This is a genomic window from Ensifer adhaerens, from assembly GCF_028993555.1.
GTDB lineage: Bacteria > Pseudomonadota > Alphaproteobacteria > Rhizobiales > Rhizobiaceae > Ensifer > Ensifer adhaerens_I.
On record NZ_CP118610.1, the window covers coordinates 732,026 to 955,803 of the forward strand.

At 62.1% G+C, this 223,778-nt stretch carries 211 protein-coding genes and 1 tRNA gene (1 of these 212 cut by a window edge); 114 read left to right on the plus strand and 98 right to left on the minus strand.

What is annotated here, in order from left to right; translation table 11 throughout:
* The 6 genes from PWG15_RS03480 to mucR form a co-directional block, all read left to right on the plus strand.
* Nucleotides 1-125 carry the 3' end of a Na+/H+ antiporter subunit C gene (locus tag PWG15_RS03480; RefSeq protein ID WP_275023115.1) on the plus strand. The gene continues 253 nt to the left of window position 1, outside the view, so the window shows 125 of its 378 coding nt (coding positions 254-378); its start codon lies off the left edge, out of view; the stop codon is at nt 123-125.
* Between the two features lie 7 nt (nt 126-132).
* Nucleotides 133-1,695 (plus strand): Na+/H+ antiporter subunit D, encoded by a 1,563-nt coding sequence (locus tag PWG15_RS03485; RefSeq protein ID WP_275023116.1) that lies wholly within the window; start codon nt 133-135, stop codon nt 1,693-1,695.
* Complete coding sequence (locus tag PWG15_RS03490) at nt 1,692-2,168, plus strand: Na+/H+ antiporter subunit E (RefSeq protein ID WP_275023117.1); 477 nt, start codon at nt 1,692-1,694, stop codon at nt 2,166-2,168. The genes PWG15_RS03485 and PWG15_RS03490 overlap by 4 nt, the downstream gene beginning before the upstream one ends.
* Nucleotides 2,165-2,548 (plus strand): cation:proton antiporter, encoded by a 384-nt coding sequence (locus PWG15_RS03495; RefSeq protein WP_275023118.1) that lies wholly within the window; start codon nt 2,165-2,167, stop codon nt 2,546-2,548. The genes PWG15_RS03490 and PWG15_RS03495 overlap by 4 nt, the downstream gene beginning before the upstream one ends.
* 14 nt (nt 2,549-2,562) lie before the next feature.
* Nucleotides 2,563-2,904, plus strand: coding sequence for a monovalent cation/H(+) antiporter subunit G (mnhG, locus tag PWG15_RS03500; RefSeq protein WP_275024346.1), 342 nt, complete (start codon nt 2,563-2,565; stop codon nt 2,902-2,904).
* Between the two features lie 403 nt (nt 2,905-3,307).
* Nucleotides 3,308-3,739: an exopolysaccharide biosynthesis transcriptional regulator MucR gene (mucR, locus tag PWG15_RS03505; RefSeq protein WP_275023119.1), complete on the plus strand. Its 432-nt coding sequence runs from the start codon at nt 3,308-3,310 to the stop codon at nt 3,737-3,739.
* Nucleotides 3,740-3,849: 110 nt separating this feature from the next.
* Here mucR and PWG15_RS03510 read toward each other — a convergent pair whose 3' ends face one another.
* Nucleotides 3,850-4,653, minus strand: a complete 804-nt coding sequence (locus PWG15_RS03510) for an isocitrate lyase/PEP mutase family protein (protein WP_275023120.1) — start codon at nt 4,651-4,653, stop codon at nt 3,850-3,852.
* 93 nt (nt 4,654-4,746) lie between these two features.
* Between PWG15_RS03510 and PWG15_RS03515 the strand changes: the two genes are divergently transcribed.
* Nucleotides 4,747-5,679: a LysR family transcriptional regulator gene (locus PWG15_RS03515; RefSeq protein ID WP_275023121.1), complete on the plus strand. Its 933-nt coding sequence runs from the start codon at nt 4,747-4,749 to the stop codon at nt 5,677-5,679.
* Between the two features lie 234 nt (nt 5,680-5,913).
* On the opposite strand, the gene PWG15_RS03520 is transcribed toward PWG15_RS03515, so the two are convergent.
* The 3 genes from PWG15_RS03520 to PWG15_RS03530 all read right to left on the minus strand — a co-directional run bounded on the left by PWG15_RS03520 (nt 5,914) and on the right by PWG15_RS03530 (nt 7,885).
* Entirely contained in the window at nt 5,914-6,336 is a 423-nt protein-coding gene (locus tag PWG15_RS03520; protein ID WP_275023122.1) for a SufE family protein, read from the minus strand.
* Between the two features lie 185 nt (nt 6,337-6,521).
* Complete coding sequence (locus PWG15_RS03525; protein WP_275023123.1) at nt 6,522-7,211, minus strand: peptidylprolyl isomerase; 690 nt, start codon at nt 7,209-7,211, stop codon at nt 6,522-6,524.
* Between the two features lie 209 nt (nt 7,212-7,420).
* Entirely contained in the window at nt 7,421-7,885 is a 465-nt protein-coding gene (locus PWG15_RS03530; protein WP_275023124.1) for a DUF5330 domain-containing protein, read from the minus strand.
* Between the two features lie 642 nt (nt 7,886-8,527).
* Here PWG15_RS03530 and PWG15_RS03535 point away from each other — a divergent pair.
* The 4 genes from PWG15_RS03535 (at nt 8,528) to PWG15_RS03550 (ending at nt 12,249) form a co-directional block, all read left to right on the plus strand.
* Nucleotides 8,528-10,096: a sensor histidine kinase gene (locus PWG15_RS03535; protein ID WP_275024347.1), complete on the plus strand. Its 1,569-nt coding sequence runs from the start codon at nt 8,528-8,530 to the stop codon at nt 10,094-10,096.
* A complete protein-coding gene (locus tag PWG15_RS03540) occupies nt 10,068-11,033 on the plus strand; it encodes a peptidoglycan-binding domain-containing protein (protein ID WP_275023125.1) in 966 nt (321 codons plus the stop codon). The genes PWG15_RS03535 and PWG15_RS03540 overlap by 29 nt, the downstream gene beginning before the upstream one ends.
* A 65-nt stretch (nt 11,034-11,098) precedes the next feature.
* Complete coding sequence (locus PWG15_RS03545; protein ID WP_275023126.1) at nt 11,099-11,458, plus strand: DUF1491 family protein; 360 nt, start codon at nt 11,099-11,101, stop codon at nt 11,456-11,458.
* A 65-nt stretch (nt 11,459-11,523) separates the two neighbouring features.
* Nucleotides 11,524-12,249, plus strand: coding sequence for a MerR family transcriptional regulator (locus PWG15_RS03550; RefSeq protein ID WP_275023127.1), 726 nt, complete (start codon nt 11,524-11,526; stop codon nt 12,247-12,249).
* Between the two features lie 305 nt (nt 12,250-12,554).
* Here the strand turns inward: PWG15_RS03550 and PWG15_RS03555 are convergent, their stop codons facing one another.
* The gene (locus PWG15_RS03555) at nt 12,555-13,631 is read right to left on the minus strand and encodes a DUF2336 domain-containing protein (RefSeq protein WP_275023128.1); all 1,077 of its coding nucleotides are present in this window, start codon (nt 13,629-13,631) and stop codon (nt 12,555-12,557) included.
* A gap of 297 nt (nt 13,632-13,928) precedes the next feature.
* On the opposite strand from PWG15_RS03555, the gene PWG15_RS03560 reads away from it, so the two are divergent.
* The 3 genes from PWG15_RS03560 to PWG15_RS03570 all read left to right on the plus strand — a co-directional run bounded on the left by PWG15_RS03560 (nt 13,929) and on the right by PWG15_RS03570 (nt 15,515).
* Nucleotides 13,929-14,600, plus strand: coding sequence for an SH3 domain-containing protein (locus PWG15_RS03560; RefSeq protein ID WP_275023129.1), 672 nt, complete (start codon nt 13,929-13,931; stop codon nt 14,598-14,600).
* A 152-nt stretch (nt 14,601-14,752) separates the two neighbouring features.
* Nucleotides 14,753-15,034 (plus strand): hypothetical protein, encoded by a 282-nt coding sequence (locus PWG15_RS03565; protein WP_275023130.1) that lies wholly within the window; start codon nt 14,753-14,755, stop codon nt 15,032-15,034.
* Nucleotides 15,035-15,344: 310 nt separating this feature from the next.
* Complete coding sequence (locus tag PWG15_RS03570) at nt 15,345-15,515, plus strand: hypothetical protein (protein ID WP_275023131.1); 171 nt, start codon at nt 15,345-15,347, stop codon at nt 15,513-15,515.
* A 139-nt stretch (nt 15,516-15,654) separates the two neighbouring features.
* Here the strand turns inward: PWG15_RS03570 and PWG15_RS03575 are convergent, their stop codons facing one another.
* The 3 genes from PWG15_RS03575 to PWG15_RS03585 all read right to left on the minus strand — a co-directional run bounded on the left by PWG15_RS03575 (nt 15,655) and on the right by PWG15_RS03585 (nt 19,129).
* The gene (locus PWG15_RS03575) at nt 15,655-16,200 is read right to left on the minus strand and encodes a DUF1254 domain-containing protein (protein ID WP_275023132.1); all 546 of its coding nucleotides are present in this window, start codon (nt 16,198-16,200) and stop codon (nt 15,655-15,657) included.
* Entirely contained in the window at nt 16,193-16,780 is a 588-nt protein-coding gene (locus PWG15_RS03580; protein ID WP_275023134.1) for a DUF1214 domain-containing protein, read from the minus strand. The genes PWG15_RS03575 and PWG15_RS03580 overlap by 8 nt, the downstream gene beginning before the upstream one ends.
* Before the next feature lie 147 nt (nt 16,781-16,927).
* Nucleotides 16,928-19,129, minus strand: a complete 2,202-nt coding sequence (locus tag PWG15_RS03585) for a transglycosylase domain-containing protein (protein WP_275023135.1) — start codon at nt 19,127-19,129, stop codon at nt 16,928-16,930.
* 162 nt (nt 19,130-19,291) lie between these two features.
* Between PWG15_RS03585 and PWG15_RS03590 the strand changes: the two genes are divergently transcribed.
* Nucleotides 19,292-19,759, plus strand: coding sequence for a YcgN family cysteine cluster protein (locus PWG15_RS03590; protein WP_057251076.1), 468 nt, complete (start codon nt 19,292-19,294; stop codon nt 19,757-19,759).
* A gap of 88 nt (nt 19,760-19,847) precedes the next feature.
* Here PWG15_RS03590 and PWG15_RS03595 read toward each other — a convergent pair whose 3' ends face one another.
* On the minus strand, nt 19,848-20,186 hold the full coding sequence (locus PWG15_RS03595; protein ID WP_275023137.1) for an MmcQ/YjbR family DNA-binding protein: 339 nt from the start codon (nt 20,184-20,186) through the stop codon (nt 19,848-19,850).
* Nucleotides 20,187-20,414: 228 nt separating this feature from the next.
* Nucleotides 20,415-20,555, minus strand: a complete 141-nt coding sequence (locus tag PWG15_RS03600) for a hypothetical protein (RefSeq protein ID WP_173515957.1) — start codon at nt 20,553-20,555, stop codon at nt 20,415-20,417.
* An 849-nt stretch (nt 20,556-21,404) separates the two neighbouring features.
* Between PWG15_RS03600 and feuN the strand changes: the two genes are divergently transcribed.
* From feuN to PWG15_RS03660, 12 genes are all read left to right on the plus strand, one after another.
* Entirely contained in the window at nt 21,405-21,659 is a 255-nt protein-coding gene (gene feuN, locus PWG15_RS03605; RefSeq protein WP_057250394.1) for a two-component system FeuPQ modulator FeuN, read from the plus strand.
* A gap of 141 nt (nt 21,660-21,800) precedes the next feature.
* On the plus strand, nt 21,801-22,472 hold the full coding sequence (gene feuP, locus PWG15_RS03610; RefSeq protein WP_034789361.1) for a two-component system response regulator FeuP: 672 nt from the start codon (nt 21,801-21,803) through the stop codon (nt 22,470-22,472).
* Nucleotides 22,462-23,847, plus strand: a complete 1,386-nt coding sequence (locus PWG15_RS03615) for an ATP-binding protein (protein ID WP_275023139.1) — start codon at nt 22,462-22,464, stop codon at nt 23,845-23,847. The genes feuP and PWG15_RS03615 overlap by 11 nt, the downstream gene beginning before the upstream one ends.
* A 217-nt stretch (nt 23,848-24,064) precedes the next feature.
* Nucleotides 24,065-24,508: an RT0821/Lpp0805 family surface protein gene (locus tag PWG15_RS03620; protein WP_425536736.1), complete on the plus strand. Its 444-nt coding sequence runs from the start codon at nt 24,065-24,067 to the stop codon at nt 24,506-24,508.
* A gap of 129 nt (nt 24,509-24,637) precedes the next feature.
* Nucleotides 24,638-25,780, plus strand: a complete 1,143-nt coding sequence (ccmI, locus tag PWG15_RS03625) for a c-type cytochrome biogenesis protein CcmI (protein ID WP_275023141.1) — start codon at nt 24,638-24,640, stop codon at nt 25,778-25,780.
* Nucleotides 25,777-26,229, plus strand: a complete 453-nt coding sequence (ccmE, locus tag PWG15_RS03630) for a cytochrome c maturation protein CcmE (RefSeq protein ID WP_058320296.1) — start codon at nt 25,777-25,779, stop codon at nt 26,227-26,229. The genes ccmI and ccmE overlap by 4 nt, the downstream gene beginning before the upstream one ends.
* Entirely contained in the window at nt 26,226-28,214 is a 1,989-nt protein-coding gene (locus PWG15_RS03635; RefSeq protein WP_275023142.1) for a heme lyase CcmF/NrfE family subunit, read from the plus strand. The genes ccmE and PWG15_RS03635 overlap by 4 nt, the downstream gene beginning before the upstream one ends.
* Nucleotides 28,211-28,666, plus strand: a complete 456-nt coding sequence (locus tag PWG15_RS03640) for a cytochrome c-type biogenesis protein (RefSeq protein ID WP_275023143.1) — start codon at nt 28,211-28,213, stop codon at nt 28,664-28,666. Before PWG15_RS03635 ends, PWG15_RS03640 begins: the two co-directional genes overlap by 4 nt.
* A gap of 310 nt (nt 28,667-28,976) precedes the next feature.
* Complete coding sequence (locus tag PWG15_RS03645) at nt 28,977-30,536, plus strand: Do family serine endopeptidase (RefSeq protein WP_275023145.1); 1,560 nt, start codon at nt 28,977-28,979, stop codon at nt 30,534-30,536.
* Nucleotides 30,537-30,727: 191 nt separating this feature from the next.
* A complete protein-coding gene (locus PWG15_RS03650) occupies nt 30,728-31,426 on the plus strand; it encodes a response regulator transcription factor (RefSeq protein ID WP_275023147.1) in 699 nt (232 codons plus the stop codon).
* Nucleotides 31,423-32,829: a sensor histidine kinase gene (locus tag PWG15_RS03655; RefSeq protein WP_275023148.1), complete on the plus strand. Its 1,407-nt coding sequence runs from the start codon at nt 31,423-31,425 to the stop codon at nt 32,827-32,829. Before PWG15_RS03650 ends, PWG15_RS03655 begins: the two co-directional genes overlap by 4 nt.
* 82 nt (nt 32,830-32,911) lie before the next feature.
* A complete protein-coding gene (locus tag PWG15_RS03660) occupies nt 32,912-35,866 on the plus strand; it encodes a bifunctional [glutamine synthetase] adenylyltransferase/[glutamine synthetase]-adenylyl-L-tyrosine phosphorylase (protein WP_275023149.1) in 2,955 nt (984 codons plus the stop codon).
* Nucleotides 35,867-35,885: 19 nt separating this feature from the next.
* On the opposite strand, the gene PWG15_RS03665 is transcribed toward PWG15_RS03660, so the two are convergent.
* On the minus strand, nt 35,886-38,216 hold the full coding sequence (locus PWG15_RS03665) for a PAS domain-containing sensor histidine kinase (RefSeq protein WP_275023150.1): 2,331 nt from the start codon (nt 38,214-38,216) through the stop codon (nt 35,886-35,888).
* A 183-nt stretch (nt 38,217-38,399) separates the two neighbouring features.
* Entirely contained in the window at nt 38,400-41,048 is a 2,649-nt protein-coding gene (pepN, locus tag PWG15_RS03670; RefSeq protein WP_275023151.1) for an aminopeptidase N, read from the minus strand.
* A 428-nt stretch (nt 41,049-41,476) separates the two neighbouring features.
* On the opposite strand from pepN, the gene PWG15_RS03675 reads away from it, so the two are divergent.
* The gene (locus PWG15_RS03675) at nt 41,477-42,415 is read left to right on the plus strand and encodes a DMT family transporter (protein ID WP_275023152.1); all 939 of its coding nucleotides are present in this window, start codon (nt 41,477-41,479) and stop codon (nt 42,413-42,415) included.
* Between the two features lie 40 nt (nt 42,416-42,455).
* Here the strand turns inward: PWG15_RS03675 and PWG15_RS03680 are convergent, their stop codons facing one another.
* Nucleotides 42,456-43,745 (minus strand): MFS transporter, encoded by a 1,290-nt coding sequence (locus tag PWG15_RS03680; RefSeq protein ID WP_275023153.1) that lies wholly within the window; start codon nt 43,743-43,745, stop codon nt 42,456-42,458.
* 198 nt (nt 43,746-43,943) lie between these two features.
* Nucleotides 43,944-44,099: a hypothetical protein gene (locus PWG15_RS03685; protein WP_275023155.1), complete on the minus strand. Its 156-nt coding sequence runs from the start codon at nt 44,097-44,099 to the stop codon at nt 43,944-43,946.
* On the opposite strand from PWG15_RS03685, the gene PWG15_RS03690 reads away from it, so the two are divergent.
* Nucleotides 44,098-44,481 (plus strand): hypothetical protein, encoded by a 384-nt coding sequence (locus PWG15_RS03690; RefSeq protein WP_275024490.1) that lies wholly within the window; start codon nt 44,098-44,100, stop codon nt 44,479-44,481. The genes PWG15_RS03685 and PWG15_RS03690 overlap by 2 nt on opposite strands.
* Before the next feature lie 51 nt (nt 44,482-44,532).
* Here PWG15_RS03690 and PWG15_RS03695 read toward each other — a convergent pair whose 3' ends face one another.
* Together PWG15_RS03695 and PWG15_RS03700 are read right to left on the minus strand one after the other, a co-directional pair.
* Nucleotides 44,533-45,420, minus strand: coding sequence for a uracil-DNA glycosylase (locus tag PWG15_RS03695; protein ID WP_275023157.1), 888 nt, complete (start codon nt 45,418-45,420; stop codon nt 44,533-44,535).
* Between the two features lie 108 nt (nt 45,421-45,528).
* Nucleotides 45,529-46,827, minus strand: a complete 1,299-nt coding sequence (locus tag PWG15_RS03700) for an Hsp70 family protein (protein WP_275023158.1) — start codon at nt 46,825-46,827, stop codon at nt 45,529-45,531.
* 459 nt (nt 46,828-47,286) lie between these two features.
* Here PWG15_RS03700 and PWG15_RS03705 point away from each other — a divergent pair, with 459 nt between their 5' ends.
* The gene (locus PWG15_RS03705) at nt 47,287-48,948 is read left to right on the plus strand and encodes an electron transfer flavoprotein-ubiquinone oxidoreductase (protein ID WP_275023159.1); all 1,662 of its coding nucleotides are present in this window, start codon (nt 47,287-47,289) and stop codon (nt 48,946-48,948) included.
* A 96-nt stretch (nt 48,949-49,044) separates the two neighbouring features.
* On the opposite strand, the gene PWG15_RS03710 is transcribed toward PWG15_RS03705, so the two are convergent.
* Nucleotides 49,045-49,935: an alpha/beta fold hydrolase gene (locus tag PWG15_RS03710; RefSeq protein ID WP_275023161.1), complete on the minus strand. Its 891-nt coding sequence runs from the start codon at nt 49,933-49,935 to the stop codon at nt 49,045-49,047.
* Between the two features lie 97 nt (nt 49,936-50,032).
* On the opposite strand from PWG15_RS03710, the gene PWG15_RS03715 reads away from it, so the two are divergent.
* The 3 genes from PWG15_RS03715 (at nt 50,033) to PWG15_RS03725 (ending at nt 52,832) form a co-directional block, all read left to right on the plus strand.
* Complete coding sequence (locus PWG15_RS03715; protein WP_275023162.1) at nt 50,033-50,605, plus strand: CGNR zinc finger domain-containing protein; 573 nt, start codon at nt 50,033-50,035, stop codon at nt 50,603-50,605.
* Nucleotides 50,606-50,835: 230 nt separating this feature from the next.
* Complete coding sequence (locus PWG15_RS03720; RefSeq protein ID WP_275023163.1) at nt 50,836-51,834, plus strand: ABC transporter substrate-binding protein; 999 nt, start codon at nt 50,836-50,838, stop codon at nt 51,832-51,834.
* 110 nt (nt 51,835-51,944) lie between these two features.
* Nucleotides 51,945-52,832: an ABC transporter permease gene (locus tag PWG15_RS03725; protein ID WP_275023165.1), complete on the plus strand. Its 888-nt coding sequence runs from the start codon at nt 51,945-51,947 to the stop codon at nt 52,830-52,832.
* 74 nt (nt 52,833-52,906) lie between these two features.
* Here PWG15_RS03725 and PWG15_RS03730 read toward each other — a convergent pair whose 3' ends face one another.
* Nucleotides 52,907-53,815 (minus strand): DMT family transporter, encoded by a 909-nt coding sequence (locus PWG15_RS03730; protein ID WP_275023167.1) that lies wholly within the window; start codon nt 53,813-53,815, stop codon nt 52,907-52,909.
* A gap of 152 nt (nt 53,816-53,967) precedes the next feature.
* Here PWG15_RS03730 and PWG15_RS03735 point away from each other — a divergent pair, with 152 nt between their 5' ends.
* Both PWG15_RS03735 and PWG15_RS03740 read left to right on the plus strand, forming a co-directional pair.
* Nucleotides 53,968-54,441 carry an Lrp/AsnC family transcriptional regulator gene (locus tag PWG15_RS03735; protein WP_065372470.1) on the plus strand — a complete coding sequence of 158 codons (474 nt, stop codon included), beginning with the start codon at nt 53,968-53,970 and terminating at the stop codon, nt 54,439-54,441.
* A gap of 146 nt (nt 54,442-54,587) precedes the next feature.
* Nucleotides 54,588-55,511, plus strand: coding sequence for a diacylglycerol/lipid kinase family protein (locus tag PWG15_RS03740; RefSeq protein ID WP_275023169.1), 924 nt, complete (start codon nt 54,588-54,590; stop codon nt 55,509-55,511).
* On the opposite strand, the gene PWG15_RS03745 is transcribed toward PWG15_RS03740, so the two are convergent.
* On the minus strand, nt 55,448-56,977 hold the full coding sequence (locus tag PWG15_RS03745) for an ArnT family glycosyltransferase (protein ID WP_275023170.1): 1,530 nt from the start codon (nt 56,975-56,977) through the stop codon (nt 55,448-55,450). The genes PWG15_RS03740 and PWG15_RS03745 overlap by 64 nt on opposite strands.
* The gene (locus PWG15_RS03750; RefSeq protein WP_275023172.1) at nt 56,970-57,947 is read right to left on the minus strand and encodes a glycosyltransferase family 2 protein; all 978 of its coding nucleotides are present in this window, start codon (nt 57,945-57,947) and stop codon (nt 56,970-56,972) included. The genes PWG15_RS03745 and PWG15_RS03750 overlap by 8 nt, the downstream gene beginning before the upstream one ends.
* Before the next feature lie 133 nt (nt 57,948-58,080).
* Between PWG15_RS03750 and PWG15_RS03755 the strand changes: the two genes are divergently transcribed.
* Nucleotides 58,081-59,034, plus strand: a complete 954-nt coding sequence (locus PWG15_RS03755; RefSeq protein ID WP_275023173.1) for a lysylphosphatidylglycerol synthase domain-containing protein — start codon at nt 58,081-58,083, stop codon at nt 59,032-59,034.
* Nucleotides 59,035-59,091: 57 nt separating this feature from the next.
* On the opposite strand, the gene PWG15_RS03760 is transcribed toward PWG15_RS03755, so the two are convergent.
* From PWG15_RS03760 to PWG15_RS03780, 5 genes are all read right to left on the minus strand, one after another.
* Nucleotides 59,092-60,594: an AMP nucleosidase gene (locus tag PWG15_RS03760; protein WP_275023175.1), complete on the minus strand. Its 1,503-nt coding sequence runs from the start codon at nt 60,592-60,594 to the stop codon at nt 59,092-59,094.
* A gap of 85 nt (nt 60,595-60,679) precedes the next feature.
* Nucleotides 60,680-61,000: a YnfA family protein gene (locus tag PWG15_RS03765; protein WP_275023176.1), complete on the minus strand. Its 321-nt coding sequence runs from the start codon at nt 60,998-61,000 to the stop codon at nt 60,680-60,682.
* A gap of 231 nt (nt 61,001-61,231) precedes the next feature.
* Nucleotides 61,232-61,408: a hypothetical protein gene (locus tag PWG15_RS03770; RefSeq protein ID WP_275023177.1), complete on the minus strand. Its 177-nt coding sequence runs from the start codon at nt 61,406-61,408 to the stop codon at nt 61,232-61,234.
* 79 nt (nt 61,409-61,487) lie between these two features.
* Nucleotides 61,488-61,661, minus strand: coding sequence for a hypothetical protein (locus PWG15_RS03775; RefSeq protein WP_093232134.1), 174 nt, complete (start codon nt 61,659-61,661; stop codon nt 61,488-61,490).
* A 319-nt stretch (nt 61,662-61,980) separates the two neighbouring features.
* Nucleotides 61,981-62,322, minus strand: coding sequence for a DUF2147 domain-containing protein (locus PWG15_RS03780; RefSeq protein ID WP_275023179.1), 342 nt, complete (start codon nt 62,320-62,322; stop codon nt 61,981-61,983).
* Nucleotides 62,323-62,917: 595 nt separating this feature from the next.
* Between PWG15_RS03780 and PWG15_RS03785 the strand changes: the two genes are divergently transcribed.
* Nucleotides 62,918-63,184 carry a sel1 repeat family protein gene (locus PWG15_RS03785; RefSeq protein ID WP_057252835.1) on the plus strand — a complete coding sequence of 89 codons (267 nt, stop codon included), beginning with the start codon at nt 62,918-62,920 and terminating at the stop codon, nt 63,182-63,184.
* A gap of 47 nt (nt 63,185-63,231) precedes the next feature.
* Here PWG15_RS03785 and PWG15_RS03790 read toward each other — a convergent pair whose 3' ends face one another.
* From PWG15_RS03790 to PWG15_RS03800, 3 genes are all read right to left on the minus strand, one after another.
* Nucleotides 63,232-64,347 carry a pyridoxal phosphate-dependent aminotransferase gene (locus tag PWG15_RS03790; RefSeq protein WP_275023182.1) on the minus strand — a complete coding sequence of 372 codons (1,116 nt, stop codon included), beginning with the start codon at nt 64,345-64,347 and terminating at the stop codon, nt 63,232-63,234.
* A gap of 121 nt (nt 64,348-64,468) precedes the next feature.
* Nucleotides 64,469-64,846, minus strand: a complete 378-nt coding sequence (locus PWG15_RS03795; protein ID WP_104665882.1) for a PilZ domain-containing protein — start codon at nt 64,844-64,846, stop codon at nt 64,469-64,471.
* Nucleotides 64,847-65,043: 197 nt separating this feature from the next.
* Nucleotides 65,044-65,400 carry a hypothetical protein gene (locus tag PWG15_RS03800; protein WP_275023184.1) on the minus strand — a complete coding sequence of 119 codons (357 nt, stop codon included), beginning with the start codon at nt 65,398-65,400 and terminating at the stop codon, nt 65,044-65,046.
* A gap of 376 nt (nt 65,401-65,776) precedes the next feature.
* On the opposite strand from PWG15_RS03800, the gene PWG15_RS03805 reads away from it, so the two are divergent.
* The 3 genes from PWG15_RS03805 (at nt 65,777) to PWG15_RS03815 (ending at nt 70,101) form a co-directional block, all read left to right on the plus strand.
* The gene (locus PWG15_RS03805) at nt 65,777-67,927 is read left to right on the plus strand and encodes a caspase family protein (protein ID WP_275023185.1); all 2,151 of its coding nucleotides are present in this window, start codon (nt 65,777-65,779) and stop codon (nt 67,925-67,927) included.
* A gap of 233 nt (nt 67,928-68,160) precedes the next feature.
* Nucleotides 68,161-68,250: transfer RNA gene (locus PWG15_RS03810), tRNA-Ser, on the plus strand.
* 789 nt (nt 68,251-69,039) lie between these two features.
* Nucleotides 69,040-70,101 (plus strand): porin, encoded by a 1,062-nt coding sequence (locus PWG15_RS03815; RefSeq protein WP_275023188.1) that lies wholly within the window; start codon nt 69,040-69,042, stop codon nt 70,099-70,101.
* Between the two features lie 171 nt (nt 70,102-70,272).
* On the opposite strand, the gene PWG15_RS03820 is transcribed toward PWG15_RS03815, so the two are convergent.
* The 3 genes from PWG15_RS03820 to PWG15_RS03830 form a co-directional block, all read right to left on the minus strand.
* Complete coding sequence (locus tag PWG15_RS03820) at nt 70,273-71,166, minus strand: alpha/beta fold hydrolase (protein WP_275023190.1); 894 nt, start codon at nt 71,164-71,166, stop codon at nt 70,273-70,275.
* 170 nt (nt 71,167-71,336) lie between these two features.
* A complete protein-coding gene (locus PWG15_RS03825; protein WP_275023192.1) occupies nt 71,337-71,846 on the minus strand; it encodes a BA14K family protein in 510 nt (169 codons plus the stop codon).
* Nucleotides 71,847-71,961: 115 nt separating this feature from the next.
* Entirely contained in the window at nt 71,962-74,028 is a 2,067-nt protein-coding gene (locus PWG15_RS03830; RefSeq protein ID WP_275023193.1) for a lytic transglycosylase domain-containing protein, read from the minus strand.
* 291 nt (nt 74,029-74,319) lie between these two features.
* Between PWG15_RS03830 and dapA the strand changes: the two genes are divergently transcribed.
* Complete coding sequence (gene dapA / locus PWG15_RS03835) at nt 74,320-75,204, plus strand: 4-hydroxy-tetrahydrodipicolinate synthase (RefSeq protein ID WP_275023194.1); 885 nt, start codon at nt 74,320-74,322, stop codon at nt 75,202-75,204.
* Complete coding sequence (gene smpB / locus PWG15_RS03840; protein ID WP_057252818.1) at nt 75,204-75,683, plus strand: SsrA-binding protein SmpB; 480 nt, start codon at nt 75,204-75,206, stop codon at nt 75,681-75,683. The genes dapA and smpB overlap by 1 nt, the downstream gene beginning before the upstream one ends.
* A 157-nt stretch (nt 75,684-75,840) precedes the next feature.
* Here smpB and PWG15_RS03845 read toward each other — a convergent pair whose 3' ends face one another.
* Nucleotides 75,841-76,422, minus strand: coding sequence for a LabA-like NYN domain-containing protein (locus tag PWG15_RS03845; RefSeq protein WP_275023195.1), 582 nt, complete (start codon nt 76,420-76,422; stop codon nt 75,841-75,843).
* Nucleotides 76,423-76,891: 469 nt separating this feature from the next.
* Between PWG15_RS03845 and rpoZ the strand changes: the two genes are divergently transcribed.
* The 8 genes from rpoZ (at nt 76,892) to era (ending at nt 83,809) form a co-directional block, all read left to right on the plus strand.
* Nucleotides 76,892-77,299: a DNA-directed RNA polymerase subunit omega gene (gene rpoZ, locus PWG15_RS03850; RefSeq protein ID WP_057252814.1), complete on the plus strand. Its 408-nt coding sequence runs from the start codon at nt 76,892-76,894 to the stop codon at nt 77,297-77,299.
* A 213-nt stretch (nt 77,300-77,512) separates the two neighbouring features.
* A complete protein-coding gene (locus PWG15_RS03855) occupies nt 77,513-79,738 on the plus strand; it encodes a RelA/SpoT family protein (RefSeq protein ID WP_275023196.1) in 2,226 nt (741 codons plus the stop codon).
* 202 nt (nt 79,739-79,940) lie between these two features.
* Nucleotides 79,941-80,090 (plus strand): DUF3563 family protein, encoded by a 150-nt coding sequence (locus tag PWG15_RS03860; protein ID WP_065377015.1) that lies wholly within the window; start codon nt 79,941-79,943, stop codon nt 80,088-80,090.
* 189 nt (nt 80,091-80,279) lie between these two features.
* Entirely contained in the window at nt 80,280-80,834 is a 555-nt protein-coding gene (locus tag PWG15_RS03865) for a DUF2062 domain-containing protein (protein WP_275023197.1), read from the plus strand.
* Nucleotides 80,831-81,250, plus strand: coding sequence for a holo-ACP synthase (gene acpS / locus PWG15_RS03870; RefSeq protein ID WP_275023198.1), 420 nt, complete (start codon nt 80,831-80,833; stop codon nt 81,248-81,250). The genes PWG15_RS03865 and acpS overlap by 4 nt, the downstream gene beginning before the upstream one ends.
* Nucleotides 81,251-81,411: 161 nt before the next feature.
* On the plus strand, nt 81,412-82,155 hold the full coding sequence (gene lepB, locus PWG15_RS03875; protein WP_275023199.1) for a signal peptidase I: 744 nt from the start codon (nt 81,412-81,414) through the stop codon (nt 82,153-82,155).
* A complete protein-coding gene (gene rnc, locus PWG15_RS03880; RefSeq protein WP_275023200.1) occupies nt 82,155-82,871 on the plus strand; it encodes a ribonuclease III in 717 nt (238 codons plus the stop codon). The genes lepB and rnc overlap by 1 nt, the downstream gene beginning before the upstream one ends.
* Before the next feature lie 8 nt (nt 82,872-82,879).
* Nucleotides 82,880-83,809: a GTPase Era gene (gene era / locus PWG15_RS03885; RefSeq protein WP_057252807.1), complete on the plus strand. Its 930-nt coding sequence runs from the start codon at nt 82,880-82,882 to the stop codon at nt 83,807-83,809.
* A gap of 352 nt (nt 83,810-84,161) precedes the next feature.
* Here the strand turns inward: era and PWG15_RS03890 are convergent, their stop codons facing one another.
* Nucleotides 84,162-85,151 (minus strand): glycerophosphodiester phosphodiesterase family protein, encoded by a 990-nt coding sequence (locus PWG15_RS03890; protein ID WP_275023201.1) that lies wholly within the window; start codon nt 85,149-85,151, stop codon nt 84,162-84,164.
* A gap of 174 nt (nt 85,152-85,325) precedes the next feature.
* Between PWG15_RS03890 and PWG15_RS03895 the strand changes: the two genes are divergently transcribed.
* The 4 genes from PWG15_RS03895 to PWG15_RS03910 all read left to right on the plus strand — a co-directional run bounded on the left by PWG15_RS03895 (nt 85,326) and on the right by PWG15_RS03910 (nt 91,145).
* Complete coding sequence (locus tag PWG15_RS03895; protein WP_275023202.1) at nt 85,326-86,324, plus strand: glutathione S-transferase family protein; 999 nt, start codon at nt 85,326-85,328, stop codon at nt 86,322-86,324.
* Between the two features lie 335 nt (nt 86,325-86,659).
* On the plus strand, nt 86,660-87,967 hold the full coding sequence (locus tag PWG15_RS03900) for a cyclopropane fatty acid synthase (protein WP_275023203.1): 1,308 nt from the start codon (nt 86,660-86,662) through the stop codon (nt 87,965-87,967).
* 216 nt (nt 87,968-88,183) lie between these two features.
* Nucleotides 88,184-90,490 carry a Tex family protein gene (locus PWG15_RS03905; RefSeq protein WP_275023204.1) on the plus strand — a complete coding sequence of 769 codons (2,307 nt, stop codon included), beginning with the start codon at nt 88,184-88,186 and terminating at the stop codon, nt 90,488-90,490.
* Nucleotides 90,491-90,827: 337 nt separating this feature from the next.
* On the plus strand, nt 90,828-91,145 hold the full coding sequence (locus PWG15_RS03910; protein WP_275023205.1) for a hypothetical protein: 318 nt from the start codon (nt 90,828-90,830) through the stop codon (nt 91,143-91,145).
* Nucleotides 91,146-91,190: 45 nt separating this feature from the next.
* Here the strand turns inward: PWG15_RS03910 and rkpK are convergent, their stop codons facing one another.
* The 3 genes from rkpK to PWG15_RS03925 all read right to left on the minus strand — a co-directional run bounded on the left by rkpK (nt 91,191) and on the right by PWG15_RS03925 (nt 94,020).
* Nucleotides 91,191-92,504: a UDP-glucose 6-dehydrogenase gene (rkpK, locus tag PWG15_RS03915; protein ID WP_275023206.1), complete on the minus strand. Its 1,314-nt coding sequence runs from the start codon at nt 92,502-92,504 to the stop codon at nt 91,191-91,193.
* Nucleotides 92,505-92,573: 69 nt separating this feature from the next.
* Complete coding sequence (locus PWG15_RS03920) at nt 92,574-93,617, minus strand: NAD-dependent epimerase (RefSeq protein WP_275023207.1); 1,044 nt, start codon at nt 93,615-93,617, stop codon at nt 92,574-92,576.
* A 70-nt stretch (nt 93,618-93,687) separates the two neighbouring features.
* On the minus strand, nt 93,688-94,020 hold the full coding sequence (locus PWG15_RS03925; RefSeq protein WP_275023208.1) for an ArsR/SmtB family transcription factor: 333 nt from the start codon (nt 94,018-94,020) through the stop codon (nt 93,688-93,690).
* A gap of 50 nt (nt 94,021-94,070) precedes the next feature.
* Between PWG15_RS03925 and PWG15_RS03930 the strand changes: the two genes are divergently transcribed.
* A complete protein-coding gene (locus PWG15_RS03930) occupies nt 94,071-94,553 on the plus strand; it encodes an SRPBCC domain-containing protein (protein ID WP_275023209.1) in 483 nt (160 codons plus the stop codon).
* A 107-nt stretch (nt 94,554-94,660) separates the two neighbouring features.
* Complete coding sequence (locus PWG15_RS03935) at nt 94,661-95,020, plus strand: hypothetical protein (RefSeq protein WP_275023210.1); 360 nt, start codon at nt 94,661-94,663, stop codon at nt 95,018-95,020.
* Between the two features lie 26 nt (nt 95,021-95,046).
* On the opposite strand, the gene PWG15_RS03940 is transcribed toward PWG15_RS03935, so the two are convergent.
* Nucleotides 95,047-95,790 carry a L,D-transpeptidase gene (locus PWG15_RS03940; RefSeq protein ID WP_275023211.1) on the minus strand — a complete coding sequence of 248 codons (744 nt, stop codon included), beginning with the start codon at nt 95,788-95,790 and terminating at the stop codon, nt 95,047-95,049.
* Nucleotides 95,791-96,005: 215 nt separating this feature from the next.
* Between PWG15_RS03940 and recO the strand changes: the two genes are divergently transcribed.
* Together recO and PWG15_RS03950 are read left to right on the plus strand one after the other, a co-directional pair.
* Nucleotides 96,006-96,752: a DNA repair protein RecO gene (gene recO, locus PWG15_RS03945; RefSeq protein ID WP_275023212.1), complete on the plus strand. Its 747-nt coding sequence runs from the start codon at nt 96,006-96,008 to the stop codon at nt 96,750-96,752.
* Nucleotides 96,753-96,768: 16 nt separating this feature from the next.
* Nucleotides 96,769-97,278 carry a PaaI family thioesterase gene (locus tag PWG15_RS03950; protein ID WP_275023213.1) on the plus strand — a complete coding sequence of 170 codons (510 nt, stop codon included), beginning with the start codon at nt 96,769-96,771 and terminating at the stop codon, nt 97,276-97,278.
* A 175-nt stretch (nt 97,279-97,453) separates the two neighbouring features.
* Here the strand turns inward: PWG15_RS03950 and PWG15_RS03955 are convergent, their stop codons facing one another.
* On the minus strand, nt 97,454-99,466 hold the full coding sequence (locus PWG15_RS03955) for a PhoX family protein (RefSeq protein ID WP_275023214.1): 2,013 nt from the start codon (nt 99,464-99,466) through the stop codon (nt 97,454-97,456).
* A gap of 299 nt (nt 99,467-99,765) precedes the next feature.
* On the opposite strand from PWG15_RS03955, the gene PWG15_RS03960 reads away from it, so the two are divergent.
* The 3 genes from PWG15_RS03960 (at nt 99,766) to PWG15_RS03970 (ending at nt 104,300) form a co-directional block, all read left to right on the plus strand.
* On the plus strand, nt 99,766-102,609 hold the full coding sequence (locus PWG15_RS03960; protein WP_275023215.1) for a DUF2339 domain-containing protein: 2,844 nt from the start codon (nt 99,766-99,768) through the stop codon (nt 102,607-102,609).
* A 6-nt stretch (nt 102,610-102,615) separates the two neighbouring features.
* Complete coding sequence (locus PWG15_RS03965) at nt 102,616-103,272, plus strand: HD domain-containing protein (protein WP_275023216.1); 657 nt, start codon at nt 102,616-102,618, stop codon at nt 103,270-103,272.
* A 176-nt stretch (nt 103,273-103,448) separates the two neighbouring features.
* Complete coding sequence (locus tag PWG15_RS03970) at nt 103,449-104,300, plus strand: MOSC domain-containing protein (protein WP_275024348.1); 852 nt, start codon at nt 103,449-103,451, stop codon at nt 104,298-104,300.
* Between the two features lie 10 nt (nt 104,301-104,310).
* Here the strand turns inward: PWG15_RS03970 and PWG15_RS03975 are convergent, their stop codons facing one another.
* Nucleotides 104,311-105,243 carry a phytanoyl-CoA dioxygenase family protein gene (locus tag PWG15_RS03975; protein WP_275023217.1) on the minus strand — a complete coding sequence of 311 codons (933 nt, stop codon included), beginning with the start codon at nt 105,241-105,243 and terminating at the stop codon, nt 104,311-104,313.
* 126 nt (nt 105,244-105,369) lie between these two features.
* Between PWG15_RS03975 and PWG15_RS03980 the strand changes: the two genes are divergently transcribed.
* The 5 genes from PWG15_RS03980 (at nt 105,370) to nadC (ending at nt 111,505) form a co-directional block, all read left to right on the plus strand.
* Nucleotides 105,370-106,236 carry a helix-turn-helix domain-containing protein gene (locus tag PWG15_RS03980; RefSeq protein ID WP_275023218.1) on the plus strand — a complete coding sequence of 289 codons (867 nt, stop codon included), beginning with the start codon at nt 105,370-105,372 and terminating at the stop codon, nt 106,234-106,236.
* A gap of 109 nt (nt 106,237-106,345) precedes the next feature.
* Nucleotides 106,346-107,584 (plus strand): MFS transporter, encoded by a 1,239-nt coding sequence (locus PWG15_RS03985; RefSeq protein WP_275023219.1) that lies wholly within the window; start codon nt 106,346-106,348, stop codon nt 107,582-107,584.
* A gap of 171 nt (nt 107,585-107,755) precedes the next feature.
* On the plus strand, nt 107,756-108,835 hold the full coding sequence (gene nadA, locus PWG15_RS03990) for a quinolinate synthase NadA (RefSeq protein WP_275023220.1): 1,080 nt from the start codon (nt 107,756-107,758) through the stop codon (nt 108,833-108,835).
* Nucleotides 108,836-108,946: 111 nt separating this feature from the next.
* Nucleotides 108,947-110,545: an L-aspartate oxidase gene (locus PWG15_RS03995; protein ID WP_275023221.1), complete on the plus strand. Its 1,599-nt coding sequence runs from the start codon at nt 108,947-108,949 to the stop codon at nt 110,543-110,545.
* A 51-nt stretch (nt 110,546-110,596) separates the two neighbouring features.
* Nucleotides 110,597-111,505, plus strand: coding sequence for a carboxylating nicotinate-nucleotide diphosphorylase (gene nadC, locus PWG15_RS04000; RefSeq protein ID WP_275023222.1), 909 nt, complete (start codon nt 110,597-110,599; stop codon nt 111,503-111,505).
* A 20-nt stretch (nt 111,506-111,525) separates the two neighbouring features.
* On the opposite strand, the gene PWG15_RS04005 is transcribed toward nadC, so the two are convergent.
* The 9 genes from PWG15_RS04005 to PWG15_RS04045 form a co-directional block, all read right to left on the minus strand.
* A complete protein-coding gene (locus PWG15_RS04005; protein ID WP_275023223.1) occupies nt 111,526-111,771 on the minus strand; it encodes a hypothetical protein in 246 nt (81 codons plus the stop codon).
* 149 nt (nt 111,772-111,920) lie between these two features.
* Nucleotides 111,921-112,889 carry an NUDIX hydrolase gene (locus PWG15_RS04010; RefSeq protein ID WP_275024349.1) on the minus strand — a complete coding sequence of 323 codons (969 nt, stop codon included), beginning with the start codon at nt 112,887-112,889 and terminating at the stop codon, nt 111,921-111,923.
* 1 nt (nt 112,890) lies between these two features.
* A complete protein-coding gene (locus PWG15_RS04015; RefSeq protein ID WP_275023224.1) occupies nt 112,891-113,430 on the minus strand; it encodes a tyrosine phosphatase family protein in 540 nt (179 codons plus the stop codon).
* 1 nt (nt 113,431) lies between these two features.
* Nucleotides 113,432-114,040 (minus strand): YfbR-like 5'-deoxynucleotidase, encoded by a 609-nt coding sequence (locus tag PWG15_RS04020; RefSeq protein WP_275023225.1) that lies wholly within the window; start codon nt 114,038-114,040, stop codon nt 113,432-113,434.
* Entirely contained in the window at nt 114,037-114,885 is an 849-nt protein-coding gene (locus PWG15_RS04025; RefSeq protein ID WP_275023226.1) for a CAF17-like 4Fe-4S cluster assembly/insertion protein YgfZ, read from the minus strand. The genes PWG15_RS04020 and PWG15_RS04025 overlap by 4 nt, the downstream gene beginning before the upstream one ends.
* A 205-nt stretch (nt 114,886-115,090) precedes the next feature.
* On the minus strand, nt 115,091-115,882 hold the full coding sequence (locus PWG15_RS04030) for a hypothetical protein (RefSeq protein WP_275023227.1): 792 nt from the start codon (nt 115,880-115,882) through the stop codon (nt 115,091-115,093).
* Between the two features lie 15 nt (nt 115,883-115,897).
* Nucleotides 115,898-116,167, minus strand: a complete 270-nt coding sequence (locus PWG15_RS04035) for a hypothetical protein (protein WP_093232155.1) — start codon at nt 116,165-116,167, stop codon at nt 115,898-115,900.
* Between the two features lie 158 nt (nt 116,168-116,325).
* A complete protein-coding gene (locus PWG15_RS04040; RefSeq protein ID WP_275023228.1) occupies nt 116,326-116,778 on the minus strand; it encodes a TIGR02301 family protein in 453 nt (150 codons plus the stop codon).
* On the minus strand, nt 116,775-117,236 hold the full coding sequence (locus PWG15_RS04045) for an NUDIX hydrolase (protein ID WP_275023229.1): 462 nt from the start codon (nt 117,234-117,236) through the stop codon (nt 116,775-116,777). The genes PWG15_RS04040 and PWG15_RS04045 overlap by 4 nt, the downstream gene beginning before the upstream one ends.
* Nucleotides 117,237-117,296: 60 nt before the next feature.
* Between PWG15_RS04045 and PWG15_RS04050 the strand changes: the two genes are divergently transcribed.
* Nucleotides 117,297-118,076, plus strand: coding sequence for an SOS response-associated peptidase (locus PWG15_RS04050; protein ID WP_275024350.1), 780 nt, complete (start codon nt 117,297-117,299; stop codon nt 118,074-118,076).
* Between the two features lie 16 nt (nt 118,077-118,092).
* On the opposite strand, the gene PWG15_RS04055 is transcribed toward PWG15_RS04050, so the two are convergent.
* Nucleotides 118,093-118,236: a hypothetical protein gene (locus PWG15_RS04055; protein WP_275023230.1), complete on the minus strand. Its 144-nt coding sequence runs from the start codon at nt 118,234-118,236 to the stop codon at nt 118,093-118,095.
* 415 nt (nt 118,237-118,651) lie between these two features.
* Between PWG15_RS04055 and cysS the strand changes: the two genes are divergently transcribed.
* From cysS to rarD, 7 genes are all read left to right on the plus strand, one after another.
* Nucleotides 118,652-120,043 carry a cysteine--tRNA ligase gene (gene cysS / locus PWG15_RS04060; protein WP_275023231.1) on the plus strand — a complete coding sequence of 464 codons (1,392 nt, stop codon included), beginning with the start codon at nt 118,652-118,654 and terminating at the stop codon, nt 120,041-120,043.
* Nucleotides 120,044-120,159: 116 nt separating this feature from the next.
* Nucleotides 120,160-120,648: a GFA family protein gene (locus PWG15_RS04065; protein WP_275023232.1), complete on the plus strand. Its 489-nt coding sequence runs from the start codon at nt 120,160-120,162 to the stop codon at nt 120,646-120,648.
* Complete coding sequence (locus PWG15_RS04070) at nt 120,648-121,124, plus strand: GFA family protein (protein WP_275023233.1); 477 nt, start codon at nt 120,648-120,650, stop codon at nt 121,122-121,124. The genes PWG15_RS04065 and PWG15_RS04070 overlap by 1 nt, the downstream gene beginning before the upstream one ends.
* On the plus strand, nt 121,097-121,618 hold the full coding sequence (locus PWG15_RS04075; protein ID WP_275023234.1) for a GFA family protein: 522 nt from the start codon (nt 121,097-121,099) through the stop codon (nt 121,616-121,618). Before PWG15_RS04070 ends, PWG15_RS04075 begins: the two co-directional genes overlap by 28 nt.
* Before the next feature lie 2 nt (nt 121,619-121,620).
* Nucleotides 121,621-122,583, plus strand: a complete 963-nt coding sequence (gene pip / locus PWG15_RS04080; protein WP_275023235.1) for a prolyl aminopeptidase — start codon at nt 121,621-121,623, stop codon at nt 122,581-122,583.
* Between the two features lie 33 nt (nt 122,584-122,616).
* Nucleotides 122,617-124,233, plus strand: coding sequence for a citramalate synthase (cimA, locus tag PWG15_RS04085; protein ID WP_275023236.1), 1,617 nt, complete (start codon nt 122,617-122,619; stop codon nt 124,231-124,233).
* A gap of 213 nt (nt 124,234-124,446) precedes the next feature.
* Complete coding sequence (gene rarD / locus PWG15_RS04090) at nt 124,447-125,385, plus strand: EamA family transporter RarD (protein WP_275023237.1); 939 nt, start codon at nt 124,447-124,449, stop codon at nt 125,383-125,385.
* Between the two features lie 75 nt (nt 125,386-125,460).
* Here the strand turns inward: rarD and PWG15_RS04095 are convergent, their stop codons facing one another.
* Entirely contained in the window at nt 125,461-126,078 is a 618-nt protein-coding gene (locus PWG15_RS04095) for an LOG family protein (protein WP_275023238.1), read from the minus strand.
* A gap of 244 nt (nt 126,079-126,322) precedes the next feature.
* On the opposite strand from PWG15_RS04095, the gene PWG15_RS04100 reads away from it, so the two are divergent.
* The 4 genes from PWG15_RS04100 to pssA all read left to right on the plus strand — a co-directional run bounded on the left by PWG15_RS04100 (nt 126,323) and on the right by pssA (nt 131,915).
* Nucleotides 126,323-128,134, plus strand: a complete 1,812-nt coding sequence (locus PWG15_RS04100) for a LysM peptidoglycan-binding domain-containing protein (protein ID WP_275023239.1) — start codon at nt 126,323-126,325, stop codon at nt 128,132-128,134.
* Between the two features lie 195 nt (nt 128,135-128,329).
* On the plus strand, nt 128,330-130,216 hold the full coding sequence (locus PWG15_RS04105; RefSeq protein WP_275023240.1) for an ABCB family ABC transporter ATP-binding protein/permease: 1,887 nt from the start codon (nt 128,330-128,332) through the stop codon (nt 130,214-130,216).
* A gap of 115 nt (nt 130,217-130,331) precedes the next feature.
* Nucleotides 130,332-131,030 (plus strand): phosphatidylserine decarboxylase, encoded by a 699-nt coding sequence (locus PWG15_RS04110; protein ID WP_275023241.1) that lies wholly within the window; start codon nt 130,332-130,334, stop codon nt 131,028-131,030.
* Nucleotides 131,031-131,039: 9 nt separating this feature from the next.
* Nucleotides 131,040-131,915, plus strand: a complete 876-nt coding sequence (pssA, locus tag PWG15_RS04115; protein WP_275023242.1) for a CDP-diacylglycerol--serine O-phosphatidyltransferase — start codon at nt 131,040-131,042, stop codon at nt 131,913-131,915.
* An 80-nt stretch (nt 131,916-131,995) separates the two neighbouring features.
* Here the strand turns inward: pssA and PWG15_RS04120 are convergent, their stop codons facing one another.
* The 5 genes from PWG15_RS04120 to alr form a co-directional block, all read right to left on the minus strand.
* Nucleotides 131,996-132,736, minus strand: a complete 741-nt coding sequence (locus PWG15_RS04120) for an SDR family NAD(P)-dependent oxidoreductase (RefSeq protein ID WP_275023243.1) — start codon at nt 132,734-132,736, stop codon at nt 131,996-131,998.
* 12 nt (nt 132,737-132,748) lie between these two features.
* A complete protein-coding gene (gene purF, locus PWG15_RS04125) occupies nt 132,749-134,239 on the minus strand; it encodes an amidophosphoribosyltransferase (RefSeq protein ID WP_275023244.1) in 1,491 nt (496 codons plus the stop codon).
* 145 nt (nt 134,240-134,384) lie between these two features.
* Nucleotides 134,385-135,008, minus strand: coding sequence for a CvpA family protein (locus tag PWG15_RS04130; protein WP_275023245.1), 624 nt, complete (start codon nt 135,006-135,008; stop codon nt 134,385-134,387).
* Between the two features lie 228 nt (nt 135,009-135,236).
* Nucleotides 135,237-136,640, minus strand: coding sequence for a DNA repair protein RadA (gene radA / locus PWG15_RS04135; protein WP_275023246.1), 1,404 nt, complete (start codon nt 136,638-136,640; stop codon nt 135,237-135,239).
* A gap of 148 nt (nt 136,641-136,788) precedes the next feature.
* Complete coding sequence (alr, locus tag PWG15_RS04140) at nt 136,789-137,928, minus strand: alanine racemase (RefSeq protein WP_275023247.1); 1,140 nt, start codon at nt 137,926-137,928, stop codon at nt 136,789-136,791.
* Nucleotides 137,929-138,080: 152 nt separating this feature from the next.
* Between alr and PWG15_RS04145 the strand changes: the two genes are divergently transcribed.
* The 3 genes from PWG15_RS04145 to PWG15_RS04155 all read left to right on the plus strand — a co-directional run bounded on the left by PWG15_RS04145 (nt 138,081) and on the right by PWG15_RS04155 (nt 140,021).
* Nucleotides 138,081-138,938 (plus strand): AraC family transcriptional regulator, encoded by an 858-nt coding sequence (locus tag PWG15_RS04145; protein ID WP_275024351.1) that lies wholly within the window; start codon nt 138,081-138,083, stop codon nt 138,936-138,938.
* Nucleotides 138,939-139,059: 121 nt separating this feature from the next.
* Nucleotides 139,060-139,713 (plus strand): AzlC family ABC transporter permease, encoded by a 654-nt coding sequence (locus PWG15_RS04150; protein WP_275024352.1) that lies wholly within the window; start codon nt 139,060-139,062, stop codon nt 139,711-139,713.
* A complete protein-coding gene (locus tag PWG15_RS04155; protein WP_275023248.1) occupies nt 139,710-140,021 on the plus strand; it encodes a branched-chain amino acid transport AzlD family protein in 312 nt (103 codons plus the stop codon). Before PWG15_RS04150 ends, PWG15_RS04155 begins: the two co-directional genes overlap by 4 nt.
* A gap of 108 nt (nt 140,022-140,129) precedes the next feature.
* On the opposite strand, the gene PWG15_RS04160 is transcribed toward PWG15_RS04155, so the two are convergent.
* The gene (locus PWG15_RS04160; RefSeq protein ID WP_275023249.1) at nt 140,130-141,632 is read right to left on the minus strand and encodes a replicative DNA helicase; all 1,503 of its coding nucleotides are present in this window, start codon (nt 141,630-141,632) and stop codon (nt 140,130-140,132) included.
* A 326-nt stretch (nt 141,633-141,958) separates the two neighbouring features.
* Here PWG15_RS04160 and PWG15_RS04165 point away from each other — a divergent pair, with 326 nt between their 5' ends.
* The 3 genes from PWG15_RS04165 to PWG15_RS04175 all read left to right on the plus strand — a co-directional run bounded on the left by PWG15_RS04165 (nt 141,959) and on the right by PWG15_RS04175 (nt 145,227).
* A complete protein-coding gene (locus PWG15_RS04165; protein WP_275023250.1) occupies nt 141,959-142,402 on the plus strand; it encodes a MarR family winged helix-turn-helix transcriptional regulator in 444 nt (147 codons plus the stop codon).
* Between the two features lie 164 nt (nt 142,403-142,566).
* Nucleotides 142,567-144,123, plus strand: a complete 1,557-nt coding sequence (locus PWG15_RS04170) for an MFS transporter (RefSeq protein WP_275024353.1) — start codon at nt 142,567-142,569, stop codon at nt 144,121-144,123.
* A gap of 18 nt (nt 144,124-144,141) precedes the next feature.
* Nucleotides 144,142-145,227, plus strand: a complete 1,086-nt coding sequence (locus PWG15_RS04175) for an HlyD family secretion protein (RefSeq protein WP_275023251.1) — start codon at nt 144,142-144,144, stop codon at nt 145,225-145,227.
* 101 nt (nt 145,228-145,328) lie between these two features.
* Here PWG15_RS04175 and rplI read toward each other — a convergent pair whose 3' ends face one another.
* The 6 genes from rplI to PWG15_RS04205 all read right to left on the minus strand — a co-directional run bounded on the left by rplI (nt 145,329) and on the right by PWG15_RS04205 (nt 149,654).
* Nucleotides 145,329-145,904: a 50S ribosomal protein L9 gene (gene rplI, locus PWG15_RS04180; RefSeq protein ID WP_275023252.1), complete on the minus strand. Its 576-nt coding sequence runs from the start codon at nt 145,902-145,904 to the stop codon at nt 145,329-145,331.
* A gap of 32 nt (nt 145,905-145,936) precedes the next feature.
* The gene (locus tag PWG15_RS04185; RefSeq protein ID WP_275023253.1) at nt 145,937-146,890 is read right to left on the minus strand and encodes a DUF2232 domain-containing protein; all 954 of its coding nucleotides are present in this window, start codon (nt 146,888-146,890) and stop codon (nt 145,937-145,939) included.
* Nucleotides 146,891-147,082: 192 nt separating this feature from the next.
* Nucleotides 147,083-147,331 carry a 30S ribosomal protein S18 gene (gene rpsR, locus PWG15_RS04190; RefSeq protein WP_025426448.1) on the minus strand — a complete coding sequence of 83 codons (249 nt, stop codon included), beginning with the start codon at nt 147,329-147,331 and terminating at the stop codon, nt 147,083-147,085.
* Nucleotides 147,332-147,357: 26 nt separating this feature from the next.
* On the minus strand, nt 147,358-147,804 hold the full coding sequence (rpsF, locus tag PWG15_RS04195; RefSeq protein ID WP_057252714.1) for a 30S ribosomal protein S6: 447 nt from the start codon (nt 147,802-147,804) through the stop codon (nt 147,358-147,360).
* A 274-nt stretch (nt 147,805-148,078) separates the two neighbouring features.
* Nucleotides 148,079-148,591, minus strand: coding sequence for a ClbS/DfsB family four-helix bundle protein (locus tag PWG15_RS04200; protein WP_275023254.1), 513 nt, complete (start codon nt 148,589-148,591; stop codon nt 148,079-148,081).
* Between the two features lie 19 nt (nt 148,592-148,610).
* Entirely contained in the window at nt 148,611-149,654 is a 1,044-nt protein-coding gene (locus PWG15_RS04205) for an aldo/keto reductase (protein ID WP_275023255.1), read from the minus strand.
* 357 nt (nt 149,655-150,011) lie between these two features.
* Between PWG15_RS04205 and fabD the strand changes: the two genes are divergently transcribed.
* The 7 genes from fabD to gmk all read left to right on the plus strand — a co-directional run bounded on the left by fabD (nt 150,012) and on the right by gmk (nt 157,195).
* Entirely contained in the window at nt 150,012-150,956 is a 945-nt protein-coding gene (gene fabD / locus PWG15_RS04210; RefSeq protein WP_275023256.1) for an ACP S-malonyltransferase, read from the plus strand.
* Nucleotides 150,957-150,995: 39 nt separating this feature from the next.
* Entirely contained in the window at nt 150,996-151,733 is a 738-nt protein-coding gene (gene fabG, locus PWG15_RS04215) for a 3-oxoacyl-[acyl-carrier-protein] reductase (protein WP_275023257.1), read from the plus strand.
* 332 nt (nt 151,734-152,065) lie between these two features.
* Nucleotides 152,066-152,302, plus strand: a complete 237-nt coding sequence (locus tag PWG15_RS04220) for an acyl carrier protein (protein ID WP_003531676.1) — start codon at nt 152,066-152,068, stop codon at nt 152,300-152,302.
* A 217-nt stretch (nt 152,303-152,519) separates the two neighbouring features.
* On the plus strand, nt 152,520-153,785 hold the full coding sequence (fabF, locus tag PWG15_RS04225; RefSeq protein WP_275023258.1) for a beta-ketoacyl-ACP synthase II: 1,266 nt from the start codon (nt 152,520-152,522) through the stop codon (nt 153,783-153,785).
* Between the two features lie 554 nt (nt 153,786-154,339).
* Nucleotides 154,340-155,545, plus strand: a complete 1,206-nt coding sequence (gene mltG / locus PWG15_RS04230; protein ID WP_275023259.1) for an endolytic transglycosylase MltG — start codon at nt 154,340-154,342, stop codon at nt 155,543-155,545.
* A gap of 99 nt (nt 155,546-155,644) precedes the next feature.
* Entirely contained in the window at nt 155,645-156,532 is an 888-nt protein-coding gene (locus tag PWG15_RS04235) for a YicC/YloC family endoribonuclease (RefSeq protein WP_275023260.1), read from the plus strand.
* Nucleotides 156,533-156,535: 3 nt separating this feature from the next.
* Nucleotides 156,536-157,195 carry a guanylate kinase gene (gene gmk, locus PWG15_RS04240; RefSeq protein ID WP_275023261.1) on the plus strand — a complete coding sequence of 220 codons (660 nt, stop codon included), beginning with the start codon at nt 156,536-156,538 and terminating at the stop codon, nt 157,193-157,195.
* A 90-nt stretch (nt 157,196-157,285) separates the two neighbouring features.
* Here the strand turns inward: gmk and rsmA are convergent, their stop codons facing one another.
* From rsmA to lptF, 6 genes are all read right to left on the minus strand, one after another.
* Nucleotides 157,286-158,113, minus strand: coding sequence for a 16S rRNA (adenine(1518)-N(6)/adenine(1519)-N(6))-dimethyltransferase RsmA (gene rsmA / locus PWG15_RS04245; protein ID WP_275023262.1), 828 nt, complete (start codon nt 158,111-158,113; stop codon nt 157,286-157,288).
* Complete coding sequence (pdxA, locus tag PWG15_RS04250) at nt 158,113-159,141, minus strand: 4-hydroxythreonine-4-phosphate dehydrogenase PdxA (RefSeq protein ID WP_275023263.1); 1,029 nt, start codon at nt 159,139-159,141, stop codon at nt 158,113-158,115. Before pdxA ends, rsmA begins: the two co-directional genes overlap by 1 nt.
* A gap of 13 nt (nt 159,142-159,154) precedes the next feature.
* Nucleotides 159,155-160,093, minus strand: a complete 939-nt coding sequence (locus PWG15_RS04255; protein WP_275023264.1) for a SurA N-terminal domain-containing protein — start codon at nt 160,091-160,093, stop codon at nt 159,155-159,157.
* A 187-nt stretch (nt 160,094-160,280) separates the two neighbouring features.
* Complete coding sequence (locus PWG15_RS04260; protein WP_275023265.1) at nt 160,281-162,632, minus strand: LPS-assembly protein LptD; 2,352 nt, start codon at nt 162,630-162,632, stop codon at nt 160,281-160,283.
* Nucleotides 162,632-163,711, minus strand: coding sequence for an LPS export ABC transporter permease LptG (gene lptG, locus PWG15_RS04265; protein ID WP_275023266.1), 1,080 nt, complete (start codon nt 163,709-163,711; stop codon nt 162,632-162,634). Before lptG ends, PWG15_RS04260 begins: the two co-directional genes overlap by 1 nt.
* Nucleotides 163,708-164,877: an LPS export ABC transporter permease LptF gene (gene lptF, locus PWG15_RS04270; RefSeq protein ID WP_275023267.1), complete on the minus strand. Its 1,170-nt coding sequence runs from the start codon at nt 164,875-164,877 to the stop codon at nt 163,708-163,710. The genes lptG and lptF overlap by 4 nt, the downstream gene beginning before the upstream one ends.
* A 414-nt stretch (nt 164,878-165,291) precedes the next feature.
* Here lptF and PWG15_RS04275 point away from each other — a divergent pair, with 414 nt between their 5' ends.
* Both PWG15_RS04275 and PWG15_RS04280 read left to right on the plus strand, forming a co-directional pair.
* Nucleotides 165,292-166,785: a leucyl aminopeptidase gene (locus PWG15_RS04275; RefSeq protein WP_275023268.1), complete on the plus strand. Its 1,494-nt coding sequence runs from the start codon at nt 165,292-165,294 to the stop codon at nt 166,783-166,785.
* 41 nt (nt 166,786-166,826) lie between these two features.
* The gene (locus PWG15_RS04280) at nt 166,827-167,276 is read left to right on the plus strand and encodes a DNA polymerase III subunit chi (protein WP_275023269.1); all 450 of its coding nucleotides are present in this window, start codon (nt 166,827-166,829) and stop codon (nt 167,274-167,276) included.
* A 74-nt stretch (nt 167,277-167,350) separates the two neighbouring features.
* Here the strand turns inward: PWG15_RS04280 and PWG15_RS04285 are convergent, their stop codons facing one another.
* Nucleotides 167,351-168,277: a Gfo/Idh/MocA family protein gene (locus PWG15_RS04285; protein ID WP_275023270.1), complete on the minus strand. Its 927-nt coding sequence runs from the start codon at nt 168,275-168,277 to the stop codon at nt 167,351-167,353.
* 227 nt (nt 168,278-168,504) lie between these two features.
* Here PWG15_RS04285 and PWG15_RS04290 point away from each other — a divergent pair, with 227 nt between their 5' ends.
* A complete protein-coding gene (locus tag PWG15_RS04290; protein WP_275023271.1) occupies nt 168,505-169,347 on the plus strand; it encodes a GNAT family N-acetyltransferase in 843 nt (280 codons plus the stop codon).
* Nucleotides 169,348-169,365: 18 nt separating this feature from the next.
* Here PWG15_RS04290 and PWG15_RS04295 read toward each other — a convergent pair whose 3' ends face one another.
* Complete coding sequence (locus tag PWG15_RS04295; RefSeq protein ID WP_275024354.1) at nt 169,366-171,255, minus strand: ABC-F family ATP-binding cassette domain-containing protein; 1,890 nt, start codon at nt 171,253-171,255, stop codon at nt 169,366-169,368.
* 312 nt (nt 171,256-171,567) lie between these two features.
* On the opposite strand from PWG15_RS04295, the gene PWG15_RS04300 reads away from it, so the two are divergent.
* The 3 genes from PWG15_RS04300 to PWG15_RS04310 all read left to right on the plus strand — a co-directional run bounded on the left by PWG15_RS04300 (nt 171,568) and on the right by PWG15_RS04310 (nt 172,825).
* On the plus strand, nt 171,568-171,855 hold the full coding sequence (locus PWG15_RS04300; RefSeq protein ID WP_275023272.1) for a hypothetical protein: 288 nt from the start codon (nt 171,568-171,570) through the stop codon (nt 171,853-171,855).
* A 149-nt stretch (nt 171,856-172,004) separates the two neighbouring features.
* The gene (locus tag PWG15_RS04305) at nt 172,005-172,283 is read left to right on the plus strand and encodes a hypothetical protein (protein ID WP_275023273.1); all 279 of its coding nucleotides are present in this window, start codon (nt 172,005-172,007) and stop codon (nt 172,281-172,283) included.
* Nucleotides 172,284-172,372: 89 nt separating this feature from the next.
* Nucleotides 172,373-172,825, plus strand: a complete 453-nt coding sequence (locus PWG15_RS04310; protein WP_275023274.1) for a MarR family winged helix-turn-helix transcriptional regulator — start codon at nt 172,373-172,375, stop codon at nt 172,823-172,825.
* Nucleotides 172,826-172,835: 10 nt separating this feature from the next.
* Here the strand turns inward: PWG15_RS04310 and PWG15_RS04315 are convergent, their stop codons facing one another.
* The gene (locus PWG15_RS04315) at nt 172,836-173,831 is read right to left on the minus strand and encodes a GGDEF domain-containing protein (protein ID WP_275023275.1); all 996 of its coding nucleotides are present in this window, start codon (nt 173,829-173,831) and stop codon (nt 172,836-172,838) included.
* A 358-nt stretch (nt 173,832-174,189) separates the two neighbouring features.
* On the opposite strand from PWG15_RS04315, the gene PWG15_RS04320 reads away from it, so the two are divergent.
* Nucleotides 174,190-176,793 carry an AMP-binding protein gene (locus PWG15_RS04320; RefSeq protein ID WP_275023276.1) on the plus strand — a complete coding sequence of 868 codons (2,604 nt, stop codon included), beginning with the start codon at nt 174,190-174,192 and terminating at the stop codon, nt 176,791-176,793.
* Here the strand turns inward: PWG15_RS04320 and PWG15_RS04325 are convergent.
* Both PWG15_RS04325 and PWG15_RS04330 read right to left on the minus strand, forming a co-directional pair.
* Nucleotides 176,779-177,288, minus strand: coding sequence for a DinB family protein (locus PWG15_RS04325; RefSeq protein ID WP_275023277.1), 510 nt, complete (start codon nt 177,286-177,288; stop codon nt 176,779-176,781). The genes PWG15_RS04320 and PWG15_RS04325 overlap by 15 nt on opposite strands.
* Nucleotides 177,289-177,554: 266 nt before the next feature.
* Nucleotides 177,555-178,622 carry an IS110 family RNA-guided transposase gene (locus tag PWG15_RS04330; protein WP_275023278.1) on the minus strand — a complete coding sequence of 356 codons (1,068 nt, stop codon included), beginning with the start codon at nt 178,620-178,622 and terminating at the stop codon, nt 177,555-177,557.
* Between the two features lie 262 nt (nt 178,623-178,884).
* Here PWG15_RS04330 and PWG15_RS04335 point away from each other — a divergent pair, with 262 nt between their 5' ends.
* Nucleotides 178,885-179,574, plus strand: a complete 690-nt coding sequence (locus PWG15_RS04335; RefSeq protein ID WP_275023279.1) for a glutathione S-transferase family protein — start codon at nt 178,885-178,887, stop codon at nt 179,572-179,574.
* A gap of 102 nt (nt 179,575-179,676) precedes the next feature.
* Nucleotides 179,677-180,099, plus strand: coding sequence for a nucleoside-diphosphate kinase (ndk, locus tag PWG15_RS04340; protein WP_034803877.1), 423 nt, complete (start codon nt 179,677-179,679; stop codon nt 180,097-180,099).
* 91 nt (nt 180,100-180,190) lie between these two features.
* On the opposite strand, the gene PWG15_RS04345 is transcribed toward ndk, so the two are convergent.
* Together PWG15_RS04345 and PWG15_RS04350 are read right to left on the minus strand one after the other, a co-directional pair.
* On the minus strand, nt 180,191-180,700 hold the full coding sequence (locus PWG15_RS04345; RefSeq protein ID WP_275023280.1) for a hypothetical protein: 510 nt from the start codon (nt 180,698-180,700) through the stop codon (nt 180,191-180,193).
* Complete coding sequence (locus PWG15_RS04350; RefSeq protein WP_275023281.1) at nt 180,697-181,257, minus strand: CGNR zinc finger domain-containing protein; 561 nt, start codon at nt 181,255-181,257, stop codon at nt 180,697-180,699. The genes PWG15_RS04345 and PWG15_RS04350 overlap by 4 nt, the downstream gene beginning before the upstream one ends.
* A gap of 67 nt (nt 181,258-181,324) precedes the next feature.
* On the opposite strand from PWG15_RS04350, the gene PWG15_RS04355 reads away from it, so the two are divergent.
* Entirely contained in the window at nt 181,325-182,221 is an 897-nt protein-coding gene (locus PWG15_RS04355) for a branched-chain amino acid ABC transporter permease (RefSeq protein WP_275023282.1), read from the plus strand.
* 39 nt (nt 182,222-182,260) lie between these two features.
* Here the strand turns inward: PWG15_RS04355 and PWG15_RS04360 are convergent, their stop codons facing one another.
* The 5 genes from PWG15_RS04360 to PWG15_RS04380 all read right to left on the minus strand — a co-directional run bounded on the left by PWG15_RS04360 (nt 182,261) and on the right by PWG15_RS04380 (nt 186,485).
* On the minus strand, nt 182,261-182,728 hold the full coding sequence (locus tag PWG15_RS04360; RefSeq protein WP_275023283.1) for a molybdenum cofactor biosynthesis protein MoaE: 468 nt from the start codon (nt 182,726-182,728) through the stop codon (nt 182,261-182,263).
* Nucleotides 182,729-182,732: 4 nt separating this feature from the next.
* Nucleotides 182,733-182,993: a molybdopterin converting factor subunit 1 gene (gene moaD, locus PWG15_RS04365; protein WP_275023284.1), complete on the minus strand. Its 261-nt coding sequence runs from the start codon at nt 182,991-182,993 to the stop codon at nt 182,733-182,735.
* Nucleotides 182,990-183,577, minus strand: a complete 588-nt coding sequence (pgsA, locus tag PWG15_RS04370) for a CDP-diacylglycerol--glycerol-3-phosphate 3-phosphatidyltransferase (RefSeq protein ID WP_275023285.1) — start codon at nt 183,575-183,577, stop codon at nt 182,990-182,992. Before pgsA ends, moaD begins: the two co-directional genes overlap by 4 nt.
* 128 nt (nt 183,578-183,705) lie before the next feature.
* Nucleotides 183,706-185,724: an excinuclease ABC subunit UvrC gene (gene uvrC, locus PWG15_RS04375; RefSeq protein WP_275023286.1), complete on the minus strand. Its 2,019-nt coding sequence runs from the start codon at nt 185,722-185,724 to the stop codon at nt 183,706-183,708.
* Nucleotides 185,721-186,485 carry an SDR family oxidoreductase gene (locus PWG15_RS04380; protein WP_275023287.1) on the minus strand — a complete coding sequence of 255 codons (765 nt, stop codon included), beginning with the start codon at nt 186,483-186,485 and terminating at the stop codon, nt 185,721-185,723. Before PWG15_RS04380 ends, uvrC begins: the two co-directional genes overlap by 4 nt.
* Before the next feature lie 367 nt (nt 186,486-186,852).
* Here PWG15_RS04380 and PWG15_RS04385 point away from each other — a divergent pair, with 367 nt between their 5' ends.
* The gene (locus PWG15_RS04385; protein ID WP_275023288.1) at nt 186,853-187,491 is read left to right on the plus strand and encodes an outer membrane protein; all 639 of its coding nucleotides are present in this window, start codon (nt 186,853-186,855) and stop codon (nt 187,489-187,491) included.
* Nucleotides 187,492-187,551: 60 nt separating this feature from the next.
* On the opposite strand, the gene PWG15_RS04390 is transcribed toward PWG15_RS04385, so the two are convergent.
* The 4 genes from PWG15_RS04390 to PWG15_RS04405 form a co-directional block, all read right to left on the minus strand.
* Nucleotides 187,552-188,142: a glutathione S-transferase gene (locus PWG15_RS04390; RefSeq protein WP_275023289.1), complete on the minus strand. Its 591-nt coding sequence runs from the start codon at nt 188,140-188,142 to the stop codon at nt 187,552-187,554.
* An 81-nt stretch (nt 188,143-188,223) separates the two neighbouring features.
* Nucleotides 188,224-188,922, minus strand: coding sequence for a ribonuclease T2 family protein (locus tag PWG15_RS04395; RefSeq protein WP_275023290.1), 699 nt, complete (start codon nt 188,920-188,922; stop codon nt 188,224-188,226).
* Nucleotides 188,923-188,942: 20 nt separating this feature from the next.
* Entirely contained in the window at nt 188,943-189,386 is a 444-nt protein-coding gene (locus PWG15_RS04400; RefSeq protein WP_275023291.1) for a hypothetical protein, read from the minus strand.
* 51 nt (nt 189,387-189,437) lie between these two features.
* Nucleotides 189,438-190,307, minus strand: a complete 870-nt coding sequence (locus PWG15_RS04405) for a 23S rRNA (adenine(2030)-N(6))-methyltransferase RlmJ (RefSeq protein ID WP_275023292.1) — start codon at nt 190,305-190,307, stop codon at nt 189,438-189,440.
* A gap of 69 nt (nt 190,308-190,376) precedes the next feature.
* Between PWG15_RS04405 and PWG15_RS04410 the strand changes: the two genes are divergently transcribed.
* From PWG15_RS04410 to PWG15_RS04430, 5 genes are all read left to right on the plus strand, one after another.
* On the plus strand, nt 190,377-192,512 hold the full coding sequence (locus PWG15_RS04410; protein ID WP_275023293.1) for a molybdopterin-containing oxidoreductase family protein: 2,136 nt from the start codon (nt 190,377-190,379) through the stop codon (nt 192,510-192,512).
* 32 nt (nt 192,513-192,544) lie between these two features.
* Nucleotides 192,545-193,438 (plus strand): cation diffusion facilitator family transporter, encoded by an 894-nt coding sequence (locus tag PWG15_RS04415; RefSeq protein WP_275023294.1) that lies wholly within the window; start codon nt 192,545-192,547, stop codon nt 193,436-193,438.
* Between the two features lie 144 nt (nt 193,439-193,582).
* Complete coding sequence (locus PWG15_RS04420) at nt 193,583-194,179, plus strand: NUDIX domain-containing protein (RefSeq protein ID WP_275023295.1); 597 nt, start codon at nt 193,583-193,585, stop codon at nt 194,177-194,179.
* Nucleotides 194,180-194,282: 103 nt separating this feature from the next.
* Nucleotides 194,283-196,892, plus strand: a complete 2,610-nt coding sequence (gene mprF / locus PWG15_RS04425; RefSeq protein WP_275023296.1) for a bifunctional lysylphosphatidylglycerol flippase/synthetase MprF — start codon at nt 194,283-194,285, stop codon at nt 196,890-196,892.
* Nucleotides 196,889-198,274, plus strand: a complete 1,386-nt coding sequence (locus PWG15_RS04430) for a virulence factor family protein (RefSeq protein WP_275023297.1) — start codon at nt 196,889-196,891, stop codon at nt 198,272-198,274. The genes mprF and PWG15_RS04430 overlap by 4 nt, the downstream gene beginning before the upstream one ends.
* Nucleotides 198,275-198,283: 9 nt before the next feature.
* Here the strand turns inward: PWG15_RS04430 and purN are convergent, their stop codons facing one another.
* Nucleotides 198,284-198,952 (minus strand): phosphoribosylglycinamide formyltransferase, encoded by a 669-nt coding sequence (purN, locus tag PWG15_RS04435; protein WP_275023298.1) that lies wholly within the window; start codon nt 198,950-198,952, stop codon nt 198,284-198,286.
* Nucleotides 198,949-200,019: a phosphoribosylformylglycinamidine cyclo-ligase gene (gene purM, locus PWG15_RS04440; RefSeq protein WP_275023299.1), complete on the minus strand. Its 1,071-nt coding sequence runs from the start codon at nt 200,017-200,019 to the stop codon at nt 198,949-198,951. The genes purN and purM overlap by 4 nt, the downstream gene beginning before the upstream one ends.
* Before the next feature lie 371 nt (nt 200,020-200,390).
* Between purM and PWG15_RS04445 the strand changes: the two genes are divergently transcribed.
* The 4 genes from PWG15_RS04445 to ppx all read left to right on the plus strand — a co-directional run bounded on the left by PWG15_RS04445 (nt 200,391) and on the right by ppx (nt 206,014).
* On the plus strand, nt 200,391-201,512 hold the full coding sequence (locus PWG15_RS04445; RefSeq protein ID WP_275023300.1) for an AI-2E family transporter: 1,122 nt from the start codon (nt 200,391-200,393) through the stop codon (nt 201,510-201,512).
* A 26-nt stretch (nt 201,513-201,538) separates the two neighbouring features.
* A complete protein-coding gene (hdaA, locus tag PWG15_RS04450; RefSeq protein WP_275023301.1) occupies nt 201,539-202,228 on the plus strand; it encodes a DnaA regulatory inactivator HdaA in 690 nt (229 codons plus the stop codon).
* Nucleotides 202,229-202,292: 64 nt separating this feature from the next.
* Nucleotides 202,293-204,479: an RNA degradosome polyphosphate kinase gene (locus PWG15_RS04455; RefSeq protein WP_275023302.1), complete on the plus strand. Its 2,187-nt coding sequence runs from the start codon at nt 202,293-202,295 to the stop codon at nt 204,477-204,479.
* A gap of 11 nt (nt 204,480-204,490) precedes the next feature.
* Nucleotides 204,491-206,014: an exopolyphosphatase gene (gene ppx, locus PWG15_RS04460; protein ID WP_275023303.1), complete on the plus strand. Its 1,524-nt coding sequence runs from the start codon at nt 204,491-204,493 to the stop codon at nt 206,012-206,014.
* 58 nt (nt 206,015-206,072) lie between these two features.
* Here ppx and PWG15_RS04465 read toward each other — a convergent pair whose 3' ends face one another.
* Together PWG15_RS04465 and PWG15_RS04470 are read right to left on the minus strand one after the other, a co-directional pair.
* Complete coding sequence (locus PWG15_RS04465) at nt 206,073-207,431, minus strand: esterase-like activity of phytase family protein (RefSeq protein ID WP_275023304.1); 1,359 nt, start codon at nt 207,429-207,431, stop codon at nt 206,073-206,075.
* Nucleotides 207,432-207,536: 105 nt separating this feature from the next.
* Nucleotides 207,537-208,433, minus strand: a complete 897-nt coding sequence (locus PWG15_RS04470) for an AraC family transcriptional regulator (protein ID WP_275023305.1) — start codon at nt 208,431-208,433, stop codon at nt 207,537-207,539.
* Here PWG15_RS04470 and PWG15_RS04475 point away from each other — a divergent pair.
* Entirely contained in the window at nt 208,432-208,839 is a 408-nt protein-coding gene (locus PWG15_RS04475; protein WP_275023306.1) for a PTH2-like family protein, read from the plus strand. The two genes, PWG15_RS04470 and PWG15_RS04475, sit on opposite strands and share 2 nt — an antisense overlap.
* A 4-nt stretch (nt 208,840-208,843) precedes the next feature.
* Here PWG15_RS04475 and PWG15_RS04480 read toward each other — a convergent pair whose 3' ends face one another.
* The 5 genes from PWG15_RS04480 to PWG15_RS04500 all read right to left on the minus strand — a co-directional run bounded on the left by PWG15_RS04480 (nt 208,844) and on the right by PWG15_RS04500 (nt 214,787).
* Nucleotides 208,844-209,566: a class I SAM-dependent methyltransferase gene (locus PWG15_RS04480; protein ID WP_275023307.1), complete on the minus strand. Its 723-nt coding sequence runs from the start codon at nt 209,564-209,566 to the stop codon at nt 208,844-208,846.
* An 18-nt stretch (nt 209,567-209,584) separates the two neighbouring features.
* Entirely contained in the window at nt 209,585-210,634 is a 1,050-nt protein-coding gene (locus PWG15_RS04485) for an adenylate/guanylate cyclase domain-containing protein (RefSeq protein WP_275023308.1), read from the minus strand.
* A 186-nt stretch (nt 210,635-210,820) separates the two neighbouring features.
* Complete coding sequence (gene rnd / locus PWG15_RS04490; RefSeq protein ID WP_275023309.1) at nt 210,821-211,972, minus strand: ribonuclease D; 1,152 nt, start codon at nt 211,970-211,972, stop codon at nt 210,821-210,823.
* Nucleotides 211,973-212,049: 77 nt separating this feature from the next.
* Nucleotides 212,050-213,450 carry a multicopper oxidase family protein gene (locus PWG15_RS04495; protein ID WP_275023310.1) on the minus strand — a complete coding sequence of 467 codons (1,401 nt, stop codon included), beginning with the start codon at nt 213,448-213,450 and terminating at the stop codon, nt 212,050-212,052.
* 95 nt (nt 213,451-213,545) lie between these two features.
* Complete coding sequence (locus tag PWG15_RS04500; RefSeq protein WP_275023311.1) at nt 213,546-214,787, minus strand: MFS transporter; 1,242 nt, start codon at nt 214,785-214,787, stop codon at nt 213,546-213,548.
* A 323-nt stretch (nt 214,788-215,110) separates the two neighbouring features.
* Between PWG15_RS04500 and aspS the strand changes: the two genes are divergently transcribed.
* Nucleotides 215,111-216,898 carry an aspartate--tRNA ligase gene (aspS, locus tag PWG15_RS04505; protein WP_275023312.1) on the plus strand — a complete coding sequence of 596 codons (1,788 nt, stop codon included), beginning with the start codon at nt 215,111-215,113 and terminating at the stop codon, nt 216,896-216,898.
* 78 nt (nt 216,899-216,976) lie between these two features.
* Here the strand turns inward: aspS and PWG15_RS04510 are convergent, their stop codons facing one another.
* Entirely contained in the window at nt 216,977-218,179 is a 1,203-nt protein-coding gene (locus tag PWG15_RS04510) for a serine hydrolase domain-containing protein (protein WP_275023313.1), read from the minus strand.
* A gap of 66 nt (nt 218,180-218,245) precedes the next feature.
* On the opposite strand from PWG15_RS04510, the gene PWG15_RS04515 reads away from it, so the two are divergent.
* The gene (locus PWG15_RS04515; RefSeq protein WP_275023314.1) at nt 218,246-218,896 is read left to right on the plus strand and encodes a TetR/AcrR family transcriptional regulator; all 651 of its coding nucleotides are present in this window, start codon (nt 218,246-218,248) and stop codon (nt 218,894-218,896) included.
* A gap of 16 nt (nt 218,897-218,912) precedes the next feature.
* Here PWG15_RS04515 and groL read toward each other — a convergent pair whose 3' ends face one another.
* The 4 genes from groL to PWG15_RS04535 form a co-directional block, all read right to left on the minus strand.
* On the minus strand, nt 218,913-220,538 hold the full coding sequence (groL, locus tag PWG15_RS04520) for a chaperonin GroEL (RefSeq protein ID WP_275023315.1): 1,626 nt from the start codon (nt 220,536-220,538) through the stop codon (nt 218,913-218,915).
* Between the two features lie 112 nt (nt 220,539-220,650).
* Nucleotides 220,651-220,884 (minus strand): hypothetical protein, encoded by a 234-nt coding sequence (locus PWG15_RS04525; RefSeq protein ID WP_275023316.1) that lies wholly within the window; start codon nt 220,882-220,884, stop codon nt 220,651-220,653.
* Between the two features lie 134 nt (nt 220,885-221,018).
* Nucleotides 221,019-222,026 (minus strand): lysophospholipid acyltransferase family protein, encoded by a 1,008-nt coding sequence (locus tag PWG15_RS04530; protein WP_275023317.1) that lies wholly within the window; start codon nt 222,024-222,026, stop codon nt 221,019-221,021.
* Complete coding sequence (locus PWG15_RS04535; RefSeq protein ID WP_275023318.1) at nt 222,013-223,446, minus strand: cytochrome P450; 1,434 nt, start codon at nt 223,444-223,446, stop codon at nt 222,013-222,015. Before PWG15_RS04535 ends, PWG15_RS04530 begins: the two co-directional genes overlap by 14 nt.
* Nucleotides 223,447-223,778 lie beyond the last annotated feature (332 nt).

Sequence of the window (223,778 nt, forward strand, 5' to 3'; positions counted from 1 at the left end):
TCTCCTTCTTCGCTTTCCTGCTGGTTCTGGCCTGGCGCGCCTACGAGGAGCTGCAAACCGACAATACCGACGAGATGCGCGTCGCCGAGCCGAAAGACGAGCCGGCTCCGCCGCTTGGATACTGACCGACCCATGGCCGCTTCAACTTCTTCCCCCGCAGATCTTTCCGCCGCCCTCGTTCTCGAGCCGGTCGCCTCTGCCGATTGGCTGGTGATCCTGCCGGTTGCCTGGTGCCTGGCGATCGGCGCGCTGCTGGTCATGCTGCGTCGAAAGATCGACTGGCACCCTTACATCGCGGTCCTCGGCCTTACCGGCCTCGTTATCATCGACGTTCTGCTGCTTCGCCACGTGCTTGCAAGCGGCCCGGTAACGATGGTCATGGGGCGCTGGCTGCCGCCCTTCGGCATTGCCTTCACCGTCGACCTGACCGGTGCGCTCTTTGCGCTGACGGCCTCGGTGGTGGCGCTGGCTGGCGGGGTCTATTCGCTCTCCGATATCAACGACAGTGGCAGGCGCTACGGCTTCTATCCGTTCCTGATGCTGCTGATGGCCGGCGTTTCAGGCGCATTTCTGACAGGCGACATCTTCAACCTCTACGTCTGGTTCGAGGTGCTGCTGATCTCGTCCTTCGGCCTGATTGTGCTCGGCTCCGAGCGCGAGCAGATCGACGGCGCGGTGAAATACGGCTTCCTCAATCTGGTCGCGACCACGCTGTTCCTGATCACAACAGGCTATCTCTATGCGAGCTTCGGCACGCTCAACATGGCCGATATCGCCCGCAAGGCAGAGGGCCTCGGCGGAACGGCGCCGCTGATGACGCTGACGGCGCTCTTCGTGCTGGCCTTCGGCATGAAGGCCGCGGCCTTCCCGGTCAATTTCTGGCTGCCGGCCTCCTATCATACGCCGCGTGTGGTGGTCTCGGCGCTTTTCGCCGGCCTGCTCACCAAGGTCGGGATCTACGCGCTGATCCGCGTCACTGTCATGCTGCTGCCTGTCCAGCGCGAGGAACTGAGCTTCCTCATTGCTCTTGCCGGCGCACTCACCATGCTCGTCGGTGCCTTCGGGGCGCTGGCGCAATCGGATTTCCGCCGCATGCTCGGCTATCTCGTGGTCTCCGGCATCGGCTCGATCCTCGCCGGTGTTGCCGTCGGCGGGCCGGGTGGCATTGGCGGTGCGATTTTCTACGCGCTGCATTCGATGCTCGTGATGACCGCGCTTTACTTCGCGTCGGGCGTTGCGGCCAAGCTCGGCGGCAGCTTTTCGCTTTCGTCGCTGGCGGGCCTTTATCGCCGCCACGCCGGATTTGCCGCGCTGACGCTCATGCTCGCCTTCGCCGTTTCCGGTCTGCCGCCATTCTCCGGCTTCTGGCCAAAGGTCATGCTGGTCAAGGCGGCGCTCGACATCGGCGCCTGGTGGCTGGCCGCAGCGCTGCTTCTCACCGGTTTCCTGACGACCATTGTCACCGGGCGTTTCTTCCTGCTGGCCTATTGGCGTGATGCGACGGCCGGGGACGGCGCGACGGCGTCCGCGACGATCTCGCCGGCGGCGCTGCTGCCGCTCACCGTCCTGGTCTTCCTGGTCCTGGCGATCGGTCTCTACCCGGAGTCGCTGCTTGCGACCATTCAAAGTGCTGCTGCCGGGCTTTCCGAGCCCTCGGCCTATTTGAACTCGGTGTTCCCGGGAGGTGCCCCGTGACCAAGTTCTTCACCATCAACCTGGTGTTCACGGCAATCTGGGGCGCGATCAGTGCCAGTTTTTCGCCGGCCAATCTGATCCTCGGCTTCGTCGTCGGAGCGCTGTCGCTATGGCTGATCCGACGCGAACTCCAGCCTGTCACCTATCCGGTGCGTCCGCTCAAGCTCTTCCTTCTTACGGCCTTGTTTTTCAAGGAGTTGGCTATTTCGGCCACCAAGGTCGCGCTCATGGTCATCCAGCCGAAGATGAAGCTGAAGCCCGGCATCTTTGCCTATCCCCTGACGGTCAAGAGCGATTTCGAGATCGCGTTGCTCGCCAATCTCATCACGCTGACGCCTGGGACCCTGTCGGTCGACGTATCCGACGACCGCCGCACGCTCTATGTCCATGCGCTCGATTGCGCCGATCCGGGCGGCCTCAGGCGCGATATCGCCAATGGCTTTGAACGGCGGATAAAGGAGGCTTTCGAATGAGCCTGCCAGACCAGATCGAAGCGCTCGCTACGGGCTTCGCACTTATCGCGCTGTCAGTCGCCCTGCTGATTACTGTCTGGCGCATCATCCGCGGCCCGACATTGCCGGACCGCGTACTCGGCCTCGACATGCTGGTGGCGATCGCCATCGGCCTGATTGCCGTCGTCGCGATCCGCACCGGTTTCAATCTCTACATCGATATTGCCATCGCCCTTGGCCTGGTCGGCTTTCTCGCGACCGTTGCCTTTGCTCGCTTCATTCTGGCCCGCGGGCTTTCGCCGGAGACAGCCAGCGTTGAGCGGAGCCCGCCTGAAGCAAAGCACGCGTCTGCACCAAGATCCAATGCGGTACGTCGCAAGCACAAGGGAGCGCGCCGTTGACCCCCGCCCTTGAGATGGTCGTTGCCGTGTTGGTTGCCGCTCTTTTGATCGTCGGCGCGATCTTTTCGCTGCTTGCGGCAGTTGGCATCTTGCGTTTTCCCGATCTCTATACGCGTATGCATGCGGCGTCCAAGGCCGGCACCATAGGTTCTGGCCTGTTGCTGCTGGCGGCGGGCGTTCATTCTGTCGACGCGGCAATACTGATTCGGGCGCTTGCGGGTTTCTTCTTCTTCGTTCTGACTGCACCAATCTCGGCTCATCTCTTGGCAAAAGCCGCACATCAGGCCGGATACAAACTTACCAAGCTGTCAGTCGTAGATCAGCTTCCGCAAAAGGAAGAGCGACGTCATCGCTGATCGACAACATTTCTGAAACTGTATTTCAGAACTTTGCGATGCAGTGTGGCCATTTTAGCAATTTGGAGATAAAGTTGCTAAGTGTCGTCAAATTTATGTTTGGACATTTCACGCATCGATGTTAATCGAGTAATTGTAAAGTGTCGTCGTGGAAAATACTTTGATCTGAAATTCCAGCTTGAGTTGTGAATGTTGGTTGTTGCTTTGAGAGTTCGGTCGTCCCGGTGACTCGGCAGCAGGTTTCGTAATCAAAATTCCTACTCTTGATATCGTGGCCGGCGTTTGTCCTTGCCGCGTTTGATGGTCCATCCCAAGGCAGCGAAGGCTTCCTGGCGGCTCTTGCAAGCGTTCCTCCCCCCGAGACGCCGTTTCGGGTTGTGCTGAAGTCCGATAGGAGAAAGAAATGACTGAAACAGTGCTTGGCGCGAGCCACGAACTTCTGGTTGAACTGACGGCGGAAATTGTTGCCGCTTACGTCAGCAATCACGTGGTTCCCGTCGCCGAGCTTCCCACGCTGATCGCAGATGTGCACTCGGCGCTCAACAACACCGCGGCGCCGGCACCGGTCGTCATTCCCATTGAAAAGCCGAAGCCGGCCGTGTCGGTTCGCAAGTCCGTCCAGGACGATCAGATCACCTGCCTCGAATGCGGCGGCACCTTCAAGTCGCTGAAGCGCCACCTGATGACCCACCACAACCTGTCGCCGGAAGAATATCGCGAGAAGTGGGACCTGCCGACCGACTACCCGATGGTCGCGCCCGCCTATGCAGAAGCACGCTCGCGCCTCGCCAAGGAAATGGGCCTCGGCCAGCGCCGCAAGCGCCGCGGCAAGTAAGCTCAACGCCCCGCTGAAGATGTGGGCAGCCAGTGGCGGCTGCTCGGTTGCGGGGAGAGGAATCCAATCACAAAGGCCGGGTCTCAGCGCCCGGCCTTTGTGTTGGCGGTTCAAAAATATGCGTTGACCTCCGGATAGGGCGCCGCTCTGTCATAGAGCGGCTCGGACCGCCCGTCGGCGAGGAAACCCGCCACCAATGTCGACGTCTGCGCCCATAGCGTCTGGGGGATCCATGACCCGACGCTGATCCGAGATACACCAAGTGCGGAGAGTTCGCCTGCGGGAGGCAATCCGGGCCAGGCAATGACGTTCAACAGCAGCTCAGTGCCCTTCGCAATCTCCCGAATCTCGGTCCGGTCGGTCACACCGAGTACGAACAGGCCGTCGGCTCCCGCATCCCGGTACTGTCTGGCGCGGGCAAGTACCTCCTCGACACGGTCATGAGCGGGCGCGACCGCTCGGGTGTAAAGGTCGGTGCGCGCGTTGATGTAGATCCCGATACCGAGCCGCTCCGCCGTCTCTCGGGCCTGCTCGATCTTGCGGCAGAGCAGGTCCGGCGTGCCGATCCCGTCCTGGATGTTGAATCCAATCGCGCCGGCCTGGATGAATCGGGCAGTGGTCAGAGCCATCTCCTTCGATTCGTCGATGTAGCCCGCTTCAATGTCGACGCTGAGTGGTACATTGATGACGCGGACGATCGCCGCAACGGTTGCAAGATGCCGATCCAGGGGGAGGACGTCGCCGTCGCGGTAGCCATGTGACCACGCGACACCGGCACTGGTCGTCGCGATGGCACGGGCACCGTGGCTCTCGATCAAGAGCGCGCTGCCTGCATCCCACGCGTTCGGTAGTCGCAGCGGTTCCGATTGGCGATGAAGAGCGTGGAATATTGCGGCGTTATCGTTGCAGTTCAAGGGGACCTCCTTTGGAAGAAGGCCACTCTTCGCAATTGCTACGCCTGAGGATAATAGTTAGTTTTTTCAGGCATTCATTCCGGAGGGGAAGTAATGGAAGGGCCGCCGTTGCATCTGGTGCAGGCCTTTGTCGCCGTGGTCAGGCACCACAGCTTCGCAAAGGCGGCACTCGATCTCAACATGACGCCGTCCTCCGTCAGTCGGCTCATCAAAACGCTGGAACGGCAGATCGGTGTTTTGTTGATCAATCGTACGACGAGAGCAATGTCCCTGACGGATGCGGGGCAGCGCTATTTCAGCGACTGCGCAGCGGCCTTGCAGCAACTTCACCATGCGCATCAAAGGGCTCGCAATGAGCAGGATCTGCCAACCGGCACACTCAAGCTCAGCGTATCCGTCTCCTTCGGGCGCGCTCACGTCGTACCGCACCTGTCGGCGTTCATGGCTGCTTACCCGCAACTGCAACTCGACCTCCTGATGACCGACCGATATGTCGATCTCGTCGCCGAGGGAGTGGCCGTCGCAATTCGTATCGGCAATCTCCAGGACTCGACGTTGATCGCGCGCAAGCTCCTTCGCAACCGTCGAATTCTCGTGGCCTCGCCAGCCTATCTCGCCATTCACGGTGACCCGACGGAGGTCGACGAGCTCAAACGGCATGAATGCGTCGTGTCGACAGCGAACCACGACGGTGAGGTTTGGCGGTTGTTCGGCCCGACCGGCGAACGGTCCTTTCGGCCGCACGGGAGGATGCGCGCGGACAACGGAGATGCCGTCCATCAGTTGGCCATTGATGGTCAAGGGATCGCCTTCCATTCTGAAGTGACGATGGCGCCATCGATACGCGCCGGCAAACTCGTTCAAATACTGCCCCGTTGGACCGGAAGAGAAACGGGCGTCTATTGTATCTGCCCATCCCGCCCCATGGGGCCGTCGGCCAAGGCATTGATTGATTTTCTCACGGGCCGTTGGAAGGACGCCGCGGTATCGGGCATGGTCGACCAACTGGCGGAAGACGGTGTCTAGCGCCTGTGTGGGGCGCTGGCAGGGCACGGCGTCGGTTTGCGCCGTGTCGCGCTCGAGCCCGCATGGGTTCCAAAGGCAGCTTTCGTTCGATGCCTGGACTTCGGCCAAAATAGACGCCGGGTGCGCCGCGAGGAACCCTTAGCTCTGGCACATCAGCATCCCAAAGCCCGGCCTTGGCGGCTAAACGCCTGCGAGGTTGGCGCTTTTGGGGGCAATGTTCCGGAGTGCCTTGTATCAGGCGGCCAGCCGCAGCTCCGCTTCGTTCTTGATACGGCGGATCATCGAACGCAGGCCGTTGGCGCGCTGCGTCGACAGGTGCTCGATAAGGCCGATCTTGCCGAAGGTATCGATGGCATCGATCTTGGCGATCTGCGAGGCAAGTTTGCCGGAGTAGATCGCAAGCACGATCGCGACCAGGCCGCGCACGATATGCGCATCCGACTCACCTTCGAAGGTCAGGACGGGGTCCTCCGGATTGCCGCCCGTCTGGGTGACGAGCCAGACCTGGCTGGCGCAGCCCTGAACCTTGTTTTCCTGCGTCCGCTTGGCTTCCGGCATCTCCGGCAACGCCTTGCCGAGTTCGATCACGTAACGATAGCGATCCTCCCACTCGTCGAGGAAGGCGAAATCGTCGATGATCTGGTCAAGCGTCGTCATGGTCCGGGTCCAGTATTCAGGGGATTATACGCCCGCCGGCCCTTGCCGCGAACGAGCTTTGTCCCTGTCCATGCCCCTTTGCCATCAGGCATGCGGGCTTTCAGCCCTCATATAGGGGATGGCAAGCCCATTGAGAACCGTCAAATGCGGTTCTCCTGGAGGTCGGCAGCATTTCGGTGGCTCGGTCAGATCGAAACGCTTGACGGGAAGGTGAAGGCATTCCCGGCGCTCGTGTCGATCCCACCGAGCTTGCCCACGGCCGCCGACAAAGCATGGCCGGCCGCACGTGCATCATCGGCGTCAGGGGCAGATCCCTCGCTGCGTAATTCCTGCTCTGCCTTTCGCAATAGCTGCTTTATCTGCTCGGCAACCGATTTGAGTTCGGCAGCCACTTTCGTGCTGGCGCCGGACTCAGCGTCGTCGTCGCTGAATTCACGATAGGCGCGCTCCGCGAAGTTTGCCGGTTCAAGGGAAGCGGCTGCATCGTTTCCGGCGACGGCACCTTCCGTTTGCGCACTGCCGGCATCTGCCAGGGCGGCCACGGCCGCAGCGGAGACAACACCGCTTGCCGCTGCACTACCGTCCGCGCCGGCTAACTGCTGGGCGGCGGTGCCGAGTTGCTGAGCGAGTTGCTTGGCGAGCCTTGCGAGCGTTTCCGGATCCGACGCGAAGAACCGGAGCATGCGAAGCTGCTCCTTGATGTCGTCAAGCTTCTTCTTCGCCGCAGCGGCGCGGTTGCCAGCGTCTTCGTCAGTGCCAAGGAGCAATGCGGCTGATGCCGGGCTCTTGCCTTCGACGGGTTCGCTGGCGGGTGACGCGCCGGGTGTCGTCGGTCGCGTCACGCCCGCATTCGAAAAAAGCCCGTAGATCTGCATTGGGGTGCCTCCGCTTGCCGTGCGGCGGACCTAAGCAGCCACGGCTTGTGTGTGGCTGGCTCTCAATCGATCAGCAGTTGCGCAAAAAAGAAAACGCCGCGAGGGGATGGGATCCACGCGGCGGCCACGACAGGGCGGCAAGTCAGGCAGTTAAGTTGCGAATGGGGTGGATGGTCGACCCGTCGGTCTCGACCGAGCGCTCGGCTTGGTTACTGGATGATCGCGGCCTTGGGATCGAGGCGCTTTTCCGGAACGGGCGTGCGCTTGAAGACAGGCTCTGCATCGATGGTGCTGACCTCGGTGGCCGGGGCTGCCAGATCGGCCGCCGGCTTGACCGTGCCGGTCATTACCGGTGTGACCGTGCCGGTCATCACCTTGGCATCGGGCTGATCGGTTTCGGCAAACTGGGTATCCAGGAACTCATAGGCGATACGAGCGCCTTCGCGAGCCCGGTGGCCGAGGGCGACGAAGGTCTCCGCGCCCTTCTCGCAAATGTCAGGCTTCTGGATGCAGATGGCGCTGATGTATTGGAAAGCCTCATTGGCGGCGGCGAAGGTGTCACCAAGCTCGACCTTGGGAGCGTGTTCAAGCTTCTGCGAGCTCGACGGATCGAGGAATGGCAGCAGCACCAGCACCAGCGAAAACCAGAATGTCGCCTTGATGAGAAACCACATGTTCTGCCCATCCTTCGTTCAGCTGCCTGAGCTCACCAGTCTTCTAGCCGGCTTTTGTGCCTTCGGCATCCCGCAGCGTCGTCGTATCCCCTGATACCCGTTCACGCTGCCGTCGTTTCCTTAGGGAACCTGCCGCTTTCAATGCAGCGTCCGGCCCTTCGTTGACACCGACACTAGGGTGGGAATCACAAGACGGCTTTTCAAAATCGACCGGCATTTGCTTCAAATTTTAATGAAATGCCGTCGTCGCGTGCTTTGCCGCGCATTTGTGTCGCATTTTAGCTTTCGCCGTTAAGGTTCGTGGCAGGGCCCTGTGTGCGAAGCCCGGAAGCGTCGGCGGTGGCGTGCCGGCAGGCGCGCCACAATCGTTAACGCCGTCCAGAAAATGCACAGAAATCCGTTGCTTACGCCCCGTTAACCACAAGAAATGAAGGTCGCTCGATTTGCTCCAAATCGGGATTTTTCGGCGGTTTCGCACCGTTCCGGCACGGGCGCGTTTATTCTTTCATTAAGCCGGGGATGCGAGATTCCGACATGTCACGAGGCGGTCTGAATCGCGGTTTTCAATTAGGGAAAATCGGGTGCGCCAGCCTCGCAAGAACAACAAATTTAGCAGGGTAAAGCGTGAGCGTATTGCGTAACATGGCTGGCAGATGGGCGTCCCGCGTGGACGAGATCGCGGCCCTGTGGCTGCCCCGTCGTGAGGCTTCTTCGCTCGCCGGACGCCGCGATACGAAACGGCTGCGTACTGTTGCTGCCATGTCTTTGACAACGCTGCCGGTGGCGCCGCTCGCCCTGTCGCTCGCCATGCCGGTGTCCTCGGCCCTGCCGCTCGGCACGGCGCTTTGGGCTTCCGCTTCGCTATTGGCGGCAGCCGTTGCGATCGCGCGCGGACGAGCGCCGGAAGCTGCGGCGTCGATTCCGGCCGATCCCGTTCTCCCGGACCTCTCGGCAGCCTATGATCTGTTTGCAGGCCTCGTCACCGTGCATGACCTGCGCGGCAATGTTCTTTCCGTGCATGGGCGCGATGCGGCCGAGCACCTGACGCTGATGCGCGATCCGGCGGGCCGCGGTTTCATCGAGCAGATTCATGTCTCCGACCGTATTACGTTCCTGAGCGCGATCGACATCCTTCGCCAGGGCGGCGACCGGGCGACGGTCGATATCCGCATCGAACGGCGGACCTTGCCGATCGAAGGCGAACAGTTCGTATACATGTCCTGCGAACTGGCGCCGCTGCGTGATCGTGACGGCAACTTGACGGCAATCCTTGCGCAGTCGCGCGATGTCTCTCAGGAAGCAGGCCTGCGCGCCGAGGCGGCGGCCCGGACGGCCGAAGCCGAGTCCGCGAACGACGCCAAGACCCGTTTCCTCGCCGCCGTCAGCCACGAGTTGCGCACGCCACTCAATGCCATCCTCGGTTTTTCCGACGTGCTGGCCGGCGAGTATTTCGGCAAGCTCGAGAACGATCGCCAGCGCGAATATGTGGGGCTCATCCACAAGTCGGGCGAACATCTGCTCTCCGTCGTCAACACCATGCTCGACATGAGCAAGATCGAGGCGGGCCGTTACGAGCTCATGCCCGAGCCTTTCCGCGTCGCCGAGGCGGTTGCCGCCTGCGAAGCGATGCTGTCGCACCAGGCCGCGGAAAAGGGCGTCAAGCTCGTCAGCCGCGTCACCCGCGGTATAGGCGAAGTCAATGCCGACCAGCGCGCGTTCCAGCAGGTTCTCATCAATCTGGTCGGAAACGCCGTGAAGTTCACCGATCACGGCGGTGTCGTGACGATCGACGCCGAAGTGGATGGTGCGATGCTGAAGCTTTCGGTCAGCGACACCGGCATCGGTATCGCCGCCGACAAGCTGGAGCTTCTCGGTCAACCTTTTGTCCAGATCCAGAACGACTATACCCGCCGCTACGAAGGCACGGGTCTCGGCCTTTCGCTGGTCAAGGGCCTCGTTGCGCTTCATGGTGGCGACCTCACGATTCGCAGCCGCGAGGGCGAGGGGACTGTCATCGTCGTGACGATACCGCGCGACGGTTCTGGCATTGCCATTGCCGAGCAGGAGGAGCAGCGTTCGCCGGTGACGGTGGAATTCCCGCCGCGCCTGCGCGACGGAGAAACGAGGCCGGCCGCCGAAGGAGGGCGGTCCGAGGACGTTGGTTTGAACGAGGAACGGGGATATGGCGCCGCGCAAGCGAAAACAGCCTGAACGGAAAAAGGCCGCGCAGCGTGCGCCTGGCTTGGCCGTGCGCGGGCTGGCACTTGCCGGACAGGGTGTTGGACTTGCCGGCCGCCTGATGGCGCGCCATCCCCTGGTCTCCGGCGGCTCCGCTGCCTTCGTGGTCGTGTTCTCCTTCGTTGCGGCTAACGCCATGTGGTACCAGCACGGGGTGCACCCGTCGCCGCTCATGCGCACCCGTGTGCCGCTCGTCAGCGCCGAAACGGCGCAGCGGATCGCCATCGCCAAGGGCGAAGAGATCGAGCAGCGCAATGTGACCACCTTCGTCATCGAGCGCGAAGGCGAGGCCAAGGCGGACAATGTCGAGGATGTGATCGCCGCGGCTTCCGCGGATCTTCCCACGGAAAAGCCGTCGCCTGAGCGCGTGGCAAGCGTGCCCGGTAACGCGACCTCGAAGCTCGTTGCCGACATCCAGAAGGAACTGAACCGCGTCGGCCTTTATGACGGCGCGCCGGACGGGCGTAGCGGCCCGAGGACGGCGGCTGCCATCTTGCGCTTCGAAGCACAGGCTGGTCGCGCCGAAACAGGCTCGGCCAGCACCGAGTTGCTGCAGGCGCTTCGGGCAGCACCAGGCGATAAGGCCGCTCAGGTCATGCCGGCGGGAAGGCCGCTTGCCGAGGCAAAGGGCAGCGGTGTGGAGATCGATCCGGTCGCTGCGGCCATTCGTTCCTCCGAGAAGGACAACAATTTCATTCCGCCTGCCGAAATCCCGGTTTCGAGCGACCTGGTGCTGAACATCCAGAAGGGGCTGAGCAACCTCGCCTACGCGGATGTCGCAATCGACGGCGTCGCCGGAGAGCAGACGCGGGCGGCGATCCGCCATTTCGAGAAACACTACCGCCTGCCGCAGACCGGCGAGCCGAATCCCCAGGTCTTGAAAAAGCTCAAGGAAATCGGCGCGCTCTGATCGCTGGCGGGGTTTGAGGGCGTCGCCGATTTGCCTGCGCCGTCCAGCGCGTGTATCAGCCTTCCATGCGTCTCAAGTCTCATATCTTCGTGTCGTCCCTCTTGCGCCGCGCGTTTTCGCTCGGCGGCTATGCGGCCGTGTTGCGCAAGGGAGCGGAGGACGCCGGTGCGATTTTCATCCGCCAGCGGACGCGGCTCGGTACCGAGACGCTCTTTGCCCCGGCGCCGCAGAATTTCTTCTCCGACGAAGTCGATCTCGGCCGCAAGTTCGAAGTGAGACTGCGCGACAGCGACGCCGAACGGGTTGATGCGGCGCTTGCAAGCGAGATCCGGTTCGACCCGGATTGCTGGATCGTGGAGATCGAGCTGGACGACCATGCCGATCTGTTCGAGGTGGTCCCGGAGGATAGCGCAAGCCGGCCCTGACACCGTCTTGCCGATCACGTGGACCCGCTTGACTCTCCACTTGGTGGGGGCCGTAGGACGCGCTCATGGACGATCAAATCTACTCGATAGGCGAACTCTCGCAGATGGGCGGAATCCCGGTCAGGAGGCTTCGGTTTTATTCGGACAAGGGACTGTTGCCTTCCGCACGGACGGAGAGCGGCTACCGGATGTATTCCGGGGCGGATCTTGCCCGGCTGGATCTCGTTCTTGCTCTGCGTGAAGCGGGCGTGAGCCTCGCGGAGATCCGAAAGATCCTGACCAACGGGGCATCGTTTGGCGATGTCCTGGCGTTGAGACTTCGAACGCTCGAAACCGAAATCCGGTCAAAGCGCCGGATCGCCGCAGCCTTGCGAATGGCTTTGAAACTCCGTGAACCATCCCCAGCGGACCTCAGGAGGTTATGGACCGTGACCAGGCTTTCAAAGACGGAATTTCGGAACGCACTCGAACGCTTCTATGACGACGTTGCCGGTGGCGCACCGGTGGATGTGAAGTGGAAGAAGAAAATGATGGATGCCGGCACGCCGGATCTTCCTGACGATCCGACCCCGGATCAGATCGACGCGTGGGTTGAGCTGATGGATATGTTGTCCGACAAGACCTATGCGGCCGAAATGCGCGCCCACATGTCCACCTATGGACAGAAGAATTCGATCCCGCCGCCTATGCCGAGGCAGCTGATGCGACCTTCGCACGGGTGCGGGCTGCGATCGAAGATGGCTTGGGGGCCCAGTCGGCCGTGGGTCGGGAGATCGCCACCGACTGGTTGACGCGCTCGGCAAAGGCGATGAGCGGGCTCCGGACAAGGAATTCCTGGATTGGCAACTCGAGCAGTATCGCAGACACCACGCCCGTTCTGCCCGGTACCAGGAACTGATGGCCGTTCTGCAGCGGAAGGGCCGCAGACACCGACCGGCCGCGAGTGGAGTTGGATCATCGACGCGATGAAACAGCTCTTCTAGAACACCGGCGGGGAACCGGCGGATCCGTCTGCAGGTCAGCTGTTGCCCCGGCATGCACTCGACACCGGAGCATGCAGCGCCAAGGCGACGCGCATGATGTCAGATTTCTGCGTCTAGCCGCGTCGCCGCCCGAAAAGCCGCTGTGGCGGCACGTTACCGGCGGCCGCTGCAATCCTGCGAGGGCTGATTTGGCGCGCATCATTGGCCGGATTTTCGGCGAAGTAGGCTTCGTGCCTCGCCGTTGGAGTGGCTTCTTCGGCCTCCGCCTCGAACCAGCCATCCAGTTGTTCGCGGCAGGCGGTACGGTTCATGGCGCCGATCAATGCTTGCGCATGGCTCGTCTCGCCGAAGGGCTCGCGCAGATGCGGATACAAGGCTTGAAGTACGAAACCGGCATCGGTCGCAGGGACATCGAGCGCAACGAGGCTCGTCGCGAGCCGCTGCCCGGAAATGTCGAGCAGGATGCGTTCGACTTGGGTGTCCCTGGTGCCAAGCGCCTGGCCGAGGACGCGCGAAAACAGGATGATCTCGCCGCTGCGGGCAAAGCGCACAAGCAGCGCGGCATGCACGTCATTGATTGCCTCGGAAGAGGCGGTGGGCGCCGGAGGGTGTGACCCCGCTCGTGCCAGAGTCTTGATCTCGTGCCTGAGCGCTTCTTCGCGGGCAGTCCGCAAGGACGCGGCTTCCGGCTCCGGATGTGGCTGTTCCGCCTCCGCGTGCTTCGCTCCGCTGCTACTGCGCGCGGCGAGCCCGGGTGGATTATGGTGCTCGACCAGGGCGTCGACGACAAGGGGGGAGAGGTTGGGGCGCCGCGCGATCGCTGCGGCATGCTCCGATCCGCGCTCGCGGATGACGGCGATGAGGGTGCGGTCGCCAATGGCTTTCGAGCGCGTCAGAAAGATCGCAGCAATCGAAATCGGCATGCCGCCGATCAGCGCGGCGACCGGCTCCGGGATCTGCGGGCACTGGGAAAGGGCGGCTGCCGCCTGACGGCGGGCTTCGTTGCTGGAGCCGAGGAAGAGCGGCTCGAACAGTTCGGCAAACTGCTTCATGTCGGATTTGCGGGGGATGCGCAGGCTTTCGAAACCGGTAACCGTCGCCATCAGGACAACGTCCTTCAAGCGGCCAGTCTGTGGCCTTTCCAACTCACGAAAGCGATCCGTCACGGTAATTCCCTGCACGCAAAACATGATCGCCTTTTCCGGTGATCCGGAAAGGCACACGTCGCAAAAATTAGAAGAAAAGCGTTAGCGCACTGTTAACTATGGATGTTGGAGCTTTATTCAGGCTTGCGGCACATGCGTGGCGTGCGACGGCGTCGACGGATTGCTCCGCTGGCCCCGCATTTCTCGGGGACATCCGCGGTATCAGCCATAAAAAATCCACATGCGGTCACGAGTTATCGCGGCGACGGTCAAGGGCTCCGGACGCCCGCCGACGTTTGGAGGTCAAGTGAAGAGGGGCCTCTCCATGGGAGATATGGAACTGTGAAGAAATTTATCCTGCGCGCAGCGGCGGTCTGCGCGCTCCTCGCGGCCCCGGTTGTCGCCGAGGCTGCCGAAGGCTTTGCCACTGCCAATGTCAACATGCGCTCCGGTCCGAGCACCCGCTATCCGGCGGTATCGATGATCCCGGTCGGCGAATCGGTGGAAATCCACGGATGCCTTGCGGATCTGCCGTGGTGCGACGTCTCGTTCTACGGTGGGCGTGGCTGGGTTGCCGGGCGTTACGTCCAGGCCGACTATCGCCGCAATCGCGTTTACGTCGAGCCCCGCTACTATCGCCCGCTCGGAATTCCAACGGTCGTCTTCCAGTTCGACAACTACTGGGACCGCAACTACCGTGGCCGCGACTTCTACCGTGAGCGCGATCGCTGGCGCCGGGGACCGGATTGGGTCGACGACCGACGGGACCGTCGCGACTGGGAGGGCGATCGTCGCCGCGATCAGCGCGATTGGGAAACCGGCCAGCGTGAAGAGGAGTGGCGCCGCCGGGAAGGCGAATGGAACCGCGAGCGGACGGTGCGTGAAGAGCGCAGCGAGTGGGAACGTCGCAGTGACGGCGTACGCGTTCGCCAGAGCGATGACGGCATCTACGAAGGTGCGCGCCCGGCGCCGTTTGTTCGGTGCCAGTTCGACGATCCAGACTGCGAAAACTAATGTGGAGCGCCTGAGACGGCGTCCTTGCGGCGGATTGGAAGACGGGCGGCTCTGGTCGCCCGTTTGCTTTTGGTGCTCACGTTTTCTGCGGCATCTGGCGGAACCAAACGCCATGCAGGGCGTTGAGACGGCGCAGACAAGGGAGCGTTGTAATGGTGGAAAAGAAACTGGAGGCTGTGCAGAAAGTCAGCGAAAACGTTTCGCAGGCGCAAGCGCGGGCTGAGGTTGATGTACAAATCGCCGAACTGCGAGCGGAAATCGCCCGACTGACCGAAGCCGTCACAGCCATTGGCAGTGGGACGAGGGCAGTCGTGCAGGGCGAGGCTGAGTTGATGGTGGAACGTGTTCGCGAGCGCGTGCGCGAGGAACCGCTATCGACGCTTGTGGCGGTGGCCGGGGTGTCGTTCCTGTTTGGCCTGATATCGCGACGCTAAGGCCAATGCCGCTCCGGGGTTGTTACCTTGGATACATCTCAAGGGCTCGGCTGGCGAGATAATGAATCAAGGTTGGTGTCGCAGCTTGTATTAGCATTCTGTTAACCAGCCTATGGCTCAATCGGGGCGAGCCCGCTATCATCGGGCTGCGTCGTGTGAACCAGAAGAGCAACATCCGGGCGACCGGAAGAAGGAGCAAACGAGAAAAGCGCGCCTGTCCAGGCAAGGCCTGGAAAAATGCGCTGGCCCGAGAGGGCAGGGTGAAATCTGTACGGTAGTTCATCCGTCTCAAGACTTTGTGGAGACGAGCATGGCAGACGTGATCAGAATTCAGGACCGAAAGGTTCGTGTGCCGCCGCGTAGACCCGCGGCCATATCGGGCGGGGCCAAAGTGCTTCTGTTCACCGGAATCCGTTACGAACGCCTCGACCGCGACCCGCAGCCGACGGCACCGGACGGACGGCGGATCAAGAAGCAGTAACGTTCGATTTCCCGCATTAGCGACCGGTTGCGACCGGGCGCGCGTCCTTGGCCGGAAACATCAGGCCCCTTCACCACAATTCTTGCACAATACGTAGCATTTGCGTGTGCACTTCGCCGCGACCGTGCGATCATAGCATCTAGCGTCGAAATGGCTCGCAGCTTGATTCCGCAAGGAAATTGCGGACCTGCTCCTCGAAACTGTCGACCGGCGCCATCGCCCTCAAAACGGCGTAGCCGTCCTGTTCCTTCATCTCCACCATGATCGATTGTGCCAGCGCCTCCGGCGGCGACTTGCGCAATTCTACCAGCTGGATCGGCGTCGCGACGACAAGATCGAGCTTGCCGTTGACCGACGTGTGATCGTTCATGCTGAAGACTTCGTTCGAATTGCTGTCGAAGACCGCGAGAGACCAGAACGGCACGTTGCCGCTGGCGAGAAAGCGCGCCGGCCCGTCCGAGATCGAGAAGCTGCAAACGGCCGTCCTGAGATAGGGGTCGTCATTGGCAAGGCCGGTCTGTCCCGGCGTGCTCGTCAGTGCAAAGAAACTGTCCATCTCGAGCAGCCCAAGCACGCGGGTATAAGCGTCGCGGCCGGTAAACTGCGGTAGCGACAGAATGATGATGATGTGCAGCAGGGCGGCGCCGACAAGGCCGAGGACCGTGACGAAGAGAACCTTACGCATCGCCGCATCCGGTCTTGGTGATGACGGGCATGGCGAGGTCGATCAAGCCTGAGGAACCTGCAGTGGGCGTGTCGAGCAGCGTCAGAACCAGCCGGAAGGTGCCCGCATGGCGTACGGCCAGCCAATTGTCCGGCTGGGCGTTCGGCGACACGTGGACGGTGAAGTTGCTGTTTCCGCTGCGCAGCACCGTCCAGGAATTGAGGGCCGAGGGCAGATCGGATCCCGGGCGCAACGGCAGACCGTCGGCATTCGCCGCATAAAGCGTCCAGAAGCGGGCCTGTGGCGTCAGTCCCGTGACGTCATAGGAGCAGGTCGCCTGGAGCTTCTGGCCCTTGTCGTCCGTCTGAGCGCTGAACATCAATCCTTCGGCGCCACCGTAGAGAAGCTCGCCAGCGCGGGCCCGGTGCGCCTTGGCATAGGGGTCGGCATTGATCGTCTGTGCTTCTGGAAAAGCGACCCACGGGCCGATCGCGATCGAGCCGAAACCGACGGTCGCCTTCAGCGCCCATACGGCCGAGGCAATGCCGCCGCCGAAGGCGATGGCAAGAGCGAGGGCGACGAGGAAGGGGATTCGAAACAAGGGCGGCTCTATCGGAAATCGTTCTGCGACGGGGCAACATGCGGTTGCCCCCATATCTCGCCGAAATTGGCGCCTCGCGCAACGGCGACTGACGGCGCGCGCACAGCCTCACGATGAGATGGCTGCCGCAGGTCTGGCCGGGAGATATTAGTTGCTGGCGGCATTGGGATCCGTCTGTCCGGAACGCTTTTCTTCGGCGGCGCCAAGCGCAGCGAGCCTGCCGCCGGCCTTTTCTGGCGCCTTCAGTGCCGGTGCCTTCTCAAAGGTCTCGCCGATCGCACGCAGCAGGCGGGTGACCTCCGCCGACAACGAGCGCGGGCGGACGAGTGGCGGCAGGGCGTTCTCGTCCGGTTTCGCGGTCGCGACCTCAGGCTGCTTCGCCGGCGCCGCCGGGGCAGTGATGCCGGGGATAGCGCGGTGCTCGATGCCTTGCTCGGCATAGTCCATCAACCGCTTGAAGGTCATCGCCGGCAACGAGCCGCCGGTCATGTTGTTGGTGGACGTGTAGTCGTCGTTGCCGAACCAGACGGCGGTCGTATAGTCGCCAGTAAAGCCGACGAACCAGGCGTCGCGATAGGCCTGGGTCGTGCCGGTCTTGCCGCCGACGACGATGCCGTTGTCGAGGGCGGCCTTACGCGCTGTACCGATGATCGGGATCTGCGTCAGCATCGAATTCATCGACGTACTTGCGGTTTCCGAAAGCACGCGCCGCGCAGGCGGTTCGTCTCGCCCGAAGTCGTAGAGGATGTCGCCGTCGTAGTTGAGGATCTGGCTGATGCCATGCCGGCGCGACTGCACGCCGCCGGCCGGAAACACCGCATAGGCGGTCGCCTGATCGAGCACTGTCACTTCCGATGTGCCGAGCGGCATGGTCTTGTCGGTGCGGATTGGGGTCTCTATGCCCATCGCCTTGGCGGTCTGGGCGATGAGGTCAGTGCCGAGCTTGTCCTTGGCGAGCCGTACGGGGATGGTGTTGATCGACTTGGCGATCGCCGTCAGGATGGTGATGCGCCCGGCATAGCTGCGGCCGTAGTTCTGTGGTGACCAGCCGCGCCAGGTGATCGGCGCGTCGACGACCACCGTTTCCGGCGTCATGCCCTTCTCCATCGCCGCAGCGTAGGTATAGACCTTGAAGGACGAGCCCGGCTGCCGCAGGGCGCGGGTCGCGCGATTGAACTGGCTCTCGCCATAGTCGCGGCCGCCGACCATGGCCCGCACCGCGCCGCCATTCTCGAGCATGACGAGCGCGCCCTGCTTCACGCGGAAGCTTTCGCCATATTGGCGCAGGCTCGATTCCACCGAGTCCTCGGCGGCGTTCTGCAGGCCCATGTCAATTGTGGTGCGTACGATCAGCGAATGCTGCGCGAAGGGGCGGGCGATGCGCTGGACTTCGTCAAAGGCCCAGTCGAGGAAGAAGTCGGGCGCCTTCACCTGGGCGCGGTCGATAACGGTGGCGGGGTTGAGGCGTGCGGCGATCACCTGGCCCTCGGTCATCAGCCCGCCCTGGACGAGGTTGGTGAGAACCTCGTTGGCGCGACCGCGCGCGGCCGGCAGGTTGACATGTGGTGCGTAGCGGGCCGGCGCCTTGAAGAGGCCGGCGAGCATCGCCGATTCCGCCAGGCTCACATCGGTGATCGACTTGCCAAAGTAGAATTGCGCGGCCGCGGCCGCCCCGAAGGTGCCGCCGCCCATATAGGCGCGGTCGAGGTAGAGCCGGAGGATTTCCTTCTTCGACAGGTTGGATTCCAGCCAGATCGCCAGGAAGGCTTCCTTGATCTTGCGTTCGATCGTGCGTTCGTTCGACAGGAAGAGGTTCTTGGCAAGCTGTTGGGTCAGTGTCGAACCGCCCTGGACGACGCCGCCGGCGCGGGCGTTCTCGGTCATCGCACGGGCAAGGCCGAGGAAATCGATACCCCAATGGTCGAAGAAGCGTCGGTCTTCGGTCGCCAGTACCGCCTTGATCAGATGGTCGGGCAGTTCGTCGATCGGCACGGAATCTTCGTGAATGATGCCGCGGTGGCCGATTTCATTGCCGTAGCGGTCGAGGAAGGTGACGGCGAAGTCGCTCTGGGCGCGCCAGTTGCCCTTCGTTTCCTCGAAGGCTGGGAGCGCCAGCGCCAACATCAGCACCGAGCCCACAGTGCCCCAGGTCATGCCTTCGCCGAGCACCTCGAAGACGACCTTTTTCCAACCCGTGACGCGGAAGCGGCGGAAGAAGATGGTGGTATCTTCCCACCATTGCGCCAGTTTGAAGCCCGCGCTCCAGACCGTGGAATCGATCCAGGAGTCGATCCTGAGAAAGATGTGCCGTTTTTTCGGCCGGTTATCGTCTTTCCTCGGTTCCCGCACGTCTCAACGTCCTGAAGGCTTCGTGGCATCATGCCGGCGCCGGCAATATTTGCACGGCGTCAAATTCCAATCTACTTGCATATCGCGCCGCCGGCCTTAAAAAACCGGCAATTTTCTGCGAGATTTCTGTATCGCGGGCTATTTGACGAAAGTGTGATGACGATGGGCGAAATGCCTTTCTGGAAGGCGAAGAGCCTTGAGGACATGACCAATACGGAGTGGGAAAGCCTCTGCGACGGTTGCGGCCTCTGTTGTTTGAACAAGCTGGAAGATTGGGATACCGGCGAGATCGCCTGGACCTCGATCCGTTGCACCTTGCTTGATGGTGAGAGCTGTCGTTGCAAGGACTATGAAAACCGGCAGGCGACGGTGCCCGACTGCATCCAGTTGACGCCCAAGGCCGTGCGCGAGATCACCTGGCTGCCGCCGACCTGCGGCTACCGCCTCGTTGCCGAGGGGCGCGATCTCTATTGGTGGCACCCGCTGGTTTCAGGCGACCCGGACACGGTTCATGCCGCCGGCATTTCGGTGCGCGGTCGCACCGTCGCCGAGGATGGCATCGATATCGAAGACTATGAAGACTATCTCGTTACCTGGCCGCTGGAAGTGGGACAGGAAAGCGTGGATTGAGAAGGGATTGGCCGGCGTTTCGCAATCGTCTTGCGGGCGGAGCGGTTCGCGCTCCTGTGAGCCGGCAATCTGCTTTTCTTGATCCAGCCTAGTGGCCGCCACCGTTCTTCTTGACGAGGTTTTTCGGCGCGACATTGCGCCAGGCGGTCTCCATCGACTGGCGCACGAGGCCCTCGTCCGCTTCGACGAAATAGAATGAGGTCCAGCCACGATCACCCCAGCCGCCGGGCACGGCGGCGCAGACCCCGGGCTCCATTTCCAGGAGCATGCGCTGCTGGTCAGGCGTGAATTTGAAGACCGCGCGACCGGCTTCCGGCAAGGTCATGAAAATGCGCTTGCCAACCCGGAAGTCCCGTGTTCCGAAATGCGCGTTCTCTTCCGTTCCCGGCAAGCTTAGCGCGAGTTTTTCGATCTCTTCGGTTAGCATTCGGAAAGAGTAACATGGTTTTTCCGAATGGCCAAAAGGCTGAAAATCGCCACAAAAATCGCAGGGCTAAGACAATTGCCGCAGCGCATATCAGGTCGGGCGATAACGAAGCATGCGGTGTTACAGGACGTGCTTCACCCTGATCCGAAGGTTCAACCCCGAGTTGCGTCTACTCTATGTTGGGAAGAAGGTCATGGCGCGCGAAATTCGACACGCCGATGACGGGCATTACTCAGCCGGCTGGATCGGCTTGGGGGTGCTTTCGCCGGCAGCACGCATGGCACGCCATTCGTTTTCGAAACGGTCGAGCAGCGATTGCGGTACTTTGGACTGCTGAGATGCGGGCTGGTTGTTCGCTAGCGTCTGCATCCGATCCTCCCGGGCCTATGACGGTTTCATGACGTTTGATGCGGCGGACAATTTCATATCGTAAAGACTTTGTAAATCAGTAGCTTAAATCATTTAAACGATTGAAAAATATTTAAATCGATTAATTTTTCGTTGATCCACAGCCGTCTGTCAATTCGCAGATGTGGCAGTGCAGATGCGACTAAATTGGCTGTTCTTTTGAAGTATTTTCGCGAGCGTCGTTTCCTCTGCGCGAACACCAATCTTCACGTATTCAGGCACGAATAGGATGTGCCGAAAGTCGGCACGCTTGCGTCATGGGTGGCGAAAACCATCGCTACGAAATCGAAGGGTGTCAGGGGCTTAGTCAGGCTGCCGGAATCAAGATGCGATCAACGTGACTCAACTTCGCAGGGTGTTGACTCAATTTCCGAACGATCGCTGCCAAGGGATTCAAAGGAATCGGGAATCGCTAGCTGCTTGATGTTTAGTCTCCGCGATCGGGCTATCGCCGATGCCTTGGCCACCGCGACGCGCGAGCCAGTGATGATTTCTGAAGTCTAGCGAAACATGCTTAACAAAAGGCTGATTTTCGCATTGCCTCGACGAAGGACGGTGAGCTTCAAGCTCCATTCTCTCAGCGGCCAGACAGAAGAATCGGTCGCATGAAGCGGTTATCGCTTGTTGGGCCGGGCCCCGGGAAGGGTTCCGTCAAGAACGGAATCGCTGCAATCTAGGGTCGGAATTCCGGTGAGGTCGATGGGTATTCCAGTGGGTGCCAGACGGCTCGGAAGGCCGACATTCATTTGCCATTCAGCCTCGTTCGGTTATTGCTTCTGCCATGATGCTTCCCAAGTCGAAAGTGCGTTCATGTCTTCACCAGTGATCATAGCCGCGCTTGCTGCAGGCCTCGCGGGCTTCAGCCCGCCTGCGATCAACGTGCCGTCGGATAATGTCGTCCGTGTGGCTGGCGATTGCAGCGCGGCCGCTGCACAGGTGGTCGCCGACACCGGCGGCGAGTTGCTGTCGGCACAACCGACGTCCGATGGCCAGTGTGTGATCACGGTGCTTGTTCCCGGTAATGGCGGGCGACCGAAAAAGGTGACCGTCAAGGTGCCGATGTAAGCGACCCTGCGGTACCGTGCGTCTTGTCCGACGCGAAAAGGTCGCTGCAGCGCTTTGAATGCCTGCATGTTTCTGTCCTTAAATCGGCTAGGATCTAACGAAACAAGCAGCGGGGATGGCCGCGAGAGGAAGTAGAGACGAATGCGCATTCTGATTGTCGAGGACGACGCCAACCTGAACCGGCAGCTCGCCGAAGTGCTGAAGGAGGCCGGCTACGTCGTCGATCAGGCCTATGACGGCGAGGAGGGCCATTATCTCGGCGACGCCGAGCCCTACGATGCCGTGATCCTCGACATTGGCCTGCCGGAAATGGACGGCATCACGGTCCTGGAGAAGTGGCGCGGCGATGGCAAGACTATGCCGGTGCTGATCCTGACGGCGCGCGATCGCTGGAGCGACAAGGTCGCGGGCATCGACGCCGGCGCCGACGACTATGTCGCCAAGCCCTTCCATGTCGAAGAGGTTCTCGCCCGCATCCGCGCCCTGATCCGCCGTGCCGCCGGCCATGCGAGCTCGGAGATCGTCTGCGGCCCGGTGCGCCTCGATACCAAGGGCTCCAAGGCAACCGTCGATGGCGTGGCCCTCAAGCTGACGTCGCACGAGTTCCGGCTGCTCTCCTATCTCATGCACCACATGGGGCAGGTCGTTTCGCGCACGGAGCTGGTCGAGCATATGTACGATCAGGATTTCGATCGCGATTCCAATACGATCGAAGTGTTCATCGGCCGGCTGCGCAAGAAGATCGGCAACGACCTGATCGAAACGGTGCGCGGTCTCGGATACCGAATGCAAGCGCCGGGCAATGGCAATTAGATCGCTCACAGCCCGCGTCCTGGCGGTTTCAACCGTCTGGGCCGTCGTCGCCCTGGTCGTGATCGGCGTGGTCATTTCCGAGCTCTATCGCCAGGGTTCCGAGCGCGGTTTCAAGGACCTTTTGCGCGCGCAGCTTTTCAACGTCGTCAATTCGATTTCCGTCAATGAGAAAACGGTGCTTTCAGGTAGCCCGCAGCTCGGTGACCTCCGCTTTTCACAGCCGCAGACCGGCTGGTACTGGATCGTCGATCCGATCGGCGAATTCGATACACCGCCCCTGATCTCGACGTCGCTCGGCAACGGCAAGCTACCGATCGCCAGCGTCGATGAGGTTCCGTTCGACACCGGCTACGTCCGCTTCTACACCACCAAGGATCCGTTCGGAAACGAGGTCGAGGTTTCAGAGACCGAGGTCGTGTTGGACATCCAGGGCCACACCGCACGCTTTCGCGTGGCCGGCAACCGCGACGTGCTCGAGGCCGACATCAATCGCTTCACCCGCAATCTTACTATCGCGCTCTCCATCTTCGGTCTCGGCGGCCTCGGCGTGAACGCCCTGACCATTCTCTTCGGCCTGCGTCCGCTCGATCAGGTCCGCCGCTCGCTGGAGAAAATCCGGACCGGCGAAAGCGAGAGGCTCGATGGAGCCTTCCCGCGCGAAATCCAGCCGCTGGCCAACGAAGTCAACGCCCTGATCGACAGCAATCGCCGCATCGTCGAGCGTGCCCGCATGCAGGTCGGCAACCTCGCGCATTCGCTGAAGACGCCGATCGCCGTGCTCCTCAACGAGGCCCGCGTGCTCGATGCGTCGCATGGCGAGCTGGTGCGCAGCCAGGTCGACGCGATGCAGACCCAGGTTCAATCCTATCTCAGCCGCGCGCGGATTGCGGCGCAACGGGAATCCGTGCTGGCGAGGACCGAGGCACAGCCGGCGCTTGAGCGTCTGGTTCGGGTGATGCGCAAGCTCAACCCGGAAAAGCAGGTCCATCTGTCGATCAATCCGCCGGCATTGGTGCTGGCGATGGAGTTGCAGGATGTCGAGGAAACCGTTGGCAACCTGCTTGAAAACGCCGCCCGCCACGCCCGTGGCGAAGTATGGTTGAATGTGCGGCCAGCGCCGATCGAACTGCATGCGAAGGAGCCTGGACGGCAGTGGATCGTGCTCGACATCGATGACGACGGTCCGGGGCTCAATCCCGACCAGATTGCGCTGGCGATGAAGCGTGGCAAGCGGCTTGACGAAAGCAAGCCTGGAACCGGGCTCGGGCTTTCGATCGTCAGCGAGATCGTCCGGGAGTACCAAGGCACCATCACGCTGTCGCGGCGGGACGAAGGGGGCTTGCGTGCGCAGCTCCTCCTGCCGGCCGCGGCCTAGAGCAAGATGAGGAAGCGCGTGCACGGTTTCGTGATCTAGGTGTCACACCCGTGCTCGAAAATGTCGCATCGGCAGGGCACGCCGTTGCCTCGGTAGGCGGGGAATGCCAAAAGAAAATCAAGGACAAGTCGTCGTTTGACCCGAATGTATGGGGTTCTTGGGTGCGGCTTCGGATAGGGATGGTTGAGTGTCGCGGATCATGAGGAACCAGGCAGAAATGGCACGGACTTTTGTCGTTGGCGGTAGGATCGTGGTGATCGCGTCGGCCGTGGCTCTTGCTGGTTGCGGCACGACCGCGGGCGGCAAGGGTGCTGCAGCCGGCCTCGGCTCGACCGCGACCCGCGGCGTCTCCTCGACGACCTACATCGCTGCGCTTCAGGGCGGCGTGATCGGTGGCCTTGGCGATCTCGATATCGGTACGTCCGACCGCCAGCGTGCACTTGAGGCCGAATATCGCGCGCTCGAGGCGGCACCGGGTGGCCAGCCTGTGACGTGGAACGGACGCGGCGTCAGCGGCTCCGTCGTTGCTGCCGCCCCCTATCAGGTCGGATCGCAGAACTGCCGCCAGTACAGCCATACTGTTACGATCAAGAGCCAGGCGAAGACGGCCCGGGGTGCTGCCTGCCGCAATCCCGACGGCAGCTGGACGCCGCTGACCTGAGCGCAGCTTCTTTGAGGCGTCCGCGCGTTAGCAGGCGACTTGATCGGACGTTGCGGCGAAACGCCTCAAATCTCCGTCATGACAGGTTTTCGAGTTGGAATGGCATGGGCCTCATAGTATTGAGCGTCCATGTTGTTCTGGATCCTCGTCGCCACTTTGACGGCGGCCGTCGCCGCCGTGCTGATCCTCCCGCTGATGCGGGCAGGGGAAGCCCCATCGTCTCCCCACAGCCATGACATCGAGGTCTATCGCGACCAGCTCGACGAACTGAAGCGCGATCAGGACAGCGGCCTGATCGGCAGCGACGATGCCGAGCTTGCGCGCGCCGAGGTGGCGCGCCGGTTGCTGGCCGCCGGCGAGAGCGACCGCGATGCGGCACTGCCCGTTTCGCCGCGGCGAGGGGCCAATCGTCTGGCCCAGGCCTTCGTGCTGCTCTGTCTTCCCGCCGTCGGGCTCTGTCTTTATTTGTTGACCGGCAGCCCGGGCGTGCCGGCGCAGCCGCTTGCCGCTCGTCTTGCCGATCCCAATGGCGACATCAATGTTCTGATTGCCAAGGCCGAAAACCACCTTGCGGTGAACCCGAACGATGGCGCCGGCTGGGATCTGCTCGCGCCGATCTACATGCGCAACGGCCGCATCGAGGAAGCGGTGGATGCCTATGACCGGGCGATCCGCTTGCTGGGGCCGACGCCCGCACGTCTCGGTGGATACGCGGAGGCCCTCGTCGTGCAGTCCGACGGCCTCGTGACGACGAAGGCGCAGGAAGCACTCCAGCAGGCATTGACGCTCGACCCAAACGACCCGCGCTCGGAGTTCTACCTTGCCCTCGGCCTCAAGCAGGAAGGCAAGAAGGACGAGGCGCTGACCGCCTTCAACAGGCTGGTTGCGACATCGCCTGCGGATGCACCCTGGCTGCCGCTCGTCAAGCAGCATGTGGCAGAACTCACGGGTGCCGGCGCCACCAGCGCGGCCGCACCTGGCAATCCGAGCGCCGAAGACGTCGCGGCCGCGCAGACTATGACCTCCGGCGATCGTCAGGAAATGATCCGCGGCATGGTCGAAAGCCTCGAAAGCCGCCTCAAGCAAAATCCGGACAACCTCGAAGGTTGGGCGCGACTGATCCGCTCCCATGTTGTCCTTGATCAACGAGACAAGGCCGCGGCCGCGCTAAAGGAAGGCCTAAAGACCTTCCCGGCCGATGGCGACGGGGGCAAACAGCTCCTGGCGCTTGCTCGTCAACTCGGGATTGCGACCGATGGAGTGACGCAATGACGCGCAAACAAAAAAGACTGGCGATCATCGGCGGCGGTGTCGGCTTCCTGGTGCTCGCAGCCTTTCTTGTGATGTTCGCCTTCAGCCAGGCGATCGCCTATTTCTACGTGCCGAGCGATCTCGCCAAGGCGAGCGTCTCTCCAGGCACGCGCATCCGCCTCGGCGGCGTTGTCGAGGGGGGGTCGGTGAAGCGCGGCGACGGCAAGACCGTCACCTTCACCGTCACCGATACGCTCGCCGGCGTGCCGGTGACCTACACGGGCATTCTGCCCGACCTGTTCCGCGAAGGGCAGGGCGTGGTGACGGAGGGAGCCTTCGTTCAAGGGAGCTCCGTTTTCGTGGCGGATACGGTTCTCGCCAAGCACGACGAGACCTATATGCCGAAGGATGTCGCCGACCGCTTGAAGGCGCAGGGCGTTGAGCTCAGCGGGAAGGAAACCATTAAATGATCATCGAGCTCGGACATTATGCGCTGGTCCTGGCATTGGCGACCGCGGTCATCCAGGCCGCATTGCCGATCCTCGGAGCACGGCTGAATGATCGCGGCTTGATGGAACTGGCGTCGAGCGCAGCCGTTGCCTGCTTTCTTCTGGTCGCCTTCGCTTTCGTCGTGCTCACCTTCGCATATGTGACCTCGGACTTCTCGGTTCGAAACGTCTGGGAAAACTCCCACTCGCTGAAGCCGCTGATCTACAAGATCTCCGGTGTGTGGGGGAACCACGAAGGCTCCATGCTGCTGTGGCTGCTGATCCTGACGTTCTTTTCCGCACTGGTCGCAGCCTTCGGACGCAACCTGCCGGAAACGCTGAAGGCGAACGTGCTCGCCGTCCAGGCCTGGATCGCCATGGCCTTTGCTCTCTTCATTCTGCTGACGTCCAACCCGTTCGCGCGGTTGATGCCGGCTCCGGGTGAGGGCAAGGACCTGAACCCGATCCTGCAGGACGTCGGCCTCGCCATTCATCCGCCGCTGCTCTATCTCGGCTATGTCGGCTTTTCCGTCTGCTTCTCTTTCGCGATTGCGGCGCTTATCGAGGGGCGCATCGATGCCGCCTGGGCGCGCTGGGTGCGCCCGTGGGCGCTCGCGGCCTGGACATTCCTCACCGCGGGCATTTCCATGGGCTCCTACTGGGCCTATTACGAGCTCGGCTGGGGCGGCTGGTGGTTCTGGGACCCGGTGGAAAACGCCTCCTTCATGCCCTGGCTCGCGGGCACGGCGCTGTTGCATTCGGCCTTGGTCATGGAGAAGCGCGAGGCGCTGAAGATCTGGACCGTGTTGCTCGCGATCATGACCTTCTCGCTGTCGCTGCTCGGCACGTTCCTTGTGCGCTCAGGCGTGCTGACCTCGGTTCATGCCTTCGCCACGGATCCGACGCGCGGCATCTTCATTCTTGCGATCCTCGTCTTCTTCATTGGCGGCGCCTTCACGCTCTTCGCCCTGCGCGCCTCGCACCTGAAAGCCGGCGGCATCTTCGCGCCGATTTCGCGCGAGGGCGCACTGGTCTTCAACAACCTGATCCTGACGACGGCAACGGCGACGGTGCTGACCGGCACGCTCTACCCGCTGGTGCTGGAGGGGCTCACCGGCGACAAGATCTCCGTCGGCCCGCCGTTCTTCAACATGACTTTCGGTCTTCTGATGCTGCCGCTGCTCTTCGCGGTCCCGTTCGGCCCGTTGCTCGCCTGGAAGCGCGGTGACCTTTTCGGCGTCGCCCAGCGGCTCTTCGCGTCCGTTGCGATCGGTCTCGTCTTCGGCACTGTTTACTATTACGTGATGAATGGCGGCCCGGTTCTGGCGCTCTTCGGAATTGCTCTTGGCGTCTATTTGATAGCCGGCTCCCTGACCGATCTCGCCTTGCGCTCCGGTCTCGGCAAGGTCGCAGGCAACGTGGCTTGGCGGCGCTTCACTGGCCTGCCGCGTTCCGCCTTCGGCACCGCGCTTGCCCACATTGGCCTCGGCGTCACCCTGATCGGCATAGTCGCCGTCACGGCGTTCGAAACCGAGACCGTGGTGGAGATGAAACCCGGGATGACGGTCGACGCCGGTGGTTATACCCTGCGCTTCGATGGCATGCGCAACGGCAGCGGCCCGAACTACACCGAAGAGTCCGGCCACTTCACCATCAGCCGCGGCGGCGTCGCCGTTTCCGAGGTCTGGTCGTCAAAGCGCCTTTATCAGGCGCGCCGCATGCCGACGACGGAAGCGGGCATCCGCACCTTCGGCCTCAGCCAGCTCTATGTTTCGCTCGGCGACCAGATCAGCGAAGGCGGCATCGTCGTGCGCATCTGGTGGAAGCCGATGATCCTGTGCATCTGGGGTGGAACCCTGTTCATGATGGCCGGCGGTTTCGTATCGTTGAGCGACCGTCGTCTACGGGTCGGCGCTCCGGCGCGGGCCAAGCGGGCAAAGACAGTGCCGGTGGGAGCTGCCGAATGACCCGTCTGCTCCTGGCGCTTCTGCTGTTCCTCTCGCCTGTCGGCTCGGCCTTCGCGGTCAACCCGGACGAAGTGCTCGCCGACCCTGCGCTCGAGGCGCGGGCACGGGCGATCTCGGCCGAACTGCGCTGCATGGTCTGCCAGAACCAGTCGATCGACGATTCCAACGCCGAGCTCGCCAAGGACCTGCGGGTGCTTGTGCGCGAGCGGCTGGCCAATGGCGATAGCGACGAAGCGGTCATCGATTACGTCGTTTCCCGTTATGGCGAATTCGTGCTGCTGAAGCCGCGTTTCGAAACGAAGACGCTGATCCTGTGGGGCATGCCGGCGACCCTGCTGCTGGTCGGGGCGATCACCCTTGTCGTTGCGGCCCGCCGCCGCGGGGCCCAAGCAAAGGGAACGCCGCTTTCCGAGGACGAGAAGGAAAAGCTGAAGAAACTGCTTCAGCCCTAGCCTGTCGCCGGGGTGGTTCGGCGACAGAATATCTTGAAATGGTTGGAAATTATCCGCCGTACCGCACGACCGTCGCGCTGCGCGGCGTCGCGTGACGGCCAGCCGCGCATGCGCCCTTTGTCGCGTTCCGCAACATTACCAAAAATTCATTCTCCGGACAGAACTCAGTAAGGTCCCATCCGTTACATCTTTCGTCATCGGCTGTTCCTCCAGTCAGCCAAACGAGCCCGCCTCTTCCTGAAGGCGGGCATCGCAACCAGGTTTCGGTGCGGCTTTCTGGCTGCATCAAGGAAGAGAAAAGGCAAAACGGATGTTTACGACCAAATCCCTGCGTCCCTCCCTCAAGACCGTCCTGAAGACCTCGACGGTTGCCGGCCTTGCCGCCGTCATGCTGACCTCCGGCCTGCCGGCCAGCATCTCCCAGTCCTTTGCGGAAGCGGTGAAGGTGGAAGCACCGTCGGTGCCGAGCTTTGCCAATGTCGTCGACGCGGTTTCGCCGGCCGTCGTTTCGGTCCGCGTCCAGTCGCGCGTCAATCCGGTTTCCGAAGATGGTAGCGATTTCAGCTTCGGCTTCGGCGGCCGCGGTTTCGATGAACTGCCGGACGATCACCCGCTGAAGCGCTTCTTCAAGGAATTCGGCCCGCGCGGTGATGATCGCGCCGAGCGCGGTGGCCCGGGTCACCGTGGCCCGCATGGCGAGGGCCGCCTGCGTCCGACGTCCCAGGGTTCGGGCTTCTTCATCTCGGAAGACGGCTACCTCGTCACCAACAACCACGTCGTTTCCGACGGCTCGGCCTTCACCGTCATCCTCAACGACGGAACCGAACTCGATGCCAAGCTGATCGGCAAGGACAGCCGCACCGACCTCGCCGTGCTCAAGGTCGATGACAAGCGCAAGTTCACCTATGTCGGCTGGGCGGATGACAGCAAGGTCCGTGTCGGTGACTGGGTGGTTGCCGTCGGCAACCCGTTCGGCCTCGGCGGCACCGTGACCTCGGGCATCATCTCGGCCCGTGGCCGTGACATCGGCTCCGGCCCCTATGACGACTACCTGCAGGTCGATGCTGCCGTGAACCGCGGCAACTCGGGTGGTCCGACCTTCAACCTCTCCGGCGAAGTGGTCGGCATCAACACCGCGATCTTCTCGCCGTCGGGCGGCAACGTCGGCATCGCCTTTGCGATCCCCGCGGCGGTCGCCAAGGATGTGGTCGCCGACCTGATCAAGGACGGTTCGGTTTCTCGCGGCTGGCTGGGCGTACAGATCCAGCCCGTCACCAAGGACATCGCTGAATCGCTCGGCCTTGCGGAAGCAAGCGGCGCGTTGGTCGTCGAGCCGCAGACGGGTTCACCGGGTGAGAAGGCCGGTATCAAGAAGGGCGACGTCGTGACAGCGCTCAACGGCGACACCGTCAAGGATCCGCGTGACCTTGCTCGCAAGGTTGCTGCGATGCGCCCCGGCACGACCGTGGATCTGAGCCTGTGGCGCAACGGCAAGTCCGAAAGCGTGAAGCTCGAAATCGGCACGCTGCCGAAGGATGACAAGGAAGCAGCCAAGAGCCAGGACAACCAGTCCGAAGAAGCACAGCCTTCGAGCGAACAGGCATTGGCTGACCTCGGTGTCACCGTCGTGCCGTCCGACGACGGCAAGGGCGTCACCATCGCCTCTGTCGACGAGGACTCGGACGCCAGTGACCGTGGCCTGAAGACGGGCGAGAAGATCGTCTCCGTCAACAATCAGGAGGTGAAGTCTGCCGACGATATCCTCAAGGTCATCAACGCTGCCAAGAAGGACGGCCGTAGCAAGGCGCTCTTCCAGATAGAGGCCGAGAACGGTAGCCGCTTCGTGGCCCTCCCGATCGATCAGGGCTGATCGCGGCAGTCAAATGATTGACCGGAGCGCCGCGATTTCCAAGTGATTTCGCGGCGCTCGCCGTTTTGGAGCGGGAGGAGGAAAGGCAAGTGTGTGGTCCGCCAGAATCCGGCTCTTGGCTACGAGAAGCACTCGCCAATCCGGTTGTCGGGAAAGCCGAAACCGGTTGAGACAGATAGGGATCCGGGACTATGGTCGCGCGTATGAAGATTCTCATCATTGAAGACGATCTCGAGGCGGCAGCCTATCTGGCGAAAGCCTTCCGTGAGGCAGGTATCGTTTCCGATCACGCCAGCGACGGCGAGAGTGGCCTCTTCATGGCCAGCGAGAACAGCTACGACGTTCTGGTGGTCGATCGCATGCTGCCGCGCCGTGACGGCCTGTCTGTGATCACCGAACTCAGGCGCAAGGATATCCACACGCCGGTGCTGATCCTTTCCGCGCTCGGGCAGGTCGACGACCGTGTTACGGGCTTGCGCGCCGGCGGTGACGATTATCTTCCAAAGCCCTATGCCTTCAACGAGTTGCTGGCGCGTGTCGAGGTACTCGGCCGCCGCAAGGGCACCCCCGAGCAAGACATGGTGTACCGCGTCGGCGATCTCGAACTCGACCGCCTGTCGCATTCGGTCCGCCGGCAGGGCAAGGAGATCCTGCTGCAGCCACGTGAGTTTCGCTTGCTCGAATATCTCATGAAGAACGCCGGCCAGGTCGTCACCCGCACCATGCTGCTGGAAAACGTCTGGGACTATCACTTCGACCCGCAAACCAACGTCATCGACGTGCATGTCTCGCGGCTGCGCTCGAAGATCGAGAAGGACTTCGATGTGCCGCTGCTGCGCACCGTGCGCGGCGCCGGCTACATGATCAAGGATGACCGGGCCCCCGCATGAGCAAGCTTCGCGTTCTCTTCAGAACGACCGCAGTTCGGCTTTCCGCCCTCTACCTCGTCCTCTTTTCGCTCTGTGCCGCCTTTCTGGTCATTTATGTCACGGGCATGTCGGAGCGGTTGCTGCAGCAGCAGACTCGCGATGCCGTGACCGCGGAAGTGTCGCAGATCGAGCAGGTCTACAACCGAGCCGGCATGAACGGTCTGTTGCGCTCGCTCGAGCGCCGCGCACGCCAGCCTGGGGCCAATCTTTACGTGATCGCCGGACCGAGTGGCGAGATCCTCGCGGGCAACGTCGCGAGCCTCGAGCCGGGACTGCTCGACAGCGAAGGCTGGACCGAGCGTCCCTTTGCCTATCAGCGCTACACGGACGAGACGAAGACGGACAGCCATGTGGCGCTCGCCCATGTGCTGGTGCTCGACAATGGATTGCGCATTCTCGTCGGCCGAGACCTTCAGGAGCCGCAGAAGTTTCGCGCTCTTGTGCGCCAGGCGCTGATGGTCGCGCTCGGCATCATGGGACTTGGCGCGCTCGTCATCTGGTTTGGCATCGGTCGCAACGCCCTGAAGCGCATCGACCGCATGTCGGAGGCGAGCACAAAAATCATGGCGGGTGACCTCTCGCAGCGCCTGCCGATGAGCGGCTCCGGCGACGAGTTCGACCGGTTGTCGGAATCGCTGAACGCGATGCTCGGCCGTATCGAGAAGCTGAACGAAGGCTTGCGCCAGGTCTCCGATAACATCGCGCACGACCTCAAAACCCCGCTGACTCGGCTGCGCAACAAAGCGGAAGCGGCACTCTCCCGCAAAGGCACCAGCCAGCGCGGCGCGTTGGAGGAGATCATCGGCGAGTCCGACCAGCTGATCCGGACCTTCAATGCGCTGCTGATGATTTCGCGCGTCGAGGCCGGTTCGTCCGCCGCCGAGATGAGCGAGATCGATCTCTCGCAGATCGTTTCCGATAGCGTCGAACTCTATGAGCCCGTGGCCGAAGATGTCGGTTTGAAACTCGAAGCCGACGTCGCCCAGAATCTCGTGATTTCAGGCAACCGGGAACTGGTCGGCCAAGCCCTCGGCAACCTCATCGACAACGCGATCAAGTATGCCGACGGTGCGGACAATCCGCTGATCAAGGTCTCGCTGGAAAACCGCGATGGCCATGTGCTCTTGTCCGTGGCAGATCACGGCCCCGGCATCCCCACCTCGATGCATGACGAGGTGGTGAAGCGCTTTGTCCGCCTGGACGAGAGCCGGTCGAAGCCGGGCACGGGCCTCGGCCTGTCGCTGGTCGAGGCGGTCATGGAGATGCATCACGGCTCGCTGCGTCTTGCCGATACCGAGCCCGCGGCCGGCGACGGCGGCAAGGGTCTGACAGTACGGATGGTTTTCCCCGTGGCTGCAACCTGATAGACCGGTTCCCGGAGAGTGAGAGTGGAATGGGGAAGTGCGGCTTGCTGGCCGCGTCCCGTTCCAGGCAAGGGGAGACGGCATGCAGGAACAGGTGCAGCAGTGCTGGGAGATCGAGACGGTGCCAATCCGTCCGGCGACGCAGGCCGACGCCAAGGCGGCGCTCTCCGTGCTGAAAGACATGGCCAAGGGTCACGAGAGGATTGCAAGTCTGCTTGCCACCGAGAGCCCGTTCAAGACGTTCGTCGTCTCGGCCTTTGCACTGTCGCCCTTCCTGCGCGACACCGGCGACAGCCGGCCGGCCATTCTCGAAGAACTCCTGTCCACTGATCTCTCGACCTTTCTGACCGAGCGGGTGCGTCGGGCCCGGGATGCCTGGAAACCGAACGAGGGCGGCGCGGCCTTGCCGGACACGGAGATCATGGCGCGGCTGCGAAGGGCCAAACGCGAGCTTGCCTTCGCTGTGGCGCTCGCCGATCTCTCAAGGCATTTCGATGGTCGCGAAACCACGCGCTGGCTCAGCGAATTTGCTGGCGCTGCCGTGTCGGCAACGATCGATCACCTGCTGTTGAGCGCGCACGAGAGCGGCAAGCTGATCGTCAAGGATGTTGCTTGCCCAAGCGTAGATTCCGGCGTCGTCGTGCTCGGCATGGGCAAGCTCGGCGCCTTCGAGCTCAACTACTCCTCCGATATCGACCTCGTCGTTTTCTACGATCCGCAGTCCGGCATCATCGTCGACCGCGACGATGCCTCGGAAACCTTCGGCCGGTTGCTGCGTCGCCTGATCCGCATCCTGCAGGAGCGCAGCGGTGACGGCTATGTCTTCCGCACTGACCTGCGCCTGCGGCCGGACCCGGGTTCGACGCCGCTCGCGATCCCGGTAGAAGCGGCGATGCTCTATTACGAAGGCAGGGGGCAGAATTGGGAGCGGGCCGCTTTCATCAAGGCGCGGCCGGTGGCCGGTGACATCGAGGCCGGCGAGGGCTTCCTGCGCGAGTTGGTTCCCTTCGTCTTCCGCAAATATCTCGACTATGCGGCAATCGCCGACATTCATTCGATCAAGCGCCAGATCCACGCTCACAAGGGGCATGGTGAGATCGCTGTCAAGGGACACAACATCAAGCTTGGCCGCGGCGGTATCCGCGAGATCGAATTCTTCGTGCAGACGCAGCAGCTGATTGCCGGCGGCCGCATGCCGGAACTGCGCCAGCGGGCAACCGAGCCGATGCTGCGTGCGCTCGTCAAGGCCGGCTGGATCGACGAGGAGACGGCCGATGAACTTGTCGAGGCCTATTGGTTCCTGCGCGATGTCGAGCACCGGATCCAGATGGTGCGCGACGAGCAGACCCATGTGCTGCCCGAGACCGAGGCGGAGTTGAAGCGCATCGCCTACATGCTCGGCTTCGAGGATACCGCCGCCTTCTCCAAGGCCCTTTCGCGGGTGCTGAAAACGGTGGAGCGTCGCTATGCCCAGCTTTTCGAACAGGAAGCAAAACTCTCGACCGAGACCGGCAACCTCGTCTTCACCGGCCAGCGCGACGACCCCGATACGCTGGAGACACTCAAGAAACTCGGCTTCCAGCGGCCGTCGGACATCTCCCACACGATCCGCACCTGGCATTACGGCCGCTACCGTGCGACGCAATCGGTCGAAGCGCGCGAGCGGCTGACCGAACTGACGCCGGAGCTCCTGCGCGTTTTCGGCGAAAGCCGCCGGGCCGACGACGCGCTGCTGCGGTTCGACAATTTCATTTCCGGCCTGCCTGCGGGCATTCAGCTCTTTTCGCTGCTCGGCAACAATCCGGGGCTGCTGTCGCTGATCGTCAATGTCATGTCGTCGGCGCCGCGGCTTGCCGAAATCATTGCCGCGCGCCCGCATGTTTTCGACGGTATGCTCGATCCCGGCCTGCTCGCTGAACTTCCGACCAGGGACTACCTTGCGCCGCGCATCGCCAACTTCGTCGGTGGCGCACGGCACTATGAGGAAGTGCTCGACCGCCTGCGCATCATCGCCGCCGAACAGCGCTTCCTGATCGGCATCCGGCTTTTGACTGGCGCCATTTCGGGCGCCCAGGCGGGCCGCGCCTTTACCGATCTCGCCGACCTGATCATCGCCGCCGCGGTGAAGGCGGTACAGGACGAAGTTCGCTCGGCCCATGGCGATTTCCCCGGAGGCCGTATCGCCGTCGTCGGCATGGGAAAGCTCGGCAGCCACGAGCTGACTGCGGGCTCGGATGTCGATCTGATCCTGCTCTACGACTACGATGAGGCGGCAACCGAGTCCGATGGCGCCAAACCGCTTGACCCGACGCGCTATTTCACGAGGGTCACGCAACGCCTGATCGCGGCACTTTCCGCGCCGACCGCCGAAGGCATTCTCTACGAGGTCGACATGCGGCTTCGTCCGTCCGGCAACAAGGGGCCGGTCGCGACCAGGATCAACGCCTTCGCCAAGTACCAACGCGAAGAGGCCTGGACCTGGGAGCATCTGGCTCTGACCAGGGCGCGCTGCATTTGTGGCGACGACAAGCTGACTGGCGAGGCCAACGCGATCTTTGCCGAAATCCTCGACCGCAAGCGAGACGTTGCCAAGGTGAGCGCCGACGTGATCTCGATGCGCGAGATGATCGACAGCGAGAAGCCGCCGAGCGACATCTGGGACTTCAAGCTGATCCCCGGCGGTCTCGTCGATATCGAGTTCATCACGCAATACCTGGCGCTCGTCGCGCCCGCCAAGGGCGTTCAGCCACTGCCTGCCGGCACCAACACCGGCGATGCGTTGAAGCTTCTCGGCGCCGCGTTGATGAACCCCAACGATGTCGATGTCGCCCTGGAGGCGCTGCACCTCTTTACCGAGTTGTCGCAGATCGTGCGGCTGTGCATCGAGGGCGAGTTCGAGCCGAAGGAGGCACCGGCCGGGCTGATCGACCTCGTCTGCCGGGCAGGGGACTATCCGGACCTGAAGACACTGGAGGGAGACATCCGTCGGCTCTCGAAGGCCGTGCGGCGTGTCTTCCAATCGGTGGTTTCGGGATAAAGCGTCGTTTGCCGATGCGTCAGGCGCGGTCGGGTATGCGAACCGAGATGATGGTGCCGACGTTTTCGGTCGAGTGTATCTTCATGCTGCCGCCGTGCAGGCGGGTGAGCGAGCGCGAGATCGCGAGCCCAAGGCCCGATCCGCCCTTGCTCTTGGCATATTGGCTCTGCACCTGCTCGAAGGGCTGGCCGATCTTCTGAAGTGCGTCGCGCGGAATGCCGATGCCGGAATCGGCGATCGTCAGCGTCACGGCCCCGGTCACCTTGCGGGCTCGGAGCGAAATGCGCCCGCCTTCATTGGTGAACTTGACTGCGTTCGAAAGCAGGTTGAGCAGCACCTGTTTCATGGCGCGGCGATCGGCGACCATGGTGAGGCCCGACGAGATCTGCTGCACCACATGGATGCTCTTCTGCTCCGCCGGTATGGTGGTGAAGCGCAACGTCTCTTCGATCAACGGCGCCAGATCGATCCTCTCGCGGCTGATGCGCATATGCCCGGCCTCGATCTTCGACATGTCCAGGATGTCGTTGATGACGTTGAGCAGATGCTTGCCGCTCTCGTGGATGTCGCGCGAGTATTCGTTGTATTTTTCCGAGCCGAGTGGCCCGAACATCTGGTTCTGCAGGATTTCCGAGAAGCCGAGGATGGCGTTCAGCGGCGTGCGCAGTTCATGCGACATGTTCGCCAGGAATTCCGACTTGGCGCGGTTGGCCGCTTCGGCGCGATCCTTTTCCGCCTGGTAATTGGAGTTTGCGACCGAAAGCTCGGTCTTCTGGCGCTCCAGTGTCATGCGCGAGGCCGAGAGATCGCCGATCGTCGCCATCAGCCGCCGCTCGGATTCGCGCAGGCGCACCTGGTGACGCTTCAGGAGCGTGATGTCGGTGCCGACGGAGACGAGGCCGCCGTCGCGCGTGCGTCGCTCGTTGATCTGCAGCCAGCGTTCGTCGGCAAGCTGAACCTCGCTCGTCTGCGACTGATTGCTGCGATCGGGATCGGCGATGCGCCGTTCGACTACGGGACGTGCTGCCGCGGTTTGCACGGCAATGCGTTCGGTGCCCGGAACGAGCACGTGATCCGGCAGCTTGTAGGCTTCCTGGAAGTGCGTGTTGCACATGACCAGGCGGTCATGTTTGTCCCAAAGGACGAAGGCCTCCGACGTACATTCGATCGCGTCGGCGAGCCGTTGGTCGGCTTCGGCATAGCGCTGGGCAAGGCGGTGCTGCTCGGTCACGTCCATGGCGATGCCGATCAGATGCGCCCGCCCGGAAACGGTACGGATGATTTCCGCGCGGGCGCGTAGCCACACATAGTGGCCATCCGCATGTCGCATGCGGAAAACCTGATCGATCTGGCGCGCGTCGCCGCGCGCAATGGTGCGCGCCACACTGTAGATGCCGCGATCATCGGGATGCATCAGCCGGGCGGCGTCGCCGAAGGAGAGCACGCTGCTCTCTCCGGGCATGCCGAGCATCTCGTACATCGAGCGCGACCAAAACAGCCGACGGTTGGCGAGGTCGAAATCCCAGAGACCGCAGCGGCCGCGTGACAGCGCCGTTTCGACGCGCAGGTTGGATTCGACAAAGACCGAATCCGCGTCGCGGGCCCGTTTCGCCTGGATGTAATAGGCATAGAGCACCATCAGCAGGATGGCCGAAATGCCGGCAAAGAGTGTCACGTTGAGCGACACCTCGTCGCGCCAGGTCGTTTCGAGCTGGGTGATCGGAGTCGCGGCCAGCACGACGCCGGCCGCATCGGGCAGTTGCGCCAGTGCCACGATATGGTCGACACCGACGATCGACGTTTTCATGACGCTGGAATGTTCGCCGAAATACTGAAGCGTCGCGATGTCAGGCGCGACCGCCGCGAGCGTGCGGCCGATGAGCGGCCCGCCCTCCTGGGTGCTGGCGAAGATCCGGCCGTCCTTGCGGACCGCCAGGATAAATGTGCCGGGATCGAGCATACCGGTCGGCAGATACTGGCTGAAACGTTGCTCCGCGTCTGCACGGCGGCCCTCGTCAAAAAGAGCTGCCCCGTCCGTCTGGAATGCCGCAACCGCTATGGCCGCCGCGAGCCCGACCGTCTGGCGCGAACTCTCTTCCATGCGCGCGTGCTCGTCCATGATGCTGGACATGCGCGAGACCGCTACGATGATCAGGAATGCGATGATGAGGATCGGAATGGAACGCTTGAGAATAGGCTCAGCACTCGCCAGACGCCGAGAGGTCGGTCCGGCAAAGATCTTCGCCTGCGAGATAAACTCCTGCTCCAGGCGGCCGGCAAGCCCCGGAAACTTGAGTCGCAGCCGCCCGTCGGCTGCGCTCGCTTGTCGCGCGTCCGCCATCTTTCCCAATTCTCAAAACCCTCTGATGATTCGGCGCGCCGCTCGCCCGAATCTGACTCAATGAATCACAGGGCGATTCGCCTTGTCCAGAGGCGTTAGTAAAGAATTATTAACCATTTCTTATCGTTGGGAAATAATAGGCCGGGTCGCGTGAGCGACCCGGCCTTTAGCAAAATCAATGGCTTCCAGGGCTCAGGCCTTGAGCATCCGCTCAACGATGTCGCCGACATCGGCCGAAAGCTTCGACGCTCCGGCAATCTCCTTCAGGGCCTTGCGGGCATGACCGGCGCGCTTGTCCTCGAGCGAGCGCCAGGAGCGCATCGAGGTGAGGATTCGGGCAGCAAGCTGCGGGTTGCGCGGGTCGATATCGAGGATCTGGCGCGCCAGGAAGCGGTAGCCCTCGCCATCGGCGCGGTTGAAACCGGTCGGGTTGGCGAAGGCGTAGGTGCCCACCAGCGAGCGCACGCGGTTCGGATTGTTGCCATTGAACAGCGGCTCGGCCATTAGCGCCTTGACGCGGTCGAGCGTCGCAGCGCCGGGGATCGTCGCCTGGACGGCGAACCACTTGTCGATGACGAGCGCGTTGTCGGCAAAGCGCTTGCGGAAGGCCGCGAGCGCTTCCGCGGTCTCTGCGGCATCCGGGAAACGGTGAGCGAGCAACGCCAGCGCATGGCTAAGGTCGGTCATGTTGTTGGCGGCGGCAAAGGCCCTGGCGGCGCGCTCAGGCCCTTCATCGCCCTGGACGAGGTAGGTGAGGGCGCTGTTGCGCAGCGCCCGCCGGCCTGCGCTCGCAGCATCCGGGCTGAACGTGCCAGACGAAACGAGGTCGTCAGCGAGCTTGAGGAAGGTGTCACGTCCGGCGGTGGCAACGGCGGTCAGGATCTGCTGACGGGCAGCGTGGATCGCGTCCGGATCGTTGTTCGTGCCGATCTCGCGGGCGATGTCGGATTCGCTCGGCAGCGCCAGCGCCTGCGAACGGAAGGCGGGCTCCAGCGTTTCATCCGCGGCAGCGCGGACCAGGCCGTCGATGAGCGCCTCGTTGCAGACGACCGGCTTTCCGGCTCGGACATTCGCCGTGGCCTCGACCAGATTGGTGAGCGCGATGGCATTGAGCGCCTGCCAGCGGGCAAAGAGGTCGCTCTCATGATGCGCGATCAGCGCGAGGTCCTCGGCGCTCTGCTCGATATGCAGATTGATCGGCGCGGAGAACCCTCGGTTGAACGATGGCACCGGGCGTGACGGAATCCCGGAGAAAACGACCGTCTGCTTGCGCTCCGTGAGGTGCAGGACGTCGCCGGTCATGTCGGCGCCGGAGACCGCAGAAAGATCGGCTTCGCCGCCGCCTTCGAGCAGCAGACCCATCTTCAGCGGAATGTGCATCGCCTCCTTCGCGCCCTGTCCGGGCGTGGCCGGTACGGTCTGCTCGAGCGACAGGGTGAAGGTCTGCTTGGCGGCATCATAGGTGCCCGAAGCTGTCACGAGCGGCGTACCCGCCTGATGGTACCAGAGCGCGAACTGGCGAAGGTCGCGCCCGCTTGCCTCTTCGAAGCAGGTAACGAAATCCTCGATCGTCACGGCCTGGCCGTCATGCCGATCGAAATAGAGATCCATGCCCTTCTTGAACAGATCGCGGCCGAGGATCGTCGCGATCATGCGGGTGACTTCCGACCCCTTTTCGTAGACGGTCGTCGTGTAGAAGTTGTTGATTTCGCGATACTTCGTCGGGCGTACCGGATGGGCGAGGGGGCCGGCATCCTCTGGGAACTGCTCCGACTTCAGGTGCCGCACCTCGGCAATGCGCTTGACCGCGCGCGAGCGCATGTCGGCGGAGAACTCGTGGTCGCGGTAAACCGTCAGGCCTTCCTTGAGGCAGAGCTGGAACCAGTCGCGGCAGGTGATGCGGTTGCCGGTCCAGTTGTGGAAGTATTCGTGCGCGATGATCGCCTCGATATTGGCGTAGTCGGCATCGGTCGCCGTTTCCGGATCGGCAAGCACGTATTTGTCGTTGAAGATGTTGAGACCCTTGTTCTCCATCGCTCCCATGTTGAAGTCGGAGACGGCAACGATCATGAAGATGTCGAGGTCGTATTCGCGGCCAAAGGCGTCTTCGTCCCACTTCATCGAGCGCTTGAGCGCATCCATGGCGTAGGAGGCGCGGGCTTCCTTGCCGTGTTCGACATAGATTTTCAGCGCGACCTCGCGACCGGACATCGTCGTGAAGGTGTCCTCGACGACGCCGAGATCGCCGGCGACGAGGGCGAAGAGGTAGCTCGGTTTCGGATGCGGGTCGAACCAGGCGGCGAAGTGACGGCCGTCGCCCATGTCGGCGCCGCCGAGATAGTTGCCGTTGGACAGAAGCAGCGGGGCCGATGCCTTGTCGGCGATGATGTTGACCGTGTAGACGGCAAGAACGTCAGGGCGATCGGGGAAATAGGTGATGCGGCGGAAACCTTCGGCCTCGCACTGGGTGCTGTAGATGCCGTTGGTGCGGTAAAGCCCCATCAGCTGCGTGTTCGTATCCGGTGAAAGCAGCGTGGTGATGGTGATTTCGAAAGGGACGGTTTCCGGCAGGCCGCGGATCGTCAGCGTATCGTCGGCAACGTCGTAGAGGGAGGTCGCGAGCTCTTCCTGGTCCAAGAGCAGGCCGGTCATCTTCAGCTCGTCGCCGTCAAGCAGCAGAGGCGCTGATGCGTCGACGCCTTCGCGGCGATGGAAGATCAATCGGGCTTCGACCTTGGTTTCCTTCGGGTCGAGCTCGAAGGTCAGATCCACTCTCTCCAGAACGAAGTCGGTCGGCCGATAGTCTTCCAGATGAATGATCTGGCCAGTATTTGTCCGCATGGTCAGTCCCGCTTGCGCCGTTCTACTGGAGAATTTGTAGTGGGCGCCTGTGATGGTGAAAAGGCCAAGGGGCGAAAAGTCGGATAATGCCACACGATTGTGATGCCGGCGACCGCACTTTCGACAGAAAAGGCATGGCTTCCGAAGGTCTTCCCGCTCCCTTATCGGATTGACGTGTATCGAAGTGGGACTAACAAGACATGAATTGGAAAGGTTTTTTTCGAGCAAGCTAAACAAAAGCCTGACGCCGTTTTGTCGAACGGCAATCGATCAAGAAAAAACTTCAATCATCACGAAGTTTGATCCGACTTTCTTGCCGAGCGTCGTTAAGGTGACGAAATCCTTTGGCGGTTTCTCCGCCTGAAAATCTCCAAACCAGCCCTCGTGTCTGCTGATCGCCGGCGGAGGCTGTTCGAAAAGTGCCCTCAATGGATGCGGAAGTCGAAAGCCCGATGAAGGGGATCCTGCTCAAGGTCCTTTCCGTCGTCATTTTCGTTTGCATGTCGACGCTGATCAAGGCGGCCGGAAACGGGATCGCCACTGGCCAGATCACCTTCTACCGCTCGGCCTTCGCCATGGTGCCGATCCTTGCCTATCTCGCCTTTCGCGGACAGTTGCGCGATGCCTTCAAGACCGAAGATTTCACCGGCCACATCGCGCGCGGCTTCGTCGGGATTCTCGCGATGAGCTTCGGCTTCTATGGTCTCGTGCACCTGCCGCTGCCCGAAGCCATCGCCATCGGCTACGCCATGCCGCTGATCGCCGTCGCCTTCGCGGCACTTTTCCTCGGGGAGACGGTGCGGCTTTATCGCTGGTCGGCGGTAGTCATCGGCCTGGTCGGCGTGATGATCATCACCTGGCCGCGGCTGACCCTTTTCCGTGAGGGCGGGTTCGGTTCACTGGAGGCCTTGGGCGCCGCGGCGGTGCTGGTTTCGGCGGCGCTTGGCGCGGTGGCCATGGTCTTGGTGCGAAAACTCGTCAAGAATGAACGCACCCATACGATCGTGCTCTATTTCTCGCTGTCGGCCTCGGTCTTCTCGCTGGCGACGCTGCCCTTCGGCTGGCCGTCAATCTCACGCGAATCCTTTTTGCTTCTGATGGTCGCCGGCTTCTGCGGCGGTGTTGCACAGATCCTTTTGACCGAAAGCTATCGCCATGCCGACATGTCGACGATCGCACCGTTCGAATATACGTCGATCGTGCTCGGCCTGATCATCGGCTACTTCCTGTTCGACGACATCCCGACGGCGACCATGCTGGCCGGCACCGCAATCGTCGTCGGGGCCGGCATCTTCATCATCTTCCGCGAACACCGTCTCGGCCTCGAGCGCCGGGGCGCCCGCAAGCACGTGACGCCGCAGGGCTGAGCACGAGGCGCGCGTTCGTCCCCTTCTTCCATCGGTGGCTCTATGAGCGCTTTTCCCAGGCCGGAACCGTGTCGTCGTCGATCAGCGGTTCGTGCGCCAAATGCTGGGCGACGGGGCTCGTCACGTCGGGGCCGGGTGTCGGCATGACGCTCGTCGCCTGGAAGTCGGTCTTGGCAACCAGGCCCTTGTGCTGCTCGCGCTGCAGGATGCGCCAGGCGGCATAGCCGCCATAAAGGGCGAAATAGACGGCAAGAACGAGGAATAGTGCCGACGGGCCGAAGCGATCCATGACCGGGCCGACCATCAGCGGGCCGGAGATCGTGCCGAGCCCGTAGGTGATCATCAGGCCGGAAGACGTCTCGACATACTCGTTGGGTTTGGCGAGATCGTTTGCATGCGCGACATTGAGCGCATAGATCGGAAACAGCACCGAGCCGATGAAGGCGGCGATCACGTAGAGCACCGCCGGTGAACTGCCGATTGCGGCCGACATCACCAGGCAGGAGGCGACGCCGACAATGCCGCAACCGACCATGACGATGCGCCGGTCGATCTTGTCGGAGAGGCGGCCGATCGGGATCTGCGAGATAGCGCTACCGGTCAGGAGCGAGGCGAGCAGGGTCGCGCCTTCGGCAGTGGAAAGACCGATCTTCTGGGTGAAGACGCCACCGAGATTGAGCCATGCGCCGGAGAGCGCGCCTGCGAGAAAGCCACCGACGACGGCGACCGGCGAGCGGCGGAAAAGGGCGGGGATGTCGAATTTCGCCTGTGCCGGCGGGGCCGGCATGGGTGAGGACGAAAGTGCCGTCGGCAGCAGCGCCAGCGAGAACAGCACGCTGCAGAGCATGAAAAGCGACGTATTGGTTGGGTCGCCGAGCGGCACCATGTACTGCCCGCCGATAGTGCCGACCATCGTCGTTATCAGATAGAGCGAAAACAGGAGGCCGCGGTTTTCGTTGGTGACGCGCTCGTTCAGCCAGCTCTCGATGACGAGATAGCTGCCGGAGATGGCGAAGCCGGCGATGGCGCGAAAGGCGATCCAGGCGCGCCAGTCGACGATGAGGCCGCAGAGCAGGATCGCGATCGATAGAAGCGTGATCAGCGCCGTGAAGACGCGCACATGGCCGACGCGCAATACGAACTTGGGCGTGACGACACAGGAAAGCGTAAAGCCGACCGTGTAACCGGTGGCGATGACCGAGACCGTCAGCGTCGACCAGTTTTCGGCGACGGAGCGCACCGGGATGACATAGCTCTGAAGGCCGAAGGCGACCATCATGAGCAGGGTCGATACCATCAGGCTGAAGACGGAAGCGAGGCTGGCCAGCATCGGCGCTCCTGAAAAACGCAACACGCTCTCATCAAGCCTGATGAGAGGCAGGGTATGGGGAGCGAGGACGGTCTGGCAGGGGCCGGATGAGCCTGACACTCCTGGGTCGGGACGAGTGTGGCTCTATCCAGTTTTTCAGGCGCTGTCGATTGCGACAGGCGATGGCAAAAAGGCGGTGAGCTTCTTTGCCGGCAGTGATCAGTTCGGCAGCAGCGGGCTCACGGCCACGCGGTGGGCGCGGCGTGCGTCCTTCTTGGTGCTAAGGGCAGTGTATTCGCGCGAGGCGCGCACCGCCGTGCCGATGTCGGAGATCGAATCGAACAGGACCTTGAGGCTTACGATGGGCTTGGTCATGGTTTCGTTCCTTGTCTCGTCGTCGGGTCGTAAAAACGATGCGGCACGCGATACGCTGGCGTCGCGTATCGCGTGGGGATCAGCGCTGAATGAAATCGGCAAAAATCTGCGCCGGACGGGTGGTCCGGGCAAGGCCGATCGCGGTCATCTGCTCGTTGGCTGCCGTGCCGAAACGGTTGAACGGCGTCCGTTGAGCAGCGCCGGTGTGACGGAGCGTCTCAAAGCTGCTGTGGATCGGACGAAAGCGGGCAGTCATGGTTCAATTCCTTATTCCATTCCTCCCGTGTCAGCATATTGCGCTGCAACATTTCATTTTGCAATGCGTCATAATGCGCCGCTGATATGCGCAAACCGCATGGCTTTCTTCATTCTTTGTTCATAAAGCGGGCAGGCGAGGTTGGCGCCGCATGGGCGCACCGCTCTTCGGCGAGAATCAGCCTTGGATCCGGGCCTTGAAGGCAAGCAGGTCCTGCCAGGCGAAGCGCTTGTTGACCGGTGCCGTCACCAGGTCCTGCGGATGTAGCGTCGCAAGAGTCGGCACCGTGATGCCGCCGATCGCAAGCTCGCGCCATTCGCCGCGAAGCTGATGGATCGTGTCGCTGCCGCCGAAAAAGAACCGGGCGGTGAAATTGCCGAGCAGGAGCAGATGCTTGGGCTCGGCAAGGGCGATTTGTCGTTCGATGAAGGGACGGCAGATGTCGGCTTCGCGCGCCGTCGGCACGCGGTTGCCCGGCGGGCGCCAGGGTACGACGTTGCTCAGCAGTACGCTTTCCCGCGTCAGGCCGATGCCGGCGATCATGCGGGTCAGCATCTCGCCAAGCCGGCCTGCGAATGGCTGGCCGTCGCGATCGTCGTCGGCATAGGGCATCGGGCCCACGATCATGATGCCACTTGCCGGGTCGCCCTCGGCAAAAACGAGGTTGCGGGCGCTGTTCCTCAGATTGCAGCCGGCAAAGCCTTCCATCGCAACCCTGAGCTCGGCGAGCGATCGGGCTGATTCGGCGGCAAAGCGCGCCTCTTCGATGGCCTGCGCGTCGGGAATGGCGACGGCAGGGGCGCTCGCAGCCGGAGCGGTTGCGCGGGAGGGGGCAGAGGCCGGGGCTGTTGCTGCTGCCTGGCGCGCCGGCGCTTGCGAAGCCGGCGCCTCTGCACGGTTGTTGGCCGTCTGCGCGCGTGCATTACCGCGCGCCGCCTTCATTGCCTCGAACTCGGCGAAGCGGTCGACCGGCTCCTCTTCCAGCAGCCATTCGACGCCCGCATCAGCATGGAAGGCGAGGAGGGCGGCAAGCTGCGCCGGAGAGAGGTCGTGGGCGGAAATCATGGCCGCCAACCTAACCCATAAGCCGCCGAACCGGAACACGTTTTCCGGCCTGCCGCTTCCCTATCCAAGGTCATCGCCTGTCTTTCCTGCCCTTGGGGTGCCGTCAGATCAGGCTGCGTTCGCCGTCCAGTGGGCGATGTCGTCGTGCTCGCCGATCAGCGCCAGGCCATGGGCGATCGACAACAGCTCGCCGCCGCTCTCGATGCGGCTTGAATCGAAACGGCGTTCGAAGATCGAGCGCACCGCCGGGACGAAGGACGTGCCGCCAGTGAGGAAGACCTTGTCGATCGTCTCTGGCCGCGTCGCGGTCGACTGCAGTACATCGTCGAGTGCGCCTTCGATGCGCGCGATCTCTGGTGCAATCCAGCCTTCGAAGTCACTGCGGCGAACGGTGCGGCGCGACATTTCGCCGAGTGGGGCGAAGTAGAATTCGGTCTCGTCTTCCTTCGACAGTTGCATCTTCGTTGCCGAGATCGCGTTATAGAGCGGATAGCCCTCATCATGCTCGATCAGGTCAACGAACGCCTCGAGCTTTTCCGGCTCCAGGCTCTGGCGCACGAGCTTTTTCAGATCGGTGAAATCTTTCAACGTCTTGAAGATGGAAAGCTGATTCCAGCGGCCAAAATTCGCATAGTAATTCGATGGTACTTCAAGCAGCTTGTCGAAGCTCTTGAACAGACTCCCCTTTCCAATCAGCGGCGAGACGACGTTGTCGATGATGCGGAAGTCGAAATGGTCGCCGGCAATGCCGACGCCCGAGTGGCCGATCGGGGTTGCGGTCAACCGCCCTGCCTTGGTCTCGAAGCGGATCAGCGAATAGTCGGTGGTGCCGCCGCCGAAGTCGGCGACGAGCACGGTGGCATCCTGCTTCAGGTTTTGCGCGAAGTAGAAGGCGGCTGCCACGGGCTCGTAGACATAGTGCACTTCCGGAAAGCCGAATTCGGAGAGTGCGGCGCCGTAGCGCTCAAGCGCCAGCGCCGGATCGGGGCTGGAGCCGGCGAAGTGAACCGGCCGGCCGACGACGATGCGGCTGTACTGGTCTGTCCAGCCGTCGCCGGCATAATCGCGCAGCTTCGTCAGGAACACCCGCATCAGATCCTCGAAGCTGTGGCGTTTGGCGAAGACCTGCGTGCCCTGGAAGAGGGGGCTTGCGGCAAAGGTCTTGATCGACTGCAGGAAACGACAGTCGCCCGGATTGTCGATGAAGGCGCGGATCGCGGCCTGGCCCGCCTCGACCTTCAGCGCCTGGGCGCCGAGATGGGCGTCCTTCATGAAGGAGAGGGCCGTCCGCATGGCATCGGTCGAGCCGGCGAGGCTGTCGAACCGCATCGAATGGGTGGTGTCGCCGGCCGCGACCGCCAGAACCGAGTTGGTCGTACCGAAATCAAAGCCCAGTGCCTTGGCCATGGGGTGTCTCTCCTTGCGTCTGGCGTCGCTTCGCCGACCGGTGTGAGGCCGGTGGCGCGCAACGCAACTTGAATTCTGTAGGGCCGCCTCCGCGTGTGCAGGCAGCCGAGTCCACGACCGACAAAAGACACGCTGCTCCGGCGCCTGAGGGCGCCTTGTCGAGTGCCGATTGCGAATGGGATGTGCCAGCGCCTACCACCGGAAGGGCGGCGGCCTCGTCGCACGGCTCTTCGGCAAAAGCAAGGCCAGTTGGTCAATAGCGTCCGTACGCGACAAAATGATGTATTTACGTTTACGTACACGTCATATAAATAATTGCCCTAAACTCATGACCTCATGCGCAAAAGCGGGCATCGTCTGTCGCATCCCGGCTCGACAAGCCAAACTGCATTTGCCATGACGGGATGATATGTCCTGGGAACTGAGCCGGCAGAAGACCGGTGAGACTGGAGAGGCGGAATGACCGAGCAAGAACTGCCCGAACGCGAGAGCATGGAGTTCGACGTTGTGATCGTCGGCGCGGGGCCGGCCGGTCTTGCGGCCGCGATCCGGCTGAAGCAGGTCAATCCGGATCTGTCTGTCGTCGTGCTCGAAAAGGGCGCCGAAGTCGGCGCGCATATTCTCTCGGGCGCGGTCGTCGATCCCATCGGTATCGACCGTCTGCTGCCGGGTTGGCGCGAGGAAGCCGACCATCCGTTCAAGACCGAGGTCACGGACGACCACTTCCTGTTCCTGGGCCCCGCCGGCTCGATCCGCCTGCCGAATTTCCTGATGCCGCCGCTGATGAACAATCACGGCAACTACATCGTCTCGCTCGGCAACGTCTGTCGGTGGCTGGCAGGCCATGCCGAAGCGCTCGGCGTCGAGATTTATCCGGGCTTTGCCGCAACCGAAGTGCTCTACAACGACGAGGGCGCCGTCATCGGTGTCGCCACCGGCGACATGGGCATCGAGCGGAATGGCGAGCCGGGACCGAACTTCGCCCGCGGCATGGCGCTGTTGGGCAAATACACGCTGATCGGCGAGGGCGTGCGCGGTTCGCTCGCCAAGCAGCTGATCGCCAAGTTCGATCTGTCGAAAGACCGCGACGTCCAGAAGTTCGGCATCGGGCTCAAGGAACTCTGGCAGGTCAAGCCCGAGCACCATCGTCCAGGCCTGGTGCAGCATTCCTTCGGCTGGCCGCTCGGCATGAAGACCGGCGGCGGCTCGTTCCTCTACCATCTCGAAGACAACATGGTCGCCGTCGGCTTCGTCGTGCACCTCAACTACAAGAACCCGTATCTCTTCCCGTTCGAGGAGTTCCAGCGCTTCAAGACGCACCCGGCGATTCGCGGCACTTTTGAGGGCGGCAAGCGGCTCTCTTATGGTGCCCGTGCGATCACCGAGGGCGGCTACCAGTCGGTGCCGAAGCTGTCGTTCCCCGGCGGCGCGCTGATCGGCTGTTCGGCCGGTCTCGTCAACGTGCCGCGCATCAAGGGCAGCCACAATGCGGTGCTGTCGGGCATTCTTGCGGCCGAGAAGCTGGCGGCGGCGATCGCGGCCGGCCGTGCCAATGACGAGCCGATCGAGATCGAGCGCGGCTGGCGCGACAGCGCCATCGGCCAGGACCTGAAGCGGGTGAGGAACGTCAAGCCGCTGTGGTCGAAGTTCGGCACGGCGGTGGGCGTGGCGCTCGGCGGTCTCGACATGTGGACCAACCAGCTGTTCGGCTTCTCCTTCTTCGGCACGCTGAAACACGGCAAGACCGACGCGCAGTCGCTCGAGCCCGCAGCGCAGCACCAGAAGATCGATTATCCGAAGCCGGATGGCGTGCTGACATTCGACCGTCTGTCCTCGGTGTTCCTGTCGAACACCAACCATGAGGAAGATCAGCCGGTCCATCTGCAGGTGAAGGATCTGGACCTGCAGAAGCGCTCCGAGCACGACGTCTTTGCCGGCCCGTCGACGCGCTACTGTCCGGCGGGCGTCTACGAATGGGTCGAGAAGGACGGCAAGGACGTCTTCGTCATCAACGCCCAGAACTGCGTGCACTGCAAGACCTGCGATATCAAGGATCCGAACCAGAACATCAACTGGGTGCCACCGCAGGGCGGCGAAGGCCCGGTCTATCCGAACATGTAAGGCTCGGGCCGGCTGGTCCGACGGACAAGCCAACAGCGCAAGCAAACAACGAAGCGGCGTCGGAGAATTTCTCTGGCGCCGTTTCTTTTCTTGAGGCTACCAGACCCTGTCGACGAAATCGGCGATGAGCGGCGCTATCTCGGGCAGCTTTTCTTCCAGCGCGAAGTGGCCGGTATCGAAGAGATGCAATGCTGCCTCGGGCACGTCGCGCAGATAGGCGCGCGCGCCGGGCTCTGTGAAGAACGGGTCGTTCTTGCCCCAGGTAATCAGTGTCGGCGGGCGATCACGCCTGAGCCAGTCCTGCCATTCGGCATAGCGCGCAAGGTTGCTCTTGTAGTCGAAGAAGAGGTCGTGTTGCGGCTGGCGCCGCTCCGGCAGATCGAGAAAATGCTGGTCCATCGTCCAGCCGTCCGGCGCAACCCGATCCGGTTCGCTCGTGCCGCCCTCGTATTGGGCGCGTGTCATTTCCACCGTCAGCAATTGCCCGATTCGCTCCCCGGCGTCGGCGTCATCAGGCGTTAGCGCGATGAAGCTCCGCGCCGCCTCAGACAGGCCTTCGTGATAGGCGTTGCCATTCTGCACGATCAGGCCTGCGATCCGTTCCGGTCGGCGGGTGGCGAGTCGGAAGCCGACCGGCGCGCCGAAGTCGAAGACGTAGAGCATGTATCGCCTGAGCTTCAGCGCGTCGACAAAACCCTCGATCAGGTCCGCCAGGCGGTCGAAACTGTAGGTGAACTGGCCGCCGGCTCTGGCCGAGACCGGCGCGTCGCTATGGCCGAAACCCGGGTAATCGGGCGCGATCAGACGGTAGTGGCCGCCAAGCGCATCCATCAGGCGGCGATACTGGTGGGAGGATGACGGGAAACCATGCAGAAGCAGGAGCGTCGGGGCGTCGGCCCTCCGCGGTTCGCTCTCCCGGTAAAACAGGCGGATGCCGTCGATCTCGATGAAGCGATGGCGAATGACGGGGATGCCGGCAATCGACATTTAACACTCCTGATTTGTGAGTTTATGCATTAGAATTGCACCGGGAAGACTAATGTGTCAATTCTTAAAATAGACATTAGCTTGAGCGAGGTTGAAAATGGATGTGTCGCCATTTGTGGGTGAGCCCCTGGCGCTGGACCTCGTGAACACGCGGCCCCAGGTGTCAGCGGAAGTGATTGACCTGATTGCCGATGGCGATGGGCTGAGGGCATGGGTCGAGCTGGAAAAAGAGCGGCTTGCAGGCGTGCCCTCGGATGAATTGGCAGCCATCTCCACTGATGAGCTGGAGCAAATCCATTCCGTGCGCGCCTGTCTGGCGATGGCGCTCGATCACCAGATGCGCGGGCTTGCCGTGCCGGCCAGGGCGATCGAGGGGCTCAATGCAGCGATGCGAGCCGCCCCCGCCATCCATAGACTCGACTGGGGCGACCCGCCCATTGTCGAAACTCGTAGGGAAGGATCAGCCGCGGCAGCCCTGGCGGCGCTTCTTGCGGAGGATGCCGCCGCCATGCTGGCGGGTCCGCAGCGCCAGTTGATCCGCAAATGCGAGGCGGATGACTGCGTCATGCTGTTCGTCGGCAACAATGCCCGGCGGCGCTGGTGTTCGACGACGCGCTGCGGAAACCGTGTCCGGGTGTCACGCTATTATCAGCGCAGCAAAGCGTCCTGACCCGCGCCTCAGCGATCACAACATTGGGAGAGGCACCCGCTGACGCAAATGGGAAAGTCCTTGCCGGAAAACCCCGTTAGCTTTCATGGTGTCATCGGCTCAAAGCCGACGAATCCGCAGGCCTTTCGGTCCCTGTTGTTTCGAGTTGGACTGAGCCCTGTGACACTGCCGATCCCCGCGGTGAGATCGGCAGTGCGATGGGATGCACCGCCAGAACAAAGGGAACGGAAATGATGAAGCTTCTTGCAACGACCTGCCTGGCCGCCGGCCTGCTTGGCCTTGCCGGCACCGCCTCGGCTGCCGAATGCGGCGATGTGACGATCGCCAACATGAACTGGCAGAGCGCCGAAGTGCTGGCGAGCGTCGACAAGATCATCCTGACGGAAGGCTACGGCTGTAACGCCGAACTGGTCGTTGGCGACACGGTGCCGACGATCACCTCGATGATCGAGAAGGGACAACCGGATGTCGCGCCGGAAGGCTGGGTCGACCTGCTTCCGGATGTCGTCAATCGCGGGCTCGAGGAAGGCAAGCTCGTCGGTGCCGCCGTCGCCCTTTCCGATGGTGCGGTGCAGGGCTGGTGGGTGCCGAAGTACATCGTCGATGCCAATCCCGACATCAAGACGATCGATGATGCCCTGAAACACAAGGAACTGTTCCCGGATCCGGAAGACGCCAGCAAGGGCGCGGTCTTCAACGGCCCGCAGGGCTGGGGCGGAACCGTCGTGACGACGCAGCTCTACAAGGCCTATGGTGGTGAGGCCGCGGGCTTCACGCTGGTCGATACCGGCTCGGCCGCCGGCCTCGATGGCTCGATCGCCAAGGCCTATGAGCGCAAGCAGGGCTGGGTCGGCTACTACTGGGCTCCGACAGCACTTCTCGGCAAGTACGAGATGGTCAAGCTCGGGCATGGTGTCGAGGCGGATGCCGCTGAATGGAAGCGTTGCAACACGGTCGCCGATTGCCCGGACCCGAAGAAGAATGACTGGCCGAAGGACAAGGTACAGACGCTGGTCACCAAAGCCTTTGCCGATCGTGCCGGCTCGGCCATGGACTATCTCAACAAGCGCGCCTGGACCAATGATACGGTCAACAAACTGATGGCCTGGATGACCGACAACCAGGCAAGCGGCGAGGAGGGCGCCAAGCACTTCCTCCAGGAAAACCCCGACATCTGGACCCAGTGGGTCTCGCCCGAGGTCGCCGATAAGGTCAAGGCTGCGCTCTGACCGCGACCGATTGAACCCATGGGCGGCGCGATTCCCACGCCGCCTCTTTGTTTGAGCCCGGCAACAGCAAAACAACAATCGCGGCCGGTGAGATGTGAAGGGGAATCGGAATGGACTGGTTGACCCAGTTTCCACACATGGACGACGAAAGCCTGCGAGCGCTCAAGAAGGCGATCGACGAGGGATTTCGCGGTTTTACGCGCGCCTATGGTGACGCAATCGAGGGCTTCTTCGAGCCCTTGCAGTTCTTTCTGATCCAGTCGGAGCGCTTCATGACGAAGACGCCCTGGCCGATCATCCTGGTGTTGATCGCGCTGATCGCCTGGTTTGCAAGCCGCAACTGGAAGATCGTTGGCGGCTGCATCGCTACGCTGCTTTTGATCGGCTACTTCGACATGTGGGACGATACGATGAAGACGATCTCGATGATCTTCGTCTGTACCGTATTGTCGATCGCCATCGGCATTCCGATCGGCATCGTCATGTCCCGGTCGGACCGGTTCCAGAATATTGTCAATCCGATCCTCGACGTGATGCAGACGATGCCGAGTTTCGTCTATCTGATCCCGGTCGTGATGCTGCTCGGCATCGGCAAGGTTCCGGGACTGATCGCCGTCGTCATCTATGCCATCCCGCCGATGATCCGGCTCACCAATCTCGGTATCCGCCTGGTCGACAAGGATGTGCTGGAGGCAGCCGACGCATTCGGTTCGTCGGGATGGCAGAAGCTCAAGAACGTGCAGATGCCACTGGCCCTGCCGACGATCATGGCGGGTATCAACCAGACGATCATGATGGCGCTCGCCATGGTGGTCATCGCCTCGATGATCGGTGTGCAGGGGCTTGGCCAGCCGGTGCTGAAAGCGATTGCCAACCAGTACTTTACGCTCGGCATCTTCAACGGTCTCGCGATCGTCGGCATTGCGATCATCTTCGATCGTGTCAGTCAGGCCTATGGTCATCGCCTGCAGAAGCATCGCGAAATCATCCACGGCTGAGGCGAGCGATCTCAAGAAAAGAAAAGGCCCCGGAGGAAAGCGTCCGGGGCTTTTGTTATTGGGACGTTCCGGTTTTACGTTCGGGTAGAAAGAACGCCGGTCGAAAGCGCCACCCCGACAGCCGTGACGACTGCAGCCAGCATTTCGAACGGGCCGATCTGCTCGCCGAGCAGGACCGCACCGCCGATCATCGCGAGCACCGGGGTCAACGCCGTGAAGGCCGCCGCCTGAGTGCTGCCGAGGCTCTTCACCGCAAAGCCGTAGGCGACCATGGCGACCAGCCCGGAGAGGATGCCCTGGCTGGTGATCTGCAGGGCGATCTCCTTGATCGGGACGCCGGCAAGTGTGCTTCCGAAGCAGGCGGCAAGCACCAGATGGATCAGGAACGACCAGGCCGCAATCAAGGCGCTCCCTTGAAGGGGGCTCAGGCCCGATCGGCGGAAGGCGTGGGTGTAGATGGCCCAGAGCGTGGCCGCTGCGGGTAACAGCGCATATCCGGCCCACCCTGTGGACGCTGAAGCTGCAAGGTTGCGTGCCAGCAGGATGACGACGCCGACGACGATCGCGGCAAAACCCACCATCCGCATCCGGTCCGGACGTTCGCCAAAGAGCGTCATGCCGATCAGGGCCGTGGCAAGCGGCATCGAACCGCCGAGAAGAATGCCGACAGAGGAGGCGGGAACGGAGTGGATCGCGAAGGCGGAGACCTGGAAGAAGACCGCGCCGGAGCCGGCAACCATCAGGGCGAGGAGCAGGATCGGCAGCTTGCGCGGCAGGAGCCCGGTCTTGAGCCAGACCGGCGTGAGCAGGAGTGCCGGTACGCCGTAGCGGATCAGGCCGAGGTCGATCGTGCCCAGCGCGGTGCCGGCCGAATGGCGCGTTGCGAGAATCCAGCCCGCCCAGATGAGGACGGTCACGACGGCCCCGGCATAGCCGGCGGTGGCGGGCGACGTATTGCCGCGAGCAAGCGTAAGCGCAACCATTTGAATTTCCTTCCCGATTTGGATATCTGAGAGGCTTTTGGGTCTGGAAGGAAGATTACGCCCGGAAGGCCGGGCATGTCCTTGCGATTTGTGCCTGAAATAGACTATCATCAGCAATTATGTGCCAATTGTAACCTTTGAAGTTTGCGAACATGCCAAATCTCGATAAATTCGACCTCGCCATCCTCAGGATCCTCCAGGAGGATGCGCGCGCGACGAACGTCGAGATCGCCGAAAAGGTCAATCTTTCGCCGTCGCCCTGCCTCAGGCGCATCCGCAATCTGGAGAAATCCGGCATCCTGCGCGGCTATCGGGCCGATATCGACCGCAAGGAAGCCGGTCTCGGGCTCACGGTTTTCGTGGAGATCAAGGTGGGACGGCACAGCCGCGAGAATGCGCAGCTGCAGCAGGAGGCTCTGCTCGCCATTCCCGAGGTGGTGTCCTGTTTCCTGATCTCGGGCAACGCCGACTTCCTCGCCGAGGTCGTCGTCGAGGATCTCCCGGCCTACGAGACGCTCTTGACCGAGACGCTGCTTGCCTTGCCGGGTGTGACCGATATCCGCTCGAACTTCGCGATCCGATCGATCAAGACGGGCGGGCCGTTGAAGTTACCCGAGCCGCGCTGAACCGCCGTCCTTGCCGGTCTCGGAGCGCCGACCGGCACGCGCTCGACTCCCGTTAAGTTTCGGTAAGGTCCTGGAATTGGCCGCAAACGCGATTATCTGATCGCGGTGAGCAGCATTGCCGCGGCAACGGAGCCAGTGACCCATTCATGAAAATCAAGGCGATCTTCAATCGTGACGGCGGAACCTTCCGCACGACAGATATGGCGGCCTATGGCCGGAAGGTCGAGGAGGTTTTCCAGACCGCCGGCCACCAGATCGAAATTGCGGCGGTTTGCGGCAGCGAGATGCAGGAGGCCCTGGAGCGCACGTGCCGGCGCGACGACCTCGATGCAATCCTCGCGGGCGGTGGCGACGGCACGATTTCTGCCGCTGCCGGTGTCGCCTGGAAGAACCGCATGCCGCTCGGCGTCGTTCCCGCCGGGACGATGAACCTCTTTGCCCGCACGCTGAAGCTGCCGCTCGATATCTGGAAGGTGCCGGAGGTTCTGGCAAGGGGCGTGATTATCGATGGTGACATCGGCAGCGCCGATGGCCGGGCCTTCGTGCATCAGTTTTCCATGGGCCTGCATGCCCGCATGGTGCGCTATCGCGAGTCTTTCAGCTTTCGTTCGAGGGCAGGCAAGATCGCCGCAAGCACCCGCGCCGCGGTGGGCGTCATCCTCAATCCGCCCGATTTCGAGATCGAGTTCGACGTCGACGGCCACAAGGAGAGCCGTCATGTTTCGGCGGTCTCAGTCTCGAACAATCCGTTCGGCCGCGATACGCTGATGTATGCCGACGATGTCACAGCCGGCCATCTCGGTTTCTACACGGCGCCACCGCTGAGCCCGCCGGGCGTGGCCAAGCTCGCCTTTGACGTGATGCGCGGCAAATTCCGCGACAGCCCGCTGATTACCGCCATGAGCGGCCATGCGCTCGATCTGCATTTCCCCAAAGTGGAGCGCAAGATCAACTGCGTCATCGACGGTGAACTCCTGCCGATGGGCCGTGACGTCGCGCTTCGCATTCACCCGGGTGAGCTCAAGTTGCTCGTCGGTGCCGATCGCGACGGGTCGGCGATCCAGAAATAGCCGAAGCCGTAGCGATCCGGCAGATTGCCGTGGAGATAGGGCAGGGCGAGCAGCTTTGGCTGCATCGCCGCTTCCGGCACGCTGAGCGACGTCAGGAAGTCGAGAAGCCATTCGGGTGGCTGAGCGTCCAGCTTGCCATTGTCGCTCCAGACCACGAGGAGCGGCCCGGTCAGATGCTCGATCGGGGAGCCGCTGCTGTTGCCGGGCACGAATACCTTGGCGCCGTGCAGGCGCGTACGCACATTCCCTCCAAGCAGTTTGTCCGCGGCGATGACCATCGCCGGTTCGGCTCCCTCCTGTCGGACCACGGTATCGACAAGGGTGCTGTAGGGAATGCTCAGCCTCGACACTTTGCCGAACCAGGGGCGAACAACCGCGCGTGCCGAGACAGCCACCAACGTTGTGACGACGATCAAGGCGACGATAAGCAGGAAGGGACGAACGCTGCGTGCGGTGTCGACGCCGGAAGCCTCCACCTTGAGGGCGAGATAGAGCGGCAGCAGGACGAGAAAGAGAACCAGCCATTTTTCCCGCATGTGGGTGGCGCCGACTGTCAGCATGATCAGCAGCACGGTGCCGAGGCACAGCAGCAACATGCGCCCGATGACACGTGTCCACTGGCTTTCGGCGCGCCAGATGGCCGGCAGGTCTTTGCGGAAGACGAGAGCAAAGACGATCAGCGGGATGGCGGCGCCACGAAGGGTGGCTGCGACCAGCGCAACGACCCCTTTGAGCGCCTTCGTCAGGTAGCTCGTCTGTTGGGCCGTTCCCATTTCATTGAGGGTATTGCGCGAGGCGGCGCCGAGGTTTTCGAGAATCCAGTAGCCGTGCGGCAGCGCAATCAGCGTGCAGACGGCGATCGCAACCAGAATGCGCCAGTCGAAGAGGCGGGCGCGAAGCTTCGGCTCGGGCAGGATCGCAAGTATCGCAGCGGTCGGGACGAGTGCGAAATTGTACTTCGAGATGACGCCGATACCGACCGCCGCGCCGGTCAGAACGTAAGCGAACAGACTTGGCCGTGTCATCGTCCGGACGAAAGCGTAGAGGAACAGCGACACGGCAAACAGTGCCGCGACCGTATGCGAAAGGTCGCGCTGTGCAAGCAGGAAGATCGGCGGAAAGGTCAGGACGCCGACCGTTGCGATCGCTGTCAGGCGTCGATCGTTGAGAACCTCGCGTGCTGCGAGGCCGTAGAAGAGGCAACAGAGAAACAGAAGCCCGTTTTTCAGCACGGTCATCGTCGCAAGCGACGGCCCGAAAACGGAGGTGAGCCCGTATTGCAGCCAATTGTAGAACGGGGGCTGCGAACCGTAACCGAGCATCAGGAACTGCGAGACGAAGGCTTGTTCCGACTCATCGATTTCGAGCGATGGGGAAATGGCAAGGCGCATGCCGATGCAGAGCAGGAAGTAACCGGCGATCAGCGCAACGACGGTGTTTGGCCGACGGTTGACGATGTCAAGCATCGGCCGGGTCCCGGACGAAGACCTGCCGCACGATGTAGTTGGTGGTGTCGTCGTCGCGGAAGTAGGTTCGCGCCATCATTTCCGCGAGAATGCCCGTCGTGATGAGCTGGACCGACGAGAGGAACAGCATGACGCCGACGATCAGCATCGGTCGTGTTCCGATATCGTTGCCGAGGATGAACTTGTCGAAGCCGAGATAGACGAGGATCAGAGCGCTGAGCGCACCGGTCGCAAGCCCGATCGAGCCGAAGAAGTGTCCCGGGCGCGCCTTGTAACGCATGAAAAAGAGCACCGACAGCAGATCGAGAATCACGCGGAAGGTTCTGGAGATCCCGTACTTGGATTGGCCGTGCTGACGGGCATGGTGGGTCACGGGCATCTCGCCGATGCGGCTGCTCGGCACCACGCCGGCGACCCAGGCGGGGATGAAGCGGTGCATTTCGCCCATCAGCTTCACCTGCTTGATGACCGAGGTTCGATAGACCTTGAGACTGCAGCCATAGTCATGCAGCCTGACGCCGGTGATCTTGCCGATCAGGCGGTTGGCGCACCAGGAAGGGATCTTCCTGAGCAGCAGGCCATCCTGCCGGTTCTTGCGCCAGCCGACCAGCAGGTCGAGCTCGCGCTCCTCGATCGCCTTGACCATTTCGGGAATATCGGCCGGGTCGTTCTGCAGGTCGCCGTCGAGTGTAGCGATCAGGCGTCCGGTGGCAGCATCGATGCCGGCCTGCATCGCCGCCGTTTGCCCGAAGTTCTTCTGCAGTTCGACGATCTTGAGATCGAGGTTCGGATCGGAAAGAGCCTTCCGCGCATTTGCAAGCGTTCGGTCGGTGCTGCCGTCGTCGACGAGGATCAGTTCCCACGGAGACGGATAGTTCGCCAGCGCATCGCGGACACGTGTGATCAGCGGCTGGATGCTGTCCTCCTCGTTGAACACGGGAATGACGACGGATAGTTCGATGGGGTACATAGGAACAGCTCGTACATGCGACGCTTACAATGCCGCAAGATTTGGATTGGGCCTTACATAACCGTTTTCTTGCACAGTTATCAGTGATAACCAACGTTCAATCTTGCGTTTCAACACGGGAAATCGAGACCTGATGACTTCGGATTGCGAGTCCGACCGGCGATCCTGGCTCGCCCGCAACCGGATGACATTGCTTTCGGCAGGTGCCATTGCGGCCTATGCGGCCTTCGTCGAATGGTTCTGGGGGTGGCCGGCACTGCTGAGGCAATGGTCCGAGATTGGCTTCAGTTCGGCAGGCGCTGCTCTGGTGCTACTTGTCGCGACCTACTTCATTCGCTGCTATCGCATCTATGATTACTTCCCGAACGAAACGGCGGGGCGCTTCCTGCCTCTGTTTCGTGTCACCCAGGTCCATAATCTCCTGAACATCATGCTGCCGTTTCGCGCCGGTGAAACGAGCTTCCCGCTTCTGATGCGCTCCGAGTTTTCGGTGCCGCTTGCACGCGGCACCTCCGCTCTTCTGGTGATGCGCCTGCTCGACCTGCATGCCCTTCTCGTCGTTGCGGCCGTCGGCCTCGTCATGGGCAGCGGATCAGCCGCCCTGTGGATTGCATGGTTTGCTGCGTTCGTCTCGCCGCTTCTCTTCTTTCTTGTGAAGGGGCAAGTGATTGCTCTGGCACGTAGGCTATTGCCGTCCAAGCTCGATGCCATTGTCGATGAATTGGAGGCGGGCGTCCCGGCCAACATCGTCGCGTTCCTGCGCGCCTGGGGCATGACCATCCTCAATTGGGCGGTCAAGGTGCTCGTACTTGCCTGGGTGCTGGCCTTCATGGGTGTTGCGCCACTGGCCGCCTGTTTCGGTGGCGCCCTTGGCGGCGAACTTTCCTCTGTGCTGCCGATGCATGCGCCCGCCGGCGTCGGTACCTATCCGGCCGCGATCGCGGCCGGCGCGGTATCCTTCGGCGCTGGCGCCGATCGCGTCGGACTGGAGCAGCTTGCGGCGGCCGGCGTCAACGCACACCTCTTGATCATCGTGTCCGCGGTGGCGGGCACGATGTTGTCGATGGTCCTCGGCAGACGGCGCTGAGCAATTCCAGGAAAAGGGTGAAGCGGTTTTCCGTCCGGAATTGCGCAATTCCAATGGTCACTGGAACGAGGTTTCGTAGAAGCTTCTGAGCTTGCGGGAATGCAGCTTCTCCGGCGGCATGGCTGCAAGCTTCTGCAGCGCGAGGATACCGATCTTCAGGTGCTGGCTCACCTGCGTCTTGTAGAAGGCGGTCGCCATGCCCGGCAGCTTCAACTCGCCGTGCAGCGGCTTGTCCGACACGCAAAGCAGCGTTCCATAGGGCACGCGGAAGCGGAAGCCGTTGGCGGCGATCGTCGCCGATTCCATGTCGAGCGCGATGGCGCGGGCCTGCGACAGGCGCTTGACCGGGCCGCGTTGGTCGCGAAGTTCCCAGTTGCGATTGTCGATGGTTGCGACGGTTCCGGTGCGCATGATCTGTTTGAGATCGTAGTCGCGATAGCCGGTGACTTCGGCAACGGCGTCCTGCAGTGCCACCTGCACTTCGGCAAGCGCCGGCAAGGGGATCCAGACCGGAAGGTCGTCGTCGAGAACGTGATCTTCGCGCATATAGGCATGCGCAAGGACGTAGTCACCAAGGCGCTGGCTGTTGCGAAGACCGGCGCAATGGCCGAGCATCAGCCAGACATGCGGGCGCAGCACCGCGATATGGTCGGTGATCGTCTTGGCGTTGGACGGGCCGACGCCGATATTGACCATGGTGATGCCGCCGTGGCCCTTCTTCTTCAGGTGATAGGCGGGCATCTGTGGCAGTCGCGGAAGCGTATAGTCGGTCTCGGGCTTGTCGGCACCGGCGGGCGTGATGATGTTGCCAGGCTCGACGAAGGCCGTGTAGCCGTTGCCGCCTTCGGCCATCTGCTGGCGAGCCCAGGCACAGAACTCGTCGATGTAGAACTGGTAATTCGTGAAGAGCACGAAGTTCTGGAAGTGCGTGGCGTTCGTCGCGGTGTAATGGCTGAGGCGCGCCAGCGAATAGTCAATGCGCTGGGCCGTGAACGGCGCGAGCGGCGAGGGTTCCCCCGGACCCGGCTCGTAGGAACCGTTGGCGATCTCGTCGTCGGTCGTCGTCAGGTCAGGCGCATCGAACAGATCGCGCAGCGGAATGTCGATGGTGTTTGCCGCCGACGCCTCCACATAGGCGCCCTCGCCAAAGGCAAAATGCAGGGGGATCGGGGTCGCCGATTCCGAGACGGTGACGCCGAGGCCATGGTTGCGTATCAGATGCCCGAGTTGTTCCTTCAGATAGTGCCGGAAAAGCTTCGGTCGGGTGATCGTGGTCGTATAGACGCCGGGCGCGCTGACATAGCCAAAGGACAGACGGGAATCGACGTGTCCGAAGCTGCTCGTCTCGATGCTGACCTGAGGGTAGCAGGCACGATAACGGGTTAGCGGCTCGTCGGTCTTGCCCAGGCCCTCGAACGCTTCGCAGAGGAACCGGGTATTGCGCTCGTAAAGCGCCTCGAGGCAATCGACGGCGGCCGCAGGATCTTCGAAATACTGCGGCTCGAAAGGCTCAGGCGTTGCGACGGAAAGGACGGAGTGTGAAGAGATTCGCTTGTTCATGTCGCATTATAGGCTGCGGCTTCTGACAAGCAAACGACAAGATATTGGCTTGCACAACCGCGTCGCGACTGGCGTGTCGAAAGGCTCAACGCGGACTGGCAAGGATGATGGCGCTGCCGAGGAGGGCAACCGTCATGCCTGCAAGATCCCAGCGATCGGGTTTGACGCCCTCCGCCAGCCACAGCCAGAGCAGCGAGGCGGCAATATAGACGCCGCCATAGGCAGCGTAGGCTCGGCCTGCGGCCGGACTGTCGATCAAGGTAAGGAGCCAGGCGAAAAGTGCCAGGGAGGCCATGCCGGGAACGAGCCAGAGGACGGACTTGTCGAGCTTCAGCCACGCCCAGAAGGCAAAGCAGCCGGCGATTTCGGCAAGGGCGGCAAGCGTATAGACGAGATAAGCGGGCATCGGGGCTGACAGGGGGCTGTTGTGGTGAATCCCACTGCATGTCTCCCTCAGTCGTATCCGACCAAGGAATGCATGCAGCAACTCAAAGTGCTGCAGCAACCCCAGCGCATCTTAAAAGAAGCACGACGCTGCAGGTGCGAGAGGACAGGAAAGCGGCGTCAAGTGCAAGGCGGAAACAACAAAGGGGCGCGAGCGCCCCTTTCCAGGCAATCCGATCGGGTGGCACCCGCCTCAGGTCATCGATTGACGCTGTAGGGTGACGAAGAGGACGAGGCCCGCGCCCTGTTTGCCGATGCCGGCACCGTTGGCCTTGGAGTAGGCAAGTGCTCCAACCGGTGCCATCAGCAGGCCGGCCAGTGCAAGCACGCGCAGCGAGAGAAACGCGGATGTCGAAAGAGCGGTCAGCATGTTCGTTCCTCCATCAGATCACGAGGTGATCGGTTTCACTTGGCGGCGGAGCAGGGCGTAGCCCGTCTCGTGCTCGGGGTTAGAGTTTGGCCTGGCAGTATTGCGCCGTATGTGCGGTGCAATCCGTCAGCGAACCGAGATAGGTATTGGTGCGGCGACGTTCGGTGTCCGCGCTGACGGCAGCGGCGAGAGTTACAGCGAAAACGACCATCAGAAGGCTGATGATGGTGAGGCGCCGAGCAAGGATATCCATGGTTCTGTCCGTTGTTTGGAGGCAGGTTCAAATCGATTGAGTGTGTTTTCGCACACCCAAACTGAATTGATGCTGAGATGTCCGTTCATCTGGCGTTCATCTTCGGTTGCATGGGGAGCCGATCCGCTCGAACCGGGACATATGGAATATTGCGACAGGAGTGTGATCGCCGCGGGTGCGCGCGGGAGAGCCAAAGTGGTGGCGGCGCGGCAAACGGCCGCGTAATGGCGTGCTCAGCCCATGGACCACCCATGCGAAAAGGGCAGCCGATGGCCGCCCTTTCAATTCGTCAATTGTGCCTAGTGACAGCAACGAGTGCTTAGAGGCGCGTCCAGGTCTGTGACTTGCAGAGCACTTTGAGGACGCAGCCCTTCATCTTCAGCGAATTGCCGTTGACGGAGCCAGAACCGCTATAGGTCTTGTCGGTATCCGGATCGGTGATTTCACCCGAATAGCTGCCGTCTGTGCCGGCGAGGTTTCCGATGCGCTTGCCGGCATGCTTGCCCGTCTTCAGCGTCACGCAGAAGGCTCCGCCACAAGGGGCAATCTCCGCGGTTGCGCCGCTTGCGGTTTTCCAGTTGCCGACGATCGGTTCTGCCGCCGCCGCCGTCCCGGCAATGCCGAGGGCGAGCGTCGCGGTCATGAGCAAAGTACGTAACATTCCAGTCCTCCAGATCGAGGCTGCCGGCGTGGTCCGCTCCGCCGGCAGCTCTTGAGATGTCCTCGTGTGCAAAAGGCAGGCTCCTCACCGCCGCGCGCACGATAGCTTACGCGCACGTAAAGGTAAACAAGGCCGACAACGGCTTTCGGGGCTTTTCTTGCCCGTTTCAAACAGGTCGAATCTAGAAATTCGCGGCGGCTCCGCCACCGTCGATCTTTTTGTGGTTAGCGTTTGGTTGAAATCGGCAGTTGAATTTTTCGTAAATTTTGAAGCGAATGCACCGGTTTTCCGGACTTCCGATGTTTAACAAAAACTCAAGTTTACCAAGCGTTTGAACTTTGTTTGTCGCAAATTAAGCATGCATTTTAAGCGCGTATTGAAGGCCCTGCTGCATATTGGAGCCATAAGACGAGCGGACAAAAACGCTCCGACAAACCACCGAAGGCGACGCTGCAAAAAGACGGTGCGCTTCGGAAAGGCCCGCTAAGAGGCAAGGTCGAACAGGGACCGAACAAAGTGCTGATCTGGAGCATGGTCCGCCCCAAACGGGCGGGCCGCTTCGGAAAAACCAACCAGGCAAAACAGGGACAAGACAATGGCACGCTTTGATATGCAGATTGCTTCGGATGCCGCGATGGGTGGTGACAACCAGGCGGAAATCTTCTGCGAAATGGGTCTGGCCTACGCGACAGGCCATGGTCGCCCGGTCGATCTCGTCGCCGCACACAAGTGGCTGAACATTGCCGCGATCAAGGGCTGCGACCGCGCCGTCGATCTGCGCGCCGACCTGGCGATGACGATGAGCAAGGCCGATCTCGCCGCTGCTCTGCGCGCCGCTCGCGAATGGATGACGGTTCACTGAACGACTTGGGCGGCCCCCAGAAGGGCGCCGCCGATCAGAAGGCTGGATCAGGCCAGCTTTTTCAGAACCTCGGGCAGGGCGGCCTCAAACAGGACCATCTCCGCCTCCGGACCGGTGCTGACACGGATGCAGCGGTTGAGGGGCGCCACCCCTGGCATTCGGATGAAGATGCCATGGTCGTTCATCAGGGTATCGACGATCGCACGGGCATGAGCCGCGTCCCGGCCGCAGTCGATCGCCACGAAATTGGTGGCGGAGGCGAGCGGCGTCAGGCCGTTGTTCACAGCGATTGCAGCGATGCGCTGGCGTGACGCTGCGATCTTCGCAGTTACTTCCTTTAGATAGTCCTGGTCCGCAAGCGCGGCGATCGCCGCGGCGACACCGATCCGGTTCATGCCGAAATGGTTGCGGATCTTGTCGAAGGCTTGCGCCGTGCCCGGCGTGCTTATGACATAGCCGACACGCGACCCGGCAAGACCGTAGGCCTTCGAGAAAGTGCGCGTGCGCACGACGTTCGGGCGATCGATCAAGGCATCGATGGCCGGCAGGGATTCGGTCGGCGCGGTCTCGCAATAGGCTTCATCCAGGATAAAGAGCGTTGTCTCCGGCAACGCCCTGGCGAATTCGACGATGCGCTCGGCGGGCCACCAGCTTCCCATCGGATTGTCGGGATTGGCGAAATAGACGAGCGGCGCATTTTCCCGTTTTACGGCCGCAAGCAAACCGTCGAGATCCTCCCGGTCTTCGGCATAGGGTACGGTAACCAGCCGACCACCATGACCAACGACGTGATAATTGAAGGTGGGATAGGCGCCGAGCGATGTAACCACGGGCATGCCCGGTTCGATCACCATGCGGACGATCTGGCCGAGCAACCCATCGATGCCTTCACCGATCGCGATGTTGGCCGGTGTGGTGCCGAGATGAGCCGAAAGTGCCTGTTTCAGATCGTGGTTCTCCGGATCGGCATACTTCCACGCATCGCGAGCCGCTTCATTGATGGCCGCCAAGACGCTTGCGGCCGGACCGAACCCGCTTTCGTTGGCGCCGATGCGCGCAGCGATGGCTCTTCCACGTTGCCGTTCGATCGCCTCCGGGCCGACGAACGGAATGGTAGACGGAAGGGATTGAATGAGCGGCGTGAAGCGAGAGAAAGCGGACATGCTGATTAATTGGCCCCGTTCGAATGACGTTTCGGGAACTTATCGCATGCTTTGGCAATTCGGAATCATTCCCGCGAGAAAAGCTGCAGGATTCCGTTGTCGGTCGCTTCCGGTTGCGGACCTATCGTCGCGGCTTTGCGTTCTTGACCTGCCCGGTGAAGAACTCTTGCCGGATAATCTCGCGCAGCAGGGTCTGTTCGATCGGCTTGATGAACTGGACACCGATGCGCTCGCCGTTGCGATAGACCTCGGCGCAGCCGATTCTCAGCGAAGTGCCGACGATATGCAGATAATAGTGTTGCGGCAGGCCGATATTGGTGTCGACGGCAAAGCTGGCGCCGCCACGCGAAATGTCGATCATCCGGCAGGATCGCACGGAGACGTTGCCAAGCCCCGGCTGCACGGCTGTAAGCGTGCCCGCGTGCCCAATGGAGAAACGCTCATAGCGCCGCTCGTAGAAAGGCGAGGGGACGCAGGAATACATCGTCTGGTTCTGCATGCGTCATTCTCCGCCAGTGCCGGGTCGGACGGCGCGATCAGCTTCTGAAAGCATGCCTAGACCCCGGACAATTCATTTGTCCCACATTGTATCGATGGGCGATTTCCACCGATGCTAGAATCAGTCTTGCAGGAGAAACTTGCAATCCCCTGAAATCGATCACTAAAAATCTAATGTCGCTCGATTTGCGATGAGAATCAGAGCCCGCCACTGGAGAATTGGATTCGAATGAGGCGTCTCAAGAAATCCGGTGAGAGCAGCATGTTGAAACGCACGCCGAGTTCGGAGCCTTCCCGGTGAATTTGCGAGCAGCCGATTTCCTCCTTGAAACCTTCGATTTCCAGAAAGAAGTGTTTCGGCAGCAGGATCGCGGCATTGAAGTCGAGCATTGCGCCGGCAATCGAGATGTGGCGCAGCAGGCATTGGTATTTGGTCTTTGCTTTCAGATGCTGACCGATGACGAGGATACGGCAGGGCCGCTCGATGAAATAGTGCTGATGGGTGGCCGCGAGCTGGCCGGGCTTTCCTTCCGCGACATGCATTTTCATCGACATGACAAGCTCCGCGACCGATAGCCCTTCGTAACCTCCCGCAGCGACGGCATCGATGGAATCGACGCCTGTGCGGGCTATCGTGTCTCAGCTAATCACACCGACTTGCTTCGACCTTGCGCGTTCACACGCGCGTGCACGATAAATTATGACGCGTGCGTACATTGAAAGCCCCCACCTCATACGTAATACTTTCGTCAGGCATGACCGGGACGCCCGATGTGGTGATTCCGAGGGACAAATGGGCGAGGGCATCGTCCGTCGTTCAAGCCGGGCTAGGCGAAGAACGATGGTCGGTGCCGGAGGGAAGGGCATGTTCACGGGGCATTCGCGGCGTTTTCTGCCGCTCTCTATTCTATGTATGGCGTTGTTTGTGTCGGTGTCCGATGCATGGGCCGCCAAGCGCGTCGCGCTGTTGATCGGCAACGAGAAATATGAAGCGACGTCGCCGCTCAACAACCCCGCCAATGACGTGGAACTGATGAAGGCCTCCTTCGAGGATGCCGGCTTCGATTCCGTCACAACGGTGCACGACGTCAGTCGCCAGGACATGGTCAAGGCGTTGCGCGACTTCGAAGATCTCGCAACCGGCGCCGAAGTCGCGATCGTCTACTACTCCGGCCACGGCATGGAGATGAATGGCGAGAATTTTCTGCTTCCCGTCGACGTGCAATTGAAAACGGACAAGGACGTGGAGGACGAAGCGATCGGCCTCGACCGGGTTCAACGTTCGCTCGAAGGTGCGACCAAGCTCAAGCTCGTCATTCTCGACGCCTGCCGCAACAATCCCTTTGAGCAGAGCATGACGCGCTCGATCTCGACCAGGGCAGTTTCGCGTGGCCTGGCGCGGGTCGAACCGGAATCAGCCGACCTACTCGTCGCATTTGCCTCCAAGGCCGGCACGGTCGCGCTCGACGGGGAGGGCAAGAACAGCCCCTTCGCCACCGCGCTCGCCAAATACCTGACCGAGCCGGGTGTCGATGTCCGCATTGCGCTCGGCAAGGTACGCGACGAGGTGGTATCGGCGACCAATCGCGGCCAGGAGCCGTTCGTCTATGGGTCGCTCGGTGGTGCGCAGATTTTCCTCAATATCAAAGAGGTGAACATCAACGTCATCAATAATGGCGGCCAACTCTCGCCAAACAGCCAATCGGAGGCGGCTGCCGATTGGCAGAACATTCGCGACCTCGCCGACAAGGATCTGATCGCGGCGTTCCTGGCGAAGCATGGATCGGACCCGGTCTATAAGATGCTCGCCGAGAAGAAGCTGAAGCTTCTGACCGAGGCCGAACAGACGTCCAGCGTGACGCCGGACGAAATCGCCTGGGAGGCGCTGAAGCAATCAACTGACGCGGCGGCACTGACACGATTCATCGAGCGCTATCCGGACAGCAGCCACAAGGCGGAGGCCGAGCAGCAGATCGCGGCGCTCGAACCACAGAAGGGCCTCAACGTCTCGCCGACCGGCAAGGACACGCAGGCCTCGCGCGATTGTTATCTGCTGGCGGGCGAGCCGCAATCGATGCCGGGCTTCCTCGGGGTCAACTTCCTGAAGCTCGATTCCGAACGGGCGTTGACCGCCTGCGCACAGGCCGTCAACGAGAATCCCGACGATATGATGCTCGTCAACATGCTGGGGCGGGCGCAGGATGCCGGCCGTAATTATGTCGACGCGCGGCGCAATTACCGGAAGGCCGCTGATGGCGGCAACATGTATGCGCTGACGAATCTGGCCTGGTTTTCAGTCTATGGGACCGACGGTCCGGTCGACATAGACCAGGGAAAGCGCATGTTCGAGGAGGCGGCGAGAGGCGGCAATGCCTACGGTCAGGCGTCGCTCGGCTGGCTTTATCGCGAGGGTTACGGCGGCATCGCGCAGGACTATGCCGAGGCGGCGAGGTGGTATGAGCAGGCAGCCAATCAGGGCTATGCCAACGCCATGGCAACGATGGGCTGGTTCTATCGGGAAGGGCTCGGTCTGCCCAAGGATCTGGCGCAGTCGCTCTCCTGGTACAAGAAAGCCGCCGAAAGCGGCGACACCAATGCCATGTCGTCACTCGGATGGGCCTATCAGAACGGATTGGGGACCGAGCAGAACTACGGCGAGGCCAAGGTCTGGTATGAGAAGGCGGCCAATATGGGCGATTCCTATTCCATGGCATTGCTCGGCTGGTTCTATGACATCGGCAACGGCGTCTCGCAGGACTACGTGCAGGCCCGTACCTGGTACGAAATGGCGGCGAATGCCGGCAGTGCCTACGCCATGGGGAATCTGAGTCGTCTTTATGACTACGGCCTCGGCACCAAGGCGGATGCAAAGGAGGCGGTTCGCTGGGCGGCGGCGAGCATCGAGGGTGGTGACCCGGCCAAGCTCGAAGAATTGCGAACCCAGCCCAACAATTTCACACCGGCTTTCCGTAAGGAGATGCAGGCGCTGCTTAAGGACCGCGGCTACTACGGCGGACCGATTGACGGCGACTTCGGGGCCGCCACACAGCAGGCGATCGAGCGTCTCGCACGCAAATCGTAGAGTTGGAGGCAAGACAGCGGACTTGCGGTTCCCTTTGTATCGGGTGGGGGAATCGGTCGACGGCAAGCGCCGAAACGTTCCAGCCATTCCTGCCCATATGCGCGAGTGGCCTGCCGCGACGCCCATACGTTTGCTTGCTGCTGGCGAGACCCACACGGAAAATGAGGGGAATTGCTGGAAACCGACAAAAAAATCTTGCAAAGGCCGCTGAGTGTCACTAGTCAGGCGCTAACGGAGAGGTGGCCGAGTGGTCGAAGGCGCTCCCCTGCTAAGGGAGTATACCGGAAACGGTATCGAGGGTTCGAATCCCTTCTTCTCCGCCATTCCCTTGATCTATCCAGAAACATCAATAGCCGTCCGAGTTTAGGCTTGGTGACAGCTTCGCGCTGAATGGGCTGCCGATGGTCTGTTCTGCCCTGCCTTCGCAAAATCGCGATGGTGGCGACATAGCCGATGTCCACACACACACACACTCTCTCTCTCTCTCTCTCTCTCTCTCTCTCTCTCTCTCTCTCTCTCTCTCTGTGCTGGCATCAACCATCTTCAGAGATCGCCGCGGGTGATGCCCATCGATTGACGTTGTCTTCCTGCGGGTGCCAGCCGCGATTCTCGCCGAACCAGAATCAAGGATAGGTTTGGTTTGCGAATCTTGGCGTTGATTCTGATGAATCTTTCGATTGCGAACGATCCGTTCAGCTCTCATTTCTTGAAGCAAATGCTGTTTTAGTCGGTTGCCGCCGAGGTGGAGTCGGCGTTTGTGACCGTGCTTTCCCCTAATTTGAGCGGCTTTCTGCCTCTTTCTGAAACAGGACGTGTGCACTTCCCTTATGCTAAACCCCTGCCACCAAAGGGTTTTCTTAATGCTTTGTTAATTTTCTTCCGGGGTCTGCGGCGATTTTGTGTCGTTTCAGCAACAGGGTTCGGCGAAGGGCGATGCAAAGCACATGATCTCGCTAGTTGGACATTGCGCCAATGATCCGGTCTTGTATTTTCAACTCCGGAAGCAAGGGCGGTTGATCGTCCGACTTCTTGAACGTTGGGGATGGGGCAGGGAAAGCTGTCCTTCAGCAAAATACCCAGACCCGTTTGAAACTTTTGACTGGAGGTCAGAAATGAACATCAAGAGCCTTCTTCTCGGCTCCGCTGCTGCTCTCGCAGCAGTTTCCGGCGCACAGGCAGCCGACGCAATCGTCGCAGCCGAGCCGGAGCCCATGGAATACGTTCGCGTTTGCGACGCTTTCGGCACTGGCTACTTCTACATCCCGGGCACCGAAACCTGCCTCAAGATCGGCGGCTTCATCCGTTTCCAGACTTCGTTCGGTGACAACGCCTCGCAGAGCCGTTACAACCAGGCGGATCATGACTTCCTCGACAACGGCGGCCCGAACTACTCCACGTCTGACTGGGATGCCTTCTCGCGCGCTTACATCTCGTTCGACGCCAAGAGCGACACCGAGTACGGCACGCTCACCGGCTTCTTCGCTGCTGAGTTCAACGCCGACAACGACACCGACTCTGGCGACAGCGACTTCATCGACGTTGATGAAGCCTACATCCAGCTCGGCGGCCTGAAGGCTGGTTTCTTCTACAACTGGTGGGATAAGGGTATCAACGGCGAAACCGACTCGCTCGGCAACGTCACCGAGTTCAACTCGATTGCCTACCTCTATGACGGCGGTTCGTTCCAGGCTGGTATCTCGGTTGACGAGCTCGAAGGCTGGTCCACCAAGGCAAACGGCATCGGCGTCTCCGGTATCGTTTCGGCTTCGGTCGGCGGCGTTTCCTTCGACCTGCTCGGCGGCTACGACACCGAATGGGAAGAAGGCGCACTCCGCGCTCTGCTCTCGGCTGACCTCGGCCCGGGCGTCTTCCAGATCGCTGGTATCTGGGCTTCGAACCCGAACACGTACTGGAGCGCCTCTGAGTGGTCCGTTGCAGCTTCGTACCGCTACAACGCCACCGACCGCCTCGCCATCACCCCGGGCGTTCAGTACTTCGGCAGCCTCGCAGACTCGTTCACCGACTTTGGTAGCGACGACGCATGGCAGGCTGGCTTGACGGTTGACTACAAGATCACCGAAGGCCTCGCTACCCGCGTATCGGTTCAGTACAAGGATGCTGACAACAGCGACGACGAAGTATTCGGTTTCGTCCGTCTGCAGCGCGACTTCTAATATCATCTGACCTCGGTCAGAAGAGAGAAACCCGGCTTTCGAGCCGGGTTTTTTCGTTTTTGAAATGTGCAATGCTTAGTCGCGAGGTGGCAGGCGACCCGGTTGAACCGCGCGCATGCGCTTGCGGAAGCCAACGCAAAAGGGGACGGGTGGACAGTTGATCTGTGCGGTCTAGCGCCGGGGTGTGATGGTCCCGAGAAAAGCGCTTACTGCTTGGCGCGGACCATCAAGGTGCAGCAACGGCGCATGGCCTTGACCTCGTGCGGTGAAGGCTAGCGCTCCGGGATTCCGCTTGAGCATCTCTTTGACCGTTCGTTCCGACAGGAGCCGGGAGTGCTCGCCTCTGATGACCAAAAGTGGCCATCTGGAAAGGGCATCATATTGCGGCCAAAGATCGGGCAACGCTATCTCAGCGGACAAGCTCAGCAGCTGGCGCGCGATGGCCGGATCAAAATCAGGCACCGGAACGCCGCCTTCGTCGCGGTAGATTGCGTTTGCCATTGCGAACCAATCGCCTTCGCCAAGGATAGGGAAGTCGGCCCCGTGGAGTTCTCGCAGACATCCGGGTGCAGTAGCCCAACTTATCGGCTCGACTGGCGCTTTGTTGAGATAGTCTCGAATGGCCAGCAGGCCTCCGATTTCGATGACGGGGCCAATATCGTTGAGCACAGTGCCTGCGACCAGGCCGGGTGCAAGGCCGATGAGGTGGTGCAGGATCAGCCCCCCACGCGAGGTGCCGACGAAAATTGCACGGTCAATCCCCAAATGGGTGCAAGCCGCGATAACGTCTGTCGTTTCGATTGCAATTGAATAATGGCTCTTGTCGTCGTCTCGCTGCGAATTGCCTCGGCCGCGATAATCGAGTGAGAAGACGGTGTTTCCACCCCCTAATTGGGAAGCGAGAAAGATTGCAAGTTCGTGAAAATCACGGCTGTTGCGGGTGAGGCCCGGCAAGTAGATGATTGGCGTTGCTGTTGTATTGCGGGCAGGGCCGTAGCTCCGCGCGTAGAGCTGCAAACCATCAGCCGCAGGGAAGCAATGTTCCCGAAACTCGCCTTCATTCATTGCCAGCCTCCACCCGGATACCGGCAGGATCGTAGCTGCTCGAAATGGAAGGGCAAGCCATGCCGTTGGCATGGATGCGTCATTCTACGTTTGCGCCGATGCCGCCAGCGAGCGGAATGCGACTTCAAGAGCCAAAATCGGGTTCACCGCTAAACCGGCCACCTGCTCAATCAATACGGCGAATTGCACTGTCGCCGAGGGCCGCCATAGGGCTGATACGAGTTGTCCCAGGCACGATAGGACCGATATCGGGCGTAGCACCAGCGCGTATGCGCATCGCCGCTGACTGCTCGTGGGCCATTGTAGTATCGCGGTTGGTTCAGCAATCCGCCGACGATTGCGCCTGCCGCAAGCCCGCCGATGAAGGCACCGACATCGTTGTCATAATTCCCGTAGTGGCGGCGGTAACGGTCGCGATAGTAGCCATCCCGATAGTAGCCGTCCCGATAATATCCGCGTCTATCGCGATCACGATAGTAGCCGTGCCGACCGCCGAATTCGCAGTAAGGAACGGCGCAGCTGGATCGATTCTTGCGGGCTTCACCGCGCTCGTATGGGAACTGAGCCTTTTGAATGTCGGTCGTTCGAGATACCTGCGGAACGACAGGGAATGCATTGGCGGGAGGAACGCTGCTCATTGCCGCCGCCAGTGACAGGGCGATAATGGATAAGGTCTTCATTGTGTTCACCATTTCCTTCAGGAAAGATCGAACCTTCAGAAGGAAAATGGCTTACGCCGCATTTTGTGCCACCCGCGATCATCACGATTACTTGAACGTATTCGATGGCGCTCGGCTATTGTCGTCCCATCCGCAGGTCCTCGACGATGTCAGCCTTCTGTCCGAGCCTCGATTTGTAAACCTGATAGTTTTCCATCACCCGCTGTACATAGTTGCGGGTCTCCTGGAATGGGATGCGCTCGATCCAGTCGACGACTTCGTCGATCGATTTTCCGCGCGGATCGCCATAGCGGCCCAGCCATTCCGGAACACGGCGCGGTCCTGCGTTGTAGGCAATGAAGGTGAGAATGTAGGACCCACCAAAACTGCTGATCTGTTCGCCGAGATAGTGGGCGCCGAGCGTGGCGTTGTAACCGGCATCGGTGGTCAGCCGCTCTTGCGAGTAGGCAAGGCCGTAGCGGCTGGCAACACCCTTTGCAGTGCCGGGCATCAGTTGCAGCAGGCCGCGAGCGTTGGCGGTAGAGATGGCTGCGGGATTGAAGGCACTTTCCTGCCGCGCGATCGCATAGGCGAGCGCCTTGCCGGAACCATCGATGTTGGCGCTCGGAGGGATCACGCCAACGGGGAAGGCGAGGGCCGCGACATCGATTCCGCGTCCGAATGCAATCTTGCCGACCTGGAGCGAAAGCTGGTGGTTGCCGGCCTTCTCCGCGCGCGCAGAAAGCAATGCGAGCTCGCCGGGACTGGTCAGTTCGTCGGCGAGCGCACGATAGATGCTGTCGGCGCGCCAGGCGTGGCCGGCATTTTCAAGCCGGGCAATCGCACGCACCGCTTCACGATTTTCGAATTGCGCTCGGTCGTCAGCCGACGGGGCAGGGTAGGCGACATTCAGTGTCTTGCGGCCAAGCCGGGCAGCTGCGAGTTGCCCGTAGAAGGTTCCGGGGTAGCGCGCCGCATTGGCGAAAAACTCGCGGGCATTGCCCGGTCCACCAGCCTCGGCCGACCGGCCGAGCCAGTACCAGGCGCGAGAGGCTGAAAGCGGGCGGTTGGAAGCGTCGAGGATGCGACGGAAATGGCGAGCTGCGATTGCCGGATCTTCCATGCCGCGCAGCGCGTACCAGCCGGCGTGGAATTCGGCATCGACGATATCGGTCGCCTCCGTGGCCATATGCCCGGCCGCGATCCGGTAGGCACCCTTGAAGTCACCGGCGTCGAGCAGGCCTCGGCTGACAACACGTTGCTCGACCCACCATTCGCCAGGATTGACGAGCACCCCTCTGTCCTTTGGCATACGGGCAAGCAACTTCGCCGCTTCCTCGTATTTCTTCTGTTTGCGCAAGGACTCGATCTGAATGAAGAGATAGGCGGGATCCTTGCGCCAGGACGGATCGACCGCTGCGATCAGCACATCTGCCTTGTCGTTGCCGCGGTTGACCGCCGCCCAGGCACGATAGAGCGACTGCGCCTTACCGAGATCGCCAAAGCGTTCGGCTTGTTCGACGCGGTTGCGGTAGAGGAGCATGGCCATGCGCCGCTGATGATCGACGGGCGTCAGTAGGCGTGAAAACTCCGCGAGAATCCGGGTCTCCATGTCCTTGTCGAGCGCGTCCTGTTGCCAGACGGCACGCAACCGTTTCGCTGCTGCTTCCGCTTGTCCTTGGGCGACCAGGGCCCGGGCCAGGATGAGGGTCCCCTCGGTTGTCTCGGGCTGCGTGTTGCCGAATGCGGCAAGGACGTCAGGCGGCGCCGGGTTTTCGCGATAGAGCGCCCGCTCCGAATTGGCGCGCAGGGATTTCAGGCCGGGCCATCCCTGAAGTTCGCGCTGGGCATCGGCGATCTCGAAGGAAGGAATGCCGCGCTGGCCGGAAACGGCTATCGCCCAGGTCAGGATGTGACGGTCGAGCGCATCGCGGTTCATCGCATCACGCACGGCGATCGCTGTCGCCGGCTGCCGGTTGGAGAGGGCGTCGAGGCCCGTCTTCAGATCGCTGTTGACCGGGGTCACGATCGCCGGAATGGCATTGGTGGTCTCGTCCGCGGCAACCTGCGCAGCCGTGTTCGATATGTCGGGTTTACGCGCCGGAACCGGTACTCGTTCCAGCGTTTCGGAACTGAGTGCCGGCGATGTGAGCAATGCTGCGCCGACGATGGCGGCGACAGGCAAAAAGTATGATCCGCGCATCAAGAGGCCGTGTTCCCCGTGTCTCACATTCAGCTGCCGCCGGATTGTCTGAGGCAAGACTAGCGGCCAATATTGATCATGACAATCGCACCACGCCGCTCCGGGCCGATGGCTGGGCGGGATCATTGTACGAGCCAAACGTCAAGCTTTTGCACGAAAACCGGCGTGAAATGCCGTGTCACGACGCTTGCCGCAGCCCCCTCACATGATTATGGTGCGGCAGTTTTTTAACCGTCGATTACGGCCAAAGCATGAGTGCATTTTGCGTCTTTGCGCCGTCAGGAGTTGTGCATGTTCAAGGGTTCCATTCCCGCTCTCGTAACACCATTCACCGCCACCGGCGCGGTGGATGCGGATGGTTTCGTCGCGCATGTGGAATGGCAGATAAAAGAAGGCAGCCATGGTCTCGTGCCGGTCGGCACCACCGGTGAGTCTCCGACCCTTTCCCATGACGAGCACAAGAAAGTCGTCGAACTCTGCATCGAGGCGGCCGCCAAGCGGGTACCGGTGATCGCCGGCGCCGGCTCCAACAACACGACGGAAGCAGTTGAGCTCGCCCAGCACGCCGAAAAGGCTGGTGCCGACGCGATCCTGGTGGTGACGCCCTACTACAACAAGCCGACGCAGAAGGGATTGATCGCCCACTATGCCGCGATCGCCGAAAGCGTGAAGCTGCCGATCGTCATCTACAACATTCCCGGCCGCTCCGTCGTGGACATGAGTGTCGAGACCATGGCGGCGCTCAGCAAGGCCCATGCGAACATCATCGGCGTCAAGGACGCGACCGGAAAGATTGAGCGTGTATCCGAGCAGCGCATGGCTTGCGGCCCGGAATTCGTGCAGCTTTCCGGCGAGGACGCCACCGCGCTCGGCTTCAACGCGCACGGTGGCGTCGGCTGCATTTCCGTCACGGCCAACGTCGCTCCGCGTCTTTGCGCCGAGTTCCAGGAAGCAACGCTTGCCGGTGACTACGCCAAGGCGCTCGACTACCAGGACAAGCTGATGCCGCTTCACAAGGCGATCTTCATGGAGCCGGGTCTCTGCGGCGCGAAATATGCACTGAACCGCCTTGGCCGGATGAGCCGTACCGTGCGTTCGCCGCTCTTGCCAACGCTGGAGCCGGCGACCGAAGCGGCAATCGACGCGGCGCTGAGGCATGCAGGATTGATGAACTGATGGCACCCAAAGGAAGCCAGCGCACGGTCAACAAGGTTGTGGCGGAAAACCGAAAGGCCCGCTTCAACTACGAGATCGTCGACACCTACGAGGCCGGCCTGGTTCTGACCGGCACCGAGGTCAAGTCGTTGCGTGAAGGCAAGGCCAACATTGCCGAATCCTATGCGACGGATGAAGGCGGAGAGATCTGGCTGATCAACTCCTATTTGCCTGAATATCTGCAGGCGAACCGCTTCAACCATGAAACGCGACGCAGGCGGAAGCTGCTTTTGTCGAAGCGCGAAGTCAATCGTCTGCAGGGTGCGGTCAATCGCGAAGGCATGTCGCTGATCCCGCTGCGCATCTACTTCAACGAGCGCGGCCGGGCCAAGCTCGAACTGGCGCTCGGCAAGGGCAAGAAACTCCACGACAAGCGCGAGACCTCGAAAGAGCGCGATTGGAACCGGCAGAAGAACCGGCTGCTGAAGGATCGCGGCTAAGCGATCCTTGGTCGACCCGCATCAATGCCAATGACAACGACGGGCCGATGATGTGTGGACGGTCGCGCGCTGCCACCGCCTGCTCAGGTCATTCAACAGTTCTCGAATTGCGACGCGCACTGCCGCCCTGAAGGGGCAGTTTCAAAGAGGTGCTGCCTTAGATTTCGACGGGGTCAGCCACCGGCTCGGCCGTGTGCCGCGGCGTGCGTTCGGAAGGCTCGCGGCCGATTTCGGCCCGCAGCGTGGCGAGGTCGATAAAGTGATCGGCCTGGCGACGAAGGTCGTCGGCGATCATCGGCGGCTGGGTGGACATTGTTGATACGACCGAGACCTTGCGGCCCCTGCGCTGCAGCGCTTCGACGAGCGTGGTGAAGTCGCCGTCACCGGAGAAGATGACGAGGTGATCGACGGTCTCGGACTGTTCCATCGCATCGATCGCCAGCTCGATATCCATGTTGCCCTTGATCTTGCGGCGACCGAGTGAGTCGGTGAATTCTTTGGCTGGCTTCGTCACGACCTTGTAACCGTTATAGTCTAGCCAGTCGATCAGCGGGCGGATTGAAGAGTATTCCTGATCTTCAATGAGCGCAGTGTAGTAATAGGCGCGCAGCAAATAGCCGCGCTTCTGGAATGCCTTCAGGAGTTTGCGATAGTCGATGTCAAAGCCGAGACTCTTCGAGGCCGCGTACAGATTGGCGCCGTCGATAAAGAGTGCGATTTTTTCGCGGGGGTCGAACATCGTCTTTCCTTTTTCAATGCCGGCGCATCAAATGGCACCGCCGGCCGATACGCGAAAATAAGTCGTTTACATTAATAATTGCTGATATTGCAAATAATGTAGGCTTAGGCATTGCATTATTCCAGCCGGGTGCCGGCGAATATAGCTAGTTTTAGCAGTTGCTATAGGTCGTCCACACCCCTTGAAAGCCTTTTCTACCAGGCGTTTTCGCATCGTGGTTAACGATGCAACCAGAGTGTGTGACGAAAGGTTCTCCAGCCCCATTCCAATCGCATTTTATCACGATGTGTGACGTTACGTGAGCACCACTTGAAGGAAAAACTTGAACTTGTCTTGTTTTGATTGTATCCGGGCGGCTAATTCCAGAAATCGGAGCCGACGAGGCCGTCGCTAGACGGCCGTTCCGGTTTCGTGTCGTCAATCCGTGCAGCGGCGATGCCGCCGCGCTTCGAGCCCAAAAGGACAGGCAATGGCCCGCGTCACCGTCGAAGATTGCATCGACAAGGTCGATAACCGTTTCGAACTCGTTCTGCTTGCCAGCCACCGCGCGCGCCTGATTTCCCAGGGTGCCGCCATCACCATCGACCGCGACAACGACAAGAACCCGGTCGTTGCGCTGCGCGAGATCGCCGATGAGACGCTTTCTCCCGGCGACCTCAAGGAAGATCTGATCCATTCGCTGCAGAAGCATGTTGAAGTGGACGAGCCCGAGCCCGATCCGGCCTCGCTGCTTCAGTCGGAAGCCGAAACCACCTTCACCGAAGTTGCCGAAGACGAAGATCAGCCGGAGGCGATCACGTTCGACCGCATGTCGGAAGAAGAACTGCTGGCCGGCATCGAAGGTCTTGTACCGCCGGAAAAGAGCGACGACTACTGAGATCCTTCGCGGAACGACCGTTCCTGCGTGTTTTCAAAGCAGTGCGCCACTCGTATGATTGGCGCACTTTTTTATTGATTTCTTCTGGGGCGATATGAGGAGAAGTGGACGCGGTTTTCCGCCCGCATCCCGCTCTGCCTTATGAGAAACGATCACGTTTATGATTTTAGGTCGTCTCGACCTAATCATCCTGATCTAGAGGACCGCTAGCGAATGATGCGCCAATACGAGCTCGTTGAGCGCGTGCAAAAATACAAGCCCGACGTCAATGAAGCCTTGCTGAACAAGGCCTACGTCTATGCGATGCAGAAGCATGGCCAGCAGAAGCGGGCAAGCGGCGATCCCTACATCTCTCATCCCCTGGAAGTGGCGGCGATCCTGACGGAAATGCGGCTCGACGAGTCGACAATCGCGGTCGCGCTGCTCCACGATACGATCGAAGATACGACGGCGACTCGGCAGGAGATCGATGATCTCTTCGGCGAAGACATTGGTGCACTCGTCGAGGGGCTGACGAAGATCAAGAAGCTCGATCTCGTCACCAAGAAGGCCAAACAGGCCGAGAACCTGCGCAAACTGCTGCTGGCGATCTCGGACGATGTGCGCGTGTTGCTGGTCAAGCTTGCTGACCGTCTGCACAACATGCGCACGCTCGACCACATGTCGGCGGAGAAGCGGGCCCGCATCTCCGAAGAAACGATGGATATCTATGCGCCGCTCGCTGGCCGCATGGGTATGCAGGACATGCGCGAGGAGCTCGAAAACCTCTCGTTCCGGCACATCAATCCGGAGGCTTTCGAGACGGTCACCAGGCGGCTGGAAGAACTTTCCCAGCGCAACGAAGGTCTGATCAAGAAGATCGAAGACGAATTGCGCGAGTTGCTTCAAGCTGAGGGCCTGAAGGCGGCACAGGTCAAGGGCCGGCAGAAGAAGCCCTATTCGGTCTTCCGCAAGATGCAGTCGAAGTCGCTGTCGTTCGAACAGCTCTCCGACGTCTGGGGTTTCCGCATCATCGTCGATGACATCCCGTCCTGCTATCGGGCACTCGGCATCGTCCACACCCGCTGGCGCGTCGTTCCCGGTCGCTTCAAGGACTACATCTCGACGCCGAAGCAGAACGACTACCAGTCGATCCACACGACGATCGTGGGGCCCTCGCGCCAGCGTATCGAGCTGCAGATCCGCACGCGGCGCATGAACGATATCGCCGAATACGGTATCGCGGCGCATTCGCTCTACAAGGATGGGGAGGGGAATTCGGCGGATCCGGCCCTGTCGCCGACGTCGAATGCCTATTCATGGCTGAGGCGCACGATCGAATCCCTGGCCGAGGGTGACAATCCCGAAGAGTTCCTCGAGCACACCAAGCTCGAGCTGTTTCAGGACCAGGTGTTCTGCTTCACGCCCAAGGGGCAGCTCATCGCGCTGCCGCGTGGCGCGACGCCGATCGACTTCGCCTACGCCGTACACACCAATATCGGCGACACTTGCGTTGGCGCCAAGATCAACGGCCGCATCATGCCGCTGGTAACGCGTCTCAACAATGGCGACGAGGTGGAGATCATCCGCTCGGGCATTCAGGTGCCGCCGCCGGCCTGGGAAGAGATCGTCGTCACCGGCAAGGCGCGGTCGGCCATCCGTCGTGCCACGCGCGCCGCCATTCGCAAGCAATATGCCGGTCTCGGCTATCGCATTCTGGAACGCACCTTCGAGCGCGCCAGCAAGACGTTTTCGCGCGAAGCGTTGAAGCCGGCGCTGCATCGTCTCGGCCAGAAGGAAGTCGAAGACGCGATTGCCGCAGTCGGTCGCGGCGAACTCTCCTCGCTCGATGTCCTGCGCGCGGTCTTCCCTGACCACCAGGATGAGCGCGTGACGGTGAAGCCGAGCGCAGACGATGGCTGGTTCAACATGCGTAGCGCCGCCGGCATGGTGTTCAAGCTGCCGGGGCTTGGAAAGGACGCGAACGGCGCAGTCCAGGTCGAAGGGCCGGAAGCACTTCCAATCCGTGGTCTCTCCGGCAATGCCGAGGTGCATTTCAGCCCCGCCGGTGCCATTCCCGGCGACCGTATCGTCGGCATCATGGAAAAGGACAAGGGCATCACCATCTATCCGATCCAGTCGCCGATCCTGCAGAAATTCGACGATGAACCGGAGCGCTGGATCGATGTGCGCTGGGATCTGGATGAAGCCAACAGCAGCCGCTTCATGGCTCGCATCGCGATCAGCGCCTTGAACGAGCCGGGAACGCTGGCCGAAGTGGCCCAGGCGATAGCGACCAGCGACGTCAATATCCGCTCACTATCGATGGGCCGCGTGGCGGCGGATTTCAGCGAGCTGCAGTTCGATCTCGAAGTCTGGGACCTGCGCCAGCTGAACCACCTGATCACGCAGCTGAAGGAGCTGCCGAGCGTGTCGATGGTGAAGCGCCTGTTCGAATGAGCCGATCGGCACGGCGGCCTGCAAAGCCGCGTGCCCGTTGGCGGATCTGTTCTGGATGTCGTTGCCTCAAAAATAGGCGCGAGGTGCATGGCAAAGCGGCAAGGCATGCGGTGATTGCATGGCTGCCGCCTTTTCCTGGAGCTGGTGGAAAAGGCGTCTCTAAACTATCTTCTGTATCGGGAGGTAAACAAAGAGGTTTGCCATGTTCAATCAGTTGAAGAAGATCACCCGCGCACTGCGCGTCCCCACTCAGGAAGAGCGCGAGCTCGCCTATCTCAATAGCTCGGTCGATCGCATCGATCTCGAGTACCGTCAGCGCCAGATCGATCGCGGCCTGTTCCGCAACTACTAAGTCGATCGCGTCCCGTCTTGAGGCGGGATGCTGAAGCCATGCGTTCGGTGAATGGCTCGCCTGCGACACGTGCGCGGCGCGCCGGCGGGTTGCAAGCGGGAGGCATGACGCCTATCTTGCGGCCAGCAGAAAGGCGGACGCGCCGTCTTGTGCCGGTCGACGGCTCCAAGATGCGGTCATGACGGCAGAATGTTATTCAGACGCAGAAAACCGGTCACGATTTCCGAAAGGCTCCGCGCGCTCCTTTGGCCGCGCAAGGGCTTTCGGCGTGGTCCGCGGTATATCGCCCTGCGGATCCTGCGCCTCTCCTCGACGCCGCACTCCATTGCCGTTGGCGTGGCTGCCGGCGCGGCGTCGTCGTTTACGCCGTTCTTCGGCCTGCACATCGTCATAGCCGTCGCTTTGGCCTTCGTCTTTTCGGGCAATCTGGTTGCCGCCGCGATCACCACCGCGCTTGCCAACCCGGTGACGATCCCGATGATCCTGACCGCGTCCTACGAACTCGGCACCGCCATCTTGGGCGTGGAAAGCGCACATGCCGCCAGCAGCGCCGACGTGATGCGCATGGTCGAGCACTTTGACCTTTCCGCTCTCTGGGGACCGGTCTTCAAGCCGATGCTGATCGGCTCCGTGCCGCTGGCCGCCGCCGGCGCGTTGATTTCCTATCTTGCAGCCTTCCACGCTGCTCGCATCTTTCAGAAGCGGCGCCGGGCGCGCACCAAAGACTTCGGACCTCCTTCATGATCATAGGCATAGGTAGCGACCTGATCGACATCAGGCGGATCGAAAACTCGCTTTCTCGCTTCGGCGAGCGCTTCGTGCAGCGCTGTTTCACCGATGTCGAGATCGCCAAGTCCGATGGCCGGAAAAATAGGGCTGCGTCCTACGCCAAGCGGTTCGCCGCCAAGGAAGCCTGTTCGAAGGCGCTGGGCACGGGTCTCGCGCAGGGCGTCTTCTGGAAGGACATGGGCGTCATCAATTTGCCCGGCGGTAAACCGACAATGAACCTTACCGGTGGTGCGGCGGAGCGTCTGGTGCAAATGCTGCCGCCCGGTCACCGGGCGGCCATTCACCTGACGATCACCGACGATTTTCCTCTGGCTCAAGCCTTCGTGATTATCGAAGCGCTGCCCGTTGCCCCGGTTGAGGGAACGGTTTAGAGCATTCCGCTGGAAAACCCGGTCCGAGGCGATTGAAGGGCAGGCAATCTGCAGCATATGAGACCGGGGTGTACGCAGTTTGAAGGTGGGATCAAAACTGCGGAAGAAAGTTGAGAGCAAGCCCCGGTGAGGGCGTTGCCATGATAAAGGAAGACAAAAGCGTGGCAGAAAAGACAGAAGCGAAGCAGAGCGGTCTCTGGGAAAACGTGAAGGTCGTTATCCAGGCGCTGCTCCTGGCGGTGGTCATCCGTACCGTTCTCTTTCAGCCCTTCACCATTCCCTCGGGCTCGATGATGCCGACGCTGCTCGTCGGCGACTACATCTTCGTCAACAAGTTCGCCTACGGCTTCTCCAAGTATTCGCTGCCGCTTTCTCCCGATCTGTTCTCCGGCCGCATTTTCGCCAGCGAGCCGAAGCGTGGCGACATCGTCGTCTTCCGCTTCCCACCGAACCCCGACATCGACTACATCAAGCGCCTCGTCGGTCTGCCGGGTGATCGCGTCCAGGTGCGCAACAGCATCCTTTACATCAACGACAAGCCCGTCGACCGCGTGCCGGACGGCGCCTTCCGCGCCGATGACCAGTACGACACCGGCGGCGACGTCCCGGTCTATCGCGAAACGATGGACAATGGCGTGTCCTACGACACGCTCGACCAGTTCCCGGATTCGCGCGGCGACAACACCCGCGAATTCATCGTGCCCGAAGGCCACTATTTCATGATGGGCGACAACCGCGACAACTCGGCCGACAGCCGCTTCGACGTCGGCTTCGTCCCGGTCGAGAACCTGGTGGGCCGCGCCAGCATGATCTTCTTCTCTCTCGGCAATGACACCTCGTTCCGCGAAGTTTGGAAATGGCCGGCGAACCTGCGCTACGATCGTCTGTTCAAGGCGGTCGAATAATGAAGTCGCGGTCGCTGAGCGCGGAGGATCGGGCAAAGCTCGAGACCGTGATTGGCTATCAGTTTGCTGAGAAGGAGCGCCTGGATCGGGCGCTCACCCATTCCAGCGCCCGTAGCGCCAAGGGCTCCAACTATCAGCGCCTGGAGTTCCTGGGCGACCGGGTTCTCGGGCTCTGCGTTGCCGAACTTCTGTTCCAGACGTTTCGCGATGCAAATGAAGGCGAGCTGTCGGTACGCCTGAACCAGCTCGTCAGTGCTGAGAGCTGCGCCAAGGTCGCCGACGATCTGGAACTGCACCAGTTCATCCGCACCGGTTCCGACGTCAAGAAGATTACCGGCAAGGCGATGATGAATGTGCGCGCCGATGTGGTAGAGTCGCTCATCGCCGCCATCTACCTCGATGGCGGCCTTGAGGCTGCGCGCGGCTTCGTGCTGCGCCATTGGAAGGATAGGGCGGTCCGCGCTGACGGCGCCCGCCGCGATGCGAAGACCGAATTGCAGGAATGGGCGCATGCCAAGTTCGGCAGCGCACCGACATACAGGACTGACGATCGTTCCGGCCCGGACCATGATCCCCGCTTCACGGTAACCGTGGAGATATCGGGGGTTGCACCGGAGACCGGGATCGACAGGTCCAAGCGTGGCGCCGAGCAGATCGCTGCGATGAAATTGCTGGAACGCGAAGGCGTGTGGCGGAAGAATTCCGCCGGAAATTGACGGAAAAAATGACGGATATGGAAAAAGATACGGCCGCCGAAGGCGCGCCGACCCACTCGGGTTTCGTGGCGCTGATCGGCGCGACCAACGCAGGCAAGTCGACTTTGGTCAACCGCCTCGTCGGCGCCAAGGTGTCGATTGTCAGCCACAAGGTGCAGACCACGCGCGCGATCGTGCGCGGCATCGCGATCCACGACAACGCCCAGATCGTCTTCATGGACACGCCCGGCATCTTCAAGCCGCGCCGCCGGCTCGACCGCGCCATGGTCACGACCGCCTGGGGCGGAGCCAAGGACGCCGACGTGATCATGCTCCTGATCGACAGCGAGCGGGGCCTGAAGGGCGATGCGGAAGCGATCCTCGAAGGGCTGAAGGAAGTGCACCAGCCGAAGATCCTTGTGTTGAACAAGATCGACCAGGTGCGTCCGGAGGATCTTTTGAAGCTGGCGGCTGCGGCCAACGAGACGATCAAGTTCGAGCGCACCTTCATGATCTCGGCGCTGAACGGCTCGGGCTGCAAGGATCTGATGGATTACCTCGCTGAGACTTTGCCGGAAGGTCCCTGGTACTATCCGGAAGACCAGATCTCCGATCTACCGATGCGCCAGCTCGCGGCCGAAATTACCCGCGAGAAGTTGTTTCTGCGCCTGCATCAGGAGCTTCCCTATGCCTCGCATGTCGAAACCGAGAAGTGGGAAGAGCGCAAGGACGGATCGGTTCGCATCGAACAGGTGATCTACGTCGAACGCGAGAGCCAGAAGAAGATCGCGCTCGGCAAGAACGGCGATGCTATCAAGGCGATCTCGACGGCGTCGCGCAAGGAGATCTCCGAGATCCTCGAGCAGCCGGTGCACCTCTTCCTGTTCGTCAAGGTGCGTGAGAACTGGGGCGACGACCCCGAGCGCTTCCGCGAAATGGGCCTCGAGTTCCCGCGATAAGCCTGGGTGTCCTGACCCGGATCAACATGGCTCGGCACCCGTTTAGGACGGGTGTCGCGTTGCAGCAGCACCTGTCCATCGAGACGCGCGAAGTCGCCGCAACACTTTAGGTCTTCAGCACAAATCCTTAAATCGACTCCGATGTTAGGACTTATGCAGTCGCAGCCGCCGGCAGTATCACGACCCCGATATGCGCTTTCTCTGTGCTTTGAAACAAGCTCCCCGTCCTCCCTTGAGAACGGACCTTTTTGCGTATCGGACAGGATATCGGGCACTGCGAACGTCACGACGATTGTTCTCGAAGCGATAGGATCGATGCCGGAAGGCGGCAGACCGTGCCTTGAATGCTGCCTCAGATCGCCCTTGCCTCGGCGACCTGCCGCTTTCCCAGGGCCGGGCCGATCATCTCGATACGATTGGTCCAGATGTAGCCGGAAAACCCCGGCGGGACCAATTCCAGATCCTGCATCGTATCGATCCCGGTGGTGAAGTCGCCGCCGTGATAGGGACCGAGCAGGATGATCTCGCTTCCGGCCGCTTTCATGCGTTGGGCAAAACGGTCGGGCCATCCCCAGAGAAAGTGCGCATAATTGCCGGGCACGATGACAAATGTGTCCTTGCAGGCCTCCGGCATCAGGCCGGTCCAGCCGTAGCCGAGATAACGCGTCAGGCACGCCATCGTCGATGTCCGGTCATAGCCGCGCATTCCTTCCAGGTGCCTCAGTGCCTCGCGGGTCGGTTCCTCGCCACCATAGACGCCGAACACTGCTTGCCGCCATTGCGGTTGCGCTTCGAGCAGCGTGGCGAGTGCCGTGCCTTCCTCGGCGCGCCGGCTCTTGAAGTTGACCAGGAACTTGCGGTCGGGGAGGGCGGCCAGCACCTCGTCCAGCGTCGGCATCTGGCGCACGCCCTTGCCACGGAACGGGAAGGATCGGCCGCCATCGGCGGTGTAGCCATAACCGATATCGAGAGACTTCAGCGTCACCATCGGCGTTTCCTCGGTCACGCCCTTGCCTTCGGTCCGGCAGTCGAGTGTCCAGTCGTGAAAGACGGCGAACTGTTTGTCCGGTGTGAGATGCACGTCGAGTTCGACGACATCGGCGCCGGCATCGAAGGCAGCCTGCATCGAGGCGATCGTGTTTTCGAGATAGGGATGCTGCGGCGTGTCGATGATCGTTGCCGTGCAGGTGTCGTTGCTGACATTCGCCTTCGGATAGGTCTGGTGGACGCCTCGGTGTGCGAGCAGTTTCGCTGAGGCCGCCGGCGGCGCGATAAACAGCGACGTGTTCATCCCCCAGACGATGGCGGCAAAAATCACGATAGCGGCGAGCGCTTTCTTCATCCCGATTCTCCTCTTGCAATCGGGATTGCCCGACAATGTGGCGCGACGATGATCGTGCACGTTTCGCGTGCGTGTCGCGGATTGCGAACGATGTGTCACCCGCGCGCGCAATTGACCCTCAGCCGAACCCTGTGAGAGGTAACTGTCGCTGATTTTGCGATCCGGAGAAAAGAGATGCCGCAGCTTGTCGAGGGAAAATGGGTCAAGGGCGACGTCGCGGCCAGCGAGATGAAGGGCGGCGCATTCCACCGGGAGCCGACGCGCTTTCATCGCTGGATCACTCCGGACGGAAGCCCGGGCCCAGATGGCCAGCCGGCGCTGCCGGCCGAGGCTGGGCGCTATCGCCTGTTCGTTTCCTATCTCTGCCCCTGGGCCTCGCGCACGATCGCCTTCCGCAACCTCAAGGGATTGCAGCAGATCGTCGGACTTACGGTATCCAACCCGGAGCTCGGTGAGGATGGCTGGAGCTATGATGAACCCGTCGATGCCGGCAAACGTGTCGACAAGATCCGCTTCCATCATGAACTCTATGTGGCGAGCGATGCGACCTATACCGGCAAGGTCTCGGTACCGGTTCTCTGGGATATGCAGGAGGGTCGGATCGTCAACAACGAGTCCGCCGACATCATCCGCATCCTGAACTCAGGTTTTGATCAACTGACCGGCAACCGGCTCGATTTTTATCCGGAGACGCTGCGCGCGGACATCGACCGCTGGAACGGCCCGATCTACGAACGGGTCAACAACGGCGTCTATCGATCTGGCTTTGCAAAGACGCAGGAAGCCTATGATGAGGCGGTGTCGAGCCTGTTCGACATGCTCGACGAACTCGAGACGCACCTTACGGACAACCGCTACATCGCAGGCGAGTACCTGACCGAGGCCGACATCCGCCTGTTCGTCACCCTGGTTCGTTTCGATGCGGCCTATCACGGCGCCTTCAAGTGCAACATCCGCCGGATCGAGGACTACCCGGCGTTGTCGAACTACTTGCGTGAAATCTACCAGTGGCCGGGCGTTCGTGAGAGCGTGCGCATCGATCACATCAAGCGCGGTTACTACGGCATTGCCCACATCAATCCGACCCGCATCGTTCCCGCGGGCCCATTGCTAGATTTCGATCGCCCACATGATCGCGCCCGCCTGGCAGGGCGAGGCGTCATTGGCGCCTAGGTCTTTTTCTCAGCAATTGCTAAGGAAACAAATTTATGAGGGGCCACAAAGAGCCCATTGCCAATCGATTGAAGCTTCCTAAATTAATGGAAGTTCTGATGGATAGGAGCCCGATGGCGGCTGGCCTGACGAATTCACGGCGGCGCAAGCACGAGGAGCCCGACGCGCCCGCTGGATGCCCGTGAGGCCACGCCCGAGCCGGTTCTCGCCGCTTCCGGACGCGCTCGCGTCTGTTCCCAATGCGCGCTCGCGCAACCCCCGGAAGCCCCGAAAGAGCCGACCCTTCGCATCTCTCATGCACCAGGACACGTATGTAGGTCTGGTAGGGGTGGGATATGAATGCAGCATTGTTGACTTTGCTTCGCCGTCTGGTGCGCAACGGCAATCTGACGGTGATTTTTTCCTCCGGTGAACAGGTCGTTTTGGGTGACGGCACCGGAAAGCCGACATCGATCCGCATTATCGATGCGGAGGCGGAGAATGCGATCGTCCGGGACCCGGGTCTTCGTTTTGGTGAAATGTACGTGGATGGGCGGGTCGCCATCGAAAGAGGTGACATCTTCGACGTGCTTTCGATCGTCAAGACCAACGGGCTGGAGAATGCGGCAACGTTTGCCAACACGGTGACGGCGCTGCAGCACGTCCTGCGCCAGCAGTTGCGAAGCCGAATGCCCGTCAATCGCAACCGGCACAACGTCGCCCATCACTACGATCTCGATCGCAAACTCTTCAACCTGTTCCTCGACGAGGACTGGCAATATTCCTGCGCCTATTTCCAGCCGCGGGGTATTTCGCTCGATGCCGCCCAGCTTGCCAAGAAGCGGCACATCGCCGCAAAGCTCCTGCTGGAACCGGGGCAGAAGGTGCTGGAGGTCGGTTCCGGCTGGGGCGGGATGGCCATGTATCTGGCCGAATCCTCCGGTGTCGAGGTCACCGGCATCACGCTCAGCGAAGAGCAGCTGAAGGTGTCCCGTGATCGTGCCGCCAGGCGCGGTCTTTCCGATCGCGTCCGCTTTGAACTGCAGGACTACCGCACCCTTGAGGGCCGGCAGTTCGATCGCATCGTCTCCGTCGGCATGTTCGAGCATGTCGGCATCGGCAATTACGGAAATTTCTTCAACAAGATGAAGGAGCTGCTGAAGCCGGAAGGCGTCATGCTGCTGCATTCGATCGGCCAGGTCTACAAGCCATGGGCAACCAATCCGTGGATCGAAAAGTATATCTTCCCCGGCGGTTACATCCCCGCTCTCTCCGAAGTTTTGCCGTCAGTCGAGCGTATGCGGCTGCTGGTGAAGGATATCGAGATCCTGCCGATGCACTACGCCTGGACCTTGCGGGCCTGGCGTGAGCGTTTCGCCGCACGCCGCGAAGAGGCAGTCAGGCTCTATGACGAGCGCTTCTTCCGTATGTGGGAATTCTATCTGGCCGCTTCCGAAACGGCTTTCCTCTATGACAAGCACTTCATCTTTCAGCTTCAGCTGTCGCCTTCTCTCGATGCCGTGCCGGCTTCGCGCGACTACATCGAGGAGCGGGAGCGGCAATTGATCGAGTTCGAAAAGCGTCGGCCGCCGCTCGAGCCGGTCAACAATTGGGATGAGGCGCCGGCCGAAGAACGTATCGAACCGGCTGCAATCGCGGTCTGATCCAAGGGCCATCCCTGTCGCCATAGGTCGACACGGGATGGCGCTGGCCCATCTTCTGTGGAGTTCGGAATTTCCCCCGAAGGCCTTCACTTGGCCTTGAAGCTCTGCGCCTTTATGGTCGCCGACCAAACGACTGCCTGTTTCCCGCAGATCATCTCCGATCCAAGGACAAAACGTGCAGCGCTTCCAAGCGCTGCAGGAAAGACGGAATTCCCCATGGCCAACCCCGCTAAATCCATCGCCGCCATCATTGCCAGCGAAATCAAGGCAGCACCTTCGCAGGTTACAGCCGCTGTCGAGCTGCTGGACGAAGGGGCGACGGTGCCGTTCATCGCGCGCTACCGCAAGGAAGTGACCGGCGGCCTGGACGACACGCAATTGCGCGTGCTGTCGGAGCGGCTGACCTACTTGCGCGAACTCGAGGCGCGTCGGGCATCGATCCTCGAATCGATCCGCGGACAGGACAAGCTGACCGAGGAAATCGCAGCCAAGATCGCCGCCGTCGAAACCAAGGCGGAACTTGAAGACATCTATCTGCCCTACAAGCCGAAGCGCCGCACCAAGGCGGAGATCGCCCGCGAACGTGGCCTCGGGCCGCTCGCCGAAGCGATCCTTTCCGATCGCTCCGTCGCGCCGGCCGATCGCGCAGCTGCCTTCCTGACCGCCGAGGTGGCTGATGTGAAGGCGGCGCTTGACGGCGCCCGCGACATCATCGCCGAGGGTATGACGGAGAACGCCGATCTGCTCGGCCGCCTGCGCAGCCACATGAAGGGTGCCGCCTTCCTGCGCGCCAAGGTGGTCGACGGCAAACAGGAAGCCGGCGCCAAGTTCTCGGACTACTTCGACCATTCCGAGCGCTGGGCGACGACGCCCGGTCATCGGGCGCTGGCGATGCTGCGCGGCTGGAACGAAGAGGTTCTCTCCGTCGATATCGTTGTCGACCAGGACGATACCTCACCGGTAAAGCCGGTCGAGCGGATGATCGCTGCCGCCTACAATGTCAGCGCCCATCTGCCGGGGGACAAATGGCTCTCGGAAATGATCGGCTGGACTTGGCGCGTGAAGCTCTCGATGTCGCTGTCGCTCGACCTGATGCGCGAACTGCGCGAGCGTGCTGAAGAAGAGGCGATCCACGTTTTTGCTCGCAATCTCAAGGACCTGTTGCTTGCCGCGCCTGCGGGATCGCGGGCAACGATGGGCCTCGATCCGGGCATCCGCACCGGCGTCAAGGTCGCAGTGGTTGACGGCACGGGCAAGTTGCTCGAAACGACGACCGTCTACCCGTTCCCACCGAAGAACGACGTTCGCGGCACGCAGGCCGAACTCGCTTCGCTCGTCCGCAAGCACAAGGTCGAGCTGATCGCGATCGGCAATGGCACCGGCAGCCGCGAGACGGAGAAGCTCGTCGCCGATATGCTCTCGCAACTGCCGGCGCCGAAGCCGACCAAGGTCATCGTTTCGGAGGCTGGGGCATCGGTCTATTCGGCTTCCGAAACCGCTGCCCTGGAGTTCCCCGGCCTTGACGTTTCGTTGCGCGGCGCGGTCTCGATCGCGCGCCGCCTGCAGGACCCGCTGGCCGAGCTTGTGAAGATCGAGCCGAAGTCGATCGGCGTCGGCCAGTATCAACACGACGTCGACCAGTCGAAGCTCAGCCGCTCGCTGGACGCCGTTGTGGAAGACGCGGTGAACGCCGTCGGCGTCGACGTCAACACGGCTTCGGCGCCGCTGCTTGCCCGTGTGTCCGGCCTCGGAAAATCCTCGGCCGAGGCGATCGTCGCCCATCGTGACGCGACCGGGCCGTTTGGAAGCCGCAAGGAACTGTTGAACGTGCCGCGGCTCGGCGCCCGCACCTTCGAACAGTGCGCAGGCTTCCTGCGCATCCCGAACGGCAAGGAGCCGCTCGACGCCTCTTCCGTCCATCCGGAAGCCTATGGCGTCGCCAAGAAGATCGTCGCCGCCTGCGGCCGCGACGTGCGCGCTCTGATGGGCGACAGTGCCGCCCTGAAGCAACTCGACCCGCGGACCTTCGTGGACGAACGCTTCGGCCTGCCGACCGTCAAGGACATTCTCGCCGAACTTGAAAAGCCGGGCCGCGACCCGCGCCCGAGCTTCAAGACGGCGACCTTTGCCGAGGGCGTCGACGACATCAAGGACCTGAAGGTCGGCATGCAGCTCGAGGGCACCGTCACCAACGTCGCGGCGTTCGGCGCCTTCGTCGATATCGGTGTGCACCAGGATGGCCTCGTCCATGTGTCCCAGCTCGCGGATCGTTTCATCAAGGACCCGCATGAAGTGGTGAAGGCCGGGGATGTCGTCACCGTCCGCGTCACCGAGGTGGATGTTCCCCGCAAGCGCATCGGGTTGACGATGCGCAAGGACGGTGGCGCTGAAACAGGCCGAGAGACCCGTGGCAGCGCACCGAACGGCGGCAACCGCAGCGCGCCCATGCGCCAGCAGAAACCGCAAGCGCCGTCGCAGGGTGCCTTTGGTGCGGCCTTGATGGAGGCGATGAAGCGCAAGTAGCAGCTTCCGCAGCGATGCTGAACGTCGCGCGTCATCTACTGCATGTCTTCGTCCTTAAATCGACCTCGATTTAAGGACGAAGACATGCAGTAATTCAAAGTACTACAGCGACCTTTGCGCGTCTGATCAGACGCGCGGCGCTGTAGGATGCGCGGCGCCTCCGACAGACGGTCTATAGTTTAGATAATTGTAATAATCGCGGCTTTCCGCCATACTCTCTCTATCGTGGCACCTGCGCAGTTGTGTAAGCAGTGTGCCGATGAGCAGCCGGATCCACGGCGGAAAAGGTCAGCGGAAACTCCTCCTCCGCCGGGCGTCCGGTGAAAGGAGTTGCGTGATGGTACGCAAGGTGATCCGCGGCTTCGTGTTGGCCGCGCTTCTGACGGCCGGGGTGATGGCGCGCCCGGTTCCGGCAGTTTCGCAAGCCCCGATAAATTGCGCCGCCCGGTCCGAGGTGATCGAGTTTCTGGCGAGGCAATATCGGGAAAAGCCGGCCGCGACGGCGCTCATCAACCCTCAGGCGATCATGGAAGTCTATGCGGCCGATAACGGCAGCTGGACATTGATCGTCACCGACGTCAACGGCCGCAGCTGCGTCATCCTTGCCGGCAAGAGTTGGGAAGCTCTGCCGCCGCTGCCGATTCCAAAGGCATAGGCGGCCGCGCCATTCGCTGCGCGGCCTCCCGCAGGCCAAAACCGCTCAGAGGGGCCGGCCGATGCTGGAATAGGCAAAGCCGTGCTTGGCAACCTCGTCCTGACGGTAGATGTTCCTGAGGTCGACCAGAATAGGTGTCTTCATCACAGACTTCAGGCGGCGGAAGTCAAGCGCGCGGAACTCGTTCCATTCGGTCACGATCACCAGCGCATCCGCTTCGTTGGCCGCTTCATAGGGGTCGCTGGCATAGTCGATGCCGTCGATGATCTTCTTGGCGTTCTCCATGCCTTCCGGATCGTAGCCGATAATGTGAGCGCCGGCATCCCGCAGCGTCTGCACGATGGCGATCGCCGGGCTGTCGCGCATGTCGTCGGTGTTCGGCTTGAAGGTGAGGCCGAGGATCGCAATCTTGTGGCCGCGCACGTCGCCGCCGGCAGCCGCAATCACCTTGCGGCCCATTGCCCGCTTGCGGTTGTCGTTGATCGCAACGGTGGTTTCTACGAGCCGGACGGGCGCATCATGGTCCTGCGCGGTCTTGACCAGGGCCAGCGTGTCCTTGGGGAAGCACGAGCCGCCGTAGCCGGGGCCGGCATGCAGGAACTTCGAGCCGATGCGGCCGTCGAGGCCGATACCGCGGGCGACGTCCTGGACATTGGCGCCGACCTTTTCGCAGAGATCGGCCATCTCGTTGATGAAGGTGATCTTCATCGCCAGGAAGGCATTGCCGGCATACTTGATCAGTTCGGAGGTGCGGCGCGACGTGAAGACGAGCGGCGACTGGTTGAGATAGAGCGGCCGGTAAACTTCGGTCATGACGTCACGCGCCCGCGCGTCATCATCGGCAACACCGATGACGATACGGTCAGGCCGCTTGAAGTCCTCGATCGCCGCACCCTCGCGCAGGAATTCCGGATTGGAGACGACAGCGAAATCGGCGTCCGGATTGGTTTCGCGAATGATGCGCTCGACCTCGTCGCCCGTGCCGACCGGAACGGTGGACTTGGTGACGATGACGGTGAACCCCTTGAGGTTCTCGGCGATCTCGCGGGCCGCTGCATAGACGTAGGAGAGGTCGGCATGGCCATCGCCACGGCGGGAAGGGGTGCCGACGGCGATGAAAATGACGTCACTGTCGGCGACGGCGGACACGAGATCGGTCGTGAACGACAGTCGACCCGAGGCGACGTTGCTGGCCACCAGTTGGTCGAGACCGGGTTCGAAGATCGGAATGCGCCCTTGCATCAGCGCATCGATCTTGTTCTCATCCTTGTCGAGACAGACGACGTCGTGGCCGAAATCCGCAAAACACACACCGGAGACGAGGCCTACATAGCCGGCGCCGATCATTGTGATTTTCATTGGCTCTTTCCTTTGTTGTCTGGCGAGCTCTTGTCCGCAAACGCGGAAACCATGCTGGTCTGCGCGTATCTATGCCTGCGAGGCTGAGGATCCGGCTTTCCCGCCAACATTGTAGTATTCCTCATACCATGCGGCAAAGCGCGCCACGCCTTCTTCCACCGGGATTGAGGGTTTGAAATCTGTCAATGCCTCCAGAAGATCGGGGGAGGCATAGGTGCGCGGTACGTCGCCCTGCTGCATCGGCAGCATGTTGCGCAGTGCCGGCTTGCCGACCGCTCTCTCGACCGTTTCGACGAACGTCATCAGCTCGACCGGCTGGCCGCCGCCGACGTTGACGACGCGGAACGGTCCCTGGCGCGACAGCGTATCCTCAGCCTTCTCGGAGGGCACGCGGTTGTCTTCCGCCGGCGCCACGTGCGAGAGCCTGAGAATGCCTTCGACGAGGTCGTCGATATAGGTGAAGTCGCGGCTCATGCGGCCTTCGCCATAGATATCGATCGGCTGTCCCTTGTGGATGGCATCGACGAACTTGAACAGCGCCATGTCAGGTCGGCCCCAGGGACCATAGACCGTGAAGAAGCGGAAGGCCGTGGTTGGAACCTTGTAGAGATGGGCATAGCTGTGCGCCATCAGTTCCACCGATTTCTTGGTGGCCGCATAGAGCGTCATCGGCTCGTCGGCGCGATCGGTCTCCGCAAACGGGATCTTCTCGTTGGCGCCATAGATCGAGGAGGTCGAAGCGAGCATCAGGTGCTTGGGTCCGAGCTCCCGCGCCAGTTCCAGAATGTTCCACGAGCCGACGAGATTGGAATCGACATAGGCCTTGGGATTTTCAAGGCTGTAGCGGACACCGGCCTGGGCCGCGAGGTGGATGATGACCTCGGGCTCGGCAATCTCCGCGGCATGGTTCAGCGCCGCCCGATCCTCCAGCATGCCGACGACAGCCTTGAAGCCGTTCGAACGCGCGAGAATCTCATGCCGACGCTGCTTCAGCGTCACGTCGTAATAGGGCGTCATGCCGTCGAAGCCGACCACGAAATGTCCCTCGTCGATCAATCGCTTGGCGAGATGAAAGCCGATGAAGCCCGCGGTGCCGGTGATGAGGTAGCGCACGACCATGTCCCTAGATTGTGTTGTCAGGGCGTTCTTACGAAGAAAGCCGGGCGATGGAAAGTCGAAACCATCACTCCGACGATTGGTCCAGTCCCTGCTGCAGGGCGGAGAGGATCGACATGGCGTGCCCCGCGTACTGGCTGATCCAACGGTCGTGAATGGCCTGGATCGGCAAAGCGTTCAAATGGTTCCAGCGCTCGCGGCCCTCGCGGCGTGCGAGCACCAGTTCGGCCTCTTCCAGTACCTTCAGATGTTGCATGACGGTGCAACGATCGAGATTGGCAAATTGCTCGCAGAGCATGCCGGTCGTCTGCGGCGCGTGCTTCATGGCGTCGAGCATCTGACGGCGCAGTCCATTGGACAAGGCTTTGAAGACGAGGTCGTCTTTCGATTCGGTTGACATGTTATGTTTTTATAACATATTCTTTCCGGGCTCAATGGGAGGAACATCCGATGCCCTTCGAATTCCGTGTGAATGGACGGATCGATCGCCCCGTCGCCCAGGTCTTCGATGCCGTCGTCAATCCGGATCAGCTCAGTCGCTATTTCGTCACCCTTGGCGGCATCAGCGGGCCACTGGTCGCCGGGGCTACGGTCAAATGGTGGGGCGAGGTCCCGGTCCAGGTCGAGGCGGTCGAACAGGACGAGTTGATCGTTTTTCGCTGGGACGCCATGGTCTCCAAGGGCGAGGAACCCTACCAGACCCGCGTGGAGGTGCGTTTCCAGGCGCTGGACGATGGCGCCACCATGGTGACGATCGCCGAAAAGGGTTGGCGTGAGAACGAGCAGGGACAGAAGGCGTCTTACATCAACTGCGAAGGCTGGTCGCAGATGCTTGCCTGCATGAAGGCCTGGCTCGAATACGGCATCAACCTGCGCCAGGGCTATTATCTCAGCGAGCTCTCAGGCAAGCCGGCACTCGAGCCGCAGGCCTGAGCCAGCCGGCGAGCCGGCCTTCCGCTCCAGATCCGGGAGCGAGATTACTTGCAATCCAAACATAAAAGATGTGCCGCGCTCGTCGAGCGGCGATAGGAGCTTGCGCCATGACGAAAATCACAGGCGGTATCAATCTCGCAATGAAGGTTCCCTCGCATCAACACGAGGCAGTCGTCGCCTTCTATCGCGACACGGTCGGCCTCGAACCGATCGAAGAAAAACTGCCGGCCGTCGGCTTCAAGCTGGGACCCAACCAGCTCTGGATCGACGAAGCCTCGAATTTCAGCCAGGCCGAGGTCTGGCTCGAACTCTTTACCGATGACCATGTGGGCGCGCTTGATCATCTTGCCGCCAAGGGCATCGTGCGCTGTGATGCAGTGGAAGAGCTTGGCGAAGGCTTTCGCGGCGGCTGGATCATGAACCCGGCCAACATCGCGCACATGGTGCGGACGCCGGGCGCCTGGTAAGCGCCCCGCATTCCGTCAGGCAGAAGTCAGTAGACCGGCGGCAGACCGCCATTCGATGCGCTCGCCATTGGAATGCCGCCGGCGGGCTCGGTCATCGGTGGTTCGGCCTGCAGGACGACAACGCGCGAATCGAGCGGCACGCGGCTGTAGAGGTCGATGATATCGGGGTTGAAGAGGCGGATGCAGCCGCTCGAGACGGCCTTGCCGATCGACCATGCCTCGGTCGTGCCATGGATGCGGAACAGCGTGTCGCGGTTGCCTTGGAAGAGATAGAGCGCGCGCGGCCCGAGCGGGTTGCGAACGCCCGGCTCCATGCCGCCGGCAAGCGGGCCGTACCGCTCCGGTTCGCGTTCGACCATGCTTTGTGTCGGCGTCCAGCGAGGCCATTCGGACTTGCGCGCGATCCGCGCTTCGCCTTCGAACTCCAGGCCGGCCTTGCCGACGCCGATGCCGTAGCGCATTGCCATGCCGCCATCCTGGACCAGATAGAGGAAGCGGTTCTGGGTATCGATCACGATCGTGCCTGGCGGCTCGTGCGTCTGATAGGCGACCTGCTGGCGCAGATAGCGCTTGTCGACCTTGCTGATGTCGATCGCTTCCAGCGGGAATTTTTCGTTGGGAAGCGGCCCGTACATTGCCACATAATATGGGTCCGGTCCCTTCGGCTTGGCCGGCCCCGAAGTGGTGACGCAGCTTGCGAGCGTCGAGGTGGCGAGAAGAAGGGCGAAGAGCTGCGCCAGGCGGCCGGCGCTGTTCCGGGACACACACATAATGAAATTTGTTATCCTGCTGATTGTCATTTTGGGCGGGAGGCACGGCTTTTGCCGCTCTTCCGTTCTAATGTCAAAGACGGCGTCGGGGCGGCGACAGCATGTCGCAAATGAGGCAACCAGTGAGTGTGGCCGAAAGGCGACAGTCGGTCCTGTTGCGTTCGCGCACGCAACATCGCTTGATCCGCTTTCGACCGTGGGTGTATGCCATATCCATGCAATGGAGCGATCAGGCCATTATTCTCGGCATACGGCGGCACGGCGAAAGCTCGGCCATCGTGGAGGTCATGAGCGCCGCCCACGGCCGGCATCTCGGCATGGTGCGCTCGGGCCGTTCGCGCACTATGCAGCCGGTGCTGCAGCCCGGCAATTCGGTGGAAGTGACCTGGCGCGCCCGGCTTGACGAGCATATGGGCGAGTTCCGCATCGAGCCGGTGGAACTGCGGGCCGCACGGCTGATGGAAACGGCGACCTCGGTCTATGGCATCCAGGCGCTCGGTGCCCTTTTGCGGCTGCTTCCTGAGCGCGACCCGCATCCGCATCTCTACGAGGCACTCACCGTCATCGTCGACCATCTCGCCGATCCGGCCGATGCCGGAGAATTGTTCGTGCGCTTCGAGCTCGCGGTTCTCAACGACCTCGGTTTCGGGCTCGATCTGACGGAATGTGTGGCAACCGGTGTCCGCACCGAGCTTGTCTACGTGTCGCCGAAATCGGGCAGGGCGGTTTGCCGCTCGGCCGGGGAACGTTATGCCGACCGCATGCTGGCGCTGCCGGATTTCCTCTCCGCCGAAGCACGCCGGGCCGCCGATCATGACAGCCTTGCTGCCGCTTTCCGCCTGACCGCCTTCTTCCTCAACCGCCATGTCTATGAGCCGCGCGGCCTCGACGTTTCCTCCGCGCGCGACGGCTTTGTCCATGCGGCGCTCAAGGCGCTGAAAGCGCAATCCTCCGCCGCCTGATCTCCTGGAGTTATCAATGTATCAAGAGCTTTATCCCGGCATGTCCGTATCCGGCATCGGCGTATTGTCGCTCGACCGCGTCGCCCGCGACGGCGGTCTGAAGGTGATGCAGGACCTTCTGAGCGGCGAACTGCCGGCGCCGCCGATGTCCAAGACCCTGAAGTTCGGGCTAAGCGAAGTCGAAGAGGGGCGTGTGGTCTTCAAGGGCTTGCCGACCGAGGAACATCTCAACCCGCTCGGCACGGTGCACGGCGGATGGACGGCGACGATCATGGATTCCGCGCTCGGCTGTGCGGTCTTCACCACGGTGAAACCCGGCGAAGCCTATACAACCGTCGAGTTCAAGGTGAATCTGGTGCGGCCGCTGTTGCCTGATATGGGCGAAGTCTTCTGCGAGGGGCGCATCGTGCATCGCGGCCGGACCATCGCGACGTCGGAGGCCTGGCTGCGCGACGGAGGCGGTAAGCTGCTGGCCCACGGCACCGAAACCTGCGCGATCTTCCCGATCGACAATCTGCGGCGCTAAGCAATACCAGGAAAAGTGCGAAGCGGTTTTCCGTCCGGAATTGCGTCGCTTCAAACACAATTCCAGGAAAAGTGCGAAGCAGTTTTCCGTCCGGAATTGCGACGTGAATTACAATTCCGGAAACAAAAACGCCGCGCGTTATGCGCGGCGTTCTCCGCTCCAATCGCAGCTTTTGTCAGCCGATGCGGCCACCGCCCCGCTTGGTCACGGCGACGACGGCCGGCCGCACCGGCATGTCGTCCTTGAAGTCCGGCCAGCGCGTTGCCGGCGTCTCATAGGTGGCAAGACCTGCATCGCCCGGATGCTGGACGGCCAGGAAGAAGGTGTCCGACGTCGGATTGAAGCAGGGGCCGCACATTTCCGCGCCAACCGGCACGCGGAAGAAGAGCTTCGACGTGCCGCGAGCGGCACCATCCGTGTCGATCGCCCAGATGCCATCGGTGCGACCGGTGTCCTTCTGGTTGTTGCCGTCGGTCGAAACCCACAGTCGACCGTCGGTGTCGATGGCGCAGTTGTCGGGCATGCCGAACCAGCCGTTCTTTGTGGTTGCGGTCGAGAACGAGGCGCCAACCTCGGCGACAGCTGGATCGCCGCACTTCAGAAGCACATCCCAACGGCTCTTCAGCGAGGCGAAGTCGCCGTCGGTCTCGGTGATCTCGACGATGTGGCCGAACGCGTTCTTTGCGCGTGGATTGGCGGCGTCGACTTCTTCGGCTTTGCGCTTGGTGTTGTTGGTCAGCATCACATAGACCTTGCCGGTCTTGGGGTTCGGCTGGACGTCTTCGGGTCGGTCCATCTTGGTGGCGCCGAGTGCATCAGAGGCAAGACGGGTGTTGATCAGCACGTCGGCCTGCGAGGCGAAGCCGTTGGCTTCGGTCAGCGGGCCTTCGCCGTGGACAAGCGGCATCCAGGTGACGGTGCCGTCCTCGTCGAACTTGGCGACATAGAGCGTGCCTTCGTCGAAGAGGTCCATGTTGGCGGCGCGATCATCAGGGTTGAAGGTGCCCTTGGTCACGAACTTGTAGACATAGTCGTAACGCTCGTCGTCGCCGGAATAGAGCACGACGCGGCCGTCCTTGTTGACGATCGATTCGCAGCCTTCGTGCTTGTAACGGCCGAGTGCGGTACGCTTCTTCGGGACCGAGGTCGGATCCAGCGCATCGACCTCGACGATCCAGCCGAAGCGATTGGCTTCATTCGGCTCCTTGGAGACGTCGAATCGGTCGTAGAACGAGGCCCATTCGTATTGGCCGCCCGGTGCGCCAAGGCGCTTGAGCTGCTTGTATTCCGGATGGTCTTCGGCAAGCTCGCCGCCGAAATAGCCGTTGAAGTTTTCTTCGGCCATCATGTAGGTGCCCCAGGCGGTTACGCCGCCGGCGCAATTGTTGATCGTGCCGAACACTTTTCTGCCCGTCGGGTCGGACGGCGTCTTCAGGCGGTCATGGCCGGCGGCCGGGCCGGTGATCTGCATCTCGGTATTGACCGTGATGCGGCGGTTGTTCTTGCCGTCGAGAACCGGCTGCCACTTGCCGTCGACCTTGCGGATCTCGATGATCGTGCCGCCATGGGCAGCCATCTCGATGTCGACCAGCTCCTTGCTGTATTCACCGAGAACGACCTTCTCTTCCTCGATTTCCTTGCCGTCCTTCGTCACCTTTTCCTTCACGACGCTGGCGAAGGCCGGGAACATCAGCTCGGCATTGGTATACTCGTGGTTGACGACCAGGAGGCCGTGGTCGGCGCTGCCCTCGAGCGGAATGAAGCCGACATAGTCGTTGTTGTAGCCGAAGAGCTTTTCCTGAGCATCGGCCGTCTGGTTTTTCGGGTCGAACTCCGGGCTGTCGGCAAAGATCTTGTCGCCCCAGCGCAGCAGGATGTCGGCATCGTAACCTTCGGCGACATGGTGCTTTTCGTCGACGCCGGCTTCGATCTCGGTAAAGTCGAAGCGTGAGCCTTCCTCGGCGCGTGCTTCTTCGGCAGTCAGGAGAGCGAGCGGGCTGACGGTCGTGGAAATCGCGGCAACGGCGAGCGAGCCGCCGATGAACGAGCGACGCGAGAAACGGCGATGAATGATGTCGCCCATCGTCGGGTTGGTGGAACAGTTATGGCCGATATCTTCCAGCTCTTCCCTGCGTTCCGTCAGCGTCTTGAATTCGGTCTCTTCCGTCTGGCCGAGATGCTTGTCCATGATCGGGTCTCCTGGTTGAACGATGGAAACCACCGCACGAGACGGCGGTGCTCAATCGCCTGTATCAGCTACCCGGTGACAGTTCTGCGACACTTCCGTGAAGAGATTACAGCGCTCGGACGTCTACTGCATGTTTCCTGAAATCCCATTTCATTTCAGGATAAAAACATGCAGCAATTCAAAGTGCTACAGCGACCATTGCGCGTCTGATAAGACGCGCCGCGCTGTAGCGATTTGGTGACCGTGCAAAAGTTTGTATGGTTGCGCCGAGCACGCCAGTGCGACCGTCAGGGGTATACATGTTCGAACTCTTTGCCTTTGTTGCCTTTATCCTCGCTCTTTCCGCCTTTGCAGGCGGTCGCAAGACGGCCGAGCGGCTGGGGGCCGAAATTGCCGCGCTGAGGGCGGAGGTCGCCAGCTTGAAGACCGCATCGGGCGAGGGCGTTGAGGCCCAGGCAACGGCCGAAGAACTTGCCACCGCGCCGGAATTGCCGTTGGAACCCGACACGGTCGAGGAAGCTGCGATCGGCCTGGCGACGGACGCGCGTGAGGGTGCCCGGATCTTCGGCGACGCGAAGAGTGCGGCAGATGACATCGAGGGCGGTGAGGCCATTGCCGCCAACGCAGAAGCGCCCGAGCCGGTTCCGGCTCCGGCCCGTCGGACCGAGAGCCTGGAAAGCCGTCTCGGCGCGCGTTGGGCCGTCTGGGTCGGCGGTATCGCGCTCGCGCTCGGCGGCGTCTTCATGGTCAAATATTCGATCGATGCCGGCCTCCTGAGCCCGGCGGTTCGCCTCACGCTTGCCGCCCTGTTCGGCCTCTTGCTGATGGCGGCGGGCGAGATCATTCGCAGGCGGGCGATGCCTGTCATCGCCGATGAATTCCAGAATGCGATGATTCCCGGCATCCTGACGGCTGCCGGTGCAGTCACCCTCTTTGGCGTCGCCTATGCCGCTTACGGCATCTACGGCTATATCGGCACGGGCACGGCTTTCGTTCTGCTGGCCGCGATCTCGCTTGCGATCGTCGGTCTGTCGCTGCTGCATGGGCAGGCGCTCGCCGGTCTCGGTCTGCTTGCCTCGCTTGCAACCCCGGCACTCGTCTCGAGCGACGAACCGCGCCCCTGGGTCCTCTTCGGTTTCCTCTCGGTCGTCTGGCTGGCGACCCTGCTGGCCTCGCGGCTGCGCACCTGGACCGTGGTTCCGACCTTGGCCAACGTCGGTATCGGGCTATGGGGCCTTGCCTATGTCAGTGCGGTCTCTCCCTTCGAGCCCTTGCCGGTCGCCTTTGCACTGCTGGTCATGATCGCCGGCACCGGCCTCATCTGGCCGGGAGCAATCGAGCGGGAGCCGGTAGTCGAAACGTCCGACGCGTCCGAACTGCCCGAGATGCCTGAGGCCGCGCGCCCTCGCTCCGTTGCCGGACCTTGGGAGCGGCTGTTCATCCCGCCGCATGCGGCAATCTCCATTTCCGCGGCCATCGCCGCCACGGTTCTGGCGCTCCTTCTGATCAGCCCGGCCGTTGCCGCGGTGAAGTATCCGGTGACCGAGTTTGCCGTTGTCATTGCTGCCCTGGCGGCTCTGGGAGCCTGGCGGGCGACGGCGGTCTATCCCGCCGTACTTTCCGCCGTCGGCGCCGTCACCGGCGTCTGGAGCCTGACGGCGCTGAGCGGCGTGCTTGCCTATCTCGATCCCTCTTTGGCCGACGCTCTGCCGACGATCGTGCTGCCCGGCCGCACTGCCATGGTCACCGCGATGCTGCTTGCGGCGCTGTTCGTGTTGCTCGGCGGCTTCGTGCTATCGCGCCGTCTCGTCACCCATCCGCACTATTCGACCCTCTGGGCCGGTCTTGCCGCCGTCGTCCCCATCGCCCTGACGGCCATGTCGTTCCTGATGACCGGCAACTATGCCTTCGACCTGCCGCACGGTCTGTTCTCGCTCATCCTCGGTGCCGTGCAGCTCGCGCTGGCGGAATGGCTTTATCGACGCGGCGGGGAGGCGGAGGCGCGAGACACGGCGGCAGGATTTCTGGTGGCCGGTTCGTTCGCGTTCTTTGTCCTTGCGCTTCATGCCTGGACCAATGGACTGGTCACGACGCTTGCGATTGCCGTGCTCGGAACCGCCTATGCGCTCGCGACGCGCATCCGCGCCTGGCCGATCCTGCCCTGGATGACCGGTGCTGCGGCCGTGGTCGTTCTCGGGCGCATCGCCTGGGAGCCGACGATCGTCGGTGCCGACAATCTCGGCACGACGCCTGTCTTCAACGCGCTCCTGCCGGGCTACGGCATTCCCGCCGCACTGCTCGCCGCTTCCGCTTATTTCCTGAGGTCATGGCCTGGCACGCGGGTGCGCAATCTCCTGCAGGCACTTGCCAGCCTTTTCGTGTTGTTGACGCTCGCGATCCTCGTGCGTCATGCGATGAACGGCGGCGTGCTCGACAGCGCGGTACCGACGCTCGGCGAACAATCGATCTATACGCTGCTCGCAATCGGCGCTTCGGCGATCTTCATGAGCCTCGACATGAAGTCGCCGAGCCCGGTCTTCCGTTATGGCGGCATGGGCCTCGGGGTGCTCTCGATGCTGTCGGTTCTTTCGGCGCACCTCTTCGGCCTCAATCCCTACTTCAGCGGTGAGCTTCTCGGACGTATCCCGTTCTTCGATCTCCTGCTGATCGGCTATCTGCTGCCGGGGCTCGGCTATGCGGGCCTTGCCTGGTATGCGCGCGACAAGCGGCCGTTGCCCTATGTCATGGCGCTCGCCGTCAGCGGCGCGGTTCTTGCGTTCGCCTGGGCGAGCCTCACGGTCCGCCGTGCCTGGCAGGGCGAAAACCTTGCGGATTGGAAGGGCTTCCTGCAGGGCGAAACCTACACCTATTCCGTCGTCTGGCTGCTTCTCGGCGTGCTGCTGCTCGTGCTTGGTTCGCGTTTCCATGCCAAGAGCATCCGCATCGCCTCGGCCGTTCTCGTCTTTGTCGCAGTCCTGAAGGTGTTCCTGATCGACATGTCCAACCTCGAAGGTTTCCTGCGGGCCCTGTCCTTCATCGGGCTTGGCGGGGTACTGATCGGGATAGGTCTTTTCTATCAGAAGATTCTCTCCGGCGTTGGCGTCGCATCGTCGGCATCGACAAATCCGGCCGAACAGCCATAGGACGTCATGACACATATTTCGAAACTGGCGGCCGCCTTCGCGCCGCATGAAGAACTGGCCGCGGTACTGCTGCCACACGCCTTTGCCGCAGACGACGGCTCGCATGATGCGGCGCATCTGATCCGCGTCTGGAAGAATGCCGTCCGCATCCACGCGGAGGAGGGCGGCGATGCGCGCTCGCTCGCCGCAGCGGTCCTGCTGCATGATTGCGTTTCCGTCGAAAAGAACTCGCCCTTGCGCGCGCGCGCATCGCGGCTGGCGGCGGAGAAGGCGACAGGCATCTTGCAGGAACTCGGCTGGGATACAGAAGATACTGCCGCAGTGGCGCATGCCATCCTGACCCACAGCTTCTCTGCCAACATCGCGCCGGAGACGCTGGAGGCAAGGATCCTTCAGGACGCCGACAGGCTCGATGCGATCGGCATGGTCGGCGCTGCCCGGTGTTTCTACATCGCCGGGCGCATGGGCAGCGGCCTGTACGACCCGCTCGATCCGCTGGCGGAGGCGAGGGAACTCGACGACAAGGCCTTCGCCATCGATCATTTCGAGACCAAGCTTTTCCGGCTGGCGGACGGCTTCAAGACGGAGGCAGGCCGTCGGTTGGCCACCGAGCGTGAGCAGCGACTGCGCGATGTGCTTTCCATGATGCTGGATGAAATCTAGACCCGCGCCCGTATCAAGCGGTTTTCGCGCGGCATCGCGGCGCGCAGATTGCATCGGAACATTTCTCCGTTTCCATCAAACCGAGAAATGATCTAGGCCTTTCAACGGATTGCAGCCGCCTGGTGAATCGGATCGGCAGGCGCATGAATCAGTTTCTGAACACGAAGGAATTGCCCATGAAGGTGACCGGCCTCAACATCCATCCGCTGAAAAGCGGCCGCGCCATCGCCCGAGAGACGGTCGTCGTCAACTTCGATGGCGTCGAAGGCGACCGGCGCTTCATGCTGGTCGAACCGGACGGGCGCTTCATCACCCAGCGCGAATTGCAGGCGCTGGCGGAGGTTGAAGCCAGCCACATCGATGGCGGCGTGCATCTGAAGAAGGGTGGGGATGAACTCTCGGTGCGCTTTGATCCCGATCGCCGCCTGAATGTCGTCGTCTGGGGCAGCGAGGTTGACGCTGCCATATCCGACGACGCGGCCAACGCGACGTTGTCGGCCTGGTTCGGCAGGCCGGTCAAGCTTGCGCATATGGACGCGTCGGCCGAACGGCTTGTCGGTGCCGACTGGGCAGGGACGGCGGCGCCCGTCGGCTTTGCCGATGGCTTTCCGATCCTGATCACGACGACCGGATCGCTCGCCGACCTCAACCGGACGCTCGCCGAAAAAGGCCAGGAGCCCGTCGGTATGGATCGCTTCCGCACCAACATCCTTGTCGACTGCGACGACGCCTGGGAGGAGGACTTTTGGGAAAGCGTCGAGATCGGCGGCATTCGGTTCGATCTCGTCAAACCCTGCGCCCGTTGCATCATGACGACGCAGGACCAGATCACCGGTGAGCGTATCGGCGGCAACCCGATCCAGGGGCTGGCGGAAAAGCGCATGTCCTCCGATCGGCGCGTGCCCGGCGTGCTCTTCGGCTGGAACGCGGTGCCGCGCAGCGAAGGCACCGTGAAACTCGGTGACGAGGTCAAGGTCACCGGCCGACGCGGCGAGCGCTGGCCGATGAAGGTGCGGGCCTCGGCTTAAGCTTTGCATCTCACGCCCAGGGCGTGATCCCGAGCAGCTTGGCGCCGAGATCCGAGAGGCTCGGGGGAGAGGCGTTGTGCTTCTCCCATTGGCGCGGATCGCCGGGGAAGGCGTCGCGCTTCGGATGATCGAGCTCTCGCCACAGCCGCACCCGTTCCTCGCGCTCGGCGACATTGTCCCATTCCGCCGGATGCATCGAGATGTATTGCGCCATGCGCACGCGGCCGTCGGAATGGTTGGGGCGCACACCATGGGCGAGCAGGCTGTTGAAGATCATCAGGTCGCCGGCCTCCATCTCGATGTTGACGGTCGAAAAGCCGGTCATGTCCGGGTGCATCGGGTCGCGGTTGGCAGCTTGCGTCTTCTCCCAGCTTTCGAAGTTTTCGAACAGTTCCGGCACACACTGGAAACCGCCGACATCGCCGTCCTGCTTCTTCAGGCTCAGCACGCCCTGAACGCCGATCGGCAGCGGCCGGATGGAGGTATCAACGTCCCAATGGATGAAGCCGTTGGGATTGCCCTTGATCTTCTTCGGTGGATTGAGGTTGGCGCGGTCGATCGTCACCCACAGGTCCTCGCGGTCCCAGATGTCGACGAAGGCGCCGTAGATGCGCGGTTCCTGGCGATTGTCCCAGAGATACTGGTGATTGTAGATCTCCAGCATGCCGGTGTTGTTGAGTTCCTTCATCTTGTGCTCGCGTCGCTGCGGCGCGTACCAGGTCGAAGGATCGGCAGGATCCTTCTCGTCGAAGCGCCAGAGCAGGTCGACGAGGCGCTCGACATTGGCCGGCGGCACCGCCTGGCGCACGATGACATAGCCCTTGGTGATCCAGTGCTGCCAGTCCGCTTCTGAAAGCACCCGCAAGGGCAGCCGCTTCTTGATGTCCTTCAGCTGGGTTTTGAGATCGGTGGCTGTCGGGTGGCTGTCTCTGAGCGCCTGCATGAATGTCTCCTCGCCTTGAATGTCCATTGGTCGATGGAGAAAGCGTAACCGTTCCGCCGGGGCCATGTTGCACAGTGCATGCCAAGATTGATACTATTCTGGCGTGATGAGGCGGAGGCATGCAACATGAAGGCTGTTTTGCAGAAGATACCGCGGGCGACCAACGCTTCGTCGATCCTGCTCGACCGCCGTCTCGATGATTCCATCCCTTTCCAGTGGCACCACCACCCGGAGTTCGAACTGACACTGACGCTTAACTCGCGGGGCCAGCGCTTCATCGGTGACCATATCGGTGCCTATGACGACGGCGATCTCGTCCTCGTCGGTTCCAACCTGCCGCATACCTGGCACTCCTCGGGCAAGCTCGACGAGGCTGAACCGCATGTGGCACTGGTGCTCTGGTTTCATCCGGAATGGGTGGAACGTCTGGATGAGGGCTTCGTCGAACTCACCGCCGTCAAGGCAATGTTCGAAAGATCCGCCCCGGGCTTGCAGTTCACTCCGGAAGTGGCCGCTCGGGTGCGGCCGCTGTTCGAAGGGTTGCGCCGGCTGCGGCCGGAGGAACGGCTGCCGGATGTCCTGTCTCTGCTGACGATCCTGGCGCGCGAGCAGCAGGTGGCGCTGTTGTCCAGTCGTGTCGTTACGCCGTCAGGCCGATCGGTCGATCGCGGCCGCCTCGACCGAGTGCTCGATCATATCCATCTGAACTACAGCGAGAACCCTTCGATGGACGACCTCGCTGACCTCGCCGCACTCAGCCTTTCTGGCCTGCATCGGTTGTTTCTGCGCCACCTCAACATGCCGGTGTCGGAGTATCTGATGCGGCTCAGGATTGGCGAAGCCTGTGCGCTGCTCAGTGGCTCTGGACGATCGATCGCTCATATCGCCGAAGACGTGGGCTATCGCTCCATTGCCAACTTCAACCGCCAGTTCAAGGTGGCCAAGGGCATGACGCCCAGAGAGTTTCGCAACCGGTTCCGCAGCGCCGCTTGATGGAGAAATCCTGGCGGTATCAATTCCGGTGATCGCGGCGTCAATATAATTGGCTTTTATCTGTTTTAGCAGCCGCCTAGGATGCCGGTCCTTCAATCGGAGATATTTCATGTCCGCTGTTTCCGGAGCATCCGCGCCGTCCAGTGCTCGCCAGGAGATGCCCTGGCTGATCATTTCGGCCGGCTCGATCGTTGCGATGCTTACCTTCGGCCCGCGGTCGGCGATGGGCTTCTTCCAGTTGCCGATGCTCGCCGACACCGGCTGGGACCGGACGACCTTCGGCCTTGCCATGGCACTGCAGAACCTCTGCTGGGGGCTGAGCCAGCCGTTCTTCGGCGCGATTGCAGACAAGTTCGGCACGTGGCGGGTGCTGGCCATGTCCGGCCTTCTCTACGCTGCGGGCCTGTTCATCATGGCCTTTGCCAATGCGCCGATCTGGCTGCATATCGGCGGCGGCGTGCTCGTCGGCATGGCGGTTGGTTCAGGGTCCTTCGGCATTCTGCTCTCGGCCTTTGCCCGCAACGTCACGCCGCACCAGCGGTCGCTCGCCTTCGGCATCTGCACCGCCGCCGGCTCGGCGGGCATGTTCCTGTTTGCGCCCTTGAGCCAGGGGCTGATCTCCGCCTATGGCTGGTCGGATAGTCTGGTCTATCTCGGCGTCCTCATGCTGCTGGTGCCGTTCTTCGCGATCCCTCTGCGTGGCAATGCCTCGTCCGGTCGCCAGAGCGAGGCGCAATACAAGCAGTCGATCGGCGAGGCGTTGAAGGAGGCGCTCGGCCACAAGAGCTATCTGCTCTTGGTCTCCGGTTTCTTCGTCTGTGGCTATCAGGTCGCCTTCATCACCGCGCATTTCCCGGCCTATATCGGCGATATCGGCATCGACGCGCGCTATGCGGTGATCGCTCTGGCGCTGATCGGCTTCTTCAACATCATAGGCTCCCTATCGGCCGGCTTCATCGCCCAGCGCTACTCGAAGCCTTATTTCCTGGCGCTGATCTACATCGCCCGCTCGGTGGCCGTGACGGCCTTCCTGCTGCTGCCGCAGACGCCGACTTCGGTGATCATCTTCGCGATCGTCATGGGCCTGCTCTGGCTTTCGACCGTGCCGCCGACCAACGCACTCGTCGCCATCATGTTCGGCACGCGACATCTCGGCCTGCTCGGCGGCATCGTTTTCCTCTCGCACCAGGTCGGCTCGTTCCTGGGCGTGTGGATGGGCGGGTACCTCTACGACCACTTCGGTTCCTACGATCCGGTGTGGTGGCTCGGCGTGGCGCTCGGTATCTTCGCCGCGATCGTCCACTGGCCGATTGAGGAAAAGGGCGTGGCGCGGCCGGCGATGGCCTGATCACTCATCGAAATCGGAAGCGCCGCGAAAAGCGGCGCTTCATTCTTGAATTCTGTCACAAAACTTTCTAAATCAACCCATGCGGCTTTGCCGCTTTTGTTTTGGTTCAATTATGCTCAGAGTGAGCATAATTGAAGGGCCGCCCGAGAGAGGGGCGGAGAGGAGCCTTCGATGACGCAACTTGATTCCCGCACGCAGGCCGTGGCGAACCCGGTTTTTGTAAGCGCCGCCCAGCGCTTTGGCATTATCGAAAGACCCGAGCTTGCTTTCACGCCGGCAATTGCGCGCGAGACGGAGCACCTCTACGAGAAGGTGAAGGACTTCATCCCGGCGATCGAGTGGCCTGTCTATGCGCCTTACGTCCACGCCATCAACCGGCTGAAGAAAGAGCGCAACGCCGTCATCCTCGCGCACAATTACCAGACGCCAGACATCTTCCACTGCGTCGCCGATATCGTCGGCGACTCGCTGCAGCTTGCCCGCGACGCTAGTAAGGTCGATGCCGAGATCATCATCCAGTGCGGTGTGCACTTCATGGCTGAGACCTCGAAGCTGCTGAGCCCGGAAAAGACGGTGCTGATCCCCGATGCCAAGGCTGGTTGCTCGCTGTCGGAATCGATCACTGGCGCCGACGTGCGTCTGCTGAAGCAGCGCTATCCGGGTGTTCCTGTCGTCACCTACGTCAACACGTCAGCCGACGTGAAGGCCGAGACCGACATCTGCTGCACCTCGTCGAACGTGCTTGATGTCGTTGAGAGCCTGGAATCCGATACGGTGCTCTGCATCCCCGACGAATATCTGGCGATGAACGTCGCCCGCCAGACCAACAAGAAGATCCTGACCTGGAAGGGGCACTGCGAAGTGCACGAGCGCTTCACTGCGGCCGAGTTGCTCGCCTACAAGGAAGCCAATCCGGGCATCGAGATCATCGGCCATCCGGAATGCCACCCGGATGTGATTGCGGTGTGCGACTTTGCCGGCTCGACGTCGGGCATGATCAACTACGTCAAGGACAACCGTCCGTCGAAGGTGCTGCTCGTCACCGAATGCTCGATGGCTTCGAACATCCAGGCCGAGATCGAGGGCGTCGAGTTCGTCAAGCCGTGCAACCTCTGTCCGCACATGAAGCGCATTACGCTGCCGAAGATCCTCGACAGCCTGCTCAACATGACGGAGGAGGTTCTGGTCGATCCTGATATCGCCGATCGCGCCCGCCTTGCGGTCGAACGCATGGTGAACCTCAAGCAGTAACAATATCTGCCTGGCGGTTCGCCCGGCCTACAGCGCCGCGCGCCTTATCAGGCGCGCAAAGGTCGCTGTAGAATATGGAAACTCTGCATGCGCGTTGGAGGAGAATGAAACATGCTGACCGACCATTTTCGCCCGCAATCCTTCAACGGGATTGACGACATCGTCATCGTCGGCGGCGGCCTGGCCGGGCTCTTCTGCGCGCTGAAGCTGAGCCCGAGGCCGGTGACGATCCTGGCCGCCGCGCCGATCGGCCATGGTGCCTCGTCAGCCTGGGCGCAAGGCGGCATCGCCGCTGCCATGAGCCCGGGCGACACCTTCGAGAAACATGTCGCCGACACGCTCGCTGCTGGCGCCGGCATCGTCGACGAGAAGATGACGCGCATGATGGTGGCCGAAGGCCCGGCGCGTATCCATGACCTGCTCGAATATGGCGTGCCTTTCGACCGCGACCTTGAAGGCAAACTGCTGCTCTCGCGCGAAGCGGCGCATTCCGAACGTCGCATCGTCCGCGTCAAGGGTGACATGGCCGGCAAGGCGATCATGGAAGCATTGATCGCAGCGGTCCGCAAGACGCCGTCGATCCGCGTGATCGAAGGTTACGTCGTCGAGGAACTCGTGCGCGAGGGCCGGTTCATCTCAGGCGTCATCGCGAGGCCCGATGCCGGACAGTCGAAGAAGCGCGTCTCGTTTCCGGCGCGCGCCGTCGTGCTCTGCTCCGGCGGCGTGGGTCACCTCTATGCCGTCACCACCAATCCGTGGGAAGCCTGCGGGCAGGGGGTAGGCATGGCCGCCCGCGCCGGCGCAATCATCGCCGATCCTGAATTCGTGCAGTTCCACCCGACGGCGATCAACATCGGCAAGGATCCGGCGCCGCTTGCGACCGAGGCTCTGCGTGGTGATGGTGCTCATCTCCTGAATGCCGCCGGTCATCGCTTCATGCTCGACATCCATCCCGACGGCGAACTCGCGCCACGCGACATCGTTTCCCGCGGGGTTTACGCTGAGGTCCAGGCCGGGCGCGGCGCTTTTCTCGATTGCACCAAGGCGGTGGGCAAGCATTTCCCCGAAATGTTCCCGACCGTCTATGCCTCGTGCATGGCCGCCGGTATCGACCCGGTGACGCAGCCGATCCCGGTGGTCCCGGCGGTCCACTATCACATGGGCGGCGTGCTCACTGATGCCGAAGGTCGCACCTCGATCGATGGTCTCTGGGCTGCTGGCGAGGTCACTTCGACCGGGGTGCATGGCGCCAACCGCCTCGCCTCCAACTCGCTGCTCGAAGCGGTCGTCTTTGCCGCGCGCATCGCCGAAAACATCAAGGGGACGCTGCCGACGCCGCAGCTCACCGAATGGGGCGACAATGCCGGTGAGAACGACGATCCGGTGACCGTCGAAGACAGCCCGCAGCTCAAGGTTCTACGCCAGGTCATGAGCGATTGCGTCGGCGTGATCCGCACCCGCGAGAGCCTGATGAAGGCGATCCGGGAGATCGCGGTGCTCGAGCGCGAAAACGGCCGTATGCGCTTCACCAACATCATCACGACCGCCAAACTGATTGCTGTTGGCGCACTTCGTCGCACGGAAAGCCGCGGCGGCCACTTCCGCGCCGATTGCCCTTCGGAGCGGCCGGAATGGCGCCGACGCACCTATCTGACGCTCGCCGACGCCAATCGCTTGGCTCAGGAGCTGGCAGAGACAGAAGCGGCGTAAGCGTGGCCGACATTGTCGGCCACCATTAATTGAAAATCAGGACCAGTAACCATGACCGCAGCCCTCCGCCCTGAATTGCCCGCACTGATGATCGAGGACCAGGTGCGTGCCGCGCTGATCGAGGATCTCGGCCGCGCCGGAGACATCACCACGCTCTCGACGATCGGGCCGGACCTGACGGCAACGGCAGGCATGAATGCGCGCGATCCCGGCGTCGTTGCCGGACTGGATCTGGCCCGGGCGGCTTTTCGCCTGGTTGATCCGTCGATCCGCTTCGAAGCACTGGTTGCCGATGGCGACCGGGTGGCGCCGGGTGCGGCGATCGCCCGCATCTCCGGCCGCGCCCGCGGGCTGCTGTCGGCCGAGCGCGTCGGCCTGAACTTCCTGATGCATCTCTCGGGCATTGCCACCTACACGGCGAAATTCGCCGACGAGATCGCCCATACGCGCGCCAAAGTCTGCTGCACCCGCAAGACCATCCCGGGCCTGCGCGCGCTCGAGAAGTATGCCGTGCGCCTCGGTGGCGGCTCCAACCACCGTTACGGGCTCGATGACGCGGTGCTGATCAAGGACAACCACATCGCCGTTTCCGGTGGTGTTGCGAGCGCCGTCCACGCGGCGCGCGCCTATTGCGGCCATCTCGTCAAGATCGAGATCGAGGTCGACGGTCTCGATCAGATGCGAGAGGCGCTGACTGCCCAGCCCGACGTCATCATGCTCGACAACATGGGGCCGGAGTTGCTGCGCGAAGCCGTCGCCGTCAACCAGGCGTTCTGGCAGCTTTCCACCGATGCCTACGCGCTCGACGCCCGCCGGACCCGGCTCGAGGCCTCCGGCAACGTCAAGATCGATACGGTGCGGGCGATTGCCGAAAGCGGTGTCGATTACATCTCGACTTCAAAGATCACCATGGCGGCTCCAACGCTCGACATTGGCCTCGATGTGGTGATCAACCGGTAACGCCAAGCTCACCCAGCGCGTTATCTCTGCATGATGAACGGGCAGGCGAAGCGCTCGCCCACGGTGATCTGCGTTCCGCAATCGTAGCGGCAGGTCTTGAATTGCCCGTTCGTGTCCTGGCTGTTGAGATTGCAGATCGAGTTCTGCGGCTGCATGCCGCCGCCCTGCTGGTTCTTGAAGTAGTCGGGCATCTTTGGCTTCTCGTCGATACCCGACTGGGGCGAGGTGCCGAGCAGCGACGTCAGCAGGGTCAGTGCGAGCAGCATGGTTGTCACCTCCGTCATGGGCAGTGCGGAAGCTGAACCCATTCGCACCGCGATGGACGCGTCCCGTACCCGCGTCATGGCCTAGAATGTAGTGCGATTTGCGCGATCTGTTAGACGTAGCGCCGATTTTCGACAGCCGGCATCCGCAATCATCGCCCGCCAACCTTGAGGCCCGGGGCAGGGCGCTCGTCGAGGATCTGGCGTCGGAAGCGGAAGAGGGCGGCCGGGCGCCCGCCGGTGGACGAAAGCGTCATGCCTGTGGGTTCCACCAGCTCCGCGCCCTCGACGAGGCGGCGGAAATTCTGCTTGTGCAGGTGGCGGCCGGAGATCGCTTCGACAGTCGCCTGCAGATCTGTCAGCGTGAACTCCGGTGGCATCAGTTCGAAGACGACCGGCCGGTACTTGAGCTTTCCGCGCAGACGCGCAATGGCGGTTGCGACGATGCGGCGGTGGTCATGGCGCATCGCCTGGCCGACGGTCAGCACGTCGTGGCCGTTGCCATGGCCGTCGAGCACCGCTTCGGGCACGAGCCCGGCCTCGTAGAGCAGCTCGTAACGCTCCAGTACGCGCTCCTCGTCCCAGGGAAAATCGTCGAGACCAAATGCCAGGCGAATGCGCGCCCGACGACGGGCGATCCGGGCGGCCTGTTCTTCGCCGGTGGCGCCCGTCTCCCAGCGGGCTAGCCCCGGCAGGATTACCTGATCGAGGACTGCCGGGCGGCCCTGCCGCCAGTCCTCCCAGGGCAGGTAGCCGTACCAGTCGCGCCAATGCGCGCCGGCTTCGGTGAGCCGCTCGGTGTTTTCGGCGTCGGTCCTGGTCAGTGCCAGATAGCCGACCGAGACCATGTGCTTGCCTTCTTCGCCCGGAAGCCGTTGCCGGCCGCGGTCGCCGAAGGTGTAGAGCTGCTCGATATAGCCGAGCTTGAGCGCCGTGCGCTTTTCGACGCGATCGCGCAGGCTCGTTTCGAAGGTCCGATGGCGCGCCGGATCAAAGGGGCCGAAAGGCAGGCTGTCGCGCGCGTCGCCGTCGGTTTCGATGACGGCGAGAATCCGTGGACTGCGCTGAACGACGGCTACGATCGCCGCATTGAGGCCGATTTCAACGGTCGTCGGCTGCATCTCAATCGGCAACGGCTGCTCCCTCGGCAAGAAGCGGCAGAACGAAGGGCGCGTTGCCGTCGGTGTCGGCACCTCGGCCGATCCCGCGGACGGCGGCGAGCAGCCGCCCGTTTCGCTGAAGTACGGCATCGCCGATCTCCACGAGCCGGGAGTTCGGGGTTGCGAAGGGAGAGGCCTGTCGCAGTCGCTCTACGAGCGCGATGTCGTCCTGGTCTGGATCAGCCGCAAGAGCCGCGATGAGCGCGGCCGCGGGCGAACGCGAAACGCCCATCCAGCAATGGACGAGCAACGGCCGCGCGCGATCCCAGTCTCGTGCGAAGGCGACGATCTGCCGGACATGATCCTCCTGCGGCGCGATGAGGTCGCCGGTGCCGGCAAAGGTGATGTCGTTCATGCCGAGCGTCAGATGCCGCGCCTTGGCGATCACGCCGGGGCGATGAAAGTCCTGGCCCTTGGCGACAAGGCTGATCATCTCGGTGCAGCCATGGCGGACGGCCATTTCGGCAATGCGGGCAAGCGGCGATACGACGATACGGGGCATGTCAGATTTCCGCGCGCGCCGGCAGGCGCTCAGCTTCCAGAACCTGGAAGCGTTCCGTGAACAGCCGTTGCGCCTCGACGGCCGGCAAGGGGTCGATCAACAGCGTTTCGCGGGTAATGCCGCGCGGTTGGCCGAAGAACTTGCGCGCCTCCTCCACGGAAAAGCCAGCAAGCACGGTCGCTTCGAAATAGGCAGCCACATGGTCGGCCTTCTTGATGCGATCCTTCAATTCCTTAGAACAATGCGCCGGCAGGCCGAAGCGCAGGTGGATGGCGCTTTCGAGCCGCTTTTCCACCGACTTGTAGCCGCCGCCGACCACTGCCTTGAACGGCGAGATCATGTCGCCGATCACGTATTCCGGCGCGTCATGCAGGAGCGCCAGCAGGCAATCGTCGGTGCTGCATTTGTTGCTGCGGCGAAAGATGTCTTCGACCATCAGGCTGTGTTGTGCCACCGAAAAAGCGTGGTCGCCGGCGGTCTGGCCGTTCCAGCGCGCAACGCGCGCAAGGCCATGGGCGATATCGCTGATCTCGACGTCGAGGGGCGACGGGTCGAGCAAGTCGAGCCGACGGCCGGAAAGCATGCGCTGCCAGGCGCGGGTCGTCGTCACGCGCTTGCCTCGTCGGCGCTTGTCGGGAAGGTGAGCCCGGTCCATTCGGGCAGAACCAATCTCACCGGCACCTCGCCGGCAAGCAACGGAACATCGTGGGCCATGGCTTCGCCGGCCTTGTCGATGCGCACGATCGCGAGTGCCGACCTGCCTTGAACCGTGCCCAGTGTGCCGATGGCCTTGCCGTCGGCCGTGATCGTCGTTCCCGTTGGGGGAAGCGCGGTTTCAGCTGCAACAATCACTATCCGGCGCCGCGGCGTGCTGCGGTGCTGCATGCGCGACACCACTTCCTGGCCGACGTAACAGCCCTTCTTGAAGGAAAGGCCGCCGTTCTTGTCGAGGAGCACGTCATGCGGAAAAGCATCTTGTGCCGCATAATCACTGCCGGCACTCGCGATACCCGCTGCGATGCGAAGCCGCTCGAGTTCTTCGACGCCTGCCGTATCGCCGGCTGCATCGCTATAAGCGCGAAAGAGTGCTATCCCCGCCTTCTCGAACCGGTGATCCCGGTAGGCGCCATCGGGTGCGGCTTCGTCAAATATCACGGTGACGGCGGCCGATGTATCGATCGAAAGGTTCACCGCCGAGCGAAGCTTGTACATCGCCAGACGCTTGAGCAGCGCTTCCACCTGTTCGCGTGCGGTCTCCAGCCTAAGGCCGTCACCGTCACGGGAGATCATGAAGTCGAACAGGATCTTGCCCTGCGGCGTGAGCAAGGCGCCGGGACGCGCTTCGTCGGGCGCCAGCGCGTCGAGATCGGTGGTGATCAATCCCTGGAGGAGATCTTCCGCGTCCTTGCCGGAGACGGCGACAATCGCGCGGTCGTCGAGGCGAACTCTGGGCATCGTTCGAATCCTGCTCGGCGGGGTGGGAACCCGCTCTAACCTAGAGCATTTCCGCCAACACTACGTAGAGGTCTTGTGTCCGGAAATGCGTACAACAAACACCGATCACGTCGGCAGTCCCAGTCGACTCGAGCGGGCACCGTCGCGATCTCTCGGCGAAGAGGTAGGATGTTCGGAGAAGATCGGCAAGCTCGGTCGCCGGCGGTCAATCGCCGGCGATGAAGAATTTCCACTTTCCGTCCGGCATGATGCCGACGCGGTAGAAGTTGTAGCTGCCGAATTCTTCCATGTCGGCGAAATCGCCGGCCGTGACCAGCCGGAACAGGTCGACCTTCTCCGGTGCCGTCAGCGTTGAGAGCTTCTTTTCGGCGAAATAGGGCCAGACATAGGCTTCCTGCGGCGTACCCTTGTCCACCAGCACAAAACCGGTCGACAGAACGTCGAGCAGGATTGCCAAGATTTCGACACCTTCCTGATCGCCCGAAAGTCCCTTGAGAATAGCGACCGGGTCTTCGTCGCCGGTGACGCCGGTAACCTGGGTCTGGGTCGGGCCCTTGCCAAGCAGCGAGCGCAGGCGCTCGATGTCGCCGGAAGCAGCTGCCTCGACGATGAGCTCACGCATCCGTGCAACGGGCGCCGGTATTTTGGAAACGTCGGTCAGAACCTCGACAGGCCCGTCCGCCTCCGGCTCTTCGGCCGCGGGGGCCTCGTCCTTGGTGGCCGTCGCTGATTTGTTGATCAGCGGGTCGGGCATCGGAATTTCGAGCGGAAGCTTTTCTTCCTCGTCCGACTCTTCCGCGACGGGTTCGGCCACAGGCGGTGCCGCCTTCTGGTCACCGGCAGCGGGCTGTTGGGCAGGAGCGGGCTGTTGCTCGCCCTGCAACTCGCTGAGAGCAAAGGCGGGAGAGAACGTTGCCGGGGCGGTCAAGGCGACACCGGCCAAAAGCAGCGTGGCGAGGCGAACCGGAACGGTCCGGTTTGCAAGATTCCGATGCATCGGGCAGTCCTGATATTACTGAAGCGTGCGCTGGGGCGAGAATTCGCCGGCGAGGACGCGTTCGCGAAGCGAATTGAGCATCGCTTCCGCACCATCTTCTCCATGAAGCCGAACGGTTTCCCGCATGGCGAGTGCGATGGCCGCATCGGCGATGATTTCCGGCTCGATACCATCAGCCATGCCGTCCGCCCAGGCCTCGCTCTGGTGTTCCAGCGCAGCCTGCATTTTCTCGTGGACGATCATGTCATCGATGTCGGTCAGGCTTGGTTCCATCATTCGTTCCATGCGACTTCCATTGTGCAAGCGGTTCATTCTTTGGCCGTCCGGCTGAACTCCAACTGAACGACCGTGACGGACTCGCCACTTCTTACCACTCTCTTAACGAACTTAGCAGCCTTTTCCCGAAACGACACGGGGTCGTGAGAAAAGAGGTTAATTTATTGCTAATTTCCAAAGCGGGCGACGATTTCTGACGCAAGTGTTGCGCCTTCGGCACGATATCGCTCCTCCGCGACGATCGCCGGCCCCGTGCAGGCCGTATAAACAGAGGCAAAGGTGCGATACCCACGGTTGAAGGCGGCCGTCATTCTTTCACGTCGTTTGACCTCGTCGGCCGTCTCCTTGTCGATCAGTTCCTGCATTGAACGGCGCCAGACATCCTCCGGCTCCTTGACGCAAAGGTTTCTGAGGTAGTGAACGGAGCCGAGGATTTCGGAAAGTCTTAGCAACCTCTGGTCGTAGGGAGTCGGTTTCTCTTCCACGACGGCAGGGGCAGGGGCTGCAGCCTCGGTGGTTGCCGTTTCTTTCGGCGGCGTTTTTTGCGCCGCCGCACCGGTGGCGGCCGTCAGCGCGAAGCCGGCAAGGGCAAGCCGCGCGAGGATCGGGGCAGTGATCATGGCTTCACCAAGCCCGAATTGACGGCGGTTTCAAGGCGGCGACCCGATTCGGTGTCGGTGTGCGCGAGCCTTTCCACGCATTCGCGCACGCTGTCGGGGATCGGCAAGGCAAAGATCTCGGCCGGCGTGAACCAGCCAAGGCCGGCCGCATCGTCGCTGGCTATGGCCACCGCGTCGGCACTCGCCTCGGCTCTGAAGACGGAAAGCAGGAAATGCCGTCCTTCCGATTCCTTGCCCGGCAGATCGTAGGTTTCGAACAGAACGGGGTCGCGGGCCGTGATGCCCGTCTCTTCCAGTAGCTCGCGAAGCGCAGTTTCGGCCGGCGTCTCCCCGGGCTCCGCCCGCCCACCGGGAAAGGCGTACATATCGGCCGACGGCGGATTGGCCCGCCGCACGAGCAGGTAACGGCCGTCGCGTTCGAGAATGACGGAGGAGGCGAGTTCAGGCTTGGTCGACATCGGGAATCAAATTGCCTCGGTAACGTTGACCCATCCTACGTGAAGTGCCACATCGATGTCATGTGCGGACGTTTTGCGCTGACGGCGACGCCGGAAGAATTGCTGGAATTGTTTGCGTTGCTGGAGGGCGAGGACTTTCCGGCGCGCTTCAACATCGCGCCGACACAGCCGATCATGGTTGTGGTTGCAGGCGAGCGCGCGCAGCCCGGCAGCAACTTGCCGGAGCGCAACGCCGTGCTGGTGCGCTGGGGATTCATGCCCGGCTGGGTCAAGGACCCGCGCGATTTTCCGTTGTTGATCAATGCCCGCGCCGAATCGGCAATCGAGAAGGCGTCGTTTCGCGCCGCCATGCGGCACCGCCGTGTGCTGGTACCGGCTTCCGGCTTCTATGAATGGCGTCGGCCGCCGAAAGGCAGCGGCGAGCCGTCGCAGGCCTATTGGGTGCGCCCGCGAAAGGGCGGTATCGTCGCCTTTGCCGGGCTAATGGAAACCTGGTCGTCAGCCGACGGTTCCGAGGTCGACACCGCTGCGATCCTAACGACGGCGGCGAATGCCTCGATCCGACAGATCCACGACCGCATGCCCGTCGTCATCCAGCCCGAGGACTTTACCCGCTGGCTCGATTGCAAGACGCAGGAGCCGCGCGAAGTCGCGGATCTCTTCGGCCCGGTGGCTGAGGATTACTTCGAGGCGATCCCTGTTTCCGACAGGGTCAACAAGGTTGCCAATACCGGCCCTGACATCCAGGACGCCGTGACACCCAAGACGGTATTGGGTGTCCAGCCCAAGGGCAAAAGCAAACCGGACATGCCCGACAGCGGGCAGATGTCGCTGTTTTGAACGAACAACCCAGCGATCAGACGGGCCGCTTGGTCAGTTTGGTCGCAGGCTTTCCCTTCGCTTGCAGCGCAGCGGCGAGCACGGCCTTCAGGCCGAGCGGACGGTACTGTTCGACGAGATTGGTAGGCTTGGCGATATCTTTGGTCTTTGCGGCTTTCACTTGCACTCACTCCTTGATGCTGTCCTGAACCGGATACATTCCGTTTTCGTCTTTTGGCGCGAAAACGATGCTCCTCCCTGTTCTCCGGAAACAGGAACCCGTGGTGCAGAACCAACTACACCGCGAATCTGTTTTCCGCATGGCGCTCCCAGATAAGCCTAATCATGACAAATCCATGGCCGCCGATTCTGTGTGGCTAACCGACTGTGCTTGCATGCGGCTGACCTCTTGACCGAAATCGGGTGACGCGCGATAAGTGGTCGCATGAAAACGGTTATCTGCATTATCTGCCGGAAGATTATTCGCTAGCGTCCCGCTGGCCTGGCCGTTTTCGTCTCCTAAAATCCAAGATGACAAACGCGCGGGCCTCCCGGGCGCCGTAGTTCGACGGTTGTATGCGTATTGGAGAATGGGAATGGGCGGAGCGCCGACATTGAAGCTGTACAACACGCTGACGCGGGAGAAGGTCGAGTTCCGGGCGATCGATCCCGACAACGTCCGCATGTATGTCTGCGGGCCGACGGTCTACGACTACGCGCATATTGGCAATGCCCGGCCGGTCATCGTCTTCGACGTGCTGTTCCGGCTGCTGCGCCATGCCTACGGTGCAAAACACGTGACTTATGCGCGCAACATCACCGACGTCGACGACAAGATCAACGCGCGGGCGTTGCGTGACTATCCGACCCTGCCGCTCAATGATGCGATCCGGCGGGTGACAGAGAAGACCGAAACGCAGTTTCTTGCGGACGCGAAGGCGCTCGGCTGCCTCGATCCGGACGTGCAGCCGCGGGCGACCGACAACATCGCGCAGATGATCGAGATCATCGAGAAGCTGCTTGCCAAGGCGCATGCCTATAAAGCGGGCGGCGAGGTGCTGTTCGACACCAAGTCGATGGCCGACTACGGTCAGCTCTCAAAGCGCAACCTCGACGAACAGCAGGCCGGCGCCCGCATCGCCGTGGAGGCGCACAAGAAGAATCCCGGCGACTTCGTGCTGTGGAAGCTCTCGGCCGACAACGAGCCGGGCTGGGACAGTCCGTGGGGCAGGGGCCGTCCGGGCTGGCACATCGAGTGCTCGGCAATGAGCAGCCGTTATCTCGGCGAGGTCTTCGATATTCACGGCGGCGGGCTCGACCTGATCTTCCCGCATCATGAAAACGAGATCGCCCAGTCGCGTTGCGCCCACGGCACGCAAGTGATGGCGAATGTCTGGATGCACAACGGCTTCCTGCAGGTCGAAGGCCGCAAGATGTCGAAGTCCGAAGGCAACTTCGTCACCATCTACGAATTGCTGCACACCGAGAAATTCGCCGGCCGCCAGTGGCCGGGCGACGTGCTGAGGCTCGCCATGCTGATGACGCATTATCGCGAGCCGATCGATTTCTCGGTCAAGCGGCTGGAGGAAGCGGAACACCTGCTTTCCAAGTGGCCGGTGCCGGGCGACGCAAAGGGTGAGGCCGATCCGGCCGTGGTTGCCGCACTTGCGGATGACCTCAACACCGTCGCGGCCATTCAGGCGCTCCATGCCCTGGCACAGAAGGCAGCGGCCGATCCGAAACTGCTCGGCATCTTCGCCGCCAGTGCAGCGCTGATCGGCGTGGTGCCACAAGCGGTCGAGCTGGATGAAGCCGTGGTGCACGACATCGACAGCCGCGTCCGCGCCCGCCTGGAACTGCTGAAGGCGAAGAATTTCGCCGAGGCTGACAAGATCCGCGACGATCTTCTCGCACAGGGGATCCAGATCAAGGACGGCAAGGATCCGGTGACTGGAGAACGTGTAACCTCCTGGGACGTGAAGAGATGATCTGATTGCCTGCCGGAAAGCCCGTGTCCCGCCCGCTTACCCGGGCGGAACACGGGCCGGTCCGGATGGAGAGCGCGGAGAGCATGGATGAAGCACCGGCCTGAGGAGGGGTAGCAATGAGTCTCGACAACAAACCCTACTACGCCGGCGGATGCCAGTGCGGTGCGGTCCGCTTCCGCGTCGAGGGCAAGCTCGGCGACGCATCCATCTGTCATTGCCGCATGTGCCAGAAAGCGAGCGGCAATTTCTATCTGCCGCTGGTTTCGGTTCGCGGCGCGCATGTCACCTGGACGCGGGGAGAGCGTAAGCGTTTCCAGTCGTCCAATTTCGGCTGGCGCGGCTTCTGCGGTGATTGCGGCACGCCTCTGACCTATGAGGCGCCGGACGGCATGGCCCTGGCGATCGCAGCTTTCGACGAGCCGCAAGGGATCAGGCCCACGGTTCAATGGGGTATCGAGAGCAAGCTGCCCTATGCCGACCACATTCCGGAATTGCCTGGCGTTCATACGATGGAAGACCCGGACGCATTGGAATTCCTGGAAAAACTCGTCTCCTACCAGCATCCTGACCACGACACCGAAACCTGGCCTCCGGAGGAAAGATGATGAGCGAAACCGTTCGAACAGGTGGCTGCCAGTGCGGCGCAGTCCGCTTCCGTATCCGGGGGCAACTTGGCCGTCCGTCGATCTGCCATTGCCGCATGTGCCAGAAGCAGTTCGGCTCGTTCTTCTCGGCGCTGGTGACGGCGCCGAAGGACGGCGTCGAGTGGGTGCGGGATGAGCCGAGCTACTTCCAGTCTTCGGTCAACATCGATCGTGGCTTCTGCCCGAAATGCGGCACGCCGATGACCTACCGGCACCCCGGCGGCATCGAGATCGCGATCGGCACCTTTGACGATCGCTCTGATCTCGCGCCGAAAATCCAGGTCAATCACGCGTCACGGCTGCCTTGGGTCGATACCATCTTCGAGCAGCCGGTGCTGGAGGATCAGGACTTCTACGCGCGGCAGGAGAGCATCATTTCCTTCCAGCACCCGGACCACGAGACCGAGCAATGGCATCCTTCGGGGGCATTCCGGTGACCATCGCCCGCATCTATACCGGTGGATGCCAGTGTGGCGCCGTCCGCTATCGCGCCGAGGGCACGCTTGGCGATCCGCATATCTGTCATTGCCGCATGTGCCAGAAGGCGGCTGGAAACTACTTCATGCCGCTGGCCAACGTCGCGCGCGACAGTTTCGATATTACCCGCGGCCTGCCGTCCTGGTTCCGCTCGTCGCATCTGGTTCGACGCGGCTTCTGCAGCGATTGCGGCACGCCCCTGTTCTACGACATGCCGGATGCGGATTTCATCAATATCACGCTGGGTTCGCTCGACGATCCGGATGACGTGTTGCCCGTCTACCAGGCCGGCGTCGAGTCTCGCGTGCTATGGTTCTCGCGGCTCGCCAGATTGCCGGAAAAAGAAACGGACGATGGCAGCGAGGTTTCCGCCACCCGCCATCTGATCATACTCGAAACGAACCGCCAGCACCCGGACTACGACACCGTGCATTGGCCGCTGACGAAAGACTGAAAATGACGACTGTACTGCGGACGCTCTACCCGGAAGTCGAACCCTACGCATCGGGTCACCTCGATGTGGGCGACGGTCACGTGATCTATTGGGAAAAGGTCGGCACGCCAGGTGCCAAGCCTGCCGTCTTTCTGCATGGCGGACCGGGCGGCACGATTTCCGCCAATCATCGCCGCCTGTTTGATCCGGCGCTCTATGATGTGACTTTGTTCGACCAGCGCGGCTGCGGCAAGTCGAAGCCATCAGCCGAGATCGAAGCCAACACCACGTGGCATCTCGTCGCCGACGTCGAGCGGCTGCGTGTAGAGGCAGGCGTCGACAGGTGGCTGGTCTTCGGCGGCTCCTGGGGATCGACGCTGGCGCTCGCCTATGCCGAGAAGCACCCGGAGCGGGTTTCGGAACTGGTGCTGCGCGGCATCTACACGCTGACAAGGGCGGAACTCGACTGGTACTATCAGTTCGGCGTCTCCGAGATGTTCCCGGACAAATGGGAGCAGTTCATCGCGCCAATCCCGGAAGAAGAACGGCACGAGATGATGCACGCCTACCACCGCCGCCTGGTGAGCGACGACAAGGCCACGCGTCTTGCCGCTGCCAAGGCCTGGAGCATCTGGGAAGGCGAGACGATCACGCTGTTGCCGGAACTGTCGACGAGCGCACCTTTCGCGGACGACGAATATGCCGATGCCTTCGCGCGCATCGAAAACCACTTCTTCGTCAATGCCGGCTGGATGGACGAAGGCCAGTTGTTGCGGGACGCGCACCGGCTTCACGGCATTCCCGGTGTCATCATCCACGGGCGCTACGACATGCCGTGCCCGGCGAAATATGCCTGGCAACTGCACAAGGCCTGGCCCGGGTCGGAGTTGCATCTGGTCGAGGGGGCAGGGCACGCCTATTCCGAGCCGGGCATTCTCGACCGGTTGATCAGGGCCACGGACGCATACGCAGGCAAGACAGAGTAAGAATAGCAAAACAGAGCATTTGGACGATTAGCCATGACCAGGGAACGCATCTACCTCTTCGACACGACGCTACGGGACGGGCAGCAGACGCCCGGCATCGACTTTTCGGTCGAGGACAAGATTGCGATTGCGGGTCTGCTCGATGCGTTCGGCATGGACTATATTGAGGGCGGCTATCCCGGCGCGAACCCGACCGACACCGAGTTTTTCACGTGCAAGCGCACGCAGAAGGCATCTTTCGTCGCCTTTGGCATGACCAAGCGCGCCGGCGTTTCGGCGTCCAATGATCCGGGCCTTGCAGCCCTGCTTGCCGCAAAGAGCGACGCCATCTGTCTGGTCGCCAAGAGCTGGGATTATCACGTCGAGGTCGCTCTCGGCTGCACCAACGAGGAAAACCTCGACAACATCCGCGCATCGGTCGAGGCCGTGGTCGCCTCCGGCCGCGAGGCGATGGTCGACTGCGAGCATTTCTTCGATGGCTACAAGGCCAATCCGGCTTACGCGCTCGCCTGCGCAAGGACGGCTTTTGATGCCGGCGCGCGCTGGGTGGTGCTCTGTGACACCAATGGCGGCACGCAGCCGCCGGAGGTCCGCGAAATCGTCACTGCCGTGATTGCTGCAGGTGTGCCCGGCGCCAATCTCGGCATTCATGCCCACAATGATACCGGACAGGCGGTGGCCAATTCGCTGGCAGCCGTCGAAGCCGGCGTGCGCCAGATCCAGGGAACGCTGAACGGCATTGGTGAGCGCTGCGGCAATGCCAATCTGGTCACGCTGATCCCGACGCTCGCGCTCAAGGAGACCTACTCCAGCCGCTTCGAAACGGCGATTGATGCCGATCGCCTGCAGGAACTGACGAAGCTCGCCCATTCCTTCGACGAACTGCTGAACCGCTCGCCGGATCAGCAGGCGCCCTATGTCGGCGCATCCGCCTTTGCCACCAAAGCCGGCATCCATGCTTCGGCGCTGCTCAAGGACCCGCGCACCTATGAACATGTGGCACCGGAAAGCATCGGCAATCTGCGCAAGGTCATGGTGTCGGACCAGGGCGGCAAGGCCAATTTCATCAACGCGCTCAAGCGCCGCGGCATCGTCGTCAGCAAGGACGATCCGAAGCTCGACAAGCTGATCGCCATCGTCAAGGAGCGGGAAGCGACCGGCTATGCCTATGAAGGGGCGGATGCGAGCTTCGCGCTGCTCGCAAGCCGCATCCTCGGCACGGTGCCGGACTTCTTCCATGTCGAAAGCTTCCGGGTGATGGTCGAGCGCCGCTTCGACGCGAACGGCCATCTGAAGACCGTGTCGGAAGCCGTGGTGAAGGTAGTCGTCGACGGCGAGACGATGATGTCGGTTGCCGAAGGCCACGGGCCGGTCAACGCGCTCGACCTTGCGCTGCGCAAGGATCTCGGCAAGTACCAGTCGGAAATCGAAGATCTCGAACTGGCGGACTACAAGGTTCGTATCCTCAATGGCGGCACCGAGGCGATCACGCGCGTGCTGATCGAGTCGACCGACGGAACCGGCGCACGCTGGTGGACGGTGGGTGTCTCCGACAACATCATCGACGCCTCGTTCCAGGCACTGATGGACAGCATCATCTTCAAGCTGTTGAAGAACCGCGACCATGTGGGCCTCATCGCCGCAGAATGACGTTGGCGGCGGTGTAAAGCTGGGTCCGCTCCGCCGGGATGATGAGCAAAACTCACCATCCCTTCACGGAAATGAATTGGTGCATTCCCGGGCGTTGGAGTAGGACGCATCTGTGGGAGTTTGCGCCGGCAGGTAAGCCGCGCCTTCCCTTGCGACTGGAGAGCGGCGCTTTGCCAATATGGCTCTCTGGCAAACACACCAGGAAAAGACGTTATGGCTGAGCCAAAAGCACCCGCCGAAAATACCGATTCCGCGAAAGGCTTCGCCTTCGCGCTGACCGCCTATCTGCTTTGGGGCTTCCTGCCCTTCTTCATGAAGGCCGTCGCCCACATTCCGGCGCCGGAAGTGGTGGCGCACCGGATCGTGTGGTCGGTGCCGCTTGCGGGCCTGGTTCTGCTCTGGCTCGGACGTACGGATGACATCAAGGTGGCGCTGCGCTCGCCGCGCATGCTGCGCATGGCTGCGCTGACCGCGGTGCTGATCACCATCAACTGGGGCATCTACGTCTGGGCGATCGGGGCCGGCCGGGCGATCGAGACGGCGCTCGGCTACTATATCAACCCGCTGTTTTCGATCTTCCTCGGCGCGGTGCTCTTGAAGGAAAAGCCGAACCCGGCACAGATGGTTGCGATCGCGCTTGCCGCCTCCGCCGTCGCCGTGCTCGCCTTCGACGCCGGTGGACTGCCTTGGGTGTCGATCGGCCTCTGCCTGTCCTGGGGCTTCTATGCCTTCTTCCGCAAGACGCTGCCGGTCGGGCCGAACCAGGGCTTCTTCCTGGAGGTGTTGCTGCTCAGCGTTCCGGCGATCGGCTACATCATCTGGCTCGAGGCGACCGGGCAGGGGCATTTCGGCGACACCGGCACGGCCGATGTTCTCTGGCTCATGTCCTGCGGTGTCGTCACCGCTATTCCATTGATGATCTATGCCAACGGCGCCAAGCTGCTGCGGCTGTCGACCATCGGCATCATGCAGTACATCGCTCCGACAATGATCTTCCTGATCGCCGTCTTCGTCTTCCACGAGCCCTTCGGCACCGCGAAGCTGATCGCCTTCGGCCTGATCTGGGCGGCACTGGTGATCTACTCCGGCGCGATGCTGGCCGAAAGCCGTGCGCGTCGCGCAGCAGCATTGCAGGCAAGCCCGGCCGAATAGGGCAGCGGGGCCAATCGTACAAACGAAAAGGCGCGCCGGTGGCGCGCCTCTTGCATATGGGGATGTCGGTGAGGATCAGAGCCTGGAAATGATCTCGGCCTCGCCCTCACGGCCATTGCCGCCGGCGGCAGCCAGGATGGCCGGGACGATGTCGGCGGCATCGTCGACCACCAGCGGCTGCACGAGATGCGCCGTGTGCACGAAACCTTCCTCGCGCATATGCTGAAGCAGATCCAGCATCGGCCGCCAGAAATTGTTGATGTTGCCGAAGACCATCGGCTTGCGGTGACGGCCAAGCTGCGCCCAGGTCATGATCTCGACGATCTCTTCCAGAGTGCCGATGCCGCCCGGGAGCGCCACGAAGGCGTCGGCCCGTTCGAACATCGTGTGCTTGCGCTCGTGCATGTCGGCCGTGACGATCAACTCGTTCAACTGGCCGAGCGAATGGCGGGTGGCTTCCTTGTCCATCAGGAATTCCGGGATGATCCCGGTGACTTCGCCGCCGTTCGAAAGGACGCCGCTGGCGACTGCTCCCATGATGCCGCGCGTGCCGCCGCCATAGACGAGGCGAAGACCGTGATCGGCAATCGAGCGGCCAAGTGCGCGGCCAGCTTCCATGTAGGCGTTGTCGCGTCCCGGCTGTGAACCGCAATAGACGCAGATGGATCGAATCGTGCTGTTCTCGGTGCTCATGCCCCCAAAAAGCATTGCAGCGCAGCATGGGTCAAGAAAAATGAGGGGAAACCCGGCTTTCTGTGGGTTGCTGCGCCTTCGGCTGCTTGTATGCCGAATCGCGAATCGCTAGCAATTTCAGGGATTGATTGAAGAAATCGGACGAGTTGCTTGCTGTTGCGCTATAATGAACGGCGCAAGCCCGCACCGCAGGCCGATGAGAGGGCATGCGCGGAGCGTTGCTCCGCTCCGTGTGGAGAGTGGCATGATCAGAAATAAGGCCGGCTGGGTGGCCATTACTGTCCTCGTGGCAGCGACAGCGTTGATGGTATTCGTGGTGCAACCGAACCTGCGTGGTGACGGCAAGAAGCCGGCGGACGAACCGGCCGCAGGCAATGCGGGCCAATCGAACGAGACAGCTTCTGCCACCGGTGGCCCGCAGGCGACCGAAGGAACCGCGAAGCCGCTGGACACAAAGGCCGGTGAGGCTGCGAAGTCCGGCGAGGCCGCCGGAGCGGCTCAGGCCGAACAGACAGCCAATGCGGCGCCGACGAGCGCACCTGCCGAAAATCCGGCCGTTCCCGGTTTCGATGTGCTGCGCGTGGAGCCCGATGGATCGACCGTGATCGCTGGGCACGCGCAGCCCGGTTCGAAACTCGAGATCCTGAGCGGCGACACGGTTGTCGGTACTGCCGATGTCGGCGCGACGGGTGACTTTGCCGCCGTCTTCGACAAGCCTCTGCCGGCTGGCGACTATCAGTTGACGCTCCGCACTACCGGTGAAGACGGCACGGTGAAGAGTTCCGAGGAAGTGGCGACCGTTTCGGTTCCCAAGGACCCCTCCGGACAACTTCTCGCCATGGTGTCGAAGCCAGGTGAGGCAAGCCGACTGATCGCGACTCCGGAAGCGGCCAAGGCCCAAAGCGGGCAGGGGACCGAAACCAAGCCGGCCGAGGTCGCATCAACTGCGACGCAGACGCCATTGGCGACCGACGACGCATCTTCGGCCCCGGCAAAGGCGGCTGGCGTTCCCGGCTTGCAGGTAAGTGCCGTCGAGATCGAGGGAAGCAAGATGTTCGTCGCGGGCAGCGCCAAGCCGCGTGCGCTCGTCCGCGTCTATGCGGATGACAAGCTGCTTGGAGAGATGAAGGCCGACGACAAGGGCAATTTCGTCGTCGATGGCGAGATCGAGTTGACAGTGGGCAGCCACATCATCCGCGCCGATATGCTGAACGACGATGGCACCAAGGTCGCCATGCGCGCTTCGGTTCCCTTCGATCGCCCTGCAGGCTCGCAGGTCGCCGCCGTGGCGCCGTCGGGCACGCCTTCGGCGACAGCCGGTCTTGATGGCGTACGCGCCGAGGCCGGCAAGGCGCTGGCACTGTTGAAGGGGCTCTATGCCAACGGCAAGGTCCCGACGGGCGAGCAACTCGCCGCAGCGCGTTCCGCAACGGAAATCGCTCTGAAGTCGCTGGCCGATTTCCGGCTCGCCGACAGTTCCGATCAGGCATTGGCTGAGGCCTCTGCACGGGCCTCGAAGGCGGCAGCCGATGCGCTGGCAGCCTTGAAGGCCGCACCGCAGGATGCGCCGAGCGTTGCCTCGGCCCTTGCCAAGGTCGATGCGAGCGTTGGTTCGGTTCTGGCCGAGCGCGGCAGCGCGACGCCGGCCTCGGATGCGCAGGCCCAGCCAAAGAGCAACGCGCCTGCGCAGGGCGAACTGGCCAAGGCCATGGGTGCAGGCAGCGCAGTGGCCAGCGACGCCGCGACGACGTCGGTGCCGAGCACGGAAATCGCAGCCGCTTCCCCCAAGCAGGACGAGCCGCAGACGGTCCAGCAGGAACCGCTCAAGGAGAGCAAATCCTCCGTGATCATCCGTCGCGGCGACACGTTGTGGCAGATTTCGCGTCGCGTCTATGGCGCCGGCTTGCGCTACACCACGATCTACCTGGCCAACCAGGATCAGATCGAAGACCCGGACCGCATTCGCCCGGGACAGGTTTTCGGTGTACCGGATAAGGCGCTGCCGGACGATGAATCGCGCGAGATTCACAGAAAGCACATGAAACACGAGCAATAGGCAGCCGATCGCCCGTCAACAACATTGCGGCGGCGGCGATGGATGCCTATCTCTCGATCAAGGGCGGCGCCTTCAACGAGGCGCCGCTTTTCATTGAACGGTGATGACGGCGCCGTAGAGCGAAAGCACGGTGCGACAAGGCTCGTTGGGTCTCCAAGCCGTCAAGCAGCGCGAAACGTAAGAGCGGATCAGAACGTGGCACCCCAGAAGAAAACTGTTTCGGCCGATACGAGCAATCCGTTGCAGACGATCGCCAATCTCTGGCCCTATATGTGGCCGACGGACAGGGCCGATCTCAAGCTCCGGGTCATCTGGGCAACGGTCATTCTGATCATTGCGAAGGTCGTTCTGATCCTCGTTCCCTATTCCTTCAAATGGGCAACCGACGCGCTGAACGGCAAGCCGGATGCCCTGGGTTTTCTGCCTCAGTTTCTCACCGGCGCGGTGATGCTGGTGCTTGCCTACAATCTTGCGCGTCTGTTGCAGGCGGGCTTGAACCAGCTTCGTGACGCGCTGTTTGCGAGCGTCGGCCAGCACGCAGTTCGCCAACTCGCCTACAAGACCTTCGTCCACATGCACCAGCTCTCGCTGCGCTTCCATCTGGAACGTCGCACAGGCGGTCTTTCGCGCGTCATCGAGCGCGGCACCAAGGGCATCGAGACGATCGTCCGATTCACGATCCTGAACAGCGTACCGACGCTGATCGAATTCCTGCTGACGGCGGTGATCTTCTGGTGGGGCTACGGCTTCAGCTATCTGTTCGTGACCGCTGTCACCGTCTGGCTCTACATCTGGTTCACCGTTCGGGCGAGCGACTGGCGTATCGCCATTCGCCGGTCGATGAACGACAGCGACACCGACGCCAACACCAAGGCGATCGACTCGCTTCTGAACTTCGAGACGGTCAAGTATTTCGGTAACGAGGAGATGGAAGCCCGTCGCTTCGACAAGTCGATGGAGCGCTATGAGGCCGCGGCAACCCAGGTGTGGACGTCGCTCGGGTGGCTCAACTTCGGCCAGGCACTGATCTTCGGTGCCGGCACGGCCGTGATGATGATCATGTCGGCGCTCGCCGTTCAGCGCGGCGAACAGACGCTCGGCGATTTCGTCTTCATCAACGCGATGCTGATCCAGCTCGCGATCCCGCTCAATTTCATCGGCTTCGTCTACCGCGAAATCCGTCAGGGACTGACCGACATCGAGCACATGTTCGACCTGCTCGACGTCCGGGCGGAAGTGGTGGATCGCCCGAATGCGCGCGAACTCGTCATCGGCAAGGGCGCCATCGCCTTCACGGATGTGCATTTCGCCTATGATCCGGCGCGGCCGATCCTCAAGGGCATCACATTCGAGGTGCCTGCCGGCAAGACGGTTGCGGTTGTCGGTCCGTCAGGTGCCGGCAAGTCCACGCTCTCGCGGCTGCTCTATCGCTTCTACGATGTGCAGGAAGGGACAATCACCGTCGATGGGCAGGACGTGCGATCCGTGACGCAGAAGAGCCTTCGCTCGGTCATCGGCATGGTGCCGCAGGACACCGTGCTCTTCAACGACACGATCGCCTATAACATCCGCTACGGCCGGGTCTCGGCATCCGAAGCGGAGGTCGAGGCCGCGGCTGAAGCCGCGCAGATCGCAGAGTTCATCCGCACGCTGCCGGAAGGCTTTCAGGCCATGGTCGGCGAGCGTGGCCTGAAACTCTCCGGCGGCGAGAAGCAGCGCGTCGCGATCGCCCGCACCATCCTCAAGGCGCCGCCGATCCTGATCCTCGACGAAGCGACCTCGGCCCTCGATACGCGTACGGAACAGGAGATCCAGTCGGCGCTCGACGTGGTTTCGCGCAACCGTACGACGCTGGTGATCGCGCACCGGCTTTCGACCGTGATCAACGCCGACGAGATCATCGTGCTGAAGGATGGCGTCATCGCCGAGCGCGGCACCCATGGCGAGCTGATCGACCGCGACGGCCTCTATGCGTCGATGTGGAGCCGCCAGCGCGAAGCAACGCAGGCCGAAGAGCAGTTGAAACGCGTGCGCGAAAACGACGATCTCGGTATCGTCACGCGCGGCGAGCCGGCGATCTGATGGTGTCTTTTTGTTTGCTGGGCGCGACGCGTTTTGTCGCTGTCTGGCGGGTGACGTTGCCCGCTAGGGCATTTCGCGCTAGTTCACGTTCCACGGAAAATCTGGAGTAGAGTTTATGAGCCTGGTCAATACGATCCGCAACACGCTCGTACCGGTGCACAAGGAAGGCTATCGCTTCGTCGCGATCTTTTTTGTCGTGTCGCTGGTGCTTGGCTTCCTGTGGGAGCCGTTGATGTGGATCGGCTTCGTGCTGACCGCCTGGTGCGCCTATTTCTTCCGCGATCCTGAACGCATGACGCCGATCGACGACGATCTGGTGATCAGCCCGGCCGATGGCCGCGTCTCGTCGATCGCAACGGTGATGCCGCCGGAAGAGCTGAACCTTGGTTCGGAGCCGATGCTCCGCATCTCGGTTTTCATGAACGTGTTCAATTGCCACGTGAACCGTGCGCCGATGGCCGGTACCATCACCCGCGTCGCCTATCGCGCCGGCAAGTTCGTCAACGCCGAGCTCGACAAGGCCAGCCACGAGAACGAGCGCAACGGCCTGGTGATCGACACCAAGCATGGCGCCATCGGCGTCGTCCAGATCGCCGGCCTCGTTGCCCGCCGCATCCTCTGCTGGAAGTACGAAAATGGGGCGCTGGAAGCGGGCGAGCGCTTTGGCCTGATCCGCTTCGGCTCGCGCCTCGACGTCTTTCTACCCGCAGGTGCCGAGCCGCGCGTCAGCGTCGGCCAGACGGCGGTTGCCGGTGAAACCGTGCTTGCCGAATTCGGTTCGGCCAAGGGCCCGGTCCTCAGCCGTCGCGCATAAGGAGAGTACATGGAAGGCTCTGAACAGGAAAAACCGGCCGAACCGCCGAAAGCCGCGGGCGACGCGAACGGTTCCAACGACACCGGTCGCGGCCCGCGTCTGCGCGAGATTCCGCTGCGCCTGATGATTCCGAACCTGATCACGGTGCTGGCGATCTGTGCCGGTCTCTCGGGCATTCGGCTCGCCTTCGAAAACCGCATCGAGCTTGCGGTTGCCATGGTGTTGCTGGCGGCATTTCTCGATGGCATCGACGGACGCGTCGCGCGCCTCCTGAAGGCGACGTCGAACTTTGGCGGCCAGATGGACTCGCTCGCCGATATCATCAATTTCGGCGTTGCGCCGGCGCTCGTGCTTTACGTCTTCATCCTGGATCAGGCCCGCTCGATTGGCTGGATCGCAGCGCTGATCTACGCGATCGCCTGCGGCCTGCGGCTCGCGCGTTTCAACGTCATGGCCGAGCGCCAGTCCAAGGCACCGTGGCAGTCGGAGTATTTCGTTGGCGTACCGGCACCGGCTGGCGCCATGCTGGTCCTGCTGCCGGTCTATATCGGTTTGCTGGGCCTGGCGCCGGAGCGCACCTTCGCGCTGATTGCATCGGGCTACACCGTGCTTATCGCGTTCCTGCTGGTCAGTCGTCTGCCGGTCTGGTCCGGTAAGTCGGAAAACAGCCGCGTGCGCCGCGATCTCGTCCTGCCGGCCATTCTCGGTGTCGTCTTCTATGTCGCGACACTGATGACCTACACCTGGGAGACGATGGCGGTAACGGCCCTTGGCTACTTGATCACGCTGCCCTTCGGCGCGCGCTCCTGGCAACGCAAGTATGGCGGCGACTGGCCGGCCCATCCGTCGACGGGTGGGGACGGGCTTCCGGGCGACAAGGACTGACACGGTCCTGCGTTACACGCACAAAGAGAAGGCCACCGTGGTGACACGGTGGCCTTCTTGTTTGGGAAGCGCGCTGAAGCTTACTCCGGCATCCGGTAGTCGACGATCTTGTCTTCGCGGACGATGTAAAGCTTGCCGGTCTCGGTTTGTTGCGGACCAACGAGCGGCAAGAGCTTGGCGGCGACCTCGGAGGGATGCGGCACGGTCTCCGGATCCTCGCCCGGCATCGCCTGCGCGCGCATCGCCGTGCGGGTAGCGCCCGGATCGACGCAGAGAATGCGCAGCGGCAGGCGCTGCGTTTCACCGGCCCAGGTGCGTGCCAGAGCCTCAACGGCAGCCTTGGATGCGGAGTAGGGGCCCCAGAAGGGCTTGCACTTGTGGGCGGCGCTCGAAGACAGGATCAGTGCGCGGCCGGCATCCGACTTGATCAGCAGCGGCTCGAGCGAGCGGATCAACCGCCAGGTGGCATTGACGTTGATGGTCATCACCTTGTCGAACACCTTCGCCTCGACATGGCCGATCGGCGAGATCGTGCCGAGCACACCGGCATTGGCGACCATGATATCGAGTTTGCCCCAGCGCTCGTTGATGGCGCCGCCGAGCTTGTCGATCGCCGCCATGTCGGCGAGGTCGAACGGCACCAGCGTAGCCGAGCCGCCCGCCGCCTTGATCGCGTCGTCCAGTTCTTCGAGGCCGCCGACGGTGCGCGCGCAGGCGACGACATGGGCACCGGCCTTGGCCAGTTCGAGAGCGGTGAAATAGCCGATACCGCGCGACGCGCCGGTGACCACGGCCACCCGGCCTTTGAGATCGATCGTCATTTTGTTGTCTGATTATCCGTTGCTGGCGAGAACCGAGAGTTTGCGGACATTGCTGGCGCCCTCCTGGTCGAGAAGGCGCGTCGGGTAGTCCCCGGTGAAGTAATGGTCGGTGAACTGCGGTGCCTTCGGGTCGCGCTTCTCGCCGCCGACTGCCTCATAGAGACCATCGATCGACAGGAACTCTAGCGAGTCCGCGCCGATGTAACGGCACATGGAGGCGAGGTCGGCATGCTGGTTGGCAAGCAGCTTGTCGCGATCCGGCGTGTCGATGCCGTAGAAGTCCGGATGGAAGATCATGGGGCTCGCAACCCGCACATGCACTTCGCGTGCACCGGCGTCGCGCATCATCTGCACGATCTTCACCGACGTCGTGCCGCGCACGATCGAATCGTCGACGAGGATGACGCGCTTGCCCTCGATCATCGCACGGTTGGCCGAATGCTTGAGCTTCACGCCGAAGGCGCGGATCTGCTGCGTCGGCTCGATGAAGGTCCGGCCGACATAGTGGTTGCGGATGATGCCGTATTCGAAGGGAATGCCGCTCTGCTGGGCATAGCCAAGGGCGGCAGGCGTGCCGCCGTCCGGTACCGGAACCACCACATCGGCTTCGATGGGCGCCTCCTTGGCGAGATTGATCCCCATGTTTTTACGCGACACGTAGATGCTGCGGCCGCCGACGACCGAATCCGGGCGGGCGAAATAGACATACTCGAACAGGCAGAGCCGCTCCGGCTGCGAAACCTCGGGCTTGCGTGCGTCGATCGAGATCGAGCCGTCGGGCTGGATTTCGCAGATGATGACTTCGCCGTTCTCGACGTCGCGGACATAGGTCGCGCCGATGATGTCGAGCGCGCAGGTCTCCGAGCAGAAAATCGGCTTGCCATCGAGTTCGCCCATGACGAGTGGGCGGATGCCGATCGGGTCGCGCGCGGCGATCAGCTTGGTGCGGGTCATCGCCAGCATCGAATAACCACCTTCCATCTGGCGGATGGCGTCGATGAAGCGGTCGGAAGAGGAGGCCTGCTTGGAGCGGGCAATCAGGTGCAGCACGACTTCGGTGTCGGAGGTCGACTGACAGATGGCGCCATCGGCGATCAATTGGCGGCGAAGGGTGAGGCCGTTGGTGAAGTTGCCGTTGTGCGCCACCGCGATGCCGCCGACCTCGAGTTCGGCAAAAAGCGGCTGGACGTTGCGCAGCGCCACTTCGCCTGTCGTCGAGTAGCGGGTGTGGCCGATCGACATGAAGCCAGGCAGCTTTGCGAGCGTTGCTGGGTCCGTATAGTGGTCGCCGACGAGGCCCATGCGCTTTTCGGTGCAGAACTGCTTGCCGTCGAAGGTGACGATACCGGCAGCTTCCTGGCCGCGATGCTGGAGCGCGTGCAGGCCGAGCGCTGTCAGCGCCGCCGCGTCCGAGTGCCCCAATATGCCGAAGACGCCGCACTCTTCGTGCAGTTCATCGCCTTCGAGTTCATCGTGGATTTCCATGGATCTCAGATCGGTCATCACAGTCGCCTTTGCTCCGTACCGGTGCGCATATCGTGATCAAGCCCGCCATCTTCAAGCGATCTTAGCTGAAAACGGCTGCAAGCGTTATTCCCCAAAAGGACAAAGCCCGCGGGGCGGGCTTTGTCGGCAAATCGTTCCTGTCTCAGCCGTTGGTGGCCGGCGCGTCGTCGGCGGGCGCCTGCTCCGGCGTCGTCGACGGTGTCTGGCCCGGCGTCGCCGCCGGGGTTTCGCCTTCACCTTCGCCGGTCGTGTCCTTGCCGCGCAGGCGGTCGAGAATGGTGGCGTCGGCTTCTTCAGGCAGCAGAGCGATCAGCTTGTTGCCGAGATTGTCGAGCAACGGCTTCGATTTCGCCTGGGTGACCCAGGTCGGCTGCTGCTGCGGAGCAACCAGCCAGTTGAAGAACAGCATGGCGACGACGACCAGAAGGATGCCGCGCGCGGCACCGAACAGGAAGCCGAGCGTGCGGTCGAGCGCGCCGATCCGGCTGTCGATAATGAAATCGGCAATCCGCATGGTGATGAAGGAAACGATGATCAGCGCGACCAGGAAGATCACCGCCGCCGATCCGATCAGCGCGACGGTATCGCTGTTGGTGTACTGCTTGGCGTAGGGCAGGAGCTGCGGGTAGAGGAAATAGGCGGCTGCGGCCGCACCCACCCAACTCGCAACCGAGAGCACCTCGCGCGAGAAGCCTCGAACCATGGCCAGGATTGCGGAAAACAGAGCGACGCCGAGAACGATACCGTCGAGAATTGTAATGGGCATTTTGTCCTTACTCCGGACCCGGTTCGTCCGGGTCTCCTCAAGCCTATCCGCCATCGGCCCTGCCTGATATCCAGGGCATTTGCAGCCTGCTCGCGGCCCCTGCAGCGCCGCGCGTCCTTTCGGGAGCGCAAAGGTCGCTGCAATGCTCAGACCTGCTGCATGATTTTGTCCTTAAATCGATCCCGATCTAAGGAAACATGCAGTGGACGGCTTGCGACATCCGCGTCTTCAATCTTCGTCCTCCGCCGGCCTCAGCGCGTTTCGCGAACCCGCGATGCGCGCCACCAAGTCCGGCAGGCTTTCCATTTCGCTCCATCGGCCATTGCCGTTTTTCGGCAATTCGGTGGACGCGGACGGCAGGACCGCCTGCGAGAACCCGAGTTTCTCGGCTTCCTTGAGGCGTTGTGCGGTATGCGCAACCGGCCGGATGGCGCCCGACAAGCTGACTTCGCCGAAATAGACGCAATCGGCAGGAAGGGCAAGCCCGGCAAGCGACGAAACCAGTGCGGAAGCCACAGCTAGATCGGCAGCAGGCTCCGAAATGCGGTAACCGCCAGCGATATTGAGATAGACGTCGTGCTGGCCGAGGCGCACGCCGCAATGGGCTTCAAGCACGGCGAGGATCATCGATAGCCGGGCCGAATCCCAGCCGACGATGGCGCGCCGCGGCGTGCCGAGCGACGTCGGCGCGACGAGCGCCTGCACCTCGACGAGGACAGGGCGTGTGCCTTCCATGCCTGCAAAGACGGCCGCCCCCGGCGATTTCTCGTTGCGCTCGCCGAGAAACAGTTCCGACGGGTTGGCGACCTCGCGCAGGCCCTTGTCGGACATCTCGAAGACGCCGATCTCGTCGGTCGGGCCGAAGCGGTTCTTGACGGTGCGCAGGATGCGGTAGTGGTGGCCGCGGTCGCCTTCGAAATAGAGCACCGCATCGACCATGTGCTCGACGACGCGCGGGCCGGCGATCTGCCCTTCCTTGGTGACGTGGCCGACGAGAACGACGGCGGTTCCCGTCTGCTTGGCAAAGCGGATCATCGCCTGCACGCCGGTCCGAACCTGGGTCACCGTGCCGGGTGCCGAATCGACGATGTCGCTCCAGAGCGTCTGGATCGAGTCGATGATTACGAGATCGGGGCGCTTGCCTTCCGAAAGGGTCGCGAGGATATCCTCGACATTGGTCTCGGCGGCAAGCAACACGTCGCTGTCGGCCGCACCCAGGCGTTGGGCGCGCAGCCGCACCTGCGCCACGGCCTCTTCACCCGAGACATAGATGACGCGGTGCTTGCGGCGCGAGAGTGCGGCAGCGGCCTGCATCAGCACCGTCGATTTGCCGATGCCGGGATCGCCGCCGACGAGCAGCGCCGAGCCGCGCACGAAGCCGCCGCCAGTCACGCGGTCCAGTTCCGAAATGCCGGTCTGGATGCGCGGGGCATCCTCGATATCGCCGGAAAGCGTGGTGAGCGCCACCGGGCGTCCCTTCTTCGGCGCGCGCGACGGACCGCCGCCGATGCCGGCCGTCGGGTCGTCCTCGATGATGGTGTTCCACTCGCCGCAGCCTTCGCACTTGCCGGCCCAGCGGGTGTGGACGGTGCCGCAGTTCTGGCAGATGAATTGTGTGCGGGCTTTCGCCATCGAGGTCGACTTTCGAAATCTGGAGGGCCACCGGCGGCCGCGCGGGGCGGTGACAGAAGAATCACCTTTATCGTCACATAATGCCGTGAAGCGCGGAACAAAAGGTGAATTTTAGCGAAGGCCGCGAGGAATTCACGGGAAAACCGCGTCAGGCGGCGCCGACATAGTTCCTGATGTAACGACGTCCGAGGCTTGTCAGCAGCTCATAGCCGATGGTGCCGCCAGCGCGTGCAACGTCGTCAATGGCGATGTTTCGGCCGAAAAGCTCGATGTAATCGCCCGGTCGCGCTGCACCGGCGGGCAGGTCGGTGACGTCGAAGAGGCTGAGGTCCATGGTGACGCGCCCCACATGCGCAACGCGCTTGCCGTGCAGGAAACCGAATGCCCCTGACGGGGTTGCCTGCCGCAGAGTCACGCCGCCGCCGGAAACAGAACGATGGTAGCCGTCGGCGTAGCCGACCGCGACGGTGGCGATGCGGCTGTCCCTGTCGAAACGGGCGGAGGCGCCGTAGCTTGCCGTTCCGCCGGCAGCAACTTCGCGAATCTGGATGATCCTGGCCTCGGCGGTCACCACAGGCGTCATCGGGTTGACGAGATCGTTGATCGCCTCGCCGCCATAGACGGCGATGCCCGGACGGGTGAGTTCGAAGTGATAGTCGGCACCGAGGAAGACGCCGCCTGAATTGGCAAGGCTCGCGTCGACGCCCTCATAGGCGGCGGTCGCTTCCAGGAAGCGAGCAAGCTGGTAGGCGTTGAGCGGATGCGCCGGTTCGTCGGCACAGGCGAGGTGGCTCATGATGAGCATGGGCGAGAAGCTTGCAGGCCGCGCCGGGTCGTTGGCAAGCGCCACCGCTGCCTCGACCGAGAGGCCCAGCCGGTTCATGCCTGTATCGACATGCAGGACGCAGGGGTGGTCGCCACGTTCGGAAAGCGCGGCCATGAACACGGCAAGCTGTTCGTCGGAGTTGATGACGGGCACCAGGTCATTGTCGAAGAAGAGCTCTTCGTTTCCCGGCCACATGCCGGCGAGAATGTAGATGCGGCCGTCAGGGACGAGGGGGCGCAATTCCGCCCCTTCCTCGGCATTGGCCACGAAGAAATCGCGCGCACCGGCGGCATAGAGGGCAGGGGCCGCGGTTTCGATACCGAGCCCATAGGCGTCCGCTTTCAGGACCGCTGCCGCCCGCGCCTTGCCTGAGCGCGCGTTCATCGCCCGCCAATTGTCGGCAAGCGCACCGAGATCGATCGTGAGGCGGTTGGAGGCGGAGAGGAATTCTGGGGGGAGCATGCCGGACACCTTCGTGGACGATCCGAAGAGCAATACAGCCAACGGCGGATGGTCGCAAACACTCCCCTCTCGCATCGCCGTGGTGCGACGCTGAAGGAAGGATGAGCACTTTTGTGCAAGACGGGATCGGCCAGGATCACTATGGTTCCCGCATGCACACGATTTCGCAGCAACAGGCCATCGATGACACGCCGATTGAGGGCGCCGAACGCACGCGATTCTGGCGGGACGCGCGCTTCATGGGCATGGAATGTCTCACGGCGACCTTCATCACCCACGAATTCGCGCCGCACGCCCACGAGACCTTCAGCATCGGTGCGATCGAGGCCGGCTCGCAGATCAGCAAGATCAAGGGCGAGCGCTCGGAAGCTGGTCCCGGGGACTTCTACCTGATCAACCCCGACGAAATCCACGACGGTCACCCCGGCGGCAGCGGCTACCGTTATCGCATGGTCTATCCGAGCGCCGATCTGTTGGTAAACATCATCGAGGATGTGACCGGCCGCGCCTTCAGGGGAACGCCATCCTTCTCGAAGCGTGTGCTGCAGGATCCGGACCTCGCCTTGTCCTTTCATCAGGCTCACCGAACGCTTGAGCTGGCCGGCGGCACGCTCGAGGCCGAAGAAAAAATGTTCGGCGTGCTTGCGGCGATGTTCGAGCGGCACGGCAGCACGATCATCACCCCGATCGAGACGCGGGAGCAGTCCGCCGTGCATCGGGCACGGGATTTCCTCACCGAGAACTATGCCGAAGACGTCGGGCTCGAGGAACTCGCCAAGGTCGCAGGGCTCAGCCGCGCGCACCTGATCCGCGCCTTCCGGAAGGAATTCCATATCACCCCGCATGCCTTCCTGACCGACAAGCGCGTGCGCGCCGCCAAGACCCTGCTCAGGCATGGCTGGTCGGCGGTGGATGCCGCCTATCAATGCGGCTTTGCCGACCAGGCGCATTTCAGCCGCCATTTCAAGGCGCGCACCGGCGTGACGCCTGGGGCCTTCCGCGCCGGCTGATCACTTTCGTTCAATACGGGACCTGTTTGCGCCTATAGACGTTTTCCGTTTCGCGTGAATGGAGACAAGGACGTTGCAGGTAAGAAGTGCGTTTCAGGAATTTCGGGCGGCGGCGATCACGATGACGCCGCTGATCGTCGCTGTGATGCCGATCGGCCTGGTGTTCGGTGCGGTGGCGGCGGCCAAGGGGCTGACGCCGGCGGAGGTGACGCTGATGAGCGCGCTGGTCTTTGCCGGCGGGTCGCAGTTCGTCGCCATGGATATCTGGACGCACCCGGCGTCCTGGGCCGCACTCGGCTTTTCGGCACTGCTCGTCAACATCCGCCACGTGCTGATGAGCGCCTCGATCGGCGCCAAGCTTGAAGGGTTCTCCGGGCCGGCGCGCTACGCGTCGATGCTGCTCCTCGCCGATGAAATCTGGGCGATGGCCGAAATGCGCGCGAGCAATGCTAAACTCACGCCCGCCTGGTATGCCGGCCTCGCCGTGCCCTTCTACTGCGCCTGGGTGCTGACGAGCCTGACGGGCGCGATGGTTGGCGCCTTGCTGGGCGATCCCAAGGTCATCGGCCTCGATTTCGCCTTTCCCGCCGTTTTCATCATTCTGGTCATGGGGTTCTGGAAGGGGCGAGAAACGGGTGCCGTTCTGGCAGCAAGCGCTTGTGCGGCCGTGGTCACACATCAATTGCTGCCGGGCGTCTGGTACATAGCGGCGGGTGCCGCAGCCGGCGTCGTCGTGGCGATGCTTTCAGGCGGACGCAAGGAGGCCCACGCATGAGCGTCGATCTCAACACATTCCTTGCAATTCTGGCCATGGCGGTCGCGACGATTGCGACCCGCATCGGCGGTCTTGTGCTGATCCGCTATGTGACGATCGGAGAAAACCAGAAGCGCGCCCTTGAGGCCATTCCGCCAGCGGTGCTGATGGCTGTCATCGCACCGACGGCCCTGGTCACCGGTCCGGCCGAAACGATTGCTGCTGCGGCGACGGCCGTTGCTGCAACCAGGTTGCCGCTCCTGGCATCCGTTGCCATCGGCGTGATTTCCGTGGCGCTGTTGCGTCAGGTTTTCGGCGGCGCCTGGTAAAAGGCGCTGCCGGTTGAACCGATCACATTGGGACGGTTCGGTGGAAGTAGAGCGGGCTGGGAAACCGCATACATTTTCCCAGCCCGCTCCGGCCGCCCCCACGGAACGTCAGTGTTCCTCGTATTGGGTGAAGGAGGGATCGGCGAGGTCGGTGAAGCGCGTGAATTCCGACTGGAATGCGAGCTTCACGGTGCCGGTCGGTCCGTGACGCTGCTTGGCGATGATCACGTCTGCCGTGCCCTTAACCTGCTCCATCTTCATCTTCCACTCTTCGTACTTCGGATCGAACTCGTCGCGCGGCTCCAGGTTCTTCACGTAGTATTCCTCACGGAACACGAAGAGCACGACGTCGGCGTCCTGCTCGATCGATCCCGATTCACGAAGGTCGGAAAGCTGCGGGCGCTTGTCTTCGCGGCTTTCCACCTGACGGGAGAGCTGCGACAGCGCGATGATCGGCACGTTCAGTTCCTTGCCGAGCGCCTTCAGGCCCGTGGTGATCTGGGTGATTTCCTGCACGCGATTGTCGCTGGACTTGCCCGAGCCGGTCATGAGCTGGATGTAGTCCACCACCAGGCAGTCGAGGCCGCGCTGGCGCTTGAGGCGGCGCGCGCGCGCAGACAGCTGGGCGATCGAGATACCACCGGTCTGGTCGATGTAGAGCGGCACTTTCTGCATCATCTGCGAGCAGGCGACGAGCTTCTCGAAATCGGCCTCGGAAATGTCACCGCGGCGGATCTTCGACGAGGAGACTTCGGTCTGCTCGGAGATGATACGGGTGGCGAGCTGTTCGGACGACATTTCGAGCGAATAGAAGCCGACCACGCCGCCATTCCTGGCCTTGAATGAACCGTCGGCCTGGACTTCCGGCTCGTAGGCCGCTGCGATGTTGTAGGCGATGTTGGTGGCAAGCGAGGTCTTGCCCATGCCGGGGCGCCCTGCAAGCACGATCAAGTCCGAGCGCTGCAGGCCACCCATGCGAGCGTCCAGCGACAGGATGCCGGTCGATATGCCCGAGAGGCTGCCGTCACGTTCGAAGGCCTGGCCGGCCATGTCGATCGCGAGCGCCACTGCGTCGTTGAACGACTGGAAACCGCCGTCGTATCGGCCGGTTTCGGCAAGCTCGAATAGCCGGCGCTCGGCGTCTTCGATCTGGCCCTGCGGCGGCATGTCGAGCGGCGCGTCGTAGGCGATGTTGACCATATCTTCGCCGATCGTGATCAGCGAGCGGCGAAGCGCCAGATCGTAGATCGCACGGCCATAGTCTTCGGCGTTGATGATCGAAACCGCTTCTGCCGCGAGGCGCGCGAGATATTGCGCGACGGTCAGGTCGCCGACCTTTTCGTCCGCCTTGAGGAAGGTCTTGATGGTGACCGGGTTCGCTGTCTTGCCCATGCGGATGATGTCGCCGGCAACCTCATAGATCTTGCGGTGCAGCGGTTCATGCAGGTGGACAGGCTTCAGGAAGTCCGAAACCCGATAGAAGGCGTCGTTGTTGACGAGGATCGCGCCGAGCAGGGCCTGTTCGGCTTCAAGGTTGTTCGGCGCCTCGCGATAGTGCTGGTCCACCTGATCCTTGCTGATAGGGGATAGCTTTCGCGCCGCGTCATTCATGTCGATTTATCTCTGCCTCTGTCTGGTGTGGCACCGGTTTGCGATCTACCGCGAGCCGGGTCAAGTGCAGGGGGGACACACTCACAAAGCGTCTCATCAGAGCCTCGCGCTTTTCCCGTTGTTCGACTGATCCACAGGCCGGGTTCACAAAAGCGAAGAATCTCGCCTTCCCACAAAGTTGGACGTTGACGAGCGAATCACCCAACCGGGCAAGGGAAGTGTAGCTCTCTCCTCCACCTGCTCAAATCTCCATCTTGAAAGTTGCCCGCTTTTGGATTAGGTAGAACCAAAATAATTAGCATGCTAGTAATATGGAAAAGATACCAATGTATCAGCCCACCGTGAACCGCGAATTGTTCGATGCCCTGTCGCTGCTCAATCGCAAGCTGCGGGCCGTGTTCGATGCTCGGGTGAAGGAGAGGGGGCTGACGCTGTCGCGTGCTCGCGCACTCTTCGCCTTGACCCGGAAGGATGGTTTGAACCAGCGCGAGCTGGCCGATGAGCTCGACATTGAAACGCCGACGCTGGTGCGTTTGCTCGATGGCATGGAGAAGCAGGGGTTCATCGAACGGCGGGTCGAGCTCTCCGACCGACGCGCCAAGCAGATCCACATGACCGAGTATGGCCGCGGCGTCGCCGACGAGATCCTGAGGCTTGCCGATGAGATCCGCGCGGAAGTGCTCGAAGGTATCGACGCCGCCGAACTTGCCGTGACAAAGCGGGTGGTGCGGGCGATCGCCGACAATATCCAGTCGCTGGCACGGGAGTGACGGCGATGAGCGCAGTCTCGACTGCTGCTGCAAACGACAATCGCGGCGCCGCTCTGCGGGAAGCGGGCCTGGCCGGCGATGACAAGGAGGAAATTTCTCCCGTGGCACCGATCCCAGCCCCAGTCTCGGTCCCCGTGCCCGTCCCGGTCGACAAGAACCTGGCCATGTCGGCGGTCTATGTCGTCGGCTCGGTTCTTCTGTTCCTGACCCAGGGCCTGGGCATGAACCTGGCGCTAGCCAACCTGACGCAGGTCCAGGGTGCGCTCTCGGCGACTTCGGTCGAGGCCGGTTGGTTGTCGGCGGCCTACATGGCGCCCAATGTCAGTCTTTCGATCGCACTGGTGAAGATTCGCGCCCAATACGGGCTGCGCCGCTTCGCCGAAATCAGCATCGTCGGCTTCGTCATCGTATCGCTGATGAACGTCTTCGTTTCCGACCTGCATTCCGCCATCGTCGTCCGCTTCATCAGTGGCATCGCCGCCGCACCGATGTCGACGCTCGGCTTCCTCTACATGCTCGAAGCCTTTCCGCCCGCGCGCAAGCTGACGGTTGGTCTGGCACTGGCGCTCACCTGCACCACGATTTCCGCGCCGATCACCCGTCTCATCTCGCCGACCCTGATCGAGTACGGCCAGTGGCATGCGCTCTATACGCTCGAAATGGCGCTGGCGCTGATCGCGCTGCCAATCATCTATCTGCTGCCGCTGACGCCGGTGCCGCATGCCAAGGTCATCCAGCGCATGGATATCCTCAGCTATCTGCTCGTCGCCGTCGCCTTCGGCTGCCTCGCCATCGTGTTGACCATGGGGCGTCTCTACTGGTGGTTCGAGGCGCCCTGGCTCGGCATTCTCCTGGCCGTTTCAATCGCAACGCTGACGGCCGTGGTGCTGATCGAGCTCCATCGCAAGGTACCGTTGATCGACATACGCTGGATCGCTTCGAAGGAGATCGTGCACTTTGCTGCCGTTCTGCTCATCTTCCGCCTGGTTGCCTCCGAGCAGTCCACGATCGCGACGAACTTTTATCAGCAACTCGGCCTCCAGTTCGAGCAGGTCGCGACGCTCTATTGGATCATTCTCGCCGCGGCGATAGCCGGTGGCCTGCTCTGTGCCGTGCTGATGAACCCGCAGCATGCAGAGCGTGCGCACATCCTGGCCCTCGGCCTGCTGGCGACCGGCGCCTATATGGATAGCCAGGCGACGAGCCTGACACGGCCCGAGCAGATGTATCTGAGCCAGGCAATGATTGCCGCGGGCACCGCGCTTTTCCTGCCGCCGGCAATGGCGCGCGGCTTCAAGGCCGCGCTCGCTAAGGGGCCGAGTTACATCCTGAGCTTCATCGTGATCTTCCTCTTCACCCAGAGCATCGGCAGCCTGATCGGCTCCGCAGCCTTCGGCACCTTCGTAACGATCCGCGAAAAATTCCATTCCAACATTCTCGCCGAACAGATGGTCCTGTCGAACCCGCTGGTTGCCCAGCGCGTCAACCAGCTTTCCGCCGCCTATAGCAAAGTGATGGGCGACAAGACCTTGTTGGGTGGCGAGGGCACCGTGCTCCTGTCGCAGCACGTCACCCGCGAAGCCTACATCCTCGCCTACAACGACGCATTCCTGCTTGCCGCCGTGATCGCGCTTTTCGCGCTCGCCGGCCTGCTCCTGCACATGTCCTACAATTGGCTCACGCAGCGGCTGACTGGCCCTGCGCCAATGCCGGCCGCTTGATCAATCGAGTTGATGACCATGCTGAAATTGCTACGTTCCCCAACGACCATCATTGTACTTCTCGCCGGCATCGCCGGCTTGACCCTCGTGCTCTATGCCTGGCGGCTGCCACCGTTTCACAGCTCCGTGGAGATGACGGAGAATGCCTATGTGCGCGGCTACGTCACGATCATGAGCCCGCAGCTTTCGGGCTACGTCGCCGATGTTCCCGTGCACGACTACGAGACGGTCAAGGCCGGGCAGCTGCTGGTGAAGATCGACGACCGCATCTATGCGCAGAAGCTGGCGCAGGCCGAAGCGACGCTTGCCGGACAGAAGGCGGCGCTCGCCAACTCCTATCAGCAGGAACTGTCGGCCAAGGCCGGCATCGCCGCCAGCCAGGCACAGCTCGACAGTGCGAAGGCGGCCTTCAATCGTGCGCGCGCCACCTGGGATCGCATTCGCCCGCTCGCCGAAAAGGGCGTGTCGACGCGCAGCGATGCCGATCAGGCGCGTGCCGGCTTCGAACAGGCCGATGCGGCTGTGAGCCAGGCGGAGGCCGGGCTGGACGTGTCGAAGCAGGCATTGGCGACCACGCTTGGCGCGCGAGCCGGATTGGAAGCGGCCGTGACCGGGGCCGAGGCGGCCGTCGAACTGGCGCGCATCGATCTCGAAAACACCCGCATTGTCGCGCCGCGTGACGGCAGGCTGGGTGAGATCGGCGCGCGGACCGGTCAATATGTGACGGCGGGATCGCAACTGCTTGCGCTGGTGCCGAACGACGTGTGGGTCGTCGCCAATTTCAAGGAGACCCAACTCGACGGCATGAAGGCCGGTCAGCCCGTCATCATCGCGGTTGACGCGCTGCAGAAGAGCGAGCTCACGGGGCATATCGAGCGCTTCTCGCCGGCAGCCGGTTCGGAATTCAGCGTGATCCGCGCTGACAATGCCACCGGCAACTTCACCAAGGTGGCCCAGCGTGTCGGCGTGCGGATCGTGGTCGATCCCGGTCAGCCGCTGGCCGAAATGCTCTCGCCCGGCCTCTCGGTCGTCGTGCACGTCGATAAGGACGCGCCGGCACGGACTGCAGCGGATCAGGCCGTGCCCGTCGCTGCGCATGGGTAATCTGCCGCCTCGCGTCTTGCGATCTTAGTTCTACCCCTCGGGTCAACAAAAAAGCCCGGATCGATGATCCGGGCTTTCGTATTTGGAATGGCCGCTAAGGCTTATTCTTCTTCGCCTTCGAATTCGGCTTCCGGGTTGAAGAAGTCTTCCGGCTTCAGAGCGTCTTCGTCAACGCCGTAGATGGCGTCGGCCGAGGTCAGGCTTTCGCCCTTGGCCTGGCGCTCGGCTTCTTCGGCCGAACGGGCAACGTTGACTTCAACCGAGATCTCGACTTCCGAGTGCAGGTGCAGCGTGACGCTGTGCAGGCCGATCGACTTGATCGGGTGGTTGAGGTCAACCTGGTTGCGGCCGACGTTGAAGCCTTCGGCAGCGAGCACTTCGATGATGTCGCGAGCAGCGACCGAACCGTAGAGCTGGCCGGTTTCACCAGCCGAACGGACGATGATGAAGGACTTGCCGTCGAGCTTTTCGGCAACCTGCTGGGCTTCCGACTTGCGCTCGAGGTTGCGGGCTTCGAGCGTGGAACGCTCGGCTTCGAAACGGGCCTTGTTGGCAGCATTGGCGCGCAGCGCCTTGCCGAGCGGCAGCAGGTAGTTACGGGCGAAGCCGTCGCGAACCTTTACGGTGTCGCCCATCTGGCCGAGCTTGGCGATGCGTTCGAGAAGAATGACGTCCATGTTGGTTTCCTTTCAGTGTTCCAGTTCGTTGGTCAGTTTTTTCCAACCGGCGTGACCGCGATGGTGCGTCGCGTATCGATCAGGCCGGACAGGAGGAAGAAGAATGCCGGGATCGTGAACACGAACACCGACAGGTACGCGATCCACAGCACGGGAAGCCGCCAGGACTTGCCGCGCGTGCGGAAATGGAAGGAGGCGAAGCCGGCGAGCAGAAAGCCCGCGCCGAAGGTTCCGCAGATCAGCGCGCCGATCGTTGCCGGTGCGCCACCGAGGAAGGTCATGACCAGGCCGCCGAGGAAGATGAAGATCGCGTTGCGGTGCATGCGCAGCGTCGAAGGGATATCCTCGCGCGGACGCAACGACCGGCCCGACATCTGCACGATGCGGGTAGCGACATAATAGGCGGTAAAGAGCATCAGCACCCAGATTGCGCCCTGGACGAGGGGCAAGGCGAGCGTGAAGAGCGACTTGATCTGGGCAATGGCCGCCACGTCCGGATTGTAACCCGGATCTTGTGCCTTCACCGCCTGGATGACGATATCGACCATACGGTCGGAGATATCGGCACCATAGCCGACGATGAGGCCGACGATGATCATGCCGATGGTCACGAGACCGGCAAGGTGACTGAGAATATCGGAGAGCGGATACCAGGCGAGCGCTTCATCCGGACCACCGAGTTCGGAAGCCGGACGGGCGAGATTGGCGAGGTGGCTGAGCCAGCCGGCCGGGATCAGCGTAACGACGAGGATCAGCAGCGCGAAATAGGGCGACACGAGCGCGGCGGCGGTGGCGCCTGCGGCAACGATTGCGGTGATCGCCGCTGCATTGCCCCAGCCAAGACCGGCAATGAGGATCGGGAGCGCGGAGGCAGCATAAAGGACGATGGCAAGAGACGACTGCGTGTTCGCGCCCATCGACAAGAGGGCGGCGGTAAAGCCGGCGAGAACGCCGGTCAGCAGCGATGTCCTGTTCACATTCGTCACGTTCGCTGTCCTGCTTCGTGCAGTTAGGGGATGGCAAAGCCCGGCCCCAGCATGGGATTTTGGTGCGTTCACACCAGTTCCGATCCGCGCCCACCGCGGAAGGGAGAGAAAGAGGCGCTCACCGAACGGGAGCGCCTCTCCCTTCAAGTCGGTTTCCGTCGAGTCAGATGACCAACGGACCGTCAGTCGTTCTTAGGAAACGACGTAGGGCAGCAGGCCGAGGAAGCGTGCACGCTTGATCGCCTGGGCGAGTTCGCGCTGCTTCTTCTGGGAAACGGCCGTGATGCGGGAAGGAACGATCTTGCCGCGCTCGGAAATGTAGCGCTGCAGCAGACGGATGTCCTTGTAGTCGATCCGCGGAGCGTTTGCACCCGAGAAGGGGCAGGTCTTGCGGCGACGGTGGAACGGGCGACGAACCGGAGCGGAAGAAACTTCAGCCATTGTCTTTATCTCCTAAAGCTTCTTGATTACGCGCGGTCTTCGCGCGGACGGCGCGGGCGATCTTCGCGGTCGCCACGGTCCGGACGCGGACCACGGTCGCCGAAGCTACGCTCCGGACGGTCGCCATCGCGGCGCGGACGGTCGTCGCGGTCGCGCTTCTGCATCATGGCAGACGGGCCTTCCTCGTGCTTCTCGACGGCGATCGTCATGTAGCGCAGGACGTCTTCGTTGATACGCATCTGACGCTCGATTTCGTGAACAGCCGCTGCCGGAGCGTCGATGTCCATGAGAACGTAGTGAGCCTTGCGGTTCTTCTTGATGCGGTAGGTGAGGGACTTCAGGCCCCAGTTCTCGACGCGACCGACCTTGCCGCCGTTTGCTTCGAGCACGCCCTTGTACTGCTCGACGAGACCGTCGACCTGCTGCGGCGTGATGTCCTGGCGGGCCAGGAATACGTGTTCATAAAGAGCCATTGTGGCTTGCCTTTCTTGCGTTAATCAGCCCGGACCTCGGCGGCTAAGCCTCAACGACTGTTCTTAGTGGCTGAAAGACAGCCGGCAAGAAAGTGTTGTATCGAGACGGTCGAGAGCGGAGACACGGGAGGCCGGAAAGACTTGCAATCCTAACGGCTCCCCTCGAGGAAGCCGGCCCTCCGTTCAGCCACCAGCCAGAAGACCGGGCATTTCGAACAGCGCGCTTATACGCATTTTTCGCCGGAAGGCAAGGCTTGGCGTGTCTTTTAGATATCTAGGCCCGTTCCCTGGTCCTTTTCCACTTGCGCAGACGGCCTGAGGCGTTGGCGTAGGGAGAGGACGTATTGAACTGAATCATTCGGCCAAGCGTCCACTTGCCGTACCACGGTTTCCCGTAGAGCGCGTGATCGTCCCGGACCTTGATCAGCGCTTCCAGCATTTCCCTGCTGCTTCTCAGGCGGGTGAGGAGCTCCTTGGGCGAGAGAGCCCGGTAGTCGGCATAGAACTTCTGGGCGAGCCTGCCGAGCTCGTTCCATTTAAATCCGGTCTCGGGGAAATCGACCGGCTCGCCGCGCTGGTCTCGGTCGATCCACTTGATGACGAGTTCGCCCCAGCCGATGAGGTAGGCGACGAGATCGCCGACGCTCATCGTGGTGCCCTTGGCGTGCCCTTCAAGCGAAGGCTCGCGAAATTGGTCACCTGAGACCTGGTCCAGTTCGCGCATCAGCTTGGCGAACTGGACGTCGATCGCCTTGAGCAACTCCGCTTTTGTCTGGGGCACGGCCATCGGCGATCGATTCTCGCCCTTAGATCGGCATGGGGTAGAGACGGTGCAGCCGCCGAATGCCGTTCACGACATCCTGCGACAGGGTGAGGTCCGCAGCGCCAAGATTGGTCTTCAGCTGTTCCATCGAGGTCGCGCCGATGATGACGGACGCCATGAACGGGCGCGTCAGGCAGAAGGCGATTGCCATCTGGGCAGGATCGAGGCCGTGCTCGCGGGCCAGCTGGACATAACCGGCGACGGCCGGCTCCTGGTGCGGCGTGAAGCGTCCGCCGAGGTCACCGTTGATCGAAAGACGGGAGCCTGTCGGCTTGGCGCCATTCAGGTACTTGCCGGTGAGCAGCCCGGCTGCGAGCGGCGAGTAGGCGAGCAGACCCACATCCTCGTGATGGGACAGTTCGGAAAGGTCGAGATCATAGGCGCGATAAAGAAGATTGTATTCGTTCTGAACCGAGGCGACCCGCGGCAGGCCGTGACGTTCAGCCATGTCGATGAACTTCATCGTCCCCCAGGCCGTTTCGTTGGAAAGGCCGATGGCGCGCACCTTGCCGGCCTTCACGAGGTCGCCGAGCTTGTCGAGGATCGCCCTGAGATCGCCGGCGACATGCGTCTTGTCCTGCTTGGCGGGATCGTAGGACCAGGCATTGCGGAAATGGTAGTGGCCGCGGTTCGGCCAATGGATCTGGTAGAGGTCGACATAGTCGGTCTTCAAGCGCTGAAGGCTGGCGTCGATCGCCTGGTCGATGCCCTCAGGCGTGGTCGGGCTGCCATTGCGAATATAGGGGCGGCCGGGGCCGGCGACCTTGGTCGCAAGTACAACGTCATCGCGGCGGCCGCGCCTTGCCAGCCACTCGCCGATGAAACGCTCGGTGTCGCCATAGGTCTCGGGCGAAAGCGGCGTCGTCGGGTAGAGTTCTGCCGTATCGATGAAGTTCACGCCCTTGCCGAAGGCGTGGTCCAGCTGTTCATGCGCTTCGGCGATGGAATTCTGCGAGCCCCAGGTCATGGTGCCAAGGCAGATTTCCGAGACGGTGATGCCGGTGCGGCCAAGCGTGTTGTAACGCATTGAATGGGGATCCTTGTGAAAGACGTGCGTCGGCCCCGTGGGACAAGGGGTGCGTGCGCCGGAAATGGAGTGATAGCCTCGGCCCTTGGGAGTGTCTAAGGCAGGTCGGCTTCGGGCGGCAAACTTACGCCTTGATTGGTGAAGATCAAGGGCAAAAGGCGGCTGTGGCCCGGTTCGGCGGGCCTTGCGCGCTTGACTCGCCGTTCAGGAATGTGAATGGAGAGGAAACCGGAGCGGGGTAAAGAAAAGCGTATGCGGTTATCCGCCCGCATCCCGCTCTAACTCATAAGAACCGATCACTATGATTTTGTGTCGATTCGACCCAAAATCATAGTGATCTAGGGAAGGGACGATCCCATGAGCATTGCATTCACGTTTCCGGGCCAGGGCAGCCAGGCTGTCGGCATGGGCAAGGATCTGGCGGACGCCTTTCCGGAAGCCGCTGCCGTCTTCGCCGAGGTCGACGACGCGCTTGGCGAAAAGCTGTCCGAAATCATGTGGAACGGCCCCGAGGAAACGCTGACGCTGACCGCGAACGCGCAGCCCGCGCTGATGGCCGTATCGATGGCCGTCATCCGGGTGCTCGAAGCCAAGGGCCTCGACATCAAGTCCAAGGTCTCCTTCGTTGCCGGCCATTCACTCGGCGAATACTCGGCGCTCTGTGCTGCCGGCACCTTCTCGATCGCCGACACGGCGCGTCTCCTGCGCATCCGCGGCAACGCGATGCAAGCAGCCGTGCCGGTCGGGAAGGGTGCGATGGCCGCGATCATCGGCCTGGAGCATGCCGATGTCGAAGTCGTTTGCCGCGAAGCCTCGGCGCTCGGCGCCTGCCAGATTGCCAACGACAATGGCGGCGGCCAGCTTGTGATTTCCGGCGAGAAGGCGGCTGTCGAAAAGGCGGCAGCTCTCGCGTCCGAAAAGGGCGCCAAGCGCGCCCTGATGCTCCCGGTCTCCGCTCCCTTCCATTCGAGCCTGATGGCACCGGCCGCCGACGCGATGCGCGAGGCGCTGGCCAAAGTCGAGAAGCACAATCCCGTCGTGCCCGTGATCGCCAACGTGCTCGCCGCACCGGTCAGCGATGCGAATGAGATCGCCCGCCTGCTGGTCGAGCAGGTGACCGGCCAGGTCCGCTGGCGCGAGACGGTCGAATGGTTTGCCGCCAACAATGTCACGACGCTTTATGAACTCGGTTCCGGCAAGGTCCTGACCGGGCTTGCCCGCCGGATCGACAAGACCGTCAACGGTATTGCCGTCAATACGCCTGCCGATATCGACACGGCACTTGCGGCACTGCTCGCGTAAGCCGTCGAACAAGCGCACCAGTTATAAGGAATCAATCAGATGTTCGATCTTTCCGGCCGTAAGGCTCTCGTCACCGGCGCATCCGGTGGTATTGGTGAAGAAATCGCCCGCATGCTGCACGCGCAGGGCGCGACCGTCGGCCTGCACGGCACGCGCGTCGAAAAGCTGGAAGCGCTCGCCAATGAACTCGGCGATCGCGTGCACCTCTTCCCGGCGAACCTTTCCGACCGTGCCGAAGTCAAGGCGCTTGGCGAAAAGGCCGAGGCCGAGCTCGGCGGCGTCGATATTCTCGTCAACAACGCCGGCATCACCAAGGACGGCCTCTTCGTGCGCATGAGCGACGAGGACTGGGATGCCGTTCTCGAAGTGAACCTGACCGCCGTCTTCCGCCTGACGCGCGAGCTGACCCACCCGATGATGCGCCGCCGTTTCGGCCGCATCGTCAACATCACCTCGATCGTCGGCGTCACCGGCAATCCCGGCCAGGCCAACTACTGTGCCTCCAAGGCCGGCATGATCGGCTTCTCCAAGTCGCTGGCCCAGGAGATCGCGACGCGCAACGTCACCGTCAACTGCGTCGCACCGGGATTCATCGAGAGCGCGATGACCGGCAAGCTGAACGACAAGCAGAAGGACGCGATCATGGGGGCGATCCCGATGAAGCGCATGGGCACCGGCGCGGAGATTGCCTCGGCCGTCGTCTATCTCGCGTCGAACGAAGCCGGCTACGTCACTGGCCAGACGATTCACGTCAATGGCGGCATGGCCATGATCTGATCCGGCTTCCGGGATGTGTCGCCCGTCGAGATTGTGCGGCGGCTGATATTCAACGTCCCGGGAACCGCCTGCCAAATGCCTGAAATTCAATGTTGAGCAAGCGAATGTCAGGCATTTTCGGACTTTGCGACAGACTTAAACCGTGTTAATCGGGCCATGACTGTTAGCAGTCGACCGGTCCCGCCAGGTGTCCGGCAGCCTTGGCTGCCTTGGGTTTGCCGCAGTTCCGGTTGGATGGATTGCCGGTTAGGCCGTCTTGGTCTATCAGGCTTACATAAGAGTACCGGTGCCGGAATAGGCGCCCACAGAAACGAAGGTCGAGGAACTCCGACATGAGCGATATCGCAGAACGCGTAAAGAAAATTGTTATTGATCATCTTGGCGTCGACGCCGAAAAGGTCAGCGAAGGCGCAAGCTTCATCGATGACCTCGGCGCGGACTCGCTCGACACCGTCGAACTGGTCATGGCTTTCGAAGAAGAGTTCGGCGTTGAAATCCCGGACGACGCTGCTGACTCGATCCTGACTGTCGGCGACGCCGTCAAGTTCATCGAAAAGGCTCAGGCCTAATATCTGAGCGGCTACGGCCGTAGACGGGCCGCCTAAAGCGGCCCGTTTCAGCCCAGGGAAGTGGGCTGTCCCGCGAGCGCGGGTTTCGATCAGCAAGCGTTTTCCGCTGTTCCCTCTGATCGTGAATTTAGAACCTTAAAATGGATGCCCGGATCGGGTTCGTTGCACGTGATCCGATCCGGCTCTGAAACTGAAAGATCAGGGTGGGTCGCGGACTATGAGACGTGTCGTTATCACCGGTACCGGCATGGTATCTCCCTTGGGTTGCGGAACTGAGGCGACGTGGGCGCGCCTTCTTGCCGGGCAGAACGCTGCACGCAAGGTAACCGAATTCGAGGTCGAGGACCTTCCTGCCAAGATCGCCTGCCGCATTCCCTTCGGTGATGGCACCGATGCCACCTTCAACGCCGATGACTGGATGGAGCCGAAGGAGCAGCGCAAGGTCGATCCGTTCATCGTCTACGCGATGGCGGCCGCCGACATGGCGCTTGCCGACGCTGGCTGGAAGCCGGAAACCAACGAAGACCAGATCGCGACCGGCGTGCTGATCGGTTCGGGCATCGGCGGCCTCGAGGGCATCGTCGAAGGCGGCTATACGCTGCGCGACAAGGGGCCCCGCCGCATTTCGCCATTCTTCATTCCCGGCCGTCTGATCAACCTCGCCTCGGGCCAGGTGTCGATCCGCCACAAGCTGCGCGGCCCGAACCACTCGGTCGTCACTGCCTGCTCGACCGGTGCGCACGCGATCGGTGACGCCAGCCGCCTGATCGCGCTCGGCGATGCCGACGTCATGGTCGCCGGTGGCGCGGAATCGCCGATCTGCCGCATTTCGCTGGCGGGCTTTGCCGCCTGCAAGGCGCTGTCGACGCAGCATAATGACGACCCGCAAAAGGCGTCGCGCCCCTACGATATCGACCGTGACGGCTTCGTCATGGGTGAGGGTGCCGGTGTCGTCATCCTCGAAGAGCTCGAGCACGCCAAGGCGCGTGGCGCGAAGATCTATGCGGAAGTGGTCGGTTACGGCCTTTCTGGCGATGCCTTCCACATCACCGCGCCGTCGGAAGATGGTGACGGCGCCTATCGCTGCATGCAGATGGCGCTGAAGCGTGCCGGCCTCACGGCTGCCGATATCGACTACATCAATGCACACGGCACCTCGACCATGGCAGACACGATCGAGCTTGGCGCAGTCGAGCGCTTGGTCGGCGAACATGCGTCGAAGATCTCCATGTCTTCGACCAAGTCGGCGATCGGCCACCTGCTCGGCGCTGCCGGTGCAGTCGAAGCGATCTTCTCGGTGCTCGCGATTCGCGACAACATTGCGCCGCCGACGCTCAACCTCGACAATCCGTCCGTGGAAACCAAGATCGATCTCGTGCCGCACGTTGCGCGCAAGCGCGAGATCAACGTGGCGCTGTCGAACTCCTTCGGCTTCGGCGGCACGAACGCCTCTCTGGTCCTGCGCCGCTACACGGGCGCCTGATCGGCCCCCCCTGCCAATCATCGGATCGGTCCAACAAGTCGGTCCGATGATCCTGCTTTTGCCGCATTGCTCGCTACAAGCATCTTTTGGGAGGATGCGTTGCCATTGCGGCGGCGGCGTCGCCCGCTATGTTGGCGCAAGGCATATCTGTCAGTTTGCCATTTAGCTATTGCCGGGAACATGTCGCTCGCCCAGGGATAACCGAAGGCGGCGCGTTCCGAGCGGCTGCAGGTCTCTATCCGATTTACGGATAAGATAAGGCAGGCAGTCATTTAGAGTGTTACAGCGCCCTAAACGCGTCCTATAAGACGTGCGGTTCTGTAAAGTGTCGAGCATCCGTCGCGTTCTCTTGATTGGACGGTGAACCGACACATTTCTGTGGTTCTTGGGTGCCAATGCACCGCGCCGCAGGTCCATTGTAATGAAGACTGCGGTACGTCGCCCGCCAGGTCGGCGCCGTTTATGAAATTGACTTAAGCCTGCTATGGTCCAGTCCGAAATTCGCACCGGGGCAGGAAGAGAATGAGGCTGCGAATTTCGGATTCGGGACAATCGTGAGCGACTCAAACGATAACGGCGCGGCGCAATTCGGCCGCAATGAAAACGCGAGCAACGGGCCGATCATTCCGAAATCGGCAAACGAGGCGCTGCGCCCGGAAAAAGTGCCACAGCCCCCGAAGCGGTCGCGCAAGGCGCGCAGCCAGGTGGTGATCTTCCTGAACTTCGTGATGACCATCATCGTCTTTGCGGCGCTCGCTGGGGCCGGCACGGTCTACTATGCGATGCATCAGTACGAGAAGCCGGGTCCGCTACAGGCGAACCAGAACTTCATCGTCAGAGGCGGCGCCGGCATGAGCGAGATCGCCAGTGGTCTCGAGCGCAGCAACATCATCACCGATGCGCGCGTCTTCCGTTTCGTCTCGGAGGCCTATCTCGACAACGAGACGCTGAAGGCCGGCGAATACGAGATCAAGGCCGGCTCGTCGATGCAGGACGTGATGCAGCTTCTGAAGTCGGGCAAGTCGATCCTCTATTCGGTTTCTCTGCCCGAAGGCCTGACCGTCAAGCAGATGTTCCACAAGCTGTCCGACGATCCGGTCCTGGTTGGCGATCTGCCGAGCGAGCTTCCGCCGGAAGGTTCGCTGATGCCCGACACCTACAAATTCACCCGCGGCACAAAGCGCGGCGAGATTGTTCAGCAGATGGTTGCCGCCCAGAAGGTTCTGGTCGATCAGATCTGGGAGAAGCGTGATCCGAACCTGCCGGTCTCGACGGTCGAGGAGCTCGTGACGCTGGCTTCGATCGTCGAGAAGGAAACCGGCCGCGCCGACGAGCGGCCACGGGTTGCCTCCGTCTTCATCAACCGCCTCGACAAGGGCATGCGGCTGCAATCCGACCCGACGATCATCTATGGCATCTTCGGCGGCGACGGAAAGCCGGCGGACCGCCCGATCCTGAAGTCCGACATCGACAAGCAGACGCCCTACAACACCTATATCATCAAGGGTCTGCCGCCGACGCCGATCGCCAACCCGGGCCGGGCGGCACTCGAGGCGGTCGCCAATCCCTCGCGCACGCCGGAGCTGTACTTCGTAGCCGACGGGACGGGTGGGCATGTCTTTGCCGAGACCCTGGACGAGCACAACGCCAACGTCAGGCGCTGGCGCAAGGTGGAAGCCGAGAAGGCTGCGGAAGCTGCAAAGGCGGCCGCCGACGCGGGAACGGCCGAACCGGCTGCGACAGCAGCGCAACCGCAATAAACGCTTGCATTGTGGACGGATAGATCACGGCGCGGATATCCCTTGCGGGATGCCGCGCCGTCGCCTTATTGCTTCTGCTGAAACACAATGGAGGTGACGATGCCGCTCCAATCGATGACCGGCTTTGCCCGGAGGGAAGGCAGCAGCGGCCGCCGCCGTTGGGCCTGGGAACTGCGCTCCGTCAACGGCAAGGGTCTTGATCTCAGGCTGCGCCTGCCGCAGGGGCTCGAGCGCTTCGAGCCCGAAGTGCGCAGGCTCGCGGCCGATTGTTTTTCGCGCGGCAATCTCCAGATAGGGCTTTCCGTCAGCGGCGCGGAGGCGACCGTTGAAGCGGTGGTCAATCAGGGTGCGCTGACTGCGGTCTTGAACCTGCGCGAACAACTCGGCGATCTCGTCGATCCGGCGCCGCTGAAGTTCGACACGCTGCTCTCTATTCGCGGCATTGTCGATTTTCGTGAACCGGAAGAAAGTGAAGAGGAGCGCGCCGCTCTTGATACGGACATCCTCGAAGGACTGAGGCTGGCGCTTTCCGACCTGCGCATCATGCGCGAAGACGAGGGAGCCGTGCTCTGTCAGATCCTGCTGGCGCAGGTTGAAGGCATTGAGACGCTCACGGCGACGGTAGAGGCCGATCCATCGCGCAGCACTGCGGCGATCGCTGATCGGCTCGCGCAGCAGGTGGCCCTGGTCATGGACAATGGCTCCTCGCTCGATCGGGAACGCCTCTACGCCGAGGTGGCACTGCTTGCCACCAAGGCGGATCTACGCGAGGAGATCGACAGGCTCGGCTCTCACATCGTTGCTGCCCGCGATCTGCTGTCGAAGGGCGGCCCCGTTGGCCGCAAGCTTGATTTCCTGGCACAGGAATTTAACCGAGAATCGAATACCATCTGTTCCAAGTCGAATGCGGCCGCCGTATCGGCCGCCGGCATCGAACTCAAGGTCGTCATCGACCAGTTCCGCGAACAGGTCCAGAATCTGGAGTAAAGCATGGCCCCGGCGACCCCTTCGCCCATCAAGATTGCCCGTCGTGGGCTGATGCTCGTCATTTCCTCGCCGTCCGGCGCTGGAAAATCGACGATCGCGCGCAACCTTCTGGAAGCCGATCCGGAGATGAGCATCTCCGTCAGCGTGACGACGCGCCAGCGCCGTCCGAGCGAAATCGACGGACGGCATTATCATTTCAAGTCGATCCGCGAATTCGAAGCTCTGCGGGCGACCGACTCGCTGCTCGAATGGGCGGAGGTGCACGGCAATTTCTACGGCACGCCGCGTGATGCCGTCGAGGCGGCGATGGCCGCCGGCCGCGACATGCTCTTCGATATCGATTGGCAGGGTGCCCAGCAGCTTCAGGAAAAGATGGCGGGCGACGTCGTGTCGATCTTCATCCTGCCGCCGTCGATGGCCGAACTGCAGTCGCGCCTGCATCGCCGGGCGGAGGACAGCGAAGAAGTGATTGCCACCCGGCTTGCCAACTCGCGCGCCGAGATCGAGCATTGGCGGGAATACGACTACATTGTGCTGAACGACGATCTCGACCGCGCGTTTTCTGCGGTGCGGGCGATCGTCGAGGCTGAGCGTCTGCGCCGCGACCGGCGCCCTGGTCTGTTTGACTTCGTCAACGGGCTCCTGACGGAAAACCCGTTCTGACAGCTGCAAAAGAATGGCTCCTTCGGGAGCCATTTTCGAATCGCGCCATACCTCGCCCGGCCAAATGACCAGTCGCGATTGGTCGCTCGCCTAGAGGCAGTTTGCCAAGCGGCAGAATTCTTCCACCGAAAGCGTCTCGGCCCGCCGTTGCGGATCGATGTCGGCCTTTGCCAACAGGGCTTCGCCGCCAAGCGGCTTCAGGCTTTGCCGCAACATCTTGCGGCGCTGGCCAAAGGCCGCGTGTGTCACCTTCTCCAGAGATCGGACGGAACAGGGGATAGGATTTTCCACGGGCTCCAGATGGACCACAGATGACGTCACCTTGGGCGGCGGCGTGAATGCTTGCGGCGGCACGTCGAAGGCCATCCGTGCCCTTGTACGCCAGCCGCAGAGCACGCCGAGGCGCCCGTAGTGATCGTCATCCGCCTCGGCGACGATCCTGAGGCCCACTTCACGCTGGAACATCAGCGTCAGCGATTGCCAGAAGGGCGGCCAGCGCTCGGGCAGCAGCCAGTTGACCAGCAATTGCGTGCCGACATTGTAGGGCAGGTTGGCGATGATCTTGACCGGTCCGCCGTCGGCAAGCGTCTCGAACGGCGTCTTCAAGGCGTCGCCTTCGATCACCTGCAGCCGGTCGGGATAATGCGCACCGATTTCGGCAAGCGCCGGCAGACAGCGGGAGTCGCGTTCGATCGCGATGACCTTCTTGGCGCCAAGCGCCAGGATCGCGCGCGTCAGGCCGCCGGGACCAGGGCCGACTTCGATGACCGTCACCCCTTCGAGCGAACCGGCGGTCCGCGCGATCTTCTGTGTCAGGTTGAGGTCGAGCAGGAAATTCTGGCCGAGCGCCTTCTTGGCGTCGAGGCCGTGGCGCTGGATCACGTCGCGTAAGGGGGGAAGACCGTCGAGCGCGGCCATCAGCGGGTATCTCCTGGCATATTGGCCGCAAGCGTTGCGGCAAGGTCGAGGGCAGCTCTCAGGCTGTCGTCGCGCGCGACGCCCTTGCCGGCCAGACTGAAGGCCGTGCCGTGGTCGGGCGATGTGCGGATGAAGGGAAGCCCGAGCGTGACGTTGACGCTGTCGTCGAAGCCGAGAGCCTTCGCCGGGATCAGCGCCTGATCGTGGTACATGCAGATCGCAACGTCGTAGGTCGCGCGCGCCCGATCGTGGAACATCGTATCGGCGGGCAGCGGCCCTGACGCATCGATGCCTTCAGCACGTAGCCGGTCGATGACGGGACGGATGATGGCATCATCCTCAAGGCCGAGCGCGCCGTTTTCGCCGGCGTGTGGATTAAGCCCGGCAATCGCGAGGCGGGGGCGCTCAAGCCCGAAGCGGTTGCGCAGATCAGCCGCCGTTATCGCGCAGGTGCGATAGATGAGGTCCGGCGTCAGTTGGTCCGGCACATCCTTCAGTGGGATATGGATCGTGACGGGGACGGCGCGCAGTTTCGGCCCGGCAAGCATCATGACTGGCAGCACAGGTTGCCCCGTCGCTTTCTCTGCGAGATCCGCCAGATATTCGGTATGGCCCGGAAAGCGGAAGCCGGCATCGTAGAGAACTGCCTTGGCGATCGGGTTGGTCACGACCGCGGAGGCTTCGCCTGCAGTCACGAGCCGCACCGCCGTGTCGATCGCGCCGATGACGGCGCTAGCATTGGCGGTGTCGGGATCGCCTGCAGTGACCGGAGCAGGGCAGACAAGCGGCAGCACCGGCAGTGCTGCGCCGAACGCGGACATGGCGCCGGCACAATCCGTCTCTCGAAGGGGAACCGAATAGCCGAGCGTCGTCGCACGTGCGGCAAGCACCGCAGGATCGCCGATGAACAGGAAAGGTGCCGTCGCGTGTTCGCGGCGGCCAAGCCAGGCCGAAAGGCTGATGTCCGGCCCGATACCGGCCGGGTCGCCCATGGTCAGGGCGAGTGGCCCGCCGGTTGGTTCGCGCATGTTGCCGTTGTGCTTACTTGTTGACGATCTGTGCTTTCTTGCGCAGTTCCTCGAGATATTTTTCGCTGTTCGGATCTTCTCCGCCGGCCTTCTTCTTGCCGATGTCCTCGGCACGGAAGACGATTTCGGCGGCCGTGTCGTCGTTGACTTCACGCTTCTTGCAGATCGCCAGGTATTCGACGCCCTTTTCGGTCACGCGGGTTCCGGTCGTACCGTTCTCCCCGGCCTTCTCGACCAACGGCTTCCACTCGTCCGGCAACTGCTGGGCAAGCATCCGGCCGAGATTGCGGATCGAAACGTCGCGATAGTTGGCGGCAAAGGTCTTCGAAGTCTCGCAGCCCGGGAACTGTGACCGGGAGGCGTTCGCCTCGGCCTGCCGCTTTGCCGTGATGGCGCCGCGCTTCTTCTCCGGAATGACGAAGATCACCTGCTGCAGGAAGTATTCGGTGGTCACCGGCTTGTTGCCGCCGCCTTCCATCATCCGCTTGACGAGATCGGCGCCCTGCAGTCGGCTCGAATTGCCGTAGCGGAAGTTGACCGCGCGCGGCCAGCTCATCTGTACGGCGATGAATTGCTTGAAATGATCGGCGCCGACACCGGCCTGATCCAGGATCTTGCCAAGCTGTTCCGCCGAAAGCTTGTTGCCCGCAGCAAAACGTGCATAGGCGGCATCGACGTCCTGCGTGCTGACGGATTGTCCGATACGAACGATCTCGGCGCGCTTGAGGACTTCGTCCACCAGTTGCTTCTTCGCTTCCTCGGGGCCGCCCTTCTGGCGCTGAAGGCGCAGGAATGCAACCCGTTTGGCAATATCGCCCGAGGTGATCACGGTGTTGTTGACCGTTACCTTGACCTGGCTTGCAGCCTGCGCACCGGCACACGCCGCGATGCTCAGGGCTCCGGCCACAGCCAATACCGAAAGCGTCCTCGAGATTGACATTTTCCCGCCCATTACCTTTTCCTGTTTGCCGGACGATCGTCGCCGTCGGGCCTTGTCCGCCTACCGGCTTTGCGCCGTTGCCTTATCTTGTCGGAGGAAATGCATAATACATGCGGCCAAACGATGACAAGACCGTTTGAGCAGCCCAAAATTGCCCGAGGGGGCGAACTTCGCGTTCCGCCCCCTCGTTTCAATGACCTTAATAGTAATCCAGCTCTTCGAACTTGGTGTCGCCGACATTCACGTCACCGAGCGTACGGAAGCTGATTCTGGCGCCGATCGACCAGTCGTTCGCCAGCGTGCTGCCGGTATCGCGTTCCTGCTTGTAGACAAGCGAGAACAGGGTGTCCTGATCGTCGTAGGTGATGCCGAAGCCGTTGCGCGTGATGACGTCCTGGTTGATGTCGTAAGTGATGGCACCAAAAACCGACCAGTAGTCATGGAACTTGTAGGCGGCCGCCGTCTGGATTTCGTCCTGGTTCACCTGCGAGCCATAAAGCGGCTGCGCTTCGATGCGCGTATAGGTCATCGCCGCCTGCCACGTCGTGCCGAGATAGCCGACGGTCGCATCGGCACGGCGCAGTGCCAGATCCTTTTCGTCGAGGCGGCCCGAGAGGCTCGCCATCAGGCCCGACGGTGCGTCGATGCCGAACATCGCGACATAGTCCGAGCGCTTGGTTTCCAGACCGGAATTCGCGCCGGCCTTCACCAGGTCGTCGGTTGCGAAGGAGTTCAGGCCTCCGAGATGGAAGGATTGGCCAACGATGCTGCGCAGGCCGTAGCCACTGTCGAAGGTCCCGGTATAGCGGAAGCCGACATTGGCACGCGTACCACCTTCGACCCGGTCGAAGCCAGAGAACTTGTCGCGGTCGAAAAGGTTGGTCGCATCGAACACGAAGCTCTGGGCGTCTTCGTTCGGCAGGCCACCGGCATCCTGCTCGTCAGGGCGTGCGTAGAGCTGAGCGATCGGCTCAAGCACGTGGCTGCTGTTTTCGCCGACGAACAGGATCGGGTAACGGGCTTCGAGACCGGCGGTCAACATGCGCCGCGTCGCCGCGTCGCTGGTGTCGTAGTCGCCGGTGTAGAGCGGTCCCGGCGCGTCCATGTTGAGGCCGAGGACATCGCCGCGCGCCGCAAGGAGCGGCGTGATCACGAGACCGCCGGGAGCGATGAACATACGCTTCCATTCAAGCTCGCCGGTCAGGCGGTGGGTCGTGCCCTCGAGGCCGCGGAAACGATTGACGACACCGGGGACGGTTTCGAGGTCCAGCCGGTTTCGTTTGACGTTCGTGAAGTTGACGGTTGCCGAAAGCTCGCCGCCCAGCACGGGCTTTGGCGCCTTGTAGGAGTAGTCAAGGACCTGCGTAACGGGTTGCTGGTTTTCATTGATGCTATTCGGGTCCGCGTCCTGAATGTCGAAGTAGAAGGCGCGCAGATCGAAGAAGTTTCGCTTGCCGAGGCCGGTCAGATAGGCCTGGTTGACATAGGTCGTGCCATCGAAGTTCGACAGTTCGTAGGTCTTGGCGAAGTTGGCATCCGACTGGACGAGGACGTTCCAGCCGAACGTCCAGCGCGGGTTGATCTCGAATTCGGCCTTCGACCCGATCATGCCGCGATTGGTCTTCTCCGCGTCGACCGTGCCGGGTGTGAACTTGCTCTTGTCGAGCTGGCTGATGCCGGCGACGTTCAGGGTATGGAAGCCGTTGTGGAAGCGCTGGCGGAATTCGCCCTCGAGAAGGAAGCCCTGCCGGGTCAGGCCCGTCACGGTTGCCGTCGCATCCATATAGGGCGAGATCGCCCAATAATAGGGAACACCGACGCCGACGCCGAGCTTCTGGGCAGAGCGGAATGTCGGGAACAGGAACCCGCTCTTGCGCTTGACCGTATGGTCGGGCAGCTCCATCACCGGGATATAGGCGATCGGCTTGCCGAAGAGCTCGAAGCGGGCGTTCTCGAGGCGAATCGTCCGCGTGCGACCGTTCTGAATGACGCGCTGTGCCTTGATATGCCACAGCGAGCGATGCTCCGGCTTGGTCGAGCAGGGCGTGCAGGCCGTGTAGACAGCCTCGTTGAGGATGAATTCTTCACCGTTCCGGCGCTCGCCGCTCGTTGCGGCCAGGCGGGTCAGGTCGGTCGTCTCGATGCGCAAGGCGTCGACGAAACCGTTGCCGAAGTCGTCGGTGACATCCATCTTGTCGGCGTAGACGACGTTGCCGCCCGGCTCGACCAGTTGAACTTCTCCAATTGCATGTATACGGCCCGCCTTCTGGTCGTACTCGACCTGACGGGCCACCATCTTGTAGCCGCCGTAGTCGATCTGCACGTTGCCGCGCACGATCACCTTCTCGGCGTCTTTGTTGTAGACGAGCTCATTGGCGGACAGAAGCAGCTTGGCGTCTTCTGGCATGTTCGGACGCAGCGAATCGAGCCGGTCCGAAGACTGCTGCGCCATCGCAGGCGCACTCATTCCCATGGCAAGTGTCTGCAGCGCCACGCCTGCAAGCAGGGTAGCGTTGATCAGCGTCATGCGTTTGCGGTTCACTACCGCCACTAGCCATCCTCCTGATTTAAAAGAATCGTCGAGCCCAGCGCCATCGCTACAACAACTGGCAACCAGGCTGCAACGAAAGGAGGCACAATGCCGCTGCTCCCGAATGCTTTGACAAGCACGGTGACGACATAAAGCACGAAGCCTGAAAGGATGCCACCGAGAATTACGGAGCGAGATTGGTTGAACCGGCTAAACTTGAGCGACACGCAGGCGGCTATCAGCGTCATGGCGACGAGAAGCAGCGGCAACGAGAGCATCGAGTGGAATTGGGTTTCCATGCCGTTGGTTGAAAAACCGAAGGAGCGAGCCACCTCGATCTTCGCCGGAAGGTCAAAAAACTGAATGGAATCAGCCTTTGCAAGACGTTCCTGAACAAACTCGGCTTTCAGATTGGTGCTGAGTTGTGCTGTTTTCAAACGGCGCGGCAGCTGTCCGTTGCGCGTTTCCGTTACTTCGTTAAGAAGCCAGTAACCATCTTCGAGTTTCGCGGACGTCGCGTCCTGTCTCAGAATGATCGTTCCCTGTGGATCAAAGTGGATGACGGTGACGTTGAGAAGCGTCGTGCCGTTGTCCTGGACCGAGCGCGCGCCGATGATTGTATCGGTACCGTTGTAGATCTGTCGCAGCCATGGAATCGATCCGGCATCCGAGGATCGCGAGGCGCCCCATTCCGCCAGCAGCGCCTCACCACGCTTCGTTCCCCAGGCGGCCAGCGGGTTGAGCGCGACGACGGCGAGCACGCCGAAGAGGAAGGCGCCAAGAATGAAGGGGCGCAGGAACTGCCAGACGGAAATACCTGCGGCGCGCGTCACGACCAGCTCGTAGCGCCGGTTGAGGGAGATCAGTGCCGCCATTGCCGAAAACAGCGCGACGAATGGAATCGTCTGCTGCAGGATCAGCGGGATACGGAGGGCGGTCATCAAAAGGGCGCCGGTGATCGAATAGTGCGGCAGGTTTGCCAGGCGGCTTGCCTGTTCGCTGAAGTCGATGATGAAGATCAGCGAGAAGATGCCGACGAGGAACCAGAAGGTGGTGATCACATAGCGGATGAAGAAATAGCGTCCGAGCGTGCCCATCATGACGGCTGCCCTCCCTCGGCGTCACGCCGCACGAGGCGCAGGCGAACCAGGAGGTCCTGCAGCTTTTCCTGTCCGGTCATCGGGATATCCAGGCGCTTGTTGCTCATCAGCTGGTGAATGCACAGCCCACCGGCTGCAAGCGGCACGATATACATCAGCGGCACGAACCAGATGGAATCCTCGGCGCTGTTGCCGGCGTAGAAGGTCATCCAGCGGATGAGCAGCGCCGTTCCGAGCGCGCTCACCATTGGATGGACGCGTGCTTCCCGGTGAGACCGCGCATCGCTGCTGAAGACCAGCGCGATCAGGCCGAAGAGCAGCGGAAAGGTCCACTCCGTCAGGCGGCGGTTGATCTCGGCGGTGAAGGCAAGCGGCTTGTTCTTGTAGACCTGATCGTCTGGGTCGGGATTGAGAAGCCCGGCCAGGTCGCGGTCCTTCGCCCGGATCGTTGCCTCGCGCGTCGTCTTGGTCATATCGGCCAGGTCGAAGGCATAGGAATCGAACTTGATGATCGAGACGCTGCCGTCAGGCAGTTTGCGTTGTACCTCGCCGTCCTTCATCACCAGCGCGGAGCTCTTTTCATCCACCGCACCTTCGCGGGCGTAATAGACGAGCTCGAAGGCGGGATTGCGTGAATCGGCAACGAAGATGCCCTGCAACACGCCACCGCTGCGCCGTGCGCCGACCTGAACATAGAGCCCGTCGGCAACCTTGCGGAACGAGTTCTCCTGAACGACGGACGACAGAAGGTCGGCGTTGGCGGTCGCCAGCATCTTGCGTACCGAAACGCGCGAGTAGGGCTCTACGAAATTGTCGACCACGAAGGACAGGACGCTCAGAGCGGCCGCCAGATAGATGACCGGCCGGATGATGGCCATGCGCGAACTGCCGGCGGCGTTGAGCACGGTCAGTTCCGAATCGGTGTTCATCGTCGTCAGGGTCTGGGTGACGCCGATGACCAGTGCGAAGGGCAGGATGATCGGGATGACCGAAGGCAGGATGAGGGTTGCCAGTTTGGCGAAGGCCAGAACCGACTGGCCGCTGTCGGTGACCAGATTGACGTTGGCAAGCGCCTGCGTCGTCCACACAATGCCGAGCAATGGCAGGAGTGTCGCGAGGAACATGACCAAGGCACGCCGGAAGATGTAGCGTTCGATCAGCTTCATGCCCGTGTCCGGTCCAAAGTCCTGCTCATGTTTCTGTTCCGGCGGCATCGGACCGGGCATTGCCCGGGTCCAAGCCGAAGCCCGGTTCTTAGCCGCCATTTCGTGTCGCTCAAATTGTGAAGCAACAGGGATAATTTAAGGCGAAGAACCTCGGTTAACCGCATGTAAACATCCGGGGGCATCTTGCCAAGCGGTTGAAAAGCGAGAAGGGTGCCGGCCACAGCTTTGACGGTGGCGAATGTTGCGAATATTTTCCACTGTAGCCGCCCGGTAACAGGGCGGATCGCCATAGGCCTCGTCGTGTCGTCCCGATGCGTCGCGGCCAGATCACCTTGCCCTGGCGCCCGGCTCTCGGAAGCTATTTCCGATTCTCCGGCTGCGCACGGAAACAGGAAAATATCCCGGAGTTTTTCAATGCCGATGAAGTTCGAGTTCACCTTTGCCAAGTCCCACCGGCCGAGCGGCGGCGTTGCCGTGCTCCTCAAGACGTCCGGCGGCGCAGCCGCAGCCGGCGCCGATGTCGCCGATCCGGAAGACGTCGTGACGAAGGCAGCCAAGGTGAAGAAATTCACCGGAAAGGCATTCTCCAGCCTCGATATCGTTGCGCCACATGGCTCGCCGGCAGATCGAATCATCGTGTTCGGGCTTGGAGAGGCGGATGCGCTCTCGGATCACGATTGGCTGAAGGCCGGCGGCGCCGTTGCGGCGAAACTCGGCTCGACCGACAAGGTGACCGTTTTCGTCGACGCGCCCGGGGTCGAGGTGACCGGCAAGGCGGCCGCAGATTTCGCCCTCGGCATGGAGATGAACGCCTACAGCTTCGACGGCTACAAGACCAAGAAGGCCGATGACGAGGCCAAGTCCTCCGGCAAGCCGACCAAGGTCACAATCGTCACGGGCACCGTCATTGCCGCGAAAAAGGCTTTCGGCACGGCAGAGGCGGTCGCCGAAGGCGTGTTTCTGGCGCGCGACCTGGTGAACGAGCCGGCCAACGTGCTGGGACCGGTCGAGTTCGCTGCCAAGGCGAAGGAACTGGAGAAGCTCGGCGTCGAGGTGGAGATCCTCACGGAAAAGGAAATGAAGAAGCTCGGCATGGGCGCGTTGCTCGGCGTTGCCCAGGGATCTAGCCGCCCGCCGCGCCTCGTCATCATGCAGTGGAAGGGCGGCAAGGCCAAGGAGCGGCCGCTCGCCTTTGTCGGCAAGGGCGTCGTCTTCGACAGCGGCGGTATCTCGATCAAGCCGGCCGCCGGCATGGAGGAAATGAAGGGCGATATGGGGGGGGCGGCTGCCGTCACCGGCCTCATGCACGTGCTGGCCGCCCGTGAAGCCAAGGTCAACGCCATCGGCATCATCGGTCTTGTGGAAAACATGCCCGACGGCAGCGCCCAGCGCCCCGGCGACATCGTAACCTCGATGTCCGGCCAGACGATCGAAGTGATCAACACCGATGCCGAAGGCCGTCTCGTGCTCTGCGATGCGCTCTGGTACTGCAACGATCGCTTCAAGCCGCAAGCGATCGTCGACCTTGCGACGCTGACCGGCGCCATCATGGTCGCGCTTGCGACCCATCACGCCGGCCTGTTCTCCAACGACGATCGCCTGGCGGGGCAATTGCTTGCCGCCGGCATCGCGACGCAGGAACGCCTGTGGCGCATGCCGCTCGGCAAGGAGTACGACAAGATGATCGACAGCAAGTTCGCCGACATGAAGAACACCGGCGGCCGTCACGGCGGCGCGGTGACGGCGGCGCAGTTCCTGCAGCGATTCGTCAAGGACACGCCATGGGCGCATCTCGATATCGCTGGCACCGCCATGGGCGCGCCGACGGATGAGGTCAACCAGTCCTGGGGCTCGGGCTTCGGCGTTCGGCTGCTCGATGAGCTGGTGCGGGCGAGCTACGAATCCTGACCGGCCGTGCCTGACGTGACGAAAGGCGGGCGGCAATCGGCATGACCGAGATCCTGTTCTATCACCTGACGGAATCGAAACTCGAAGACGCGCTGCCGCCGTTGCTCGACAAGAGTGTCGAGCGCGGCTGGCGGGTGGCGGTGCAGACGATCGACGCCGAGCGGCGCGACGCACTGGACACGCATCTCTGGGTCTATCGCGACGAGAGCTTCCTGCCGCATGGCACGGATGCCGGCGATTTCGCCGCAGATCAGCCGGTTTTGCTGGTGGCCGACGAAGGCAATGCGAATGCGGCGACGGTCCGGTTCGTGATCGACGGCGCCAGTCCACCTGACGTTTCGACCTATGAGCGCATCGTCTTCATGTTCGATGGCTACGATCAGGTCCAGCTTGAAGGCGCACGCGCCCATTGGAAGCGGCTGAAGGGGGAGGGGCACAACCTCACCTACTGGCAGCAGAACCGCGACGGCCGGTGGGAAAAGAAGGCCTGAGTTTACAACACATTGCGACGAAAAAAGCCCGCGGCCGAAACCGCGGGCTTTGTGTTGCTGCCATCTCCAGAAAATCAGTCGTGGAAGGCTTCGACGAACTTGCGCTTGCCGAGCATGAAGGCATCGGCAACGTGGCGTAGCGGCGCCAGATCGACGTCCGACCGTCCGGCTTTGACGATCTCGGCGAAACGCCGATAGAGCATCGGATACTCCTGTTCCGGTTCCTGATGCACGAGCTTGCCGTCGACGGCGAGCTTGGCGCCGCCTTCGGACAGCACCATCTCGCCCGCCGCTGTCCGGGCTACGATGTCCCAGCTCTGTTTGCCGGTCTGGCGCCAGTCGAATTCGGCGGAAACCGGAAGTTTCTTCCCATCCGTGAAGGTGATGTTGGCAGCGATCGGCGCGTCGCGATTCTCGGGGAATTCGAGCACGGCCGATGTTACGAACAGCGGGCGCGGCAGAATGTGGGTGACGATCGAAAGCGCGTTGATGCCGGGATCGAAGACGCCGAGGCCACCTGCCGCCCAGATCCATTCTTGGTTCGGGTGCCAGTGGCGCACGTCTTCCTTCCAGATAACCTGGACATCATTGATCGTCGTTGCCGCCAGGAAGGATTTTGCCGCTTCCACGGCCGGCGCGTAGCGGGAGTGCCAGCTCGCAAACAGCGACAGCCCCTTCGATGCCGCGAGTGCCTCAAGGTCCGCGACCTCGCTGAGGGTAGCGCCCGGAGGCTTTTCCAGGAACACATGCTTGCCGGCGTCGAGCGCCGTGCGGGCCGCCTCGTAGCGATACTGCGGCGGCATGCAGAGCGACACGGCCTCGATCGCAGGCACGGCTTCGAGCATAGCTTCGATCGATTTGAAGTTGTCGATGCCGTCGACCGTGCCATGCCGGCTTGCGGCTGCGATTAGGTGATAGTCGCTGTTCTTGGCGATCGCCGGCAGATGCTGGTCGCGAACGATTTTGCCGACGCCGACAAGGGCAATTTTGATGGGGGCCATGGTGTTCCGCTCGATTTGTATGACTTATTGTCGGCACTTGTAGCAGATTGCGCAGGGCGGACAAGCGCCGCCGGTGGGTCGTCAGCATATGCCATCAATGTCGGGGAAATCGACCGATCATCATTTCCTCTGACCGCCACTGCGCTAGCTCTACCACCGGACGTGCCGTTTCGTCTCGTCAACCGGACTGGCGATAGGGCGATCTGACCGCCCAAGAGGAGTGAACCATGCAGCAGCAAATCCGCCGTGCGAGCCGCGCCGAACTCGACGTGATGATCGAGTGGGCGGCCGAGGAGGGATGGAATCCCGGGCTCGGTGATGCCGGCCCTTTCTGGGAGGCCGATCCGGACGGCTACTGGATAGCGGATGGAGAGGACGGGCCCATCGGAGCTATCTCGCTGGTGCGATACGATGAAAGCTACGGCTTCCTCGGCTTCTACATCACGCGACCGCAACATCGCGGCAAGGGGATCGGCCGGCTGTTGTGGCAACAGGCGATGTCGGCCGCCGAAGGACGCATCGTGGGTCTCGATGGCGTAGTAGCCCAGCAGGACAATTACCGCCGGTCCGGTTTCACCTACGCCCACGCGAATATCCGCTACGGCGGCACGATCGACGTCGTCGAGCCGCCGGGAGCCGATCTGTTGGAGGTTGCACCGGTTCACATGCCGCTTCTGATCGAATATGACCGCCGCTTCGTCCCCGCGCGACGCGAGGCGTTCCTGCGCGAATGGCTGAAGTCGAGTGATGGGCGGCGCAGTGTCCTGCTGCTGCGCGACGGCGCGGTCGCCGCCTCTGGGACGATCCGGGCCTGCCGAAACGGGTTCAAGATCGGACCGCTTTTCTCCGACAGCGAGACCGCCGCCGATCTGGTCTTCCGCAAGCTCGCCGCCAGTGTCAACGGCAGCGAGATTTACCTCGACATCCCCGAACCCAACGCTTCGGCCAAGGCGCTTTGCGATCGCTACAATCTTCGCCCGGTGTTCGAGACGGCGCGCATGTATCGCGGTCCGGACCCGGGGCTGCCACTCGTCCGGATCTACGGCATCACCACGTTCGAACTGGGCTGAAGGCCGGGCCGGCCAGTGTCAGCCGGCCATCGCCTCTTCATATTCGGCGGAAAGGTCGAGCCATTGCTCTTCTGCGTGGGCGAGTTTCGCGGCCGCGTCGGAGCGTTCCTTGGCCTTCTGGGCAGCTTTCGCAGGCGATTTTTCGTAGAGCGCCGGATCGGCAAGTTCCACATCAAGTGCCTGAATCAGTTTCTCCAGCTTTCCGGTCAAGGATTCGATTTCATTGATCTTCTTGCGAAGTGGCGCCAGCGAAGCGCGCTTGTCGGCATTGACCTTGCGCTGGTCCGCCTTCGAAAGACTGTCATCGATACCGTTTGGCCTGGGCTTGTCGTCCTTGGCCTTCGGCCCTCCGACGATCAGGCTGCGGTAGTCCTCGAGGTCACCATCGTAGCTCGCTACCGTCCCATCGCGCACCAGCCATAGCCGGTCCGCCGTCGCCTCGATCAGGTGCCGATCGTGCGAGATCAGGATCACGGCACCGGAATAGTCGTTGAGCGCGGTGATCAGCGCGTTGCGGCTGTCGATGTCGAGGTGGTTGGTCGGCTCGTCGAGGATCAGGAGGTTCGGCGCGTCGAAGGCGGCAAGGCCCATCAGCAGTCGCGCCTTTTCGCCACCGGAGAGATCCTTGGCGGGCGTTTCCATCTTTTCCGTCGCAAGTCCCATCTGCGCCACGCGCGAGCGCACCTTTGCCTCGGGGGCTTCGGGCATGCGCCGGCGCACGTGTTCGACGGCGCTCTGGCTCGGGATCAGGTCGTCGAGCTGGTGCTGTGCGAAGAAGCCGACCTTGAGGTTCGGCGCGATTTTCAGTTCGCCCGCCTCAGGCGCCAGCCGGCCGGAGATGAACTTGGCGAAGGTCGATTTGCCGTTGCCGTTCGAGCCGAGCAGCGCGATGCGGTCGTCGGTATCGATCCTGAGGTTCAGCCGCTTGAGGATTGGCTTGCCGGGCTCATAACCGACGGCACCACCGGTGACGGCGATGATCGGCGAAGCCGCTTCCTTCTCCGGATCGGGGAAGGAGAAACCCTGGACATGGTCCTCGATGACGGCGGCCACCGTTCCCATGCGCTCCAGCGCCTTGATGCGGCTTTGCGCCTGGCGCGCCTTCGTCGCCTTGGCGCGGAACCGATCGATGAAGCTCTGCAGATGCTTGCGGGCGGCGTCGTTCTTCGCCTTCGCCTTCATCTGCAGCTCGTCGGCCTCGGCCTTCTGCCGCTCGAACTGGTCGTAGGGTCCGCGATAGAAGGTGAGTTTCTTCTGGTCGAGGTGCACGATGGCGTTGACCGCCGTGTTCAGCAGGTCGCGGTCGTGGCTGATGATGATGACGGTGTGCGGATAGCGACGAATGTAATCCTCGAGCCACAGCGTGCCTTCAAGGTCGAGATAGTTGGTCGGCTCGTCGAGCAGCAGCAGGTCGGGCTCGGAGAACAGCACGGCGGCCAGCGCCACGCGCATCCGCCAGCCGCCCGAGAAGGACGAGGCCGGCCGCAACTGTGCCTCATGGTCGAAGCCGAGGCCGGCGAGGATGCTGGCTGCCCGCGACTCGGCCGAGTGGGCACCGATATCGGCAAGCCGGGTCTGGATCTCGGCGATGCGGTGCGGGTCCGTTGCGATCTCGGCTTCCGCGATCAGCGCCGAGCGCTCCTTGTCGGCCTTGAGGACGATCTCGATCAGCGGCTCCTCGGTACCGGGCGCTTCCTGCGCCACCTGGCCGATACGGGCGTTCTTGGGCAGAGAGATGCTGCCGGCCTCGGAGGCAAAATCGCCGGTGATGATGCGAAACAGCGTCGATTTGCCGGCACCGTTTCGGCCCACGAGCCCCGCCTTCGTGCCCGCCGGAAGCGTCACGGATGCATTTTCGATGAGGAGACGTCCCGCGATGCGGGCGGAAAGGCCGGAAATCTGGATCATTGCGGCCTTTTGCCCGGACTTTGCCGGGAAGGCAAGAGGTGCCGGCACGCAGCCTTTCCTCCGGTGCCGGTCCGGGATTTCAAGAGGTCATTGTTATCAATTTTTGAACAAGGCGTTCCGGCTGGCGATACTACACATCCTCATCGTGAGGGACCATCTCAATAACGGAAGGGCAGGGAACGCTCTTCTGACCGCCTCGATCGACTGAACGCCATCGGCAAGGGCCCCGCGTTCCGAGGGACGACCGATCCGGCCACGGACAATTTAGATGAAACCTCGTTCAATCGAACGAGCCTCCCAGGAGTGAAGATCATGAAGACTGCAATCCAGACCGCTCTCTCCGCCGCTCTCGTTGCAACCGCTATCCTCGGCGGCGCCACCGCTGCTTTCGCCGGCGGCAGCTACTACGAAGGTGTCAGCCCGACGCCGCTCTATACCGAGCGGACGCCTGCCGTGACTGGCAAGACCTCCTTCACCATCGGCAGTTCCGAAGCTGGCTATGTTGACAGCACCCGGACCGGCTCGGTCGTCAACTACGGTGTTGCGCCAAAGAGCGTGACGGGCGGCGAAGGCGAATACTACCACGGCATCTCCCGCTAAGCAGAGATGACGATGGGGTGCGGGTTTCGGCCCGCCCCCCATTTCAAGGGATTTGATCAACCACCGTCGTGAACTTATGAGGCGGCCTCCCAAGCGTCTTTCTGGGGCATAGCCCCCGATCCACCACTTCCACCCAAGGAACAGATTCAATGAAGAAGTCCATTGCCGCGATCCTCCTTGCGACCGCCACACTTGGCGGCGCGTCGGCCGCTGTGGCCGGCGGCAGCTACTATGAGGGCGTGAGCTCCACGCCGCTCTTTACCGGTCGCGCCGAAGCTTCCGCCGGCACCGGCGTCTCCGCGAGCTCCAACAGCCGCGGCGACTATTATGCGGGCGTCGAAGACAAATCCGTCGATGCGACGGCAACCGGCGCGATCGCCAGCGGCCGCGCCAAGGCTTTCGGCCAGGCCGACGAAAACAAGCAGTAAGTCACGCCAAACGGTTGACCGAACAGCCCGGTCCCGCCACGCGGGGCCGGGTTGTTTCGTTTTGGCGTTGCCACATGAGGTACATTGCCATGACAGAAAAAATCGAAGTCGCCGAGCGGCTCTTCGATCTCTATCAGTGCGTTCATCGCCTGGTGAACACATCGATGTCGGAGGAAGGTGTTTCGCTCGCGCGCAGCAAATTCCTGTTCTATCTCAACACGCTGGGTCCCTGTCGCTGCGCGGATATCGCCTCAGCGCTCGGTTTTGCGGCCAGAACCGTCACCGAAGCGATCGACGGGCTGGAGCGGGACGGCATGGTCGTCCGTGAAGCGGACCCGGAGGATCGCCGCGCGAAGATCATTTCGATCACCGGTCGTGGCCGATTGGCCTTGGAGGCGGCGCTACAGCCACGTCATCGCACGATCGACGAATTGTTCTCGGCGCTCAACGATTGCGAGCGCACCGAGCTCTTTCGCCTGCTGGGCTGTCTCCGCGAGAAGGCGACGGAGATCGACGAAAACCGCCAGCCGGTTGCCGCCTGATGCGCGACACCTAAGCGGCGTTCTGACCGTAGGTCTTGCCGCGGCCGAGTGCTGCCGAATAGCTGAGGATGCCGGCGCCATCGCGTGCGCCGGCCAATGCCAGCTCGGCCTCTGTCATGAGATCGGCGCTCGTCGATGCCGGTTGCGCAATGGTGATACCGGCCGCAAGCGAGAGCGTCTCTGCCGTGTGCGCGCGCCCGGGAAGGGTGACCTTCACGTCTTGCACGGATTGGCATAGCCGCCGGGCAATGGCTTCGGCATTTTCGACGCTGACGTCGCGGCAGACGAAGGCGAACTCCTGCTGACCCACGCGGGCGACGAAGTCGTTCTTCTTGATCGACTTTCGGAACAGCGCTGACAGCTTGGCAAGCGCCTTGCTCGCAACCGTTCCGCCGTGGTGCTCGGCCATCTCGCGAAGCCCATCGACAAAGACGAGAAGCAGGGCGATCGGTTGGTCGGTTTGCTCCGTTTCGAGAAGAGAGTCGAGTTTCGCTGTCAGCGCCAGACGGTTTGGCAGGCCTGTCGCGAGGTCGCGGGTGAGCGACCGGCGGCTCTCGGCGAGATCCTCCTCGAATTCGGCCATGCGCTGCGCACTGGCTTCCAGGGCGTGCTGCAGGGCATTCTCTTGGTTTAGCAAATGCCCTGCCGTTTCCCGGAGCCGCGCGGCGTCGTCGGCGAACTCCGACAGGCCGACAACGGGGTCATCTGCGAGCCGGCCGGTGAAACGATCGAGTTCGGTCTTGAATGTTTGCTTCTGCGCCAGCGCAAGCTTGAGCTTGCTGGCCATGCCGGCAAGGGTTTCCTGGGCTGCGGCTCTCGCCCGGTCCGCAGCGAGGGCCGCGTGGGAGACAAGGTGATGCTTGAGGCCCAAGGCGTCCAGCGAGTCCTGCGGCGGGTTGAGCCCAAGAGCCGCAAGCTCCCGGGAAAGCTGGGGCAGGCGACCGGACAGCGCCTCGTAGAAAAGCTCGTAGTTGCGGGGCAGGGCAGCAATCCCGTGCGCGGACATTGCGTGTGCGACTTTCAGAATGATTGCCGCCTGCCTCGCCTGCGATCGGCTGGCGTCCGCTGGAACTTGCCTGGTCATTCCGTCGTGGTCCCCAAATGTCTGTCGGACGGCGATGTCCGGATCGATGAGCACTATGGAAGGCCGCATTTAAGGGAGTCTGAAGATTTCAGCCGGCCACCCGTTCCCGCCCGGTATGGTTGCTGAATTCCATCTAAGGGAGGCCGGTCGCAACTGACAATCGCAACCGAGCTGACAGCCGTCAGTTCGCCGATCTTTATACTTGACGCCTTTAGTCACCAATTATATTCGCGCTGCTAAATCGGGCATAGAAGCTCGAGGCAAACAGTGACGGTCAAGGATGTCCATCTCGTTCATTGCGGATCTGGCGAAATGGGGCGACCGGCCGGCGCTGGTCTTTTCCGGGCAGCGGACGGTCACCTATCGGGAGCTCGGCGAGCGGATCACGCGCCAGGCCCTTGCCTTCCGAGGCCCGCGTGGGCTGGTGGCGATCGAGGCCCAGCTTTCCGAACATGCGATCGTCGCTTACCTGGCGGCGCTGGCAGCTGGACATGCCGTTGCGGTGCACGCCCCGAAGAACGGGACCGGCGGATCCTGGGTCGATGCCTTCGAGCCCGATCATGCCTTTCGCCGGATCGACGGCCGCTGGCGCACGGAACATCTGCTGCGGGAAAATGATAGGGCGCTGCACTCCGAGCTGGCGGTGATGCTCTCCACTTCGGGCAGCACCGGTTGCGGCAAGGCCGTCCGCTTGTCCCGGGAAAACATCTCGGCAAACGCCGCGTCCATCGCCGAATATCTCGGCCTGACGGCGGATGATCGCGGCTGCCTGGTTCTGCCGCTGCATTATTCCTACGGCCTGTCGGTGTTGAATTCTCACCTGGCAGCCGGCGCCAGCCTCTACCTTCCCGGCGGATCGATTCTCGATGCCGGTTTCCTCGATGGTCTTGCCGAAAGCGGCAGCACGAACCTTGCGGGCGTGCCCTATTCCTACGAATTGCTGGAGAAGGTGGGCTTCCGCGAGAGGCAGTTTCCGAGCCTGCGCTTCATGACCGTCGCCGGCGGACGGCTGAGTCCTGGCGTCATCCGTCTCTACGACGACCACCTTCGCACCCAGGGCGCGGCATTCTTTGCGATGTACGGCCAGACCGAAGCCACGGCGCGCATCGCCTATGTGCCGCCGACTCTGCTCGCCGGAAACGAGGATAGGATCGGCGTCGCGATTCCAGATGGGCGCCTCCTGATCGAGACCGAGGGCGGAGCCCCGATCGAAAACGACGGTGTGACCGGCGAACTCGTCTATCGCGGTCCGAACGTGATGATGGGCTATGCAACATCGCGTGACGATCTCTGCCGCGGCGCCGAGCTTACCGAGCTGCGCACCGGCGACCTCGCGATCCGCCATGCCGACGGCCTGTTCCAGATCGTCGGCCGCATGAAGCGGATTTCCAAGATTGCCGGCCTGAGGATCGCTCACGATGTGCTGGAAGCGGCTCTCGAAAGGCGCGGCACCGCCGCAGCCGTCGTCGGTGACGATGCCAGTCTTCACGCGTTCTATTGCGGCAACCGCGATGCCGAAGAAATCAGACGGTTCCTCGCGCAGGCGAGCGGGCTGACGCTTGCCCACCTGAAAGCCACACCCCTTGCCGAAATGCCGCGGCTGGCCAGCGGCAAGGTCGATTACAACGCGCTCAACATGGCGGCGCGCCAGGCAGCCGTAAATGTCGACGACGACAACGGTGGCATCGAAGAGCTTTTCGCGCAGGTGTTCTATCCGAAGCGGGTGAAACGCTCCGACAGTTTTGTGTCGCTGGGCGGCGATTCCCTGCGCTTCGTTCAGCTTTCGATGGGGCTGGAGAAGGCACTGGGGCAAGTTCCGGACGCCTGGGAGACCTTGTCGATCACCGAGTTGTCGGCCTATGAGCGCCGCGAAACCACCACCCGGCGCATCGGGATTGATCTGCTGATCCGCGCTCTGGCCATTCTACTGGTCGTGCTGCACCATGAATTGCTCTGGCCCATCCCCGGCGGATCGGCGGCCATGGTCGTTCTCGTGGGTTTCAGTCTTGCCCGCTTCCAGATGGGACCGCTTCTGGCGGGAGACAGCTTGGCCATCCTGCGCCCGCTCGCCCAGGTGCTGGTTCCGTACTACCTGATCGTCGCTGCCTATGCGCTCGCCTGGGGTGAGGTGCCCTGGGCCTCGGCCTTTCTCGTCGGCAATTTCGGCCTGTCCCTGCCGGAGACGCACGGTATGGTGCCGTATCTCTACTGGTTCATCGAAGCCTATTGCCAGATGATGCTCCTCTTCGTCGGACTCTTCGCGATCCCGCAGTTCCGACGTTTTGTATCGGCAAGGCCCTTCGCCGCAGGAATGTCCCTGCTTTTGGCGGCACTTGTCGCCCGGCTTGCCCTGCCGTTGCTCTGGCCGATCGGCAATCGCCAGATTTTCACGCTGCCGTGGATCTTCTATCTCGCAGTCATCGGCTGGTGTGCTGCTGTCGCCGAAACGGCGAAGCAACGGCTGGTGCTGATGATGGCCGGCACGGGGGCTTTCCTGTTCTTCGGCCTATACGAGGGAGTCTGGATCGGAACGAAGATCAAGTACCTGCTGCAGATCGCGGTTCTCGCAGCCCTGCTCTATCTCCCGCGCATCAGCATGCCGCGCCGGGCGGCACAACTTACCCTGCCTTTGTCGGCGGCGGGCTTCCACATCTACATTCTGCACCGCTTCGTTCCGGAGCTGCTGATGCTGCCGCTGCAGTCGGCGCTGCCGCCCGCAGCGTTTTCGATCCTGTCGATCGTTGGCGGTGTGGCGCTCGGCCTTGTTGCCTGGCTCGGCCAGCGCCAGCTTCTAAAGAAGCTTGCCGAGTGGCGGGAGCGCGAGATCCGGCCACTACGGTTGCCCGGATTTGGGGCGCTGCGGTCTCCGCTACGCCCACTTTGACCCTTCGGTTCTCAGGAAATATGCAAGATCCAGCGCTACCGAAGGGCGACCGAGTGCGGTCAGCGTCGCATGCGCCTGGCCGCGGTGATGGGTCTGGTGGTTGAAGAAGTGTCCGAGCGTCGGCGCCAGCTTCTGGGTGATAACCGTCGGGTTGGTGAGCGGTGTATAGGTGAGGGCGGCGTTGAGGCGTTCGTCACTCAAGCCGTTGATCCAGGCGATGATGCGTTCGTCTTCGGCAGTGCGAGCGGCGGTAAGCGCCGGCAGATCGTCATGGAGGATCGCGTCGAGTTCGGTGGGGGCATCGCCCTCGCGCGTAAAGCGTTTCATCCATACCCGGTCGGCGACGAGAATATGGTTGAGGGTCGAAAGCAGCGAGCCGAAGAAGGCGCCCCGGCTTTCCCGCAATTCGGTATCGGTCAGTTCCGCTGCGGCGGCGTAGACCAGGCGGTTCGCCCAGCGGTTATAATCGGCGAACATGCGAAAGTGATCGAGCATCGGGTATCTCCAATGAAAGAACGCAAGGGGCAAAACACCTCCATTTGGCGGCTTTTCCTTGGGTTCGGTTGGTTATTGATCGGCATTTTCGCCGATCGGCTAAATGTCTTCCTTCCGCGCGACAGGCATCTGCCGTTCGGTTCTCGAACCAATCTCCAATGCGTGACCTGATGCGTTGGCTTCGGTCACAGAGTGACGTTCGGCTCCCGGCTTCCCATTCTCCTTGAGGAGCGCAGCCCGGACCTGCCGGGCTCGCTAGAACCTGATCAGGACAGCTGGGATATCGTCGACGCGCCTTCCATGGGGCTGGTGTCGCGCCGCTCGTAGGCGCGCTGGTCACGCAGGATCTGGAAGGCGATCGTCAAAAGCTTGCGTGCGATCGCCACACGCGCCTTGTTCACTCCTCTGAACTTCAAGTGGTCGTACTGGGCGCGCAGCTCAGGATCGCTGGCGATGGCGGGGGTGACCGCCTCGACGAACGCCCAGCGCAACCATTTATTGCCCTGCTTGATGATCTTGCCGTGGTAGGTCTTGCCGCCGGAGGAATAGGTCGATGGCACGAGGCCGGCATAGGCGGCCAGCTTCTTCGGGGTGCGGAACCGGCTGATATCGTCGATCTCCGCATCGATCAGCCGGGCGAAGAACTCGCCGATGCCGGGGATCGTCTTCAACAGCCTGACATTGCCATTGCCCTTGGTCATCGCCCGGATCGTTGCTTCCGCCTGCTTGATCCGCACGTCAATGTCGCCGATGAAGGCGAGGCCACGGTCGATCTGGATACGGTCGATCGCTGAGACCTCAATCTGCGCCAGCTGGCTGCGGCCGGCCTTGCCAAACAGGTCCCCAAGCGTCTTCAACTGCGCCGTCTGTTCCGGATAACGATCAAACACCGTGACTATGCGGTTCTTCGTCATCGTGCGCAGCCGCACGTAAAACATCCGCTCGCGCAGCGCGACACGCAACTCGCGGGCCTTGTCGCTCGGTGCCCAGGCCTGTGGCACCAGGTCGGCCCTGAGCAGGTGTGCCAGCACGGTGGCGTCGATCTTGTCGGTCTTGATCTTGGCGTCGGCGATCGCCTTGACCTTCAACGGATGGGCGAGAACGACATCATCACATATGTCGTCGAGCCAGTCGTAGATCACCATCCAGTTGCGCGTCGCCTCGACAACCGCATGGCTGTTCTCGCGATAGCGTTCGAGAAAGCTGCCCAGCGACTGGCGGTCGTTCTTCACCCGGCCGGATCTGAGCGTCTTGCCGCCCGAATCCTGCACCACCAGGTGGCTGTAGGATTTGTGGTAGTCGACGCCGATATGGTATTCATAGGACGCAGTCATGCTTCCAACTCCCGTGTTGAGATCTCGAAAACCCCAACAGGATAAGCCGAAAGGCTGGAAGCGTGACTGTCCCTCGATCATCACCTGCATCTCAGTGATCCGTTCTCTCCGCGGGCGACCTCTTTCATGTCACCTCCTTTGAAGGGGCGGCGACGCTAACTCGAAACCGCATTTCTGTGGCTGATATCACTCATGAAATTTACTGATTTGATGACGTGGCCGATTTGTCGTTCAACGGGACGCCAACCGACCGGGAGTTCACATGTCGAGAAAACTCTATTCGCTTTGCGGCGCCGACAGGACGCGTCCTTTCTCGCCGCATGTGTGGAAGACGAAGATGTCGCTCGCGCACAAGGGGCTCGATTTCGACGTCGTGCCGATCGGTTTCACCGAAATCCCCGCGGTCGAGGATGGGGCAACGAGCCTGGTGCCGCTGCTGCGGGACGGCGAACGCTTGGTGCAGGACAGCTTCGAGATAGCCCTTTATCTCGAACAGAACTACCCGGATCGTCCGCCGCTCTTTGCCGGCGAGGGGGCGATGGCGATCTCCCGCTTCGTCGAGGGCTGGTCGCAGACAACACTGCATCCCGCCATTACCCGCATCATCATCAGGGATATTCACGATCGCCTTGATCCAGTCGATCAGGCCTATTTCCGGCAGAGCCGCGAGAAGCGCTTTGGCACGTCGCTCGAAGCGGTCGCCGAAAGCGGTGGCGCAGCGCTCGGAACCTTCGCTGAAAAGCTCGAGCCGCTGCGCCATATGCTGAAGTTTCAGGGTTTCCTCGGCGGCGCGTCGCCGCTTTTTGCCGATTACATCGTCTTCGGCGCGTTTCAGTGGGCGCGCATCGTTTCGCCGCAGTGCCTGCTTCAGCCAGGTGATCCCGTGACCGATTGGTTCGAACGATGCCTCGATCTGCACAGCGGGCTCGGACGTAGTGTGACGGCTGCGTGAAACCCGCTTGCCCCAAGCCGAATCATCGGTGAACCCCCTTGTTTTGCGCGGAATTGGCGGCTAATGAACCGCCACTTCTCAAGAAACAAGGGATTTGAGCCAATGGCTATTGAACGTACCTTCTCGATGATCAAGCCGGACGCGACCAAGCGCAACCTGACCGGCGCCATCACCAAGATGCTCGAAGATGCCGGCCTGCGCGTCGTCGCTTCCAAGCGCGTCTGGATGAGCCGCCGCGAAGCCGAAGGCTTCTACGCCGTTCACAAGGAACGTCCGTTCTTCGGCGAACTGGTCGAGTTCATGTCCTCCGGCCCGACGATCGTTCAGGTTCTCGAAGGCGAAAACGCCATTGCCAAGAACCGCGAAGTCATGGGCGCCACCAACCCGGCAAACGCTGACGAAGGCACCATCCGCAAGGTTCACGCTCTCTCGATCGGCGAAAACTCGGTTCACGGTTCGGATGCTCCGGAAACCGCTGCCGAAGAAATCGCCTACTGGTTCTCGGGCACCGAGATCGTCGGCTGATTCAAAATCTCCAGTTCGGGCTGTAATGGCTTGAATTGACGTGGGATTTGAACCGGAGCGGAAACGCTCCGGTTTTTTTATTGCCCGTCTTTCACACCGGGCATTTTGCCGTCTCGAAATGCTCCGGTGCCTTGCCGCCGCGGAAGACTTCGGGGTTCTTGTCATAGGCGGGGCCTTCGACCAGCGCCTTGGCCGGCATGATGTCCTGATCGACATCGGAGATCACGGTGGTTTCGAGCTTCTGCAGCGACTGGCCTTCTGGTCCTTTGACCTCGATCGTCACCGCATAGGGACGGTCCTTCTTCACACAGGTGATATCGGGGCTTTCCAGCACCACCTTTTCCAGCTTCGGGAAGAGTTTGCGCTCCAGCGTCAGCGCGTCGCCGCCTGCCGGATTTTCGAAGCGTGCAACGACGACACTGCCATCGGGCACAGCCTCGGCCTTGGTCAGCGTGATCATGTAGGTCGCGTAGGCCAGGCGATAGTTGAACACGAACATCTTGCCCGTCAGCTTCAACGGATCGGGTCCGGTCTCGCGCTGGCAGCCGGTGGCGAAGAGTGCGACGGCAATTGCCGCCAAGATCCCGAATGTCCTTATCATGGGCCTGTCTCTTCCCTGTTGCGATGGTAGTGGCGCCTGGCCTTGTTGCGATTGCCGCAGACGGCCATGTCGCACCAGGTCCGGCTGCGGTTGCGGCTACGGTCGAGAAACAGCCAGCCGCAATTGGGGCAGATCTTCAGACGGTCGGGCTCGGGGGTGGCGGCAAGGCTCAGTGCCGATTGTGCCGTCGCCGTGTCGAGCGGAAGCAGAAGCCCAGGGGGCTGGGAGCGACGCAGAACCCCCGCGATCGCCTCGAGCAAATCGGCCAAAAGCTCCGGCCGGCCGTTGTTCGATATCTCCGCGCGAAAGTGTCTGTCGGTCGCCTCGCGCAGCCGCAGCAGCCCGACGCGGCGTTCCGCCGCCACAGGCGCTAGCGGGCCGAAGCGGGTGTTTTCGGCGCCGAAGCGGTACGCCGCTTCCGCAAAGGAATCGATCGCCGCGGCGTCGGCGAACCGGTCGATCCGGCGCTCCGGATCGGAACGCAGGATGATGGAATTGGCCACGTCCAGCGCGAGTGCGCCGCCGGCAAATCTATGGGCTGTCCAGGTGAAGGTCATGCGAAAATCCTAACTGGTAAAAATGATTTTACCAGTTATATTGATCTTGTCACGTTCCGGATGTGCCATGCTCTATTTTCTGCAGCAGCTCGCCAATGCCGTTCCTGTCGCTGCGCTCTACGCGGCGCTCGCCTTCGGCTATGCCATCGCCTTTGCCGTGACCCGTCGGGCGGATCTTACCTACGGGGCGCTCTTTGCCTTCTCGGGCCAGATGTTCGTGCTGTTTGCTGATTTCGGTTGGAACCGGCTGTGGCTGGTCCTTCCGGCTGCCCTTGGCCTCGGTGCGGCGGCGGCCCTGAGCTTCAGCGTTGGCGCCGGGCTCGTCGCTGGGCGTTACGTCATGCGGCCGCTCGCCTTTTCGTCTGCCAACACCGTCGTCGTGGCGTCGCTAGGCTGCCTGCTGGTGCTGATGGAGACGGCGCGGCTTGCCTCTGAGACACGCAGCCTTTGGCTGCCGCCGTTCCTGAACGGGAACATCGTGTTCTGGAACGATCCTCGCTTTCCGGTGACCTTGACGGTCATCCAGCTCGGTAACACCGTGCTCATGGCCGCGCTCGTGGCCGCCGGGCACTGGTTCCTGACGCATTCGCGGGCAGGGCGGTTCTGGCGCGCCGTCTCGGAGGATCGGGGTGCTGCGGCCCTCTGCGGCGTCGATGCCGCGACCGTCTACATCGCAGCCTACGGTGCCGCGTCGCTGATCGCCGCCTTCTGCGGCATTCTGGCCGCGTCCTACTATGGCAACATGGATTTCGGCACGGGTCTGACCTTCGGGGTCAAGGTGCTGTTCATCGCTGCAATCGGTGCCCAGGCCTCGCCCCTTTATGCGGCCCTCGGCGCGGCCGGTATTGGTCTACTCGAAACGCTCTGGACGGCCTATGGCCCCATTCTCTGGCGTGACTTCGTAATCTTCGGGTTTCTGGTGGTCGTGCTGGCGGTGACGCGCAAGGAGAAGGTCATTCCCTGATGACGAACGAGTCGCCGGTGTGCGTGAACGCGCCTGGTTCTATTTCGTCGACCAGCGGTCCCGCGCAGTGTCGTCGGCATCCTTGGCGCTGACCCAGCCGCCGGTGGTGCCATCGCCCAGGTGCTCCTTTTTCCAGAAAGGCGCTGAGGTCTTCAGGAAATCCATGATGAAGTTGGCGCCGTCGAAGGCGGCCTGCCGGTGGCGCGAGGCGGTGACCACTAGCACGATGTTCTCGCCAGGAAGAATTTTTCCGTACCGGTGGATGGCGGTGGCGGCCTGCAGCGAGAAACGCTCGACCGCCTCGTGGCAGATGCGTTCGATCTCGGCTTCGGCCATGCCGGGATAATGTTCGAGCTCAAGGGCGGCGAGAGTGCCCGCCTCATCGCGGCAAAGGCCGGAAAATGTTACGACCGCGCCGATGTCAGTCCGTCCGGCAGAGAGTTTCGTGGCCTCGGCATTGAGGTCGAAATCCTCGCGCTGAACGCGCACGGTCACCGGCGCGTTCATGGGCTCAGCCACCCGTCATTGGTGGAAACAGGGCAATCTCCCGGGCGCCGGCAATCGGCTCCTGGTGGTCGACATGTTCCTGATTGATGGCCGCGCGGATGACGTTTTCATGCTCGAGTGCCGTCTCGTACTCCTCGCCGAGCGTCTTCAGATGCTGGAGCAGGTCGGCAATGGTGACAACGCTGGCCGGAACGTCCAAGGTCTCTTCGCCTTTGCCGATGCGTTCCCGCACCCAGGAGAAATAGACGAGATTGACGGTGCTCATTCGTTGACCACGTGCTTGAGGCCGGCGCGGAAATAGTCGTAGCCCGTGTAGAGCGTGATGGCGGCGGCGATCCACAGCAGCACGATACCAGCCTCGGTCGTGTAGGGCAAAATCTTGTCGCCGGCGGGGCCAGCCAGCAGGAAGGCGATGGCGACCATCTGGATCGTCGTCTTCCACTTGGCGATGCGGGTGACGGGGACGCTGACCTTCAGGGCCGCCAGATATTCGCGCAGGCCGGAGACCAGGATTTCACGGCACAGAATAATGATCGCGGCCCAGATCGACCAGCCGGCAATGGTGCCGTCAGCCGCGACCAGCAGCAGGATCGAGGCGACGAGCAGCTTGTCGGCGATCGGATCCAGCATCTTGCCGATATTCGAGGTCTGCTTCCAGATCCGCGCAAGATAGCCGTCGAAGAAGTCGGTGATCGAGGCGATGACGAAAAGCGTGACCGCCGTCCAGCGCGCGAAATCCGAACTGTGCAGCCGTCCTTCGATGAAGAAGCAAAGGACGATCAGCGGCACGATCAGGATTCGGAAGTAAGTGAGCAGGTTCGGGATGCTGTAGGCGACGGGCGTGGGCATGGATTCGTGTTCTCTGGTTCGTCAGGTACAGAATGACTTTGCTGGCCGGAGGTCAACAGGTCATCGTCGGCAACTGTCATATTTGCCCTATTGCATGTGAACGCCGGGTGAATTGTGACGCCTGGTTGTCATTTCGCCGCATCGTCGTGGAAATGTTCATAAACCAGCCGGGCCACCGTCTCAGAAATGCCGGCGACGGCCATGAGGTCGTTGATGCCGGCGCGCGAAACGGCCTTGGCGGTACCGAAATGCGTCAGCAGCGCGCGCTTGCGCGTTGGCCCGATGCCGGCGATCTCGTCGAGCGGGTTCTTGACCATCTCCTTCTTGCGGCGGGCCCGGTGCGAGCCGATCGCGAAGCGATGCGCTTCGTCGCGCAGCCGCTGGATGAAGTAGAGCACCGGATCGCGCGGCGGCAGCGTGAAGCTGTCGCGGCCAAGCGCGAAGAACCGTTCACGTCCGGCATCGCGGTCGACACCCTTGGCGACGCCGATCGCGGTGACGCAATCCTCGACGTCGAGTTCCCGAAGGATGGCCCGCACGGCGGTCATCTGGCCCTGGCCACCGTCGATCAGGATGACGTCAGGCCAGGCCGGGAAGGCGCCGTCGTCAGACTCCATGGTCCGGTCCGGCTTGCCTTCTTCCTTCAGCAGGCGCGAGAACCGCCGGGTCATCACCTCGCGCATCATGCCGAAGTCGTCGCCCGGCGTGATGTCGGTCGATTTGATGTTGAACTTGCGGTACTGGCCTTTGACGAAACCTTCCGGTCCCGCCACCACCATGCCGCCGACGGCATTGGTGCCCATGATGTGGGAGTTGTCGTAGATCTCGATGCGGCGCGGTGTGCGCTCAAGCTTGAAGGTTTCCGAGAAGCCTTCAAGCAGGCGCGATTGGGAGGCGGTTTCCGCAAGCTTGCGGCCATGGGCCTCGCGCGCATTGGCAAGCGCATGATCGACGAGATCCTTCTTCTCGCCGCGCTGCGGTACCTGGATCGCCACCTTGTATCCGGATTTCTCACTCAGTGCCTGACCGAGGAGTTCCTGTTCCTCCACCGCTTCGCAAAGAAGAATCTGCCGCGGACAGGGCTTGTCGTCGTAGAACTGCGCCAAGAACTGCGAGAGCACCTCGGCTGCCGGCAGCGACGGGTCGGCCTTCGGGAAGTAGGCGCGGTTGCCCCAGTTCTGACCAGTGCGGAAGAAGAAGACCTGAATGCAGGAGACGCCGCCTTCGTGATGGATCGCGAAAACGTCCGCTTCCTCGACGCCGGCGGGATTGATCCCCTGGTGGCTCTGGACGTGGCTGAGCGCTGCCAGTCGGTCGCGGTAAAGCGCGGCCCGTTCGAAGTCGAGGTTTTCCGATGCCTCGCCCATTGCTGCGGCGATCGTTGCCTTCACGGCCTGGCTCTTGCCCGACAGGAAGTCCTTCGCCTCCTGCACCAGTTCCTTGTAGTCAGCGTCGCTGACTTCGCCGGTGCAGGGCGCCGAACAGCGCTTGATCTGATAGAGCAGGCACGGTCGAGTGCGAGTCTCGAAGACGCTGTCGGTGCAGGTGCGGAGCAGGAAGGCGCGTTGCAGCGAATTGATCGTGCGGCCGACGGCGCCGGCAGACGCGAAGGGGCCGAAATAGTCGCCCTTGCGGCTGCGCGCGCCGCGGTGCTTGTAAAGCGCCGGCGCGCGGCTGTCGCCCGTGACCAGAATATAGGGAAACGACTTGTCGTCGCGCAAGAGCACGTTGAAGCGCGGCCGCAAGCGCTTGATCAGGTTCGCTTCGAGGAGTAGCGCTTCGATCTCGGTGCGCGTCGTCACGAACTCCATGTTCGCGGTTTCGCGCACCATGCGCGCAATGCGGTTGGAATGGCCGCGCCCCTGGGCATAGTTGCTGACGCGCTTCTTCAGGCTGCGGGCCTTGCCGACGTAGAGAACGTCGCCGGTCTCGTTGAACATGCGGTAGACGCCGGGGCCGTTCGGCAGGAGCTTGACGAAGGCCTGGATCAGCTCCGCGCCCTTCAAGCCTTCCATGTCGGCGTGATTCTCGTTCCACTCGACGGGTGCAGCACTCGTGCTTTCCGTGACCTCGATCAGATCGTCGTCGTCTTCCGTCTCGGTGCCGTCATAGAGGATGCCGCCGTCTGTCGGCACGCGTCCGTTCATTCCACTATCTCCCTGATGTCGGGCGTTTCCCAGGCGAGGTGCTGGCCCCCGTCGAGCGCGATCATCTGTCCGGTAATCGACGGCGTGTCGAACAGGAAGCGGATCGTCCGTCCGAATTCGTCGAGCATCGGCCCGCGTCTGAGAATCAGGGCTTCGACCTGCGCCTCAAAATCCTTTGGGTCCTGCCGCTCGTTTGGCAAAGTCGGCCCGGGGCCGATACCGTTGACGCGGATGCGCGGGGCGAGCGCCTGCGCCATCGTCCGGGTAGCCGTCCAAAGCGCCGACTTCGACAACATATAGGAATAAAAGCGCGGATTGGGAGCCCAGACGCGCTGGTCGATCACATTGACAATGAGCCCATTGGCGTCTGCCGGAAGCAGTTCAGCGAAATCGCGCGCCAACAGGGAAGGGGCCTTCACATGCAGGGCGAAGTGCTGATCCCAGATTGATTCGTCGAAAGCGTCGAGGCTGTCCTTCTTGAAGACCGAGGCATTGTTGACGAGCAGGTCCAGCGGGCCAAGCGCCTCTGCGGCGCGTGCGATGAGCGCCGACGTCTCCGCCGTGTCGGTGAGGTCAGCGCGAAGCGCGACGGCCTTCGTTCCGCTTTTCGAGAGTGCTTCGGCCAGAGCTTCTGCTTCGTCAAATGAGGCGTCGGCATGAATGGCGACCGAAAAGCCGTGGGCCGAGAGGTCCTCAACTATAGCCTTGCCGATCCGCTTGGCGCCCCCGGTCACGAGGGCGGCCTTCAGTGCTTTCTTCAACGTCTCATCCCGCTTTTTCGAATCTTCGCGTCAGCCGACGAAGATATAGGCAAGAAACGTGAGCCTGAAACACTCCCTGACAGTTCCTTGCCGAAAAATTAATGGAATTGGCGTAAATTGTATTATTTTGTAATCGTATAGTATATCTTCGGTTAACCTTGAATCATGGTTAACAAAACCCCTGTGGCCACAAAGCAACATCAAATTTTGGGCGCGTTTGTGCCACCAAAATTTCACATTTTGGCTCTTGTGAATCCTCATTTGCTGGCCAATTTCAGCTCAACCGGGCGGGTTAATTGAAAGTTGTCCGATGTTTCACTGTGGGACCCCAAGCCCTCGGGGCATCGGTACGAAAAGGAGAATATTTATGCGTACGCTCACCACCACCCTCATGGCTTCGGCTATGACCCTCATCGCCTTCCAGGCCGCCCAGGCTGCTGATGCGATCGACGAAGTTCCGGCTGCTCCGCAGGCCGAATACACCGAGCCGGCAGCCAAGAATTGGTCGGGCGCCTATGTCGGTGGTACCGCCGATTGGCACCATGGTCAGCATGACGCGACCGGCGACAACACGGCAGCCGGCTTCGGCGGCGGCCTTTATGGCGGCTACAACATGCAGAACGGCCAGCTCGTATACGGCGGTGAAGCTGATGTCGGCTACTCCGGCCAGGATTCGAGCAAGGGCAACCTGCGCATGAAGCAGGGCGTCAACGGCTCGCTGCGCGCTCGCGTCGGTGTCGATCTGAACCCGGTTCTGCTTTACGGCACCGCCGGTCTCGCTGTCGGCCAGGCCAAGGGCACCGTTGGCGGCGCTTCCGACAAGAACACCATGGTCGGCTGGACCGCAGGTGTCGGCGCGGAAACCTTCGTCACCGACAACATCACTGCACGCGTCGAATACCGTTACACGGACTACGGCTCGAAGGACTTCCGCATGGGCGGCACCAACGTTTCGTCGGGCTACGACGAGCACAGCGTTCGCGTCGGTATGGGCGTGAAGTTCTGATCGGCTTTCGCCAGATCAAAGAAAAGGCCGGGGAGACCCGGCCTTTTTTGTGCGCGTTTTTCAAGCCTTGAACTTGGAGTAGTCCGGGAAGTGCTTCTCGAATTTCGCCGGCCAGTTCTTCAGCTTGGCGCGCCCCTTCTGCCATTCTCCGGCAAATCGCAACTCGATGTAGCGCAGCATCGCTGCAAGCGCGAAATGGCCGGCATGGAGCTTGGCCCCGGTCTTTGGCAGGTTGGCGTTCAGGTGGTCGAGGCTGCGTTCAACCTTTTCCCATTGCCGGTCGATCCAGGGCTGATGCACCTTTTCAGGCGGATGTGAGCGCTTCTCGTAAACGATTGCGAGCAGGCTGTCGCAGACGCCGTCGCACAAGGCTTCGAGGATCTCGACATCGGTCCGCTTGCCAGCATTCTTCGGGTAAAGCTTGCCCTTGGTTTCCCGATCGATGAAGTGCGTGATCGCGCGGCTGTCATAGACCGAACGTCCATCGCTAAGAATGAGTGTCGGTATTTTGCCCAGCGGATTGTTTTCGATCAGTTCGGGCGGATTGGCTCCGGTGTCGGTCAGGACGCTTTCGGCCGAGAACCCGGCGTAATGCGCCGCCATCCGAACCTTGTTCGAATAGGGTGAGGCAGGGGAGTACAGTATCTTCATCGAGCGTCTTTCTTCTGGTCCAGAGCAATCCGAAAAGAGTACGAAGCGGAATTGCGTCCGGAATTGCCTAAGAACAAATACCTATGGAGCCGGAGGCAGTGAGACGCTGTCTTTCCTGCATGCCTGGCGATCGACCGCCGGGCAGGAACGGAAATTCAGCGACTTGTCGAAGCAGATCCGGATTTCTTCGAGCCTGTTGCCTTCGCACGTAACCGCGACCGCGTCCTCTGTCATGCCGGGGTTCTTGCCAACGAGCGCGCTTTCGATTGTGTTGACGGACACATTCGTTTGCTGCCGGGCAGGCGAGAGTTCCGGCGGCAGCGCAAGTCGGTTCCACGCGGCGCGGGTGACGGCGAAATAGTCCTCCTGGCTGAGGCCGGAACAGCTGCCGTGCTTGCGCCATTGATGGCCGATCAGGCCCATGGACGGGATGAGATCGAGATACTGCTTTCCGAGCGACGACGGAACACGATCAGATTGCCGCGTCGGGCAGAAGTCCGGATATCCTTTTTCGTTCTGGGGCCAGAGGCCGTGAACGATCAGGCCGCGATTGGATCCCGCCTCGCATTGGCTGGATTTTCCGTTGGGATCATTGTCGTCACACCAGGTCGGCGACCAGGACAGTGACAGCACGTAAAAATCGAAGCCGCTGCCGATCGGTACTGCGGCGGCTGTCTTCGCGCTATCGCCTTTGGTTGCCGTCGGCGCTTTCTCGGTGTTCTGGTCGCTGCAGCCGATCAAGCCTGCAGCAACGAAAAGCGCCGGCAAAAGCCGGCGCATAGTCCGGAGTTGCGCCATGCCTATTGAAGCGATGCGCAGTGGGCGCCGTAAACGTACCAGGGATCAAGCCCGCCGACGCAGAACTCGATGCTGCGGCCGACACCAGCAAAGCCCCAGGGGCGTTCGATGACATAGTATAGCGAACGCTGATAGCCGTCCGTCATCACGGCGGTGGCGCGGCAATATTCGCGTTCGACCAGGTGCGTCTCGTCGCGGAGCTCCTGCCTGCTTTGTCCCGTGTTGCGGATCTCGGCGATTGACAGATTGGCGTGGAGATAATTCGCATCCCGGTATTCGAAGCGGGAGGTGATGAAGCCGAGCACCGACGCCTCGCTGCAAACGCCGGTATCGTAGTAGGACTGGGCTGGAGCCTCGCCGATGTAATCGGCGGCCATAGCGCCCGGCGCCGCGGCGCCGGCGAGGGAAAGCGAGATGAGAAGCGTTGCTGCGAGCGTGCGAGTCATGGGCGTCTCCCTATATCGTCACACGAGATTGCGGTGTGTCGCGCCCGTCCGTCAAGCCCCTCGGGTTGCCTGTTCTTCGCCGCGCAGCCAGAAGCAGCGGGTCGAGGCGAAGCGATCCTGCGCCAGGCGTGCTTTCAGGAACGGAAGCAGCAGATCGAGTTCGCCCTTCAGCGTGAAGGGCGGGTTGACGATGATGAGACCGGAGCCCGAAAGACCCGTGGTTTCGCGGTCACTGCGGACCGACAGTTCGGCGCAGAGCATCTTCGGAATCTCGAGCGCTTTCAGTGCTTCATGGAAAGCCTTGATCGGTGCCCCCTGCTTCAAGGGATACCAGAGGCAATAGATGCCGCCGGAAAAGCGCCGATAGGCGCGCGCCAGGCCATCGGCGAGGCGCTCGTACTCGCCTTCCTTTTCGAAGGGTGGATCGACGAGGATCAGCCCGCGCTTCTCTTTCGGCGGCAGGTGGGCGCCGAGTGCGAGCCAGCCGTCGAGCTCTGTGATCCGACTCTGGAAGTCGCCGTCGAAGAGCCGGTGTAGCGTTTCGTAGTCGTCCGGATGCAGTTCCATCGCAGACAGCCGGTCCTGCAGACGGAAGAGCATGCGGGCGAGCTTCGGCGAGCCGGGATAGAGCGTCAGTTCGGCGCCAGGATTAAGTGTGCGGACAGACGCCAGATAGGGGGCGAGGATGGCCGCGATTTCGGCGGGCAGATCGCCCTCAAGAAGCCGGCCGATGCCCTCGCGCCATTCTCCGGTCTTCTGCGCTTCTTCGCTGGAGAGATCGTATAACCCGATGCCGGCATGGGTATCGAGCACGCGAAAGGGCTTCTCCTTCTGTTGGAGATAGGTGACGAGGCGTGCCAGCACCGCGTGCTTCAGGACGTCGGCAAAATTGCCCGCGTGGTAGATGTGCCGATAGTTCATGAGCGCCGCCGATGGCCCCGATCAATTGTTTCGATGGGTGGACGATTGGCTCTTTGAGCCCGTTTGTCGATGCCATATAGAAAAGCCATGAACGTTGCGACCCCCATCAAAGCAGAAAAATCGATCGGTCATTCGGTCTGTCCGCACGACTGTCCCTCCGCTTGCGCGCTGGAGGTGGACCTGACCGCCGAAGGGCGGATCGGCCGCGTGCGTGGCGCTTCCGCTAACACCTACACCGCCGGTGTGATCTGCGCCAAGGTGGCGCGCTACTCCGAGCGCATCTATCATCCGGGCCGTCTCATGGTGCCGCAGCGCCGCAAGGGCGCCAAGGGCGAGGGCAGCTGGCAGGAAGTGAGCTGGGAAACGGCACTCGACGAGATCGCCGATCAGTTTATTCGCGCCGAGCAGAGGCACGGGGCTGAGGCTATCTGGCCGTACTTCTATGCCGGCACCATGGGACAGGTGCAGCGCGACTCGATCGATCGGCTGCGCCATGCCAAGCGCTATTCGGGCTTCTTCGGCTCGATCTGCACCAATATGGCCTGGACCGGCTTCTCCATGGCCACCGGCGCCCTGCGCGGCCCCGACCCGCGCGAGATGGCAAAGGCCGATTGCGTGGTGATCTGGGGTACGAACGCGGTCGCAACCCAGGTCAATGTGATGACGCATGCGGTCAAGGCCCGCAAGGACCGCGGCGCCAAGATCGTCGTCATCGATGTCTACGACAATCCGACGGTCAAGCAGGCGGATATGGGGCTGGTGTTGAAACCCGGCACCGACGCCGCGCTCGCCTGCGCCGTGATGCACATCGCCTTCCGCGACGGCTACGCCGACCGGGCCTACATGGCCGAGTTCGCCGACGACCCGGCCGGTCTCGAAGCACATCTCCAGTCGCGCGGGCCGGAATGGGCGTCTGCCATCACCGGTCTTGCGGTCGACGAAATCGAATCCTTCGCCAGGCTCGTCGGTACGACGCCGCGCACCTATTTCCGCCTCGGCTACGGCTTTACCCGCCAGCGCAACGGGTCTGTCGCCATTCATGCGGCAGCCTCGGTGGCGACGGTTCTCGGCTCCTGGAAGCACGAGGGCGGTGGCGCCTTCCACTCCAACAACGATATCTTCAAGCTCGACAAGCGCGAGCTGATCGGCTCGGCCTTCCACGATCCGGATGTACGCATGCTCGACCAGTCGCAGATCGGTCGTGTGCTGACCGGTGACGCCGAGGCGCTGCGCCACCGTGGTCCGGTGACGGCGATGCTGATCCAGAACACCAATCCGGTGAATGTCGCGCCGGAGCAGCGTCTGGTGAAGCGTGGCTTCCTGCGAGACGACCTGTTCGTCGCCGTGCACGAGCAATTCATGACCGATACGGCGGCCGTTGCCGATATCGTGCTGCCGGCCACCATGTTCCTCGAACATGACGATCTCTATCGCGGCGGTGGCCACCAGCACATCCTGATCGGCCCCAAGGTGGTGGAACCGCCCTCGACTGTGCGCACCAATCTCTTCGTCATCGAGGAACTGGCCAAGCGCCTCGGCGTTACCGACCATGCCGGCTTCGGCCTGACGGAGCGCCAGCATATCGACCGGCTGCTTGCCAATTACGGCATTGGCTACGAGGAGATGAGACAAGAGAAGTGGCTGGACTGCCAGCCGGGCTTCGACGAGGCTCATTATCTCAAGGGGTTCGGTCACCCCGACGGCAAGTTCCGCTTCAGGGCGGACTGGACGGGAACGCCCGCGCCGAACCGGCCGCCGAAATCCATGGGCATTCAAGGGCCGCACGCAGAATTGCCGGAGTTCCCCGATCACGTCGATCTGATCGAGGTCGCCGACGCCGAGCATCCCTTTCGTCTCGCAACCTCGCCGGCCCGATCCTTCCTCAATTCGACCTTCGCCGAGACGCCGTCCTCCATCCAGAAGGAAGTGCGCCCGGAAGTGATGCTCCATGCGGACGATGCCGAGGCGCTCGGCATCGCCGACGGCGATGTCGTTCAGCTTGGCAACCAGCGCGGTGAGATCCGCCTGCATGCGAAGATCGGCGGGGGAACGCGTCGCGGCGTCGTGATCGCCGAAGGGCTCTGGCCGAACGGCGCTCATCTCGACGGAGAAGGGATCAACGTGCTGACCGGTGCCGACGCGGTGGCACCCTATGGCGGCGCCGCCTTCCACGACAACAGGATCTGGGTCAGGCCGGCGCGCTAAATCAGGTTGTTCAACGGCAGACGGAACCCTTCATGAGCGGCGACCACCACCATGCAGATGTCAGCAGTACGCCGGTTTCGAGGCTCTGGGCGTCGCTTGGCCTGACCGGCGGCTTCATGCTGGCGGAAGTCGTCGGCGGCGTCCTGACCGGCAGTCTGGCGTTGATTTCCGACGCCATGCACATGTTGACCGACACGGCGGCGCTGGCGATCGCGCTCGTCGCAATCCATGTGGGCCGCCGCCCGTCCGACCTGCTGCGCACCTATGGCTACGCGCGTTTCGAAATCCTGGCTGCTGCCTTCAACGCGCTGCTCTTGCTCGCTGTTGCTTTCTACATTCTCTATGAAGCCTGGAAGCGCCTTTCGGAGCCGCAGGAGATCCAGTCGGGCGGGATGCTGGTGATCGCCGTGATCGGCCTCTTCGTCAATCTCGCCTCGATGCGGCTCCTGACGGGCCACAAGGACGAGAGCCTCAACGTCAAGGGCGCCTATCTCGAGGTCTGGTCCGACATGCTCGGCTCGCTCGCCGTCATCGTCGCTGCAGCGGTCATCTGGTTCACCGGCTGGCAATGGGTGGATTCACTGCTCGCCGTCGGCATCGGCTTCATGGTCTTCCCGCGCACCTGGGTGTTGCTCAAGGAGTGCGTCAACATCCTGCTCGAGGGCGTGCCACCGGGCATGCGGCTTGCCGATGTCCATGCGACGATCGCCGCCGTGCCCGGTGTTACCTCGGTGCACGATCTTCACCTCTGGGCAATCACCCAGAGCCAGCCGTCGCTGACCGCCCATGCGGTGCTCGCCGAGGGCGCCGATGGCGAAGCCGTGCGCCGGGCGATCGAAGAGCGGCTGCGCCAGCAATTCGACCTGCACCACACGACATTGCAGATGGAGCGCGAGGACCGCGCGGCAATGGAACACGTTCACTAGAGCGCCGTGCGTTCGGACGAACGCATAAGGGACGCTCTAGCACTTTGATTGTAGAACATCTTTCCGCTTCAAATGCTTCCACTTGAAAGCGGGATGCTCTAGAGGCAGGAGCGGCTGGATCGCCCCGCCAACGAAGGGTTTCGCATGAGCAAACATCACGATCCGCGCGTCAGGATCATCGGTCGCCGCACGCTTTGGGACGGGTTCATCCATCTTGAGGAAGTGACCCTCGAACAGGACATGTCGAGCGGCGTAACCGCGACGCTGAAGCGCGAGGTCCACGATCATGGCAGTGCCGCGACCATCCTGCTCGTCGACACCAAGCGGCAAAGCGTGGTGCTGGTGCGACAGTTGCGCGTTCCCGTGCTCCTGCAGGGGGACCAGGCCTATATGATCGAAGCGGTGGCCGGGTTGCTGGACGATGATACGCCGGAAGTCGCGATCGCCCGCGAGGCATTGGAAGAGACCGGCTACCATGTCGAAGGCGCCACCCACCTTTTCGATGCTTATATGAGCCCGGGCGCGCTCACCGAACGCACGAGCTTTTTCGTCGGCCGCATCGACGTCACGGAAAAGCGTGGGGATGGCGGCGGGCTTGCGCATGAGGGAGAGGACATCGAAGTTCTCGAAATACCGCTCGATCGGGCCTTCGCCATGATCACGACCGGCGAGATCTGCGACGCCAAGACGATCATGCTGTTGCAATGGGCAAAGCTCAACCGCAACGAGTTCATCGGCTAAATCATTGTTTTATAAGAAGATAATTTATTACGGATATTTCACTTTTTGATCCGTATCGGGTAAGCTAAAGCGCTGATGTTCTCATCATCGACATGGGCGCCCCATGACATCCTCCCTTTCGGAAAGCGCAACCGACGACGAGCAGCAGGCGGAGGGAGGCTGGATCTCCTTCCTGCGCCGCAACCGTCGCTATCTTTCGGCCGCCGGTACGCTATTTGTGATCGCTCTCTTCGGCTTCGCGATCTTTCATCTGACATCCGAAGTTCAGTACGATGAAGTCGTACAAGCGCTGGCGGACACGCCGTGGGCGGCAGTCGCGGCAGCGGTGTTCTTCACGGCCATAAGCTTCCTGGCGCTGACCTTCTATGACGTCAGTGCGCTCGACTACGTAAGGCGAAAGTTGCCCTATGCCGATGTGGCGCTGACGGCCGCTTGCGCCTATGCGGTTGGCAATACCGCCGGATTCGGAGCCTTGAGTGGTGGTGCGATCCGCTACCGCTCCTATTCCCGCCTCGGCATCGAGCCGGAAAACATTGCCCGGATCATAGCCTTCGTGACGCTCGCCTTCGGGCTCGGGCTTCTGACTGTGACCTGCCTCAGCCTACTGGCCGTCGGCGAGTATGTGGCGCCGATGACTGGGCTTGATCCCCTGTTCCTGCGCCTGATCGCCGTCGTCATCCTCGGCGGTTTGTTCACCGTATTCTTCCTTGCACGCGACGGCCGCGAGGTCAGCCTCGGACGCCTGACATTACGCTTGCCGGATTCACGCACGGTCTCGCGCCAGTTCCTGGTGACGGCGCTCGATCTCGCCGCTTCGGCGACCGTCCTCTACGTGCTCCTGCCGACAGGCACCATCGGCTGGCCGGCGTTCCTCGCCGTCTACTCGCTTGCCGTTGGCGTCGGTGTTCTCAGCCATGTTCCGGCCGGCCTCGGCGTCTTCGAGACGATCATCATCGCGACGCTCGGTCACAATACCGATGTCGACACCATCCTCGGCGCGCTGGTGCTCTATCGCGTGATCTATCACGTGCTGCCGCTGGTGATCGCGATCGCCGTCGTTATCGGCATCGAACTTCGGCAGCTTTCCGGCCATCCGGTCGCCTCCAGCGTGCGGCGCATCGGCGGCCGCATGACGCCGCTGCTGCTGGCGACGCTCGGCATCGTGCTGGCGATCATGCTGGTGCTTTCAAGCGTGACGCCGACCCCGGACGAAAACCTGGCTTTCCTGGAAAGCCTGCTGCCCTTGCCGATCGTCGAAGGCGCCCATTTCCTTGCAAGCCTGCTCGGACTGGCGCTCGTCGTCGTCTCCCGCGGCCTTGCTCTGCGCCTCGATGGCGCCTGGTGGGCGTCGATCGCGATTGCGATCGCAGCGCTTCTGTTGTCGTTGATCAAGGCCGTCGCGGTGGTGGAAGCGGGAATGCTCGCCTTCTTCCTCCTGGGATTGATCGTCAGTCGACGCCTGTTCGTTCGACCCGCGTCGCTCTTCGGCCAGGCGCTGACCGTACCGTGGCTGACGGCGCTCGGCGTTATCTGCCTGGGCGCGCTGGTCGTCCTGCTCTTCGTCTACCGCGATGTCGAGTACAGCCACGAGCTCTGGTGGCAGTTCGAATTCTCTGCCGAAGCGCCGCGTGGGTTGCGGGCGCTGCTGGGCGTCAGCATCGGTGCCAGCATGCTTGCGATCTGGAGCCTGATGCGCCCGGCGACCGGGGCGGCGGAGCCCGCTTCCGACGATGCGATGGAGCGGGCCCTGGCGATCGTCGAGGCGCAGGACATGTCCGACGCCAATCTTGTGCGCATGGGCGACAAGAGCATCCTGTTCTCTGCCGACCGGCGGGCTTTCATCATGTACGGCCAGCGCGCCCGTTCCTGGATCGCGCTCTTTGATCCGGTCGGCCCGATCGACGCCTGGCCGGAGCTCATCTGGCATTTCATCGAGAAGGCACGGGCTGCCGGCTGCCGCGCGGTTTTCTATCAAGTTTCGGCCGAAGGGCTCGCCTATTACGCCGACGCGGGGTTGCGTGCCTTCCGGCTCGGCGAACTGGCGCGCGTCGATCTCGCCCGTTTCGAGATGAAGGGCGGCAAGTGGGCGAACCTGCGCCAGCAGGTCAGCCGCGCCCAGCGCGACGGGCTCGAGTTTCGCGTTGTGCAGCCCGGTGACGTTCCTGAAGTCATGGCCGACCTGACAGCGGTTTCCGATGCCTGGCTTGCGCACCACAATGCCAAGGAGAAGGGCTTTTCGCTCGGCGCCTTCGATCCGGATTACCTGGCCGAGCAGCCGGTGGCGATCCTCACATGCAATGGGCGCATCGTCGCCTTCGCCAACATCCTCGTGACCGGGACGAAGGAGGAGGGGACCGTCGATCTGATGCGCTTCTCTCCGGATGCGCCCAAGGGTGCCATGGATTTCCTCTTTGCTCAGGTGATGGAATACTTGAAGGCAGAGGGCTTTCGCGCCTTCAATCTCGGCATGGCGCCACTATCCGGCATGTCGACGCGCCAGATCGCGCCGGTGTGGGACCGGGCCGGCCGTACCTTCTTCGAGCACGGCGAGCGCTTCTACAACTTCAAGGGCTTGCGTGCCTTCAAGTCGAAGTTTCATCCGCAGTGGCAACCGCGCTATCTTGTCGCCAGTGGCGGCATCAATCCGATCCTCGCCTTGATGGATGCGACATTCCTGATCGGCGGCGGTCTCAAGGGAGTGGTGAAGAAATGATCCGTGTCGCGAACGCCTGGAAATGCCTCACCTCGGCGGCGCTGCTGCTTTCGGCTTCCATTCTTCCCGCTGTCGCGGAAGGCGCGCCGAAGAGCTATGATACCGGAATGATCCCCTCGCCACGCATCATGCTGCCCAAGGAAAAGGCGGCCGCACTTGTCGTTCTGCTTTCGGATGCTTCCGGCTGGACGGACAAGGAGCAGGCGGTGGCCGATGCGCTGACCGGTGACAAGACTGTCGTCATCGGTATCGATCTAAAGGCCTATCTCGCCTCGCTCGCCAAGGACGACGGCGACTGCATCTACATGGTCTCCGACATCGAGTCGCTTAGCCAGCAGGTGCAGCGCGCCGTCGGCAGCGATGCCTACCAACTGCCGATCGTTGCCGGCGTCGGCGCCGGTGGCGCCATGGCGCTCGCGATTGCCGCCCAGACGCCGCCCGCCACGATCGGCCAGACGCTGGCGGTGGATCCGGAGGAGGGCATCGCGCTCAAGAAACAGCTCTGCACGCCAGCCGACAAGGTGAAAAAAGGCGACCGCATGGTCTATGGGCTGACCGACGGCGCCTTGCCGGATCCGGTCTCCGTCGTCTTCTCGCCGGCAGCCTCCGCGGATGGGCGTTCGCATGTGGCGGCGCTCATCGCGAAGCATGCGGATGTCGATCAGGAAGACAGCGACGACGACGCCATCACGGCATTGTCCGATCACCTCTCGGATATCATCGACAGCGAGAGCGACGCCGGCAACCCGTTCGGCCTGCCGCTGACCATTCTCGATGCCAAGCCGACGCGTGATACGATGGCGGTGATCTATTCGGGTGACGGTGGCTGGCGCGACATCGACAAGGAGGTCGGCGACGTGCTCCAGCAGCAGGGTGTGCCCGTTGTCGGCTTCGATTCCCTGCATTACTTCTGGTCGGAACGCGATCCCCAGGCGACGGCGGACGATCTCGCCAAGGTGATGAGCTACTACCGCAAGCACTGGAACGTCCGCAACGTGCTACTGATCGGCTATTCCTTCGGTGCCGACGTCCTGCCGCGAACCTTCAACCTGCTGCCGTCAGGCGAAAAGGCGCATGTCCGCCAAGTGACGCTGATGGCGCTGTCGCACATGGTCGATTACAAGGTCTCGGTGCTCGGCTGGCTGGGTGCGGAAGGCGATGGCAAGGGTGGCGATCCGCTCGACGACATCAAACGCATCGATCCGGCGCTGGTGCAATGCATCTACGGAACCGACGAAGAGGACGATGCCTGCCCTGAACTGAAGGGCACCGGCGTCGACGTCATCGGCATCGACGGTGGTCACCACTTCGACGAGGACTATCCGGCGCTGACACGGCGGGTGCTCGATGCGCTCGATCGCAGGCTGGCATCGGCGAAGTAACGACTTGCTTCAGGCGGCAGGCGAGATCAGCGTAGCGTTTGCTTCGGCAGTGCTCCGGCTCACGGCGCGGCCGCCTTCCATGCGCACCTTGCCCTCGGCCATCATTCGAAGCGCCATCGGATAGGCGCGGTGCTCGACGGTCAGCACGCGTGCTGCAAGGCTGTCGGATGTATCTTCGGGGAGAACCGGCACAACTGCCTGGGCGAGGATCGGGCCTTCGTCCATGCCTTCGGTGACGAAATGCACGGTGCAGCCGGCAACCTTCATGCCGGCGTCGATCGCCCGTTGATGGGTGTGCAAGCCAGGGAAAAGCGGCAACAGCGAGGGGTGGATGTTGAGGATCCGCCCTTCGTGGCGCTGGATGAAGGTGGCGGAGAGCAGCCGCATGTAGCCGGCGAGGCAGATGATATCCGGCGACAGGCGATCGAGCTCGGCAAGGATTGCAGCCTCGTGCGCGTCCTTGCTGTCGAAATCCTTGCGCAGGAAGCTGCGCGTGGCAATGCCCAGTGCCGCCGCCTTGGCGAGGCCGCCGGCATCCGCCTTGTCGGCGATAACAGCGACGATTTCGGCGGGAAAGCTCGGCTCGGCCGCGGCCTTTGCTAGCGCCAGCATGTTGGAGCCGCCGCCCGAAATGAAGACGACGACCCGCTTCTTCGCTGACGTCACTGCGCTGGTCATAGGGCGAGGCTGCCCTTGTAGATCGTGCCGGCTGCACCTTCGGCGCGCGCGACCATCCGGCCAAGCGAAAACACCGTTTCGCCCTCTGCCGTCAGGACGGCGGACACTTCGGCGGCCTTCTCGGCCGGAACGACGACGATCATGCCCACGCCGCAATTGAAAGTGCGCAGCATCTCGTTGGCGGCGACGCCACCGGTCTGGGCGAGCCACGAGAACACCTTCGGTGCCTTGATCGCATCAAGGTCGATCTCGGCGGCGAGATGCTTCGGCAGCACGCGCGGAATGTTCTCGGGGAAGCCACCGCCGGTGATGTGGGCGAGCGCCTTGATCGAGCCCGTTTCGCGGATCGCCTTCAGAAGCGGCTTCACGTAGATGCGTGTCGGCGTCATCAGGAGATCGGCAAGCGTGCCCTCGCCGAAGGGCGCCGGCGCGTCCCAGGCAAGGCCAGAGAGCGCGACGATCTTGCGAACCAGCGAGTAGCCGTTGGAATGGACGCCTGAGGAGGCGAGGCCGAGGATGACATCGCCTTCAGAGATGTCGCCTGCCGGCAGCAACTGACCACGCTCGGCGGCGCCGACGGCGAAGCCGGCGAGGTCGTAGTCGCCGCCCGAATACATGCCGGGCATCTCGGCCGTCTCGCCGCCGATCAGCGCACAGCCCGCTTCGCGGCAGCCTGCGGCAATACCGGCAACGATGGCCGCACCCTGATCGGGGTCGAGCTTGCCGGTTGCGAAGTAGTCGAGGAAGAACAGCGGTTCGGCGCCCTGGACCACCAGGTCGTTGACGCACATGGCGACGAGGTCGATGCCGACGGTATCATGCTTGTTGGCGTCGATGGCGATCTTCAGCTTGGTGCCGACGCCGTCATTGGCAGCAACCAGAACCGGGTCGGTGAAACCCGCCGCCTTCAGATCGAAGAGGCCGCCGAAGCCGCCGATCTCGCCATCGGCACCTGGACGTCGCGTCGATCGCACATGCGGCTTGATCTTCTCGACCATGAGGTTGCCGGCGTCGATATCCACGCCCGCGTCGCTATAGGTGAGGCCGTTCTTTCCCGACTGGCTCATGCTCGTTCTCCAAGGCTCGTCGTGCGACAGGTATTTTGCGGATGCGATTGGCACGACAGGCAAGGGAGTGCAAGCCGAGAGCATGGATTGGCGGCGTTTTTTCAACATTTTGCCCATATCCCACGGTAGAAGCGGAACAGCATGGCTCCAAACCGTGTGGCCTCGCCCGGTTGGACTTGACCGGCGCCCGCGCCGCCCCCTATCTCCTCTAAAGGGTTGTGATACGTGATCGGCGCGCGCGGCGCGCCAGAGTGGGATGAGGAAAAGTGTGCGCGGTTTGCCGCCCGCATCCCTCTCTCGCTTACGAGAAACGATCACGTTTATGATTTCAGGTCGATCCGACCTAAACATCGTGATCCAAAGGGAGTGTCATGGATATCAAGGTCAGCGGTTCCGGATTGCAGCGCCAGGTCATCTTCTGGCTGCTGGTGCTTGCCGCCTTCATTGCATTCCTCATGGTTTTCAGCTCGATCCTGCTGCCGTTCCTTGCCGGCATGGCGCTTGCCTACTTCCTCGATCCGGTGGCCGATCGTCTCGAGCGGCTGGGCTTGAGCCGGCTGATGGCGACGGTCGTGATCCTGGTCGGCTTCGTCGTGGTCTTCGTGCTGGCACTCATGGTCATCATTCCTGTTGTCGTCAGCCAGGCCTCGGATTTCATCGCCAACATTCCGGGCTATGCGGCGAAGCTGCAGGTGCTGGTCAATGAGGCGCAGACGCGACTGATCCCGGACTGGCTGGCGAGCCAGATGCCGTCGCTCAAGCAGAGTTCGGGTAGGCTGCTGGAGCAGGCGGCCGCGTTTGTCGGTACGCTCTTCCAGCAGATCTGGAACTCCGGCGTGGCATTGCTTGACGTCATCTCGCTGCTGGTCGTTACCCCCGTCGTCGCTTTCTATATTCTGCTCGACTGGGACCGGATGGTCGAGAAGGTCGACAGCTGGGTTCCGCGCGACTACGTCTCGGATGTGCGCCAGATCGCCCGCGACATGAACGCGACGATCGCCGGTTTCGTGCGCGGGCAGGGCTCGCTCTGCGTCATTCTTGGCCTCTACTACGGCATCGGCCTGTCCCTGGTCGGCCTCAACTTCGGCCTGCTGATCGGCCTCTTTGCCGGCATGATCAGCTTCATTCCCTATGTCGGATCCATGGTCGGCCTCGTGCTCGCCGTCGGCGTTGCCCTGGTGCAGTTCTGGCCGGACTACCTCTGGATCGGCCTTGTGCTTGCAGTCTTCTTCAGCGGCCAGTTCATGGAGGGAAACATCCTCCAGCCGAAGCTGGTGGGCAAAAGCGTCGGCCTTCATCCGGTCTGGCTGATGTTTGCCCTGCTTGCCTTCGGCGCGCTCTTCGGCTTCGTCGGTCTGCTGGTGGCGGTGCCGGCAGCGGCGGCCATTGGCGTGCTTGTCCGCTTCGGCATCCAGCGATACCTTGATAGCGACCTCTATCATGGGCACGGCAAGGCCGTGGAAAAGAAGGCGAAGAGCGACAAGGCCGCCTGATTTCCGACGATTGTCCCGAGTACAGCATGACAAAACGCCCATTTGAACAAATACCCCTGGCCTTCGGCCACGACCCGGCGACGGGTCGTGAGGATCTGCTCGTCTCCGACAGGCTGAGCGCTGCGATCGCCATCGTCGATCACTGGCCCGACTGGCCGTCGCCGGTCGTCATCATCGCCGGACCGGTCGGTTCCGGCAAATCGCATCTTGCCGGCATCTGGAAAGAGCGGGCAGGGGCCGAGACGATCCATCCGCTCGCTGGTTCCGATGCGGCCCTGATCGCGGCGGAGAAGCCTGTTCTCTTCGAGGATGCCGATCGCACCGGCTTTGACGACACCACGCTGTTCCACGTCATCAACAACGTTCGCCAACATGGCACCGGCCTGTTGATGACGACACGGCTCTGGCCGATGTCCTGGCCGGTCAAGTTGCCGGATCTGCGCTCGCGCCTGAAGGCGGCGACCGTCGTCGAGATCGGCGAGCCGGATGACGAGTTGCTGACGCAGGTGCTGATCAAGCTTTTCGCCGACCGTCAGCTCTTCGTTGACGAGCGGCTGGTAGGCTACATCGTTCAGCGCATGGAGCGCTCGCTCGAGGCGGCGCAGACGATCGTCGAGCGCATCGACCATCTGGCGCTTTCTCGCGGAACGAAGCTCAGCCGGGCACTCGCGTCCGAAGTTCTCGAAGAGCTGGGGAATCAGCGGCGGTCCGATTGACTGTCACAGAACCGTCGTCAAACTGAGATAGCCGGTGCAGCCGGAGCAATGGGATCGAATGGGCATGGATAACGCGGTATCGGCGGTGAACGAAAATCAGGCAGCGGCGGAAGATGTCGACCTGCTGACCAGCCCGCAGCGCTTCATCAATCGCGAATTCTCCTGGCTGCAGTTCAATCGTCGCGTGCTCGAAGAAACGTTGAACACGGCGCATCCGCTGCTGGAGCGCATTCGCTTCCTGTCGATCTCTGCTGCCAACCTCGACGAATTTTTCATGGTGCGCGTCGCGGGCCTGGAAGGCCAGGTGCGCCAGGGCCTTTCCATGCGCTCGCCCGATGGCAAGACGCCAGTCGAACAGCTCGAAGACATCTTGAAGGAAATCGACAACCTGCAGATGGAGCAGCAGGCCTCGCTTGCCGTCCTGCAGCAGTATCTCGCCAAGGAAGACATCTTGATCGTCCGCCCGGCATCGCTGTCGGCGCAGGACAAGAGCTGGCTTGCCAACGAATTCGACCAGTCGATTTTCCCTGTGCTGACGCCGCTTTCGATCGACCCGGCCCACCCGTTCCCGTTCATTCCGAACCTCGGCTTCTCGATGGGCCTGCAGCTCGTCAGCAAGACCGGTCGCGAGCCGATGACGGCGCTCTTGCGCCTGCCGGTCGCGCTCGATCGCTTCATCCGGCTGCCGGATGTCAAGAACGTCATCCGCTACATTACGCTCGAAGATATGGTCAGCCAGTTCATCGACCGGCTGTTCCCCGGCTACGAGGTCAAGGGTTCCGGTACCTTCCGCATCATCCGCGACAGCGATATCGAAGTGGAAGAAGAGGCCGAAGATCTGGTGCGCTTCTTCGAAACCGCTCTGAAGCGCCGCCGCCGCGGTTCGGTGATCCGCATCGAGACCGATTCGGAAATGCCGGCATCGCTGCGCCAGTTCGTCGTGCAGGAGCTCGGCGTCCCGGAAAACCGCATCGCCGTGTTGCCGGGCCTGCTGGCGCTCAACACGCTTTCGGAGATCACCAAGGCGCCGCGGGACGATCTGCGCTTCGAGCCCTACAATCCGCGCTTTCCAGAGCGGGTACGCGAACACGCCGGCGATTGCCTGGCTGCGATCCGCGAAAAGGACATGGTGGTCCACCACCCCTATGAATCCTTCGACGTTGTCGTGCAGTTCCTCTTGCAGGCGGCGCGCGATCCGGATGTCGTTGCCATCAAGCAGACGCTCTATCGCACCTCGAATGACAGCCCGATCGTGCGCGCGTTGATCGACGCGGCCGAGGCCGGCAAGTCGGTGACGGCGCTGGTCGAGCTCAAGGCCCGTTTCGACGAGGAGGCCAATATTCGCTGGGCGCGCGACCTCGAACGCGCCGGCGTGCAGGTCGTCTTCGGCTTCATCGAACTCAAGACCCACGCCAAGATGTCGATGGTGGTGCGGCGCGAGGAAGGCAAGCTCAGGACCTACTGCCACCTCGGCACCGGCAACTACCATCCGGTGACGGCGAAGATATACACCGACCTGTCGTTCTTCACCTGCAATCCGGTGATCGCCCACGACATGGCGAACATCTTCAACTTCATCACCGGCTATGGTGAGCCGGAGGCCGGCATGAAGCTGGCGGTTTCGCCGCACACGCTGCGCCCGCGCATCCTCAAGCACGTGGATGAAGAGATCGAGCATGCCAAGGCCGGGCGCCCGGCAGCGATCTGGATGAAGATGAATTCGCTCGTCGATCCGGAAATCATCGACGCGCTCTACAAGGCCAGCCGCGCCGGCGTCGAGATCGACCTCGTGGTGCGCGGCATCTGCTGCCTTCGTCCGCAGGTCCCGGGTCTGTCAGACAATATCCGTGTCAAGTCCATCGTCGGTCGTTTCCTCGAACATTCCCGCATATTCTGCTTTGGCAATGGCCATGGGCTTCCATCGGAAAATGCCCTTGTCTATATCGGCTCGGCGGATATGATGCCGCGCAATCTGGATCGGCGGGTCGAGACGCTCGTGCCTCTCATCAACCGGACTGTGCACGAACAGGTTCTGTCGCAGATCATGCTGGGCAATCTCATCGACAACCAGCAGAGCTACGAAATTCTTCCTGATGGCACCTCTCGCCGGATGGAAGTCGGCAAGGACGCCGAGCCTTTCAACGCACAGCACTATTTCATGACCAATCCCAGCCTCTCCGGCCGGGGTGAGGCCCTGAAGTCCAGCGCACCGAAGCTCATTGCCGGCTGGAAGAGCGGCTGGCACAAATAAACTGGAATTGCATGGTCGAATCTGAAGCGCAGGGGCGTTTGCCCGGCATCCGCCCGGTTTCCGTTGTCGATATCGGTTCGAACTCCATCCGCCTTGTCGTCTATGAAGGCCTGAGCCGCTCGCCGGCCATGCTGTTCAACGAAAAGGTGATGTGCGGTCTCGGCAAGGGCATCGACGCTACCGGACGCATGGACGAAGAAAGCGTCGAGCGTGCGCTCAAGGCGCTGCATCGCTTCCATGCGCTCTCGAAGCAGGCGCGTGCCACGTCCATGTATGTGCTCGCCACGGCCGCTGCGCGCGAGGCGAGCAACGGCCCGGCCTTTATCGAGAAGGCGGAGGCGATCCTCGGTCACAAGGTCCGCATCCTCACCGGCGAGGAGGAGGCCTATTATTCCGCCATGGGTATCGTCAGCGGCTATTACGACCCCGACGGTGTCGTTGGCGACCTTGGCGGTGGTTCGCTTGAACTCGTCGATGTCTCGGGCACCAAGATCGGCAAGGGCATCACCCTACCTCTCGGGGGTATCCGCCTGTTCGAACACAGCAATGGCTCGCTGACGAAAGCACGCACCTGGGTGCGCAAGTTCATGAAGAACTCGGCTGTCCTGAGAACCGGAACGGGCCGAACCTTCTATGCCGTCGGCGGTACCTGGCGCTCGATCGCCAAGCTGCACATGGAGATCCGCGACTATCCGCTGCACATGATGCAGGGCTACGAAATTTCCTTCGACGAGGCGATGGCGCTGCTGCCTGAAGTGATCGAGCCGAAAAACATCAAGCCCTCGGCCTATTCGACGATCTCGAAGAGCCGCCGCAGCCTGCTGCCGTTCGGGGCGATCGCCATGCAGGAGGCGCTGTCGATCATGAAGCCGGAGCGGATTTCGTTCTCGGCACTCGGCGTGCGCGAAGGCTATCTGTTCTCGTTGCTGAAGGACGAGGAACGCGCCCAGGATCCGCTGCTGACGGCGGCGAACGAAATCGCCATCCTGCGCGCCCGCTCGCCCGAGCACGCCCGCGAACTTGCCGATTGGACCGGCCGTATGGTGCCGTTCTTCGGCATCGAGGAAACCGAGGAGGAGAGCCGTTATCGCCAGGCAGCGTGCCTTCTCGCCGATATCAGCTGGCGCGCACATCCGGATTATCGCGGCCTGCAGGCGCTGAACATCATCGCCCATTCGACCTTCTCCGGTATCACGCATGCAGGCCGCGCCTATATCGCGCTCGCCAACTACTACCGCTTCGAAGGGCTGAACGATGACGGCGCCACGAACGCGCTTGCCGGCATCACCACACCGCGCTTGCTCGAACTGGCAAAGCTGCTCGGTGGTCTGCTGCGTGTCGCCTACCTGTTCTCGGCGTCGATGCCGGGGATTGCGCAGAACCTGACGTTCCGCAAGTCGTCCCAGCCGGACGTGGATCTCGAAATCGTCGTTCCGGCCGCCTACTCGGAGTTCGCCGGCGAGCGGCTCGACGGGCGCCTGCAGCAACTCGGCAAGCTCACCGGCAAGAGGCTCGCTTTCCACTTCGAGAGCTGAGCTCAGAACGCTTGGAACTAAAAAGGCGCGCAAGCTCAAGCCTGCGCGCCTTTTTTGATTACTCGGCCTTCAGAAAGTCGCCGACTTCGAGCAGCACGAATTCGTTGTCGTCGGCCTTGTCGAGCGCGCGGCCGGCCGAGAACGGCAGGTTGTTGTCGTTGCCGACGATGATATGGGTCTCATCGACGCGGTCGACGTTCTCGATGGTGACGAAGGGCATGTCGTAGAAGCCTTCGCCGCCGCCCTGGCGCTTCTTGTTGTCCGGGTCGGCGATCTTCAAGAGATCGATGTAGCCGATCTTGCGCACGGCCTTGCCGACATTGCTGTCGTCGAAGGCGATCTTGTAGATGCGCTTGACCTTGGAGCCGGTGGCAAAGCAGTCCGGCTTCGGGTCCTTCGGATCGGCGCAGGCCTTGTCGACCGTGCCGGCGCCGTTGTCGCGCTCGATCACCAGTGCTGTTCTGTCGTCGAGCATGTTGAAGTCGCCGATCGCTTCGCCCCCTTCGGCAAGCGGATAGAGCCAGCTGCGGCCGGTCCACGCCTTGCTGGCGACATCGAGTTCGATGATGCGCAGCGCCGGCCGACCCTCGGCCTGCTCGACCGTCTCGCTGTCGGTCCAGAGCGGGCCTTCGAGCAGACCGTAGAGCTTGGAGCCGTCCTTCGAAAGGGCCATGCCTTCATAGCCGCCGGAACGCTTCAGGTTGAAAGCGGGCGTCTTCTTCGACGGATCGGCCTGCAGTGTCAGCGTTGGATTGTCGGGTGACAGGACCGGCTTGCCGTCGACAGTGGTCGCAATCACGTCCGTCAGCTTGCCTTCGAGGTCGAACTTGAGAATGTACGGACCAAACTCCTCGCCAACCCAGAAGCCGTCGGCAACCGGCTGGATCGATTCGAAGTCGAAGTCAGCGCCGGTGAGATAACGCTTGTCGGAACCTTCCATGACGATCGGGAAAGGCGCCTTCTTGTCCGGGTCAGTCAAAAACAGCGTCTTCAGTGCCTCGACCTTGCCGGCGTCCCAGTCCATCTTGACGTGATGCAGCATCAGCATGGCGTCGGTGGAGTTCAGCTTGTTGCCGAAACCATTGTCGGAGAGGCTCCAAAAGGTGCCGTCTTCCAACGCCTTGATGCCGGAGAAACCCTGCATCGGCTGTCCGTCGAAGGGCAGCGACAGGCCGGTCGGACGAACGCCGTCCTTGCCGGGCACGGTGCCGAGTGCCTCGGCGCGCTTGCGGTCCGCAGTGGTGAATTTGCCCGAAGTCTTCAGGTATTCTGGTGCGTCGGAAGGAGCCGCGATGATCGTGTTCGCCGGCAGGATCGCGTGACCCTTCAGGGTCGCGGTGAAGGACTTTTCCTCGGCCGAGGCGGCCATCGTCATCAAAAGAGAGAGTGCCGCGGTGGCGAGAAGCGTTTTCGTCATGAAAGTCACCATGGGTTGGAAGCCAAAGACGGCCATCCGATAGGCGGCTTTGATGACGGTTGGGTGATGCTTGCCTTACAGGGCGATGAAGCTTTGGTGACAGGCTCAGCCGGCAATGGCGAGGCTTGCCCAGCGCCCGGGCGTGATGCCGTAGGCGCGCTTGAAATGGCGGGTGAAATGCGCCTGGTCCGCAAAGCCGGTTTCGAGCGCCGCACCTGCAAGACTTTCTCCCCTGGCAATCATCTGCCGGGCGCGCTCCAATCGGCGCATCAGGAGATAGCGATGTGGGCTTGTGCCGAGAACTTTACGGAACTGCCTCGCCAGCGTGAAGCGATCGAGCCCGCTGACCACTTCGAGTTCCTGGGAGCCCACGGATCGTTCAAGATTGGCGCGAAGGTATTCGGTCGCCTGCAGAACGGTATGCTTGTCGGCCTTTCCGGGGTTGATGTCCTTGGCGCCGGCATGCCGGTAGAGGCCCTCGGCGATCCGCACGAGGATGTCGTCGAGCGCCAGCTCGTCGATACCGTTGTCGAGGTCCATGACGGCCTCGCCGACCGCCTGCCGCAGCGTCTCGTCACCCACCACGGGCGCTGCGACGAAGGGCAGGGCGCGCCGTCTTTCGTCGAGCGCTGCGAGCAAGCGCTCCGGCTGCAGATACATCATCCTGTAGCGTAGCCCCGTCTCGGTTCCCGCGCCGCCATCGTGGATCTCGTCCGGGTGGAGGATGATAATACTTCCGGGTTTGCTGAAGCGGCTTTCGCCGCGGTACTGGAACGTCTGGACGCCGCCGAGCGTCACGCCGATCGCATAGGTGTCGTGGCGGTGTGGTTCGAAGAATTTTCCATGCAGGCGGGCTTCGATGCGCTCGATGCCATCGACGGCCGGAGCGACCCGAATACCGTCGCCGGGTGTCCCGCACAATCGTTCAAGATCAATCGCAGCACCTTCCGATAATGCGTCTTCCGGTACGCCCTGTCGGGCTGAAATGGAGATGACCGTCATGTTCGATACCAAATTTGCGATCGTATTGCGCGAAGACCTGGCAACCTGGCAGAAGCTGAACGTCACCGCCTTCCTCGCCACCGGTATTGCCGGGCAGAAGCCCGATATCATCGGTGAAGATTATCGCGATGGCGCCGGCAACGTCTACAACGCCCTGAGCGTCCAACCGATCATCGTCCTGGCCGCAGATGGGAAGACGCTCGGCAACATTCAACGGCGTGCGATCGAAAGAGAGGTACGAGCCTCGATCTATGTCGACGAGATGTTTGCCACCGGTCACGACAATGCCAATCGCGCGGTTTTCGCCGAGACCAGCCCGGATGATGCGGCGGTCGCCGGCATAGCCATCCACGCGGACAAGAAGCTGGTCGACAAGATCACCAAAGGTGCAAAACTTCACGGATGAACGGCTACCCGCCGACGATGAAGATCATCTCCCTCGACGAGCCTTCATCGAAGGGCGTCCAGTCCCAGGCGCCGCAGACCTGCCGCACACGCAGACCGGCAGCCACCAGTTGCTCGACGATCTCTGAGCGCGAGTAGAAGGATATTTCACTCTTGGAAACAAGTTCCCTGTCTGGAAAACCGTAGCGCAGTTCGAACGACAGGCGCCTTCCGTCCCGGCGCAGGATCCGCCGCGATTCCCGGACGGGTGTACCTTCGAGTTGCAGGTCGGCGTCATAGTTCCAGACGGCAGCCCAATCGATGGCAGGGTTGCGGGTCTCGAAGGCGACCGTCCCGCCGTCGACCAGATGATCCCGCATCGTCGCGAAGGTTCCGGCTATGTCCGTTTCTTCATGGAGCGTCTGAAAGGCATTGCCTGTCATGACGATGAGATCGAAGCGCTTCTTCGAGCGGAACATCTGGGCGGACGACAGGTGCCAGTCGACCTTGGAGCCGTGCGGCTTCCGCCGCGCGATAGCGAGCATCGCGTCTGCCGGATCGGCTCCGGCAACATCGTGGCCGCGCGCGGCATAGGCGTCGCAGAGAAGGCCGGTACCGCAGCCGAGATCGAGAATCCGCTTCCGGCCGTTACCCGCAAGCGCCAGGTAGAAGTCCCGGTCGACAGACCAGCCGCAGTTGAGGTCGTAGAGCGCTGCGAGAGTGGGGTCTGTGTAATGAAGATCGTTCATCACAGCGTCCTGGCAGGTCTATTCCGCAGCACTGGGCGCAAGGGCAGGCGTTGAACCTCCCACACGCAGCGCCAGAACGCCGAGCTTTTGGCCGCGGCCCTTGACCGCATGTTCGCCGAGATCCTCGACCCGGACATAATGCGGCAGCCGCATCTTGCGGGCGAGGTCGGTGGAGATCAGCACCTGGTGGCCGAGTGTCTTGCAAAAGCCTTCCAGCCGGGCGGTGGTGTTCACCGTATCGCCGAAGTAGGTGATCTTGTGCCTGTCGAGGCCGATTTCGGCGGCGACGATAGTGCCGCCATGAAGGGCGGCGCGCAGGCGCGGGACCTCGCCGAATTCCTTCTGCCAGCGGTGCGCCTCCGCATCGATGAGTTCCAGGATGTCGAAGACGCAATGGATGCAGGCCGCATTGTTGGTGGCCCGGTCGAATGGCCATGTGATGACGGCAGCGTCGCCCACATAGTCGTCTATCGATCCACGATAGCGCAGCACGGGGTCGGCGATCGTTGCGAACAGCCGTCCGAGATATTCCTGCATCCGGAGGTCGCCATGTTTCTCGGCGTAGGAGGTCGAGCCGGCGAGGTCGACGAACAGGAAGACGCGCTCTTCCTGGATCGGGTTGCGGTACCGGCCCGTCAGCAGGCTCAGAAAGACATCGCGACCCAGGAGTTCGCGAACCCTAAGGATGAAGACCAGGGAACCGGAGATGCCCAAGGCGAAGATGAGCACCGTCTTGGACGGTGTCATCGCCTCCATCCAGGTGTCGTCCATGACGCCGCCTGTCTGCATGATCAGGCCGGCCGCGGCGTAGCCGATGTCGAGAAGCACGAAATAGATCGCGAGCGAGGCGACGAAGAAGACGGGCGTGGAGAAGGCGTGGATCCGCCGATTGAGCCGCCGAAAGATGACGCGTCGCTCAAACGCGATGATCGGCAGGCACATGAAGAGCGCGTAGGTGGCGCCGATCAGGGCGCCCTTTCCATAGAAAACCCATGCGTAGGCCGCGCCTGCGCCCGCGATGACGAGCAGCAGCAGAAGTCCTTCGAAAGTGGAGAAGCGCCAACGCATAGGAAGCCCCGGTACGGAAGAAGCGGCATACGTGTCAGTCGGCACGCAACGTTGCCGCGCTTCCACGCTTGGTCACCTTCGTTCAAGATGACGGTGATTCTGTTCCGCCGGGCTTTCAGCTAGAGCCGGATTCGGGCGGAAACTTGACTCCGCCCGATACCGTTTGTCGCCTGTCGCAAGCGTGATCTAGCTGCCTAGCTCCACCGCCTCGATCTTCTTGTCGACGAAACGAAGAGCCACTTCGCCGCTGATCAGCTTCAGCGCGGTTTCGCCGAAGAGTTCGCGCCGCCAGCCCTTGAGCGCACCGACATCGGCTTTCTCGCCTTCGGCAGCGATCTTGTCGAGATCGTCGCTGTTGGCGATGATTTTCGCGGCCACGCCCTGTTTTTCGGCGATGAGCTTCAAAAGCACCTTCAGCATTTCGCCTGCGGCAGCGGCGCCTTCCGGCGTATGGCTTTGGCGCGGCAGCTTCGGCAGATCGGCCTTCGGGATCGCAAGCGCCTCGTTGACCGCCTCGATGACTGCAGTTCCGGCGCTGGAGCGTTCCCAGCCCTTGGGAATGGTTCGAAGCCGTGCCAAGGCTTCTGTGTCCTTCGGCTGCTGCTGGGCAATCTCGTAGATGGCGTCGTCTTTCAGGATGCGGCCACGTGGCACGTTGCGGGCACGCGCCTCGCGTTCGCGCCAGGCAGCGACGGTCTTGAGGACGGCGAGTTCGATCGGTTTCTTGACGCGCATCTTGAGGCGCTGCCAGGCGTCATCAGGGTGCAGGTCGTAGGTGTCGCGCGCCTCGAGGATCGCCATCTCCTCGGTCAGCCACAACGACCGGCCCTCGCGTTCCAGCTCTGCCGCCAGGTACTTGTAGATGTCGCGCAGATGCGTGACGTCGGCGAGCGCATAGTCGAGCTGCTTGTCGGTCAGCGGCCGGCGGCTCCAGTCGGTAAAGCGCGACGACTTGTCGATTTGCGTGCCCGTCACGCGGTTGACGAGCTGGTCATAGGAAACACTGTCGCCGAAGCCGCAAACCATGGCCGCGACCTGCGTGTCGAAGATCGGGTGCGGAATGAGGTTGCCGAGATGGAAGATGATCTCGATGTCCTGACGCGCGGCATGGAACACCTTGATGACTTCCGGATTGGCCATCAGCGCAAAGAAGGGCGAAAGGTCGATGCCTTTGGCCATCGGGTCGACGATGACGGCAAGATCCGGGCTCGCCATCTGGATCAGGCAGAGCTCAGGCCAGAAGGTCGTCTCGCGCAGAAATTCAGTATCGATCGTAATATAATTTGAAAGGGCCAGCTGCTGGCAGGCGGCCTCAAGGTCTGCGGTTGTTTCAATCATCAGATTTAAATCACTGTGGCAAAAATGCGGCTTGCATTTTCGTGTAGCCCGTCGCGCCATCTGTCACAATCGAAATCTCAGACGATCTTGAAATAACCCGTCATGCCGGTCTTCTGGTGCTCGATGATGTGGCAATGGACGACCCAGTCACCGGGATTGTCTGCTACCAGCGCCACTTCCGCCTGTTCGTCGGGTAAAAGCAGAATCGTATCGGTCGGCGGCGGCAGGAACGTCCGTTTGTTGGAGTTGAGAATGCGGAAGCTCAATCCGTGCAGATGGATCGGATGGGCGTGCGGCGTCCGATTGGCGACCTGCAGCACGTAGCTCTTGCCGAGCTTCATTTCCTCGATCGGCGCAATCGGGTCGGGCGTGTCGCCCGGCCACGGCACTTTGTTGATCGCCCAGAACGTATAGCCGAGCGAGCCGCAGATCGATGGAGCCGCCTTGTGCTCGGCGGTTGCCGTCAGCTCGATCGGCACGCGGGTCGCGGTGGAAAGGTCCGCCTCGGCGATCGGGTTGGCGGGCAGGGGGCCGACCTCCTTGAGGTCGCGTTTCAGCGACGCGCCGATCGCCCGGAAGCGCGCGATGGTCCATGGATGGGACCCACGGAAGTTGCCGAGCGTAACGGTCTGGCCCTCGCCATCCGGCATGCGCACGACGAGGTCGACGCGCTGGCCTGGGCCGAAATCGTAGCGGTCGAGGGCAAAGGGTTTGTCGACCGGGTTTCCGTCGAGCGCGATCACCATCGCCTCAGCGCCATCGAGGCCGATCGTGTAGATGCGCGTGACGTCGGTTGCGGCGATGCGCACGCGGATGAGCCCACCGGCCGGTGCGTCATAAGTCGGTTCCTGCTGCCAGTTGGCGGTGCGCACCGTGCCATAGGTCCCGCCACGCGCAGCATCGCGCGGCTTGAACGGATCGATGAATGCGCCACCCGTGCCAAGGCGCCAGTCGCGGAGGTTGAGAACGATTTCGCCGTCGAAGACCGGATCGTCGGGGTTCTCGACGACGATCACGCCGGTGAGCCCGCTGCCCATCTGGGTCAGCGTGTTGCAGTGCGGGTGGTACCAGAAGGTACCGGCATCCGGCGGTGTGAAGACGTAGTCGAAACGATCGCCCGGATAGACATAGGGTTGCGTCAGTTCAGGAACGCCATCCATGGCGTTGGCGATGCGAAGTCCGTGCCAGTGCACTGTCGTCGGCTCGTCGAGCCGGTTGATGAGACGCGCGGCATAAGGTTCACCCCTGCGCATGCGCAGGACGGGCGGCATGCCGCTGTTTTCTGCCTCTCCCAATGCATAGGTCATCACTTTCGGTGTGATGCCGTCGCTGGCGATCTTTGCATCGATCAGCCGCGCTGCCAGAAGCTGCGGATCCGGCGCAGCCCCGGCGCGGGCCGCCATGCCGGCGCCGAGGGCAAAAGCACCTCCCAGGGCAGCGGAGCCTTGAAGGAAGGTGCGGCGGCTGATGACGGGCATTTCGGCAATCTCGGTAGCTGTTCGTGTTGTCGCCGGTTCTAAACCTGATTGTGGAGTTCAGCAATTATCCGGACTGCGCGCATCTTGCCGCAGGCTCAGCCGTCCTTGCGCTTGTGATTGTTGCCGGCCGCGAGCTTGTTGAAGAAAGATGAGGTGCGCAAGAGGTTGCGAAACGGCATTGCGCGCGCTCCAGCAGGCACGGGTCCGCGTGCCGTCATGCGTTGCAGGGTGTAGAGCATGAACAGGAATAGGATCACCGCTGTGTAGATGAACAGCGCCTGCGGCCCGAAGATCTCGAGCAGGAAGGAGGCAAACAGCGGCCCGATGATCGCGCCGAGCGACCAGAAGAACAGCATGCCGGCCGAAACGAGTGCGTGCTGGCCCTCGGCCGCATGGTCGTTGGCATGCGCTGAGCAGAGCGAATAGAGCGGCATGGCGAAGGCGCCGAAGAGGAAGATGCCGGCAAAGTTCAACCATTCGTCGTTGCCGGCGCCAAAGGCGAGGAACAGTCCGGCAAGCAGCGAGCCGAATGTGGCGATGAGGATGATCAGCCGGCGGTCGATCCGGTCGGAGTAATGGCCGAGCGGGTATTGCAGCACGACGCCGCCGATAATGCCGGCGCTCATGAAGGTGGCGATCGCGGTTACCGAAAGGCCGATGCCTTGCGCATAGATCGGCCCGAGCGAGCGGAAGGCGGCGTTCGTCAGGCCGACGACGATGCAGCCGACGGTCGCAAGCGGCGAGATGTTCCAGAGCGCCTTCACGTCGAAGCGGATCGCTTCCGGGGCGACCGGGCTCGAACGGTCGGCAAAGGAGATCGGCACCAGCGAGAGCGTCAGCGCCATCGAGATGATGGCGAAGAGTTCGAAGCCCTCGAGGCCGATGCCGGGGATGACATATTGCGCCGCCGTCACCGAGCCGAGGTCGACGAGGCGATAGACCGAAAGCGTGCGTGCCCGGTTGGCATTGGTGACACTCGCGTTCAGCCAGCTTTCGACGGTCGCGAACAGGCAGGCAAAACAGATGCCGGCCAGAAGCCGCATCAGGAACCACATCAGCGGATTGATGACCAGCACCATTGAGATGGCCGCAGCGGAGGCAATTGCCGCCATGGCCGAAAAGGTGCGGATGTGGCCGATGGCGCGCAGCATGCGGGTGACATAGACGCAGCCGAGTGCAAAACCGATATTGTAACCGGCTCCGACGACGCCGATCAGCGACGTCGAGAAACCCTCCTCAAGCGCACGCAGCGAGATGAACGTGCCCTGCAGGCCGTTGCCGCCAATGAGGATGCCTGCGGTGACGAGGAGGGGAATGAGCGGGCGAATCTGAGACATGGGGCAGGCGACATCCGGGAAAGCGGCCGCGACTCGGGGGATCACTGTGGGGCCTCCCAATGTGTAGCCCCGCATTCCGTGGCCGGACAGCCCCGAATTATGACGATTGCCGTTCTTTTCGCGGCATTTCGGCCTGCTTCTGTCTCAAGCGGCCTTGGACTGGCCGTTTCCTTGGTTTAGAACGCATCTCCATCACGGGCGGCGGCGGTCGCGCGGCTTGACAAAGCCGGCGCATCATGCGCTTTTCCGCCCGATTTTGACCATGTGCCGCGCGCCGTGTCCCACGAGCCTGCGCGGCTCTTTCGCAATTCCGGGATAAGACGATGCATCGTTACCGCAGCCACACCTGTGCCGCCCTCCGCAAGTCGGACGTCGGCTCCACCGTTCGCCTCTCGGGCTGGGTCCACCGCGTCCGCGACCACGGCGGCGTACTCTTCATCGACCTGCGCGACCACTACGGCCTGACCCAGGTCGTCGCCGACCCGGACAGCCCGGCCTTCAAGGTCGCGGAAACCGTTCGCGGCGAGTGGGTGATCCGCATCGACGGTCTCGTCAAGGCGCGCACCGAAGACACGGTCAACAAGGGCATGCCGACCGGCGAGATCGAGCTCTACGCGCAGGAAATCGAGGTTCTCTCGGCCGCCAAGGAACTGCCGCTGCCGGTCTTCGGCGAGCCCGACTATCCGGAAGACGTGCGTCTCAAGTACCGCTTCCTCGATCTGCGCCGCGACACGCTGCACAAGAACATCGTCAAGCGCACCCAGATCATTTCGTCGATGCGCCGCCACATGGGCGAAGTCGGCTTTACCGAATACACGACTCCGATCCTGACCGCGTCGTCGCCGGAAGGCGCGCGCGACTTCCTGGTGCCATCGCGTATCCATCCCGGCAATTTCTATGCCCTGCCGCAGGCGCCGCAGCAGTACAAGCAGCTGCTGATGGTTGCCGGCTTCGACCGCTACTTCCAGATCGCGCCCTGCTTCCGCGACGAAGACCCGCGCGCCGACCGCCTGCCGGGCGAGTTCTACCAGCTCGACCTCGAAATGAGCTTCGTCGAGCAGGAAGACGTCTGGTCGACCATGGAGCCGGTCATCCGCGAGATCTTCGTCGAGTTTGCCGATGGCAAGCCGGTGACCGAAAAGTTCCCGCGCATTCCCTACGACACGGCGATCCGCAAGTATGGCTCCGACAAGCCGGACCTGCGCAACCCGATCGAAATGCAGGCGGTCACCGAACACTTCGCCGGCTCCGGCTTCAAGGTCTTCGCGAACATGATCGCGTCGAACCCGAAGGTCGAAGTCTGGGCGATCCCGGCCAAGACCGGCGGCTCGCGTGCCTTCTGTGACCGCATGAACGCCTGGGCCCAGAGCCAGGGCCAGCCCGGCCTCGGCTACATCTTCTGGCGCAAGGAAGGTGAAAAGCTCGAAGGCGCCGGCCCGCTCGCCAAGAACATTGGCGAAGAGCGCACCGACGCGATCCGCACGCAGCTTAGTCTCGACGATGGCGACGCCTGCTTCTTCGTCGCGGGCGATCCGTCGAAGTTCTACAAGTTTGCCGGCGAAGCCCGTACCCGCGCCGGCGAGGAGCTGAACCTCGTCGACCGCGACCGCTACGAATTCTGCTGGATCGTCGACTTCCCGTTCTACGAATGGCTGGAAGACGAAAAGAAGATCGACTTCGCCCACAACCCCTTCTCGATGCCGCAGGGCGGCCTGGAAGCGCTCAACGGCGAAGACCCGCTGTCGATCAAGGCCTACCAGTACGACATGGTCTGCAACGGCTTCGAAATCGCCTCGGGCTCGATCCGTAACCAGCTTCCGGAAGTCATGGTCAAGGCGTTCGAGCTGACCGGCAAGTCGCAGCAGGAGGTCGAAGATCAGTTCGGCGGCCTCTACCGCGCCTTCCAGTACGGCGCGCCTCCGCATGGCGGCATGGCGTTTGGCATCGACCGCATCGTCATGTTGCTCGTCGGCGCCCGGAACCTGCGCGAGATCTCGATCTTCCCGATGAACCAGCAGGCCGTCGACCTCTTGATGGGCGCGCCGTCCGAGGCGACCCCAGCGCAGCTGCGCGAACTGGCGATCCGCCCGATCCCGCAGAAGAAGGATTGAGGTCAGTCTGGCCGATGAAATCGAAAAGCCCGGCGGAGCGATCCGCCGGGCTTTTTCGTATCTACGGTTCGGGCCGGTTCAGGGCTTCGCGTAGATCGCGTCGCGGACATCGCGGGTGAATTGACCCCACATGCCCTCGAAGGTCGTGTTCGTCATGGCGACGACGGTGATGTTCTCGACCGGATCGACGAACCAGTTGTGACCGTAGGCGCCGCCCCACTGGATCGTGCCTCTCGACTGCGGTGTGCTGCCGGCCGCGGGATCGACGAGCACGGCCCAGCCGTAGCCGAAACCCCAGCCGGGGCCTTGCGTCTGCGCCTCAGGACCTGTCTGGTCCTGCATCATCGTTTTCACCGTTTCTGCCGACAGGATCGGACCGCCGCCCTCGCGGATGGCTTCAAGGAAAGTGAGCACGTCCTTAGCCGTGCCCGCCATGCCCGCACCACCTGATGGGAACTGTTTGGCATCGAGGATGCGATCGGGCGAGAAGGTCAGTTTGCCTTCGCCGATCGGCACCGCGATGCTTCCCTCCATGCGGGTCGGGGCGGGCACGCCATCGAAATAGGCGGCGGTCAGTCTTTCCGATGGCTTCGTCGAAAAATCGGCGTCAGCCAGGGCCAGAGGCGAAATGACGAGTTCGTCGACAGCCTTGTCGAGCGTCTTGCCGGTGGCCTTCTCGATGACGCCGCCAAGCACGTCGATCGCCACCGAGTAGCGCCAGGTTTTTCCCGGTTCAGACGCCAGAGGTACGCTGGCAATGCGTTTCAGGTTCTCGTCGAGCGTGATGCCCGAGAGATCGAGACCGTCGGATACGCCGGCCTTGCCATAGCTGCCACCCGGCGGCTGAAAGAAGCCGTATTCGAGCCCGGCGGTATGGTTGAGCAGATGACGAACGAGGATCGTTGCCGGCCTGCCGTTGTATGTTGGCTTGAAGTCCGGCAGCCACTTGCTGACCGGCTCGTCGAGCGTGATCCGTCCTTGTTCGACAAGGCGCATGGCGGCCGCGGTCACGAATGGCTTGGTGACGGACGCGAAGCGGAAGATGTCATCCTCCTTCATCGCGCGGCCTGCTTCGCGATCGGCAAGCCCTGCTGCGCGGGAATAGACGGGTTTTCCATCGCGAGCGACGAGGATCACTGTCCCGACGATGCGTTTGTCGGCGATCGCTCTGTCGATCACCGGGTCGAGCCGCGCCTTGAGCGACGCGCTCGGATCATCTGCGAGTGCGGGAGAGGCGAGCAAGAGGGCCAGCAGTGCTGCGCCTTTCAGGTGGAGACTCATCGTGCAAAACCTCCTATAATCACAATGACCATTCCTGAATACGGCAAGGTCTGAAAGAATTCTAGAGTGACCATTGTGAAAAATAGTGAATCCGCAGAATCCCTTGCTCGCCGCCGGGGAAGACCACGCGCTTTCGATCGCGAAGTGGTTTTGGCCGCAGCGGGAGAAACCTTCTGGCGGCTCGGCTACGAGGGGGCCTCGATCGCCGATCTCACAGCGGCTATGGGAATAACGCCGCAAAGCCTCTACGCCGCCTTCACCTCAAAGGCGGATCTCTATCGGGAGGCGCTCGAACAGTATCGGAGGGAGGAGGGCGCAGCCGCGGGCCGAAATCTCGCCGGTGCCGGCCATGTGGTCGAGGTGATCAGCAGGATGCTGCGCGCCTCTGCGCATGAGTTCACGCTCCCCGGCAGACCGAAGGGCTGCATGATCTCAACGGCGGTCCTGACCTGTGCCGTCGAGAACCAGGCGATCGCAGAGCATGTTTCCGCCCTGCGCAGTGAAACATTGGCGCTGCTGGAGGATCGCTTCAGGCAGGGTGCTGTCGACGGGGAATTACGTGCGGACACGGACGTCGCAGGGCTTGCGCGCTTCGTCGGCGCGATCCTCCAGGGCATGACGGTACAGGCGCAGGATGGCGCCGGCAAAGCGGAACTCCTTCAGATCGCCGAACTGGCGATAGCCGAAGTCGCGCGTCACCGGCATCCTTCCGCGTGAGCGGAGAGCCCGCGTGTCAGAAGTCCATGCCGGGACCGGATGGAGGCGTGGGGCCGTTCTTCTTCGGTTTTTCGGCGACCATCGCTTCGGTTGTCACCAACAGACCAGCGACGGAAGCCGCATCCTGCAGTGCCGCGCGCACGACCTTTGCGGGATCGATGACGCCCATACGGAAGAGATCGCCGTACTCTCCGGTCTGGGCGTTCCAGCCGTGGGCAAAGTCACTCTTCTCCCTTAGCTTGCCGACGATGACAGAGCCTTCAGCGCCGGCGTTCTCGGCAATCTGACGCACGGGCGTCTCGACCGCCCGCCGAACGATCTCGACGCCGACGCGCTGATCGTCATTGCCGGCCTTGAGCCCGTCGAGTGCGTGCACGACCCTGAGCAGCGCGACGCCGCCTCCCGGAAGAATGCCTTCCTCTACCGCGGCCCGTGTCGCATGCAGGGCATCGTCGACCCGGTCCTTCTTCTCTTTCACTTCGACTTCGGTCGAACCGCCGACGCGGATCACCGCAACGCCGCCGGCCAGTTTGGCGAGCCGTTCCTGCAGTTTTTCCCGATCGTAGTCGGAGGTCGTTTCCTCGATCTGTGCCTTTATCTGGCTGACACGTCCGCCGATATCCGCCTTCGTCCCGGCGCCGTCGACGATCGTGGTGTTTTCCTTCTCGACCATCACCCGCTTGGCGCGCCCGAGCGTGTCGAGCGTCACGTTTTCAAGCTTGATGCCGAGATCCTCGGAAATGACCGTGCCGCCGGTCAGGATGGCGATGTCCTCGAGGATCGCCTTGCGCCGGTCGCCGAAGCCGGGGGCCTTGACCGCTGCGATCTTGAGACCGCCGCGCAGCTTGTTGACGACAAGCGTGGCAAGCGCTTCGCCCTCCACATCCTCGGCGATGATCAGCAAGGGACGACTCGCCTGGATCACCGATTCGAGAATCGGGATCATGGCCTGGAGGTTGGAGAGTTTCTTCTCGTGGATGAGAATGTACGGGTCTTCGAACTCGACCCGCATCTTCTCCTGGTCGGTAATGAAATAGGGGGAGAGATAGCCGCGGTCGAACTGCATGCCCTCGACGATCTCAAGTTCGATCTCGGCGGTCTTGGCCTCCTCGACGGTAATTACGCCCTCGTTGCCGACGCGTTCCATCGCCTTTGCCAGATAGTTGCCGATTTCCTCGTCTCCGTTCGCCGAGATCGTGCCGACCTGAGCGATCTCCGCATTGTTGGAGATCTTTCGGGCATGGATCTTCAGCTGCGCCACGATCGCCTCCACGGCGAGGTCGATGCCGCGCTTGAGATCCATCGGGTTCATGCCCGATGCGATTGCCTTGACGCCTTCGCGGACGATGGCTTGCGCAAGCACCGTGGCCGTCGTCGTTCCGTCGCCGGCGACGTCGCTTGTGCGTGACGCCACTTCACGCAGCATCTGTGCGCCCATATTTTCGAACTTGTCCTCGAGTTCGACCTCCTTGGCAACGGAGACGCCGTCCTTGGTGACACGCGGTGCCCCAAAGGCCTTGTCGATCACCACGTTCCGCCCCTTTGGGCCGAGCGTCACCTTCACGGCATCGGCGAGGATATCGACACCACGCAGCATACGGTCGCGGGCATCGCTGCTGAACTTGACTTCCTTGGCTGCCATCGTTGACCTCCCTCAACACAAAACACGTGGCCTCATGCTCCCGCCACCCGCCGCGCGGGGGACAACCTTGCATGCAATCGAAAACCTTAAGCGCAGCCTCGGGCCTTCTCGGCTAGGTCGCGAAGTCCTGTTCCTCGTCATTGTCCGGCGTCAGGATATCGATCAACGCCGCAACCCGGCCTGCCGGCAGGTGGCGGCCTTCGCCGATCAGCGCCTCGTCGTTGTTGACCCAGGCGATGGCCTCGGCGAGTTCGCCGGCCGTCGCGCCCGTCGCAAGCAGCTCGGCCATCAGTGTCTCGTCGACCGGGCCAAGGATAGCGGTGATATCCGCGTGCTTCAGTCCCATGGGCTCCTCCTTCCGTTTTATCGGTCGGGAATGCGGGGACCTCGGATCCCCGCCCAAAGTAAATAGGCCGGGGTCTGAAGGCATCAAGCGCTGATCATATCATGGAAGCCAAGAGGGCGGAAAAGCGCGGGACGTCACTCCGGCCGAAGCGCGTTGTCCAGGAAATACCATTGGTCGAGATGTGCAAGGACGACGGGCTCGATCGCATCGTTCAACAGCAGCATATCGTCCACGAGGCGGGCGTTCGGGGTATCCGAAGCGGGAAGCCGGATGGGCTCCAATGCCTGGCATTCGAAACGGAAACCGTTGGTACGCAACCCGTACCAGGGGCAGATCGTGGCACCCGTCATGCGCGCCATGCGGATGGCAAGCGCGAGATTGCCTTCCTGATGCGGCTTGCGGTCGAAGAACGGTCCGCGGATCGTGCCGCCAAAGCCTTCGTCGCAGAACATGCTGACGACGCCGCCGCTCTTCAGGATCTTGATCGCTGGTCGTATTCCTTCCATGCCCGGCGGCAGAAACCGCAATCCGGCCTTGCTGCGCACGCGCTGAGCGATCCACGCTTTGGCGCGGCTCTTCGGGGGGACGTAGAAGGCATGGGGCCGGAGGCCGAGACAGCGGAACGCGATCGTCCCGATTTCCCAATTGCCGAGATGAAGCCCGACGAGGATGACGGGACCGTGGTTCGCCACGTCGCGGATCGGCGCAAGGCCGTCGGTCCGCAACCGCTCGCCATGTCGCTGCAGCCTGTTGATGACGGAAAACTCGGTCATCAACCGTCCCTGGGCCTGGCAGTTTTCGAGAAACAGGGCTTCCTGTTGCTCGGGGCTCAGGTCCGGACGCAGATGCTTGATCGTATCCCGGGCGCGCTGCGTGGCGACCTTGTGAAAGCGTGGCACCGCGAAAAGACCAAGGGCGGCCCCGAGGCGCGAACATGCATCCATCGGCAGGAGTTTCATGCCGAAGTGCGCAGTGAGGTTGGCAAGGTTCGAGAGATTGTCGCTGATCCAGTAACGCCGAAAGGCGCGCGAGCGCTCGCCCCCAGCCAGCGCGTCGGCAAGACGCGGCGCTTGCTCCTCAGCGAAAGTCCAGGCTTTCCGTTTGGCGATCGGTCCCCTTAGGCCAGGATTATCCGGCGCCATGCGACGTGCCTTCTCGCCTGTGCAGAGTGACCGGAAGTCCACCCTTCGGTCTGAGGGTCAGCCGGCAGATCGGCTCGACCGCGTGGCGTTCACGCAGGCGAACCCGGTAGCGCTGGGCGATGATCGCCAGGCAGAGGATCGCTTCCGTCAGGCCGAAATGCAGGCCCGGGCAGACGCGCGGGCCGCTGGCGAAGGGAATGAAGCTGTAGGGTGTCGGGCGCCGGCCTTCGGTGAACCGCTCCGGATGGAAATGGTGCGGGTCTTCGAAAAGGCTTTCCGTGCGGTGCAGGAGCCACGGCACGATCAGGACGAGGGAGCCCGGCTCGGCGGCAACGTCGCCGATCATGTCCGCCTCGCGCGTCTGTCGCGCCAGGATCGGAACCGGCGGGTAGAGGCGAAGCGTTTCCTCGATGACGGCGCGGCACCATTCGAGCTGCGGTACGTCGTCGATCGTCGGCGTCCGGTCGCCACAGACCCTGGCGATCTCGTCGTGCACGGCCGTCTCGATCCAGCCTGCCTTGGAAAGCAGGTACCAGGTCCAGGTCAGCGTCGCCGCCGTCGTCTCGTGACCGGCCATGAAGATGGTCGCGGCTTCGTTGCGCAGGGCGACAAGGTCGAGTTTCAGCTCCGGATTTCGCTGCTGCCGCCGGATGAGCAGTTCGACCATGGAATTATGGTCACCGCGGCCGGCAAGGTGATCCTCCACCACCTTGTCGATGGTTCCGTGGATGCGCTTGACCGAACGGCGCAGGCTCGGTGTGCGCAGGACGGGAAGCCCGTCGTCGAAGCCGAGGAAATAGCCGATATTGATGGAATCGACCAACGACTGGTAGCTCGTGAAGCCCTCGGTAACCGCTGCCGCACTGTCGTCCCCGAGTTGGTTGCCGAAGACGCTGCGCGCGATGATCTCGGCGGTCAGGCCCGCCATTTCGTGCAGGGCGTTGACCTCGGCCCCATCGGGCATCCGGTTCCAGCGCTCGACGAGTTCGCTGGTCGTCTTTTCCATGACGGGACCGAAGGACGGTACCCTCTTGGCGTGGACGATATCGGCTACCAGCGGACGGCGTTGCTTCCAGGTGTCTCCATCCGAAATGAACAACCCGTCTCCGAGCAGAAATTCGAGGGCCCGACGCATCTGCGGGCTCTTGCGCTCGAAGTTCTCGTGCCGCTTGACGACCACCTGCCGGATCAGATCGGGCGAATTGACGACGATGATCTGCCGGCCGAGAATCCGGATTTGCGAGACCTTTTCCGTATAATCGCTGGCGCGCCAGATCGACAGGAAATCCGTGCGCGCTTGAAGCAGGAGCCGTAGTGGCTTACCCGGCGGACCCGAGTAGTAATCGGCACGGACGGGCGCAAACTTCCCCTCCAGCAATTCTTCCCTGAAATTTACAGATTGCTGGAGCCAGGCAAGCATTTACGTCCGATCTGCCGTACGTGAAGGTGATATTCAGGCGTATATTTGTATTTCTTGCGCAGAGTCCGAGAATTCCCCGTCGAGGCTTAAATGCTCTCAAGTTCGCTGGATGTTGGATTCTCGGCCGACTGGGTGTGGCATGCACGATTTTGATGAAAAACGCTATCGCCTGGCGATGAAATTTTCTTGGTGCAGTGAATAGCGGGCAGAGAAAGCAACGGTCGCCGCATCCGACGCACGCGCCTTCAAGACGTATACGGCCCTTGTTCTGTGGCGGGCCGGCGGGTGCAAAAATACAGATCTGTGTGAATGAGGCGAGCCGACGTCCTGCG

Excerpts from the sequence above, each read along its gene's own strand:
- PWG15_RS03485 (WP_275023116.1), top strand. The coding sequence starts at position 133 with ATGGCCGCTTCAACTTCTTCCCCCGCAGATCTTTCCGCCGCCCTCGTT.
- PWG15_RS03495 (WP_275023118.1), top strand. The coding sequence starts at position 2,165 with ATGAGCCTGCCAGACCAGATCGAAGCGCTCGCTACGGGCTTCGCACTT.
- mnhG (WP_275024346.1), top strand. The coding sequence starts at position 2,563 with ATGGTCGTTGCCGTGTTGGTTGCCGCTCTTTTGATCGTCGGCGCGATC.
- mucR (WP_275023119.1), top strand. The coding sequence starts at position 3,308 with ATGACTGAAACAGTGCTTGGCGCGAGCCACGAACTTCTGGTTGAACTG.
- PWG15_RS03515 (WP_275023121.1), top strand. The coding sequence starts at position 4,747 with ATGGAAGGGCCGCCGTTGCATCTGGTGCAGGCCTTTGTCGCCGTGGTC.
- PWG15_RS03520 (WP_275023122.1), bottom strand. The coding sequence starts at position 6,336 with ATGACGACGCTTGACCAGATCATCGACGATTTCGCCTTCCTCGACGAG.
- PWG15_RS03525 (WP_275023123.1), bottom strand. The coding sequence starts at position 7,211 with ATGCAGATCTACGGGCTTTTTTCGAATGCGGGCGTGACGCGACCGACG.
- PWG15_RS03530 (WP_275023124.1), bottom strand. The coding sequence starts at position 7,885 with ATGTGGTTTCTCATCAAGGCGACATTCTGGTTTTCGCTGGTGCTGGTG.
- PWG15_RS03535 (WP_275024347.1), top strand. The coding sequence starts at position 8,528 with ATGGCTGGCAGATGGGCGTCCCGCGTGGACGAGATCGCGGCCCTGTGG.
- PWG15_RS03540 (WP_275023125.1), top strand. The coding sequence starts at position 10,068 with ATGGCGCCGCGCAAGCGAAAACAGCCTGAACGGAAAAAGGCCGCGCAG.
- PWG15_RS03545 (WP_275023126.1), top strand. The coding sequence starts at position 11,099 with ATGCGTCTCAAGTCTCATATCTTCGTGTCGTCCCTCTTGCGCCGCGCG.
- PWG15_RS03550 (WP_275023127.1), top strand. The coding sequence starts at position 11,524 with ATGGACGATCAAATCTACTCGATAGGCGAACTCTCGCAGATGGGCGGA.
- PWG15_RS03555 (WP_275023128.1), bottom strand. The coding sequence starts at position 13,631 with ATGTTTTGCGTGCAGGGAATTACCGTGACGGATCGCTTTCGTGAGTTG.
- PWG15_RS03565 (WP_275023130.1), top strand. The coding sequence starts at position 14,753 with ATGGTGGAAAAGAAACTGGAGGCTGTGCAGAAAGTCAGCGAAAACGTT.
- PWG15_RS03570 (WP_275023131.1), top strand. The coding sequence starts at position 15,345 with ATGGCAGACGTGATCAGAATTCAGGACCGAAAGGTTCGTGTGCCGCCG.
- PWG15_RS03575 (WP_275023132.1), bottom strand. The coding sequence starts at position 16,200 with ATGCGTAAGGTTCTCTTCGTCACGGTCCTCGGCCTTGTCGGCGCCGCC.
- PWG15_RS03590 (WP_057251076.1), top strand. The coding sequence starts at position 19,292 with ATGGGCGAAATGCCTTTCTGGAAGGCGAAGAGCCTTGAGGACATGACC.
- PWG15_RS03595 (WP_275023137.1), bottom strand. The coding sequence starts at position 20,186 with ATGCTAACCGAAGAGATCGAAAAACTCGCGCTAAGCTTGCCGGGAACG.
- PWG15_RS03600 (WP_173515957.1), bottom strand. The coding sequence starts at position 20,555 with ATGCAGACGCTAGCGAACAACCAGCCCGCATCTCAGCAGTCCAAAGTA.
- feuN (WP_057250394.1), top strand. The coding sequence starts at position 21,405 with ATGTCTTCACCAGTGATCATAGCCGCGCTTGCTGCAGGCCTCGCGGGC.
- feuP (WP_034789361.1), top strand. The coding sequence starts at position 21,801 with ATGCGCATTCTGATTGTCGAGGACGACGCCAACCTGAACCGGCAGCTC.
- PWG15_RS03615 (WP_275023139.1), top strand. The coding sequence starts at position 22,462 with ATGGCAATTAGATCGCTCACAGCCCGCGTCCTGGCGGTTTCAACCGTC.
- PWG15_RS03620 (WP_425536736.1), top strand. The coding sequence starts at position 24,065 with ATGGCACGGACTTTTGTCGTTGGCGGTAGGATCGTGGTGATCGCGTCG.
- ccmI (WP_275023141.1), top strand. The coding sequence starts at position 24,638 with ATGTTGTTCTGGATCCTCGTCGCCACTTTGACGGCGGCCGTCGCCGCC.
- ccmE (WP_058320296.1), top strand. The coding sequence starts at position 25,777 with ATGACGCGCAAACAAAAAAGACTGGCGATCATCGGCGGCGGTGTCGGC.
- PWG15_RS03635 (WP_275023142.1), top strand. The coding sequence starts at position 26,226 with ATGATCATCGAGCTCGGACATTATGCGCTGGTCCTGGCATTGGCGACC.
- PWG15_RS03640 (WP_275023143.1), top strand. The coding sequence starts at position 28,211 with ATGACCCGTCTGCTCCTGGCGCTTCTGCTGTTCCTCTCGCCTGTCGGC.
- PWG15_RS03645 (WP_275023145.1), top strand. The coding sequence starts at position 28,977 with ATGTTTACGACCAAATCCCTGCGTCCCTCCCTCAAGACCGTCCTGAAG.
- PWG15_RS03650 (WP_275023147.1), top strand. The coding sequence starts at position 30,728 with ATGGTCGCGCGTATGAAGATTCTCATCATTGAAGACGATCTCGAGGCG.
- PWG15_RS03655 (WP_275023148.1), top strand. The coding sequence starts at position 31,423 with ATGAGCAAGCTTCGCGTTCTCTTCAGAACGACCGCAGTTCGGCTTTCC.
- PWG15_RS03660 (WP_275023149.1), top strand. The coding sequence starts at position 32,912 with ATGCAGGAACAGGTGCAGCAGTGCTGGGAGATCGAGACGGTGCCAATC.
- pepN (WP_275023151.1), bottom strand. The coding sequence starts at position 41,048 with ATGCGGACAAATACTGGCCAGATCATTCATCTGGAAGACTATCGGCCG.
- PWG15_RS03675 (WP_275023152.1), top strand. The coding sequence starts at position 41,477 with ATGGATGCGGAAGTCGAAAGCCCGATGAAGGGGATCCTGCTCAAGGTC.
- PWG15_RS03680 (WP_275023153.1), bottom strand. The coding sequence starts at position 43,745 with ATGCTGGCCAGCCTCGCTTCCGTCTTCAGCCTGATGGTATCGACCCTG.
- PWG15_RS03690 (WP_275024490.1), top strand. The coding sequence starts at position 44,098 with ATGGTTTCGTTCCTTGTCTCGTCGTCGGGTCGTAAAAACGATGCGGCA.
- PWG15_RS03685 (WP_275023155.1), bottom strand. The coding sequence starts at position 44,099 with ATGACCAAGCCCATCGTAAGCCTCAAGGTCCTGTTCGATTCGATCTCC.
- PWG15_RS03695 (WP_275023157.1), bottom strand. The coding sequence starts at position 45,420 with ATGATTTCCGCCCACGACCTCTCTCCGGCGCAGCTTGCCGCCCTCCTC.
- PWG15_RS03700 (WP_275023158.1), bottom strand. The coding sequence starts at position 46,827 with ATGGCCAAGGCACTGGGCTTTGATTTCGGTACGACCAACTCGGTTCTG.
- PWG15_RS03705 (WP_275023159.1), top strand. The coding sequence starts at position 47,287 with ATGACCGAGCAAGAACTGCCCGAACGCGAGAGCATGGAGTTCGACGTT.
- PWG15_RS03710 (WP_275023161.1), bottom strand. The coding sequence starts at position 49,935 with ATGTCGATTGCCGGCATCCCCGTCATTCGCCATCGCTTCATCGAGATC.
- PWG15_RS03715 (WP_275023162.1), top strand. The coding sequence starts at position 50,033 with ATGGATGTGTCGCCATTTGTGGGTGAGCCCCTGGCGCTGGACCTCGTG.
- PWG15_RS03720 (WP_275023163.1), top strand. The coding sequence starts at position 50,836 with ATGATGAAGCTTCTTGCAACGACCTGCCTGGCCGCCGGCCTGCTTGGC.
- PWG15_RS03725 (WP_275023165.1), top strand. The coding sequence starts at position 51,945 with ATGGACTGGTTGACCCAGTTTCCACACATGGACGACGAAAGCCTGCGA.
- PWG15_RS03730 (WP_275023167.1), bottom strand. The coding sequence starts at position 53,815 with ATGGTTGCGCTTACGCTTGCTCGCGGCAATACGTCGCCCGCCACCGCC.
- PWG15_RS03735 (WP_065372470.1), top strand. The coding sequence starts at position 53,968 with ATGCCAAATCTCGATAAATTCGACCTCGCCATCCTCAGGATCCTCCAG.
- PWG15_RS03740 (WP_275023169.1), top strand. The coding sequence starts at position 54,588 with ATGAAAATCAAGGCGATCTTCAATCGTGACGGCGGAACCTTCCGCACG.
- PWG15_RS03745 (WP_275023170.1), bottom strand. The coding sequence starts at position 56,977 with ATGCTTGACATCGTCAACCGTCGGCCAAACACCGTCGTTGCGCTGATC.
- PWG15_RS03750 (WP_275023172.1), bottom strand. The coding sequence starts at position 57,947 with ATGTACCCCATCGAACTATCCGTCGTCATTCCCGTGTTCAACGAGGAG.
- PWG15_RS03755 (WP_275023173.1), top strand. The coding sequence starts at position 58,081 with ATGACTTCGGATTGCGAGTCCGACCGGCGATCCTGGCTCGCCCGCAAC.
- PWG15_RS03760 (WP_275023175.1), bottom strand. The coding sequence starts at position 60,594 with ATGAACAAGCGAATCTCTTCACACTCCGTCCTTTCCGTCGCAACGCCT.
- PWG15_RS03765 (WP_275023176.1), bottom strand. The coding sequence starts at position 61,000 with ATGCCCGCTTATCTCGTCTATACGCTTGCCGCCCTTGCCGAAATCGCC.
- PWG15_RS03770 (WP_275023177.1), bottom strand. The coding sequence starts at position 61,408 with ATGCTGACCGCTCTTTCGACATCCGCGTTTCTCTCGCTGCGCGTGCTT.
- PWG15_RS03775 (WP_093232134.1), bottom strand. The coding sequence starts at position 61,661 with ATGGATATCCTTGCTCGGCGCCTCACCATCATCAGCCTTCTGATGGTC.
- PWG15_RS03780 (WP_275023179.1), bottom strand. The coding sequence starts at position 62,322 with ATGTTACGTACTTTGCTCATGACCGCGACGCTCGCCCTCGGCATTGCC.
- PWG15_RS03785 (WP_057252835.1), top strand. The coding sequence starts at position 62,918 with ATGGCACGCTTTGATATGCAGATTGCTTCGGATGCCGCGATGGGTGGT.
- PWG15_RS03790 (WP_275023182.1), bottom strand. The coding sequence starts at position 64,347 with ATGTCCGCTTTCTCTCGCTTCACGCCGCTCATTCAATCCCTTCCGTCT.
- PWG15_RS03795 (WP_104665882.1), bottom strand. The coding sequence starts at position 64,846 with ATGCAGAACCAGACGATGTATTCCTGCGTCCCCTCGCCTTTCTACGAG.
- PWG15_RS03800 (WP_275023184.1), bottom strand. The coding sequence starts at position 65,400 with ATGTCGATGAAAATGCATGTCGCGGAAGGAAAGCCCGGCCAGCTCGCG.
- PWG15_RS03815 (WP_275023188.1), top strand. The coding sequence starts at position 69,040 with ATGAACATCAAGAGCCTTCTTCTCGGCTCCGCTGCTGCTCTCGCAGCA.
- PWG15_RS03820 (WP_275023190.1), bottom strand. The coding sequence starts at position 71,166 with ATGAATGAAGGCGAGTTTCGGGAACATTGCTTCCCTGCGGCTGATGGT.
- PWG15_RS03825 (WP_275023192.1), bottom strand. The coding sequence starts at position 71,846 with ATGAAGACCTTATCCATTATCGCCCTGTCACTGGCGGCGGCAATGAGC.
- PWG15_RS03830 (WP_275023193.1), bottom strand. The coding sequence starts at position 74,028 with ATGCGCGGATCATACTTTTTGCCTGTCGCCGCCATCGTCGGCGCAGCA.
- dapA (WP_275023194.1), top strand. The coding sequence starts at position 74,320 with ATGTTCAAGGGTTCCATTCCCGCTCTCGTAACACCATTCACCGCCACC.
- smpB (WP_057252818.1), top strand. The coding sequence starts at position 75,204 with ATGGCACCCAAAGGAAGCCAGCGCACGGTCAACAAGGTTGTGGCGGAA.
- PWG15_RS03845 (WP_275023195.1), bottom strand. The coding sequence starts at position 76,422 with ATGTTCGACCCCCGCGAAAAAATCGCACTCTTTATCGACGGCGCCAAT.
- rpoZ (WP_057252814.1), top strand. The coding sequence starts at position 76,892 with ATGGCCCGCGTCACCGTCGAAGATTGCATCGACAAGGTCGATAACCGT.
- PWG15_RS03855 (WP_275023196.1), top strand. The coding sequence starts at position 77,513 with ATGATGCGCCAATACGAGCTCGTTGAGCGCGTGCAAAAATACAAGCCC.
- PWG15_RS03860 (WP_065377015.1), top strand. The coding sequence starts at position 79,941 with ATGTTCAATCAGTTGAAGAAGATCACCCGCGCACTGCGCGTCCCCACT.
- PWG15_RS03865 (WP_275023197.1), top strand. The coding sequence starts at position 80,280 with ATGTTATTCAGACGCAGAAAACCGGTCACGATTTCCGAAAGGCTCCGC.
- acpS (WP_275023198.1), top strand. The coding sequence starts at position 80,831 with ATGATCATAGGCATAGGTAGCGACCTGATCGACATCAGGCGGATCGAA.
- rnc (WP_275023200.1), top strand. The coding sequence starts at position 82,155 with ATGAAGTCGCGGTCGCTGAGCGCGGAGGATCGGGCAAAGCTCGAGACC.
- era (WP_057252807.1), top strand. The coding sequence starts at position 82,880 with ATGACGGATATGGAAAAAGATACGGCCGCCGAAGGCGCGCCGACCCAC.
- PWG15_RS03890 (WP_275023201.1), bottom strand. The coding sequence starts at position 85,151 with ATGAAGAAAGCGCTCGCCGCTATCGTGATTTTTGCCGCCATCGTCTGG.
- PWG15_RS03895 (WP_275023202.1), top strand. The coding sequence starts at position 85,326 with ATGCCGCAGCTTGTCGAGGGAAAATGGGTCAAGGGCGACGTCGCGGCC.
- PWG15_RS03900 (WP_275023203.1), top strand. The coding sequence starts at position 86,660 with ATGAATGCAGCATTGTTGACTTTGCTTCGCCGTCTGGTGCGCAACGGC.
- PWG15_RS03905 (WP_275023204.1), top strand. The coding sequence starts at position 88,184 with ATGGCCAACCCCGCTAAATCCATCGCCGCCATCATTGCCAGCGAAATC.
- PWG15_RS03910 (WP_275023205.1), top strand. The coding sequence starts at position 90,828 with ATGGTACGCAAGGTGATCCGCGGCTTCGTGTTGGCCGCGCTTCTGACG.
- rkpK (WP_275023206.1), bottom strand. The coding sequence starts at position 92,504 with ATGAAAATCACAATGATCGGCGCCGGCTATGTAGGCCTCGTCTCCGGT.
- PWG15_RS03925 (WP_275023208.1), bottom strand. The coding sequence starts at position 94,020 with ATGTCAACCGAATCGAAAGACGACCTCGTCTTCAAAGCCTTGTCCAAT.
- PWG15_RS03930 (WP_275023209.1), top strand. The coding sequence starts at position 94,071 with ATGCCCTTCGAATTCCGTGTGAATGGACGGATCGATCGCCCCGTCGCC.
- PWG15_RS03935 (WP_275023210.1), top strand. The coding sequence starts at position 94,661 with ATGACGAAAATCACAGGCGGTATCAATCTCGCAATGAAGGTTCCCTCG.
- PWG15_RS03940 (WP_275023211.1), bottom strand. The coding sequence starts at position 95,790 with ATGTGTGTGTCCCGGAACAGCGCCGGCCGCCTGGCGCAGCTCTTCGCC.
- recO (WP_275023212.1), top strand. The coding sequence starts at position 96,006 with ATGCAATGGAGCGATCAGGCCATTATTCTCGGCATACGGCGGCACGGC.
- PWG15_RS03950 (WP_275023213.1), top strand. The coding sequence starts at position 96,769 with ATGTATCAAGAGCTTTATCCCGGCATGTCCGTATCCGGCATCGGCGTA.
- PWG15_RS03955 (WP_275023214.1), bottom strand. The coding sequence starts at position 99,466 with ATGGACAAGCATCTCGGCCAGACGGAAGAGACCGAATTCAAGACGCTG.
- PWG15_RS03960 (WP_275023215.1), top strand. The coding sequence starts at position 99,766 with ATGTTCGAACTCTTTGCCTTTGTTGCCTTTATCCTCGCTCTTTCCGCC.
- PWG15_RS03965 (WP_275023216.1), top strand. The coding sequence starts at position 102,616 with ATGACACATATTTCGAAACTGGCGGCCGCCTTCGCGCCGCATGAAGAA.
- PWG15_RS03970 (WP_275024348.1), top strand. The coding sequence starts at position 103,449 with ATGAAGGTGACCGGCCTCAACATCCATCCGCTGAAAAGCGGCCGCGCC.
- PWG15_RS03975 (WP_275023217.1), bottom strand. The coding sequence starts at position 105,243 with ATGCAGGCGCTCAGAGACAGCCACCCGACAGCCACCGATCTCAAAACC.
- PWG15_RS03980 (WP_275023218.1), top strand. The coding sequence starts at position 105,370 with ATGAAGGCTGTTTTGCAGAAGATACCGCGGGCGACCAACGCTTCGTCG.
- PWG15_RS03985 (WP_275023219.1), top strand. The coding sequence starts at position 106,346 with ATGTCCGCTGTTTCCGGAGCATCCGCGCCGTCCAGTGCTCGCCAGGAG.
- nadA (WP_275023220.1), top strand. The coding sequence starts at position 107,756 with ATGACGCAACTTGATTCCCGCACGCAGGCCGTGGCGAACCCGGTTTTT.
- PWG15_RS03995 (WP_275023221.1), top strand. The coding sequence starts at position 108,947 with ATGCTGACCGACCATTTTCGCCCGCAATCCTTCAACGGGATTGACGAC.
- nadC (WP_275023222.1), top strand. The coding sequence starts at position 110,597 with ATGACCGCAGCCCTCCGCCCTGAATTGCCCGCACTGATGATCGAGGAC.
- PWG15_RS04005 (WP_275023223.1), bottom strand. The coding sequence starts at position 111,771 with ATGCTGCTCGCACTGACCCTGCTGACGTCGCTGCTCGGCACCTCGCCC.
- PWG15_RS04010 (WP_275024349.1), bottom strand. The coding sequence starts at position 112,889 with ATGCAGCCGACGACCGTTGAAATCGGCCTCAATGCGGCGATCGTAGCC.
- PWG15_RS04015 (WP_275023224.1), bottom strand. The coding sequence starts at position 113,430 with ATGCCCCGTATCGTCGTATCGCCGCTTGCCCGCATTGCCGAAATGGCC.
- PWG15_RS04025 (WP_275023226.1), bottom strand. The coding sequence starts at position 114,885 with ATGCCCAGAGTTCGCCTCGACGACCGCGCGATTGTCGCCGTCTCCGGC.
- PWG15_RS04030 (WP_275023227.1), bottom strand. The coding sequence starts at position 115,882 with ATGCATCGGAATCTTGCAAACCGGACCGTTCCGGTTCGCCTCGCCACG.
- PWG15_RS04035 (WP_093232155.1), bottom strand. The coding sequence starts at position 116,167 with ATGGAACGAATGATGGAACCAAGCCTGACCGACATCGATGACATGATC.
- PWG15_RS04040 (WP_275023228.1), bottom strand. The coding sequence starts at position 116,778 with ATGATCACTGCCCCGATCCTCGCGCGGCTTGCCCTTGCCGGCTTCGCG.
- PWG15_RS04045 (WP_275023229.1), bottom strand. The coding sequence starts at position 117,236 with ATGTCGACCAAGCCTGAACTCGCCTCCTCCGTCATTCTCGAACGCGAC.
- PWG15_RS04050 (WP_275024350.1), top strand. The coding sequence starts at position 117,297 with ATGTGCGGACGTTTTGCGCTGACGGCGACGCCGGAAGAATTGCTGGAA.
- cysS (WP_275023231.1), top strand. The coding sequence starts at position 118,652 with ATGGGCGGAGCGCCGACATTGAAGCTGTACAACACGCTGACGCGGGAG.
- PWG15_RS04065 (WP_275023232.1), top strand. The coding sequence starts at position 120,160 with ATGAGTCTCGACAACAAACCCTACTACGCCGGCGGATGCCAGTGCGGT.
- PWG15_RS04070 (WP_275023233.1), top strand. The coding sequence starts at position 120,648 with ATGAGCGAAACCGTTCGAACAGGTGGCTGCCAGTGCGGCGCAGTCCGC.
- PWG15_RS04075 (WP_275023234.1), top strand. The coding sequence starts at position 121,097 with ATGGCATCCTTCGGGGGCATTCCGGTGACCATCGCCCGCATCTATACC.
- pip (WP_275023235.1), top strand. The coding sequence starts at position 121,621 with ATGACGACTGTACTGCGGACGCTCTACCCGGAAGTCGAACCCTACGCA.
- cimA (WP_275023236.1), top strand. The coding sequence starts at position 122,617 with ATGACCAGGGAACGCATCTACCTCTTCGACACGACGCTACGGGACGGG.
- rarD (WP_275023237.1), top strand. The coding sequence starts at position 124,447 with ATGGCTGAGCCAAAAGCACCCGCCGAAAATACCGATTCCGCGAAAGGC.
- PWG15_RS04095 (WP_275023238.1), bottom strand. The coding sequence starts at position 126,078 with ATGAGCACCGAGAACAGCACGATTCGATCCATCTGCGTCTATTGCGGT.
- PWG15_RS04100 (WP_275023239.1), top strand. The coding sequence starts at position 126,323 with ATGATCAGAAATAAGGCCGGCTGGGTGGCCATTACTGTCCTCGTGGCA.
- PWG15_RS04110 (WP_275023241.1), top strand. The coding sequence starts at position 130,332 with ATGAGCCTGGTCAATACGATCCGCAACACGCTCGTACCGGTGCACAAG.
- pssA (WP_275023242.1), top strand. The coding sequence starts at position 131,040 with ATGGAAGGCTCTGAACAGGAAAAACCGGCCGAACCGCCGAAAGCCGCG.
- PWG15_RS04120 (WP_275023243.1), bottom strand. The coding sequence starts at position 132,736 with ATGACGATCGATCTCAAAGGCCGGGTGGCCGTGGTCACCGGCGCGTCG.
- purF (WP_275023244.1), bottom strand. The coding sequence starts at position 134,239 with ATGACCGATCTGAGATCCATGGAAATCCACGATGAACTCGAAGGCGAT.
- PWG15_RS04130 (WP_275023245.1), bottom strand. The coding sequence starts at position 135,008 with ATGCCCATTACAATTCTCGACGGTATCGTTCTCGGCGTCGCTCTGTTT.
- radA (WP_275023246.1), bottom strand. The coding sequence starts at position 136,640 with ATGGCGAAAGCCCGCACACAATTCATCTGCCAGAACTGCGGCACCGTC.
- alr (WP_275023247.1), bottom strand. The coding sequence starts at position 137,928 with ATGCTCCCCCCAGAATTCCTCTCCGCCTCCAACCGCCTCACGATCGAT.
- PWG15_RS04145 (WP_275024351.1), top strand. The coding sequence starts at position 138,081 with ATGCACACGATTTCGCAGCAACAGGCCATCGATGACACGCCGATTGAG.
- PWG15_RS04150 (WP_275024352.1), top strand. The coding sequence starts at position 139,060 with ATGACGCCGCTGATCGTCGCTGTGATGCCGATCGGCCTGGTGTTCGGT.
- PWG15_RS04155 (WP_275023248.1), top strand. The coding sequence starts at position 139,710 with ATGAGCGTCGATCTCAACACATTCCTTGCAATTCTGGCCATGGCGGTC.
- PWG15_RS04160 (WP_275023249.1), bottom strand. The coding sequence starts at position 141,632 with ATGAATGACGCGGCGCGAAAGCTATCCCCTATCAGCAAGGATCAGGTG.
- PWG15_RS04165 (WP_275023250.1), top strand. The coding sequence starts at position 141,959 with ATGTATCAGCCCACCGTGAACCGCGAATTGTTCGATGCCCTGTCGCTG.
- PWG15_RS04170 (WP_275024353.1), top strand. The coding sequence starts at position 142,567 with ATGTCGGCGGTCTATGTCGTCGGCTCGGTTCTTCTGTTCCTGACCCAG.
- PWG15_RS04175 (WP_275023251.1), top strand. The coding sequence starts at position 144,142 with ATGCTGAAATTGCTACGTTCCCCAACGACCATCATTGTACTTCTCGCC.
- rplI (WP_275023252.1), bottom strand. The coding sequence starts at position 145,904 with ATGGACGTCATTCTTCTCGAACGCATCGCCAAGCTCGGCCAGATGGGC.
- rpsR (WP_025426448.1), bottom strand. The coding sequence starts at position 147,331 with ATGGCTGAAGTTTCTTCCGCTCCGGTTCGTCGCCCGTTCCACCGTCGC.
- rpsF (WP_057252714.1), bottom strand. The coding sequence starts at position 147,804 with ATGGCTCTTTATGAACACGTATTCCTGGCCCGCCAGGACATCACGCCG.
- PWG15_RS04200 (WP_275023254.1), bottom strand. The coding sequence starts at position 148,591 with ATGGCCGTGCCCCAGACAAAAGCGGAGTTGCTCAAGGCGATCGACGTC.
- PWG15_RS04205 (WP_275023255.1), bottom strand. The coding sequence starts at position 149,654 with ATGCGTTACAACACGCTTGGCCGCACCGGCATCACCGTCTCGGAAATC.
- fabD (WP_275023256.1), top strand. The coding sequence starts at position 150,012 with ATGAGCATTGCATTCACGTTTCCGGGCCAGGGCAGCCAGGCTGTCGGC.
- fabG (WP_275023257.1), top strand. The coding sequence starts at position 150,996 with ATGTTCGATCTTTCCGGCCGTAAGGCTCTCGTCACCGGCGCATCCGGT.
- PWG15_RS04220 (WP_003531676.1), top strand. The coding sequence starts at position 152,066 with ATGAGCGATATCGCAGAACGCGTAAAGAAAATTGTTATTGATCATCTT.
- fabF (WP_275023258.1), top strand. The coding sequence starts at position 152,520 with ATGAGACGTGTCGTTATCACCGGTACCGGCATGGTATCTCCCTTGGGT.
- PWG15_RS04235 (WP_275023260.1), top strand. The coding sequence starts at position 155,645 with ATGCCGCTCCAATCGATGACCGGCTTTGCCCGGAGGGAAGGCAGCAGC.
- gmk (WP_275023261.1), top strand. The coding sequence starts at position 156,536 with ATGGCCCCGGCGACCCCTTCGCCCATCAAGATTGCCCGTCGTGGGCTG.
- rsmA (WP_275023262.1), bottom strand. The coding sequence starts at position 158,113 with ATGGCCGCGCTCGACGGTCTTCCCCCCTTACGCGACGTGATCCAGCGC.
- pdxA (WP_275023263.1), bottom strand. The coding sequence starts at position 159,141 with ATGCGCGAACCAACCGGCGGGCCACTCGCCCTGACCATGGGCGACCCG.
- PWG15_RS04255 (WP_275023264.1), bottom strand. The coding sequence starts at position 160,093 with ATGGGCGGGAAAATGTCAATCTCGAGGACGCTTTCGGTATTGGCTGTG.
- lptG (WP_275023266.1), bottom strand. The coding sequence starts at position 163,711 with ATGATGGGCACGCTCGGACGCTATTTCTTCATCCGCTATGTGATCACC.
- lptF (WP_275023267.1), bottom strand. The coding sequence starts at position 164,877 with ATGAAGCTGATCGAACGCTACATCTTCCGGCGTGCCTTGGTCATGTTC.
- PWG15_RS04275 (WP_275023268.1), top strand. The coding sequence starts at position 165,292 with ATGCCGATGAAGTTCGAGTTCACCTTTGCCAAGTCCCACCGGCCGAGC.
- PWG15_RS04280 (WP_275023269.1), top strand. The coding sequence starts at position 166,827 with ATGACCGAGATCCTGTTCTATCACCTGACGGAATCGAAACTCGAAGAC.
- PWG15_RS04285 (WP_275023270.1), bottom strand. The coding sequence starts at position 168,277 with ATGGCCCCCATCAAAATTGCCCTTGTCGGCGTCGGCAAAATCGTTCGC.
- PWG15_RS04290 (WP_275023271.1), top strand. The coding sequence starts at position 168,505 with ATGCAGCAGCAAATCCGCCGTGCGAGCCGCGCCGAACTCGACGTGATG.
- PWG15_RS04295 (WP_275024354.1), bottom strand. The coding sequence starts at position 171,255 with ATGATCCAGATTTCCGGCCTTTCCGCCCGCATCGCGGGACGTCTCCTC.
- PWG15_RS04300 (WP_275023272.1), top strand. The coding sequence starts at position 171,568 with ATGAAGACTGCAATCCAGACCGCTCTCTCCGCCGCTCTCGTTGCAACC.
- PWG15_RS04305 (WP_275023273.1), top strand. The coding sequence starts at position 172,005 with ATGAAGAAGTCCATTGCCGCGATCCTCCTTGCGACCGCCACACTTGGC.
- PWG15_RS04310 (WP_275023274.1), top strand. The coding sequence starts at position 172,373 with ATGACAGAAAAAATCGAAGTCGCCGAGCGGCTCTTCGATCTCTATCAG.
- PWG15_RS04315 (WP_275023275.1), bottom strand. The coding sequence starts at position 173,831 with ATGTCCGCGCACGGGATTGCTGCCCTGCCCCGCAACTACGAGCTTTTC.
- PWG15_RS04320 (WP_275023276.1), top strand. The coding sequence starts at position 174,190 with ATGTCCATCTCGTTCATTGCGGATCTGGCGAAATGGGGCGACCGGCCG.
- PWG15_RS04325 (WP_275023277.1), bottom strand. The coding sequence starts at position 177,288 with ATGCTCGATCACTTTCGCATGTTCGCCGATTATAACCGCTGGGCGAAC.
- PWG15_RS04330 (WP_275023278.1), bottom strand. The coding sequence starts at position 178,622 with ATGACTGCGTCCTATGAATACCATATCGGCGTCGACTACCACAAATCC.
- PWG15_RS04335 (WP_275023279.1), top strand. The coding sequence starts at position 178,885 with ATGTCGAGAAAACTCTATTCGCTTTGCGGCGCCGACAGGACGCGTCCT.
- ndk (WP_034803877.1), top strand. The coding sequence starts at position 179,677 with ATGGCTATTGAACGTACCTTCTCGATGATCAAGCCGGACGCGACCAAG.
- PWG15_RS04345 (WP_275023280.1), bottom strand. The coding sequence starts at position 180,700 with ATGATAAGGACATTCGGGATCTTGGCGGCAATTGCCGTCGCACTCTTC.
- PWG15_RS04350 (WP_275023281.1), bottom strand. The coding sequence starts at position 181,257 with ATGACCTTCACCTGGACAGCCCATAGATTTGCCGGCGGCGCACTCGCG.
- PWG15_RS04355 (WP_275023282.1), top strand. The coding sequence starts at position 181,325 with ATGCTCTATTTTCTGCAGCAGCTCGCCAATGCCGTTCCTGTCGCTGCG.
- PWG15_RS04360 (WP_275023283.1), bottom strand. The coding sequence starts at position 182,728 with ATGAACGCGCCGGTGACCGTGCGCGTTCAGCGCGAGGATTTCGACCTC.
- moaD (WP_275023284.1), bottom strand. The coding sequence starts at position 182,993 with ATGAGCACCGTCAATCTCGTCTATTTCTCCTGGGTGCGGGAACGCATC.
- pgsA (WP_275023285.1), bottom strand. The coding sequence starts at position 183,577 with ATGCCCACGCCCGTCGCCTACAGCATCCCGAACCTGCTCACTTACTTC.
- uvrC (WP_275023286.1), bottom strand. The coding sequence starts at position 185,724 with ATGAACGGACGCGTGCCGACAGACGGCGGCATCCTCTATGACGGCACC.
- PWG15_RS04385 (WP_275023288.1), top strand. The coding sequence starts at position 186,853 with ATGCGTACGCTCACCACCACCCTCATGGCTTCGGCTATGACCCTCATC.
- PWG15_RS04390 (WP_275023289.1), bottom strand. The coding sequence starts at position 188,142 with ATGAAGATACTGTACTCCCCTGCCTCACCCTATTCGAACAAGGTTCGG.
- PWG15_RS04395 (WP_275023290.1), bottom strand. The coding sequence starts at position 188,922 with ATGCGCCGGCTTTTGCCGGCGCTTTTCGTTGCTGCAGGCTTGATCGGC.
- PWG15_RS04400 (WP_275023291.1), bottom strand. The coding sequence starts at position 189,386 with ATGACTCGCACGCTCGCAGCAACGCTTCTCATCTCGCTTTCCCTCGCC.
- PWG15_RS04405 (WP_275023292.1), bottom strand. The coding sequence starts at position 190,307 with ATGAACTATCGGCACATCTACCACGCGGGCAATTTTGCCGACGTCCTG.
- PWG15_RS04410 (WP_275023293.1), top strand. The coding sequence starts at position 190,377 with ATGCCATATAGAAAAGCCATGAACGTTGCGACCCCCATCAAAGCAGAA.
- PWG15_RS04415 (WP_275023294.1), top strand. The coding sequence starts at position 192,545 with ATGAGCGGCGACCACCACCATGCAGATGTCAGCAGTACGCCGGTTTCG.
- PWG15_RS04420 (WP_275023295.1), top strand. The coding sequence starts at position 193,583 with ATGAGCAAACATCACGATCCGCGCGTCAGGATCATCGGTCGCCGCACG.
- mprF (WP_275023296.1), top strand. The coding sequence starts at position 194,283 with ATGACATCCTCCCTTTCGGAAAGCGCAACCGACGACGAGCAGCAGGCG.
- PWG15_RS04430 (WP_275023297.1), top strand. The coding sequence starts at position 196,889 with ATGATCCGTGTCGCGAACGCCTGGAAATGCCTCACCTCGGCGGCGCTG.
- purN (WP_275023298.1), bottom strand. The coding sequence starts at position 198,952 with ATGACCAGCGCAGTGACGTCAGCGAAGAAGCGGGTCGTCGTCTTCATT.
- purM (WP_275023299.1), bottom strand. The coding sequence starts at position 200,019 with ATGAGCCAGTCGGGAAAGAACGGCCTCACCTATAGCGACGCGGGCGTG.
- PWG15_RS04445 (WP_275023300.1), top strand. The coding sequence starts at position 200,391 with ATGGATATCAAGGTCAGCGGTTCCGGATTGCAGCGCCAGGTCATCTTC.
- hdaA (WP_275023301.1), top strand. The coding sequence starts at position 201,539 with ATGACAAAACGCCCATTTGAACAAATACCCCTGGCCTTCGGCCACGAC.
- PWG15_RS04455 (WP_275023302.1), top strand. The coding sequence starts at position 202,293 with ATGGATAACGCGGTATCGGCGGTGAACGAAAATCAGGCAGCGGCGGAA.
- ppx (WP_275023303.1), top strand. The coding sequence starts at position 204,491 with ATGGTCGAATCTGAAGCGCAGGGGCGTTTGCCCGGCATCCGCCCGGTT.
- PWG15_RS04465 (WP_275023304.1), bottom strand. The coding sequence starts at position 207,431 with ATGACGAAAACGCTTCTCGCCACCGCGGCACTCTCTCTTTTGATGACG.
- PWG15_RS04475 (WP_275023306.1), top strand. The coding sequence starts at position 208,432 with ATGTTCGATACCAAATTTGCGATCGTATTGCGCGAAGACCTGGCAACC.
- PWG15_RS04470 (WP_275023305.1), bottom strand. The coding sequence starts at position 208,433 with ATGACGGTCATCTCCATTTCAGCCCGACAGGGCGTACCGGAAGACGCA.
- PWG15_RS04480 (WP_275023307.1), bottom strand. The coding sequence starts at position 209,566 with ATGAACGATCTTCATTACACAGACCCCACTCTCGCAGCGCTCTACGAC.
- PWG15_RS04485 (WP_275023308.1), bottom strand. The coding sequence starts at position 210,634 with ATGCGTTGGCGCTTCTCCACTTTCGAAGGACTTCTGCTGCTGCTCGTC.
- rnd (WP_275023309.1), bottom strand. The coding sequence starts at position 211,972 with ATGATTGAAACAACCGCAGACCTTGAGGCCGCCTGCCAGCAGCTGGCC.
- PWG15_RS04495 (WP_275023310.1), bottom strand. The coding sequence starts at position 213,450 with ATGCCCGTCATCAGCCGCCGCACCTTCCTTCAAGGCTCCGCTGCCCTG.
- PWG15_RS04500 (WP_275023311.1), bottom strand. The coding sequence starts at position 214,787 with ATGTCTCAGATTCGCCCGCTCATTCCCCTCCTCGTCACCGCAGGCATC.
- aspS (WP_275023312.1), top strand. The coding sequence starts at position 215,111 with ATGCATCGTTACCGCAGCCACACCTGTGCCGCCCTCCGCAAGTCGGAC.
- PWG15_RS04510 (WP_275023313.1), bottom strand. The coding sequence starts at position 218,179 with ATGAGTCTCCACCTGAAAGGCGCAGCACTGCTGGCCCTCTTGCTCGCC.
- groL (WP_275023315.1), bottom strand. The coding sequence starts at position 220,538 with ATGGCAGCCAAGGAAGTCAAGTTCAGCAGCGATGCCCGCGACCGTATG.
- PWG15_RS04525 (WP_275023316.1), bottom strand. The coding sequence starts at position 220,884 with ATGGGACTGAAGCACGCGGATATCACCGCTATCCTTGGCCCGGTCGAC.
- PWG15_RS04530 (WP_275023317.1), bottom strand. The coding sequence starts at position 222,026 with ATGGCGCCGGATAATCCTGGCCTAAGGGGACCGATCGCCAAACGGAAA.
- PWG15_RS04535 (WP_275023318.1), bottom strand. The coding sequence starts at position 223,446 with ATGCTTGCCTGGCTCCAGCAATCTGTAAATTTCAGGGAAGAATTGCTG.